General features: G+C 56.1%; 200 protein-coding genes, 1 tRNA gene, 1 rRNA gene, 1 pseudogene and 1 riboswitch. Of the genes and pseudogenes, 86 read left to right on the forward strand and 117 right to left on the reverse strand.

The window, feature by feature from the left end; all coding sequences use genetic code 11:
- Positions 1 to 1,069: 1,069 nt before the first annotated feature.
- The 3 genes from N902_RS0103605 to N902_RS20610 all read left to right on the forward strand — a co-directional run bounded on the left by N902_RS0103605 (position 1,070) and on the right by N902_RS20610 (position 5,074).
- A complete protein-coding gene (locus tag N902_RS0103605; protein ID WP_027369823.1) occupies positions 1,070 to 3,382 on the forward strand; it encodes a molybdopterin-containing oxidoreductase family protein in 2,313 nt (770 codons plus the stop codon).
- Positions 3,383 to 3,458: 76 nt separating this feature from the next.
- Positions 3,459 to 4,475, forward strand: coding sequence for a transglutaminase-like domain-containing protein (locus tag N902_RS0103610; protein WP_027369824.1), 1,017 nt, complete (start codon positions 3,459 to 3,461; stop codon positions 4,473 to 4,475).
- A gap of 332 nt (positions 4,476 to 4,807) precedes the next feature.
- Positions 4,808 to 5,074 carry a zinc ribbon domain-containing protein gene (locus N902_RS20610; RefSeq protein ID WP_084287712.1) on the forward strand — a complete coding sequence of 89 codons (267 nt, stop codon included), beginning with the start codon at positions 4,808 to 4,810 and terminating at the stop codon, positions 5,072 to 5,074.
- Here N902_RS20610 and N902_RS18555 read toward each other — a convergent pair.
- From N902_RS18555 to N902_RS0103630, 3 genes are all read right to left on the reverse strand, one after another.
- Positions 5,071 to 5,607, reverse strand: a complete 537-nt coding sequence (locus tag N902_RS18555) for a CPBP family intramembrane glutamic endopeptidase (protein WP_027369825.1) — start codon at positions 5,605 to 5,607, stop codon at positions 5,071 to 5,073. The genes N902_RS20610 and N902_RS18555 overlap by 4 nt on opposite strands.
- 384 nt (positions 5,608 to 5,991) lie before the next feature.
- The gene (locus N902_RS0103620) at positions 5,992 to 6,879 is read right to left on the reverse strand and encodes a transposase (protein ID WP_084287715.1); all 888 of its coding nucleotides are present in this window, start codon (positions 6,877 to 6,879) and stop codon (positions 5,992 to 5,994) included.
- A gap of 345 nt (positions 6,880 to 7,224) precedes the next feature.
- Positions 7,225 to 7,932 carry an outer membrane protein gene (locus tag N902_RS0103630; protein WP_027369827.1) on the reverse strand — a complete coding sequence of 236 codons (708 nt, stop codon included), beginning with the start codon at positions 7,930 to 7,932 and terminating at the stop codon, positions 7,225 to 7,227.
- A gap of 562 nt (positions 7,933 to 8,494) precedes the next feature.
- Here N902_RS0103630 and N902_RS16235 point away from each other — a divergent pair.
- The 7 genes from N902_RS16235 (at position 8,495) to N902_RS0103665 (ending at position 12,646) form a co-directional block, all read left to right on the forward strand.
- Positions 8,495 to 8,890: a HEPN domain-containing protein gene (locus tag N902_RS16235; RefSeq protein ID WP_034621509.1), complete on the forward strand. Its 396-nt coding sequence runs from the start codon at positions 8,495 to 8,497 to the stop codon at positions 8,888 to 8,890.
- On the forward strand, positions 8,878 to 9,180 hold the full coding sequence (locus tag N902_RS0103640; protein ID WP_034621511.1) for a nucleotidyltransferase domain-containing protein: 303 nt from the start codon (positions 8,878 to 8,880) through the stop codon (positions 9,178 to 9,180). The genes N902_RS16235 and N902_RS0103640 overlap by 13 nt, the downstream gene beginning before the upstream one ends.
- A gap of 197 nt (positions 9,181 to 9,377) precedes the next feature.
- A complete protein-coding gene (locus tag N902_RS0103645; RefSeq protein ID WP_027369829.1) occupies positions 9,378 to 10,373 on the forward strand; it encodes an Rpn family recombination-promoting nuclease/putative transposase in 996 nt (331 codons plus the stop codon).
- A gap of 44 nt (positions 10,374 to 10,417) precedes the next feature.
- On the forward strand, positions 10,418 to 10,954 hold the full coding sequence (locus N902_RS18560; protein WP_051564228.1) for an LEA/WHy family protein: 537 nt from the start codon (positions 10,418 to 10,420) through the stop codon (positions 10,952 to 10,954).
- An 18-nt stretch (positions 10,955 to 10,972) separates the two neighbouring features.
- Positions 10,973 to 11,341, forward strand: a complete 369-nt coding sequence (locus N902_RS0103655) for a nucleotidyltransferase family protein (RefSeq protein ID WP_027369830.1) — start codon at positions 10,973 to 10,975, stop codon at positions 11,339 to 11,341.
- Positions 11,338 to 11,814, forward strand: coding sequence for a ribonuclease toxin HepT-like protein (locus tag N902_RS0103660; RefSeq protein WP_034621513.1), 477 nt, complete (start codon positions 11,338 to 11,340; stop codon positions 11,812 to 11,814). Before N902_RS0103655 ends, N902_RS0103660 begins: the two co-directional genes overlap by 4 nt.
- Positions 11,815 to 11,920: 106 nt before the next feature.
- Positions 11,921 to 12,646 carry a M48 family metallopeptidase gene (locus N902_RS0103665; RefSeq protein WP_027369832.1) on the forward strand — a complete coding sequence of 242 codons (726 nt, stop codon included), beginning with the start codon at positions 11,921 to 11,923 and terminating at the stop codon, positions 12,644 to 12,646.
- Between the two features lie 121 nt (positions 12,647 to 12,767).
- On the opposite strand, the gene bioD is transcribed toward N902_RS0103665, so the two are convergent.
- From bioD to bioA, 10 genes are read right to left on the reverse strand one after another with little or no spacing between them, the layout of a single operon-like run.
- A complete protein-coding gene (bioD, locus tag N902_RS0103670; protein WP_027369833.1) occupies positions 12,768 to 13,481 on the reverse strand; it encodes a dethiobiotin synthase in 714 nt (237 codons plus the stop codon).
- Positions 13,465 to 14,616 (reverse strand): aminotransferase class I/II-fold pyridoxal phosphate-dependent enzyme, encoded by a 1,152-nt coding sequence (locus tag N902_RS0103675; RefSeq protein ID WP_027369834.1) that lies wholly within the window; start codon positions 14,614 to 14,616, stop codon positions 13,465 to 13,467. The genes bioD and N902_RS0103675 overlap by 17 nt, the downstream gene beginning before the upstream one ends.
- Entirely contained in the window at positions 14,583 to 15,038 is a 456-nt protein-coding gene (locus N902_RS0103680) for a hypothetical protein (RefSeq protein WP_027369835.1), read from the reverse strand. The genes N902_RS0103675 and N902_RS0103680 overlap by 34 nt, the downstream gene beginning before the upstream one ends.
- Positions 15,029 to 16,237, reverse strand: coding sequence for a beta-ketoacyl-[acyl-carrier-protein] synthase family protein (locus N902_RS0103685; protein WP_027369836.1), 1,209 nt, complete (start codon positions 16,235 to 16,237; stop codon positions 15,029 to 15,031). The genes N902_RS0103680 and N902_RS0103685 overlap by 10 nt, the downstream gene beginning before the upstream one ends.
- The gene (locus N902_RS0103690) at positions 16,238 to 16,876 is read right to left on the reverse strand and encodes a nitroreductase family protein (protein WP_027369837.1); all 639 of its coding nucleotides are present in this window, start codon (positions 16,874 to 16,876) and stop codon (positions 16,238 to 16,240) included.
- Positions 16,866 to 17,240 carry an acyl carrier protein gene (locus N902_RS16245; RefSeq protein WP_034621515.1) on the reverse strand — a complete coding sequence of 125 codons (375 nt, stop codon included), beginning with the start codon at positions 17,238 to 17,240 and terminating at the stop codon, positions 16,866 to 16,868. Before N902_RS16245 ends, N902_RS0103690 begins: the two co-directional genes overlap by 11 nt.
- Positions 17,241 to 17,288: 48 nt before the next feature.
- Complete coding sequence (locus tag N902_RS0103700) at positions 17,289 to 18,035, reverse strand: SDR family NAD(P)-dependent oxidoreductase (protein ID WP_027369838.1); 747 nt, start codon at positions 18,033 to 18,035, stop codon at positions 17,289 to 17,291.
- On the reverse strand, positions 18,032 to 18,352 hold the full coding sequence (locus tag N902_RS16250) for an ApeI family dehydratase (protein WP_034621517.1): 321 nt from the start codon (positions 18,350 to 18,352) through the stop codon (positions 18,032 to 18,034). Before N902_RS16250 ends, N902_RS0103700 begins: the two co-directional genes overlap by 4 nt.
- Entirely contained in the window at positions 18,342 to 19,313 is a 972-nt protein-coding gene (bioB, locus tag N902_RS16255) for a biotin synthase BioB (RefSeq protein WP_051564231.1), read from the reverse strand. The genes N902_RS16250 and bioB overlap by 11 nt, the downstream gene beginning before the upstream one ends.
- A complete protein-coding gene (bioA, locus tag N902_RS0103715; protein WP_244147366.1) occupies positions 19,307 to 20,620 on the reverse strand; it encodes an adenosylmethionine--8-amino-7-oxononanoate transaminase in 1,314 nt (437 codons plus the stop codon). Before bioA ends, bioB begins: the two co-directional genes overlap by 7 nt.
- A gap of 106 nt (positions 20,621 to 20,726) precedes the next feature.
- On the opposite strand from bioA, the gene N902_RS0103720 reads away from it, so the two are divergent.
- Positions 20,727 to 21,713, forward strand: coding sequence for a biotin--[acetyl-CoA-carboxylase] ligase (locus N902_RS0103720; protein WP_034621519.1), 987 nt, complete (start codon positions 20,727 to 20,729; stop codon positions 21,711 to 21,713).
- Positions 21,714 to 21,817: 104 nt separating this feature from the next.
- Here N902_RS0103720 and N902_RS16260 read toward each other — a convergent pair whose 3' ends face one another.
- The 3 genes from N902_RS16260 to N902_RS0103735 form a co-directional block, all read right to left on the reverse strand.
- A complete protein-coding gene (locus tag N902_RS16260) occupies positions 21,818 to 22,984 on the reverse strand; it encodes a potassium channel family protein (RefSeq protein ID WP_051564233.1) in 1,167 nt (388 codons plus the stop codon).
- Between the two features lie 64 nt (positions 22,985 to 23,048).
- Complete coding sequence (locus N902_RS18565; protein WP_027369841.1) at positions 23,049 to 23,744, reverse strand: CPBP family intramembrane glutamic endopeptidase; 696 nt, start codon at positions 23,742 to 23,744, stop codon at positions 23,049 to 23,051.
- Positions 23,745 to 23,749: 5 nt separating this feature from the next.
- The gene (locus tag N902_RS0103735) at positions 23,750 to 24,343 is read right to left on the reverse strand and encodes a YceI family protein (protein WP_051564235.1); all 594 of its coding nucleotides are present in this window, start codon (positions 24,341 to 24,343) and stop codon (positions 23,750 to 23,752) included.
- A gap of 145 nt (positions 24,344 to 24,488) precedes the next feature.
- On the opposite strand from N902_RS0103735, the gene N902_RS16270 reads away from it, so the two are divergent.
- Both N902_RS16270 and N902_RS0103745 read left to right on the forward strand, forming a co-directional pair.
- Positions 24,489 to 24,956, forward strand: coding sequence for an Hsp20/alpha crystallin family protein (locus tag N902_RS16270; protein WP_161635151.1), 468 nt, complete (start codon positions 24,489 to 24,491; stop codon positions 24,954 to 24,956).
- A 177-nt stretch (positions 24,957 to 25,133) separates the two neighbouring features.
- Positions 25,134 to 25,577 carry a host attachment protein gene (locus N902_RS0103745; protein ID WP_027369843.1) on the forward strand — a complete coding sequence of 148 codons (444 nt, stop codon included), beginning with the start codon at positions 25,134 to 25,136 and terminating at the stop codon, positions 25,575 to 25,577.
- A gap of 15 nt (positions 25,578 to 25,592) precedes the next feature.
- Here N902_RS0103745 and N902_RS0103750 read toward each other — a convergent pair whose 3' ends face one another.
- Both N902_RS0103750 and N902_RS0103755 read right to left on the reverse strand, forming a co-directional pair.
- Positions 25,593 to 26,357 (reverse strand): ElyC/SanA/YdcF family protein, encoded by a 765-nt coding sequence (locus tag N902_RS0103750; RefSeq protein WP_027369844.1) that lies wholly within the window; start codon positions 26,355 to 26,357, stop codon positions 25,593 to 25,595.
- Between the two features lie 48 nt (positions 26,358 to 26,405).
- On the reverse strand, positions 26,406 to 26,639 hold the full coding sequence (locus N902_RS0103755) for a hypothetical protein (protein WP_027369845.1): 234 nt from the start codon (positions 26,637 to 26,639) through the stop codon (positions 26,406 to 26,408).
- Positions 26,640 to 26,904: 265 nt separating this feature from the next.
- Here N902_RS0103755 and N902_RS0103760 point away from each other — a divergent pair, with 265 nt between their 5' ends.
- The 3 genes from N902_RS0103760 to N902_RS0103770 all read left to right on the forward strand — a co-directional run bounded on the left by N902_RS0103760 (position 26,905) and on the right by N902_RS0103770 (position 30,649).
- Positions 26,905 to 27,135, forward strand: coding sequence for a FitA-like ribbon-helix-helix domain-containing protein (locus N902_RS0103760; protein WP_027369846.1), 231 nt, complete (start codon positions 26,905 to 26,907; stop codon positions 27,133 to 27,135).
- A gap of 138 nt (positions 27,136 to 27,273) precedes the next feature.
- Positions 27,274 to 28,035, forward strand: coding sequence for a nickel pincer cofactor biosynthesis protein LarB (larB, locus tag N902_RS0103765; protein WP_027369847.1), 762 nt, complete (start codon positions 27,274 to 27,276; stop codon positions 28,033 to 28,035).
- Between the two features lie 391 nt (positions 28,036 to 28,426).
- Positions 28,427 to 30,649, forward strand: a complete 2,223-nt coding sequence (locus N902_RS0103770; RefSeq protein WP_034621522.1) for a TonB-dependent receptor — start codon at positions 28,427 to 28,429, stop codon at positions 30,647 to 30,649.
- A 286-nt stretch (positions 30,650 to 30,935) separates the two neighbouring features.
- On the opposite strand, the gene N902_RS0103775 is transcribed toward N902_RS0103770, so the two are convergent.
- The 7 genes from N902_RS0103775 to mutY all read right to left on the reverse strand — a co-directional run bounded on the left by N902_RS0103775 (position 30,936) and on the right by mutY (position 37,212).
- Positions 30,936 to 31,787, reverse strand: a complete 852-nt coding sequence (locus N902_RS0103775) for a DMT family transporter (RefSeq protein WP_027369849.1) — start codon at positions 31,785 to 31,787, stop codon at positions 30,936 to 30,938.
- Between the two features lie 98 nt (positions 31,788 to 31,885).
- On the reverse strand, positions 31,886 to 32,467 hold the full coding sequence (locus tag N902_RS18570) for a diacylglycerol/polyprenol kinase family protein (RefSeq protein WP_027369850.1): 582 nt from the start codon (positions 32,465 to 32,467) through the stop codon (positions 31,886 to 31,888).
- Positions 32,468 to 32,513: 46 nt separating this feature from the next.
- The gene (locus N902_RS0103785; protein ID WP_027369851.1) at positions 32,514 to 32,837 is read right to left on the reverse strand and encodes an AzlD domain-containing protein; all 324 of its coding nucleotides are present in this window, start codon (positions 32,835 to 32,837) and stop codon (positions 32,514 to 32,516) included.
- The gene (locus N902_RS0103790; RefSeq protein WP_051564297.1) at positions 32,813 to 33,532 is read right to left on the reverse strand and encodes an AzlC family ABC transporter permease; all 720 of its coding nucleotides are present in this window, start codon (positions 33,530 to 33,532) and stop codon (positions 32,813 to 32,815) included. The genes N902_RS0103785 and N902_RS0103790 overlap by 25 nt, the downstream gene beginning before the upstream one ends.
- 124 nt (positions 33,533 to 33,656) lie before the next feature.
- Entirely contained in the window at positions 33,657 to 34,991 is a 1,335-nt protein-coding gene (locus N902_RS0103795; protein WP_027369853.1) for a hypothetical protein, read from the reverse strand.
- 132 nt (positions 34,992 to 35,123) lie between these two features.
- Positions 35,124 to 36,095, reverse strand: a complete 972-nt coding sequence (locus N902_RS0103800; protein WP_027369854.1) for an MDR/zinc-dependent alcohol dehydrogenase-like family protein — start codon at positions 36,093 to 36,095, stop codon at positions 35,124 to 35,126.
- Complete coding sequence (gene mutY, locus N902_RS0103805; RefSeq protein ID WP_051564241.1) at positions 36,076 to 37,212, reverse strand: A/G-specific adenine glycosylase; 1,137 nt, start codon at positions 37,210 to 37,212, stop codon at positions 36,076 to 36,078. The genes N902_RS0103800 and mutY overlap by 20 nt, the downstream gene beginning before the upstream one ends.
- A gap of 26 nt (positions 37,213 to 37,238) precedes the next feature.
- Between mutY and N902_RS0103810 the strand changes: the two genes are divergently transcribed.
- Complete coding sequence (locus N902_RS0103810) at positions 37,239 to 38,141, forward strand: RluA family pseudouridine synthase (protein WP_027369856.1); 903 nt, start codon at positions 37,239 to 37,241, stop codon at positions 38,139 to 38,141.
- 79 nt (positions 38,142 to 38,220) lie between these two features.
- On the opposite strand, the gene N902_RS0103815 is transcribed toward N902_RS0103810, so the two are convergent.
- The 6 genes from N902_RS0103815 to larE all read right to left on the reverse strand — a co-directional run bounded on the left by N902_RS0103815 (position 38,221) and on the right by larE (position 43,712).
- Complete coding sequence (locus N902_RS0103815) at positions 38,221 to 39,048, reverse strand: sugar phosphate isomerase/epimerase family protein (protein WP_027369857.1); 828 nt, start codon at positions 39,046 to 39,048, stop codon at positions 38,221 to 38,223.
- Positions 39,049 to 39,051: 3 nt separating this feature from the next.
- Positions 39,052 to 39,624, reverse strand: a complete 573-nt coding sequence (gene pyrE, locus N902_RS0103820; RefSeq protein WP_027369858.1) for an orotate phosphoribosyltransferase — start codon at positions 39,622 to 39,624, stop codon at positions 39,052 to 39,054.
- On the reverse strand, positions 39,617 to 40,924 hold the full coding sequence (gene purB / locus N902_RS0103825; RefSeq protein ID WP_027369859.1) for an adenylosuccinate lyase: 1,308 nt from the start codon (positions 40,922 to 40,924) through the stop codon (positions 39,617 to 39,619). The genes pyrE and purB overlap by 8 nt, the downstream gene beginning before the upstream one ends.
- A gap of 115 nt (positions 40,925 to 41,039) precedes the next feature.
- Positions 41,040 to 41,369, reverse strand: a complete 330-nt coding sequence (locus N902_RS0103830) for an FmdB family zinc ribbon protein (RefSeq protein ID WP_027369860.1) — start codon at positions 41,367 to 41,369, stop codon at positions 41,040 to 41,042.
- Between the two features lie 316 nt (positions 41,370 to 41,685).
- Positions 41,686 to 42,792 carry a DUF362 domain-containing protein gene (locus N902_RS0103840; protein WP_034621527.1) on the reverse strand — a complete coding sequence of 369 codons (1,107 nt, stop codon included), beginning with the start codon at positions 42,790 to 42,792 and terminating at the stop codon, positions 41,686 to 41,688.
- Between the two features lie 110 nt (positions 42,793 to 42,902).
- Complete coding sequence (larE, locus tag N902_RS16280) at positions 42,903 to 43,712, reverse strand: ATP-dependent sacrificial sulfur transferase LarE (protein ID WP_051564243.1); 810 nt, start codon at positions 43,710 to 43,712, stop codon at positions 42,903 to 42,905.
- A gap of 118 nt (positions 43,713 to 43,830) precedes the next feature.
- Between larE and N902_RS0103850 the strand changes: the two genes are divergently transcribed.
- Both N902_RS0103850 and N902_RS0103855 read left to right on the forward strand, forming a co-directional pair.
- Positions 43,831 to 44,955, forward strand: coding sequence for a geranylgeranyl reductase family protein (locus tag N902_RS0103850; RefSeq protein ID WP_027369862.1), 1,125 nt, complete (start codon positions 43,831 to 43,833; stop codon positions 44,953 to 44,955).
- A 483-nt stretch (positions 44,956 to 45,438) separates the two neighbouring features.
- Positions 45,439 to 46,728 carry an NOL1/NOP2/SUN domain family protein gene (locus tag N902_RS0103855; protein ID WP_084287784.1) on the forward strand — a complete coding sequence of 430 codons (1,290 nt, stop codon included), beginning with the start codon at positions 45,439 to 45,441 and terminating at the stop codon, positions 46,726 to 46,728.
- A 94-nt stretch (positions 46,729 to 46,822) separates the two neighbouring features.
- On the opposite strand, the gene N902_RS0103860 is transcribed toward N902_RS0103855, so the two are convergent.
- The 6 genes from N902_RS0103860 to N902_RS16285 all read right to left on the reverse strand — a co-directional run bounded on the left by N902_RS0103860 (position 46,823) and on the right by N902_RS16285 (position 53,448).
- Positions 46,823 to 47,875: a TRAP transporter substrate-binding protein gene (locus N902_RS0103860; RefSeq protein ID WP_027369864.1), complete on the reverse strand. Its 1,053-nt coding sequence runs from the start codon at positions 47,873 to 47,875 to the stop codon at positions 46,823 to 46,825.
- A gap of 196 nt (positions 47,876 to 48,071) precedes the next feature.
- Positions 48,072 to 49,385 carry a TRAP transporter large permease gene (locus tag N902_RS0103865; protein ID WP_027369865.1) on the reverse strand — a complete coding sequence of 438 codons (1,314 nt, stop codon included), beginning with the start codon at positions 49,383 to 49,385 and terminating at the stop codon, positions 48,072 to 48,074.
- A gap of 12 nt (positions 49,386 to 49,397) precedes the next feature.
- A complete protein-coding gene (locus N902_RS0103870) occupies positions 49,398 to 49,883 on the reverse strand; it encodes a TRAP transporter small permease subunit (RefSeq protein ID WP_027369866.1) in 486 nt (161 codons plus the stop codon).
- A 112-nt stretch (positions 49,884 to 49,995) separates the two neighbouring features.
- Entirely contained in the window at positions 49,996 to 50,568 is a 573-nt protein-coding gene (locus N902_RS0103875) for an L-2-amino-thiazoline-4-carboxylic acid hydrolase (RefSeq protein ID WP_027369867.1), read from the reverse strand.
- A gap of 74 nt (positions 50,569 to 50,642) precedes the next feature.
- Entirely contained in the window at positions 50,643 to 52,469 is a 1,827-nt protein-coding gene (locus tag N902_RS0103880) for a chloride channel protein (protein WP_051564247.1), read from the reverse strand.
- Between the two features lie 19 nt (positions 52,470 to 52,488).
- Entirely contained in the window at positions 52,489 to 53,448 is a 960-nt protein-coding gene (locus tag N902_RS16285; RefSeq protein WP_034621529.1) for a bifunctional riboflavin kinase/FAD synthetase, read from the reverse strand.
- 210 nt (positions 53,449 to 53,658) lie between these two features.
- Between N902_RS16285 and N902_RS0103890 the strand changes: the two genes are divergently transcribed.
- Positions 53,659 to 53,745: transfer RNA gene (locus tag N902_RS0103890), tRNA-Leu, on the forward strand.
- Positions 53,746 to 53,962: 217 nt separating this feature from the next.
- On the opposite strand, the gene N902_RS0103895 is transcribed toward N902_RS0103890, so the two are convergent.
- The 9 genes from N902_RS0103895 to N902_RS0103935 form a co-directional block, all read right to left on the reverse strand.
- Entirely contained in the window at positions 53,963 to 54,196 is a 234-nt protein-coding gene (locus N902_RS0103895; RefSeq protein WP_027369869.1) for a thioredoxin family protein, read from the reverse strand.
- A gap of 31 nt (positions 54,197 to 54,227) precedes the next feature.
- On the reverse strand, positions 54,228 to 55,400 hold the full coding sequence (locus N902_RS0103900) for a permease (RefSeq protein WP_027369870.1): 1,173 nt from the start codon (positions 55,398 to 55,400) through the stop codon (positions 54,228 to 54,230).
- 316 nt (positions 55,401 to 55,716) lie between these two features.
- Entirely contained in the window at positions 55,717 to 56,157 is a 441-nt protein-coding gene (locus N902_RS0103905; protein ID WP_027369871.1) for an arsenate reductase ArsC, read from the reverse strand.
- Between the two features lie 150 nt (positions 56,158 to 56,307).
- A complete protein-coding gene (locus N902_RS0103910) occupies positions 56,308 to 56,838 on the reverse strand; it encodes a (Fe-S)-binding protein (RefSeq protein ID WP_027369872.1) in 531 nt (176 codons plus the stop codon).
- Positions 56,839 to 56,855: 17 nt separating this feature from the next.
- A complete protein-coding gene (locus N902_RS16290; RefSeq protein WP_084287727.1) occupies positions 56,856 to 57,230 on the reverse strand; it encodes an ArsR/SmtB family transcription factor in 375 nt (124 codons plus the stop codon).
- A gap of 119 nt (positions 57,231 to 57,349) precedes the next feature.
- Positions 57,350 to 57,502 (reverse strand): hypothetical protein, encoded by a 153-nt coding sequence (locus N902_RS19615; protein WP_153304131.1) that lies wholly within the window; start codon positions 57,500 to 57,502, stop codon positions 57,350 to 57,352.
- Positions 57,503 to 57,708: 206 nt separating this feature from the next.
- Complete coding sequence (locus N902_RS19970; protein WP_027369874.1) at positions 57,709 to 57,915, reverse strand: hypothetical protein; 207 nt, start codon at positions 57,913 to 57,915, stop codon at positions 57,709 to 57,711.
- Positions 57,916 to 57,938: 23 nt separating this feature from the next.
- On the reverse strand, positions 57,939 to 58,835 hold the full coding sequence (locus tag N902_RS0103930; RefSeq protein ID WP_027369875.1) for a permease: 897 nt from the start codon (positions 58,833 to 58,835) through the stop codon (positions 57,939 to 57,941).
- A 53-nt stretch (positions 58,836 to 58,888) separates the two neighbouring features.
- On the reverse strand, positions 58,889 to 59,305 hold the full coding sequence (locus N902_RS0103935; protein ID WP_027369876.1) for a MarR family winged helix-turn-helix transcriptional regulator: 417 nt from the start codon (positions 59,303 to 59,305) through the stop codon (positions 58,889 to 58,891).
- Positions 59,306 to 59,548: 243 nt separating this feature from the next.
- Between N902_RS0103935 and N902_RS0103940 the strand changes: the two genes are divergently transcribed.
- From N902_RS0103940 to N902_RS20105, 3 genes are all read left to right on the forward strand, one after another.
- Positions 59,549 to 59,926, forward strand: coding sequence for an ArsR/SmtB family transcription factor (locus tag N902_RS0103940; protein ID WP_027369877.1), 378 nt, complete (start codon positions 59,549 to 59,551; stop codon positions 59,924 to 59,926).
- A 391-nt stretch (positions 59,927 to 60,317) separates the two neighbouring features.
- Positions 60,318 to 61,406, forward strand: coding sequence for an ACR3 family arsenite efflux transporter (gene arsB / locus N902_RS0103945; RefSeq protein WP_027369878.1), 1,089 nt, complete (start codon positions 60,318 to 60,320; stop codon positions 61,404 to 61,406).
- A 12-nt stretch (positions 61,407 to 61,418) separates the two neighbouring features.
- Entirely contained in the window at positions 61,419 to 61,913 is a 495-nt protein-coding gene (locus tag N902_RS20105; protein ID WP_208596258.1) for a thioredoxin family protein, read from the forward strand.
- A 95-nt stretch (positions 61,914 to 62,008) separates the two neighbouring features.
- Here the strand turns inward: N902_RS20105 and N902_RS0103955 are convergent, their stop codons facing one another.
- On the reverse strand, positions 62,009 to 62,839 hold the full coding sequence (locus tag N902_RS0103955) for a sulfite exporter TauE/SafE family protein (RefSeq protein ID WP_027369880.1): 831 nt from the start codon (positions 62,837 to 62,839) through the stop codon (positions 62,009 to 62,011).
- Between the two features lie 3 nt (positions 62,840 to 62,842).
- The gene (locus tag N902_RS0103960; protein ID WP_084287731.1) at positions 62,843 to 63,280 is read right to left on the reverse strand and encodes a NifB/NifX family molybdenum-iron cluster-binding protein; all 438 of its coding nucleotides are present in this window, start codon (positions 63,278 to 63,280) and stop codon (positions 62,843 to 62,845) included.
- Between the two features lie 326 nt (positions 63,281 to 63,606).
- On the opposite strand from N902_RS0103960, the gene N902_RS0103965 reads away from it, so the two are divergent.
- Both N902_RS0103965 and N902_RS0103970 read left to right on the forward strand, forming a co-directional pair.
- Positions 63,607 to 63,828: an antitoxin MazE family protein gene (locus N902_RS0103965; RefSeq protein ID WP_027369882.1), complete on the forward strand. Its 222-nt coding sequence runs from the start codon at positions 63,607 to 63,609 to the stop codon at positions 63,826 to 63,828.
- Positions 63,816 to 64,151 carry a type II toxin-antitoxin system PemK/MazF family toxin gene (locus N902_RS0103970; RefSeq protein WP_034621531.1) on the forward strand — a complete coding sequence of 112 codons (336 nt, stop codon included), beginning with the start codon at positions 63,816 to 63,818 and terminating at the stop codon, positions 64,149 to 64,151. Before N902_RS0103965 ends, N902_RS0103970 begins: the two co-directional genes overlap by 13 nt.
- 21 nt (positions 64,152 to 64,172) lie before the next feature.
- Here N902_RS0103970 and N902_RS0103975 read toward each other — a convergent pair whose 3' ends face one another.
- Positions 64,173 to 65,570: a sigma-54 interaction domain-containing protein gene (locus tag N902_RS0103975; protein WP_084287734.1), complete on the reverse strand. Its 1,398-nt coding sequence runs from the start codon at positions 65,568 to 65,570 to the stop codon at positions 64,173 to 64,175.
- A 424-nt stretch (positions 65,571 to 65,994) separates the two neighbouring features.
- On the opposite strand from N902_RS0103975, the gene N902_RS0103980 reads away from it, so the two are divergent.
- From N902_RS0103980 to N902_RS0104030, 10 genes are all read left to right on the forward strand, one after another.
- Positions 65,995 to 66,867, forward strand: coding sequence for a substrate-binding domain-containing protein (locus N902_RS0103980; RefSeq protein WP_161635152.1), 873 nt, complete (start codon positions 65,995 to 65,997; stop codon positions 66,865 to 66,867).
- A complete protein-coding gene (locus N902_RS20570; protein WP_161635153.1) occupies positions 66,842 to 69,043 on the forward strand; it encodes a sigma 54-interacting transcriptional regulator in 2,202 nt (733 codons plus the stop codon). Before N902_RS0103980 ends, N902_RS20570 begins: the two co-directional genes overlap by 26 nt.
- 561 nt (positions 69,044 to 69,604) lie before the next feature.
- On the forward strand, positions 69,605 to 70,021 hold the full coding sequence (locus N902_RS0103990; protein WP_027369887.1) for a hypothetical protein: 417 nt from the start codon (positions 69,605 to 69,607) through the stop codon (positions 70,019 to 70,021).
- A gap of 32 nt (positions 70,022 to 70,053) precedes the next feature.
- Entirely contained in the window at positions 70,054 to 72,621 is a 2,568-nt protein-coding gene (locus N902_RS0103995) for a molybdopterin-dependent oxidoreductase (RefSeq protein WP_051564251.1), read from the forward strand.
- Positions 72,622 to 72,634: 13 nt separating this feature from the next.
- Entirely contained in the window at positions 72,635 to 73,363 is a 729-nt protein-coding gene (locus tag N902_RS0104000; RefSeq protein WP_027369889.1) for a 4Fe-4S dicluster domain-containing protein, read from the forward strand.
- On the forward strand, positions 73,360 to 74,325 hold the full coding sequence (locus N902_RS0104005) for a polysulfide reductase NrfD (RefSeq protein WP_027369890.1): 966 nt from the start codon (positions 73,360 to 73,362) through the stop codon (positions 74,323 to 74,325). The genes N902_RS0104000 and N902_RS0104005 overlap by 4 nt, the downstream gene beginning before the upstream one ends.
- Before the next feature lie 84 nt (positions 74,326 to 74,409).
- The gene (locus N902_RS18575; protein ID WP_051564253.1) at positions 74,410 to 75,048 is read left to right on the forward strand and encodes a TorD/DmsD family molecular chaperone; all 639 of its coding nucleotides are present in this window, start codon (positions 74,410 to 74,412) and stop codon (positions 75,046 to 75,048) included.
- A gap of 39 nt (positions 75,049 to 75,087) precedes the next feature.
- Positions 75,088 to 75,231, forward strand: coding sequence for an FAD/NAD(P)-binding protein (locus N902_RS19620; protein WP_208596259.1), 144 nt, complete (start codon positions 75,088 to 75,090; stop codon positions 75,229 to 75,231).
- 676 nt (positions 75,232 to 75,907) lie between these two features.
- Positions 75,908 to 76,240: a TraR/DksA family transcriptional regulator gene (locus tag N902_RS0104025; protein WP_027369892.1), complete on the forward strand. Its 333-nt coding sequence runs from the start codon at positions 75,908 to 75,910 to the stop codon at positions 76,238 to 76,240.
- Between the two features lie 57 nt (positions 76,241 to 76,297).
- Complete coding sequence (locus tag N902_RS0104030; protein ID WP_027369893.1) at positions 76,298 to 77,905, forward strand: peptide chain release factor 3; 1,608 nt, start codon at positions 76,298 to 76,300, stop codon at positions 77,903 to 77,905.
- Positions 77,906 to 78,451: 546 nt separating this feature from the next.
- On the opposite strand, the gene N902_RS0104035 is transcribed toward N902_RS0104030, so the two are convergent.
- The 3 genes from N902_RS0104035 to N902_RS18580 all read right to left on the reverse strand — a co-directional run bounded on the left by N902_RS0104035 (position 78,452) and on the right by N902_RS18580 (position 85,883).
- Positions 78,452 to 80,359: a propionyl-CoA synthetase gene (locus N902_RS0104035; RefSeq protein WP_027369894.1), complete on the reverse strand. Its 1,908-nt coding sequence runs from the start codon at positions 80,357 to 80,359 to the stop codon at positions 78,452 to 78,454.
- A 653-nt stretch (positions 80,360 to 81,012) separates the two neighbouring features.
- Positions 81,013 to 82,920 carry a sigma 54-interacting transcriptional regulator gene (locus N902_RS16300; RefSeq protein WP_161635154.1) on the reverse strand — a complete coding sequence of 636 codons (1,908 nt, stop codon included), beginning with the start codon at positions 82,918 to 82,920 and terminating at the stop codon, positions 81,013 to 81,015.
- A gap of 197 nt (positions 82,921 to 83,117) precedes the next feature.
- Positions 83,118 to 85,883 (reverse strand): cache domain-containing protein, encoded by a 2,766-nt coding sequence (locus N902_RS18580; RefSeq protein ID WP_051564257.1) that lies wholly within the window; start codon positions 85,881 to 85,883, stop codon positions 83,118 to 83,120.
- 611 nt (positions 85,884 to 86,494) lie between these two features.
- Between N902_RS18580 and N902_RS0104055 the strand changes: the two genes are divergently transcribed.
- Positions 86,495 to 87,109: an acetate uptake transporter gene (locus tag N902_RS0104055; RefSeq protein ID WP_027369895.1), complete on the forward strand. Its 615-nt coding sequence runs from the start codon at positions 86,495 to 86,497 to the stop codon at positions 87,107 to 87,109.
- A gap of 85 nt (positions 87,110 to 87,194) precedes the next feature.
- On the opposite strand, the gene N902_RS0104060 is transcribed toward N902_RS0104055, so the two are convergent.
- Positions 87,195 to 87,794, reverse strand: coding sequence for an FmdE family protein (locus N902_RS0104060; RefSeq protein WP_027369896.1), 600 nt, complete (start codon positions 87,792 to 87,794; stop codon positions 87,195 to 87,197).
- A 142-nt stretch (positions 87,795 to 87,936) separates the two neighbouring features.
- Here N902_RS0104060 and N902_RS0104065 point away from each other — a divergent pair, with 142 nt between their 5' ends.
- Positions 87,937 to 89,073, forward strand: coding sequence for a transketolase C-terminal domain-containing protein (locus N902_RS0104065; RefSeq protein ID WP_027369897.1), 1,137 nt, complete (start codon positions 87,937 to 87,939; stop codon positions 89,071 to 89,073).
- Positions 89,066 to 90,364, forward strand: a complete 1,299-nt coding sequence (locus N902_RS0104070) for a thiamine pyrophosphate-dependent enzyme (protein ID WP_027369898.1) — start codon at positions 89,066 to 89,068, stop codon at positions 90,362 to 90,364. Before N902_RS0104065 ends, N902_RS0104070 begins: the two co-directional genes overlap by 8 nt.
- A gap of 418 nt (positions 90,365 to 90,782) precedes the next feature.
- On the opposite strand, the gene N902_RS0104075 is transcribed toward N902_RS0104070, so the two are convergent.
- Entirely contained in the window at positions 90,783 to 92,312 is a 1,530-nt protein-coding gene (locus tag N902_RS0104075; protein WP_244147367.1) for a glycine betaine uptake BCCT transporter, read from the reverse strand.
- Entirely contained in the window at positions 92,309 to 93,178 is an 870-nt protein-coding gene (locus N902_RS0104080) for a universal stress protein (RefSeq protein WP_153304133.1), read from the reverse strand. Before N902_RS0104080 ends, N902_RS0104075 begins: the two co-directional genes overlap by 4 nt.
- Positions 93,179 to 93,303: 125 nt before the next feature.
- Here N902_RS0104080 and N902_RS20110 point away from each other — a divergent pair, with 125 nt between their 5' ends.
- The 3 genes from N902_RS20110 to N902_RS18585 all read left to right on the forward strand — a co-directional run bounded on the left by N902_RS20110 (position 93,304) and on the right by N902_RS18585 (position 98,037).
- Complete coding sequence (locus N902_RS20110) at positions 93,304 to 93,852, forward strand: NifB/NifX family molybdenum-iron cluster-binding protein (RefSeq protein WP_027369901.1); 549 nt, start codon at positions 93,304 to 93,306, stop codon at positions 93,850 to 93,852.
- Between the two features lie 350 nt (positions 93,853 to 94,202).
- The gene (prxU, locus tag N902_RS20340; RefSeq protein WP_084287740.1) at positions 94,203 to 94,904 is read left to right on the forward strand and encodes a thioredoxin-dependent peroxiredoxin; all 702 of its coding nucleotides are present in this window, start codon (positions 94,203 to 94,205) and stop codon (positions 94,902 to 94,904) included.
- Between the two features lie 394 nt (positions 94,905 to 95,298).
- Complete coding sequence (locus N902_RS18585) at positions 95,299 to 98,037, forward strand: ATP-binding protein (RefSeq protein ID WP_161635155.1); 2,739 nt, start codon at positions 95,299 to 95,301, stop codon at positions 98,035 to 98,037.
- 17 nt (positions 98,038 to 98,054) lie between these two features.
- On the opposite strand, the gene N902_RS0104105 is transcribed toward N902_RS18585, so the two are convergent.
- The 4 genes from N902_RS0104105 to N902_RS16315 all read right to left on the reverse strand — a co-directional run bounded on the left by N902_RS0104105 (position 98,055) and on the right by N902_RS16315 (position 105,102).
- A complete protein-coding gene (locus N902_RS0104105; RefSeq protein ID WP_027369904.1) occupies positions 98,055 to 98,873 on the reverse strand; it encodes a DUF3786 domain-containing protein in 819 nt (272 codons plus the stop codon).
- 534 nt (positions 98,874 to 99,407) lie between these two features.
- On the reverse strand, positions 99,408 to 102,557 hold the full coding sequence (locus N902_RS0104110) for an efflux RND transporter permease subunit (RefSeq protein ID WP_027369905.1): 3,150 nt from the start codon (positions 102,555 to 102,557) through the stop codon (positions 99,408 to 99,410).
- On the reverse strand, positions 102,554 to 103,705 hold the full coding sequence (locus N902_RS0104115) for an efflux RND transporter periplasmic adaptor subunit (protein ID WP_051564264.1): 1,152 nt from the start codon (positions 103,703 to 103,705) through the stop codon (positions 102,554 to 102,556). Before N902_RS0104115 ends, N902_RS0104110 begins: the two co-directional genes overlap by 4 nt.
- Entirely contained in the window at positions 103,702 to 105,102 is a 1,401-nt protein-coding gene (locus N902_RS16315; RefSeq protein ID WP_051564265.1) for an efflux transporter outer membrane subunit, read from the reverse strand. Before N902_RS16315 ends, N902_RS0104115 begins: the two co-directional genes overlap by 4 nt.
- A 128-nt stretch (positions 105,103 to 105,230) precedes the next feature.
- Between N902_RS16315 and tsaA the strand changes: the two genes are divergently transcribed.
- A complete protein-coding gene (tsaA, locus tag N902_RS0104125) occupies positions 105,231 to 105,650 on the forward strand; it encodes a tRNA (N6-threonylcarbamoyladenosine(37)-N6)-methyltransferase TrmO (RefSeq protein WP_027369907.1) in 420 nt (139 codons plus the stop codon).
- Between the two features lie 401 nt (positions 105,651 to 106,051).
- Here tsaA and N902_RS0104130 read toward each other — a convergent pair whose 3' ends face one another.
- The 3 genes from N902_RS0104130 to N902_RS0104140 form a co-directional block, all read right to left on the reverse strand.
- Positions 106,052 to 107,476, reverse strand: a complete 1,425-nt coding sequence (locus tag N902_RS0104130) for a multiheme c-type cytochrome (RefSeq protein ID WP_027369908.1) — start codon at positions 107,474 to 107,476, stop codon at positions 106,052 to 106,054.
- Positions 107,477 to 107,534: 58 nt separating this feature from the next.
- Positions 107,535 to 108,092, reverse strand: a complete 558-nt coding sequence (locus tag N902_RS0104135; RefSeq protein WP_027369909.1) for a cytochrome c3 family protein — start codon at positions 108,090 to 108,092, stop codon at positions 107,535 to 107,537.
- Between the two features lie 150 nt (positions 108,093 to 108,242).
- Positions 108,243 to 108,554: a hypothetical protein gene (locus N902_RS0104140; protein WP_027369910.1), complete on the reverse strand. Its 312-nt coding sequence runs from the start codon at positions 108,552 to 108,554 to the stop codon at positions 108,243 to 108,245.
- A gap of 65 nt (positions 108,555 to 108,619) precedes the next feature.
- On the opposite strand from N902_RS0104140, the gene N902_RS0104145 reads away from it, so the two are divergent.
- On the forward strand, positions 108,620 to 109,345 hold the full coding sequence (locus N902_RS0104145) for a J domain-containing protein (RefSeq protein ID WP_027369911.1): 726 nt from the start codon (positions 108,620 to 108,622) through the stop codon (positions 109,343 to 109,345).
- A gap of 126 nt (positions 109,346 to 109,471) precedes the next feature.
- Here N902_RS0104145 and lpxA read toward each other — a convergent pair whose 3' ends face one another.
- From lpxA to lysS, 8 genes are all read right to left on the reverse strand, one after another.
- Positions 109,472 to 110,272 carry an acyl-ACP--UDP-N-acetylglucosamine O-acyltransferase gene (gene lpxA, locus N902_RS0104150; RefSeq protein ID WP_027369912.1) on the reverse strand — a complete coding sequence of 267 codons (801 nt, stop codon included), beginning with the start codon at positions 110,270 to 110,272 and terminating at the stop codon, positions 109,472 to 109,474.
- Positions 110,269 to 110,748 (reverse strand): 3-hydroxyacyl-ACP dehydratase FabZ, encoded by a 480-nt coding sequence (gene fabZ / locus N902_RS0104155; protein ID WP_027369913.1) that lies wholly within the window; start codon positions 110,746 to 110,748, stop codon positions 110,269 to 110,271. Before fabZ ends, lpxA begins: the two co-directional genes overlap by 4 nt.
- On the reverse strand, positions 110,735 to 111,787 hold the full coding sequence (gene lpxD, locus N902_RS0104160; protein ID WP_027369914.1) for a UDP-3-O-(3-hydroxymyristoyl)glucosamine N-acyltransferase: 1,053 nt from the start codon (positions 111,785 to 111,787) through the stop codon (positions 110,735 to 110,737). Before lpxD ends, fabZ begins: the two co-directional genes overlap by 14 nt.
- Positions 111,788 to 111,929: 142 nt before the next feature.
- Positions 111,930 to 112,463, reverse strand: a complete 534-nt coding sequence (locus N902_RS0104165; RefSeq protein ID WP_051564266.1) for an OmpH/Skp family outer membrane protein — start codon at positions 112,461 to 112,463, stop codon at positions 111,930 to 111,932.
- 47 nt (positions 112,464 to 112,510) lie between these two features.
- The gene (bamA, locus tag N902_RS0104170; RefSeq protein WP_051564267.1) at positions 112,511 to 115,195 is read right to left on the reverse strand and encodes an outer membrane protein assembly factor BamA; all 2,685 of its coding nucleotides are present in this window, start codon (positions 115,193 to 115,195) and stop codon (positions 112,511 to 112,513) included.
- Positions 115,185 to 115,868: an ABC transporter ATP-binding protein gene (locus N902_RS0104175; RefSeq protein ID WP_027369917.1), complete on the reverse strand. Its 684-nt coding sequence runs from the start codon at positions 115,866 to 115,868 to the stop codon at positions 115,185 to 115,187. The genes bamA and N902_RS0104175 overlap by 11 nt, the downstream gene beginning before the upstream one ends.
- Positions 115,861 to 117,090, reverse strand: coding sequence for a lipoprotein-releasing ABC transporter permease subunit (locus N902_RS0104180; protein ID WP_027369918.1), 1,230 nt, complete (start codon positions 117,088 to 117,090; stop codon positions 115,861 to 115,863). The genes N902_RS0104175 and N902_RS0104180 overlap by 8 nt, the downstream gene beginning before the upstream one ends.
- Entirely contained in the window at positions 117,090 to 118,598 is a 1,509-nt protein-coding gene (gene lysS / locus N902_RS16320; RefSeq protein WP_034621538.1) for a lysine--tRNA ligase, read from the reverse strand. Before lysS ends, N902_RS0104180 begins: the two co-directional genes overlap by 1 nt.
- A gap of 242 nt (positions 118,599 to 118,840) precedes the next feature.
- Between lysS and N902_RS0104190 the strand changes: the two genes are divergently transcribed.
- The gene (locus tag N902_RS0104190) at positions 118,841 to 119,389 is read left to right on the forward strand and encodes a universal stress protein (RefSeq protein WP_027369919.1); all 549 of its coding nucleotides are present in this window, start codon (positions 118,841 to 118,843) and stop codon (positions 119,387 to 119,389) included.
- Between the two features lie 41 nt (positions 119,390 to 119,430).
- Here N902_RS0104190 and N902_RS0104195 read toward each other — a convergent pair whose 3' ends face one another.
- Complete coding sequence (locus tag N902_RS0104195) at positions 119,431 to 121,974, reverse strand: TIGR03960 family B12-binding radical SAM protein (RefSeq protein WP_027369920.1); 2,544 nt, start codon at positions 121,972 to 121,974, stop codon at positions 119,431 to 119,433.
- A gap of 149 nt (positions 121,975 to 122,123) precedes the next feature.
- Positions 122,124 to 122,489, reverse strand: a complete 366-nt coding sequence (locus tag N902_RS0104200) for a hypothetical protein (protein ID WP_027369921.1) — start codon at positions 122,487 to 122,489, stop codon at positions 122,124 to 122,126.
- A gap of 159 nt (positions 122,490 to 122,648) precedes the next feature.
- On the opposite strand from N902_RS0104200, the gene N902_RS16325 reads away from it, so the two are divergent.
- Together N902_RS16325 and mazG are read left to right on the forward strand one after the other, a co-directional pair.
- Entirely contained in the window at positions 122,649 to 123,221 is a 573-nt protein-coding gene (locus tag N902_RS16325; RefSeq protein WP_051564270.1) for a CvpA family protein, read from the forward strand.
- On the forward strand, positions 123,214 to 124,050 hold the full coding sequence (gene mazG / locus N902_RS16330) for a nucleoside triphosphate pyrophosphohydrolase (protein WP_051564272.1): 837 nt from the start codon (positions 123,214 to 123,216) through the stop codon (positions 124,048 to 124,050). Before N902_RS16325 ends, mazG begins: the two co-directional genes overlap by 8 nt.
- Here the strand turns inward: mazG and N902_RS0104215 are convergent.
- The 13 genes from N902_RS0104215 to N902_RS0104280 form a co-directional block, all read right to left on the reverse strand.
- Positions 124,019 to 125,368, reverse strand: a complete 1,350-nt coding sequence (locus N902_RS0104215) for a PilZ domain-containing protein (RefSeq protein ID WP_084287745.1) — start codon at positions 125,366 to 125,368, stop codon at positions 124,019 to 124,021. The genes mazG and N902_RS0104215 overlap by 32 nt on opposite strands.
- Complete coding sequence (locus N902_RS0104225; protein ID WP_027369923.1) at positions 125,295 to 126,188, reverse strand: LOG family protein; 894 nt, start codon at positions 126,186 to 126,188, stop codon at positions 125,295 to 125,297. Before N902_RS0104225 ends, N902_RS0104215 begins: the two co-directional genes overlap by 74 nt.
- A gap of 224 nt (positions 126,189 to 126,412) precedes the next feature.
- Positions 126,413 to 127,444 (reverse strand): sigma-54 interaction domain-containing protein, encoded by a 1,032-nt coding sequence (locus tag N902_RS0104230; RefSeq protein WP_027369924.1) that lies wholly within the window; start codon positions 127,442 to 127,444, stop codon positions 126,413 to 126,415.
- Between the two features lie 280 nt (positions 127,445 to 127,724).
- A complete protein-coding gene (locus tag N902_RS0104235; RefSeq protein WP_027369925.1) occupies positions 127,725 to 128,165 on the reverse strand; it encodes a response regulator in 441 nt (146 codons plus the stop codon).
- A gap of 204 nt (positions 128,166 to 128,369) precedes the next feature.
- On the reverse strand, positions 128,370 to 129,320 hold the full coding sequence (locus tag N902_RS0104240) for a DUF4340 domain-containing protein (RefSeq protein WP_027369926.1): 951 nt from the start codon (positions 129,318 to 129,320) through the stop codon (positions 128,370 to 128,372).
- A 46-nt stretch (positions 129,321 to 129,366) separates the two neighbouring features.
- Positions 129,367 to 131,538 carry a GldG family protein gene (locus tag N902_RS0104245; RefSeq protein WP_027369927.1) on the reverse strand — a complete coding sequence of 724 codons (2,172 nt, stop codon included), beginning with the start codon at positions 131,536 to 131,538 and terminating at the stop codon, positions 129,367 to 129,369.
- A 13-nt stretch (positions 131,539 to 131,551) separates the two neighbouring features.
- On the reverse strand, positions 131,552 to 132,256 hold the full coding sequence (locus N902_RS0104250) for an ABC transporter permease (protein WP_027369928.1): 705 nt from the start codon (positions 132,254 to 132,256) through the stop codon (positions 131,552 to 131,554).
- A gap of 1 nt (position 132,257) precedes the next feature.
- Positions 132,258 to 133,193 carry an ABC transporter ATP-binding protein gene (locus N902_RS0104255; RefSeq protein WP_027369929.1) on the reverse strand — a complete coding sequence of 312 codons (936 nt, stop codon included), beginning with the start codon at positions 133,191 to 133,193 and terminating at the stop codon, positions 132,258 to 132,260.
- Between the two features lie 30 nt (positions 133,194 to 133,223).
- Positions 133,224 to 135,845 carry a glycosyltransferase family 39 protein gene (locus N902_RS16335; RefSeq protein WP_034621589.1) on the reverse strand — a complete coding sequence of 874 codons (2,622 nt, stop codon included), beginning with the start codon at positions 135,843 to 135,845 and terminating at the stop codon, positions 133,224 to 133,226.
- Between the two features lie 125 nt (positions 135,846 to 135,970).
- Positions 135,971 to 137,608, reverse strand: coding sequence for an ArnT family glycosyltransferase (locus tag N902_RS0104265; RefSeq protein ID WP_153304134.1), 1,638 nt, complete (start codon positions 137,606 to 137,608; stop codon positions 135,971 to 135,973).
- A gap of 54 nt (positions 137,609 to 137,662) precedes the next feature.
- Positions 137,663 to 138,019 (reverse strand): hypothetical protein, encoded by a 357-nt coding sequence (locus tag N902_RS0104270; protein ID WP_027369931.1) that lies wholly within the window; start codon positions 138,017 to 138,019, stop codon positions 137,663 to 137,665.
- 181 nt (positions 138,020 to 138,200) lie between these two features.
- Complete coding sequence (locus N902_RS0104275; protein WP_027369932.1) at positions 138,201 to 139,607, reverse strand: sensor histidine kinase; 1,407 nt, start codon at positions 139,605 to 139,607, stop codon at positions 138,201 to 138,203.
- On the reverse strand, positions 139,579 to 140,262 hold the full coding sequence (locus N902_RS0104280) for a winged helix-turn-helix domain-containing protein (RefSeq protein ID WP_027369933.1): 684 nt from the start codon (positions 140,260 to 140,262) through the stop codon (positions 139,579 to 139,581). The genes N902_RS0104275 and N902_RS0104280 overlap by 29 nt, the downstream gene beginning before the upstream one ends.
- Before the next feature lie 379 nt (positions 140,263 to 140,641).
- Here N902_RS0104280 and N902_RS0104285 point away from each other — a divergent pair, with 379 nt between their 5' ends.
- The 8 genes from N902_RS0104285 to N902_RS0104320 all read left to right on the forward strand — a co-directional run bounded on the left by N902_RS0104285 (position 140,642) and on the right by N902_RS0104320 (position 149,535).
- Positions 140,642 to 142,021, forward strand: a complete 1,380-nt coding sequence (locus N902_RS0104285) for a DegQ family serine endoprotease (RefSeq protein WP_027369934.1) — start codon at positions 140,642 to 140,644, stop codon at positions 142,019 to 142,021.
- 41 nt (positions 142,022 to 142,062) lie between these two features.
- Positions 142,063 to 142,719, forward strand: coding sequence for a phosphatase PAP2 family protein (locus tag N902_RS0104290; RefSeq protein ID WP_027369935.1), 657 nt, complete (start codon positions 142,063 to 142,065; stop codon positions 142,717 to 142,719).
- On the forward strand, positions 142,716 to 143,108 hold the full coding sequence (locus tag N902_RS0104295; protein ID WP_027369936.1) for a diacylglycerol kinase: 393 nt from the start codon (positions 142,716 to 142,718) through the stop codon (positions 143,106 to 143,108). Before N902_RS0104290 ends, N902_RS0104295 begins: the two co-directional genes overlap by 4 nt.
- A 122-nt stretch (positions 143,109 to 143,230) precedes the next feature.
- The gene (locus N902_RS0104300) at positions 143,231 to 143,845 is read left to right on the forward strand and encodes a TVP38/TMEM64 family protein (protein WP_153304135.1); all 615 of its coding nucleotides are present in this window, start codon (positions 143,231 to 143,233) and stop codon (positions 143,843 to 143,845) included.
- A 46-nt stretch (positions 143,846 to 143,891) separates the two neighbouring features.
- Positions 143,892 to 144,593, forward strand: a complete 702-nt coding sequence (locus N902_RS16340; protein ID WP_034621542.1) for a polysaccharide deacetylase family protein — start codon at positions 143,892 to 143,894, stop codon at positions 144,591 to 144,593.
- A 399-nt stretch (positions 144,594 to 144,992) separates the two neighbouring features.
- The gene (locus N902_RS16345; protein WP_051564279.1) at positions 144,993 to 147,305 is read left to right on the forward strand and encodes a glycosyltransferase family 4 protein; all 2,313 of its coding nucleotides are present in this window, start codon (positions 144,993 to 144,995) and stop codon (positions 147,303 to 147,305) included.
- Positions 147,302 to 149,257: a sulfotransferase gene (locus N902_RS18590; RefSeq protein ID WP_051564281.1), complete on the forward strand. Its 1,956-nt coding sequence runs from the start codon at positions 147,302 to 147,304 to the stop codon at positions 149,255 to 149,257. Before N902_RS16345 ends, N902_RS18590 begins: the two co-directional genes overlap by 4 nt.
- Positions 149,258 to 149,274: 17 nt before the next feature.
- Positions 149,275 to 149,535, forward strand: a complete 261-nt coding sequence (locus N902_RS0104320) for a TFIIB-type zinc ribbon-containing protein (protein ID WP_027369938.1) — start codon at positions 149,275 to 149,277, stop codon at positions 149,533 to 149,535.
- Between the two features lie 417 nt (positions 149,536 to 149,952).
- Here N902_RS0104320 and N902_RS0104330 read toward each other — a convergent pair whose 3' ends face one another.
- Positions 149,953 to 151,233: an MFS transporter gene (locus N902_RS0104330; protein WP_244147368.1), complete on the reverse strand. Its 1,281-nt coding sequence runs from the start codon at positions 151,231 to 151,233 to the stop codon at positions 149,953 to 149,955.
- A 240-nt stretch (positions 151,234 to 151,473) separates the two neighbouring features.
- On the opposite strand from N902_RS0104330, the gene mntA reads away from it, so the two are divergent.
- From mntA to thiC, 9 genes are all read left to right on the forward strand, one after another.
- A complete protein-coding gene (gene mntA / locus N902_RS0104335; RefSeq protein ID WP_027369940.1) occupies positions 151,474 to 151,833 on the forward strand; it encodes a type VII toxin-antitoxin system MntA family adenylyltransferase antitoxin in 360 nt (119 codons plus the stop codon).
- Positions 151,826 to 152,236 carry a type VII toxin-antitoxin system HepT family RNase toxin gene (gene hepT, locus N902_RS16355; RefSeq protein WP_051564283.1) on the forward strand — a complete coding sequence of 137 codons (411 nt, stop codon included), beginning with the start codon at positions 151,826 to 151,828 and terminating at the stop codon, positions 152,234 to 152,236. The genes mntA and hepT overlap by 8 nt, the downstream gene beginning before the upstream one ends.
- Positions 152,233 to 153,267, forward strand: a complete 1,035-nt coding sequence (locus tag N902_RS0104345) for a sodium:calcium antiporter (RefSeq protein ID WP_027369941.1) — start codon at positions 152,233 to 152,235, stop codon at positions 153,265 to 153,267. The genes hepT and N902_RS0104345 overlap by 4 nt, the downstream gene beginning before the upstream one ends.
- A 273-nt stretch (positions 153,268 to 153,540) precedes the next feature.
- Positions 153,541 to 154,551: a TRAP transporter substrate-binding protein gene (locus tag N902_RS0104350; RefSeq protein WP_027369942.1), complete on the forward strand. Its 1,011-nt coding sequence runs from the start codon at positions 153,541 to 153,543 to the stop codon at positions 154,549 to 154,551.
- 83 nt (positions 154,552 to 154,634) lie between these two features.
- Positions 154,635 to 155,132 carry a TRAP transporter small permease gene (locus N902_RS16360; RefSeq protein ID WP_051564285.1) on the forward strand — a complete coding sequence of 166 codons (498 nt, stop codon included), beginning with the start codon at positions 154,635 to 154,637 and terminating at the stop codon, positions 155,130 to 155,132.
- Positions 155,129 to 156,442, forward strand: a complete 1,314-nt coding sequence (locus N902_RS0104360; protein ID WP_027369943.1) for a TRAP transporter large permease — start codon at positions 155,129 to 155,131, stop codon at positions 156,440 to 156,442. The genes N902_RS16360 and N902_RS0104360 overlap by 4 nt, the downstream gene beginning before the upstream one ends.
- A gap of 45 nt (positions 156,443 to 156,487) precedes the next feature.
- Positions 156,488 to 156,907 (forward strand): NUDIX hydrolase, encoded by a 420-nt coding sequence (locus N902_RS16365; RefSeq protein ID WP_034621550.1) that lies wholly within the window; start codon positions 156,488 to 156,490, stop codon positions 156,905 to 156,907.
- Positions 156,908 to 156,956: 49 nt separating this feature from the next.
- A riboswitch (TPP riboswitch) is annotated at positions 156,957 to 157,057 on the forward strand.
- 319 nt (positions 157,058 to 157,376) lie between these two features.
- On the forward strand, positions 157,377 to 158,174 hold the full coding sequence (locus N902_RS0104370; RefSeq protein WP_027369944.1) for a sulfide-dependent adenosine diphosphate thiazole synthase: 798 nt from the start codon (positions 157,377 to 157,379) through the stop codon (positions 158,172 to 158,174).
- Between the two features lie 11 nt (positions 158,175 to 158,185).
- Positions 158,186 to 159,448 carry a phosphomethylpyrimidine synthase ThiC gene (gene thiC / locus N902_RS0104375; protein ID WP_027369945.1) on the forward strand — a complete coding sequence of 421 codons (1,263 nt, stop codon included), beginning with the start codon at positions 158,186 to 158,188 and terminating at the stop codon, positions 159,446 to 159,448.
- Between the two features lie 47 nt (positions 159,449 to 159,495).
- Here thiC and N902_RS0104380 read toward each other — a convergent pair whose 3' ends face one another.
- Positions 159,496 to 159,963, reverse strand: a complete 468-nt coding sequence (locus tag N902_RS0104380; protein WP_027369946.1) for a YbhB/YbcL family Raf kinase inhibitor-like protein — start codon at positions 159,961 to 159,963, stop codon at positions 159,496 to 159,498.
- Between the two features lie 173 nt (positions 159,964 to 160,136).
- On the opposite strand from N902_RS0104380, the gene N902_RS0104385 reads away from it, so the two are divergent.
- Positions 160,137 to 160,727 carry a class I SAM-dependent methyltransferase gene (locus N902_RS0104385; RefSeq protein ID WP_027369947.1) on the forward strand — a complete coding sequence of 197 codons (591 nt, stop codon included), beginning with the start codon at positions 160,137 to 160,139 and terminating at the stop codon, positions 160,725 to 160,727.
- Between the two features lie 35 nt (positions 160,728 to 160,762).
- Positions 160,763 to 161,044 carry a hypothetical protein gene (locus N902_RS16370; protein ID WP_051564288.1) on the forward strand — a complete coding sequence of 94 codons (282 nt, stop codon included), beginning with the start codon at positions 160,763 to 160,765 and terminating at the stop codon, positions 161,042 to 161,044.
- Between the two features lie 71 nt (positions 161,045 to 161,115).
- On the opposite strand, the gene N902_RS0104395 is transcribed toward N902_RS16370, so the two are convergent.
- The 12 genes and pseudogenes from N902_RS0104395 to N902_RS0104450 form a co-directional block, all read right to left on the reverse strand.
- Complete coding sequence (locus N902_RS0104395) at positions 161,116 to 161,565, reverse strand: PPC domain-containing DNA-binding protein (protein WP_027369948.1); 450 nt, start codon at positions 161,563 to 161,565, stop codon at positions 161,116 to 161,118.
- A 68-nt stretch (positions 161,566 to 161,633) separates the two neighbouring features.
- On the reverse strand, positions 161,634 to 162,668 hold the full coding sequence (dctP, locus tag N902_RS16375) for a TRAP transporter substrate-binding protein DctP (RefSeq protein WP_034621552.1): 1,035 nt from the start codon (positions 162,666 to 162,668) through the stop codon (positions 161,634 to 161,636).
- Positions 162,669 to 162,781: 113 nt separating this feature from the next.
- On the reverse strand, positions 162,782 to 164,071 hold the full coding sequence (locus N902_RS0104405; RefSeq protein ID WP_027369949.1) for a TRAP transporter large permease: 1,290 nt from the start codon (positions 164,069 to 164,071) through the stop codon (positions 162,782 to 162,784).
- Positions 164,072 to 164,204: 133 nt separating this feature from the next.
- Positions 164,205 to 164,693 (reverse strand): annotated as a pseudogene (locus N902_RS20615) (TRAP transporter small permease); the annotation flags it as partial.
- Between the two features lie 23 nt (positions 164,694 to 164,716).
- On the reverse strand, positions 164,717 to 165,766 hold the full coding sequence (gene dctP, locus N902_RS0104415; protein ID WP_027369950.1) for a TRAP transporter substrate-binding protein DctP: 1,050 nt from the start codon (positions 165,764 to 165,766) through the stop codon (positions 164,717 to 164,719).
- Positions 165,767 to 166,297: 531 nt separating this feature from the next.
- Positions 166,298 to 167,482, reverse strand: a complete 1,185-nt coding sequence (locus tag N902_RS0104420) for a M20 metallopeptidase family protein (protein ID WP_027369951.1) — start codon at positions 167,480 to 167,482, stop codon at positions 166,298 to 166,300.
- Between the two features lie 12 nt (positions 167,483 to 167,494).
- A complete protein-coding gene (locus N902_RS0104425) occupies positions 167,495 to 168,226 on the reverse strand; it encodes an aspartate/glutamate racemase family protein (RefSeq protein WP_027369952.1) in 732 nt (243 codons plus the stop codon).
- 87 nt (positions 168,227 to 168,313) lie between these two features.
- Positions 168,314 to 169,492, reverse strand: coding sequence for a M24 family metallopeptidase (locus N902_RS0104430; RefSeq protein ID WP_027369953.1), 1,179 nt, complete (start codon positions 169,490 to 169,492; stop codon positions 168,314 to 168,316).
- Between the two features lie 118 nt (positions 169,493 to 169,610).
- Positions 169,611 to 170,858: a Glu/Leu/Phe/Val family dehydrogenase gene (locus tag N902_RS0104435; protein ID WP_034621556.1), complete on the reverse strand. Its 1,248-nt coding sequence runs from the start codon at positions 170,856 to 170,858 to the stop codon at positions 169,611 to 169,613.
- Positions 170,859 to 170,891: 33 nt separating this feature from the next.
- A complete protein-coding gene (locus tag N902_RS0104440) occupies positions 170,892 to 171,842 on the reverse strand; it encodes a hypothetical protein (RefSeq protein ID WP_027369955.1) in 951 nt (316 codons plus the stop codon).
- Between the two features lie 92 nt (positions 171,843 to 171,934).
- Positions 171,935 to 172,783: a 3-methyl-2-oxobutanoate hydroxymethyltransferase gene (panB, locus tag N902_RS0104445; RefSeq protein WP_027369956.1), complete on the reverse strand. Its 849-nt coding sequence runs from the start codon at positions 172,781 to 172,783 to the stop codon at positions 171,935 to 171,937.
- 93 nt (positions 172,784 to 172,876) lie between these two features.
- A complete protein-coding gene (locus tag N902_RS0104450; protein WP_027369957.1) occupies positions 172,877 to 173,650 on the reverse strand; it encodes an IclR family transcriptional regulator in 774 nt (257 codons plus the stop codon).
- 505 nt (positions 173,651 to 174,155) lie between these two features.
- Here N902_RS0104450 and N902_RS20120 point away from each other — a divergent pair.
- The 6 genes from N902_RS20120 to N902_RS0104480 all read left to right on the forward strand — a co-directional run bounded on the left by N902_RS20120 (position 174,156) and on the right by N902_RS0104480 (position 180,775).
- Entirely contained in the window at positions 174,156 to 175,079 is a 924-nt protein-coding gene (locus tag N902_RS20120; protein ID WP_027369958.1) for a YIP1 family protein, read from the forward strand.
- Positions 175,080 to 175,156: 77 nt separating this feature from the next.
- On the forward strand, positions 175,157 to 176,341 hold the full coding sequence (ahbC, locus tag N902_RS0104460; RefSeq protein ID WP_027369959.1) for a 12,18-didecarboxysiroheme deacetylase: 1,185 nt from the start codon (positions 175,157 to 175,159) through the stop codon (positions 176,339 to 176,341).
- Between the two features lie 271 nt (positions 176,342 to 176,612).
- On the forward strand, positions 176,613 to 177,590 hold the full coding sequence (gene hemB, locus N902_RS0104465; RefSeq protein WP_027369960.1) for a porphobilinogen synthase: 978 nt from the start codon (positions 176,613 to 176,615) through the stop codon (positions 177,588 to 177,590).
- Between the two features lie 321 nt (positions 177,591 to 177,911).
- Positions 177,912 to 178,979, forward strand: a complete 1,068-nt coding sequence (gene ahbD / locus N902_RS0104470; RefSeq protein WP_027369961.1) for a heme b synthase — start codon at positions 177,912 to 177,914, stop codon at positions 178,977 to 178,979.
- 1 nt (position 178,980) lies between these two features.
- On the forward strand, positions 178,981 to 179,433 hold the full coding sequence (gene ahbA / locus N902_RS0104475) for a siroheme decarboxylase subunit alpha (RefSeq protein ID WP_027369962.1): 453 nt from the start codon (positions 178,981 to 178,983) through the stop codon (positions 179,431 to 179,433).
- Position 179,434: 1 nt separating this feature from the next.
- Positions 179,435 to 180,775 (forward strand): BaiN/RdsA family NAD(P)/FAD-dependent oxidoreductase, encoded by a 1,341-nt coding sequence (locus tag N902_RS0104480; protein ID WP_244147369.1) that lies wholly within the window; start codon positions 179,435 to 179,437, stop codon positions 180,773 to 180,775.
- A gap of 303 nt (positions 180,776 to 181,078) precedes the next feature.
- On the opposite strand, the gene N902_RS0104485 is transcribed toward N902_RS0104480, so the two are convergent.
- The 8 genes from N902_RS0104485 to sat all read right to left on the reverse strand — a co-directional run bounded on the left by N902_RS0104485 (position 181,079) and on the right by sat (position 191,154).
- Positions 181,079 to 181,741: a hypothetical protein gene (locus tag N902_RS0104485; RefSeq protein ID WP_027369964.1), complete on the reverse strand. Its 663-nt coding sequence runs from the start codon at positions 181,739 to 181,741 to the stop codon at positions 181,079 to 181,081.
- 13 nt (positions 181,742 to 181,754) lie between these two features.
- Positions 181,755 to 182,969, reverse strand: coding sequence for a quinone-interacting membrane-bound oxidoreductase complex subunit QmoC (gene qmoC / locus N902_RS0104490; protein ID WP_027369965.1), 1,215 nt, complete (start codon positions 182,967 to 182,969; stop codon positions 181,755 to 181,757).
- 11 nt (positions 182,970 to 182,980) lie between these two features.
- Complete coding sequence (locus N902_RS0104495) at positions 182,981 to 185,287, reverse strand: hydrogenase iron-sulfur subunit (protein ID WP_027369966.1); 2,307 nt, start codon at positions 185,285 to 185,287, stop codon at positions 182,981 to 182,983.
- 3 nt (positions 185,288 to 185,290) lie between these two features.
- Entirely contained in the window at positions 185,291 to 186,529 is a 1,239-nt protein-coding gene (locus N902_RS0104500) for a CoB--CoM heterodisulfide reductase iron-sulfur subunit A family protein (RefSeq protein WP_027369967.1), read from the reverse strand.
- Positions 186,530 to 186,801: 272 nt separating this feature from the next.
- On the reverse strand, positions 186,802 to 188,799 hold the full coding sequence (aprA, locus tag N902_RS0104505) for an adenylyl-sulfate reductase subunit alpha (RefSeq protein ID WP_027369968.1): 1,998 nt from the start codon (positions 188,797 to 188,799) through the stop codon (positions 186,802 to 186,804).
- A 76-nt stretch (positions 188,800 to 188,875) separates the two neighbouring features.
- The gene (gene aprB, locus N902_RS0104510) at positions 188,876 to 189,379 is read right to left on the reverse strand and encodes an adenylyl-sulfate reductase subunit beta (protein WP_027369969.1); all 504 of its coding nucleotides are present in this window, start codon (positions 189,377 to 189,379) and stop codon (positions 188,876 to 188,878) included.
- Between the two features lie 192 nt (positions 189,380 to 189,571).
- Positions 189,572 to 189,871 (reverse strand): DUF6955 family protein, encoded by a 300-nt coding sequence (locus N902_RS0104515; protein ID WP_027369970.1) that lies wholly within the window; start codon positions 189,869 to 189,871, stop codon positions 189,572 to 189,574.
- Between the two features lie 29 nt (positions 189,872 to 189,900).
- Positions 189,901 to 191,154: a sulfate adenylyltransferase gene (gene sat / locus N902_RS0104520; RefSeq protein ID WP_027369971.1), complete on the reverse strand. Its 1,254-nt coding sequence runs from the start codon at positions 191,152 to 191,154 to the stop codon at positions 189,901 to 189,903.
- A 536-nt stretch (positions 191,155 to 191,690) separates the two neighbouring features.
- Here sat and N902_RS0104525 point away from each other — a divergent pair.
- On the forward strand, positions 191,691 to 193,319 hold the full coding sequence (locus N902_RS0104525; protein WP_027369972.1) for a chorismate mutase: 1,629 nt from the start codon (positions 191,691 to 191,693) through the stop codon (positions 193,317 to 193,319).
- Positions 193,285 to 193,551 carry a hypothetical protein gene (locus N902_RS16380; protein WP_051564289.1) on the forward strand — a complete coding sequence of 89 codons (267 nt, stop codon included), beginning with the start codon at positions 193,285 to 193,287 and terminating at the stop codon, positions 193,549 to 193,551. Before N902_RS0104525 ends, N902_RS16380 begins: the two co-directional genes overlap by 35 nt.
- 358 nt (positions 193,552 to 193,909) lie before the next feature.
- Here the strand turns inward: N902_RS16380 and N902_RS16385 are convergent, their stop codons facing one another.
- From N902_RS16385 to N902_RS0104545, 3 genes are read right to left on the reverse strand one after another with little or no spacing between them, the layout of a single operon-like run.
- On the reverse strand, positions 193,910 to 194,344 hold the full coding sequence (locus N902_RS16385) for an ATP-binding protein (RefSeq protein WP_084287766.1): 435 nt from the start codon (positions 194,342 to 194,344) through the stop codon (positions 193,910 to 193,912).
- 32 nt (positions 194,345 to 194,376) lie between these two features.
- Positions 194,377 to 195,711 carry an ATP-dependent 6-phosphofructokinase gene (locus N902_RS0104540; RefSeq protein WP_034621557.1) on the reverse strand — a complete coding sequence of 445 codons (1,335 nt, stop codon included), beginning with the start codon at positions 195,709 to 195,711 and terminating at the stop codon, positions 194,377 to 194,379.
- 33 nt (positions 195,712 to 195,744) lie between these two features.
- Positions 195,745 to 196,125 (reverse strand): hypothetical protein, encoded by a 381-nt coding sequence (locus tag N902_RS0104545; RefSeq protein ID WP_027369975.1) that lies wholly within the window; start codon positions 196,123 to 196,125, stop codon positions 195,745 to 195,747.
- Positions 196,126 to 196,322: 197 nt separating this feature from the next.
- Between N902_RS0104545 and N902_RS0104550 the strand changes: the two genes are divergently transcribed.
- Positions 196,323 to 196,721 (forward strand): secondary thiamine-phosphate synthase enzyme YjbQ, encoded by a 399-nt coding sequence (locus N902_RS0104550; protein WP_027369976.1) that lies wholly within the window; start codon positions 196,323 to 196,325, stop codon positions 196,719 to 196,721.
- Between the two features lie 276 nt (positions 196,722 to 196,997).
- Here N902_RS0104550 and N902_RS0104555 read toward each other — a convergent pair whose 3' ends face one another.
- On the reverse strand, positions 196,998 to 197,546 hold the full coding sequence (locus N902_RS0104555) for a transposase (protein ID WP_027369977.1): 549 nt from the start codon (positions 197,544 to 197,546) through the stop codon (positions 196,998 to 197,000).
- 241 nt (positions 197,547 to 197,787) lie between these two features.
- Here N902_RS0104555 and N902_RS20485 point away from each other — a divergent pair, with 241 nt between their 5' ends.
- Complete coding sequence (locus tag N902_RS20485) at positions 197,788 to 197,913, forward strand: hypothetical protein (RefSeq protein ID WP_279614645.1); 126 nt, start codon at positions 197,788 to 197,790, stop codon at positions 197,911 to 197,913.
- 115 nt (positions 197,914 to 198,028) lie between these two features.
- Here N902_RS20485 and N902_RS0104565 read toward each other — a convergent pair whose 3' ends face one another.
- Entirely contained in the window at positions 198,029 to 198,940 is a 912-nt protein-coding gene (locus N902_RS0104565; RefSeq protein WP_027369978.1) for a patatin-like phospholipase family protein, read from the reverse strand.
- A gap of 145 nt (positions 198,941 to 199,085) precedes the next feature.
- Here N902_RS0104565 and N902_RS0104570 point away from each other — a divergent pair, with 145 nt between their 5' ends.
- Together N902_RS0104570 and N902_RS0104575 are read left to right on the forward strand one after the other, a co-directional pair.
- Positions 199,086 to 199,322, forward strand: coding sequence for an AbrB/MazE/SpoVT family DNA-binding domain-containing protein (locus N902_RS0104570; protein WP_027369979.1), 237 nt, complete (start codon positions 199,086 to 199,088; stop codon positions 199,320 to 199,322).
- Entirely contained in the window at positions 199,319 to 199,714 is a 396-nt protein-coding gene (locus N902_RS0104575; RefSeq protein WP_027369980.1) for a PIN domain-containing protein, read from the forward strand. Before N902_RS0104570 ends, N902_RS0104575 begins: the two co-directional genes overlap by 4 nt.
- Positions 199,715 to 199,826: 112 nt before the next feature.
- Here the strand turns inward: N902_RS0104575 and N902_RS20490 are convergent, their stop codons facing one another.
- The 4 genes from N902_RS20490 to N902_RS19095 form a co-directional block, all read right to left on the reverse strand.
- Entirely contained in the window at positions 199,827 to 199,958 is a 132-nt protein-coding gene (locus N902_RS20490; protein WP_279614646.1) for a hypothetical protein, read from the reverse strand.
- Positions 199,959 to 200,065: 107 nt separating this feature from the next.
- Entirely contained in the window at positions 200,066 to 200,377 is a 312-nt protein-coding gene (locus N902_RS0104585) for a type II toxin-antitoxin system PemK/MazF family toxin (RefSeq protein ID WP_027369981.1), read from the reverse strand.
- Positions 200,374 to 200,607, reverse strand: coding sequence for a ribbon-helix-helix domain-containing protein (locus N902_RS0104590; protein ID WP_027369982.1), 234 nt, complete (start codon positions 200,605 to 200,607; stop codon positions 200,374 to 200,376). The genes N902_RS0104585 and N902_RS0104590 overlap by 4 nt, the downstream gene beginning before the upstream one ends.
- A gap of 1,102 nt (positions 200,608 to 201,709) precedes the next feature.
- Positions 201,710 to 202,141 (reverse strand): type IV pilin protein, encoded by a 432-nt coding sequence (locus N902_RS19095; RefSeq protein ID WP_084287772.1) that lies wholly within the window; start codon positions 202,139 to 202,141, stop codon positions 201,710 to 201,712.
- Positions 202,142 to 203,154: 1,013 nt separating this feature from the next.
- Here N902_RS19095 and N902_RS16395 point away from each other — a divergent pair.
- Entirely contained in the window at positions 203,155 to 205,755 is a 2,601-nt protein-coding gene (locus N902_RS16395) for a M16 family metallopeptidase (RefSeq protein WP_051564291.1), read from the forward strand.
- 369 nt (positions 205,756 to 206,124) lie between these two features.
- On the opposite strand, the gene N902_RS0104620 is transcribed toward N902_RS16395, so the two are convergent.
- Positions 206,125 to 208,389: a diguanylate cyclase domain-containing protein gene (locus N902_RS0104620; protein ID WP_027369984.1), complete on the reverse strand. Its 2,265-nt coding sequence runs from the start codon at positions 208,387 to 208,389 to the stop codon at positions 206,125 to 206,127.
- A gap of 501 nt (positions 208,390 to 208,890) precedes the next feature.
- On the opposite strand from N902_RS0104620, the gene N902_RS0104625 reads away from it, so the two are divergent.
- From N902_RS0104625 to N902_RS0104660, 8 genes are all read left to right on the forward strand, one after another.
- Positions 208,891 to 209,409, forward strand: coding sequence for a nitroreductase family protein (locus N902_RS0104625; protein ID WP_027369985.1), 519 nt, complete (start codon positions 208,891 to 208,893; stop codon positions 209,407 to 209,409).
- The gene (locus N902_RS0104630; protein WP_208596261.1) at positions 209,406 to 210,038 is read left to right on the forward strand and encodes an MBL fold metallo-hydrolase; all 633 of its coding nucleotides are present in this window, start codon (positions 209,406 to 209,408) and stop codon (positions 210,036 to 210,038) included. The genes N902_RS0104625 and N902_RS0104630 overlap by 4 nt, the downstream gene beginning before the upstream one ends.
- Before the next feature lie 47 nt (positions 210,039 to 210,085).
- Positions 210,086 to 210,781 carry a ComF family protein gene (locus N902_RS16400; RefSeq protein WP_034621611.1) on the forward strand — a complete coding sequence of 232 codons (696 nt, stop codon included), beginning with the start codon at positions 210,086 to 210,088 and terminating at the stop codon, positions 210,779 to 210,781.
- A 68-nt stretch (positions 210,782 to 210,849) separates the two neighbouring features.
- Positions 210,850 to 211,158 carry a 50S ribosomal protein L21 gene (gene rplU / locus N902_RS0104640; protein WP_027369987.1) on the forward strand — a complete coding sequence of 103 codons (309 nt, stop codon included), beginning with the start codon at positions 210,850 to 210,852 and terminating at the stop codon, positions 211,156 to 211,158.
- A gap of 13 nt (positions 211,159 to 211,171) precedes the next feature.
- On the forward strand, positions 211,172 to 211,438 hold the full coding sequence (gene rpmA / locus N902_RS0104645; RefSeq protein WP_027369988.1) for a 50S ribosomal protein L27: 267 nt from the start codon (positions 211,172 to 211,174) through the stop codon (positions 211,436 to 211,438).
- Between the two features lie 358 nt (positions 211,439 to 211,796).
- The gene (obgE, locus tag N902_RS16405) at positions 211,797 to 212,822 is read left to right on the forward strand and encodes a GTPase ObgE (protein ID WP_034621558.1); all 1,026 of its coding nucleotides are present in this window, start codon (positions 211,797 to 211,799) and stop codon (positions 212,820 to 212,822) included.
- 65 nt (positions 212,823 to 212,887) lie between these two features.
- Positions 212,888 to 214,033, forward strand: a complete 1,146-nt coding sequence (proB, locus tag N902_RS0104655) for a glutamate 5-kinase (RefSeq protein WP_425246476.1) — start codon at positions 212,888 to 212,890, stop codon at positions 214,031 to 214,033.
- 562 nt (positions 214,034 to 214,595) lie between these two features.
- Positions 214,596 to 214,915 (forward strand): 16S ribosomal RNA (locus N902_RS0104660); the annotation flags it as partial.

Consider the following 214,915-nt stretch of genomic DNA (forward strand, 5'->3'; position numbering starts at 1 on the left):
AGACTGGCCCTATCAGCGTGATCATGAGGCGGTTCTGTGTTGTTCCCCGCACCCACGGGGATGTAACCATTCAGGGGATTTGGAAAACCTAAGAATAGACCGTCATTGCGAGCACAGCGAAGCAATCTCCTGGTTTTGTCCGGGACGGTGATGCGCTGGAGATTGCTTCGGCGAAGCCGCCTCGCAATGACGGGTGATACCAACGCTGTCATCACCCCCTGATCGAGTATGTACCGGCAAACCCCAAATTCCACAGTCAGCGTCGAAGAGCCGTAAAAATGGTCCGGGGGAAGGCTCCTCGACATTAAGGATTCGATCTCTTTACAAGTAAGCGTTCACTGGGTTTTTTCTTGTGCCTCCTCTGCGTCCTCTACGGAGAGAAGAGTAGCCCACCGCAGAGACGCTGAGGACGCAGAGAAGAGAGGGATTTTTTATTTTTCGCTGAGAGGGCGAAAAATAAATGGGCTCTGCCCTGTGGGCAAATTTTCCGTAAGGTCAGGATGTTAATAATGCTATCTTTCTGCTTGCAAAGCAGTGAGCAGTTTTATCTTTGCCGTCTATCTCAGCGGCAAAGATAAAAATAAAACTCAACTCAGCGTTCTCAGCGTCTCCGCGGTGCACCATTCCTACTCCCTGAATGGTTACGCGGGGATGATCCGCCTCAAGTTTGAAAACGATTGCCGAGAGCCGCTCCCGCCAGCTCAGGTCCTGGGCGAATCACCTGCATAACTCGAAGATATAGGCCCAAAGACATCTGAATGAGAAATTCAGGACAGGCTACCAGAGTATTATGTTTTGTGATATATAATATCGTTTTGTATTTAATAAAACTATTGGACTGTTTGTTTTTTCCTGTGCTAATGCCCAGCTTGAACGGATGCAGATCGCAGAATGCGAAAAGATAAATAACCTGAAACCGCAAAAGAAGAAAAGGTAAATGGTTATAAATAATTTCTTGTCTACCAGGCGGGATATGTAATGATTTCTGTCACTGCTGTCCAAATATCTATTTACAGGTAAAGTGCTCGCTAGCGCATGGAAATTAATATGCAAAGGAGGTATCTCTATAATGGACAGAAGAAAATTCATTAAGGCAAGCTTACAAATGGCTGCCGCTACCGGAATATTTCCAGTTCTATCCTATGCAGAATCATGGCGACTTGCACCAAATGAAAAGCAAACAAAAAAATATGTGACAGGGTGTATGTGGTGCCAGAACGGGTGTAGCATGATCGCTCACATCAAAAACGGCAGACTAGTCCACCTGACCGGCAACCCGGAAGATCCTGTGACAAAAGGAAAAATCTGCATCAAGCCTTTTGGCAGTATGGAACTTTTAAATAGCCCGAATCGTATGCTTCAGCCCTTAAAACGAACCAGTGGATATGGTCCTTCAGCGCAATTTTCAAAAATCAGCTGGGAACAGGCGTTGGACGAAATAGCAGAGAAACTGATCAGCATTCGAAAAGAATTCGGTGGTGAATCATTGGGGATTTGGGCGTCTGGCCGTAGTGCATCCGACGGTCGAAAGCTGAATAGTGCATTTGCAAAACTGTATGGTACTCCTAATTATGAAAAGACGGGTCCATTTTGCAACTATTCAGGCAAACCAGCAGGAATATCAGTGGTCGGAACAAGGAATACAGCATGGACATATAGTGATGACGATTTTTTTAATGCCGATCTCTATATTTTTGTCGGGAGTAATTTTGCTGCAACACGTCCGGTTGCATATTCCCATTTGAAACAAAGAAAAGACTTGAGGAAATGCACCATTTGTGTCATTGACCCCAGAAAATCCAAGACTGCGGAAGAGGCGGATCTTTGGTTACCCATCAAGCCCGGTTCGGACTTGGCCCTGGCACTGTGCATGATCCATACTATCATTTCAGAGGATCTTGTTGATTACGAATTTATTAATGCCCACACTATTGGGTTTGAGACTCTAAAGACTGAGATCATGGAGGGCGAATATACCCTTGCCTGGGGAGCAAAGGTGACCGGGCTTGAAAAAGAGAGCATAAGAAAGCTAGCGTCCACCTATGCGAAAACCCGAAAAGCCATCATTATAGGAAATGCAGGGCTGAGCCATCATACAAATGCTGTTCAAACCCATCGAGCATTCTATCATCTTGCCGCTATCACCGGGCACTACGGTGAAAAATCAATGGGCTATGCCTGTCTGAACAATGGTGGCATCTCCACCGGTAGCCTTGCTTTACCTAAGGAAAAAATACCTGAACAAAAAATGGAGTTGTGTAAAAATCCTGTCGGGTGGCTTGATTCCATTGAAAACCCAAATTATCCATACAGGTTGCAGGCACTGATTTCCACCGGCAGTCCGCTGACACAATGGCCGGACCAGGCAAAACTTCGCAGGCTGATGCCAAAACTGAAACTGAGCGTATACAACGGCCTGACCCGAAATATTAATGCACATTATTTTGATTACATTCTTCCTGCAGCTACCTGGATAGAAGCCGGAGGTCTCGCCCCGGTTTCAGATGACAGCCGTTTTGTATGGGTACCGAAACTTATTGAAGCACCAGGAATGGCAAAACCGGACAGATGGTGGTGGGTTGAACTGGCCAAACGCATGGGCTGGGGAGACATTTTTACGGATACATTAAAAGATCCTGTAGAATTACAGAACCTCGCTGGAGGTGCAAAAGGTTATACCGTGGAGCATTTCACTGCCAAAAAGGATAATTCCTTACGGGCACCTATAAAAATTGTCAACAAAACGGTAAAAGAAAGAGATACGCTCTTTCTTGACAAAAGGTTTGCAACCAATAGCAAAAAAATTGAATTGTGGACACAGGAACTTGAAGATAAGCTCTCCTCATACGGCCTTAGCGCTGTTCCCAGGTATTATACTGATCCTGATATTGCCCGACCCGGTGAGCCCACAATCAAATATGATACTGCCAAGCTTATTCCTTCGGCATTCCAAAAAAACAAAACCTATACAAACAGGGTTGAACTGATCAAAAAGGATAGATCAAAGGACCAGTATTCTTTCTACCTGATCACCGGCAGGCCTTCAAGCGCCATCATGGGACACACATCCCACTGGATCAAAACGCTTGACAAGGAATGCCCGGATCAATTCTGTGCCATTCACACAGACTCTGCAAAAAAACTTGGCATAAAAGATAAGGATATGCTCAATGTTCGATCCGTTTTTGGTGAAATCCGGGCAAAAGCCATGGTAACCTCTTATATCCGTGAAGACACCATTTTTATCCCTTACTCTTTTGGGAGATACAGCCCCTATCACGCCTGGCAATCTGTCAATTTTCTCACTAGTGCTCAAGCCCGGTGCCCTGTTTCAGGGCAAGTCGCATTCAAAGGAATGACAGCAGCAGTTAAAAAGGCATAATCCGTGATGAATATAAAGTTTTTAAATTTAAGCACGCTTTTTGAAAATATATTAATTCTAAACAAGGGAGGTACAAATGAAAAAAACAATTTTTATTATCACTATGATAGCAGTAATATGCATCATGGGCAGCTATTCATGGGCAAAATCAGCGCAAGGAACCATCTCAATGGATTTTGACCTGTCAGGTCATTGCACAAATGAAGTGGTAAAATTATGGATACCCTATCCAATCTCCAATGAGAGTCAGACTATTACGAAAGTGCAGGTGAGCGGTAACTACAAAACGTCTGCAGTGTATACGGATAACAAATTTCAGACCCCTATGCTGTTTGCTAAATGGGAGAAAGGTGCTTCCTCCAGAATCCTCCATTTCAGTTTTCATGTGTCCCGGAAGGAAGTAATTAAAAATAATTTCCCCAACAATGAGGCAGCCTGTTCAGTGGCTGATCATTCTAAATATCTGGCACCTAGCACTTGGGGACATTGTAAGGGCGATGTTAAAAAGCTGGCCGAAAAAATAACAAATGGCAAAAAATCAGTCCTTGCCAAAGCAAAGGCTATTTATGACTGGACTTGTGAAAACACTTACAGAGATCCAAAAACACGCGGTTGCGGCTCAGGCAATGTGTGCGAATTGCTTAAAGATCCGGGCGGAAAGTGTGTTGATATCTCTTCTGTTTTTGTTGCCCTTGCCAGGGCAGCAGGTGTTCCTGCAAGGGAAGTATTCGGTATCCGCTTGGGTAAGAAACCGGTTGTGGATATTACCGGCTGGCAGCATTGCTGGGCGGAATTCTTTTTGCCTGGATACGGCTGGGTACCTGTGGACCCAGCAGACGTTCGTAAGATGATGCTCAAGCATGATCTGAAACTTGGTGATGCCAAGACCAATGAATACCGCAGCTACTTCTGGGGTGGTGTTGATCCTTATAGGGTGAAACTTGCCCAAGGACGGGACCTTATTCTCAATCCTTCACAGAAGGGTGGAAAGATAAATTACCTGATGTACCCTTTTGCCCAGGTTGGCAACAAGACGCTGGACTGGCTTGATCCTGATACTTTTAAGTATACTATTACTTATAAACAGAATTAACTTAGCATGTCCAGAATTTAGTTATTCTTTGAAGGTTATTTGTCTATTCGTAAGGCCTCTTCCTTCAGGTAGGGGCCTTACGAGCAAGCCTGGCTGGTCAGCACCAGGCCCGCATTTGTCGCTTGGGCTTTTTTCTTCGTTCCCAGGGTCCTCCCTGGGGACGTCTTTGTCTTATGGCTCCGGCCATCTGTTTTTTTCTTCTCTGGTCTCAGGCTCTACAGAGATGGTGTAGAAGGGGGCTGGAGCCCCAAGAAAAGACGTTACGAGGGGGGACCCTCGTAGCGAAAAAACGGCTGTTACCCCAGTCGTGGTTGAATTCGTAGGGGCGAAGCTTGTCTTCGCCCACAAGGCCGAGCAGAGCGAGGCATGAATATTCCTTCTGGATTCTTGTTTTATACGAGCTCGACTATAAGCTGAACTGGCGTGGCGGGGCACTGATAAAAGTCCTGGCCTGGTATACCTCTCAGAAGTGTTCCAGGCGCGATCATGTGTCAAAGAACAATCGCAAATCGCAGAGCCTCTTTGTGTGTGAGGCCTGCGGTCTTGAGATGAATGCGGATCACAACTTCCTTCGATCAACGGCTGGTTGTGCGGTTTAACTGGCAGCGTACGTAAATACCCAAATCACGGCCAAAGCGTTGACCAGGGCGTGTATAAGCACTCCCGGCCAGATGGAACCACTTTTTTGGTACAAATAGGCAAAGATCAGACCGAGAATGAAGATCGGCGGCACGGCCAGAAGACGCAGATGCAGCAGGGCAAAGAGGCCGGAGCTTATGAGCATGGCCTTGGTCCAGGCAAAGCGCTTTTTCAGCCCGGCGAAAAGAAATCCCCGGAAGAAGATCTTCTCCACCAGAGGGGCGATGGTCACCGCGGCAAAGACGAACACGCCCGGAGAGGGGGTTTGGGTTAGAATATGTTTCAGCTCCGGCTGTACTTCCAGATTGTAGCTGGAGAGAACGGTCTCGTACAGGGCGTTGATCCACATGGCCGGCAGCAAGAGGGCTGCGCCCAGTCCCAGATATCTCATCTTGAACCCAGTCAGCCCTAAATGATGCCGCCCGGCGTTGTATTTTTTGCGGGTAAACCACCAGACCGGAACAAGAAGGGCCAGCTCGAGCATGCTGACCATTAGGCCGGGCGAGAGATCCACATCCAGCAGATGGAGCAGGGTAACCGCAACATAGGCCAGAGCAAGCCAGATGCCGAGGCAGGCTGCTCCCAGCCATGCATCCCGGACAGTCCAGGGTACCCCAGGGGAACGAGCGGAAAATTAGGGACAGGAGGAATATGCAAATCATGGCATGCACAGCAGTGATGCTTCGCGATCCTTTGAGGATCACAGTCTTGATTTTTTGAATCCGTCAGTGGGTGTGGGCGGCTGGGTATGCATGCAGGTTCTAACGGCGGGCTACATTATGTGAATAGACCCGGCACGAAAGACGGCAGACGCACTGGGCCGAAACCAGCCTTGAATGGGGGGGGACAGCAAGATAGGGCGAAGGGAAGCCTGGATTCAGGTTAGGCGTTTGAGGGAATACGTCTGCTCTAAACCCTGAATCTTGTGCGGTCTGCGTTCTCGTTTGGGCTGGATGAGATCCCGAAAGTGCTCGAAACCCTGGCGGACGAACTCGCGGGAGCCGATGATCCCGGCCTCAGTGAAAAAGCGGGTACGCTGGATGAATCGCTCCACGCATTCGGGCAGCGGAACACCCTCCAGGACTTTCCCCTTTCCGGTATCTATCCCTCCGCGGGCGTAGACAAACTCCCGGTACAGGCGCAGTCGTTCTTTGGAACTGTCCACGTTGTATTCTTCCAGGCCCAGATTCCAGGAAAGAAAAGTGTCCTTTCGATGACTTCGGAACCGGTAACCCAGGGAGGACCACCGGTAGTCCTCAGGTTTATCTACCAGATTGGCCCGGATGGGGTTGAGATCAATATAGGCCAGGCAGTTGATGAGGGTCTCGCCCTTTTCCACGATCAGGCTTTTGAAACGTTCGGCCCAGAAGGTCCCTTTGCGGCCCCGCTTTTTGTTGTACACCCGAGTGAAGGTCTGCTTGATTTCTTTGACGTATTCGGACAGGGAGGTCCATTTCTGGCGATAGAAGGGGATTTGCCCAGGCATGAGGGTGTATTCATCACCATATCTTTGCTGAAAGCTCGCTTGGACTTCCTGGTCCGTAATTTCGTTCTCTGGGAGCATGGTCACCAGGAGATGAAAGTGGTTGCCCATGAGGCAGAAGCCCAGAACCTGACAGAAATAGACAGCAGAAAGATTCTGAATGATGCCCAGGAGCAAGCTTTTTTCCTGGTCGCCCAGGGGATAGCCGTCCAGGGCAGTACGGCTGATGACGTGATAGGTGGTCTGGCGATGGGTAAGGAGAAAGCGAGGCATACGAGCCATAAGGCACCTCCAGAGAGTTCGAATGACGGATACAGAGCAGGATAGACCAGTTGAAGATAAACATCAACATTTTTCTCCTGTCCCTTATATTCACTTACTGTCCCTTATATTCACTTATGTTCATGATGAGTGAGCAGGCCGTGGCCAGTCGCCCCCTGCGCGGGGGCGTGGATTGAAACCGAGCCTGCCCGCGCTGATGACTCATGTTCCATTACCTTTGTCGGCCTGGATCCACAATATTCCAAATGCAAAAAGGGGATAGACCGTTGCGGACTATCCCCTTTTTGCATTTCCTGACGAGAATGAACGGTTGGATTTTCTAGTCAGCTGAACTATGCAGGAATTCTAAAAGTGCCAGCGCAGGCCGGCCATGATTTGGCTGCCGCCTACGTCCAGATTGTTCGGGCCAAAATCTTCATTTAACGCCTGATTTACAATGTCAATTGTATCTTCGTCCACATCATCCACTTCCACCCATGAATGCCGATATTCAATAAAGACGCCCAGCGGGGCGTCGTATTGGTTAGGTCCAGGATTGGGTATTATATAAAACTCCATTCCGCCCAAGACGTGGCCGCCAAAGCCGAATTCCTCTTCATCTTCACTGTAATCTACTGCTATCCCGCGGATGTTACCTTCAAGATCGTAATCTCCTCTGGTGAAATATATATCTGGACCAGCTCCGGCATAGAGGTAAAAGTAGTCGCAAACCGGCAGGTATCCTTTGATTGTCGGCGAGAGATAGAAGTTTTCGATTTCTATCTCGGATGACAATCCGAATGGGTGGTAGGTCTCATCGGACTTGAAATATCCAATCCCCATCTCTATGCCAAAGCTTTGATTCAGTTTCCGTTCATAGGCCATCTCGAACATGAAGCTGGACATGTCGTCCTCGTCAATATCCCAGAAATCGAAAAAGTCATTGCTCTGGTACATATGGTATCCTGGCTTGATGGCAAAGGCGTTCATCTTTTGCAGATGACCGGCATTGTCTTGAGCCCAGGACGCTACCGGGAGTAAAAGTAGAGCAAATACAACACTAAGTATACGCATGTATCCTCCTTTTTGCAATAGAATTAGAACGTTATAGGGTGAGGCACACATGCCATTGGATTAAGCGAAAGTCAATATTATGACATGGCGGAAGGGAGGGTTGGGTGACAAATTTTAACTATAGCTGTCTGTATTTATTCATGATACTTGTTTTTTAAGTGCTCATGCAAACAGGGATGCCCTTCTTGACTTGGCCCCGTGCTGGACAGGCTGGTGTGCGCCGCACCAGCGGGGATAGTCCCCTTTGAGCCACCTGATCCATGTGTCAAGCAGGGTCTGCCCCGCACCCGCGGGGATGATCTGGCAGCGCCAACAGAGAAAGGTTCTTGACTCTTTTCTTGTTCAGAGGCCTGGGTCTTGATTGGTTAAGGGGAAAGCTTCCTTGTCAAGCAGGTGGCTTGTTGATACTGTTATACCTTGAAGGAAGAATTTAGATGAGTTAGCGGAAGCAGATGTGGAGAGAAGTGCTGGACAGACGGACAGGCCCTGAAAATTAGGACCTCCACGATGGTTGGTCGGTTTGGCCTGAATAACGTAGGCCAGCATATGGCAAGTGAACAGCATGGCTATTGACATTGAGAATCTCATAAACTTTTGGGCAACTGAAGCCGAAGATGCCTTGCGTGTAGCTGACCACCTTGTCGAGAAGGAAGACTTTTCATATGCATTATTTTTTGGACATTTGGCCTTAGAAAAAATGTTGAAGGCTCTCTGCGTTAAGAAAATAAAAGGCCATGCTCCACCAATACATAATTTAATAAGGCTCGCTAAGGTTGCTGATATCGATTTGGATGAGCAAAACGAAAACGAGCTTATCACCATAACTGCTTTTAATATAGAAGCCAGATATCCCGATTTTAAAAGGTCTTTTCGTGAAAAATGCACTCAAGAATTTACGATACATCAAATGGATGTCATAAAAAGGAATTACAAGTGGCTGCAATCATGCCTGAGGTAGAAGAGGCTGTTCGAAGCTTCGTTGCTCTGCTTCGTAAAGACAAGCGTATATCCGGGGCATACATTTACGGGTCATATGCCAAGGGGACAGCCAACAAGTGGAGTGATATTGATTTGGCTGTGATCAGTCCAGACTTTTCTGAGGACTTGTTCCAAGAGCGCATCGCTCTGATGAAGCTGGCCTTAAGGGTTGATGACCGAATTGAACCAAGCCCATTTCGACCAGAAGACTTTACCATGAATAATCCCTTGGTAAATGAAATACATCTCTCAGGGATCGAAGTTCACTGAATGCTCCGCATAGACTGGCCCTATCAGCGTGATCATGAGGCGGTTCTGTGTTGTTCCCCGCACCCACGGGGATGATCCGTCGCCTCCTTCTTTGATCCCGCCCCCACCGGTACTCACCGCATCCACCGGGGATGGTGCGTATTGGCATGCGCAGCGAGAGGCTTGCCAGCGCCGTTCTTTGTGTATAGGTTTTGATCATGTCTTCATCCAGTCCTCGCGTTCATGACCGTTTCTTCAAACAGATTTTTAACCGTCCGGAAAATGTCCGGGACTTCATCATCACCTATCTGCCGGCTGAAATCGTGGCTCATCTTGATCTTGAGAGCCTGGAAGTTGTCAGCGGAAACTATGTTGAAGCGGATCTAGGTGAATACTTTAGCGATGTGGTGGTCAAGACCAGGGTGACGCAGGGGAGTCCGGCTGATCTTTACTTTTTGTTCGAACATAAAAGCGGTCCTGAGCGCTATGCCCGGGTTCAGGTTTTGCAATACATGGCCAGCCGGTGGTATGCTCAGGTACGAGATGGTCAGTCCGGTCCGCTCCCCTTGATTATCCCGGTGGTGATTTATCACGGAACCAGAACCTGGAGCTTCAGCTTGGGTTTTGAAGATTTGTTTGATCCTCCGTCGTCGGAGTATTTGCCTTATATCCCAAACTTTGAGCACATTCTGCACGACATTTCCCACTTGAATGAAGATGAAATCAAGGGAACTATCGTGTTGCAGGCAGTGCAGCTGTTGCTTAAATACATCCAGAGTCCTGAGTTGCGTGATCAGCTCCCTCGGATCGTGGAGCTGCTGGGGAGCCTGGCGGAAAAGGAGTTGGTGACCGAATATCTGCAGGTTGTCCTGGAATATGTGTTTCAAGCCTCGGAACATGTTGATGCCTCTGATGTACGCGAGGCCTTTGAGAAACTTCCTCAAGGAGAGGAACTTATGCCGACCATAGCCGACAAGCTGCGCCAAGAGGGAATGCAGCAAGGGATGCAACAAGGAATACAGCAGGGAATGCAGCAGGGAGAACTTCAGGGGAAACGGATTATACTTCTTAAGCAAATGCAAAGGAAATTTTCTTTGACCTCAGGAGAAGTGGCCTTGATAACCTCGGTACAAGATCAGGCCACTCTAGACCAAGCCCTGGAGTCTGTGTTGTTTGCTCAGGACAAGTCCGAAGTCCTGGGATTGCTGCGATGATCTGACAATTGCTCATTGCTGCCCCCCAAACTCAAGGCACTTCCATGACCCATCACGAAAGCTCATATTGTGTCCGGCAGTTACTCTGTCTCGCCGGCTTTGTTCTCCTCGCCCTTGGCCTGTACGGATGTGCAGGGCTGGGCAAGAGCCTGGAGCCGCCAAAGATCAATCTGGCCAATATCACGGTGCAGGAAATCAAGACCTTTGAAGCGGTTTTTGGGCTCCAGCTGCGGGTCTTTAATCACAACGACGTTCCCTTGGTGATCAAGGCTTTGGACTGCGATCTGGAGGTCAACGGAAGCCGTCTGGCCTCCGGGGTGACTGAGACCGAAGCGAGCATTCCGGCCTTTGGCACCGGATTGGTGGACATCACCGTTTATGCCTCGTCCCTGCAGATTGTGAGCAGATTCCTGCGGGGGTTGCGGACAGCTCAGGGCGATGGGAAGGCTGATTCCATAGAGTATGATCTGTCCGGCCATCTTCATCTGGGAGGCAGGGCATTGCCCGGACGGATTCCTTTTTCCGCACAAGGATCGATGAGTATGGACCGGTTTTTTGATTCGCGAAATGATGCGTTTTAAGATTTAGGCAGACAAGTCATGGCTCTATCCCCTGTAGACATGGAAAAATATCGAAAGACCGCCCGCAGGCGGCAGGAGGTTGCTGAGAAACGACGCCTTCAGCGTCTGGAGCAAGCCTGGAAGGTTGCTCGACAGGCAGCTCAGATTCTTTGTAATGAATTTCAAGCCCAAGAAGTGGCTGTCTTTGGTTCCTTGGTTCATCCTGAACTGTTTCATTTGCGATCGGATATCGATTTGGCGGTCTGGGGCCTGCAAGAACGTCTGTATTTGCAGGCAGTGGCCAGAGTAACCAGCCTTGATCCGGATATATCTGTTGATTTGATCGCAATCGAAGAGTCCTCCCAATCATTGCGAGAACATATTCAAGACGAGGCGATACCTATATGACTGGGGGAGCATACAAGGCGCTGGCCGGAAGGATCGGGCTGCTTGTGCATGATGTGCAACGAGTTGTTCAGCGGATCGAGTTTTTGCATGACAAGGCCCAGCAAACCGGAGACAGTGGATTTCTGGACGGTGTCGCCCTCAACCTGCACAGTTTTTATACTGGGGTTGAAGCGATTTTCGAAGATATTGGCCGGACTGTAGACAATGCATTGCCGAATGGCGGGAACTGGCATCAGGAGTTATTGCAGCAAATGGCTGCTCAGCTTGAAGATCTGCGTCCAGCTGTCATCAGCCAAGAGACACGGGCCTGCCTGGATGAATATCGGGCTTTCCGCCATCTGGTCCGTAATGTATATACTTTCAATCTACGTCCTTCACGGGTAGGTGAACTGGCTGTAAGCGTGCAGGAGTGTTTTGGGCTTACTTCCAGTGACTTGGAAGAGTTTGTACTTTTTCTAAAGGCCGCAGAATAAACAGTGTAGGCTGCGGATATGCCGGGAGCACACAATTTTTCTGTGCGCCCAAGCCCTGATCACCCTTTTCGCTGGCTTCTTGCGGCGAATCCATTCATTTTTACCCATGCTCAAAAACATCATTCGCCTGCCGCATGCGGTCCGGGTCAGTCCCAGGGCCAAATATATACGGTTTCGCATTCTGGCCGGGACCGGGCTGGAGGTGGTTGTCCCCAAGGGCTGTCCCGCCTCCCGGGTCCGCAAAGCCACAGCAGCCAACCAGGCCTGGATCACCGGACATCAGCGGGAGATCCAGCGGGCGGCCGGCTTGAGACCGGACGTACAGCATCTTCCGGAACACATTGTGCTGGCCGCGAACGCACAATCCTTTTCCGTCTGTTATGATCCCCGTGCATGCCAGTCCCGTGCCCTGCATACACCGGCAAAGGGCCGGATTGCGATCCAGGCCGATCCGCATACAGAAGCCGATGTGTGCTGCCGGCTGTTGCAGGACTGGCTGAAGGAACAGGCCCGAACAGCGCTTGTGCCCTGGGCCCGTTCACTTTCCGAGAGGCATGCCCTGCCCATTGCCAGGATCCAGATTCGAAAGCAGAAGACCCGCTGGGCCAGCATGTCCACATCCGGGACTCTAAGCCTGAACTGCCAGCTCATGTTCTTGCCGGGGGAGTTTGTCCAGCACGTGCTGCTCCATGAGCTGTGCCACGTCCGGCATCCCAATCACGGCTCCGGATTTCAGGCCCTGCTGTCCAGGCTCTCGCCGCACAAGGCCAGGTACGAGCGGGCAATGAAGCATGTGCATCACACGGCCGTTCCCTGGTGGGCAAAGTTCTGAAAGGGCATTTCATACATATCCGCAAATCATCCTGTCGGCCGGTCAACAGGCACACTTTTATTCACAAGCACAAATGCTTGGTATGGAATGGGTTCTGGGGTAGGGGCCGCTGTCGGGCCCTTTAACTGCATTCGGTCAGAGCCTGATCAAACAAAAGCAAGTGCTTAGGATCCACCTGGCTGAAGTCGGCAATTCGATCGATGACCCCGCAGACGCGGATCCCGGAAAATGCTTCCACCGCCTGCATGTTTTCCGTGATCAATTGCCTGGGCATCCGGTCGGGACTGCAATCCACGAAGACAATCATGGCCGGCTTCAACCCCCTGCCGACCAAGGATTCCACAGACAAGAGGGTATGGTTGATGGTTCCGAGACCGGCCCGGGCCACGAGAATGGTTTCGGCTTGCATACGGCCAATCAGATCCACGCAGAGCAGGTCATCGGTTATTGGAACCAACAGGCCGCCCGCACCCTCGACGATCAACGGGCTGTAGGTTTGTTTTTTTTCTTCAACGATTGTTTCGATTTTTTTCATGTCGATGGACACCCCGGCAGACTTTGCCGCAGGCAAGGGAGCTTTAGGCTGCGGGAAGCAATAGGGCGACGATTCGGACGGATCTTTTGCCTTCAGCTGATCGATATGCCGGTAGATGAAAGAGGCGTCGCCGTCAGGATCCCCTGGGGATTGAACCCCGGTCTGGAAAGGCTTTAGATAAAAAGGATTCAGTCCCTTAGACAGGAAATAGTGCATCAAGAGGAGGCAGACTGCGGTTTTGCCAACCCCGGTGTCAGTGCCGGCCACGAACAGTCGCCTGGAATCACTGCAGGAACTCATGCTCGCATATCTCCTTTAGTTGTTCGACGAAAAATCGGATGTCCTTTTCATCGTGCATGGCCGTCATGCTCAAACGAAGAATTGCCCTGCCCTGGGGGACCGTTGGATAGCGGGCGGAAAAAACAAACATGCCTCTTTCCAGGAGACGTCTGGATATCCGATAGGTCTTTGTTTCCTCGCCGATTTCCACCGCGAGGATATGGGCGTCGCCGGCAACTTGAAATCCAGCCTCCGCCAAGCGGTCCCTCAAGTATCGACTGTTTTTTTGCAGCCGTTCGCGCCTGTCCTCGCTTTCTTCCACTATCTTCAGGATTTCCAGAGCCGAGGCAGCGTGGGCCGCGGGCAGAGATGTAGAATAAATCAACGGCGAGGCAAAGTTGAAGAGATATGATTTGAGGCCTTTGGGCATAAGGACAAAGGCACCGAAAAGGCCCATGGCTTTGCCCAGTGTTCCCGGAGCGATGTCTGCCGCGTCTTTGCCGATTCCCTGTCCTCCCGGTCCCAGAGCTCCGAAAGCATGGGCCTCGTCGATAACGGAGAGAAATCCATGCCTGGCTTTCAATCGCTTGAATTCCGCAACGTCCAAAATATCCCCGTCCATGCTGAAAAGAGACTCAGTAAGAACGGCGGTCGTGTCGCGCCCCGATTTTTCAAGCCGCTTTTCTAGGTGGGCAAGGTTGTTGTGCTTAAAACCCGAAAACTGGCATTGACCGGCTTTCAAACCGGTTACCGAGCTGGCATGGATATGCTTGTCGAAAAACACGCGGTCCTCCTGGTCGAAAAAGGTGGAGACCACAGCAAGATTGGCTTGGTACCCGCTGGGGAAAAAGACGCATTCGTCATATCCGAAATACTCGGCAAAGGCCGATTCGGCCTGGTGTATAACCTTGTGGTTGGCTGATACGAGCCGGGATGAAGACGCAGACGAGCCGAACTTCAAGAAATTTTGGGCCACTATTTCGTTGACCTTTTGCGAACTTCCCAGCCCGAGATAATCATTGGAGGACAAGTTCAGCACCTTTGCCCCGTCGACATATACGTGCTTGCCATTGCGGCCATCCAAGAGGGGCGGATCGCGGAACAGTCCCGCTTTGCGTTGACTCAGCAGACGCCGTTCGAATTTGTGCGCAAACATGTGAAGAGTTCCTTGTAATGATTTTTCAGTTTGTCCTCTTGAAAAACATGGTCGTAGTCCCGGGAAGCAAAGCAGAACATACCCTCGGCGAGGGTCGAATCTTGCGGGGACGTCATCCGAACTCGATAGGAAAAGGCTTTGTCCGATGCGGCCCGAAGCTCGGCCCACAGGAAATACCAGCCTTTTCCTGTGATTTGCGACAAAAAATCCAATCTGTTGATCTTGAGCAGGAATACGTGCAGGTTAAAGTCATGCATAAACCGTGCGTGCATGCCCCCCAGCTGGGCCATGGCCTCTATGACCCAGAAAAGGGGTACGTTGTTGGGCAGAAATACGGCGCCGTTTATGATGTTTTCATCAATGGTGCCGATTCGGTCCAGGAGAACAAACCCCCTGCAGTGGCTAGTTATGGTCACTTCCATGGAGCAACAACCAAGGCTGCGTTTTGTCCCCCGAACCCGAAGTTTTGAATGACGGCTTGGGCTGAAGAGGATTGGTGGTTTTGGGCAACAAATCGGACCTTATCCGAAATCGGCCGTTCGAGGTTGCGTATTGCAGGCAAGAGGCCGGTTTGCAAAAGACCGAGGAGAATGGCCAGCTCGACTGCACCACAGGCTGAGGCCAGGTGCCCGATCCAGGATTTGAGGGCGATCACGGAAGGAAGCGATTGGGCAAAGACTCGGGATATCAGGCTCGATTCCATGTCGTCGTTGAGCGGTGTTCCCGTGCCGTGAGCGCACACTGTGTCAATATCGGCCGGTGTCGTACCTGCGTCGTCCAGGGCCTTCCTGACCGCTTTTTCCGGCTGCTTGGCTTGGACGTCCGGAGCGGTCATGGCATGTCCGTCCAAGGAGCAGCCGTAGCCCAAAATTTCTCCCAAGATGTTTGCCTTTCTCTGTCTTGCATGATCCAGAGATTCCAAAAGAACGAATGCTCCTCCCTCGCCCGGCAGGAATCCGTCGCGTCTTTGGTCGAATATCGGATAGCAGTCGGGTGGAGCACTGGTTTCAACCCGAAGGGCCCGGGCTTTGGTATAGGCCAGGATGCCTCCCGGATTCAGGCGGGAATCACCGCCCCCGGCCAGGGCCAGGGCAAGGTATCCGTCCCGGACCTTGCGAAAAGCTTCCCCGATTGCCTGCAGCGATGCCGAGCAGGCCGTGCCCACAGTGAGGTTTTCCCCGTGGATTCCCCCAAGCTGGGCGATCATGGACGAGGCCGTATTGGGAAGGAAACGAAGCATCCACAGTGCCGGCAGTTCCTTTTCCGGCATGGCCTTGTTTTCGATCCTGGGTATTTCCCCACTGATATCCAGGTTTGGACCCGCCGCGCAGAATAATCCAGCCCGCGCTCGTTCTGAATGGTTCAGACACGATTGTCCAAGGACGTTGAGTGCCGTGGCCACTGCCAAGCTCGCACCTCTATTCAAGTAGCGCAGGTTCTTGTTCCTGCCTGTAGAGTTTTTGATCTCGAAATCACTCACCCCGGCAGCAGAGACCGAAGGATCGAACTCGGTCCGGGCAAAGAAAGTTCGGTCCTTCCGGATATTTTCGACAACCCGGTCTATGCAGGTTCCCAAGGGGGAAATCAGGTCCGCCGCGGTGACTACTACTCGATTTCCCATCTATATCTCCCGGTAGATATCCCCAACTGTTCTCCTGGGTGGAAGGTCAGGGGTTTGGTCCGGAAAACCCACGGTGATGAAGCATTTGAGCCTCAGCTCGTCCTGGGGAAGGACGTGGTCAAGGTCAGGAACAAAATGCAAGGGAGCTGTAAGAATGCAGGTTCCCAAGCCCAGAGAGTGGGCTTTCAGAATGAAGCCTTTGACAGCCAGTCCAAGGGAGATGTCCAGGTCTCTGTCCTTTTTCCGCCGGTCGTGGCTCACCTCCGCCGGGGACAAGTGCCTGGTCAATCCAGGGAGTCCGGCTATGGTTCCAGCGGCCATCAACACTGGAGCGTCAAACATGAAGACGCTATGGCGATAGAAGAAGTTGATTTTATTGCGGAGGCTTTTGAAACCTGGATACTTGGCAATGTGGGCCAGATACCTTTCCTTGGCTGCACCCATGGTTTGGTGCAGTCTTTGCCGGCTGTCGGATGATTTGAAACGGACAAAACGAACTGGCTGGCTGTTAGACGGCGACGGCGCGTGAAGGGCGCACTGGATCATTTCCTCCAGCAATTTTTCCGAAGGCATTTCTTCCCTATACTTTCGAATGCTTCGCCTGCTCTCCAGCAATTGTTCCACGTCCTTAGGGTCCATAGGCTCCCTTCCAATTCAGATAGGATGCCAGATCTCCGACTTTCAGAACCGGGCCACCCTCCAGATCAGAGATAATGTCCTTCACCCGTTGCCTGGAGAGAAACGGATATTTCTCCATCAGGAAAATCTCGGGGTTTTGATGAGTGGCTTCGACTTCGATGAGATGCTCGCGAAGTCTTCGCATAAAAAGATGGTCGTCGACTATTTCCGTCCCGGTTCGTTTGTTCAGCTCCACGGTCAGTTCCAGCAGATCGATGGACTCGGCACCCAGGTCCCTGATAAGATAGGTATCCTCTGTGATGGAGGATTCCTCGATATCCAGTATCTCGGTGATGGCTTCGGTGACCTCGGTCAGTAGGCTCATGCTGTTGCTCCGCACGTTGTGAGTGATTGTCCGGTTTCCGGCTTCTTTTCAGGTCTTCTTTGCAGTCAAGCCTCCGTCCAAGACAAGGTCGACAGCGTTGAAGCCAGAGGCTGTGTCGGATAGCAGAAAAAGTACGTTCTCGGCCACTTCCCGGCTGGTCAGGGCGCGTTTTGTCGGGATCTTGGCCAGAACATGCTCCTTGTTATTTCCAAGATACCGGCGGCCTCTGCCGGCATCTATATAGCCGGGCCGCAAGACAACTGCAGTGACTCCCCGGGAGCCCAGTTCCGTCCCCAGGTTTTTATACAGGGCCTCGGAAGCCAGTTTGGCCGCGGCATAAAAACCTTGACCGGGATTGGTCCGTGATGCCGCCGCAGAAGAAATGAACACGCATCTGCCTTTTTTTCTTTGCAGCATACCTCGTCCGATTCGTTTCAAGACCGAGGCCCGAAAAGCCACATTGGCCTGAAAAAAAGAATAAATATCCTGGGTGCGGGCTGAGCAGACGTAGCGTTCAAAGTCTTCCTGGGCGAAATCGACCAGAAAGTCCGGAGACTCGGCCGCTCCCCCTTCCAAATAAGCCAGTGTTTCCGGATCATTGAAATCAAGGAGGACTGTTTCGATGCTGTCTAGCTCCAGGATGAATTCGGTTTGGATCTTTTCCAGCCCGATCGAATCCCGATAGGACAGGATCGGCTTTATTCCCGATTCCAGCATGCATCGGGCAGCGGCCAGGGCCGCTTCCGAGCTCCCGCCCAGGATCAGGGCCGAATTCCCAGAAAAGGAAAGATTCATATGATCAGGACCCCTGTGGCCAAAACTTGGGATTGGGAATCAAGCAGCGTGCAGTGAACCCTGTTTTCGTCCGGCCGCATCTGAAAACGAAAGCGTCCCGGGACCGCGAAGCGCTTGAACTTGAATTTTTCAATGCCCTTCACTTCCGAGCAATACCCTGACTGTCGGGCAGCCTGGATAAAGCCCTGGATTATGAGACTGCCGGGTGTTACCGGAATGCCCGGGAAGTGATCGGCGTAGATCGGATCCTGGGGATTAAAGCACAACTGTCCGTCAACAATGGACCTGTCCCCGAATGTCTCTGATTCAAATTGCATGACGCGTAAGTCCCATTGCGGCTGTCATGTCCCGGTCGTGGCTGGCATCTCTGCCGCCGGTGGTCAGATAGTTGCCGACCATGATCCCGTTTGCTCCCGCTGCGAAGACGAGGGCTTGGAGGTCGCGAAAGGTGATCTCCCGTCCGCCGCAGATGCCGATATCCGCCTTCGGAAGGACCAAGCGAAAAAGCCCGATGCAGGCAAGGGCGACCTTGGGGGGGACCAGGGGACGGCTTTCCATCTTGGTTCCCTGTATGGGATGCAGAAAATTGATGGGGACCGAATCAACTTCAAGGTCTCTCAAGGTACGGGCCAGCTCGGCACGTTGCTCCCATGTCTCCCCCAGTCCCATGATTCCGCCGCTACAGACCTTTAAACCGGCGGACCTGGCTTGGTGAATGGTCTCGATGTCCTCGGAGTATTCGTGGGTTGTGCAGACATGGTGGAAAAAGCTTTCGGCGGTTTCCAGATTATGGTGATACCGGCTGACCCCGCTTTCCCTTAATTGTGTGGCCTGCTCCAGGTCGATCATGCCCAGGGATGCGCACAAGCTCAGATCGGTCTGTTTGCGGATTTTTCCCGCGGCTCGGCAAACCTGATCCATCTCCTTTTGGTTCAGTTGGCGTCCGCTGGTAACGAAGGAGAACTGCGTGGCTCCGGCCGCCTGAGATTCCTGGGCCTTGCTGACCAGCTCATCTTCATCCAGCAACGGGTAGTTCTTTATGTCCGTGCGATGATGGGCAGACTGGGAGCAGAAAGCGCAGTCCTGGGAACAAGAGCCCGACTTGGCGTTGACAATGGAGCAGATGAATATCTGGCTCTGTTTGTTTCTGCGCCTGATGCGGTTGGTTACGGCCAAAAGGTCGAACAGATCCTGGTCAGGCTCCTCGTATTCAGCAGGGCGGCTCGGGATGTCTTTTATGAACTGCGCAACTGTTGGGCCGAATATTTTGGTCAGCATTTCCACATGTCACCTCGTGAAATCGTGTCTTTGATCGCCCCTGTCAGCTGGGAAACGTGATCCTCTTCGATGATGAACGGCGGCATGACATAGATCAGCTGGCCAAAGGGCCTGATCCAAACGCCCTGGTCCACAAATTGCTTCTGTATTTTTTCCATATCCACAGGGCACTTTGTCTCCACAACGCCGATCGCCCCCAAAACCCGGACATCCGCCACTCCCGGGAGATCCAGGCAGTCGAGCAGCTGGTCCTTCAGCAGGGCTTCGATCCGGCGGACCTTTGCTTCCCACGAATCTTCGATCAACAGGTTCACGCTTGTTTGGGCTACGGCGCAGGCTAAGGGGTTGGCCATAAAGGTCGGACCGTGCATGAAAACGCCGCCGCCTTCCGAAATACCGGTGGCCACCTTGTCAGTTGTCAGGGTGGCCGCCAGGGTCATGTAGCCGCCGGTCAAGGCCTTTCCCAAGCACAGGATGTCTGGTACGACTCCGGCATGCTCCATGGCGAACATTTTGCCGGTGCGGCCAAAACCGGTCGCGATCTCGTCAAAGATCAAGAGCACGCTATGTTCGTCGCACAATTTTCTGACCCGCTTTATGTATTCCGGCGAATAAAAGTGCATGCCCCCGGCACCCTGCACGACAGGCTCCAGAATCACCGCAGCAATTTCGTCACTGTGTCGATTGATTAATTTTTTGAAATCGGCGATGTCTTCTTCGTCCCACGGATCACCAAATCGACATTGGGGTGCCTGGGCAAAAAACTGTTCAGCAAGCATTCCCTGGAAAAGCCAGTGCATGCCCAGAACCGGATCGCAAACCGACATGGCGCCCCAGGTGTCTCCGTGGTAACCGGAGCGAACGGTCAAGAACTTGGTCTTTGTTGTCGCTCCTTGGGCCTGCTGGTATTGGAGGGCCATTTTCATGGCCGCTTCTACTGCGACCGAGCCGGAATCGCAGAAAAAAATTCTGTCCAGGGATGGCGGCGTAAGACCGATCAGAAGCTGGGCCAAATCCACAGCGGGCCGATGGGTGAGGCCCCCGAACATGACATGGGACACGGCTGTGGTTTGTTCGTAGAGTGCCTGATTCAAAACAGGATGGTTGTAGCCGTGTATCGCTGCCCACCAGGAAGACATGCCGTCGATCAGCTCCCTGCCGTCGCCCAAGCGGATGAAGACCCCGCTCGCCGATTCCACTGGATATGCCTTTAAAGGCTCGGTCATGGAGGTGTATGGATGCCAAATATGCTTCCTGTCGAAATCGATCCGGCCGTTCCAGGAGGAGATGTGCATCGGATTCTGCATGGTGTCGTCCTTTATCGTTCCGGCCACAAAGGAAGAAAGGCGCGGATAATGTAAACTAATTTGTTCAGGTAGAGTTTACAATAATAAAAGACTGAGGTCAAGGAAAATGGCCACCAAGGACGAAGTACTGCGGCGGTTGAAAAATTGTCTGAACCAATGGATCTCCGGAGAGGAACTGAGCAAGGAACTGGCAGTGAGCCGGATGGCTGTTTCCAAGCACATCGGCCGGCTCAGACAGGAGGGATACGACGTCTTGTCGGCCTCCAGGAAGGGATATCGCTTGAGACAGGAGCCGGATGTGCTTTACCCGGGAGAAATTCAATCCGTCCTGAAGACCTGGACTATAGGCAGGTCAGAGATCATCTATTTGGACAGGACGGAATCGACCAATCTCGTGGCCAGGAAATCGGCCGAGGGAGGAGCTCCGGAAGGGTTTCTGGTAGTGGCCGAAGAGCAAACCCAGGGCAGGGGCAGACGGAGCAGGATCTGGCATTCACCCTCGGGCGGGGGAATTTTCATGTCCTTTGTCTTGCGCCCCACCCTACCCCCGAACGAGACTCCGGTCATCACCTTAGTCACAGCAGTCGCTCTTGCTGAGGCGGTGCAGAATCGGACAGGATTGACCCCGCACATCAAATGGCCCAACGATATTCTCATCGGCAGGCGCAAGCTGGCGGGCATTTTGACCGAGACCAGCGCACATCCGGATGCAGTGGATTATGTGGTCGTCGGGGTCGGAATCAATGTTAACAAGCCCTCGAGCATGTTTCCGGCCGAAATAGCGGGCCTGGCGACTTCGGTGTACGAGGAAACAGGAAAAAAGATTCAACGGGTTGAGCTGGCTGCTGACTTTCTGTTTGAATTTGAAAAGAACTACGAGCTGTTCAAGAATCAGCGTATTGAACATATAATACAACGGTGGAGGGAGTTCGCAGATATAGTCGGAAAGAAGGTTAAGGTCGATGTCCTGGGAAAGATATACCAGGGGGAAGTTGTGGCGGTTGAAGACAACGGGGTCCTGGTTGTTCAAGACAAACAGGGTGGAGAGCATCGGTTGGTATCCGGTGATCTCGAAGTGACCCAAGAAGGGTGAATATTCAAAAGCTCGGGGGCAGAAACTTGAAAAGTCGGCCTGGCCGGCGCAGGACAGCATTTCAGGGGCTTAGGCCAAGAATTGCTCAGATTCAGTATATATGGCTATGCATTGTGCAGACTTGAGCGCGGCGTTTTATACAGGTACTGGAAAAAACGGTCCATATTCTTTTTGGGTCCGATGGCTATGACTGTATCCTGTTTGTGAATGGGTTCTTGCATGGACGGGTTGTAGATCCAGCTGTTGTCTTGGCGCATGATAGCCACCACAATCAAGTCGAACTCCTCTCTGATCTTGTTTGAATCTATGGCCTCATCGTCCTTTAGTGGGGCCTCACTGGGTATATGCAATTCCTCCAGCTCCAGCTCTATGCCTTCTCCAGAAAGAGCTACCTCCAAAAACTCGTTCACCGAAGGACGGAGGATATTTTGGGTGATGCGCATGGCTGCGCTGGCGTAGGGGGAGACGACCCGGTCGGCTCCGGCCCGGATCAGCTTGCTCTCCACCCCTTTGCTGCTGGCCCGGGCACTGATGAACAAATCCGGATTCAGGGATCTGGCGGTGAGCACGATATACACATTGTCCGCATCCCTGTTCACCACCGAGACCAGCCCCTTGGCCCGCTCCACCCCGGCTTCTATCAGGGTCTCCTCCTCCATGGCGTCCTTGTCCAGACACGGGATGCCCATTTCCTTGCACCGCAGCAAGACCTCTTCATCGTTGTCGATAACCACGATGGGCTTGTTGTGCCGGTGCAGCTCCTTGGTCACCCGCTTGCCCACCTGGCCGTGTCCGCAGATGATGTAGTGATCTGAAAAGCTTTGCAATCTTTTGGTCACTTTTCGCCTCCGGTAGAGTTCAACCCAGCTTCCTTCCAAAAGCAGGTTGCCCAGAAATGCCGCGCTGGCGGCAACCAATCCAAAGCCCAAGATAAGCAGCAGGATGCTGAAGATCTTGCCGTTGTCCGAGAGGGTGAAGGGGGAGATGGTGGTCAGGGTGCCGATGGCCATGTACAGGGCCTGCAGGGGAGGGATCCCCTCCAGGACCATATAGCCCAGAGTGCCGAGCAGAACGATGCCCAGGATAGAGCCCAAGAGGGCGCAGGCATACCGGTTTTTCCGCTGGTAGTAGGAATGTTTCATTGTAACCCCGGTGTCCCAGGATGTCCGGCCCGGCTGAATCAGGGCCGGGTCCTGCTTCAGCCTTGGCGGGGGCTCGCCGGGGCTCAGGATGCCCAGGAGCCCTGAAGAAGGCGGACGGCGTTCGGCCATCAGGAAGAGTGTTTGTTGTATCCGCTCATTGGTCTGGGGTCAATTTGTATTCACGGCCGTTTGTTCAGCCGGCATGCTGAAGAAATATCCAGATCACGGCCAGGCCGTTGACCAGGGAATGGATGAGAATAGCCGGCCAGATGGAGCCGCTTCGCTGATAGAGGTAGGCAAAGACCAGTCCGAGGATGAAGATCGGCGGGACGGCCAGGGGACGCAGGTGGAGGAGGGCGAAAAGCCCTGAGCTGATCAGCATGGCCTTGACCCAGGTGTAGCGCTTTTTCAGTCCGGCAAAGATGAAGCCGCGGAAGAAGATCTCTTCCACCACAGGGGCGATGACCACCGCGGCCAGGATGAACAGGCCGGGGGAGGCGGTTTGGGTGACAATCCGCTCCAGCTCTGGCTGAACCTTGAGGTTGTGTTCGGAGAGAACGGCCTGGTACAGGGCGTTGAGCCACATGGCCGGCACAAAAAGGGTCGCGGCCAGTCCCAGATATCTGGTCTTGAATCCGATCAAGCCCAGCTGCTGCGGGCTGGCCCTGTATTTCCGCCGGGTGAACCACCAGACCGGAAAGAGGAGGGCAAGCTCCAGCATGCTGACCATCAGGCCGGGCGAGAGATTCACATCCAGGACCTGGAGCAGGGCGATTCCGGCGTAGGCCAGGGCCAGCCAGATGCCGAGGCAGGCTGCTCCCAGCCAGGCATCCTGCACTGTCCAGGGTACTGTCGGCGGACGGACGGCATCTTCCGGGAAAAAGGCCATGCAGTCTATTTTTCAGCCAGCATTTCCAGGGAGACGGTGACCGAAACGTCTTTGCCCACGACACCGAGGTCATGGAATTTCCCATTGCCCACCCCGTATTCCAGCCGGTCAATGGAAAATGATGCGTCAAAGCCAGCGACCCGGACGCCTTCCTGCATGGGGTTGTCCGTGGTCCCGTGGAAGACAAAGGGGATGGTCAGTGTCCTGCGCGTCTTTTTGATCTGCAATTGGCCTGTAACCCGGTACGTATCAGCCTGGACATGTTCGATTTTTGAGCTTTGAAAGCTCATTTCCGGGTACTTGGAGACATGAAAAAAGTCTTCGGAACGAAGGTGCTTGTCTCTGGGGACTATGTTGGTGTTCACGCTGGCGCAGTCTACAGAAAAGGCAAAGCTGCTCTGCTCCAGGTTCTCCGGATCAAAGGCAAAGGTTGTGGAAAAGGTGTCGAACCGCCCCCGAATCGTGGAAAAGATGTGGGTGATATCAAAATAGATGTTGGAATGGGCCGGATCCAGGTCCCATTTCTTGGCCTGGGCAAAACCAGGATCAGGCAGAAGCAGACAGCCGAGGATGAGAAGGGGCAGGATTTGCTTGTGCATAGTGGCCTCCTTGAGGTGCAGCTTTGGTCTGTAGACAGGATAACAGAGGTTGATTCAAATGTCTTGACAGCTGATCTAGCTGATTTATCGACATAAATGAAAGGAAAAAGAAAACAAACCCTACATCAGGCAGGAGGTGATGTCTATGTGGCTCACTCCGAGAATAGGAAACACCAATACTGCTCCGCGCAGGAATCGGCACTGGAATCCGCTGATGGAGATCGCTCCGGAAATGGCGGAAATGTTCCGTATGCCGGAAAGCCTGTTCGGGGAAGACGTCAGCTTTGTGCCCAGCATGGACATGCAGGAGACCGACAGTGCGTATGTGCTGACGGCCGAGATGCCGGGCATCGATCCCCAGAACGTGGACATCTCGGTGCGCAACGGCGTGCTGGAGCTCAAAGGGGAAAAGAAAGAGGAGAAGGACAGCGACCAGACCGGGAACGGATGGACCGAACGCCGGTATGGCGCTTTCCACCGTCAGATCCCCCTTGATCAGGAGATCAAGGAGGACGAGGTCAAGGCGACCTATAAGAACGGCATCCTGCGCATCGAGGTGCCCAAGGCAGAAGCCGGAAGCGGCGGGAAGTCCATACCCATTGAGACCGAGTAAGGCATACGATGTTCAATAGGCAAAAGCCCGGGGCCAAGGCTCCGGGCTTTTTGGTATGTTGTATGAAAAGCGGCTATCCTCAACCGCAGCCATTTCTTGCCTCTTGACTCTGCATGCGGCGGTCCTCATGTAAATAGAAGAGATGAGTTGTGTGCAGCCTGAGAAAGGAGGTCTGGTATGGAATACAAGGCATGGGTCGTGGTCGCGGACAGTTCCCGGGCCAGGATATTCGGAGCCAAGGCACGGGGCGGGGGGCTGACCGAGCTGGAAGTGATGTATCATCCCGAATCTCGCCTCAAGGACAGTGAGCTTCAAACCGACAAGCCCGGGCGGATGTACTCCATGCAGGGAGAGTTCCGCAGCGCCACCGAGCAGACGCCTGCCCGCAAGATTGAGGCCGAGCGCTTTGCCCAGGGCCTGGCAGAGTATCTGGACAAGAAGCATCACGAAAAGCATTTCGAGCGCCTGGTCCTGGCCGCTTCGCCCACCTTTCTGGGCCAGCTTCGAAACGAGTGCAGCGACCGGCTGTCCAAGGCGGTGGTGAATGAGATCAACAAGGACTTGAGCAACCTGGAAAAGGCTGAGGAGATCCGCAAGCGGCTTCCGGAATATTTGTGGTAGAGAAGGAGATGCAACCTACACGGCTCCACGCAGCTTGGCCCAGGCCAGGCCCAGATGCTCCCACATCGCCCGTTCCATGAACTGGATGTATCCGGCCTGGGGCAGCTGGTGTCCGATGTGCTTGGCCGAACGGTCGGGGTCGGTCAGGTAGCCGGCTGGGGCGGGGATCACCTCGAGGCCCTGCCCCTGAAACAAGGCAACGGCCCGGGGCAGATGAAAGGCCGAGGTAACCAGGATCACTGGTTCGCCGTCCCCTGCCCGTTCAGCCATCGCCGCGGCCTCATCCTCGGTGTTCATGGTCTGGTCCAGGGTGATCAGTCGGTTTGAGGCAATGCCCCAGGACTTGGCGACGTCGGCCATGAGCTCGGCGCTGCCCGGTCCGGGGGCATCCGACCCGCCGGAAGTGACCAGCTTGGCCCGGGGCAGGGCCTTGGCCAGCCTCACGCCTTCAGCAATCCGGTACAGGGACGATTCGCTCAGGCGGCTGACGGCAGGACGCTTCTTCCCTCCGTGCGCCCCTCCTCCCAGGACGACGATCCATTTCGCCCCTGACGGCGGATTGCGCAGGGGCTGATATCGCGATTCCAGATCGCCAAGGACCTGCTCTGGCAAAAATGGAGTGGACACCAGAAGGAGCAGGCCGGTGCCTAATAGCAACAGCCCATAGCCCGCTATCCGTGATCTGTTGGCCAGGAGCAGCAGGCCGGCAATGAGGCAGATCAAAATGATTGGAAGGGGCATGAGCATGCCCCCGGCGAACTTTACAAGGGAAAACATCATAGAACGTCCTTTGAGCAGGCAAATCAGCGCCGTTCCCCGTGGCTGTGATCACTTGCTGGTCTTGGTCCCGGAATAGGTAAGGGCGTTTTTGTCCTTGCTGAAGTAGCGGCCTTTGTCCCGGCCGATGACCCGGCCACAGGAACACATCAGCTTGTCCTCCCGAACCTGGACTTCATATCGCCTGCCGATCCGGTCCTTGTGGCAGCGCAGGACCTGGCCCGGTCCGATCTTGTGGTATTTGAATAGCTTCTGTTTGCAGCCCGAGCATTTGATGGTCAGCATGGAATGACGAAATATTCTGTCGTGTGCAGGCGTTAGTGAGGCGCAGGTAAAGATAAATCCGGCTTTCCTTGTACGCTAACTCCGCGAGTGGCATTTGATCCATGCGGCGTAGCAGCTGATTCAGTTTCATGCAATATCAGGGCTGGCCATAAAAAGATGTCTTCCCTCTTCTGGCCCGACCCGCTAGAGTTTGACAGAAGCGAGTGCCTGAGGCATTTTGCAATGAGAAAATAGCGTTAAAGTTATGCTTTTATAGGGTCGCATTATGAAATCAATCAGCCTGCGAAATGTTCCAGACGATATGTATGCCGCTTTGCAGGAGATGGCCCGGGAAAATCGGCGCAGTCTGCAAGAGCAGGTGAAGTATCTTCTGGAACAGGAAGTGAACCTTGTTCGTCAAAGCCCGACCTCCAGAGCCAGTGCTTGGCGAAAGAAGCTTGATTCCCGCAACTGTCTTGATATCCCAGAGCTCATCCGTGAGGACAGGAATCGATGATCGGCATTATCTTGCCCTAGGCCTTGAATAGGTGGGGAAGAGTGTTTACAGCTGACAAAAACATGCTGGAAGCAGCCAAGATTTTACATCTCAGTATTTGATAGCCATGCGTAACAAGAAAAAGACAAGCTGACGACCATGGACACATACACCATACTCAAACAGCTGTTGACCCAGATCCAAAACGGCAGCCTGGATGTGGAACAGGGGCTGGAAAAACTGCGCGACTTCCCGGTCATGGATATCGGGCACACCCGGATCGATATGCACCGATCACTGCGGAACGGCTTTCCGGAGGTGGTCTACGGCGAGGGCAAGACCCCGCAGCAGGTGGGGGAGATATTTCAACGGATGGAGGATCAGGCCAGCGTCTTAGCCACCCGGGTTTCGTCCGAGATGGCCGAGTATGTGCAGACCATCTGCCCGGAAGCCGAGTACAATGCCCTGGGCCGAACCTTGATCCGGGTCCGGGATGAAATCAGGCCCCTGGAGGGCGAGGTGGCCATTGTCACTGCTGGCACATCCGATCTGCCCGTGGCCGAGGAAGCGCGGGTGACCTGCGGGATGCTCGGCACCCGGGCAACCATTGTGTCCGACGTTGGGGTGGCCGGCATTCACCGTCTTCTGGACCGGCTCGCGGACCTGCGCAAGGCCCGGGTCATCATCGTGGTCGCGGGCATGGAAGGCGCCCTGGCCAGCGTCATCGGCGGTTTGGTATCTCAGCCCATCATTGCCGTGCCCACTTCTGTGGGATACGGCGCCTCCCTGTCCGGATTCACCGCCTTGATGGGCATGCTCACCTCCTGCGCCAGCGGGGTGAGTGTGGTGAATATCGACAACGGCTTCGGCGCCGCCTGTGCGGCCTGGAAGATAATCAACCTGATGCAGGCATGGGGGTGAGAGTGCGGAGAAGAGTTTGAAGAAGACCTGAAGCATGTCGCATTCCATCTGGTTCAGGTCAACGATGAGGAATAAGGACCTGATCTGCTATCTTGCGGGACTCATTCGCCCCGGATCCGGAACAGAAAGCAGCATCCCTCACCTGGTTGCACAATAAAAAAAAACGTGTTACCAGCTGTTCTCAGCTTGTGCCCGATAGAGATGTTGAGCCCCTGAGCCGGGCTCCTTCGAGGGCCGGGGCAGGCCTCTGTTATTTGGTGCTATTTTTTTGAAATTCGTGTGCAGTTTGTGGCCTTGCTGCTGCAAGCGGTGAATGGAGGAAGGCATGGATGAGTACAGGAGAGGGCAGACGTTACGGGTGCGAAAGGGGCATTATGCAGTGCACGCGAGAATGGCCGCCACCACATGGCTGATCCGGTTCATTGGTGCCGCATTGCTGCTCACCGCCGTCCAGGCCGGGGCTGAGGAGAACGGTGGGCACAAGGACGTGATGACCATGGAGGAGCTGACTGTGACCTCGGATCCGATCATTCAGCCCACCAGGCAGGCGGACGAGACCGTGTATACCGGGACCGAGATCACCACCAAGGGTATCGAGAGCCAGGGGGCCAAGGCCCGGACCAGTGTCTACGAGAGCATGGATGTCCTGCCCGGGGTGAATGTGGAGAGCGCGGATCAGTTCGGCTTGGGTGCGGAGCAGAGAAATGTCCGGGTCCGGGGGGTAAAGGGCTACTTCGGGGCATTGACTGTGCTTGGAGTACCCAACTACGGGGGCAATCCCATCGGCCCCCGGGACTACCTCTACGATATGGAGAACTTTCAGTCCGTTTCCGTGTACAAGGGGGCCGTGCCGGCCAATATCGGAACCGGCGTGGGATCCAGGGGAGGGGCCGTAGTCCTCAAGCCCCTGTGGCCCACGGAAGACTTTGGGCTCAAGCTGTCCCAGAACCTGGGCTCGGATTCGTATCAGCGGAGCTTTGTGCGCATGGATTCCGGCACTCTGCCCCGGACCGGAACCAGATTGTCCGCTTCCTATTCCTATTCTGAGGCGGAAAAGTGGAAAGGGCCGGGAGAGACCGGACCCAGAGACAACCTGAACATCGCCTTGACCCAGGATTTTGGGGACCTGGTGGAGGCCAAGCTGTGGGTGAACCACAACCAGCTGGACCAGGACCTGTACCGGGCCTTGAGGTTCGAACAGGCGGACAAGCTGTCCGACTTTCAGGATTTTGACTTCAACTCCCGGCTGAGCGGAGATCCGGCGCAGGATATCTCGTATTACAAATACAACCGGGGAAGCTACGAAAACACGGATGTCCTGGGCGTGGTGAATATCACCCCTTCCGACAGCCTGCGCCTGACCCTCAAGCCCTATCTTTCCAGGGAAGATTCCGAGATTTACGAGGGGACCCAGGCCAGGGGAGGCGTGGTCCAGAAGCGGGAACGGGAGATCGACCGGGAAGGTGCGATCTCTGAATTGTCCTGGGACAAGGGGGGCGTTCAGTCGGTTGTGGGTTACCTGTTTGAACGATCGGACATGGATATCTCATCCCGGGACTACCTTCCTGTCTCTGACGGCCTGGCCTACAGGGGAGCAGGGATTGTGGCCAGCCCCAGCGGGGACAACTACGTGCACAGCCCGTATGTCAAGCTCTCCGGCAGCCTGGGGAGCCTGGACTGGCAGGCGGGGCTGAAGTACTTCTATTACGACGAAGCATCCAGCCAGGGATATATTGATGCTGACGGCTCTCTGCAAAGAGCGGCGGACCTGGACCGGGAAGCCAGAACCTACGATATGTTTCTGCCCACGGCCGGATTGGGCTACTGGGCCTCGGACAGCATCTATCTCCATGCCAGCTACGGCAAGAACTTCGTCCGCCCCTACGCCTACATGCCTATTGTGGCCACCTACAACAATAACCGGAAGGACTTCCAGGACCAGGGCGTAACCCTGAACGACCTGTTCGACGGCTACGACATGGAAGAGTCGGACAACTTTGACCTCGGGGTCCGCTACTCAACTCCCTGGTGCGAGATCGCGCCCACCCTGTTCTATGCCGAGCACTCCAATCTGCTGACCCCGGTCTTTGATCCCAGGGTGAACCAGACCTACTACCAGAACGTGGGGGAGGCCACCAGCTACGGACTGGATCTGGAGACCAGCTTTTTCCTCCATGACAACCTGACCCTGTTCATCAATCCCACCTATACGGTCATGGAGTACGAGGATGACATCACTTTTCAGGGAGAGACCCTGGATACCGAGGGGAACCAGGTCATCGACACTCCGGAGCTCATGGTCCGCGGCGGCCTGATATTTAACTGGAAGGATCTGGAACTCATCCCCTCGGTCCGGTACACAGGCCGGCGCTACGGAGATGTGGCCCACAATGAGCGGATCGACTCCTACACCACAGTGGATGTTCAGGCCACCTATACCCTGGAGAAAGCTGTCCGGGACAGGGACCTCAAGCTGTCTCTGGAGCTGAATAATATCCTGGACGAGGAGTACATCTCCAGCATTACAGCCATGGACTACAATCAGGGCGGCGAGGCCAGCTATTACGTGGGGGCCCCGTTTTCCGCCGTAGTCTCGGCCTCTGTGGACTTCTAAATTTGGTTTCCTCGACCTAGCCTGTCGGTTTTTGGAGTTTGCCGTCTCTTCTGTGTGCCCACTTTCGGCCCGGTATTTTCTAACTCCCGCCAAAGGGGGATCCCTGCCCCCTCCCGGCTACTCACGTGCAGGTCACTGCTTTCTGTGTGACGAAAGCATATCATGCACGTGAGTGCCGGGTGGCGGGACCAAGAAAATGTGCGGGTCTGTCGCTCACGGCACACAGAAGAGACGGCAAACTCTTATTTATGCAATGCCACTTCCTGTGTCCAAGAGCCTAAAATTGTCATCCCCTGTCCCCCACGGTGAGCAAAACTCCGGCAAGTATTGCTCCGGCTCCGAGCCAGCCCAGGAGGGAGAAGGTTTCCCCCCACCAGAAATAGGCCACCACTGCCGCGGCCACCGGTTCCAGGGTGGCCACGATGGAGGCCCGGGAGGCCTGTAGCAGCTTCAAGCCGGCGTAATAGGCATGGTAGGCCAGGTAGGTGCAGACAAAGGCGATGGCTCCCAGGGCGGCCCAGGCTGTGGGGGTTTTATGGGCAAAGGACACAAATGGGGCCAGGAACAGGGAACCAATGGGCAGTAGATAGAGAAACAGGTTTGGGGCGGTGTAGCCTTTGGAGAACGGTTTGCCCAGGACATAATACATGGAGTAGCAGAATCCTGCGGTTAAGCCAAAGAGCACGGCCGGTATGCTCACACTGCCGTGAATACCTTTATTGCCCAGGGAGATGAAGGCCACCCCGGCAATGGTCAGAGCCACAGCGGAAAGCTTTACATAGGTCAGGGGCTCCATGAAAAAGATCCTGGCCATCACCGCCACCCAGGCCGGAGCGGTGTACAGCAGGACCGCGGCCAGGGCCGCCCCTCCGCTCTGCACCGAAAGCTGGAATGATCCGTAGAACATGGTCACTCCGGTCAGTGCGAAGAGGAGGAGAAGGGGGATGTCTTTTTTCTGCACCGATGTCTCTTGGGCCCAGATCGCCTGCCCCCCGAACAGGGCCCAGGCCAATACGCCCCGCCAGAAGGCAATTTCCAGGGGGGCGATCCCTTCTGCCAGGGCCAGCCTGGAAATCGGTCCGAGCAGGCCCCAGAGGACCGCGGCCAGGGCGATCAAAAGATAACCTTTGAGGTGCATAGACATGACCAAAACCAAATCCGGTTGGGGTTAGACATCCGGGCCAGCTGTGCCCTGCGCAGGGCACAACCACTACAGGATGATATGCTTTTTCTCAATCACAGAAGCAGGGCAAAGGCCAGAGTGAGAAGCAGGGGGGCACAAAAGTTGTCGTCCACCCGGGTCAGGAAGAGTTCGGCCAGGGTCAGGCCTGCTGCGGAGAGGATCAGGAGGATCCATCTGTCGGGCATGATCCAGGCGGTAGACAGCAGGCAGGCTGCCAGAAAGGCAAGGCTGCCCTCCAGGGACTTGCCGCCCCGGATTCTGATCCGGCCCAGCTTGGCGCCGATCAGGGCTGCGGCGGCATCCCCGGCCATGAACCCGGTATAGGCCAGCACGATATACTGGACAGGCAGGGAGAGGGCAAGACCAAAGACGAGGTAGGACAGGGTCAGAGAGAGGAAGTAGTAGGTGGCTCCGGTCAGGCCTTTGTGCTCATGTTCCCGCAGGATATCGGCAAAGAAGAATCCGTACACCCTGCCCAGGAGGGGATATCTCGGTCTGCACAGGTCCAGGAGCAGGTTGCAGAGCGCGAAGCCGGTCAGAGCCGGGGCTGCGGTATGAGCCGGAAGATACATGAGCAGGACCGGAACGGCCGCTGCGACCAGATGCAGGGCTTTTCTCTTGATTTCCGGGTCCATTGATCCCTCATCGCATTGGCGGGAAGAACGGGATGGCCGTCCGAACTCACGCCATGCAGCGGAACAGGGCGACCACCCCCATTCCGGCCACAATGGCCCCGACAAAGCTGTCGGTCCATTTGGCCACGGCAAAGGTGGGCAGAGCGGCCCAGAGATAGACGTTGTCCGCCTCCAGGTTGAGCCTTTTGTCGGTCAAAACCAGGGAGGGCACAAGCATGGCGGCCAAGACTGCGGCTGGTACGAGCTGGAGCCATTTGACCAGCCAGGGGGAGAGGGTTTTGGTGGACAAGGCGGTGATCGGCAGCAGCCTCGGCCCGTAGGTGACCGCCATCATGCCGACAATGATCAGGAAGATCGTGAATTGATCCATGTTTCTGCTCCCAGTCCCAGGCTGGCGGCCACCACAGTGGCCAGAATGACATTTGCTTGGGACAGCCCGGCCAAGGCCAGGCCCGCTGATAGCAGACCCGCCAGGACCGCGGTTATCCATCTGCCTGGGGTGGTCAACTGCCAGGACAGCAGGACCATGAACATGGCCGGCAACGCATAGTCCAGGCCGATGGGTTTGACGTCAGTGATCAAGGAGCCGGCGAACAATCCAAGAAATGAACCGGCCAGCCAGGCGGCCTGGGCGGTCATGTTGATGGCCAGGGTTTCTGTCTTGTCCGTTTCTCCTTTTGGAAATCTGCTGGAGTGCAGGGCAAAGGTCTCGTCAGTGAGCTGAAAAGCGAACATGGCCTGCTGCCACCTGGTCCAGGAGCGCAGGTATGGGGCCAGGGCGGCGGACATGAGCAGGTGACGGAGGTTGACCACAAAGGTGGTCAAAATGACCGAGGCCGGGCCGGTCCCTGCGGCCAAGAGGCCCACGGCAACCAGCTGGGCCGAGCCGGCGAAGACCAGCAGAGACATGAGCAGGGTGTTGGCTGGAGACAGCCCGCTTTTCTGAGCCAGGACTCCGTAAGCGAAGCCAACCGGCAGATAGCCAAGAACGACCGGAAGGGTCTGCTGCATGGCCCGAAACAGCCAGCCGGGCCCGGCGGTGGGAGAGGTGTTGTGAATCCGCATGGTCTGCATCCGTGGTTGTGGCTCTTGGACCCTAAAAATGAATTGTTTGCACCAACCTGCTGGCCCAGACTGTACTGGCCCCGCTTTCGGCCCGCTATTTTCCTGATCCCGGCACAGGGGGTGCCTACGCTGCGCCTTGAGCCGGGGACGCGGCTTCCCGCCGCAGGGCCAGAAACCAGGGAATCAGATACGCACACCCAACTATGCCGCCCAGGACCAGGGCCAGAGCGGCGCCGATGATTCCTACCAGGTCCAAAAAGTGAATGGTGACGATCAGGACCAGGATCACGGTGCTTACCTGGGCCACGGTGGCCTTGGTGATCGGGGCGGAGATCTCAGCACTGACCAGAACTCCCCTCTGCAGACTGACCATGACCCAGAGAAGGGGGATCAAGGTCATGATCTGAACCGGAGGTGCAGCAAAATCGGCAAGCTGGACAGACAACCCGGATATCTGGTGAAACCAGATGGTACTCAACGGGGTGAAGGCGATCAAGCCCAGTCCGCCGCCGGCCGCCAGGGCCAGAAGAGAAGCGAAATTGCGCAGGGGAGTATAGTTTTCCTGCTCGTCGCCGATAAGGGCGATAATGACTTCCTGGTAGGAAATGCTCAGGCTGATGAAGACAAAGACCAGGGAATGGACCACCGGGAAAACGGCCAGGGATTCAATGGCCATTTTGCTCTGGCCCAGAAAGAAGGTGACCACCGGGCGGACCCCGAGGGCCAGGATGGTGGTCAAGGCCAGGGGATAGTAGAACTTGCTTATTTTGGCCCAGGTCAGGGGGACGCGCCGGATGTTCTCCTGCCCTTTGAGCGTGCTGACCACGCCGGAGGCCATCCTGCGGGTCGCCGCGGCCTCGGCCAGGACTCCGGCGGCCAGGGAGCAACCGCCGACCAGGGCCCCGGGAAGATCGGACCACAGCGCGAGGAGCAAAGCCGTGCCCCCCATGCCTGCGAGGCGGACCACAGTGCCCAGGGCAACGAACCTGGTCTTGTTGTTCCTGATCAGGAGCCCCTGATAGAACCTGCGGTATCCAATGGCTCCTGGCCAGGGGATGAGGGCGATGCAGGCCAGATGAGACAGGCGGGCCACATCGGGCGGGAGGTGAATGATCTTTTCAGCCAAAACGGTAAAGACCGGGGGGAGGGTCAGAATGCACATGGCCAGGGTGATGGCCGCGCTCAGGACGTAGACGAAGCGCTTCATCGCGGCCATGGAGGCCCGATCCCGCACCAGGGCGGTTGTTGCGGACATGACCATGATGATCGGGGCTTCGACCATCAAAGCCACAGAAAAGGCCACACCGTAGGAGGCCAGGTTCAGGGTCGGGTCCACCAGCCGGGCTATGATTGCGCTGAGAAATGGACCTTCCGCAGCCATCATCAGCCAGGTGGCCGCCAAGGGAAGCCAAAAGACGAAGATTCGGCCCAGGGTGAGCCGGTGCGGCTGTGTGTGCATATATGTCTGTGCTGGATCTCGAGTTGCGGGCATGGATCGCGGGGATAAGGACGAGAATCTAGAGGAGCCCACCCGGGCTGTCAAGACTATCCATTGTGCAGGCTGGGGGGGAGCATCCCGGGATGCTGCGGTTCACAGGCAGTTCACCAGGACCTTGAGGGCACCTTTTTGTCCGGCCCGGTGCACGGCCGCAGCGATATCGGTCAGGGGGAAGACGGCCTCAATCAAGGGGCGGACGTCGATCCACTTGCGGGCCAGAAAATGAACGGCGAGGCCTATGTCCCCGCATCTGGAACCGAGAATGGAGATCTCATTGACCACTACCCGGGACATATCCAAGGTGGAGTCTTGATGGGAGGTGGTCTTGACCACCACTGTGCCTTCCGGACGGACCAGATCCATGGCGGTGTGTATCCCCTCGGTTCGGCCGGTGCACTCCACCACCAGGTCGAATCTTGGATCGAGACCGGAGGGGTGGGTCTGCGGAGGAAGCAGGACAGTGGAGATGCCCTGCCGGGCGGCGATGTGCAGCTTTCCGGGATGGCGGCCGAAGAGGGTCAGGCCGGGGGTATAGTGGTCAAGGGCCAGGGCGCAGAGCAGGCCCAGCTTTCCGTCCCCGACCACCGCAGCCCTGGTTTGGGCCGTGACGTGCACCTGCTGGGTGACTTCCAGGGCCGCAGCCAGGGGTTCGGCGAACACGGCTTCTTCATCGGCCAGATTGTCCGGAAGGGGGTAGAGGTTGGCGGCAGGGACCAGCACATAGTGGGCAAAGGCGCCGCTGTGCTCCCTGATGCCCAGGACCCGGCGCTGAACGCAGTGGCGCTGATCACCGCGCAGGCACCACGGGCAATGTCCGCAGCCGAGGTTGATGTCGGCCACTGCCCGGCTGCCGACAAGCTCCGGCCTTTCTGGGGATTGGACCACCCGGCCCACGAACTCGTGGCCGGGAGTCCCGGAGAACTCCGCATACCCGGCCAGGATCTCCAGGTCGGTGCCGCATATTCCGGCCAGATGGACCCGGAGCAGGGCCTGGTCCGGCTCGGGCTCGGGCTTGTCTTTTTCCTTAAGGATCAGGCTGCCTTGATCAATTGCTGCGGCCAGCATATGGTCCTCCCTCGTTTTGGAGCATCTGAATCAGCCTGCGGTCTGCGGATGGAAATGGATAGCTGGACAGAGAGCTTGCAGATGTCCACCGGGCCTCAGTGGCGGCATGCAGGACTGGCTCCTGTCCGGGTCGGGCCAGGGTGCACCAAAAGACGTGCAGGGTGACCCGGAATCGTGTATAGCTGTGCTTGATGAGGGTGATCTTGTCCTCAACCCGGATATCCAGCTCCAGCTCTTCCCTGAACTCCCGGATAAGGGCCTGCTCTGGACTCTCCCCCGGCTGCAGCTTGCCTCCGGGAAACTCCCACAGATTGGCCATAAGACCCTGCGGCGGCCGTTTCTGAATCAGGATGCGCTCCTGATCCACCAGCACGCCGGCAGCGACCTCAATGGCCGTGCTTTTTCTTTTAGAGGGCAGAACTGGACGGGCGTGGACCTTGTCCGCGGCCAGGCTGCGGCAGAATCCGGTGATCGGGCATGAGGAGCAGGCCGGGCTCCGCGGCAGACAGACCAAGGCTCCGAGCTCCATAACCGCCTGGTTCAAGCTGGGGGACTGTCCTTGGGGGATAAGGTCCTTCATTGCGCTGTGGACCGCTTTCTGGGCCGGGGAGAACTTGATGGGCTGGCTGATATTCAGGATCCTGGCCATGACCCGTTGGACATTGGCATCCACCACAGGCACATTCCGGTGAAAGGCGAAGCTGGCTATGGCCGATGCAGTGTATGGCCCGATGCCGGGCAAGGACAGCAGGGCAGACAGGCTGGAGGGCAGCTGTTCATTGTGCTTTGCGCAGATGATCCGGGCCGCGGCCTGGATATTCTTGGCCCGGGTGTAATAGCCAAGCCCTTCCCAGACTTTGAGCAGGCCGCTTTGATCCGCATCGGCCACTGCCCGGACATGGGGAAAGACACGCATCCAGTGGTCAAAATAGGGCACCACCCGCGAGGCCTGGGTCTGCTGGAGCATGATCTCCGAAATCCAGACCCGGTACGGGGTCGGCTCCCGCCTCCAGGGCAGGTCCCGCTGGTTGCGGGCGTACCAGTCCAGTAGCCTGGAGCTGAGGTCCGCGGCGGCCGGGGGAAAGAGATGCCCGGTGCTGGGTGATTGATCAATCATATACGCAAAAACTCCACAAAGACGTCATGCCGAAAGTCTCGCATATCGAAGTCAGCCGAGCCGAATCAGGGCAAAAGCTCCTCCAGTTCCTGGCGCGCCAACTGCAGGGGCAGGTTCCCCGGTCGGCGGTCATGCGCTGGATCCGGACCGGCCAGGTTCGGGTGGACGGAGGACGGTGCAAGCCCTTTGGGCGAATCAAGCAGGGACAAACGGTCCGCCTGCCTCCTTACGTCAGCAGTGAGGAGACAACCGGACTGAGCGGACAGTCTGCAAATCCATTCGCCCTGCAAAAAGTGGATGAGGACGACGAGGTCCTGGTCCTGGCCAAGCCACCGGGACTGGCCGCCCAGCCGGGGACCAAGGTCACAGACAGCGTGAGCAGCCGTCTGGAGGTCGAGTACGCCCACACCGACTGGATCCCGGCCCTGGTCCATCGTCTGGACATGCCCACTTCCGGCCTGCTCCTGGTGGCCAAGACCTATGCCGCTCTGCAGCACATGCAGGGCCTGTGGCGCAGCGGGGCAGTGACCAAGATTTACCTGGCCTGGGTCTGGGGGCATCCGGACTGGCCGGAGTGGGAATACCTGGCCGATGACCTGGTCAAGGTCAGGGACGGTCGGGAGCAGACGGTCCGGGCTTTGGCCTGGGGGCGCACCCTGCGCCGGGGCGAACAGGCCTCACTGGTCGCCGTGCGGCTGATCACCGGGCGCAAGCATCAAATCCGGATCCAGATGTCCAGGCGGGGCTTTCCGGTTGTCGGCGACCGCAAATACGGCCCGGGCAAGAGCGGGGGGCAGGGTCTGCTCCTGCATGCAGCGGTCCTGGGCTGGGAAGACAGGCGGTATCACCTTGCTCCGCCCTGGGAGGCTCCGTATGGCGTTTCCCAGGAGGATATGGATGAATTCTGTCTGGAGCCAAAGCACTACTGATCATTCCGTTTCCTGCGGGGCCAGGGGGCCGGGCAAAGCCAAAGCAGGGCATGCACCGCTGCCTGAGCCGCGGCAGGCCCTATATGTCCGGGAGGTCCCTGCGCCGGACTCCGAGCCGGGAGAACCAGTGCATGTGCTTTTTCATGTAGGAAAGGCTGTACTCCAGGTCCTCCTGGCAGTGGGGCTCCAGAGTGAACGTGGGGCTGAGCTCGAGAAATTCAAGGCCGCCGAAGAGATCGGACCAGGGAATGCAACCCTGTCCCAGGCCGAGATGCAGATCAGCGATCCCGTCGTTGTCGTGCAGGTGGAGATGCCTGAGAAAGGGGCCGAGGGTCTGGATCCATTGGGCCAGGTTCTGATACTGTCCCCCGTTGCCATAGCTGGCCCAATGCCCGATATCAAAACAGAATCTGATCTTTTGGGAGTTGAGCTCACCCATGAGATCGGCCAGAGGTCGAGGGTCGATTTCCCGGACGTTTTCCAGATACAGGGGCGGGTGATCCGGCCAGATCTCCAAAGCCGACTCCCAGGTGGTGATTGCCCGGTTCAGCCATTTGGAGAACATGTCAGTATACAGGGGAATGAAGTAGGCGTGGCCGACTAGATAGCGCGGCTTGTACAGCTTGGCGATGTGCATGGCCCGCTGCAGACGTTCCCGGGTGGCCTGGAGGATCAGGGTGTCCATGCTCCCGGGCTGCAGGTCGTGAAAGGGAAGATGAATGGCACAGGCTTGATTGGACTGCTCCAGCCTTTGGGCCAGTTCTTCGTGCCATGCTGTGTCCTGCTCGTCCAGGGCAATGGCATCCAGGCCCAGCTCCGGGCTTATATTGTGGCGAAGAAAAAAATCGAGGTAGTACGTGTTTTCTGAGAGGTAGCGGATAGGCAGATTGACATAAAAGCACCCCATGGGTCACCCCTTTGAGCCTTCCTCCTCAGCCGCGGCAAAAAGGCTTTGCTTAGTGAAGAGCGATTCCAGACTGAAGCCCTGTTCAGCCAGAGCCTCAGCGCCCCCTTCCTGGCGGTCGAGGACAGTAAGGACCTGGGCTACCTGCAAGCCGGCCTGCTGCGTGCGCTGACAAGCCGCGAGCACGCTTCCTCCGCTGGTGACCACATCCTCCAGAACGGTCACTTTGGCCCGCTTGGGTATGTTGGCCAAGCCTTCCAGGTACTGGTTGGTCCCGTGTCCTTTGGGGTTCTTGCGAACAATAAAGCCAGGCAGCGGGCGATTGTGAATGTGGGAGAGCACACTGACCGCGCTGACCAGGGGATCGGCCCCCAGGGTCATCCCCCCGACGGCATGCACCGAATCGGACAGGCTGCGGAAAAGGGTCAGCCCCAGGAGGTAGGCGCCCTCCGGATGCAGTGCGGTCTGTTTGCAGTCAAAGTAGTAGTCGCTTACCCGCCCTGAGGTCAAGGTCACCTGACCCGGAATGTAGGATTTTTCCAATAACAGCCTGGCCAACCTGGCAAGAGGATCAGTCATGCTCTGCTTCCTGGAACACGCGGTTAAAGATGTAATCTTCGCAGCGCAGATAGTACCCGGGATCGAAGAGCTGGTCCAGCTCTTCGGATGTCAGGTAGGTGCCCAGCGCGGGATCGGCCCGAACCAGATCCGGAAAAGAGGTCTTGTTCTCCCAGGCCTGCATGGCCACAGCCTGGACCATCTCGTAGGCCTTCTGTCTGGTCAGCCCCTTGTCCACCAGGGCCAGGAGGATCCGTTGGGAAAAGTACAGGCCGAAGGAGCCCTGCAGGTTGCGGTCGATGTTTTCCGGAATGACGTGCAGATTCTGGAGGACGGAGTCCAGCCGTCTGAGCATGTAGTCGACGAGGATGGTGGAGTCGGGCATGATCACCCGCTCTACCGAAGAATGGCTGATGTCCCTTTCGTGCCACAGGGCCATATTCTCCATGCCGGCCAGGGCGTTGGACCGCACCAGGCGGGCCAGTCCACACAGATTTTCGGCTGAAATGGGGTTCTTTTTGTGCGGCATGGCCGAGGAGCCCTTTTGCCCTTTGCTGAAGCCTTCCTCCAGTTCCCGGACCTCGGTCCGCTGCAGGTGACGCAGCTCCAGGGATAGCCGTTCTATGCCTCCTGCGATAAGAGCCAGGGAGGTAAAGTATTCCGCGTGCCGGTCCCGCTGAATGATTTGGGTGGATATCGGGTCCGGCCGCAGGCCGAGGAAGCCGCAGGCCTTGGCCTCCAGTTCGGGCAGCAGGTGGGCATAGGTGCCAACCGCACCGGATATCTTGCCAATCCGGATCTGATCCACGGCCCGGGCCCAGCGTTCTTTGTGCCGGGAGAACTCGGCGTAGAAGTTGGCAAGCTTCAGTCCGTAGCTCAAGGGCTCGGCGTGAACCCCATGGGTTCGCCCCATGGCCAGGCGGCCCTTGTGGGTCTGGGCCATGTGCTGCAGGGTATGCAGCAACCGGTCCAGATCGGCGGCTATCAGCTCTCCGGCCTGGACCAGGAGCAGGGCGTTGGCCGTATCCACGATGTCCGAGGAGGTACAGCCCATATGGATGAATCTGGAGGCCGGACCGACCTTTTCTTCCACAGCGGAGAGAAAGGCGATGACATCATGCTTGGTCTGTTCCTCCAGGCTCAGGATCCGGTCCAGATCGAACCCGGCCCGGGTCCGGATCTCCTCCATATCCTGGGTGGGTATCCGACCCAGCTCGTGCCAGGCCTCACAGACCGCAATCTCCACCTTGAGCCAGGCCTGGAACTTGTTTTCCAGGCTCCAGATAGAGCCCATCTCCGGGCGGGTATAGCGTTCAATCATGGTAAGCGTAGGATTGCAAAATGGTTGGGGCGGATTTGAGGAGATGGCTGGAAAGGTCCGGTGTGACAATCGCGGGCCTTTCCGTCATCAGATAAGGCAATAGGCATCCTGTGGGTTACGAGTCCTGGGTGCTGGCCGTCTTGCTTCCTTCAGCCGAGCTTGTCGTGCCGGTGGAACTTTCAGCGGTGCTGCTCGCGGCGGTGGACTCTGTGTCGGTTGTCTTCCCGCCGTTTCCGTTGCCTCCGTTCCCGGATGCGGATTCGCTTCCCCGGGCATAGTCGGTGGCATACCACCCGGATCCCTTCAGAATGAATGCGGTATTGGAGATCATTCGTTTTGCCCGTCCACCGCAGACCGGGCAGGTCATTTCCTTTTCCGTGAAGTCTTTCTGCCACTCTTCGAACAGATGTCGGCAGTCTTCACATGAGTACTCGTAGATAGGCATGGCGCCCTCCTCAAAACCAAACTCCTAGGCACATTGTTAGAGGTGAACTGCACACATCCAAGGTCGAAGATATGAATAAATCCTGTATTTCGTTCGTCAAGTCCTTGACTGAGTCTAGGATTTTTTGGCTTCTGCCTTGGCTTCCTTGATCCGTTGCTTGATCCGCTTTTCGCGACGCTTGCGGCGCCGGTCGAGCTCTTTGTATCGTTCGATCTTTTTGTGACCGCCCATAAGACCTCCGTTTCAAGAATGTATGAACCCAAATATTTACCAAGGATTTTCCGGATTGTCCAGGACAAGCTCCGGGGCTGGGGCATCAGATCTTTTCCAGATCATATTCCCTGGTGCCCAGTCCCAGCCTTTGGCCCAGGTCCAGGAGGGCCCTGCCCTTGGTCCCGGGATGCAGGGTATCCAAGACATGCCGGGCCGGTTCCCGGTCGGCGTTTCTGGAAGCTGCGGCCTGCACAAGGTCCAGGGCGGCCTGGTCCAGGGCGACAGGATCGTAGGAGGCCAGAATGCCGATATCGGCGCAGATCGGGGCCTCGCTGTAATGCTTGCAGTCGCATTTTGGGGTGACCTGGAGCAGGAAGCTGAAGTGGAGCAGGGGCCAGGTGAAGGCAGTAAGGAATGCGCCGGCATACTCAGCCATTTTCTCCTGGAAGGTGTGCAGATCCATGTCCCAGTTCAGGTGCAGACACTCGTAATTGCAGGCCGTAATGCAGTTGGCGCACCCGGTGCAGGCGGCCTGGTCCAGGGTGATGGTCCCGCTTTCGTCCAAGGCCAGGGCGCCAGGGGCGCAGACCTCGACGCATCGCCCGCAGCCCACGCATTTCGAAGCATGAACCTTGGGGCCCAGGCCGCAGTGCTGGTGCATCTTCCCCTGCCTGGAGGCGCAGCCCATGGCCAGGTTCTTGATTGTTCCCCCAAAGCCGGTGAGTTCATGACCGGTAAAATGAGTGATGGTCAGCATTGCATCGGCATCCAGGAGGTCCCCGGCCAGATAACAGTGTTCGAAATGGGGCCCGATCCCGGGTACTGAGATCTGGTTGTGGCTTTTCAGCCCGTCGGCAATGAACACCGGGGCCCCGATGCGCAGAGGGTCGAAGCCGTGCATGGCGGCCAGCATGGAATGGGACGCTGCGTCCTGTCTTTGGCCCGAGTACAAGGTGTTGGTATCGGTGAGAAAGGGATGGGCCCCCGCCTTGCGCAGGATGTCCACCAGGGGGATGAGCCAGTGGGGCTGGACAAAGGCTGTGCCCCCCTGCTCCCCGAAGTGGGTCTTGACGGCGACTAGGTCGCCGGCATGTATCTGGGCCCCGAACCCGGTGGCCTTGAACAGGCGGCGCATGCGTCGGCTGTACGAGGCCCTGCCCGAGGCGTCCAGGGGCCAGAAAAATACTTTGGATGGCTGTTTGTGGCGCACAATCTCCTCCGGGGTGTGCGGTCAGAGTTCAGGACATCCCTGACCGCCAGGGCAATCTTTTGGTCCTGGGGTGTATGGTTGACAGGGGACAGCAGCGGTTCGAGCCCGGTTCATATGACGCCCGGTGAGGTTCGATCAAAGTAACCGCTCAAGGTGTCCACACATTCAAGGCCAAAGCTGGAGAAACCGGCTTGTTCCATGATGGTGTGGATGGACTCCGGCTGAAAAAAGGCTGCGTCCCGCTGACTGCTGTGGATATGCAGCAGGCAGCGGCCCTGGTCCACAATCCGAATCCGGAAATGGGACAGACCCATGGCCCGGAGAGCGTCTTCAGCCCGGCCCACCTGGGCCAGCATGCGGTTGGTAACCATTTGTCCGTAGGCAAACCTGGTCATCAGACACGGCCTGGAAGGCTGCTCTGCTTGTTCAAGGCCCATGTCCCGGGCATAGGCCCGGATCTCCTCCTTGAGGATGCCCGCCTCGGCCAGAGGGCTGACCGCCCCCTGCTCCCGCAGGGCCCGACGGCCGGGCCGATATTCTGTCCGGTCCGAGAGATGGGAGCCGTCCACAACCGTCTCCCGGCCTGTCCTGCCCAGGGTTCGCAGGCGTGCGAGCAGGGCGGTCTTGCAATGGTAGCAGCGGTCTCTGGGGTTTTCCCGGACCTCTAAGACGTCCAGGGGGGAAAAGGAGGCGACAGCCGAGGACAGGGGCAGGCCGGGCAGCAGGTTCCGAGCGGCCCGGGCTTCGTCCGGAGAAAGATGTGGACCTTCCAGGAACACGGCGAGATAATCCAGTCCCCAGTATCCGGCAAACCAGGCCAAAAAGGAGCTGTCCACCCCGCCGGATGCCCCGATGATTCCAGGCTGAAGCTTGATCAAAGTATCGCGCAGGGTCTGCAGCTTTGCGTCCATGGTCAGCATAGGACTCATCTACCAGAGAATAAGGGCCTGAACAATAATTGATCTTTCTCTGGTTTTGATTCACAACAGCCCTGTTTGGAGGGCAGAAAGGGGATCAGCAAGGCAAGGAGAGTCGCAGATGCGGGTTGATGCAGATGTGCTGGTGGTCGGCGGCGGACCGGCCGGTGGCAGCGCCGCCTATTTTCTGGGGCAGGCCGGGTATCGTGTCCTGGTGCTGGAGAAGGAGCGGCTGCCCAGGTATAAGGTCTGTGCCGGAGGCGTCCCCGGATCTGCGCTGAAAGAGTTCCCGTTCTCCTTCGACCCGGTGGTGGAGCAATGGGTGCAACGGATGACCTTCATACACGGCAGGGCCCAGACCACCCACCGGCTGCCCGAGGACTCCCTGGCCATGGTTATGCGGGATCGGTTCGATCAGTATCTCCTGGAACAGAGCCGGGCAGAGATTGTGGACAGTTCTCAGGTCCTGGAGCTGACCCAGGACCTGGATGGAGTAAGGGTGCGTGTAGCGGGACGGTCCAGTCCCATACGGGCCTTGTACGCCATTGGGGCCGATGGCCCCAACTCCAGGGTGGCCCGGAGCATTGGGTTGCGCAGGTCCCGCAGAATGGGCGCGGCCATGGAGGCAGAGGTCGATCCTGATCCGGCCGTTATTCAGAGCTTCCAGGGCCGGGTTGTTGTGGAGCTGGGCAAGGTGGACTTCGGGTATGTCTGGATATTTCCCAAGGCCACCCATCTCTCGGTGGGCATCGGGTCTATGACCAAGGGGGCCCATTCCCTGCCCCGGCATTTCATATCCAGCATGGACAAAATGGGGATTGATCTGCGCTCGGCCAAGCTGAAGGGGCATCCCCTTCCAATATACCTCAAACCGGAACCTGTGCACAAAGGCCGGGTCCTGCTGACCGGGGACGCTGCCGGGCTGATCGATCCATTGACCGGAGAAGGTATCCGGCATGCCATTGAAAGCGGCCGGATGGCGGCTGAAGCCATCCGGCACAACAGCATCGAGGACTATACGCGGCGCATTCAATGCAACATCGGCCGGGATATGGGCTGGGCCGCAAGATTGGCCTGGGTTCTGTACACCTGGCCCGGCCCCTGTTTTCATTGGCTGGTGCGGCACAGGCATGTCTTCCGGGATATGATCCGGATCGCCAACAGCCGGCTGTCCTATAAACAGGCCTTCAGCCGTGTGCCCCTGTACGCCCTGCTGGCCTTTGAACGGGCCAAGCTGGAGAGATGAGGACCGCCCTGGCAAACAGGGCAAACGTTTCTGAATGAAATTTCCCGGTTCTTCGACGTAGCCTGTGGATTTTTGGAGTTTGCCATCTCTTCTGTGAGCCCACTTTCGGCCCGGTATTTTCTAAGCCCCGCCAAAGGGGGATCCCTGCCCCCTCCCGGCTACTCACGTGCAGGTGACTGCTTTCTGTGTCGAAGAACCTTTTCTTTCTTCGGTTTCGTAATCGCTATCGGGATCGGGATCGATATCCATAAACTGAGGGTTCCTGCTGCACAGAATGACATATTCTTTCGATTTCGATAGCGATCCCGATAGCGATTTGGATTATCCCAACTATTAACTAATAACAGTTTTTCATGCTTCGTTGTGCCTGCGCTTTGGCAGGCATGTAGGTTTGTATGTATGCAATTCCACTTTCTGTGTCGAAGAGCCTTTTTCCCTTCCCGGGTCAAGGAGCCATAAAACCCAAGGAGAAGCCCTGTGGTCATGACAGCAGCCGGACATGCGCAGCAGGACTCAGCCTGCACTGCTCGGAGGCGCAGATTCCGTCTGACCTGCCTGCCCCATGAACGTCCGGCGGTGGAAGCCCTTTTGGCGGCCGAGGGGTATGCCTTTGAGGCCGAACCATACCTGGCCTCCGCCCGCTGCCTGAGGACAGAACCCAAACCCCTGGGGGCTTCTGCCGCCGCGGCATTTGGTCTTGTCTACATCCTGGACAAGTCTTCCATGCTCCCCCCAGTGTGTCTGGGGGCCCGGCCGGGGGAAGCGGCCCTTGATCTCTGTGCAAGCCCGGGCAGCAAGACCGGGGTGCTGGCCGAGATGGTCGGCGACAATGGCTTGGTGGCGGCCAACGAACCAAAAAGGAAGCGCTACCAGACCCTGCGTCAGAACCTGCAGCAGCTCAATCTGGTGCAGGCTGCGACCACCGGATATCCGGCCGAGGACTATCCCGGACCGGGGCGATGGACCAGGATCTTGCTCGATGTCCCCTGCAGCGGATGGGGGACGGCGGATAAGAATCCCAAGGTCATGTCGCTGTGGACAGAGCAGACCATCAAGCCTTTGCTGTCCCTGCAGCGCAGACTCCTGACCAGGGCGGCCGCCCTGTTGGCTCCGGGCGGGCGCCTGATCTACTCCACCTGCACCACCAATGTCCAGGAAAACGAGGACCAGGTCGGGTGGGCGGCCGCAAAGTTCGGCCTTCATGTCCGCTCTTTGCCGGCTGCTCCGGGCTTTGTCTTCGATCCTGTGGAAAACCAGAAGGCCAAGGGCGCTTTGCGGGTCAACGGCCCGGCTTCCGGGGGACAGTCCTTTTTTGTGGCTGAGCTGGGTCAAGGGGGTGAGTCCTGTCCGCCCCCTGAGGCAAGCGTTTCCGGGTCAAAGCATGTCCGGGTAGCTCCGGACGTCCTTTCCAGGCTCAAGGTGGAAGTAAACTGGCAGGGCTTGCCCCCGGGCCGGGCAGAGATGGAAGGGGAGAGGCTCGTCTTCCGGCCCGATTCCGGGCTGGACACGTTAGATGGCCTGAGCTGGCAGGGTACGGTGCTAGGTCAGGGACGAACCGGGCTGCGCCTTTCTTCCAGGGCCAGACGGCTGGTGCCTGAGATCGGAGCCGGGCCCTCCCTTGTTCTGGACCGGGTCGACGAGCTGCACCGGCTTCTGCAGGGACAAAGTCTGCCCGCCCCAGGTCCAGGGCCCATGGCCGGCTTGTACTGGATGGATCTTCCCCTGGGCTGGGTCACGGTCAAGGGAAGGCGCTGCATGTGGACGGGACGGTAGAATACAACTGTGCAGGAGACCGAGGCAGGATGCCTGATGGGAAGGATCTGCCCAGGGGGACGACGTCCCCCTGGGCAGGCGATGTCAGTGTCGGTTATTTGGGTTCGTACCCCAGGTTTTCGGCTTCCTCTCTGTACCCCAGGTCCCAGAGGGCTTTGCGGTAGATCTTGAGATATTCCTTGCCTTCAGGAGTCTTCTGGCATTCTTCCAAAAGGAGCTTCTGGCCCACTTCCCGGGCCTTTTCCTGGTCTTCCTCGCTCCAGGTGATGATCTCGATGTCTTCCATCTGCTTCCACTTCTGCTTGGCCTTGAGCTCGTCGACCAGGACCATGGCCGCCATATACCGGGCCCGGTCTCTGGCTGCGTAGACGATGTCCTTGTGCTCCTGGGAAAGGGCGTTCCAGGCGTCGGGATTGACCGTCAGGGGGAAGTATTCGCAAACCCCGTTCTGGAAAGCGGGGTCCACGACGTAATTGACCACTTCGTGGAAGCCCATGCGCATGTTTTCATCCCAAAAGGTCCATTCCGCGGCGTCGATGTTCTGGGTTTGCAGGGCGGTGTAGATCTCCGGGGCGGACAGGGACACCGTGGTCGCACCCAGGGCATTGTAGAACCGGGCACCGAATCCGGAGGTCCTGATCCGCAGCCCCTTGAGGTCCTCAATGGAACGGACAGGCTTGGTGGACATCAGCTGCTCGTAGATCGGGCTGACCATGGCGTGGCCCAGGTACTTGATATTGTGCTTGGCGTAGAGGCGTTCCCACCACTCAAAGAGCTGCTCATTGACATAGGCGCCTTCGGCGTATGTTCCCAGAGGGCAGCCGGGACGGGTCTGGAGGGTGAAGAGGGGGTCTTTTCCCGGCCAGTAGGCGCCGTAGACCATGGAGGCCTGGACAACATTCATAGCCAGGTTGTCGAAGGTCTCAAAGACCGGGAACAGGGTGCCGGCCGGAAAGGGTTGGATCACGAACTCCCCGTTGGACAGGGTCTCTACGGTCTCGCAAAAGACCTCCGCGATCTTCTGCTGCTCGGTTCCGGGCATGGCGTGGGTAACCAGCCTCCAGTTCACTTTTGCGGCCCAGGTTGTGCCCACAGAGGCCAGGACCAGTCCACAGGCCAGCATGAGTGCCAAAAGCTTCTTCTTCATGTGATTCTCCTGCGTTACGCGTTGTACTCCTTGTCCAATACACCTGGAGAGATGTATTGGTTTCCCCCTAAGCCGGTGTCATGTCCTCGGCACGTTCTGTTGGGCCAGGCCCAAGGCGATCCACTTCTTGGCCGAAAGCCCTTCTTCGTGCCGGGGGCTTTGCGGGTTGAGTCAGCAAGGTCTCCGGCGTGCCGGGTCATCCGAGAAGCAACTGCGGAAGCCAGAGCACGATGGACGGGAAAAAGAATATCAACAGTATACCCAAAAACTGGAGCAAAAGAAAGGGAATGCTTGCGCTGTAGAGATCAGTGATTCTGATATCCCCCGGGGTGACTCCCTTGAGATAGAACAGGCTGAAGCCGAAGGGAGGCGAGATATATCCGCACTGCAAAATGACGTTGAAGGCAATGCCGATCCACAATGGGTCATAGCCCATTTTGGCCAGGATTGGGGCCACTATGGGCACGGCGAAGAAGATGATTGCTCCCGGCTCCAAAAACATGCCCAAGATGAAGAAAAAGAGAGCAGATACAAGCAGGACCACCGTAGATCCGCCGGGCAGATTCATGGCGATCTGCTCCACCAGCCGGCTGCCCCCCACTCCGGAGAACACGGATCCAAATGCAGTGGCGCAGATCATGACCAGCCCGACCATGGAGGTGATAAGCAGGGTGTCGTAACAGGAGGTGTACACGATCTTCCAGGTCAAGCGTCTTTTGACTGCTCCGATGATCAGGGCGCCGGCCGCGCCGAAGGCCGCCGCCTCCGTGGGGGAGGCGATGCCCAAAAGGATGGTTCCCAGCACGAGAATAATCAAAACGGCCGGGAGGAAGACGCTCTTCACCGCCAGGAGCTTTTCCCAGGCTGTGGCCCTGTCTTCCGCAGGCAGGGCGGGACAGAAATCGGGATTCATGAACGCCCGGATGAGCACATAGCCGATGTACATCACTGCCAGCAGAAGGCCGGCCATGATCCCCCCGGCAAAGAGGCCCCCAATGGAAACCCCGGTTACCGCGCCATAGAGGACCATGTTTGTGCTGGGGGGGATCAGCTGTCCCAGAGTTCCAGAGGCCATGACCGATCCCAGGGACATCTTCTTGTTGTAGCCGTGCTTGAGCATCTCCGGCAGACCGATGAGCCCGAGGCCGATGACTCCGGCGGCGACCACCCCGGAAATGGCCCCTAGAAATGCGCCCACAATCACGGTTGCGATGACCAGGCCGCCCCGCAGGCCTCCCGACCATTTGTAGAAGGCATCGTAAAGGTCTTCCACCACGTTTGTCTTCTGCAAAATATAGGACATGTAGATAAACAGGGGAACGGCAATGATCACAAAGTTGTTCATCGCTCCCCAGGCCGCGGAGACCAGGATGTTCAGGGCCCCTGCCCCCCAGAGCAGGTAGGAAAAGACTATGGCCACAGCGCCCAGGGAAAAGGCGATGGGGACTCCTGCGGCCAGGAGCAGAAACAGGACGGCAAACATCAATAGCGGGTAGAATTCACTGCCCATACAAATGTAATCCTATACGTTCTCTGCGGGTGCAGATTTTTCCGGACGGGAGAAGATCAAGGACAGCATGTCCTTGAAGGCCTGCCAGGAGATGAGGGCGCAAGAGATGGGGATGATCCATCGATACCACCAGACATAGGGGTTAAAGGGGGTCTGATGGGTGGATCGTTCCATCATCTGAAAAGAGCGGATTGCGGCTGGAACGCTGACATAAAGGAGGACCAGGGCGACGAAGAGAACGACCAGCTCGGAAAAAATGCCCAGGACACGCTGCCACTTGGGGGAGAGATAGTGGTTGACCACGTCCACGGCGACATGCCGTTTCTCCAAGTGGGTGGCTCCTGCTCCGAGCATGAAGAAGGACCCGAACAGGAAGAGGGAGATTTCAAAGGTCCAAATAGGTGTTTTCCCGAAGAAAAACGCCTTCAGGGAGCTGTAGACGATGCCAGCGATAAGGGGAAGAATGAGCAGGGAAACCAAGCGGCCGAATGACTTCATTCGCTATCTCTCCTTGGCCACTTTCCAGTGGCGGCCTGTCCAGTGCGGGCTGCGGCCCTGTGATTGCTTCGATTCTGTACAGCGGATGGCCCCGGGGGGGAGCGGTCCGCACTCAACGGTCCATAGAGAACCACTCCTTTCCCGGAGTGGCAAAGTCTTTTTGTTCTTGGGGCGTGGTCCGGCGAATTTCGAATTCGCAGCAGTCGTCTCCATCCGGAAGCGCCTTGTGGTGGATCAGCTTATAGTCCGGATTGTATCCCATATACTTGGCTGTATCCATATAGCAGTACAAACGGCCGATCTTTTCCTCGCCGTACTCCTTCCAGACCTGCCCCATGATGCAGCCGTATGCGCAGATGCGTTCGTTTCCCTCCGAATCCTCGTGCTTCTCCCATTTTGCATGCATGCCGGGGATGTCAGGAAGGGCATAGGAGCGGCCGTGTTCAAAGTTTTCCGGAGTAGCCGGGAGGCCTTGGGCTTCTACCTCCTCCTTGGTCTTTTCCCCGATCTTGATCGCGTAATCCTTGATGGCCTCGGAGATGATCCGGGTCCCTTGTTCTTCCCCCAGGGCATCGATAATCGCCCTGGCATAGGCCATATGCAAAAGGCCGATCCGGCGGGAAGCGCTGGCCAGGGCCCGGATGGCCTGGTCCAGGTCAACCGAGGATGTATTCTGGTTCTGCATGCACATCTTTCCTTGTGTCTATGGTGTGATCAGCGGTGAAGCTGCCAAGCCATGGTCATCGCTTGGGCCGTGCATCAGGCCGCATTCTGGATCTTGTTCAGGTTCAGTTCGTCCACCTTCTGGTTGTAGAAAGTGATGACTTCCCTGCGCCGGAGCATGCCCAAAAGTATTTTCGGGTCCTTGGCATCCACGACCGGCAGGCTGTCCAGGTTCTTGCGGGTGAACTTGTTCATCACCGTATGCAGGTCCTCGGCCAGATTGGTGCTGATCATGTCCCGGGTGGCAATGTCCTTGACCACGACCAGGTCCTCGATTTCCGGAGAGAACAGGACGCTTCGAAAATCGGTGTTGGAAAAGATTCCGCTCAGGGCCCCATTCTTGTCCACTACCGGGAAATACTGCTGGTTGGTTTCACAGAAAAAGCGCTTGAAGTCACAGAAATTCATGCTTTCCGGGACGGTTTCCACCTTCCGGATCTGATCGCTGAGGTCCTGAACCCGGTAGGATTCCAGGATGTTGACAAAGAACTCTCCTGCATGGGCCGGGGAAGCGGCCCGATTCTTGACCTGCTCTTTGTAGATGGTGAAGCCCTGGGAGAAGTGGTAGCACAACAGGCAGACCAGCAGGCTGGGCAGGAGGAGGTGATATGAGTTGGTCATCTCACTGACGAAAATAATGGTGGAAATTGGGGTGTTGGACACCGCGGTGAAGAACCCGGCCATGCCGACCACAACCATGGCCCCGGGAGGGACCAGGCCGGGAATCAGGACGGCGAATATCTTGCCCACTGCCCCGCCCAAGGCCCCGCCGATGACGACGGAAGGACCGAACACACCTCCGCTGCCCCCGGAGCTGATGGTAAAGGAAGTGGTCAGGATCTTGCCGAAGGCCACGCCCAGAAGGAGCATGATGCCCAATTCATTGAACAGGCCCTGCTGGATGACCCCGTAGCCGAAGGACAGGGTCTCGGGGAGGAAAAAGCCGATGATTCCGGTGATCAACCCACCGATTGCCGGCTTGAAGTGTTTGGGGATGTGTATTTTTTCAAAGAGATTGTGCACCCCGTAGAAGGACTTCACATACAAGAAGCCCCCCCCGATAAGGACAAAGGCCAGGACTGTGTACGGCCCCAGCTCCCAGGGAGAAAGGAATTGAAAGTCCGGAGAGCTGAACACGGCCCCCCAGCCGAAAATGAGGCAGAATACGCAGTAGGCGACAACCGAGGCTATGCCGGTGGGAATGAGCACGTCGGCCTCGAACTCGGGATCCCGGTACAGGACCTCGGCGGCAAAAAGGGCTCCAGCCAGGGGGGCGCGGAATATACTGCCCACCCCGGCGCCGACCCCGGCTGCGAGCATGATCCGTCGTTCCCGTTCGCTGAGGTTGAGCTTGTAGGCCAGAAACGAGCCGAAACCGGCTCCGATCTGGGCAATGGGACCTTCCCTCCCTCCTGAACCGCCGGAGGTCAGGGTTATGGCCGAAGCAATGGTTTTGATGATCGGGACCCGTCCCCGGATGGCCCCTCCTTTGTTGTGATAGGCGTCGATGGCCGCATCAGTGCCGTGCCCTTCGGCTTCCGGGGCAAAGGTATAGACCAGCCACCCGCTGACCAGTCCGCCCAGGGCGGGGAGAAAAAGGAGGACCCAGCGGTTGAAGGGGGTTGCCGTGGGGTGGAAGAGCTCCGGCTCCCCCGCCGGGGCAGGGGGACGGTATCCGGCCAGGAAATCCAAGAGGTAATGGGTCCCCACATTACAGAGAAACTGAAACAGGACGGAGCCCAGACCGGCAATGATGCCGATGAGCACGAAATAGGACAACCAGGTGCCGGAGAGGTTGAGGGGAAACGTTTCGCTGAAGCGGGCAAAAAAGGACTTTTGTGGCGAGATGTGCGAGTTGCTCATAGCAGCCAACTGTGTGGAGTCATGCTTTGCAAGTGTAGATAAAGGTTTCCGGATCGCTGAGCATGGTGCGGGCCTGGTCGATGTCCCGGTGGATTTGGGACTTGAGTTCCTCGATCCCTGCAAACTTCTGTTCCGGCCGGATGCGTCGAACGAAATTGATCCGCAGATGCTTATCGTACAGGTCGCGGGCAAAATCCAGGATGTGCACCTCCACGGACAGGGCATTGGTCCCAAAGGTGGGGTTGTGGCCCACGTTGGCCACGGCCGGAAGGATATCCCCCTCCAGTTCGGCCCAGACGGCATAGACCCCGGGCTGGGGAAAGAGCTCGTCCACCAGCTTCAGGTTGGCCGTTGGAATGCCCAGAATGGGGCCTCCTCTTTTGTGTCCCTGGATGACGGATCCTGAAACCTGGTAGTAGCGGCCCAGCAGGGGCCTGACCTGTTCAACCTGTCCGTCCTGGACCAGGGTGCGGATCCGGGTGGAGCTGACCACATCCCCGTTTTTGTAGACCGGCTCGATCTTCTCCACGGCAAACCCGTGCCGCTGTCCAAGCTCTGTCAGCAGTTGGTAGTTGCCTCGCTTTTCCTTGCCGAAGACGTAGTCGTGGCCGATGATCAGGGCCCTGGTCTTTAGCCCCTGGACCAGGTAGAGCTGGACAAACTCCTCAGGGGAGAGCTGAGCCATCTCCTTGGTAAAGGGCAGACACACGGTGTGATCCAGGCCGATGGCGGACAGGAGAGACATTTTCTGGTCAATCAGGGTGATGAACGGTGGTGTCTGGCCCAGGATGACCCGCAGCGGATGGGGGTCGAAGGTGACCACAATGCTGGCCAGTCCGAGCTCTCTGGCTCGTTCCTTGGTCCGGTGCAATAGGGCCTGGTGGCCGAGGTGCACGCCGTCGAAATTGCCGATGGTCACGCAGGAGCCGTGTTTGAGGTCGTCGGAGGAAAGCTCGGAAATGGTGTGTACTACGTTCATTGCCCGTATCCTTGCAAGGCCCAGAAAGGGCGGGTTGCCCATGTGCTACCCCAAAAGAATCCGCATAGCAAGTAGCCAGCCGGGGATGAAAACCGACGGATGCGGGGGTGAAAGTATAAGATTCTGAAATCAAAAGATAAAACAAAAATGAAAAATTTTGGCCCGCAGGGCTTGCCAAACGGCATCATTTGAGATAGAAAATCGCTTTGCGCCGAAGTGGTGGAACTGGTAGACACGCTAGGTTCAGGGTCTAGTGGGCATTAGCCCGTGGGAGTTCGAATCTCCCCTTCGGCACCATGTACAAAAAAAGCTCCGAAGTCTTGATCAAGACTTCGGAGCTTTTTTTGTTTCAAGACCGAGTTTGCCCCCGGATCGGTCCAGCCGTTCAGATCTGGTTTTCCCGGCTAAGAGCAGCATGCATCAGGGGGCAGAGATCCTGCGCAGACCAGGGTCATGTATGTTTTTGGGAGGGCAGCCAGCCTGGTTGCCCTCCTTCTGCGGGATCGAAAGAGTACTACCCTTGAATCCAGCTTTTGATGTCCTCCTTGGAGGGCACCTTGCCCACTACTTTGACCTCACCGTCCACCACCACGGCCGGAGTGCCGAATACTCCGTACTTGGCGATATCCATGGTCCCGGTCATCTTTTCCACCTTGGCCTCAACGCCGGCTTCCTGCACTGCTTCCTTGACCAGTTTTTCCGTCTGTTCACATTTGGCGCACCCGGGTCCGAGAACCTTGATATCCATAGCTCACCTCCTGTTGGAATTTACGTTTGTATCAAACGATAAATGCGCCATAGACCATGCCGGTGATCGTGGAGAGGACGACAATCAATCCAGCAAATGTTCCTGTCTTTTTCCAGCCCATGACGCTGCCGATAACGATCAGGTTGGGCAGGGACAGGGCCGGGCCGGCCAAAAGCATGGTCAGGGCCGGACCCTGGCCCATGCCTGAGCCGAGAAGTCCCTGCAGGATGGGGACCTCGGTCAGGGTGGCGAAGTACATCAGGGCCGAGGCCAGGGCGGCGATGACATTGGCCTGCAGGGAGTTGCCGCCCACCAGGTCGGCAATAAACCGTTCCGGAATCAGGGCCGTTTCGCCGGGCCTTCCCAGAAAGAAACCGGCAAAGAGCACCCCGGCGAAAAGCAGGGGAAAGATCTGCTTCATAAAGCCCCAGGTGGACTGGACCCATTCCCCAAGCTCCTGGCGCTCAAACCAGGATTTGAGCATGAATCCCAGAACTATCAGCAGACCGGCGGTCACAAACCACTTAAACTGAAAGATGGCCTGCCACAATGCAGCAGCATCCTGGGCCGGCTTGGCAAAGGCGGCAAAGATGAGAATAAAGACCAGGACCAGCATGTACAGGCCGTTTTGGAGCAAAGAGCGGCCCGTATCTTCATCTTCGGGAAGGTGCATCTGCCCGGCCTGGCGCTGTTGGTCTTCTTTGCGAAATATGAAATGCATGCAAAGACCTATAATGGCCGCAAAGGCTATGGCCCCGATGGCCCTGGCCAGGCCCAGCTGCCAGCCCAGGACCCGGGCGGTGAACACAATGGCCAAAACATTGATGGCCGGACCGGAATACAGAAAAGCCGTGGCCGGACCGATCCCGGCCCCTCTGGAGTAGATGCCGGCAAACAAGGGCAGGACGGTGCAGGAGCATACAGCCAGAATAGTCCCGGAAACCGAGGCCACAGAATAGGACAGAAACTTGTTGGCCTGGGCCCCAAAGTATTTGATCACTGAAGCCTGGGACACGAATACGGCAATGGCCCCGGCGATAAAAAAGGCCGGGATGAGGCAAGTCAATACATGCTCCCGGGCATACTCCCGGAGCATCATAAAGGCCTCTAAACCGGCCTGACGAATGACTTCATGATTCCAGGGCACATAGTAGGCAACCAGAAAAAACGCCACCAGGAGCAGTAGCTTATACCGTTCCTTCATGTTCATCTCCCACTCCTTCAAGTCTTTAATCACTATTTGGCAAAACAGCCAAAAAATTTCAGTTCTTTCGGAGTTCCTCAACGGCCGGACTCAGCCCTGGCATTAAACAAGATTCCACTATGTGCGTCATTCCCGCGAAGGCGGGAATCCAGAGCAGACAGAACGGCTTCCCCTGGATTGCCCGGAGAGTCTGATCCCGGTGTATTCGTATGACCCAGGCCGGGCAATGACCAAGAGGGGGGTAACCCGTTCATATGCGATCACGCCCGGTCTCTGAAGCCGGCTGTGGCACAGATTTCAAATTTGTAGCCACCGACTACAGACTCTTGTCCTCTATCCGCTCCGGCAAGTTCAGAACGAAATCCCGTATCTCGTCCCTGACCCGGCGATAGATCTGCAGTGCGCCTTCCTCGTCTGGGGCGTTCCTGGCCAGGCTGGGAGGGTCGTCAAACCCCTGATGCAGGCGAATCACCTGTCCGGGAAAAAATGGGCAGCTCTCATTGGCAGCATCGCACAGGGTGATCACGGCATCAAAGCTCTGATCTGGCAATTCATCGATTGTCTTGGACTCCTGCCCGGAAATATCCACCCCGGCTTCGGCCATGACCTTGATTGCTCTAGAGTCCACTCCATGCTTGATCACCCCGGCTGAGACAGCTTCAATCTGCTCATGAAGCAGATGCCTGGCCCACCCTTCGGCCATCTGGCTGCGGCAGGAGTTGCCGGTGCACAAAAAAAGAACCTTCTTTTTATCCATATTGGCATGCCTTCTCTACGGTCTGAAGTCCTTGTACAGCATTTTGGACTTTTGCTGTGAGCTTCTTCTCGCTTCTTCATTCTTCGCTATGCGCCATGCCCTATGCGCTCTGCGCACCAACTGTGAACAGTGAACCAGAACTATTGACCCTTATACTTCCATTTCAAACTGGGCCAGATACTGCTCCATTTGCTCCAGATTATCCGGTTCAATATGCGGGCAGTCCTCTGGGGATTTGGCTCCTTCAGCCACCAGTTTAGCCAGAACCATGCACGTAGGCTGACCGCACTCCTTGGAACATTGGGCATTTGTTGGCAAGAGCTTGAGAACTTTCAGGAGTTGGGGCTGTCCCCTGGCTGCGTATCGGGGTTCAATCTCATCCCGCCTCTCCCAGATATCGTTGATCTCGCTTTGCAGCCATCGACAGATCTTTTCAGCCTCTTCTTCGTCCTGCAGGGCGTTGATGGCAATCTTGTCCGGGTGCACGGTGATCAATTTCCCGTGGGCTTTGAAGGTTACCGAAGGCGGTTCCCTGGTAAAGGCATCTCCACCCAGTTCGGCGTTCAAATAGGGAATGACCTCCGAGATATCCTGATCCAAATGGGCAAAGCAGTGCACGCTCTGGGCCTGAGTATTGCACTTGGACCGGAAGATTTCTTTTGTATAACTTTCCAACAACATAACCCACCCCCAGGTCTTTAATGACGTTGACAGTCATCAATGCACTGAGCATTGCCAAGCCTTTCTGCCTCATCCTGCAGGCAATGCAACTGGCGCTGCACATTGGTCCGAACCATGTCTTCAAGGCAACGGAAGAATCCGAGCACACACGGGGCAGCCAATCGATAATGCATCTGGGTGCCCTTCTTTTCATAGTCCACGATTCCGGCTTCCCGTAAGATGGACAGGTGCTTGGAAACCGTAGAGATGTCGGCACCTATCATTTCGGTCAGCTCGCATACGCATCGATCCTGCCTGCTCAATTCATCGACGATGAACAACCGGCTTGGGTGTCCCAGGGCCTTCATGATCCTGGCCCGAGCTTCATAGCGGTCTCGGATGTCTTGATTCATGGCCACCTCAATTTTGTATTTGGCATAATAACCAATGATACGGATTTGTCAATGCCAAATCTGAATTAGAAAAATTTGTTTGCTTGTCCGGGGCCATAACTGACCTCGAAAACAGGAACTCAATGCTCCTGTAACCGCTTTTCCACCTTTTTTCCCAAAACATTTTGCATAAAGTCCAGGGCCTTGTCCCGGTCCTGGTCCAAAACTATGGACAGCACCTCCTGGACTTCTGCGGCTGATAACCCGAGTTGGATGTTTTTCACTCTGTGCATAGAGGACCTCCAAATTCTCTGGTGCATCAACAGGAAGTTGCACTCCACCGGAAAAACAGTATTTTTGTACTCCCCATGTTTATTTGGTAAAATAGCCAATATAAGCTGATTTGTCAACATGGCTTGCACCCCTGATCCTCAGTTCCGGTATCGCTTGGTCTGTGTATGCTAATCCCAATGCTCAACCATACATGCGCATCGTTTGATCATTTGCCACCAGATCTGCTGCCTGTTGAACAGCATCCCCCCGTGACATTTTCCTGCTTTTTTGCGGCGTTGTTCTCCTCGGTTTCGGCCTTGTTCTTTTCGTTTTCCTCCTGCTCAGGCAGCGTTTCCTCAAGCTCGATGCTGCAGCAGCCCGAACCGCCGCCGAATATTTTCTTTAAAAGCCCTTTTTTCTTTTCTTCAGACATCATCTGCCTCCTTTTCAGTTTTGCTAGAGGATTATGTTAAACACATACCCGCCGGTCACAGCAGTGATAAAAATCACAGCCACCACCGAGACCAGCAGGCGCTTTTTGAAAATACCTGCCAGCATGGCCATTTCCGGAATCGCCATGCCGGCCCCGCCGATGATCAGGGCAATCACCGCCCCCATGCTCATGCCTTTTTCGAGTAGGGCTAGGCCGATGGGGATGGCCGATTCGGCCCGGATATACAAGGGAGCCCCGATGACTGCGGCCGCCGGTATGGCCAGGGGATTGCCCGGCCCGGCCACGCGGACGATCCATTCCTGGGGGATGTAGCCGTAGATCACAGCCCCTATGCCCACGCCGACCAGAAGATATATCATCACCCCCCGGAAATCAGACCAGGCTGTGGCCAGGGCCGCCCTGAGTCTGCCCGGAAAAGAAGCCGGAATCTCCGGCTCCCCGCCCTCGCAGCATCCTTTTTTGACCCGCACGTTTTTGACATATCCCGCCCCGCCCCATTTCTCCAGGATGATCCCGAAACACACGGCGCCGGCAAAAGTGATTGCAAAATAGATCAGGCAGGCCTTTATCCCCATCAGGACCGCAATCATTCCAATGATAATGGGGTTGAGTAGCGGAGAGGCGATCACAAACGACATGACAGAGCCAAACGGCACTCCGGCATTCAGGAAACCAAGCGTCATCGGTATGGTGGAGCAGGCGCAAAAAGGGGTCAGAGAACCGGCCACCGCCCCGAGTACGTTGCCTGCCGCCCCCCGCCTGGCAAGCCACAGCCTGAGCTTGTTTTCGGAAATATACATCAGAATCAGGGCGACAATTACGCTGATCCCGATAAAGAGCACAGTGAGCTCGGCGGTGATAACCGCAAAATATTTCAGCGAGGTGATCAAATTGTTCATGATGCATACCTTTTAAAATAGTTGTCAATGTCAATCATTTGTCCAAAAAAAAATCACTCCTTTGCCGCTGCAGCCACCCTGGAAAAAACCGTCGCGATCTCCCGGCCTGACAAATCGGAAATTTTGGCTACAATCTCTTCAAACTGCTGCTGATAGCGCATATCCGCGGATTCCAGAACCTGCTTTCCCTTGTCCGTGATCCCAATACAGCATATCCGACCGTCTTCGGCAGACCGCAGTTTTTTGATGTAACCTTTTTTCTCCAGCCGGTTGACCACTCTTGTGGCCCCGCTCTTGCTGAAGCCCAGGCGCCGGCTCACCGCCTGCACGGAACAATCCGGGGTGGCCGAAACCTTGTCCAATGCGATGAATTCGGGCATGGACAGATCTTCGCAGCATTCCCCGTTCAAGCCTTTGGGACCGAAGTGCCAGGCAATTGCGGCAAGCGTGCTGCCGGGTTCTGACAACATTGCTCTTCCCCCTTTGGATTTGGAAAAATCTGGCTGTCGGCCGTTTATGCCGGAAAGCAACCTCCGTCATATGCAGCATTTTTAATATAAAATTTTATTTGACGTTGTCAACCTTTTTTTGAAACCACCTAGCGATTGCCCCTGGCGAATTGCTTTTTCTTCGTAGATCCTTTCTTGACACTAATGCTCCACTGCAATATCAATATTTCGTCTTATTGCTAATTATACAAAAGCGGAGACGCCATGCACCAACCGCTCTCAATCCTGAAAGCTCTGGCAGACGGCAATAGACTCCGGGTAACTGCCGCCTTGATGGACCATGAGGAGCTGTGCGTATGCCAAATCACTGAGCTGCTCCAACTGGCCACAGCCACAGTATCCCGGCATATGAGCATCCTGCACAACGCACATGTAGTCCAAAGCCGGAAAGTAGGCCGCTGGGTCTACTACCGACTGACTAATGAGTTTCCTGCGCTGCTCCGCCAGTGGCTGACCCGGGAGCTGGCAGAATCACCTCAACTCATACAAGACCGCAGGGATCTGGCCACCATCCTTTCTTATGATCCAGAGGAGCTGTGCAGGATGCAGAAGCAACGCTCGCACTGCGACACCCATGAATAGCATTTCGGAATTAAGCGGGGTAAACCCTGGGAACGAAGACAGGAGAAAGCTTGTTTTTCCCCTAGATTGCCCGGCGAGCCTGATTCCGGTCTATTCGAATCTCCGGGCCGGGCAATGACGGAGAGAAGGATCACACGTTTCATATATGATCAATCCGGCAAGCCCGAAACCCGAACCGATAAGCAACTCGAGAGTCAATAGTTCTTTCAAAGCTAGTTGTTTTTTATTGACTATAGCTGACACCCAAGCTGGATACTACAGTTTTTGTCCTACCGTAATGTTTTTCTTCTTGTGACCGTAAACCGTGAACCGTGAACCCAGTTAAATGGAGAAATATTTAACCGCAAGCCTGGAACCTTGAACCCTCAAGTAACCAAGGAGGCACAAAGTAATGTCTGAAGCCAAAAAACTCCCCTTTCTGGAACGCTTTTTGACTCTGTGGATCTTCCTGGCCATGGCCTTCGGGGTCTTTGTCGGCTACCTCTACCCGGCCATCACCGATGCCATGGACTACGTGACCGTGGGTACGACCAACATGCCCATTGCCATCGGCCTGATCTTGATGATGTACCCTCCCCTGGCCAAGGTCCGCTACGAAAAGCTGGGTGAGGTGTTTAAGGATGTCAAGATACTCTCCCTGTCTTTGGTCCAGAACTGGATCATCGGACCCATTCTTATGTTCCTGCTGGCCATCGCCTTTTTGTCCGGTCATCACGAATATATGGTCGGCCTGATCATGATCGGCCTGGCCCGTTGCATCGCCATGGTCCTGGTCTGGAACGATCTGGCCAAAGGGGATGCCGAGTACTGCGCCGGTCTGGTGGCCTTTAACTCGGTTTTCCAGGTCCTGTTCTTTTCTGTCTATGCCTGGTTCTTCATCACCATCCTGCCCGGATGGTTCGGTCTGGAAGGGGCGGTGGTGGATGTGACCATCGGCCAGATCGCCGAAAGCGTGTTCATCTACCTGGGCATCCCGTTTGTCGCCGGAATCATCTCCCGCATCATCGGACTAAAGACCAAGGGCGAAGACTGGTACATGCACACATTCATCCCCAAAATCAGCCCCATCACCCTGATTGCCCTTTTGTTCACCATTGTGGTCATGTTCTCTTTGAAAGGCGAATTCATCGTCCGCCTGCCTCTGGACGTGGTCCGCATCGCCATCCCCTTGTGCGTGTACTTTGTGGTCATGTTCCTGATCACGTTTTATATGTCCATGAAGTTCAATGCCACCTACGAGCAGACCACTACCCTATCCTTTACCGCAGCCTCCAACAACTTTGAGCTTGCCATTGCCGTGGCCATCTCTGTGTTCGGCATCAACTCCGGAGAGGCCTTTGCCGCAGTGATCGGCCCCCTGGTGGAAGTCCCGGTCCTCATCGGCCTGGTCAACGTGGCCTTATGGTTGAAGCAAAAATACTTTCCCTATGCAGTGGAGACCCTCACCGGAGTCTGCCATGTAACCTGCAAGCCGGAATAAGGAGATAGAACAATGGCTGAAGATCACAGCTTAATCAACGTAAATGGGATCAAAATCGGAATCATGGGCCTCAAGCAAGCCCTGGAGGAGGCCTATGCGCAATATGGAACATCTTTCTCTGATGAAGAGCTGAAAGCAGAACTGCTGGCCAGGCTGAAAAAGACAAATTACATCCCGGCCAAGGCAGAACAGGAACATGCTCAGGCCTTTGTCCGGGAATACAAAAAGTTCGCCGGACTCCCTGTGCAGGAAGAGCGATCCGGGCTGGAAATCAAGGTTTTCGGACCGGGATGCACTCAGTGCGATCAGTTGGAACAGCAGATCTTCCAGGTCCTGTCCGAGCTGAACTTGACTGCCGCCGACGTGGAGCATGTCCGGGACCCCAAGGAAATAGCCAAGGCCGGGATTATGGGTTCGCCCGGTTTGATGATCAATGGAGAAGTTGTGGCCGTGGGCAAGGTTCCCAGCAAGGAAAAGCTGAAGAGCATACTTCAAAAAGAGTCATAGCGATCTCTGATTTTCCGGTTCATGTACGCCCCGACACAACCTCCCTTCCCTGACACTCGCAGGGAAGGGAGGTTGTCTTTTAGCCTATGTATCCTCTATATGGGCAGCCCCAGCCAGGCAAACACACCGCACATCTTCAGCCCCATGTAGAACATGACAATGATAAACAGATACTTGAGCTGCTTGGCAGGTATGAGATGGGCTGACCTGGCTCCGACAAAGGCCATGGGGATGCTGCACCCGGCCAGGAGGATCCACTGTAGCCAGTTCACATACCCAGTGGAGTACGGAGGGAGGCCCTGCACCCCAAGACCATTGAGCATATAGGCCAGGACCCCGCCAATGGCGGCAAACATCATCAAGGCTGTGGACGTGCCCACCGCCTGGTGCATTTTAAATTTCAAAAAAACGACCATGACCGGAATCATGAGCACACCGCCGCCGATGCCGATGATTCCGGAGACGATGCCCAGGACGATACCCCAGAATACGTAAGTGATGATGTTTTCTGAAGGCTTGTCCTCTGCCTTCGGCGGCTTGGCGGTCAGCATCCGGATTGCGCCGGCAATGATGGCTATTCCAAACAGCTTGGTCAGAATGCCCCCCGGCAAATGGGCGGCCAGAAAGCCTCCGAAAAAGGCCCCGATAGCGGCGATAATCCCCAAAATCACGCCCTGCTTCCAGAGCACTGCACCCTTAAAATGATGGGTCATGGCGCCGCTGAAGGCTGTGGGAAGGACAACCAGCAAGTTGGTTCCAAAGGCGATGCGGATGGCTATAGTCGGGTCCACCCCCATGGATTGCAAGACCCAGAACTGAACCGGGACCATCATGAAACATCCGCCCACCCCCAGGAGGCCGGAAGCAAATCCGACGCCTACTCCGGTTATGAGCAAAGCGATAATGTGCACGGTTTGAATTTCCATTTCTCAACGACCTCCTTTTTGTGCAGTTTGCAATTTCTGAAACAATGTTTCAGAGGCGAGCAACGAAGTGACGACTTCTTCAGCTTCACCTCTATAGTTTTCCCAAACCCTGATCCCATGCCTGATAAGCCATTCTTTGCACTGCTTCTGTATCCCTCCGCAGATCAGAATATGTATATCTGAATCGGCTAATTTCCGGGCCAAACCCATGGGATGCTCAAAGCACGATTGTCCAATCCGCCAGATGTGCTTCTTGCAGATCCCCTGATCGTGGACCTCATAAACTGCAAGAGTTGAAGAACTCCCAAAGTGGGGCGATATTCTGGAACCAAAAAGAGGAACACCCAGGATCATAGCTGCTCCCGAACAATATTTCAGATTTGCCGGAGGCAAAGCTGCATCAGCATGAAGATACCCACTGCGAAGCAAGCTCAATGCCATAAAGGCATCAACTTCTACCTTGAAGTAATTAGCAAAAGATAACAATATGTTATGCAATGAAGGAAGAACGGTTTGCAACAAAAGAAGGAAGGAATGTGTTTCAAGTTCTGAAACGGTTTCAGGCGTGTTTCAGGTCAGCTTTGCCTCCGGCAAATCTGACACGTTTTTTGGGCCACACCGCCCATCTCTCGCATAGGAGCACGAGTTTCCAGGAGGTACTTAAGTTGGGTTTTAGTGTGGCGCTGTAATGTTATGTGTCCTACAAGTATAGGTTGACAATGGGATTGTAACATGTTACACACCTAAAAAAATAAGGACAGGAAGAAATGGGCACGCATGTAAAGGAAAGAATGAAGGAATATAGGGAACGCCTAAGGAAGTCTGGTTTGCGGCCAGTACAAATTTGGGTTCCTGATACCAAGGCTCCAGGTTTTGCTGAGGAAGTACGAAGGCAATCGTTGCTTGTTTCCCAAAGTACTGATGAAAAGAAGATTATGGACTGGGTTGAGCAGTCAGCCGACTATGAGGGATGGGCATGGGAGGATTAAAAAGGGGAGACATCGTTTTGGCTGTTGCTCCTGGCGCATATGGGAAACCCCGTCCTGCTGTTGTTGTACAGACAGATTTTGCTAATGAGACGCACAAAAGCATAGTCGTGTGTCCCATGACCAGTTATATCCAGGAAGCCCCTCTTTTTAGGCTTGATGTTCAACCTTCGAAGGAAACTGGATTAAACAAGAAAAGCCAAATTATGGTGGATAAGATTGTCGCATTGCCCAGAGATAAAATTGTACATGTTGTTGGAAAGTTAGATGAAGAAGGTGTCCTGAGCCTTAATCGGTCATTGGTTTTCTGGTTGGGGTTGGGATAGAAAGACGTGATTGATTGAAATTTATGAAACGTGATTGGCTATACCGAGAATTCCCAGTCTTTTCATCCGCCGCCAGAGGGTGCTGCGGCTGATGCCCAGAGCCTTGGCCGCTTGTTCCCGGTTCTGTCGGCAGTGGTGAAGCACGGCCTGGATTCTTTCCGCCTCTTCCTGGTCCTGAGCGGACAATTCAGAGGGCTGCGATGAGTTTCCGTGAACAATCTCAGAGGGAAGATGCTCCAGCTCTATGTGTGGTCCCTTGCAGGCAATAAAGGCAAACTCAATGGCGTTTCGCAGTTCCCTGATATTGCCGGGGAAAGAATACGAAACCAGGGCATTGAGGGCCTGGGGACTTATGCCCTGAATGTCTCTTCCCTGTTGGAGGTTGAGCTGGGCAATGAAGCGATCCACAAGAAAGGGGATATCTTCCTTACGTTCCCTTAAGGGAGGAAGATCCAGGGTAACCACATTGAGCCGATAAAAGAGGTCTTCCCTGAATTGGCCCTGGGCAACCAGCTCCTTAAGCTGAAGGTTGGCCGCGGCAATGACCCGAAAATCGGATTTCACGCTTTGAGTCCCGCCGACCGGAGTAAATTCATGACTTTCCAGGACCCGCAGCAGGTCGGATTGAAAGGCAAATGAGGTGGTGCCGATCTCGTCCAAGAACAAGGTCCCCTGATCAGCGGACAAAAAATATCCGGACTTGTCCCGCACCGCCCCAGTAAAAGCCCCTTTGACGTGCCCGAAAAGCTCGGCTTCCAACAGGCTTTCCGGCAGGGCTGCACAATTTACGGCTATGAAAGGGCCTTTGGCCATGGGGCTCAAATTGTGAATGGCCCGGGCCACAAGCTCTTTTCCCGTGCCAGTCGGTCCCTGGAGAAGCACTGAGCTGCCGCTTTCAGCCACATCGGGCAAAAAGGAGAGAATGGCCTGCATTTTGGGATGCTTGCCCACTATATCCTCTTTCACATACTTCTGGTCGATCTGACGCCGCAGCTCTTCCAGGTCGGAAAGGTCCCGGAAGGTCTCCACCCCGCCGATAACTTCCCCGGCATGGCTTTTCAGGATATTGGTGCTCAGCCGGATTGGCTTTTGCTCCCCCTGCTTGGTGATAATCTGAGCCGGGAGATTGATCTGCGGAGTCTTTGTGGAAAGTGTCTTACCCAGCGCGCAGTCCCGTTCGCAAATATCGGCTCGAAAGATATCGAAGCAGTATTGCCCAATAGCCTCCTGCTGGGTAAAACCGGTGATGTTTTCAGCGGCCCGGTTAAATGAGGTGATCCGCTTGTGAGTATCGATGGTGAACACCCCGTCGCTGATGCTTTCCAATATAGTGCAGCAGGGAGCCGGAACGACAGAGGTGATGTCACAAAAGGCGGAACCATCCTGGATGTGGTCAGAGGCCTGTTTGTTTCTGTGCATGAGCTGATATTCCTGAGTATAACCAAAAATAACAACAAAACCTGGTATGAAACCAGGTCCTGCTTTGTTCGTCATTCCCGCGCAGGCGGGAATCCAGAGCAGATAGATTGACTTTCCCCAGGCAATGACAGGGAACGGTGGCCGTGAGTTTCATCCTGGATCAAACTGGCGGCTCCATACGAAGAACAAATAACTGATAACGAATAACTGGCCCGCCAACGGCGGGGCTGACTTAGGATAGCCAAAGCCCAAGCAGGGGGCAACCAGTTTGCAATCGGGTTATACGCAGTGATAGAATCTTTCTATGAGCAAATCCAATCCAATATTCAAGCTTCCAATTCTTGCTCTATACAGCATAATCCTTTTCAGCAGCGGCTTTTTTTTACCTGGCTGCAAAGGGGAAAACACATCAAAGCAAGACACCGTGGTCGTTGATTTCGACCAGGTTCTGCCCGAAACCGAACCACGAGCCGGCCAGGAAAACCGTAAGCAACTGCGCATAGCTGTGGGAGCCATGATTTCCCCGCGCGAGACCTATACACAATACAGAGAGCTCTTCGCCTATATCAGCCGGCGTATGGACCGGGATTTGGCTTTTGTCCAGCGCAAGACCTATGCCGAAATCAACGAGTTGTTCCGCAAGGGCCGCCTTGACCTGGCCTTTATCTGCTCCGGGCCTTACGCTCTGGGACAAAAGGACAGCGGCTTCGACCTTCTGGTCGCGCCGCAGGTCAATGGCAGTCACTTCTACCATTCCTATCTGATCGTAAATGAGGATTCTCCTTTCCAGTCCCTCCAAGACCTGGAAGGCAAGGCCTTTGCCTTCACTGATCCGCACTCCAATTCAGGTCACATTGTCCCCCTTTATTGGCTGCATCAGATGGGCACCAGGCCGGAGGAGTTCTTTGCCCAAACCATTTACACCTACAGCCACGACAACTCCATTCTGGCCGTGGCTAAGGGTCTGGTGGACGGAGCGGCGGTAGACAGTCTCATCTGGGAGTTCATGCGCCAAAATGGATCGGACACCGCCAGACAGACTCGGGTTATACATAAATCTGAGTCGTTTGGCATTCCGCCGCTTGTGGTTTCATCGGACATGGCAGCTGAGCTGCGTAAGCGTTTGGAAGATCTGCTGCTCTTTATGCATACCAATGAACGGGGAAAAGAAATTCTGTCCAGACTGCATATCGAGCGGTTCATCCATCCTGAAGATTCATGGTACGCTCCTATCCGCACCATGGCACAGGAGCTGGGGAAAGAGGAGATCAATGCGGATATCGCCCAAAACCCTTAAGGGAAGTCTGCTGCTGGCCGTGACAGCTCTCGTGGTTGCCAGTACCCTGCTTGTGGCAGTCCTCGCCTCGCAGCGCTACGCAGGGGCTCTGAATGAAAACCTTAAGGCCCAGGCTGAAAACCAGGCTCATTCCCTGTCCCTGCAGGTCTCAGACCTCATTTTGATCAATGACCTCGTGGGATTGCAAAAGGCCTTGACTTATCACGTCCAGAGCCATCCCAATGTGGAATACGCCTTTGTTATCCGCCAGGGGAAGGTCTTGGCCCATACCTTTGAACAGGGTGTTCCCCGTAATCTCATCGATGCCAACAGCCCCCCGGAGCAAGGCGTGCCCGGGCTGCAGCGCGTGGTCTCCAAGTCCGGAGCAAAGGACATTTTGGACCTGGCCTGGCCAGTTTTTGAGGGTAAAGCGGGCACACTGCGCATGGGGTTCGATCGGGGCGCGCTTGTCACCCGCATGCAGGAACTGTGGCTGGAGATCGCCCTGGTCACTCTGGCCATTCTCATTTCGGCAGTTATTGGCGGTCTTTTTTTCATGCGCCGCATCACCAAGCCCCTTGAATCCCTGGTCCAGGCCACCCAGGCCATGGACAGAGGCCGGTTTGATATCCGGGTCCAAACCCAGGGCAAGGATGAATTCGCCTCCCTGGCCAAATCATTTAATAATATGGCCGCCCGTCTGGGTCGGTACACCACAAGCCTGCAGAAACAGGCTGAAAGCCTGGAACAGATGCACAACCAACTGTCCACAGCTTATGATGTTATCCGGACAGTATCCGCCCAAACCCGACTGGACACAATCGGCAAATACCTTTTGGGCCAGCTCAAGGAAATCCTGACCTGCAAGGAGATGGTCCTTTTGCTCTGCAATCCAGACAAAACCCGCCTCGTCAGGCTTTCAGATCAGGGTGTGGCAATCAAAAACAATCAGCAGGAACTGGATGAACTCGAAACAGCTCTGCAAGGCCTGCCCTCGCACTCGGTCTGCAAAGCAAGTCGCATCGGTCTGCCTTTGATAGATCAGCCCATTTCCGAATCCCCTGCCCAGGCAATCATTCCCTTTGACAGCCATGAAAACATCTTCGGAGCCCTGGTCATCGCCTGCCCCGGAGACTGCGAGTGCGATTTCAAAGAAGCCGACTTGGTGTCTCTGATTATCGCCCATACGGCGGAAAGCATTTTTCGGGCTGTCAGGCAGGAAGAAGAGATGCAGGACCTGCAATCTCTCCTGGAAGGGCATCCGGTATATGGAAATATAGTGGGCAAAAACCCGGTCATGCAAAAGGTCTTCAATCTGATCGACGAAGTGGCCCCCACCGGGGCCACGGTCCTGATTAGCGGTGAGAGCGGAACCGGCAAGGAGCTGGTGGCCAGGGCCATTCACGACAAAAGTCCCCGCAAAGACAAACCCTTTGTGGTCATTGACTGTTCCGCATTCCCCTCCACCCTGATCGAAAGCGAGCTCTTCGGTCATACCAAGGGAGCTTTTACCGGAGCTACAAATGCAAAAGCGGGTCGGTTCGAACAGGCAGACGGGGGGACGGTTTTTCTGGATGAAATAGGCGAGGTCCCGTTGGAGCTGCAAGTTAAGCTGCTTCGCGTCTTGCAGACTCAGAGGTTCGAAAGACTTGGCGGCAGACAGACCATTGAGGTGGACATGCGCATCATTGCAGCCACCAACAAGGATCTTCTGGAAGAAGTCAGGGCCGGCCGGTTTCGGGAAGATCTCTATTACCGGCTGGAAGTGATCCCTATTCATCTGCCGCCCCTGCGATCCCGGGGCAACGATGTGGCCCTATTGGCTCGGCACTTCCTGTCCCTGTTTGCAGCCAGGATGGAAAAACAGATTCAGGACATAAGCTCCCAGGCCATGCGCCTGATTCTGCGCTATCCCTGGCCGGGCAATGTGCGGGAGCTGGAAAATGTCATGGAGCAGGCGGTGATCATGGCCAGGGGAGACCGCCTCCTGCCCGGAGATCTACCGGACAAGCTCCTGGAGCCAAGCCCCAAAACCACGCCGGAAAAAGAAATGTGGTCCCATGAGCGGGATCTTCTGGTTCAGACCCTGGATGAATGCGGGTGGAACAAGAAGCTCGCAGCTGAAAAACTGGGGATTGGACGAAGTACGCTGTACAGCAAGCTCAAGCGGTACAATCTCCAACAGCAAAACGAGTGAAGCTCACCTCTTTTTCAATCCTTGGCCCTGGACACCCCAACCTTTGTGTCCACAATCGATACATAGTCGTATCTGCCTGAAAACACAAAAATATACCGACACGGTATGTTTTTGTGTTTTGGATGTGGACACCCAAATCCCTGAGCCTTTTGGTAGACCAGCTTAGGGGCGGACCTTGCTTGCCTGAAATCTTATCCCGTTAGGGCATTTCACTGGGTGTCCTCTCAGGTACATGAGGGCGAATGATTATTCGCCCCGACTCATTCTCGTTCGCCACTTTCATACTGGATCAAACCGGACGTCTGCGGTCAGCGCCGGTGCTGACCTGTGTCGAGTGCAGAAACAGTTTGTGCACGCAACCCCACCAGGGCCTGTCCATGTGATCTTTCCTCCTTCGACTCCATCCACCTTTTTCTGGAATAAATTTTGCTTTCACTAGATTGTTCGGGCAATGACGGAGGGATGGTAACACGATTCATTATATGATCTATCCGGCAAATTTTCTTTTTTTGCCTGCTTTGGGGCAAAAATAGTTCAGATTTGCCGAAGGCAAAGCTGAATATGGACAACATGAAAGCTGACCTCAGGCTGATCGACCTGGGCCTGACCCCAGCAGACAGAAAAGCTATAGATGATATCCTTCAAGAAATTGGGGGATACAGAGAGTCAGTTGATTCTATGACTGCTTGTTTTCACTTTGCGGAAGATGCAGACGGGCCGTTGTCCCTGATCATAGATATTGATGCTGTACCCGTAGATGACCAGCTTTTACATCGCATTAACAAACTCAACCCTTATTGCAGAGTCCTTATTCTGTCCACCAGATCCTTTCATCCGGAACTCAAAGAATCACTTCGCCGCAATATATTTGCGGTTATCAATAAATCAAGCACTCATAATGAACTTCACACCTGTCTTCAAGCCCTTTTGGAAAGCAGCCAGATTCCTGGTTATACCGGTAAGAACCGTGATAAATGAATTCTTATGCATCACAAACAAAGGGATTGCTTATGAAACGAACATCCGGTGATCCACAATCTGCGCCTTGCACATCACTCACCCGCAGGACCTTTATCAAAGGCTCTCTGGCCGCTGGAGCGATGGCCAGCAGCATGCCCGCCCTGCGCGCTTTTGTGCGTGCTGACCCGGCCGAAGCAGCCGTCCCCGGTCAAGCCGGAGAGTGGCTGCCGGCCAACTGCCAGGGCTGCACCTCCTGGTGCTCCAAGCAGGTTTATGTGGTTGACGGCCGGGCGGTGAAGGTCCGCGGCAACCCCCATTCCAAGGTGAACATGGGGGCAAGCTGTCCCAGAAGTCACCTTGGGCTGCAGCAGGTCTACGATCCGGACCGGATCAAGGTACCCATGAAGCGGACCAACCCTAATAAGGGAAGAGATCAGGACCCGGGCTTTGTGCCTATATCCTGGGACGAGGCCCTGGAGACAATCGCCGACCGGATCATGGACCTGCGTAAAAAAAATGAAACCCACAAGTATATGCTCATGCGCGGCCGGTATACTTACATGCGGGACGTGCTCTACGACTCCATGACCAAGATCATCGGCTCTCCGAACAACATATCCCACAGTACCCTGTGTGCCGAGGGAGAGAAGTTCGGACCCTATTACACCGAAGGACTTTGGGCCTACAGGCAATACGACATTGAAAACACCCGTTACATCCTGCTCTGGGGGGCGGACCCCCTGGCTGCCAACCGCCAAGTGTCCTATTACAGCTACGCCTGGGGCAATGCCCTGGATCGGGCCAAGGTGGCCATTGTGGAACCCAGGCTCTCGGCCACCGCAGCCAAGGCCGATGAATGGCTGGCGGCCGAACCCGGCCAGGACGGGGCCATTGCTGTGGCCATGGCTCACGTCATCCTCACCGAGGGCCTGTGGTACCGTGATTTTGTCGGTGATTTTACCGACGGGGTGAACCGCTTTGCCCAAGGTCAGGCAGTCGACGAAACGCTTTTTGAGGAAAAATACACCCACGGTCTGGTCAGGTGGTGGAACCTGGAGGTTAAAGACAAGACTGCCGAATGGGCCGCGGACAAGGCCGGGATATCCGCCGAGCAGATCCGCAGAGTGGCCATAGAATACGCTCAAGCCGCACCGAATGTCATGTCCTGGGTCGGGGGCGGGCCGAGCATGCAGGTCCGCAGCGCCTATGCCTGCATGGCGTGTCATGCCTTAAACGGTCTGACCGGAGGCGTGGACAATGTGGGCGGCACCCTGAAGGCGAATACGGTCTATACCCAAGGCTTTCCAGATTACTCTGAGTACTTGGACGAAATTGCCAAACAGGGCAAGGAGCACGAGAAGATCGACCAACGCGGCAGATTGGAATTTCCTTGCCTCAAGGAAGGCAAATCTGGAGGTGGGGTGAACACCAACCGAGCTGCTGACGGAATAATCAATGAAGATCCCAATGAAATAAAAATGGCCATCGCCTACATGAACAACTTCAACTTCTCGGCCCCTGAAGGTCAGCGCTGGGATAAGGCCCTGGCCAAGATCCCCTTTCTGGTGCACATCACCACCAACGCCTCGGAGTTCTCCTGGTTCGCGGACATCGTCCTGCCGGACACCCATCATCAGTTCGAGAAATGGGGCTACACCAAATCCCACGGCCATGGATACCGCCATGTGGTCCTGCAGCAGCCTATCATCGACATGCCCTTTGACTACAAGATAGACGAAACCGAAATTCCTTTTTTGCTGGGCAAGAAGCTGGCGGATAGAGGCTTTGACCTCCTGCACCGTTATCATGTGGAAAAATTCAAAGACCCGGAAACAGGCAAGACGCCAACCAACGAGAAGGAGTTCGCCGAGTACGCAGTCAAAATCGGAACCGAAAAACTGTGGAACCCGGCCAAATGGGAGGGTGGAGACAAGATAAACGGCTGGGAGGAGTTCAAGAAAATCGGGGTCTCCAACTCCGATCCCTATCCATACCGAAAGCGTTGGGGAAAAATGAATACCGAGACCGGCATGTTCGAGTTTTACTCCGAAACTCTCAAGAAAGCCCTGGAAAAACACGCCCAAAAACACGGAGCCAGCGTGGATCATGTCCTGGAAGTCTGCAATTACCAGGCCCGGGGCGAATTAGCTTTTGTCCCCCACTACGAAGAACCTTATGTGCACGGCGATCCGACTGAGTTTCCCCTGGTCTTTGTGGATCACAAGGCCAGGCTGAACCGGGAAGGCCGGAGCGCCAACTGCTCCTGGTATCATGAACTCAAGGACCTGGACCCCGGTGAAGCGAACTATGCCGATGTGGCTAAAATCAATCCCCTGGACGCCAGGAAGATGGGGCTTGAAGACGGGGACACCATTAAAATCGTCTCTCCCTCCGGAGAAATCGAGTGCACGGCCAGGCTCTGGGAAGGGGTCCGGCCGGGTACTGTGGCCAAGTGCTACGGTCAGGGGCATTGGGCTTATGGCCGCCTGGCGGCCAAGGTCTTCGGTAAGCAGCCGCGAGGTGGGAACAATAACTACATCATCCCGGCCGACTACGACCGATTAAGCGGCGCTTCAGCTTATTACGGAACCACCCGGGTCAAGATCGTCAAGGTCTAAGGAGGACACAGGCATGACAAAATGGGCCATGGTCATCGACCATCAAAAATGCGTGGGCTGCGGGGCCTGCATCATCGGCTGCAAAACCGAGAACAACACCCCGGAAGGCATATACTGGTCCTATAAAATTACTGAGACAGTGGGAACATTTCCCAGTGTCCGCTACCACTACATCCCTACTCTGTGCAATCACTGCGACAACGCCCCCTGCGTGCGGGGCTGCCCCACAAAAGCCCTGCATAAGACCGAGGACGGCATCACCATGCATGATCCAGATAAGTGCATCGGCTGCAAGTACTGCATGTTCAACTGCCCGTACGGGGTCATTTATTTCAACTGGCGCAAGCCCCACCCGGAATGGCGTTCGCAGGAGGTGCTCATAGAGGGCTGCACCAGCTCGGCCCAGGAGATGGCGGACAAGGTCAAGGGCCGGGTTACGCCCTACTACAACCCGGAACGGGAAAGCACCCTGGACGGTATTCGGCCCAAGGGGGTGGTCGAGAAGTGCACCTTCTGCGACCACCGTTTGAAAAAGGGGCTTTTGCCGGCCTGTGTGGAGGCCTGCCCTGCGGATGCGCGCATTTTCGGAGACTTGAACAACCCCTCCAGTGCGGTGAGCCGGCTGCTGGGCAAATACAGGTCCTACCGGCTCAAGGAGCATTTGGGAACCAGCCCCAAGGTGTTCTACATCCGCAGCTTTAATCCCGGAGCCTACATCCAGACCAAAGGAGAGGTCTCATGAGCGGCAAAAACACATTATTCATCCCCTGGATGATCCTCCTTCTGGCCGGCATTGCCGTCGGCCTGGGTACAGCTGGCATTCTTTTGGTCAACGGCCATTACCTGTTCAATGCCAACGATGTCTTGATCTGGACCTTGCCCCTGGGGGCCTATGTCTTTTTGGCCCTGACCAGCACCGGACTAGCCTTGGTATCTTCCATGCCCCTGGTCTTCAACCTGGAACAATACGAGGGTTTGGCCAAGCGGCTGGTCTTTTTGCTCGCCAAGCTGTGGCGGATGCATAAAGGCGACTGGCACTCCGCCTCCAGCCGCTTCCTGGGCATCGCTTCCATGCTCACCGGAGTCTTCGCCGCTCTGATGCTGGGCTCGGTCTTTGGCCTGACAGAAGCCAGGCCGACCTATTTCGGGCCTTTCATTTCCGTGTTCTGCCTGGTTATCGCCCTGCTCTCAGGCATGGCTATGATCATTTTGTACATCAACATCTGCTCCCTGATAAAGAGATCCTGTTCCCAGGTGACCGATACGGCCATGAACATGCTGGCCCGCAAGTTCTCTTTTGTCATCGGGCTGACCCTGATCTTTTACTTTCTGAAGCTGGCCATGGCCTCTGGATCCACTTACCCGGAGTTCGCCACAGCCATCAATTTCAGTCTCATTCTATTTCTGGTTGTCCCTTATGTGCTCATGATCAGCCCGGGACTGCGGCGCACCGCCTGGGCCAAGACTTTAGCCTCGGCAGTCACCCTGATCGGCATCTTTGCTGTTCATATGCAGATCCTCATCGGCGGCCAGGTAAGGCCGGTCGGCCCCAAGGCCGAGGGGTTACCTGAAATCCTGACCTATTTTCCCAGCATTTGGGAGATATTAGTAGTTGTCTTTGCCTTGTGCGTTATGCTCCTGTTGTACACTTTGGGCGAGCGGTTCTTGCGGCTGGATGACACGCCTCATGGTCAGTCGGCGTAAGGAAAGTTTTCAGTGTTCGGTGTTCAGATTTGCCGGAGGTCCCGCCAACGGCGGGACTGAACAACAATTATCCGGAGTTTTTCAATGTCTGTGCATATTCTGCCAGAAAAAGATCAGGCTCTGTATAACGTCCTGTCCCTGGTCGCCAGCTGCTTTTATCGGCCGACTCCCGAACTCCTGGAGGACCTGCAAACCTTGCCTGAAATTGTCACATTTTTAGATCCTGAAATGGCCGATGCAGCCGATCGGATGCTGACTGAAATCAAGAATCAGAACCTGGATGAGCTGCTCAAGGAGTACTCCCGGCTGTTCATCGGCCCTTTCCAGCTCGAGGCCCCGCCTTTCGGCTCGGTCTACTTGGAATCAGAGGGCCGGTTGATGGGCCAATCAACATCAGAAGTCAAAAGGATGTATAAGGAGTGCGGTCTGGATCTCTCCCCTGACTTCAAAAGCCCGCCGGACCATGTGGCTGCTGAGCTGGAGTTTCTGGCCTATCTTGGTTTGCAGGAGAACAGCAGCCAGGATGAAGAACAAAAAATGTTCTATCAGCAGCAACGGGCCTTATTTCTGCACCGCCATATCGGGTACTGGTTTCCTCTGTTGGCCGAAAACATTGAAAAGCATACGTTTCAACCTTTTTATATGGAATTGAGCCGCTTGACCAGACAATTACTGGAGCTGGCCCAGGCCGATTTGGAAGTCTGGTGTACAAGCAATGATTAGCTCAACAGAGAAATGGTGCATACCAGGCAGGGGGTGCTTATGCGCAGCATCGTCATTCTCGGAGCCGGAACCGCCGGAACCATGATGGCCAACAGACTATGCCACAGTCTGCGTCATGAAATCGAAACCCATGATATTTCCATTACTGTTGTGGATCAGAACCGGGGAGCATGTGTGCAATGAAAAAGGCATCGAGGTGGTCCCTGAGTTCGCTCTCAGTCACGTGGACAACGAGAAACAACAGATGGTTCCTCTCAAAAATCTGCGCATGAGCTGAGCCCAAAAACGTGAAAAGCATGAGTCCCCCCCCCCCGGGTAGTTAGGTGGTTACCTCACACACCAGCTACCACGGAGGAACTCATGCTCGTGTCCCAGTTGATCAAATCTACACTTGATATTCAAGGACTTCGTGTCAGCCAGGTCCAGGGCGATACGAACGCGATCATCGTGGACATTGTCCCGGATCGTCGTCACTCGCTCTTTTGCAGCTCTTGTGGAAGAGTTTCCAGGTATCGGGATACTCTCTCTGTTCGTCATTTTGGGCATATTTCCCTCTGGGGCATCCCCGTATGGCTCCGGGACAGTCCACGGAGAGTGCGATGCGAGCAGTGTGGCATCAAGGTTGAGTATTTTCCCTGGAGCACTGGCAAACAGCGGTTTCATCATTTTTCCTTGCCAATGCTCATCTTTTTACGTAAAATTTTGTGTGATCAAAAGGGGCCGCGGCCAGCCTTGGGCCATAGTCTTCCGGGTTGCAGCGTATGCGTTGTAACCCTTTTTTCTTGGTCAGGTTTGCCCTGGCAAACCTGACATATTTTTGCCTCAAGCCGGGGAAGTAAGCAATCGAATCGGAGGCAGAATGGACCGGAAAACCAGAAATGAACTCCAAGCGGCGATAGAAGAACAGATAGAGGCTGTGAGTCGGGAGTTGGCTGAGATGCAGGAGCGGGCCAAAACCGTTGATCTGGATCAGCCCATCGGCCGGCTGTCCAGAATGGACTCTCTGACCAATCAGGGTATCCTGCTTTCCAGTGTGACCAAGGCCAAGACCAGACTGGCCAGGCTGAAACAGGTGCTCAAGAATATCGATGGCCAGGAATACGGACTGTGCAGAGAATGCGGAGAAGAAATCGGAATACAGCGGTTGAAGGCCCTTCCGGAATCTGAGTTGTGTATAGACTGTGCCCAATGACGTGTCGGTTCAGCGTTCCACACCTAAACCCTTGATCAATCCGGACCCAAAACATCCATGACCCAAATGCCATCTGCAAGCCAAATCCAACGCGAGGTCCGCAAGCGGCGGACCTTCGGAATCATCAGCCACCCGGATGCCGGAAAGACCACCTTGACTGAAAAGCTCCTTTTGTTTGGGGGCGCCATTCAATCCGCTGGTTCGATCAAGGCCAAGAAGAGCGGCAAGCACGCCACCTCGGACTGGATGAGCGTGGAGCAGGAGCGGGGCATCTCAGTGACCTCCTCGGTCATGAAGTTCCTGTATCAGGGGTATGAGATCAATCTCCTGGATACGCCCGGTCACCAGGACTTTTCCGAGGACACCTACCGGGTGCTCACGGCTGTTGATTCCGCACTTATGGTCATCGACAGCGTGAAAGGGGTGGAGACCCAGACCACGAAGCTGATGCAGGTCTGCCGGATGCGGTCCACGCCGATCATGACCTTTATCAATAAGCTGGATCGCAACGGCCTGGATCCTTTTGAACTGCTGGACGATATCGAGCAGACCCTGGGCATTCAAGCCGCCCCTTTGACCTGGCCGATCGGCATGGGCAAGGAGTTTCAGGGGGTTTACGACTTGATGAACGGGGAGGTCCGCTTTTTCCATCCCGCGGACACCAAGGGCAGCAGGCCCGAGGAGTCGACGGTGATCTCCGATCTTGGGGACAGCCATTTGGATGATCTGCTGGGATCATACGCGGCGGAGAAGCTTCGGCAGGACGTGGAGCTGCTGGAAGGAGCCGGCTATCCCTTCGACTCCCAGGCGTACCGGGAGGGCCGGCAGACCCCGGTCTTTTTCGGCAGCGCAGTGAACACCTTCGGGGTACAGGAAATGCTGGACACCTTTGTCCGCCTGGCGCCCCCACCCAGGGCCAGGGAAGCGGAGACCAGGGTGGTCTCGCCCGAGGAAAAGGAATTTTCCGGGGTCGTCTTTAAAATCCAGGCCAATATGGACCCGGAACATCGGGACCGGATCGCCTTTGTCCGGATCTGCTCCGGTCGATTTCAGCGGGGAATGCAGGTCAGGCATCACCGCCTGGGCAAGAATATGACTTTGGCCAATGCGATCATCTTTATGGCCAAGGACCGCTCTGGAGTGGACGACGCCTGGCCGGGAGACATCATCGGAGTCCACAACCACGGCACCCTGCGCATAGGGGATACCCTGAGCAGCAAGGAGCCCCTGAAGTTCAAAGGCATTCCAAACTTCGCTCCGGAGTTCTTTCGGCGGGTGATCCTCAAGGATCCTTTTAAGTCCAAGCAGCTGGACAAGGGGCTGTATCAGTTGACTGAGGAAGGGGCCATTCAGCTCTTTCGGCCGGTCAACGGGCGGGACTATATCCTGGGGGCCATCGGAGCCCTGCAGTTTGACGTCACAGCCTCCAGGCTGGCTGCCGAGTATGGGGTGCAGGCCACGTACGAGCCCATGCAGTATGTGACCGTTAGGTGGATAGACAGCCGGGACCAGAACGCCCTGCGGGAGTTCAAGAAACGCTATTTCAACACCCTGGTTCAGGATGCTGAAGGCCACCCGGCATTGTTGTTCTCCAGCCGTTATCGCCTGGAGCGGGCGGTTGAAGACTGGCCCAAGATCGATTTTCTGGAGACCAGGGAAAAATAGGTTCTTCGACGTAGCCTGTGGATTCTTGGAGTTTGCGATCTCTTCTGTGTGCCCACTTTCGGCCCGGTATTTTCTAACTCCCGCCAAAGGGGGATCCCTGCCCCCTCCCGGCTACTCACGTGCAGGTCACTGCTTTCTGTGTGACGAAAGCTTATCATACACGTGAGTGCCGGGTTTCCCCCTTTTGGCGGGACCAAGAAAATGTGCGGGCCTGCCGCTCACGGCACACAGAAGAGACGGCAAACTCTTATGTATGCAATTCTACTTTCTGTGTCCAAGAGCCGAAAAAAAAGTACGACAGCGATACTTTGATATGGTCTTGCCGGGGATTGGTCCAAGGACATTGTGAGTTCGGGAAAATGTCGCTGTACAGATAGGAGCTGACAAACAAGGCCCGGCGCGATCGCGCCGGGCCTTGTTTGTCAGGATGTGCCCCTCCTTGCTGGGGAAGCGCATGGGAAAGCCCTGCTGCACTTCCCTTATAAACACCTCACCCGGATAGCGGAATAGAGCTGTCCGCGGCCCGGATGAGGGCATCCTTGCGATTTAGCTGGTTTTGCCCTTGCCGTAGCCCATTTTGGCCAGGCTTTCCTCCATCTCGCCCAGGATGTCAGGATCGTCGATGGTGGCCGGGACCTTGTACTCCTTGTTGTCCGCGATCTTCTGGATCGTCCCCCGCAGCACCTTGCCCGACCGGGTCTTGGGCAGGCGCTGGACCACAGTGGCATGCTTGAACGCGGCCACCGGGCCGATCCTGTCCCGGACCAGCTGCACGCATTCCTGCTCGATGTCCGCTTCGTCCCGATTCACCCCTGCGCTTAAGACCACGAAGCCCACCGGGATCTGGCCCTTCAGGGCGTCGTCCACTCCAACCACGGCGCACTCGGCCACGTCCGGATGCTCGGACAAAACCTCTTCGATGGCGCCGGTGGACAGGCGATGGCCGGCCACATTGATGATGTCGTCGGTCCTGGACATGACGAAGACGTACTTTTCATCGTCCATATATCCGGCATCAGCCGTTGTATAGTATCCGGGGAACTCAGAGAGGTATTTCTGGACAAAGCCCTGGTCGTTCTCCCACAGGGTGGGCAGGGCCCCAGGCGGCAGAGGGAGCTTGACGGCCAGAGTGCCGATCTCGCCAGGGGGCAGCTCGGTGTTGTCCGAATCCAAAACATGCAGATCCCAGCCGGGTACAGGCTTGGTCGGCGATCCGGGCTTGACCGGGAACTGATGCAGGCCCATGCAGTTGGCGGCAATGGCCCAGGCCGTCTCGGTCTGCCACCAGTGGTCGATGACCGGAACCTGGAGCTTGTCCTCCGCCCAGTGCAGGGTATCCGGATCGGTGCGCTCTCCGGCCAGGAAGAGGATTTCAAAGTTGGAGAGATCGTAATTCTTGAGCAGTTCGGCTTTGGGGTCGCGCTGCTTGATGGCCCGGAAGGCGGTCGGCGCGGTGAACATGGACCGAACCTTGTGCTCTGAGATGACCCGCCAAAAGGCACCCGCATCCGGCGTGCCCACAGGCTTGCCTTCGTACATGATGCTGGTGCAGCCTTTAAACAGCGGAGCGTAGATGATGTAGGAGTGGCCGACCACCCAGCCGATGTCCGAGGCGGCCCAGAAGACATCGCCGGCATCCACGTTGTAGATGGACTTCATGGTCCATTTCAGGGCTACGGCGTGTCCGCCGTTGTCTCGAACCACGCCCTTGGGCTGTCCGGTCGTCCCGGAGGTGTACAGGATGTACAAAGGATCCGTGGCCTTGACCGGCACGCAGTCCCGGGGCTGGGCCTTGTCCATGGCCTCGTTCCAGTCCACGTCCCGGCCGGGCTTGAGCTCGGCCTTTTCCATGCGCCGCTGGTAAATGACACAGTTGTCCGGCTTGTGGGTGGAGAGATCAATGGCCTTGTCCAGAAGGGGCTTGTACTTGATCACTCTGTTCACCTCGATCCCGCATGAGGCGGAAACCAGGACTTTGGGCTTGGCGTCGTCGATGCGGGTGGCCAGCTCGTTGGCAGCAAATCCGCCGAAAACCACGGAGTGGATGGCCCCCAGACGAGCGCAGGCAAACATGGCGATGCAGGCCTCTGGGATCATGGGCATGTAAATGATGACCCGGTCCCCCTTGGTCACCCCCAGGTCGGCCAGCACACCGGCGAATTTGGCGGTCAGGTCCCGGAGCTCGCGGTAGGTGAACTTGGTGATGGACTCGGTTACCGGGCTGTCGTGGATAAAGGCGACCTGATCGCCGCGTCCGTTGTCCACGTGCAGGTCGAGCCCGTTGTAGCAGGTGTTCATTTCCCCGCCGACAAACCAGCGGTAGAAAGGCTTGTTGGAATCGTCCAGAACCTTATCCCAGCGCTTGAACCAGTGGATGTCTTCGGCCAGTTCCCCCCAGAACCCTTCCGGATCCTGAACAGAACGTTGGAACGCCTGATCATAGGCATTTGACATGTCGTTTCCTCCTTGAGCCTATGGGTTGTTCGGTCCCTGGTGCAATACGGACGGCATACAGCATTTTGCCGCAGCATCGGGGTATAACCTGTGATGAGCATGTTTCTGCCACCACCTTAAGCAAGGAGTGTTCCAAATACTGTTTATCTCAAAAATAAAATATAAAATCAAATGGTTAATATTCTGCAAGGGTGTGGTGCAGGACGTCCGGGTTCTGAGGCATGGATGTCTCGGCGAAAGGACCTGCACCTGGCAGGGCGCGGGACAAGCGCTTTCCCGTCCTTGGGGTATGAATGTCTCAAAAAGGGAAGGATGTGGCATGTAAGCCAAGGGAGGATGCGAGTGCACAATCTGTATTTGCACTCGCCAGAGGTCAGTGATCAGAGGTCAGAGGCCGGTAAAATGCAAGTGTTATATCCTGGATTTTATATCAAATAAACGCAAGACGACTTTTGGCAGTCCGGTCAAGGGAGGGGCTTGGGGCTGCATCCAGCAGGCCGGCCTCGACCAGCAGGTCCTCACAGCCGGCATCCCGGGGTCTTTCCAGACCCACTTTTTGCCGGGACATAAAGCGGCCGAAACAGGCATCCTGAACGCGTCCAGTGCGAAGTCCAGCCCCGCGTGCCGAATGTGCGGCTCCTGGGGCAAGGTCTTTAGTCCAGGCCGTGGCTCTTCATCTTTCTAAAGAGCGTCCGCCGGTCAACCCCGAGGATCTCGGCCACCCTGGATCGATGCCACTTATAGGCCTGGAGGAGCTGCTCGATGTATTCCTTCTCCCTGGCCTGGAGGACCTCATACAGAGTGGGAGGGTGATTGCCGTATTGGTCAAGGTCGTGATGCTTCCTTGAAAGCTGGTCCCCGTTGTCTCCCTCCCGGGGGCTGAGAAAATCGATGCGGCCGAAGGCCAGGTAGCGGTGGATGGTGTTTTGCAGCTCTCGAACGTTGCCCGGCCAGTGATAGCTGGACATGGCCTGCATGATGTTCTTGGGCAGGGTGGCGGGCTGCCCCTGGGTGCTGCTTTGCTGCAGGAAATGATGGATAAGCAGGGGAATGTCGTCGGTCCGCTCGCGAAGGGGGGGGAGAGTGATGGGGATGATGTGGATGCGGTAGAAGAAGTCTTTGCGCATCTCCCCGGACTGCATCAGTTGGCTCAGGTCCTTGTTGGTTGCGGCAATGATCCGGATGTCGGCGTGCTTTGCCTCCCGGCCCCCGAGGGGGGTATAGCCCTGGCCTTCAATGGCCCGCAGGAGCTTGACCTGCATGTTCAAACTGAGCTCCCCGATCTCGTCCATGAACAGGGTCCCCCCGTGGGCTGCATCCAGATAGCCGGGCTTATCCGCCTGGGCCCCGGTAAACGCCCCTTTGACGTAGCCGAAGAACTCGCTTTCGATCAGATTTTCCGGGATCGCTCCGCAGTGTACGGTGATGAAGGGACGTTCTCCCCGTTCACTTAAGGTGTGGATGGTGTGGGCCACCACCTCTTTGCCGGTTCCAGACTCGCCGTAAATGATGACGTGGGCCTGGGAGTTCGCGGCCTGAAGCATGGACTCGAAGACCGTTTGCATGGCCCGGCTCTTGCCCACGATGCCCATGAAGCGGTCGGACCCGCGCATAAAGGACTGCAGCCTCTCGCTTTGCTTTCGCCATTTTGCCTCGCTTTGCTTCAGGCTGTCCTCAGTCTGCTTGCGCTCAGTGATGTCGACCATAATGGTCTGGCATTTATGCACCTGGCCCTGATTGTCGTACATCGGAGAGTGAATCACATAGTACCACCGCTCGTCCCGGGGGTTGAAAAACTCGGTCCGCACAGTCTGCCCCTGTCTGGCCAGATCCATTCGGCACCAGGAGCAGGGTTCCTCTCGGCCGCAAATAACTGCGTGGCAAAGATCCTGGCTGGGATCTGCCCCGATGTGCTCCTGGAGCTTGTCGTTGACAAAATCTATCCGGCCTTCCGGGGTGCAGGTAAAAATGAAGCCTTCAAAAAAGCTGATGATTTCCCTGAGCTGGCTCTCGCTGCGCCGGTAGGCCTCTTCTGAACGCTTGCGCTCGACCATTTCCATGGTCAGCTGCTGGTTGGCGGCTTCCAGCTCCCTGGTCCGCTCTTCCAGGCTCTGGCTCTTGTGTCCCACCTCCTGTTCCAAACGGGCCCGGTAGTTCTCATTCTCCCGTTTCAACCGGGTCTGGCGCAGGGCGTTTTCCACCGAGTGCTCCAAGACAGAGAGATCGGAAATCGGCTTGGTCACAAAGTCGAACGCCCCGTGACGGATGGCGGTTACTGCATCCTGAAGGACTCCCACCCCGGTGATGACGATGACCGGAACGTTGTCGTCCTCCCGGGTCACTTCGGCCAGGACGTCCAAGCCGTCCAGGCCGGGCATGCGCAGGTCCAGGAGGAGAACGTCCGGCCTGTCCTTCCGGAAAAGCTCCAGGCCCTGGAAGCCGTCTTCGGCCTCCAGGACTGTGAACCCGCTGTCTTCCAGGTATACGGCGACGCTTTCCCGGACCACAGGGTCGTCGTCGATAATCAAGAGGGTTGCCGGCTGTGGAGCAGTGCTGGTCACGTTATCCTCCATGGGCGCCTGTTCACGGGTTCAAAGCTGAAGAGTTCTTCGCTCGCAGACTCGCTTACGAATGACAAACAGAAAAATGGCGGCCTGCCGGGTGGTTTCGGTGACCCCCTTTTGTCATTTAGAAGGATCCTAGCGACTGAAGAATCTCTTGTATTGTGCATATATCCATATAGTCTGAGGGACCGGACCTACAGCCCGGCGAACTCGTGTCGCTGACCGGGCAGGCGAATGACGAACTTGGTGCCTTTTGTGGGCGCGGAATGGACCGTCATGCAGCCCTTGTGATTGTTGGTGACGATAAAATAGGCCACTGAGAGGCCCAGCCCGGTGCCCACTCCCACACCTTTGGTGGTGAAAAAGGGCTCAAAGATCCGTTTTCGAATCTCTTCCTCAATCCCCGGCCCGTTGTCTTCCACGGTGAGCACCGTCCAGCTGCCTTCCTGAAACAGCTGGAGCACGATCCTGGACTGGGTGCCGCCCTTTTTGCCTTCGGCCATGGCCTGGGCCGCGTTGCGCAGCAGGTTGAGCAGGACCTGCTCGATTTCAGTGCCCACGCACATGACCCGGGGGACGTTGTCGGCAAAGTAGCGAACTATTTGTATGTTTCTGAAATCGTATTTCTTTTTTAGATCATAGTCGTGAGCGGCCAGCTCCACGGTCTTATTGATCACGTCCCGCAGGTCCACGATCTCTTTCTTCCGCTCGTTGTTTCGGCTGAAAGTGAGCATGTTGTCCACGATCTTAGCCGCCCGCTCTCCGGACTCCTTGATCCTGGTAATAAAGTGCAGGATTTTGCGTTGTTCCATATATTCCGTGACCAGATTCAGGTCAAGGCCCAGGGACTCGGCTGCGGCCGTATTCGCCGCCAGGGACGGGGAAAGGCGGCGGATAATGTTCTGGGTGTTCTGCAAAATCCCGCCCAAGGGATTGTTGATTTCATGAGCCATGCCTGCGGCCAGCCCGCCGACGGACATCATCTTCTCGGTCTGGACCATGACTTCTTCCATGCGGACCCTGGAGGTGACGTCGTCCAGGCGGATGACCGCACCCTGAAAGGCTTCCAGGGTCACGGGATAGACCATGATATCCATGTACCGGACCTGCTGGCCGAAGCTGAGAGCAATCTTCTGCCTGGTCCTGGGTTTGTTCTGCTCCACCGCAGCCCGGAGCATATCCTTGTATTCCCCGATCTGGGGGATGGTCCGGGACATGGGCCGGCCCAGGGCTTCTTCCGGATCAATGCCCGTGAGACGAGCGGCCTCCTGGTTCCACTGGGTGATGTGATGGCTCAGGTCCACGCTGAACAGGGCCGAGGGCATGGAATCCACAATGTGGCGCAGAAACTGGCGCATGCTGGCCATCTCCTGTTCATTCTCCCGGGATTGGGTAATGTCGTGTCCCACGCAAAGGTACTCGACGATTCGGCCCCGGCTGTCCCGGACTGCCTTGTTGGTCCAGGCCACCCAAATCCGTTCCCCGTTCCGGCGGATGGCCTCGGTCTCATAGTACAGATAGCTCTCCGGATTCTGCGCCGCCCGGTCCAGGAGATCCTGCATTCTGCGTCCGGTGGAGTCCACGCGGGGCACGAACACCTCCAGGCTCTTGCGGCCCAGGATCTCTTCCTCTGTATACCCGAACAGGTTTTGAGCGAATTCGTTAAAAAAAGTGATCCTGCCTTCGGTGTCCACCCGGAGAATGATGCTGTTCGCGTTCTGGACCAGTTCCCTGTATTTGGTTTCGCTTCTGCGGATGAAGTCCTCGGCCTTTTTGCGATCCGCGATCTCCGCCTTCAGACTCTGCCTGGAGGCCTGGAGGTGGTCCATGAAGGTGTTGAAATATTCCCCCAGGATGCCGACTTCGTCCCGGGAGGTGACCGGCATGCGCACTGTATCGTCCCCGGTGGCCCCCTTGGAAAACCTGTGCATCAGGTCCCGGATGGGATTGGTGATCGTGGCGCTTATGGACCAGGTGATGGGGATGACCAGGATAAGGACCAGGGCCATGATGCCGGTAATGATCTGGCCCACGGTGGTCAGGGGTGCGTAGAACTCGTCCAGATACAGGGAAGAGGCCACCACCCAGTCGAACTCAGGAATGGCCTGGAAGATGACCATTTTGCGCCGCAGTCTTTCCTCTCCCGGATTGCGCCAGGAATAGACAATGGTCCCGCTTTCCTCGCGGAGCATGCGCCGAAGGTCCTGGCCGCCCTCCTCAGGCATGAGCTTTAAAATGTTCTTGCCCTGGTACGCGGGATGGATAAGCAGATCCCCTTCTTCGTTTAAGACAAAGGAGTACCCGCTTTGGCCAAAGCTCAAGGAGAGGATGCTTTTCTTCAAGTCCTTGACGCTTATCAGCTCATTGAACTCGGTACGGTAGGAGGAGGCGGAGATAATCCAGTCCCAGGGCTTGAACTCGGTCATGTACAAAGCCTTGGGTCTGGTCGTGTCTTCCTCTGGGTTGCGCCAGGAGTACTCCAGGTACCCCTCGCGCATTTTCAGCTGTCTCTGGATGAAGCTGTAGCTGGAGAGGTCTGCCCCAATCAGGCCGTCATACTTGTGCATGACGATATTGCCGTCGCTGTTCAGGCAGTACAAATATCCCGTGCTGCCGATATGCTGGGAGCGAAACACTTCCCTGGTTCGCTGCTTAGCTTCGGACTCGGACATGGCCCCCTGGGTGTATTGGGAGTGGAAATAGGCGGCAATTTCCCTGTTCTTTTCGGCCACGGCCCGGAGGTGGTTTTTTATGGACAGGTCTGCGGAGTTGCCGACAATGTGCAGCAGGGTCTGGGTGGTGTTTCTCAGCTCCTGTTCAATGCTGTGCTGAATGTGGTTTTTGACGAATACGATCATTAGGCCTCCGGCCAGGCTGAAGGCCAGAGCGAACAGCAGGGAATAGACCAGCAGGAGTTTATGCCGGATGCGCAGATCTGTGAACCGCTGCCAAAGGTTCATGGTCCTTGTCCTTGTCCAGACGGATGTTTTCGGTTTTTCGACATAGCCTGTGGATTTTTGGAGTTTGCCATCTCTTCTGTGAGCCCACTTTCGGCCCGGTATTTTCTAAGCCCCGCCAAAGGGGGATCCCTGCCCCCTCCAGGCACTCACATGCTGGACATTGCTTTCAGATGGACTGAGCATATCATGCATGTGAGTGCCGGGTGGCGGGGCCAAGAAAATGTGCGGGCCTGCCGCTCACGGCACACAGAAGAGACGGCAAACTCTTATGTATGCAATTCCACTTTCTGTGTCGAAGAGCCGATGTTTTCAAGGGCCTTCTCATCGAGTCTCTGAAGGCCTGGCATCTCTCCTGTACAGAGAATCCCAGTTTGGGGCGCAGGTGACCCAAAGGTAAAATCTTTATGTTTCAGTGGGTTATAAAGTGGATGAGATGCAGCTACCCCATCGGCTGAATCGGAGATGACCCAGCTGAGTGTTTTTTTGGATGTTTTTAGAAATAAAATCAGGGTGGTGGAGCATTTGTGGCACAATGGCACATCCCTTGCCTCAGACTAGCACAGGTTCGACTGGAAACAAAATGTGTTTGGTTCTGCAAAAGGAGGGAGACAATGGCCGATTCTACAACTGGTAACCCTGCGGTCGTCGGGCTGGCCGGCTTTGGTCTGACCACACTGATTCTGCAATTTCACAATCTCGGATGGTGCGGGGTTGGGCCTATTGTGGCCCTGGGGCTTGTTTTCGGCGGGCTGACCCAGCTTGTGGCCGGGTACCAGGAGTTTAAGGCCGGAAACAATTTCGGATACAGTGCGTTTTGCTCCTATGGAGCCTTCTGGATCGCTTTGAGCGTGATTCTGCTCATGAATCACGCCGGGATATACGCATCCTCCACCACAGATATAGGCTGGTTCCTGGTGGTCTGGACCCTGTATACGGCCATTTTATGGGTCGGGGCCCTGCGCATTCATCTGGCCATGGCCTCCACATTCACCCTGCTTCTGGCCGGATTCATCCTCCTGGACCTGGCCCACTTCGGAATGCCGGGGATGACCACCCTCGCAGCCATCGTGCTCATTTTTTGCGCCCTGAACGCCTGGTACATGATGGCCCACGCGATCCTGTTCCAGGTCTACGGCAAGGATATCCTGCCTGTCGGGCAGCCGGTTGTGGGCGGAAACAGCAAGGCCAAGCAACAGGTTATTGCCGGAGCGGCGGAGAGTGCCTAGCATTAAAAGGTCGCATTCCGGCTCTTTATGCGGTCAAAGAAGCCCGCAGCTTGTTCAAGCTGCGGGCTCTGTTCTTGTAAGCCAATCACCCGGCACAGGCCTGACAAAGGAGCCGCTCATCGGCCTGGACCATCTTTGAGCGCATTACCGGCTCTCCGCACCTCGCGCAGCACTCGGACTGATCGATTCTGGCTCTGTCCGGGACAGCAAACGCCCCAGCCTGGATCTCAAACAGCTCATCCAGAGGCATGTCCACGACCTGCCTGCTCGCCTCCTGATGCAGGCCTGCGAACTCCTGTTCCTCGTCCTCTGTGGCCTGACCCTGCATAACCTTGGACATCAACTCCTGATGCCGGCCCTTGGGAGCAAAGCCGTCCGGGCGCATGCACAGGCGGATGCCCTGTCCGCTGTTTCTGTCGATCAGGGTGAAGGCCTGTTTCCCGTGGTCTTTGTAGACAAAGTTTCCCTTTCCAAAGGTGCATCCAGTCAGGACCTGGACTGCATCCACCCCGCAGGCATCGGTCTCTACCACGGCCACCAGCTCCTCATCCTCTGAACGCTTTGTCCGCAAGTGATCCAATCCTGCTTTCGCCGCCCGGTAGCCGATGGACAGCCCCGGGCATATATGGCCGTGAAAATGGACACAGCGCATGAAGTCCTCGGGGAATTCGATATCTGTGGGCATGGCTAACCTCCTGTACTGTACATATCATTTAAAAAATCGTAACACGGAGTTTATCTCAATCGAGTGCGATTGACAAGGTTGCAAAGGGCGGGGTGCATGTGTAGGAACTGCGGACAAGGTGCAGGGAAGCAAGGGGGAGACCATGTCAGTGGGGGACAAAGCAAGGACATTGCGGTTCATGGACGGCAACGAGGCCGTGGCCTGGGCCGCTTATTATTCCGGGTGCCGCTACTTTGCCGGCTACCCGATCACTCCGGCCACCGGCGTCTTCAATGCCATGCTGGACATATTGCCCCGGGCCGGAGGACAGGTCCTGCAGGGGGAGGATGAGATCGCGTCCATCGGGGCCTGTATCGGGGCAAGCATGGCCGGGGTCAAGGCCATGACTGCAACCAGCGGGCCCGGGATCAGCCTGTATTCTGAGCATCTCTCCTTCGCCACCGGCTCGGAGATCCCTTTGGTGATCGTCAATGTCCAGCGCCTGGGGCCGTCCACCGGCTCGGCGACCAAGGGGGCGGACGGGGACGTGCAGTTCATGCGCTGGAACAGCTCCGGAGGGCTGCCGGTTGTCGTCCTGTGCCCAATCGATGTCCGGGACGCCTTTGTCTTGACCATGCAGGCCTTCAACCTGGCCGAACGCTTCCGGTGTCCTGTTTTTGTGGCCTCGAACAAGGAGATCGCCCTGACCAGGGAGAGCGTGGACCTGGATTCCGTCTCCTGGCCGGTGGTCCAGGACCGGGTATATGCCCCGGAGGAGCACTTTCTGCCCTTTGCCGCCCACCCCGGGCAGCCCCCGGGGTTCCTGCCCCTGGGACATCCCCGGGTCCTGGTTCGGCAAACGTCCTCCACCCATGGAGAGGACGGATACATCACTGTCGATCCAGCCCGGATCCAGGCCATGCACACCCGTCTGAGGCAAAAGATAGATGCCCATGTCCGGGAGATGAGCTTTTCTGCCTACCGGGGTCCCAGTGAGGCGGATGTGGTCATCGTGGCCTACGGGGTCACGGCCCGGACCGCCTTGGCCGCGTACAGACGGCTGGTCGATCAGGGGCGGTCCGTGGGCCTTTTGATCCTCAAGACCTTATGGCCTGTCCTGGAGGAGGAGATCGCCTCCAGATGCCGTTCGGCGTCCAGGGTCATCGTTCCGGAAATGAATCTCGGCCTGTATGCACGGGAGATAGAGCGCATCCTTCCGGGCAAGGAGGTCCAAGCCCTGGGGCAGATGAATGGGAATCTGCTCACCCCGGATCAGATTCTGGAGGTGGCCCATGCCTAGCTTGTTGAATACCAGCCGCCCGCCTGTTTTTTGCCCTGGGTGCTCGCACGAACGGGTGGTCAAGGCCTTGGATCGGTCGTTCCAGGATCAGGGGCTGTCCGGAAACCAGATCGTCCTGGTCAGTGATATCGGGTGTTCGGGGCTGTTTGATACCTTTTTCCACACCCACGCCCTGCATGGGCTGCACGGCAGGGCCCTGACCTATGCCACAGGCCTGAAGATGGTCCGCCCTGATCTGCATGTGGTGGTGACCATGGGGGACGGGGGGCTGGGCATAGGGGGCGCGCATCTGTTGGCCGCCTGCCGGAGGAATGTGGATCTGACCCTGCTCATCTTGAACAACTTCAACTTCGGGATGACCGGAGGGCAGTTCTCAGCCACCACACCTGCGGAAAGCACGGTGGGATCCGGGTTCTTAAATAGCGTTGAGCGGCCTATGGACGCCTGCCGGGTCCTGGAGGCTGCGGGCGCCCCGTTTGTGCTCCGCACCTCGGCCTATGCCAAGGACCTGAGCCGGGCGGTGACCCGGGCCATGGGATACCCAGGATTTGCGGCCCTGGACATCTGGGGGGTCTGTCCCGGCAGGTACATGAAACGAAACACGATCTCACCGCAGGTCATAGACCGGGAGCTGAGCAGGCTGCCGGCAGCAAACGGGACGGTTCCAGCCAACGAGCGCCAGGAGTACACGGAAGCGGTGCGGGAGCGAACCGGCCCGCAGAGTGACCCCGAGATGCCGCCGGCTGTAGCCCCCATCTGCACGGCTCCCCAGGACAGGGAACAGGGGCTGCTCATCCTGGGGGCGGCCGGTCAACGAGTGGTGACAGCCGGGGAGCTCGCTGGCCTGGCCGGGATGTGCGCAGGGCTGCAGGCCAGCCAGAAAAACGACTATCCGATTACCGTGCTCACCGGGCACTCGGTGAGTGAAGTCATCCTTTCCCCGGAAGCCATCGACTACACCGGACTCTCCCGGCCCTCAGCGGTCATGGTCCTGGCCGAAGAAGGCGTTGTCCGGCGCAGAGAGGTGTTTGCCACCCTCCCGGAGAGCAGTCTCGTTCTGCGGGCAGTCCCGGATCTGGAGGTCCCCCCCACCCAAGCCGAGGTCGTGGACCTGGATCTCAAGGCCAGAGGGATACACAAAGCGGACCATGCCCTGGCCTCTCTGGCAGTCATGGCCCAACGGAAGCGAATGATCAGCACAGAGATGCTCAAGGCGGCGATAGATCTGCGCTTTTCGCCCAAAATCGCAGAGGCCTCGCGGAAGGTGGTGGATGCGGTGTACACGGCATGAGGGTCTTTGGTTCTTTGCATCCAGAAGAGACGGCAAACTCTTATCACTCCAGCGACATTTTGCTGTAACTCATTGATTTCTTGTTTATCGCTTTTATCGTTCCCACGCTCTGCGTGGGAGCTATAATTAAAAGTTGTTTGCTTTTTGCGCGCTGCACTGAAGCTGCGCGGGAAAGAAATTCCCGCTTGCGGACATAGCGCGAGTCCAGCCATAGGCGGGACTACTAGCCCACATGCCTGCCAAGGCGCAGGCACGCTTGCGCTAACGAAGCATACAAACGATTTCGATACCGATCCCGATACCGACTGGGAGTGGTTACCCAATCGGATCCTGATAACTAATAACAGTCTTTCATACAATGCAACTCCCTGTGTCCAAGGGCCCAAAATGTTCACATCCACAGGCAGGGCCGCGTCAGTCATTCTTGGCTGCTGTCCCGCAGGTACTTGAATTCATAGCGCAGGCCCTTGACCAGGCTGCGGCACAGAAAGAGCATGATCACGGTAAAGGGCAGAGCAGCGGCAATGGCCATCTTCTGCAGGGCCTCCAGCCCCCCGGAGTAGAGGAGGATGACGGCTGTTGCAGAGACCATGAGCCCCCAGACGATCTTTTTGGCCGGGGAGGGATACAGGTTGCCCTGCGAGGTCATCATGGACAGGACATAGGTTGCCGAGTCAGCGGAGGTAACGAAAAAGACGGCCAGCAGGAGGATGGTGATCAGGGTCAGCAGGGTGCTGAAGGGATAGTGGGCATACAGACGGAACATGCCGACGGAGATGTTCTCGGACACGGCCTTGGCTATGTGCGCGCCCTCTTGAATCTCCAGAAAGAATGCCGCTCCGCCGAAGACGCTGAACCACAAAAAAGTGAGCAGAGTGGGGACCAGAAGGGCGCCGAGGATAAACTCCCTGATGGTCCGGCCCCGGGAAATGCTGGCCACAAAAAGACCGACAAAGGGGGACCAGGCTATCCACCAGGCCCAGTAGAATATGGTCCAGGACTGGGTCCAGGCATAGCCCTGAAAGGGGTTGGTGGACAGGCTCATATTGAACAGGCCGGAGAGATAGTCGGCCACGGTGTTGGTAAACACATTCAGGATATAGGCTGTTGGCCCAACCAGGAGCATGAAGCCGAGAAGGGTCACTGCCAGCAGGATATTGGTCTTGCTCAGGATTTGAATCCCCTTGTCCAGGCCGGTCATGCTGGAGATCATGAACAGGACCGTGACCACGGCAATGACAGTGACCTGGGCCTGGAAATCGGGGCGGAAATGGAAGACTTCGCCCAGGCCGGTCGTGATCTGCATCGCCCCCAGTCCGAGGGAGGTGACGATCCCGAATACGGTGGCAAAGACGGCCAGGATATCAATGCAGTAGCCGAAGACACCGTAAATCCGTTCTCCGATCAGGGGATAAAAGCAGCTGGAGATCAGAGGTGGCATCCCCCGGCGAAAGGAAAAGTAGGCGATGGCCAGGCTCATGGTGATGTAGACAGCCCAGGGGTGAACCCCCCAGTGAAAGAAGCTGTACTTCATGGCGAACTTGGCGGCTCCATCCGACTGGCCGGCAAGGTATTCAGGGGGATTGAGGTAATGGCTCATGGGTTCGGCCACCCCCCAGAAGATGAGCCCTATGCCCATGCCGGCCGCAAAGAGCATGCTGAACCAGCCAAAATATGAATACTGCGGCTTTTCGCTGTCTTTACCCAGGCGGATGTTCCCGTACTTGCTCAGCGCGAACCAGATGTTGAAGACAAGAAAGGCCAGGGCGGAGATCATGTACCCCCAGCCAAAGGTCTCAATGATGTACTCATGGATGAGGCTGGAGTATCTTTCCAGAAGTGCCGGGTTGACCACACCGAGGCCGACTAGACTGAGAACGATGACCAGAGAGATTATGAACACGGTCTGTTGTTTCCACAGTCCCGCAGAGAAGAGTTGCATATTCATTGCCGCTGCGCTCCAGGAACGATAAATATTGAACAGTTGGCCTTGTCTGCAATGAGCTGGGCCGTGGAGCCCATGATCTGTTCAAATGAACTTTGCTCGTCGCATTTGCCGATGATAAGCAAATCCACTCCGTACCGTTTGGCCATGTGCACAACCTTGTTTCCCGGATGGCCGACCACGTCTAGTGTCTCTATGCGATAAAAGGCCTGCTCGCATTCAGCCTTGAGCCGGCCCAGGTTCTGCTGCACCTGCTGCTTTCTCAGTGCTTCCGCCTGCGGGTCTGGAGCCCGGTCGCCGACATGCAGGATATAGAGGACCTGGGTGGAAAAGTCCGGGTTGGTCAGGTAGGGCATGACATGGCTGTCTGTGATCCGAAAGTTGGTGGCGTACATGGCCTGACTCATTTTCTGTTCTTTGGCCAGGAAAAACGAGTGCTTGTAGACAAAAACCGGAAGGTCGGACATGCGGATCACATCTGCGTCGATGTTCCCCAGCAGGGCCTTGCGCAAAAACCTTTTGCTCTCCCAGAACATGCTGATGAAGTCGGCTTCCAGTTCCATGGCCATGGACAGGATTTGGGAAGCGATATGGCCCTGTTTGAAGTACATGTCCACCTCGAATCCAAGCCCTCGAAGATGTGATGCATAGGAGCGGATCCTTTCTGTCAGGTCCTGGGGTTCAGTATCTTTCTTGTTCGAGGACCGGACGTGAATCAGGGAAGCCTTCTTGGTCCCGAAATATTTCAACAGGCGGCCCATGGAGATGAGCTTTTGCTCGTACTCCTTCAAGCTTAATGGAATAACTACATGGGTGAGCATGGAGTCCTCGCTAGTGTTCTGCCAGGAACGGGTTGAGTCATTATGCAAAAAACCTTCCTTGAAGGTAGAAATATGACCATGATGAAAAATCTGCTCCGTAAAGGGTTTTCTTCAATCTCTAAAAGCTTTACTCTAAGTACAAACCAATCACCCGTACCATGGGGAGGTAGACAATGAAAATAGCTGTAAGCGCCCAAGGACAGACCCTTCAGGATGCATTCGATCCAAGTTTTGGGCGGTGCTCCGGTTTTGTGATCTACGACACGGATGCCAAGACCGCCTCTTTTGTGGATAACTCGCAGAACCAAAGCGCAGCCCAGGGAGCAGGTATTCAGGCAGCCCAGGCTGTAAGTGCCTCAGCAGCCGAGGTGCTGATTACCGGCCAGGTGGGGCCGAAGGCCATGCAGGCCCTGAGCCACTCCCAGCTGCACATCTTTTCCAGCTCAGCCGGGACGGTTCAGGAGGCGATTCAAGCCTGGGAAAAAAACGAGCTCCAGCCTATCACCACGGCCTCCGGAGGCCAAGCCCCTGGCGGCCAGGGAATGGGCAGAGGCGGCGGAGGCCGGGGCCGCGGGCCGGACCAGGGAGGACGAGGCATGGGCGGAGGTGCTCGAGGCCGAGGTCCCGGGCAAGGTGGACAGGGTCTCGGCGGTGGTGCTCAAGGCCGGGGCCCGGGTCAAGGAGGGCGCGGGCAGGGAGGTGCTGGAAAAGGACGCGGATAGACGAACAATGCGCGTTGCCATTCGTATTCGTTCGTGGGGCCTTCACCAGCGTGGCGCTAAAGGCCTAATTCGGCTGTTTGGTTATCTTTCGTATCAGTCCCAATACGGATCTCATCGTCAACTGTAAGTTGAAGGGCTGGTCACCGCCTCGCTGGGGAAGGCCCCCTGAACTTTGGCGCGGGGCTTGACCGTTTACGCGCGCTCACCGGAAGCGGCGGGGAATCAAGAAAAGGTGAGCGGTGGAGCTTGGGGCAGGGTGTCGCGGCCAGGGCAAGTTATAGCTATGATAATTATTGTCAATAAAAAAAAGATCTGGTATACCCGCGTCAGATCAGGCTAAGGAGGCAGATATGAGTGAGGATGGAGTAGGGTGCGCCAAGCCTTCCGGGCGGGTGGTCGGTGCATCGGAACCTGAAAAGACGGTCGGACAGGAACAAACCAACAAGGAGGAAAGCATGGTTCAAGCCAAAGTTGGCGGCAAGGCTCCGGATTTTGAAGCTCCTGCCTACCAGCAGGGCAAGTTCATCAATGTGAAGCTCTCAGACCACCTGGGCAAATGGGTTGTGCTCTGCTTTTATCCCGGGGACTTTACCTTTGTCTGACCGACTGAGATATCAGCGGTCGCTGGTAAATACAAAGAGTTTCAGGACCTGGGTGTTGAAGTCATGTCCGTGAGTGTGGACAGCAATGTGGTGCACAAGATGTGGGACGAAAACGAGCTGGCCCACATGGTTGACGGCGGCATCCCCTTTCCTATGGTCTCGGACGGAGGCGGACGCCTGGGCAAGGTCTACGGGGTCTACGATGAAGAGGCCGGCGTGGACATCCGGGGCAAGTTCCTCATCGATCCGGACGGGGTGATCCAGGCCATGGAGGTCTTGTCCCCGCCGGTCGGCAGGAATGTGAGCGAAACTCTGCGCCAGATCCGGGCCTTTCAGCATGTCCGGCAGACAGGGGGCAGGGAGGTCTGCCCGGCGGACTGGGAGCCGGGGAAGAAGACCCTCAAGCCCGGACCTGACCTGGTGGGCAAAGTCTGGAAGGAAATGAAATAGGTCATTCCGGCTCAAGCCCCGCGGTCCTGCGGTGCGCGGGGCTTGATGTTCGCATCCCCCATTCCTTGCGCCCAACCTTCTCCTTGGGTCTTTCCCCGCACGTCCACTCCCGTTTGCTGTCCCCGCAACCTGTTTTTTCCGGCTCTTCAACCTAGCCTGGGGATTTTGGGAGTTCGCAAACTCTTATGCAGGCAATTCCACTTCCTGTGTCGAAGAGCCAGAGATATGTTCTTGCCCAGTTCGTCGTCCTTGAGTATGGTCATCTTGTAGGCCAAGATCTCCGGCGGAGCCTCACGGCCTCGAAGGAAACGGGACAGACCTTATAAGCAAGACGGAACAAAAATCCCCTCTTCCGCCATTCTTCAATGCCGGCCTGGCGACCCTGATGCAGGAAATGAACAGCTCCAAATCCCCCTTGCGCTCCCTGCCCTGGCAGATGGCAGTCTCCATCTGCCTCCTTATCCTGTGCATCGCGGCCACCCTGGTCTATTCCCTGTGGGCCAGCCAGCAGAAGGCCTTGCGGCATATCAGCCAGGTGGAAGCGGCGATGCAGATCACCCAGCAGGATATCCTGGGCCACAACATGCTCAGGTATGCCTTTGCCGAGGACAACCAGGATGCCTTTGATCAGGCCGTGGACCATTTTGAACGCTCCAACTGGTTTGTCCAGGCCATGCTGGAGGGCGCGGAGTCGGTTCAGGGAAGGATTGCCCCGGTCCGGGATCCTGACCTGCGCGTTGAGCTGAGCCAGATGCGCGTTCAGAGGAAAGAATTTCTGAAAATCCTCAACCAGCGGTGGGCTGAACATACTCCCGGGGCTCGGCTGCCCGGTCTCTCCGCTGCTCAGAAGGTGCAGCACACGTTTGTTGAGCAGGTCCAAAAGACCGACGCTGTGCAGGCCCTGCTGCATGCCAAGATAAATGCGGATCTGCGCAGCTTTCGTCTGACCCAGTACGCCCTTGCCGGCCTGATCATTCTTCTCCTTATCATCTCGGTTTACACTTCCTGGCGGTTCATGCGCGAGCGGGACGCTGCCCATAAGGCGGCCGAAGAGCAAAGGGACAGGCTGCATCAACGAGAAGCGGCTTTAAAGAATCTATTCAATGACGCGCCTATCGGGATCTTTCGGACTACTTCCAACGGCCGAACTCTTCAGGCCAATCCTGAGCTGCAGAAAATGCTCAGGATCGACACCCAGGCCCAGGGACGTGTGTACAGACGTGATCTCCAGAACACCCTGTATGGAAATACAGCCCAGCGAAGCGAGTTTCTCCGCCGTCTGGATACCGAGGGGCAGGTAGAGCAGTTCGAGATACATGGCCGGCGGGCGGACGGAACCTGGGCCTGGTTCTCCATCAATGCCCGGATCAGTGAACGACGCCCCGATCAGTCGTTCATAATCGATGGGTTCATGGCCGAGATCACCCAGAGAAAGCAGGCTCAGGAGAAGGTCGAGCATCTGAATCGTGTCTTGCGGGCAATTCGGGATATCAATCACCTGATCAATTCCAAAAAGGACAAAAAAGAGCTCATTGACCAGGGGTGCCAGATCCTGGTCCAAAGCAGGGGATTCGAGGCGGGAATGATCATCCTTACCGATCAGTCCCGGCGGCCGTTGCAGTATGCCCAGGAAGGGCTCAACGGGTGGTTGACGGACTTTGATCAGCTGCTGCAACAGGGGCGGTTGCCCGAGTGCTGCCGTCAGGCAATGAAGCACAGCGAGATCTGCCTGATCAACAAGCCGTCCATGACCTGCGACGGCTGTCCGATGGCTGAGAACTGCATGGACAGCGATACCCTGTGTTTGCCCCTGGAGCATATGGGGACCATGTATGGAGCCTTGACTGTTGTCCTGCCCCGGACCCAGGGACGCGATCATGAAGAGCAGGCCCTGCTCTGCGAGCTGGCTTCAGATATCGCCTTTGCCCTGTATGGAATTGAACGGGATGAAAACGTCCGAAAGGCGGAAGAAGCAAAGGAAACCGCTGAACGGTACTTGGCCCAGGCCCAGAAGATGGAGGCTGTCGGTCGTTTGGCCGGAGGGGTTGCCCACGACTTCAACAACATGCTGGGCGTGATCATGGGGTATACAGATATGACCTTGCGCCTGGTGCAGGAAGACGAGTCTCTGCACTATCCTCTGGAACAGATAAAGCAGGCTGCGGAGCGTTCCGCCGACCTGACCCGGCAGCTTCTGGCCTTTTCCCGCAGGCAGCTCTCCCAGGCCAGGGTTATTGATCTGAACACAGAGATTGCCAGGCAGAAGGAACTCCTTGACCGGCTGATAGGCGAGACCATTGTCCTTTCATTTTACCCGGCATCCGGCCTCTGGCCGATCCGGGTCGATCCCAGCCAGATCGATCAGATCCTGGCCAATATGGTGATCAACGCCCGGGACGCGATTACGGGGGACGGGAGGATCACTATGGAGACCATGAACGTGGTCCTTGATCAGACCTATACCGAGCTTCACTCCTATGTTCAGCCTGGAGAGTACGTCTGTCTCACGGTCAGCGATACAGGCAGCGGCATGGACCAGGAGACCATGGATCAGATCTTTGATCCCTTCTTCAGCACCAAACAGGCCGATCAGGGAACGGGGCTTGGTCTGTCCACTGTGTACGGGATTGTGAAGCAAAACCAAGGGGTGGTTCACGTCTACAGCGAACAGGGACGGGGCAGCACGTTCAAGATCTATTTCCCGCGATCCCAAGGCGAGCTCTCGGCTGATGCGCGGTCCCGGAACTTCGCCACCGTGTCCGGGGAAGAAACCGTTCTCTTGGTGGAAGACGAGGAAATGGTCCTGGACCTGACCCAGGCCGTGCTGGAGGAGCAGGGATACACTGTCCTGGCCACCCGGTCACCCAGCGAGGCCCGGAAGCTGGCTGGGGAATATGCAGGTCCGATTCATGTCCTGCTCACCGACGTGATCCTCCCGGAGACCAACGGCAAGGAGCTAAAGACCTGCCTGGAGGCTATCCGGCCCGGGATCAAGACCCTGTTCATGTCCGGTTATACGCAAAATGTCATAGCCCAGCAGGGAATAGTGGATTCACGGATTGATTTCATCCAAAAGCCTTTTTCCGCTGCCGGGCTGAGCCAAAAGCTTCGGGAGGTCTTGGCCTCCCAGTGACGGATCTTTAAGGACCGCTAGCCAAAGGCGATCTGGTTCTGATGGCGCATGACCAGCTTTTCCAGCATGCGCACCAGGCCGGCTCCAAGGGAGAAGATGGAGCCGATGGTCAAGTTCTCCTCAACCGTGGCGTCAAAAAAGACATGCAGGCTGGAGTCCAGGCCGTCTTCCGCCCGCCAGTAGCAGACAGCCATGGGGACCTTGGGCAGAGGATGGAGGATGACAGCCACATCGGCGTCGAATTGGGCGCTGCCGTCCCTGCCGTTGAACAGGTCGAGCAAATCAAAGAACAGCTCCGGGTCGGAGTCGGCTATTTGCTTCAAGGGCTTTTCGCAGCGCTGTTCAAAAAGTCCGACCCAGGATTTTCCGGCGGAAAGCTCCCGGAAGGGCACCCACTTGTTGATGGGTGAGACCCCGTTTCCGTACAGGATATAGGTCAAGACCGGGACCGAGACCCAGGCATTGGTGTGGATCTCGGCTGAGAGGCGGCCCTTTGTATCCACGTGGAAATCCTTGCCCAGGACCTTTACCGTTATCCTCCCGTTGCTGTACCGACCGCCAAGGCGCTCGGCGGCAGAGGCCAGATCCATCTTGGGAACCTCGGCCTTGAGCTGCTTGACCGTTTCCTCCACCTCTTGATCCGGTGTGGTCTGCTGCCCCGTTTTTTCGGAGAATTGGGCCACGGTGTCCGCGTCAAGCTTGGGGCATTCGCTTATATCCTGCTGGCCGCGGAATACAGCCGCGGCAAAGGCCATGCATGTCGGTTGCCCGCATTGACGGCAGTTGGAGTTGTCCAACAGTTTGAAGATTTCCATCGGGTTGGTCAATTGGGCCATATCTGCTCCTGTAGTATTTGTATGCATCCGTCGGGATGGTTTTTGTGCTTACGCGCTCAGGAGTATACCTAAAGCATGTCCCAGAATTGTCAAATTTGATGCGAGCTTCTTCCCTCGCAGGCTCGCCTAGAATGACAGACAGAAGAATGATGGCCCGCCGGATGTGCTGATGCCCCCTCTTGTCATTTTGAAGGAGCGAAGGGACTGAAGAATCTGGTTCTTCGACATAGCCTGTGGATTTTTGGAGTTTGCCATCTCTTCTGTGAGCCCACTTTCGGCCCGGCATTTTCTAAGCCCCGCCAAAGGGGGATCCCTGCCCCCTCCAGGCACTCACATGATGGACATTGCTTTCAGATGGACTGAGCATATTATGCATGTGAGTGCCTGGTTTCCCCCTTTTGGCGGGGCCAAGAAAATGTGCGGGCCTGTCGCTCAAGGCACACAGAAGAGACGGCAAACTTTTGTAGATGCAATTCCACTTTCTGGGTCGAAGAGCCAAGATTCTATTGTGTTGTGCAGCACGCAGGCACGACCTCACTCCAAGGCGTGGTTCGGCTTTTTTCCCTCCACATCCTGGATGCAGGGTCCCAAGCCGCAGGTGTGGGATACATCCTCCAGGATCAGATACAGAGAGGGAATCATGACCAGGATGATCAGGGTGGCAAAGACCAGGCCGAAGCCCAGGGAAATGGCCATGGGGATCAGAAAGCGGGCCTGTCTTGAGGTCTCCAGGATCATGGGCGAGAGGCCGCCGAAGGTGGTCAGGGTGGTCAAAAGGATGGGACGGAAACGCTGCATGCCGGCCATGGTGATGGAATCAAACACGCTGTGACCCTCCCGGCGCAGGCGGTTGGCAAAATGGATCAGGACCAGGGAGTCGTTGATGACCACTCCGCTTAAGGCCACAATCCCGAACAGGCTCATCAGGCTCAAAGAGTAGCCCAGGAGCAGATGGCCCAGAACAGCGCCCACAAGGCCGAAGGGAATGCAGGCCATGATGATCATGGGCTGCATATAGCTGCGGAAGGGAACCGCCAGCAGACCATACAGGGCGAGCAGGGCCAGAAGCAAGCCCTGGATGAGGCTGCCCACACTCTCCCGGAGATCGGCCTGACGGCCTTCAAAGCTGAAGCTCAGCCCGGGGGAGGTGGTCTGGAGCTGGGGAAGGGCCGTTGCCTTCAGCTCTGCACTCAACACCTCCACCCTGGACCGGGGCTGGACATTGGCTGTAACATCCACAGTCCGTCGCCCGTTGGTCCGGTTGATGCTGGTGTAGGAGCGGCTTTCCACAATCCGGACTGCATCCTGCAGAGGGACCTCCTTGTCTCCAACCCGAAGCAGAAGGTCTTCCAGGGTAGCCAAGCTCTCCCGCTCATCTTCCGGCAGCCAGACCCGGACGGTGACTTCATTCCTGCCTTCCTGCTGGCGCAGGGCCTCGGCTCCGTAAAAGGCGTGCCGGACCTGATTGGCAACTTCCCGGGAGGAAAGCCCCATGCGGCGTCCGAGATCCGAGAGCCGGATGTCAAGCTGCCGCTTGCCGCTTGGTGAGCCGTCATCAATATCCGAGACACCCGGATATTCTTCCAAAACTGCGGCCAGGTCCTTGCCCGCCTGTTCCAGAAGATCCCGGTCCCGATGGCTGAGCTGAACGGTCAAGGCCTTCCCCGATCCGGGCCCGCCGCGGTCGGCCTCGAACTGGATGCTCTCCAGGCCGGTCACCTGACCCACGGCTTCCCTCCAGTGCCGAGTGACCTGGGAGGTCCCGATGGGACGGACCTCAGGGTCGGTCAGGTAGATCCTGGCCTCTACAGTGTTCTCGTTGACCACGGTCAGCAAAGATTGTGACAGCTCCCGGCCGCCGTACTCCTGGACCACGTCCTGCGCCGCCTGGATAAGCCGGCTCTCAACCAGCTGCAGGTCCTCCCTGGCCGCCCCGGCGGGCATGGTGGCCTGCGCGTAGGCATAATCCGAGTCGACAGTGGGAAAGAGGATGATGCCCATCCGTCCGGATTGAATATAGCCGATCGTGGCCGTGAGAACAGCCAGGCTCAGGGCCAGAACCAGGTAGCGATGACTGAGGGCAAAGGCCAGAAAGGGCCCGAAGCGCTGGGTGATCAGGACCTCGATCCAGGCGCTGAATCTGGCTTGAGCCTGAGTCAGGTAGCGCAGCGGGCCTTTGGCGCGCTTTTCCCCGATATGGGCCAGATGGGCGGGGAGGACAAGCAGGCTCTCGATCAGGGATACAGCAAAGACACAGACCACGACCAGGGGGATGAATTTAAATATCTTGCCCATCACGCCGGGGATGAAAAACATGGGGGTAAAGGCCACCATATTGGTCAGCACACTGAAGACCACGGGCATGGCCACCTCCCGGACCCCTTGGACGGAGGCCCGGAGCATGTCCTGGCCCATGCGCCTGTGGTGGTAGATGTTTTCCCCGACCACAATGGCGTCGTCGACCACTATTCCCAGGGTGACGATGAAGGCGAACATGGTGATCATGTTCACGCTGAAGCTGGTTCCAGACAGAAGGAGGAAGGAGCCCAGAAAGGAAATGGGAATGCCCAGGCTGACCCAAAAGGCCAGCCGGGCTTCCAGGAAAAGGGCCAGGAGAAAGAAGACCAGGGCCAATCCCAGGTAGGCATTGGTCAGCAAAAGATCGGCCCGTTGATGGAATATGTCCGAGCGGTCCCGCAGGACGTCGATCTGTAGGTTTCCGGGCAGGGAGGCATTGAGCTCGGTCAGCACGTCCTGAGCGGCGGTGGACACAGACCCCGGGGTCTGGTTCCCGATGCGGTAGACCTCGATCATTACTGCCGGCCAGCCGTTGACTGTGGCCCAGGATTCCACGTCCTCAAAGCCCCAGCTGACCCGGGCGATGTCCGAAAGGAGGATCTGGGCCCCGCTGGATGTGGTCAGGACCGGGATGCGGGCATATTCGTCAGCTGTTGATCGCCTGTCCTGTATGCGGACCAGGATGTCTCCTGAGCGGGTCTTCACACTTCCCGCACCCAGATCGACTGAGGCCCGGCGCACGGTCTGGGCCACATCCTCCAGGGTCAGGCCGAAGCGGCGCAGGGTTTCCCGGCTCAGGGCGATATGGACTTCATAGTCCCTGACCCCTTCCAGCTCGACCTGGGTTATGCCGGGGTCCTGCAGGAGCTCGTCCCGGACCATCTCGGCCGCCTCCCGCAGAACGACGTCGTCCCGGGCGCCGAACAGAGCCAAAGTCAGGACCCCGCGTTTGTGCGTGGAGATGGAGATCTCCGGCTCTTCAGCCTCGTCCGGAAAGGTGGTGATCCTGCTGACCTCGCTCTCCACATCCTGCCACAGCCGGTTCATGTCCTGGCCCTCAACTGCCTCGACCAGGATCTGGGCCTGACCTTCAGAAGCTGTTGACCTGACCTCCTTGACCCCTTCCAGGCCCTGGACAGCTTCTTCCACGGCCAGGACAATGCCCTGCTCAACCTCTTCCGGGCTGGCCCCGGGATAGGGCACAAGGACACTGACCGTGTCGGTGCTGAATTCAGGAAAGACTTCCTGCTTGATGTTTAAGGCCATGATCAGGCCGCCGACCAGGAAGAGCAGCATGATCAGGTTGGCGGCAACCGAATTGCCGGCCATCCAGGCCAAGGGGCCGGAAGGTGCCGGTCCCGGGCTTTGGTCCTGAAATGCGGTCATGGACGGTCCCCGTTGGGGGCGGCCTGAAGGCGCATGCCCTGAACCGGAGTGGACAGAGGGCTGAGCACCACCTGGTCTCCAGGGGCCAATCCCTTCCGGATATACACCTTTGCCCTGTCCTTCCAGACCACCGCGGTTGAACGGATGTCCAGCCGGTTGTCTTCCATGACCCAGATGGTGTCATTCTCGCGCAAGGCCCGCCTGGGCAGGGAGAAGACATCGTGCAGGACTCTGCCCTGAATATCCACCCGGACATAGTCGTTGAGCATTATCGGCTGGCCCTGGGCCTTTTGATCCAAGGGATCGGGCACGGCAATGAGCAAGGTGGCCATGCGGGTCTGCTCGTCGACCTCCCCGGTCAGACGCAGGGTGTGTCCTGTCCACTGCCCGGTTCCGGACTGGGAGGTGATGCGAACCGGATTGCCCTCCCTGGCCCTGAGGTCGATGAAGCGAAGTTGGTCCGTCAAGACTGAAGCCCGGACCCAGAAGGTGTCGGTACCGGCCAGGGTGGCCAGATCGTCCTGTCCCCCGACCTGGGAGCCGAGGTTCACGTTTCGGGCCGTGACCAGGGAGTTGAAGGGTACGGATACCTCGGTCCGGCTCAGGTCCAGCTCAGCCTTGCGCAGATCGGCCCTGGCGCTCTCAACCTCGGCCCGGGCCTGGGCCAGCTGGGGACGGCGCAGGGCCAGCTCGGTTTTGCTGACCGGAAGCTCTGAATCCTTTTCAAACATGGAAAGCTCTTGCCTGGCCACTTCCTGTTTGCCCTGCTCCAGGTCCAGCTCGGCTTCTGCCCTGGTCAAAGCGCTCCGGGCCTTGGTCACCTGGACCTGGTAGTCCCTGGGGTCTATGCGAACCGCGGTCCGGCCCTTGGGCAGCCTGCCCCCGGGAGTGAACTGCTCGGCGATGTGAGTTACTTGTCCGCTGACCTCAGCCCGCAGGGTCACTTCCCGGGAAGGAACCACGGTGCCCATGGCAGTGATGTTGGCTCTGACGTCCGAGGGCTGAACGGTGAGAACATTGACCGGAGTTGTTTTGGGAGCCGCCTTCTGTCTGCTGACCGAGGGCTTATGGGTCACAAAATACCAGGCCGTTGCAGCACCCAGGCCGATGATGGCCAGGCCGAGGACCACCTTTGCAAATCTGCTCATCCCCTGTCCCATCCTTCACCGGCTCCCAGGGCTCGATACAGGGCTATCTGAGAAGCCAGAAGATCGGCCCTGGCCGAAACTAGGCTGCGCTGCAGCTCGTGGACGCTGCGCTGCTGGGTTACGAAGTTCAGGTAGTCGTTCTGCCCGTTTATGTACCGGATCCTGGCCTGCTCCCTGGCTTGCTCGGCAGCCCGCAGCTCGTCCTCCACTCTGGCGATCTGCTCTTTGTATCCGGCGATATTGGCTAAAGCGTCCTGGACTTCTTTCACGGCTTCCAGGACCGTACCTGCATACTCGGCCAAACGTTCATCGCTCACCGCCCGGGATCTTTCCACTTCCGCCTGCCTGGAGCCGGCGTCGAAGACAGGAGCGGTCAGGCTGGATCCTAGACGGGTCAGCCAGTCCCCCCAGGCCAGGCTGAAGCTGTCGCTGCTCAAGGCTGTCCGGGCCGAAATGGACAGGACTGGAAGCCTGTCAATCCGGGCAACGCTGACCGCCCAGTCCGCGGAGCGCAGACGGTAAAAGGCGGCCCGTACATCCGGCCTGGCCATGAGCAAATCGGCCGGAACTCCGGCTTCCGGCTGAGGTATCGGCGGGGGAAGGCTCTGGCCCCGGATGGACAGGGAGCCGGAATCGGCCCGGCCCAAAAGGAGGGCCAGCTGATTCAGGGCCGCTCGCTGTCTGGCCCGAAGCGGAGGCAGGGCGGACCTGGAACCGGCTACCAGCTCCTTCTGCTGAGTAAGGTCCAAGGCCGAGGCCATGCCCTTCTCGAACCTGCTGACCTGGATTCTAAGCAGCCGTTCATTGACGTCTATCTGGTCCTGGACCACCTGGATTTGCCGCCGGGCGGCCAAGAGTTCCACCCAGGCCTTGACCACTTCGCCGGTCAGGGAGATGGCCGTGGTCCGCAGGTCTTCGTAGGCTGCCCTGGCGCTGAGGCGGTCAGCGGTATAGCCGGCCCGGATCCGACCCCAAAGGTCGACTTCATAGGAAGCCGCCAGATCCAGAGAGGCCGATTTGGTGTCGGAGAGCATTTCATAGTCCCGGTAGGACCGGCTTCGGCTGCCTTCCAGGCTGGTGTCCAGGGCAGGGAAGAGGCCGGCCCTGGATTTGGCGGCTACGGCCTTTGCCTGGCGCAGCTTGGCCCAGCTGGAGCGGATGTTGAAGTTGTCTTCCAGGGCTGCGTGGACCAGACTATTGAGTTCCCGGCTGTCGAATTTTCGCCACCAGTGATCAATGGGTGCTGTTCCATTCGTGTCCCAGGCAAAGTCGGCCGGAAGCTCCACCGGCTGCACGGAGCGCTCGGGTGGGGCAAAGACAGTGCATGCGCTGAGGGCGGCGAGGAAACCAAGCAGGAGATAGACACTGAAGAAAGGAGACCTGGATGAGGCGTACATTGTCCTGATTATCCACAAGCCGGGAAGAAAAGCAAGGGTTGTGCCCCCAGCCCCGCCGCCTTGACAGCCTGCTGATTTGTGATGAAGGTAAGCGAAATCATGACACATAGCGCAGACCGGAGGTGCATATGCGTGTAACTTTTTCCCCCATTGGAACTGTGCGTACCAAAGCAGAGACATTGCCCAGGCACTGGAGTCTGTCCGAGGTGGAGGGAACCCTGGAGGTCGAGGCCAGATATGCAGTAGGACTGCGGGATATCAAGCCCGGACAGCGGATTGTGGTCCTCTTTTACTTTCACAAAAGCCCGGAGTTTGATTCTTCGTTCCTGGTGCAGACCCCTCCGCACAAGGACCGGAGCTTTGGGGTGTTCAGTATCTGCTCGCCCCGGCGGCCGAACCCGATTGGGCTGTCAATTGTGACCGTAGGCAAGGTGGTAGGAAACACAATCGAAGTCAAGGGGCTGGATATGCTGGACGGGACGCCAATACTGGACATCAAGCCGCATATTGAGGGAAGACAGGAGTGTCCGAGCTGGAATGGAGAATAAGAGGTCCGCGGGCATAGCCTGTGGATTTTGACGCCTGCCGACTCTTATGGGCATGATCTCCAAAGGCCCCCTTCCCGGGAAGGGGGCCGTTGGGACCTGTAGAGGAATATCTTATTGGTGGTTCTTCGACGTAGCCTGTGGATTTTTGGAGTTTGCCATCTCTTCTGTGTGCCCACTTTCGGCCCGGTATTTTCTAAGCCCCGCCAAAGGGGGATCCCTGCCCCCTCCAGGCACTCACATGATGGGCATTGCTTTCAGATGGACTGAGCATATTATGCATGTGAGTGCCTGGTTTCCCCCTTTTGGCGGGACCAAGAAAATGTGCGGGCCTGCCGCTTACGGCACATAGAAGAGACGGCAAACTCTTATGTATGCAATTCCTCTTTCTGTGTCGAAAAGCCTTATTGGTTTGTCTTGAACAGGACCTCGGGCCTGGTGGTGTCTCCGCTGGCATTGGGGAAGTCTTCGTACTTGTGCGCCTTTTCCCCGGTTTTCAGCAGGTGCTTGGCCTCGGCCATGAACTCGTTGAACCGGTGCTTGCATTCGTAGAATCCGTGCCACCAGGAATAGTCCGGGGCCATCATGGCCGTTCCCATCCGGGCCCGCCGGCCTTCGTGGTGCCAGAGCTCGTAGAACTCGACCTCCAGCTTTTCGTCAAAGTACTTCTCATCGTCCAGGAGGTCTTCGGCATACAGTTTGTCCAGCATCTTCCTGGCCGGCTTGTAGTACACCTCGTTGTATTCTTCCACCGCCTTGTCCAGCTTGACGTAGTGATCATCGACCCAGGTCTGGCCGTGGCACTGGGTGCAGATCTTTTTCATCTTTTCCCGTTCGGTCTTCCAGTTGGTCTCGGCCGGGAATGCTGAGAATTCGGAAGGCCGGACCGTGAGCGGGGCCTGCGTCTCCCAGGACAGGCGTTCGGTGACGTCATGGGTGGTCAGGACCTCTCCCGCCCCGGACATATGGCAGGAGGCACAGGTCGGGCTTCGATAATCCACGCCCGGGGTCCAGGTGCCGGGGGCGGCGTCCCAGTTGTATTCATCGCCAAAGGCATGATAGAGGGCTCCGTGCTTGGATTCCTCATAGATCTCGATCTGGGGATGGTCCGGTCCCAGGTGGCATTGGCCGCAGGCTTCGGGCTTCCTGGCCTCCATAACGGAAAAACGATGCCTGGTATGGCAGGAAGAGCAGCTGCCCTTGCTGCCGTCCAGATTTATCCGGCCGACGCCGACATTGGGCCAGGTCATGGGATCCAGGTTTCCGTCCTCGTCCTCTTTGAGAACCGTACCGTGGCAGTAATAACAGCCGGACGAGCGTTCCCAGTCCGAGTTCATGCCGTCATTGAGCCAGGGGTCGATTTTCCAGATGATCTCCAAGGTGTTGGCGTGCTTGCTGCGCGAGTACTGGGTCACTTCATCCGGGTGACAGCGGGAGCAGTCCTTGGGAGTGACCACAGCAGCGACCGGGACCTTGTATTCCGCTGTGCCCCATTTGATGTCGTCCCGCTGATACTGTTCAAAATGGCTCTGGCTCACGTCCTGATCGTGAGATTCGGCCAAGTGGCAGTCGATACAGGTGATATTGGCCGATGCGTGCCTGCTGCTGGCCCAGTCGGTGAACAAGGCCGGATGCTCCTGCTTGTGGCACATGATACAGGCCTTGGCCTCCTTGGACATGGAGCGCTCAATGCGGAACTCCTTCTTCTTGAGCTGATGCGCGGTGGTGGCGTTCGTTTCCGCCGCCGACCACACCGGATTGGGAACGAGCATCACGGATAATCCAATAACAGTGCAGGTCGTGATGATTCGACTCAGTCTCCTGCGCATAACACCTTCCTCCCTTGGTAAACGATAACTGTAGGGCCATAATTGGCATTCATGGTGTTCATAGTCCAGTGCTTTCCGCATCCAGAACAGCTTGGTCATACGCATAGTCGTCCCTGGGAAAATGGACTAATCTGTCGTGGCAGTCCACACACTTCTTCTCGTATCCTTCGCGGGGATAGAGAACTGTTTTGTGTGCCAGCATGGCCCCGCGCTTGTGGGCCATGTCCAGCAGGTTGCGGTGACATTTCTGACATTGGGAGTTGTCGATGTCTTCGTAGGCCCGCTGTCTGTTCTTTTCATGATCGTACTCGGAGGTGTCCATGGTAAAATGCTTCACCACGTCCTTGATGCCGTGATAGGTCTTGGAATAAAAGAACTCAAAGGTGTTTTCCGGAGCGGGAAGGTGGCAGTCCATGCAGTCGGCGACGAACCCTTTGGGATTGTTGGCATGGGTGGAGGTTTTCCAGGTGTTGTAGGCGTACTCGATTTCGTGACATGAAGCACAGAACTGGGGGGTGGAGGTGCGGACCATGGTATAATAGGCCATGCTGAATACCGGAAAGCCGATAATTATTCCCAAAAGAATCAGTATGAGGGCCTTATAACCTCTGCGCATGCTGTCTCCTTCAGTCCTCAGCCTAGGGCCGGCCTGATGCCTGCCGGACCGAGCTCAGGTGGTGTTGCTTCCTTGAGGAAACCATAGGGTGGGCATGTTTGTGAAACTTTACCCAAATTGGCGGCTAAAGGCAAGAAGTTGCCGGCGGATCTACAGTTTTTTCCGTTTGGGCAGGGGGTCGGACTTCTCGTCCCAGGGGCCGAGAGGATAGAGGCGCACCTTGTTGCTGCGGGGAAATTCGCGCTTGATGAGGACCTTAAGGGTCTTCTTCAGCTTTGCGGATGGGACGTGGATTCGATCCTGATGAAATCCATTTTCCATAATAAGATAGGAATCGGGGTCTTTCTTGACAATGAGTACGGAACGGTTGCGCTTATAGGTCCGCAGGTCGACGGCCTCGCCGCAGGGCAGCCGGGCCAGCTTGTCCATCAGGGTAGGGAGGAGGGTTGCTTTGTCCAACATACACACCAATGCCTGAACGACAGGGGGAGATTGCCTCAACAGCCGGGTCCTGGTAGACTCGGCCCATGTTTTTGACCACGGATACCAGCCCTCAGCCCCTTGGAGATTTACGGCCCCGGCAATGCCAGTGCTGCGGCCGGGTCATGGACCGGGGCAGAGTCAGGTACTGTTCCCGGACCTGCAAAGAGCGTTTCGTCTTCAAGCTGGCGTGGTTCAACAATCTGCTCCGGGTGGTTGAAACCCGGTACGCCACCTTTTTCTTCACTGAAGCCTATCTGGTCCTGAATGTGCTTCCCAGGTACAGCCAGGAGGTCTCGACCTATCTCTTCCCCCGCCTTCCGGGCCGCTGGCCGGAACAGGACATGGATGGAATGATCTTTTCCCTGGGGGATATCTGGTGGGGGCATAAGAAGAGGACCAAGAGCGGAAAGAGGGCCAGCAGGCATGTCCTGACCCAGGGTCGAACCCGGGTGGTGGGGCAGGCCAGTGTCCAGCCGGTGGTCCAGGAGACGGCTCCGAGCGTAGGTAAACAGCTTCGCATTCTGAAGATGCGTACCAGCGATCTCATGCATTCGACTGACGCCGAAGAGAGGCTGAAAAAGGCCTTCCGCCGGGCGGCGTTGACCCATCACCCCGATTCCGGCGGAGATGCCGCGGCCTTCCGCAAGGTCTACGCCGCGTATCAAGAGATTCTGGCCTGGCTGGAACGGCCTGCGTATCAGACCCGAAGAGGCGTCCCCGGGCAATGGTGCTATGTGGCCGGCCGGAGCAGCTGGCTGACCCCGCTGTAGCCCGCGGTCAGGCTTCGCTGTGCTGAGCGTCCGGCCCCTGTATTTTCCACTGCATTTGGCTGTGGGCTGTGCACCGGCCCCGGTATGGGTCCGGCCTGTTTGCTCAGGCCAGGGGCACGGGGTCAGTCACTCCTCCATCCCTTTGGGCCCGATAATCCCTCTGGAGCTTGATTCCACAAACTCCACCAGCTGGGCCAGGCGGGGGCTTGCGGTGTCCAGCTCCCTTTTGACCTCCTGCAGGGCCTCTGTCCGGCGCATTCCCGAGCGCCAGATGATCTGGTAGGCCTGTTTTAATGTGGAGAGTTCGTCCCGGGTAAATCCCTGTCTCCGGAGCCCGACGAGGTTGAGTCCGTGCAGCCAGCCTCTCTCGCCTGCTACGAGCATGAACGGAGGCACGTCCTGGGCCACTCCGGTCATGCCCCCGATATATGCGGATTCACCGATGCGGACGAATTGATGGACAGCAGACAAACCGCCGACGACGGCCTTGTTGTGCACTGTGACGTGGCCGGCCAGTGTAGCGGCATTGGCCAAAATGACCTCATCACCCAGAATGCAGTCATGGGCAATATGGGCATAGGCCATGATCAGGCATCGTGATCCCATCTTGGTCACTCCGCCGCCACCAACTGTGCCCCGGTGGATGGTTACATATTCCCGGATGGTATTGTCATCTCCAATTTCAAGTACCGTGGGCTCGTCGTTATATTTCAAGTCCTGGGGCGGCCCGCCAATGCAGGCATGGGAGTGGATGTGATTGCCTGTACCCAGTGTGGTCGGTCCTTGAATGCGGGCAAAAGGCTCGATTTTTGACCCTTCTCCGATCTCTACTCCTTGTTCCACAATGGCGTAAGCACCAACGCTTACCGATTGGCCGAGTTCCGCCTGGGGATGGATTATAGCTGTGGGATGGATGGCGTCATTCATTGGGGATCATTCTCCTGACCGGAATTCCTGTCCACCATGGCTGCAGTAAGAACCCCCTGGGCGGCAATCAGGTTCTCCACCCGGGCCTCGACCTCCATTTTCCAGATATTTTGCTTATGCCGCACGGAAGTGGCAAACAAGTGCAGACAATCTCCAGGGTAAACCGGTTTGCGAAAGCGCATCTTTTCAATGCCGCTGAACAAAAAGATTTTATTTTCCGGTATGCTGGACTGGCTTTTAATGACCAGGATACCTCCGGCCTGAGCTAAGGCTTCCACGATCAGTACCCCGGGCATGACCGGATAGCCGGGAAAATGACCCTGGAAGAAGGGTTCATTGATGGTCACATTTTTTATGGCCTCCAAGGAGGTGTCCGGTTCAAAGGCCAGGACCTTGTCCACCAGGAGAAAGGGGTAGCGATGGGGCAAAAGCCCCAGGATTTGTGTGCTGACCAGGCCGGCCTCAGTCATCTTCATGTCCACAACCTCCTGCCTGCAGCTTGGAGCGCAGAGATTTGACCTCTGATTCCAAGGCTTTCATGCGTTGATAAATATCCGGGAGTTTCTGGTGCAATGCGGCACAGCGCAGATAAAGGCGATGGTCCATGGCCGGTGAACCGGATACGTCGGTGTGATCAGGAACGGATTTGTTGATTCCGGATTGAGCCCCGATCCTGCATCCGTCGCCGATATGCAAATGCCCGGCCACCCCGACCTGTCCAGCCAGTATGGCATGATCGCCGACGCTGCTGCTCCCGGCAATACCAACCTGGGCCACAATGATCGACTCTTTGCCAATCCGTACATTATGCCCGATCTGCACCTGGTTATCTATCTTGGAGCCTTGACCGATCCTGGTCTCGCCCAGGGCTGCCCGGTCTACAGTTGTATTGGCCCCGATTTCCACATCGTCTTCAATAACCACTCGACCAATCTGAGGCACTTTTTGCATTTCCCCGTTTCCCTGGGCAAAACCAAAGCCGTCGCTGCCCAGTACGACCCCGGAGTGCAAAACCACCCGGTCCCCGAGGATGGTCCCGGACATCAGGGAGCAGTTGGCAGAGATGATGCAATCCCGGCCTACGCTGCACTCCTCGCCGATGTAGGCGCCGCTGAAGACGGTGCTTCCCTTCTCTATCCGGACATGCGGGCCGATAAAGGCGAAGGGATAGACGGTGGCCTGATCCGAGACCTGGGCCTCGGGGTGGATGAAGGCCATTTGGCTGTGCCCCCGCAGCGAGCCGTGCGGACGGGCGAAAAGCTGCACAATGCGGGCGAAATCATAGTACGGATTGGAGCTGATAAAGACGTTGTCCCTGTGCTCAGCCTGCTCCGGGGTCATGACTACTGCCCCGGCCCGGGTGCTGTCCACCAGCTTGGCGTACTTGGGGTTGGCCAGAAAGCTGATTTCGTGTTCCGTGGCCTTTTCCAGGGTGTTGCAGCCGAGGACCTCAAAGTCCTGGCCGTGATAAGACAGGCCCAGATGGCGGGCTATGCTGCGTGTGGTCCAGGACATGGGAGGCTTCCTCGGGGTGTGAACGTACTAAGCATATGGGCGGACATGAATTAGCATCCCTTCTTGCGTCGATGAGGGCGACAGCTGCTTTTTGCCTTCATCCGGGGTCCGGAGCACCATCCCGGGCCCCCGGATGAGCTGCCTACTTCTTGTTCCTCCAGGTCTTATTCAGCTCGGCTATCACCGGCTTGGTGATCTCTATGGCATCGCTGTTATAGACCACTCCGCTGTTCTTCTTGTCCATGATCAGGGTGTAGCCGTTCTTTTCCCCGTAATCCCGGACGATGCTGACCAGCTCTTTGATGATCGGCTCCCGGAGCTGCTGTTCTTTAAGCTGCATCTTGCGCTGGTAGTTTTGATACAAGTCCTGGAAATCGCGCACTTTTTGCTTGTATTCTGTCTCCTTGTCCAGTTGCGCCTCCTGGCTGAGGACAAGGCTTTGATTCTGCATCTCCTGTCGAAGCTTATCAATGGCCGCTTTTTTCTTGTCCAGCTCGCTTTTCATGTCCGTGAATTCGGACTTCAGCTGCTGTATTGCTTTTTGGCCCGGCTCGGACTTTTCCATCACCGCCTGCAGGTCCACCACCCCCAGCTTGACATCCTGGGCCGGGGCAAGCGATGGCCAGAAAATAAGTCCGCACAGGACCAGCAAGAGACCGCACATTGTGTTGCGCATAAAAGACCCTCCGTTGTCGTCATTTGCAGTGTGCACAGGATCCCTGTCTAGAAGGCCTGTCCAACAGTGAATTCGAATTGGCCGTTGTTGTCCTCCAAATCATCCAGGGGGTAGCCGTACTCCAGGCGCAGGGGGCCCATGGGCGAGTTCCACCTGATCCCGGCTCCGACGCTTTTATACAGATCAAGCTCAATGGTTTCGTTTTTGTCCCATACGTCGCCGGCGTCGAAGAACAGGACCCCCAGCAGGCCCATGTCGTCCTTGATGGGAAAGATGAGCTCCAGGTTGGTGTATAAGGACTTGTAGCCCCCGATATCATCCCCCTCCTGGTCGGTGATGCAGATATCCCGGTAGTCGTAGCCCCGCACGGTATTGATCCCGCCCAGATAGAACCTTTCGTAGTCCGGGACCTCGTCCTCTGTCTCAAAGATCCATCCCGCCTTCCAGTGCCAGTTGAAGACTGCTTTCCAGAACAGGGGATGGAAATAGCTGAATTCATATTCTGGTTTGATGAACGAATCGTCTCCGCCCAGAATGCCGCCCGCGTATTCCACACCCAGGGTGTTCTTGGTGCCCCGGCTGGGATTCAGCCTGCGGTTTGTAGTGTCCCGGGTCAAGGAAACCGCGGCCTTGCTGGCCAGGTTGGAACCTTCCAGGTCCTTGATGTCGTCGCTGGCGTCGGCATCAATGTCGCTGACCTGGTACTCCTGCAGGCTGTAGTTCCAAAACAGGCGGGTGTAGGTGCCCACAGAGTAGGCAAACTTCATTTTGCCGCCGGTGGTATCTAAATCGTAGTCGTCATAATCGCGGACTATATTGTACAGGTCAACACCGGCGCCCAGGGGGCCGTCGTACAGATGGGGATTCCAGAAGCTGGCCATGTACCGGGTGGTCGAACCGCCCAAGGTCCCCTGAAAGCTCAGGTTGTATCCCTTCCCGAACAGGTTGCGTTCCTGGATCCTGCCGGTAAAGAAGACGTTGTCCACACTGGAGTATCCCGCACCGGCGCTGAAGGAGCCGGTGGATTTTTCCTTGACCTTGACGTTGATGTCCATGAGCTCGGGGTCAGCGGTTCGGGAGGTCTCCATCTGAACGTCTTCAAAGTAGTCGCTTCTGACCAGGCGCTGTCTGGAAAACTTGAGCCTCTGGCCGCTGAAGCGGTCTCCCTCGGTGAGATACAGATTGCGGCGGATGACGTTGTCCCGGGTCTTGGTGTTTCCGGAGACGGTTACCCGGTTGATATAGACCTGCTGCTTTTTGGTCAGGGAAAACTTGATGTCTATTGTTTTTTCCTGTGGATTTTTGCGCAGATTCGGGCTGGCCTCAGCAAAGGCGTAGCCGTAATTGGAATAGAAATCGGTCAAGGCCTGCACATCATCCCGCAGGGTGGATCTGGAGAACGGCTCCTCCTCCCGGGCCATATTATCCATCTCAGTCACCTCAAGCAGCTGCTCTTGTTCGGCGATCAGCTCACCGTCGAAGTCCACCGAGCCAACCTTGTAGCGCGGGCCTTCCTGGACCTGGAAAATGACGTGTATGCCGTCGTCCTGATAGGAGACTTCGGGCTGTCCAACCCGAACATCCATGAATCCTCGGTTGGCATAATAGGCCTCCAGGGCAGCGGCATCTCGATCCAGGGCTTCCTCCCGGAGCACACCGCCCCCGGTAATCCAGGAGAAGAGCCCCCGCTCGGAAAGGGCCAGTTCGTCCTTCAGCTCGTCCTGGTCAAGCTTTTGTGCACCCTTGATCCGGATTTCGGTGATGTACTGCTTGTCTCCCTCCTGAACATCCACGATCAGCTTGGCCTGCCCGGCGGCGGTTTGTTCCCGGGAGTAGTCTATCTTGGCTTGATAATACCCTTCTTTGCGGTACAGTTCCCGGATGGTGTCCAGGTCCTGGCTGAGTATCTTGGGGTTGAGGACCGAGTCGGGCTTGGTGCTCATGGCTTCCAGGATGTCGTCATCTCCGAGTTCTTCGTTCCCCCGGACCTCAATCCCTGAGAGCAGGGGCCGTTCCCGGACCTCAAAGGTCAGATCGACCCCTTCAGGGGTCTGATCGGCATGAACCCGGATGTCGTCGAAGTAGCCGGTGGCGTAGAGGCGCTTGACCTCCTCGTCGATGGCCGGAGCAGAAAACGGGTCTCCCTCTTGGATGTTCAGGCGCATAAGGACCACGTCTTCGCCCAGGGTCTTGTTTCCCCGGACATTGATCTCGGAGATGGTCGTTCTGCGCTGGAGGCTGTTCTGCAGCTTGTCTGCTGCCCCGGACAAAGCCGGCTGGAGATTGATCAGGCCTTGGGCTGTGGCGTAAAATGCTTTGGGCGGAGCCATGGACAAGGGGTCGAGCAGGCGGATGTCCAGGCTCAGGTTGTCCCCGAGCTGGCTTACGCTTCCGTAGACTGCATAGTCGGCATTGGCCTGCAGAGCCAGGTTCTTCACCGCCTGGGAGTTGAGCTCTTCCTTTCCGCTGTTGGCGATGACCGCTTGTATTTTTTCTCCCGCGACCAGCTCAAACCCCCGGGCTTGGAGCTCATCCCGGAGCAGGGAGGGGATATCCCGGCCGAGGTAGTCGAATTCGGCCGGAGCGTTGACCGCGAAAGGAAAGACGGCCAGACGCCCGGTGTCCGCAGCCAGGGCCGGCAGGCCCGAAGACAGGGTTAAAATGACCGCGGTCAAGAGGGCAAGAGCTGTATTTAGGGCTGGGCCCCTCAGGGGGCGGCGATCAGTTCTCATAGAGGGCTCCGGAGCGCAGTTGGATCTGGCGGCCCATCTTGTGGGCCAGGGTCAGGTTGTGGGTGACCACAATCAGAGTGGTAGACGTTTCTTTGTTCAGACGGACCAGGAGGTCAGCGACCAGCTCCCCGTTTTCCTCATCCAGATTTCCGGTCGGTTCATCGGCCAGGATGACCTCCGGGCGCATGAGGACTGCCCTGGCAATGGCGGTCAACTGGCGTTCTCCACCGGAAAGGGTGGTCACGGGGTGGTTTTCCAGAGCGGAAAGCCCGACCAGGTCCAGGGCCTCCCGGGCCAGGGAATAGACTTTTGAACGTTCAAAAGAGTGAATCAAGCCCGGCATGGCAACATTTTCCAGGGCCGAAAACTCCGGCAGGAGATGATGAAACTGAAAAACGAAGCCCACCCGGGTATTGCGAAAGGTTGTGAGCTCGGACCAGGAAAAAGCAGCGATATCCTGGCCGGAGAACAGGATCTGTCCAGACGTGGGCAGATCAAGCCCTCCGAGAAGATGGAGGAGGGTGGTTTTGGCCGATCCGGAGGCGCCGATGACGGCCAGAGATTCCTGATGAGCGATATCCAGGCTGATATGGTGCAGAATGCTCACCTCTCCCTTGGGACCGGGAACGGTCTTGGACACATCCCGCACACTGTACATGAGCTGACTATTCATAGCGCAGGACCTCGGCCGGGTGTACCCGGGCTGCCTGCCGGGCCGGGTAGATGGTGGCCGCAAAGCACAAAACCAGGGCGGCCAGCCCTATGAGTCCGAGATCCAGAAGCTCCAGCTTCACCGGAAGGTGCTCCATGTGATAGACATCGCTGGGCAGCTGGATGAACTGGTACTTCTGGAGCGCAGCGCTGAGGGAGAGCCCCCCGAAAAAGCCGAGCGCGGTCCCCACCATTCCGATGATCGTCCCCTGGAGCATGAAAATGCGCTTGATGTGTCCGGGCTGGCATCCAAGAGACATCAAGACGGCAATATCCTGCTTCTTGTCCATGACCAGCATGATCAGGGTGGTGATGATGCTGAAGGACCCGACCAGGACGATCATGACCAGGATGACGGCCATGGCCGTCTTTTCCAGCTTGAGGGCCGAGAACAGGCTCCGGTTCATGTCCATCCAGGTCTGGACCGCCAGGTTGTGATCGGCCAGCCGGGCAATCCGGGTTCCAACCTCTTCTGCTGCGTACACGTCCTGGATTCGGACTTCCAGGCCGGAGATCAGGTCCTGGGCGAACCCGAGGCTTTTCTGGGCCGCCCGGAGGTGAATATAGGCCAGGGAGGAGTCGTATTCGTACATCCCGGTCTTGAATACTCCGGCCACGGCAAAGTTCTTGACCTGGGGCGCGAATCCGGCTGCTGTGCTCCGTGCGCTGGGGACCAGCATGTGGATCACGTCCCCGGGGCCGACGCCCAAGCGGGAGGCCAACCCCCGGCCCAGGACGATGCCCGGAAGGTCTCCATTGCCCGGGCTCAAATCGGCGAGCCGGCCCTGAATCAGATCCTTGCCCAGGCTCATGACGTCGTCAGCCTGGTCCGGTGAGATCCCCCGAACCGCCGAGCCCTTGACCCCGTGCTGTGTGCTGAGCATGACCTCGGTATAGATAAAGGGCATGCTGGCCTGGACTCCGTCCAAGGCCTCAATCCTGTCCTGCAGGCTTGCATACGAGTCCATCGGCCCGCTGATGCTGGAGACAATGATGTGCGCGTTCACCCCCAGGATCTTGTCCCGAAGATTGTCGCTGAACCCGTTCATAACCCCGAGGACCACGATCAGCGCGGCCACGCCCAGGGCAACACCTGCGACGGAGATCAGGGATATTGCGGAGATGAATCCGTGCTTGCGCCGGGACAAGAGATAGCGCAGGGCTATGAAGAGCTCAAAGCGCATTACTCAGCAGAAGCTTCAGGTTTAAGATGAGGAAACAGGATGACCTCCCGGATCGAAGGGGAGTCCGTAAACAGCATGACCAGGCGGTCAATGCCCACGCCTTCACCCGCTGCCGGAGGCATGCCGTATTCCAGGGCCCGGATATAGTCCTCGTCCATGAAATGGCTCTCTTCATCGCCCTGGGCCTTGGCCTGGGCCTGGGCTTCAAATCGTTCCCGCTGATCCCTGGGATCGTTGAGCTCGGAAAAGGCGTTGGCCATTTCCCGCCCGGAAATAAAGAGCTCAAAGCGATCGGTTACCGATGGGTCCTGCTCGTTCCTTCGGGATAAAGGGGAGATGTCTGTCGGGTACTGGTAAATGAAGTGGGGCTGGATCAGCTTGGGCTCGACCAGAAGATCAAAAAGCTTGGCCTGGACCTTGCCCAGGGTCTCGCTGACATGGACGTTTTCGCCCAGCTTTTGAACCAGCTGCGTGGCCTGTTCCTGGTCTTGATACTGTTCAGGCCGCAGACCGCCGATGGTTTCCAGGGACTGATGGAAGGTCAGGCGCTGCCAGGGTGGACTGAGGTCGATGTCCTGCTCCTGATAGGTGAGCCGGGTGGATCCCAGGACCTCCCGGGCCAAGGAGGCGAACATCTCTTCAGTCAGGTCCATAAGGTCGTGAAATGTCGCATAGGCCCAATAGAATTCAAGCATTGTGAATTCAGGATTGTGCTGGGTAGAGATGCCTTCGTTGCGGAAGTTGCGGTTTATTTCGTACACCTGCTCAAAACCGCCCACAAGGAGCCTCTTGAGATACAGCTCCGGGGCGATCCGCAGATACAGGGTCATATCCAGAGCGTTATGATAGGTCTCAAAAGGCTTGGCTGTTGCGCCGCCCGGGATGGGCTGCATCATTGGAGTTTCCACCTCCATGAAGCCCCTGCTGTCCAAAAAATCACGCATCAGGCGCACAATCCGGTTTCTGGTCCGGAAGATGCTTCTGGCCCGGGGATTGACGATCAGATCAACATAGCGCTGCCGGTACCTGGACTCAACATCCTTTAGTCCGTGGTATTTTTCGGGCAAAGGGCGGAACGACTTGCTTAAGAGCTTGATATCCTGTGCATTCAGAGTCAGCTCATTGGTCTTGGTTCGAAACAGGGTCCCGGAGACGCCAATGATGTCACCGATATCGAACTTCTTGAACCTGGTATACTCTTCCTGGCCCACAGTGTCTCTTTGGACAAACACCTGCAGCCGGTCGGACTCGTCCTGGACATGCAGAAACGTGGCCTTGCCGAAAGAACGAAGAGCCATTATCCGCCCGCAGAGGGTGAAGACGGTTTTGTCCTGCTCCAGATCTTCGGCCGGCTTGGGGGTGTACTCCTGAACAACGGATGCGATGTCCCTGTCTTTGTGAATCTCGTTGGGAAAGAGGTCGACACCTGCATTTTCCAGATAAGCGGCTTTTTCGTTCCGTTGCTGCAGAACTTGACTTTGAGATGCGGGTTGTTTTTTTTTGGCCAACGCTTAGTACTCCGTTTACAGGCCTCGAAGATCTTCAGGCACAGGACCATTTGTAAAGACACTGTTTGTAGGTGAATTTACATACACCGTCAAGCCAGCCCTGTACTCAGGGGGTTTCAAGGGCCTGTCCCGGGGCGGTCTGACCCAAAGTTTGATGTGCCCACCCATCTGTGGTATTTGCACTTAGCAAGTGGGGAAGGAGACGGGGAGACACCTCAAATATATATGCGGAGGATGCGTGCATGGAATTGACGATCAGAAAGATTCTCTTGGCCACTGATTTTTCCAAGAATGCCTGGCAGGCCCTGCGCTATGCCGCAGCCCTGGCTGTGCAGAACAAGGCCAGCGTGGTCTGTTTGCACGTCCTGCCGGAGATTCCCAAGGAACTCAGCTATTCCGGAGGTCCCAACCTCCTGTACGGATACGGCCCGGGGTATTCCGGAGTGCCCATGAGCGGTCGCAGAAGCAAGGATGGAAAACATTCCGACCCTGCGTCCTCTGAAGGCAGAGAACGGGCCGAGGAGCTGGCCCGGGACCATATCCGCAGCCTGATCATGAAGCTCAAGGCCGAAAGCAGAGAGGCTGTGGTCAAACCCGAGGACAGCCTGATCCGGATAGGAAACCCGGTGGAATCCATTCTGCACCAGGTGGAAAACGGAGACTACGATCTGGTGGTCATGGGCCGCCGGGGCCACGGCAGCTTGCGCGGGCCGCGGACCGGAGGCGTTGCCCTGGGCGTGGTCAGCCGGTCATCCACGCCGGTGCTGGTGGTGGGGACGCCCAAGTCCTAAAGCCGGCCCCAATCCGCCAGAAAGGTGCCGACTGACGCGGTTCATTGCCCAGAGGGGTGGAAAGGCTTCTTTTTGGTCAGGGTGTACGTACCTGGATCAAGGGCAGGATTCAGGGCCTGAACGACGAACAAGGGGCTTATATACCCGGGTTCCCAATCAAAGGTGATCTCCACCCCGGACGGGGAAAGAGGCTGAACCGCGGACAGGCGGGAACGCAGGTCCACATCCCGGGAGCCTTTTTTGGTCTTTCGGCTGACAATCCAGCTTTCTGCCCGGGTCAACTCCATCCACGACTCTATGTGATAATCAGCTTTAGACTGGGGCAGGTTGTAACGCAGGAGAAAGCGTTCGTACCTGGGCTGCTTGAGCTTGTGCCCCGGGGCCTGCTCTTCTGCCCGGAGAAACTCCACTCCGGGGACTGAGACCGCATTCAGCCGGGCGCAGAGGTCCATATCCGATACAGATCTGCGCAGGCCGACCACGCAGGCCTCAGCCTCGCTGTGCACCCCAACCGGCAGGGCCCGGCCGAAAGAGATCCGGGGCATGGGGTGGAATCCCCGGGAAAAGCTCAGAGGCAGCCGGGCCCGGCGAAATAGACGTTCGCAGACGGTCTGCAGCTCCAGCTGGCTGAGGTGGGCGGCCGGCCCGAGCTTGGAGTAGGTCAGGACCAGGCTGACCCCGTTATGCTCCTCCTCGGACATGCCGCCTGTCCGGGCAAGGACATCATCCTGACCCTCGCCCTGATCTCTGCGTTTTTGATTCACCACCGGCCGGATCGGCTGTTCCGCGGCCTGGACTGCAAGCTCACCAGGATCTTCCCGGCCGGAACACACACCGCACAGGGTGCACCCGTGGTAGCGGCAGTCCTTTGTCGTTGCCTCTTCCCAGGCCTTTTTCCGCTCCCGGAGCAGAAAGTCCCGCCGAACCCCGCAGTTTATTATCCTCCAGGGCAGGGCCTCTTCCTCTGATCGTGCACCGAGCCAGGGCGCAAGGTCTGTCCCGTGTTCAGTCAGCACCTGATTCCAGAGGCTGAAATCAAAATGCTCCTGCCAGCTGCTCAGGATATCGCCCCGGGCGTAGGCATCTTCCAATACCGGGGCCAGGGATCTATCACCTCTGGAAAAGACGCCCTCAATGCTGCTCATTTCCGGATCGTGCCAGCGCAAGGTCAGGTTCTTGGGCCTGCGGAAGAGATCCTGGAGGAAGGCGATCTTTTCCCGGACTGTCGCTGGATCGTCCTGGGCCTCCCACTGAAACGGGGTGTGCGGTTTGGGCACAAAAACAGCAACAGAGGCGGTAAGCTGGACCTTTTTTTTCTCCGTTCCGGCTGTGTCCAGGACCCGGAGGCAGAGGTCGTGAATGGCCTGCAGGTCCTGGTAGGTCTCTGTGGGCAGGCCGATCATAAAATAGAGCTTGATCCGTTTCCATCCGGAGGCGAAAAGATCCCCGGCATGCTCCAGGAGGGCCTGTTCAGTGATCCCTTTGTTGATCACGTCCCGCAGACGCTGGCTCCCGGCTTCCGGGGCCACGGTTGCACCGGTGCGGCGCAGGGAGGCCATGCTGCGCATAAGGCGGGGACTGAGCGAACCCACCCGAAGGGACGGCAACGAGATGGCCACCTGTTCCTTTTGGCATCGGGCCAGGCTCTGGTTGAACAGGGCCTCCAGCTGGGAATAGTCCCCGGTGCTCAGAGAAAGAAAGGAGATTTCCTCGAACCCGGTGCCGTCCAGCCCGGCCTGAAGCTGTTCGTCCAGCCTTGGGAGGCTTCGTTCCCGGACCGGACGCATGGTCATGCCGGCCTGACAGAAACGGCACCCCCGGGTGCAGCCCCGGGCAATCTCCAAGGTCAGGCGGTCGTGGACGGCCTGGCCGTAGGGCACGATCTGTGCGGCGGGCGGCTGGGCTGCGTTCAGATCGACAAGGACCCGCTTTTCCACCCTGGGGGGCTCCATGTCAGTGCGATGAAAAGGGGCTGGGACATAGATCCCGGGCAGGTCCCCCAGCTGGGCCAAGATCTCTGGTTTGGACTTTTGGTCTTCTTTGGCCTGGAGGACTATTCGGCTGATGTCACTGACCACCTCTTCCCCATCTCCAATCACAAACAGGTCAAAAAACGGAGCCACGGGCTCGGGATTGACACAGGCCCCGCCACCGGCGATCAGCAGGGGGTGGCCGGCGCTCCTTTCAGAGCTCCGAAAAGGGATGTGGGCCAGATCCAGCATATACAGCACAGTGGTATAGCACAGCTCATGGGTCAGGCTGAAGCCCAGGATGTCCAGCTCTGAAAGGGGGGTGTGAGATTCCAGGGTGGCCAGCGGGGATGTGCTGTCCCGCAGGATAGCGGCGGCCTCCGGAGAGGGCGCAAAAGCTCTTTCCGCCCAGATCCGGGGATCGGCATTCAGGATATGGTACAGGACCTTGAGCCCCAAATGGGACATCCCCACCTGATAGAGGTCGGGGAAGGCCAGGCCCCAGTGCAGGGCGATCCGGGCCGGATCCTTGTGAACGGCATTGTACTCAGTCCCTAGATAATGGCTGGGCCGGGGAAGACAAGGGAGCAGAGGGTGGTGGCGGCTGTGGTTCATGGATGAGTTCGGGCTGGCGGTCTTGCTCGATTGGGGTTGCGGGGAAGACTCTGAAGGGCAGACAATGGCGGAAGAAGCCGCAGCTGCCCTTCAAAGAGGAAGATCTGCTTCGAGAAGCATGTGCTGCAGATGCAGAAAGAAGGTGCGGATCAGCCCTTGAGCAGGTCTCCGATATTGCCCATGCCGCCGCCCTGTCCACCGCCGGACATTCCCTGCAGGTTGCGCAGGTCGTTGGCCGAGGAGATGGTCAGGTTGCTCGAGGCTTCAAAGTATTTGTTTTTCAGATCTTCCGGCAGGTTCTTGTAGACGTACATGACGTGCTTGAGGTCGATCTCTCCGCTTACCTCGGTATCAAAGGGATACCCGAAAGGGAGCAGAGCCATCTGCATCCCGCCCTGCTGGGTGGGGATGGTCTGCAGGATGGCCGGGTCCTTGATCTTCTGCTCTTGTTCATCCCATTTGCCTAAGACCATGTCTCCATTAATCAATTTCACAAGCTTGATATCGTAAGCCATAAACAGTCTCCTTCAAAAAATTTTGGTCTAAAGCAGAAACCTAGGCACTCCTGACCGGGCTGTCAAGCTCTGCACACCCAAGCCCTGCTTGCACAGGACCGGGCCTGAACGTATGCTCGCCTTGTCTTTGCAGGGCTCAGAACATGAGGAGGTGCAGGCGTGAACGGTTTGGACGTCGTTTTTGGCGTGGTCGTAGGGCTCGCCCTTTTGCGAGGGATCTGGCGGGGCCTGATCCGGGAGGTGAGCTCCCTGCTGGCCTTGGGGGCGGGACTGTTCGTCGTCGGCCGTTATGGACACGAGGTTGCGCTCTCTCTGCGGCAGATCGTGGACAATCCGCAAGTGGCCGCCGGTCTGAGTTATGTCGGCGTCTTTCTGGCCGCATTTGTCGCGGTGATCATTTTGGCTGGGGTGGTGCGCAAATTCATGCATGCTGTGCTCCTTGGCTGGCTGGACCGACTGGGCGGCGGGGTCCTGGGGACGGCCAAAGGGTTGCTCATCAGCTGCTTACTCCTTTTTGTCCTCACCCTTGTTGTTCCTCCCCGATCCGCATGGATTGCAGAGTCCAGGCTGGCTCCCTACCTGAATCTTGTGACCCAGAAAATGGTTATGTTCATACCTGAGGGCTTGAAGCAATCTTTTGCAGACAAGAGCAGAACACTGCATAGACTCTGGGATCTTGAAAAAGCACAAGGCACTGAACCCGATCGGATGAAGGAGAGCCCGCATGGCTGAGAATTCGCCGCAGGCTGTTCTGGAAGTCCTGGATGCCCTGTTGGGACCGAACGGTTGCCCGTGGGACAGGGAACAGACTCCGGAGAGTCTTGGAGACTATCTGTTGGAGGAGGCGTTTGAGCTGGTGGATGCTGTTCGCCGCGGTGAGGAGAAAGATATTGCTGAAGAGCTGGGTGATGTCTTTTTTCTGCTGTTTTTTCTGAGCCGTCTTTTGTCCTCCAGGGGGCAGATTCCCGGTCTGCAGGGCGTGTGGGAAGCCAATGCCCGGAAGATGGCCGACCGGCATCCACATGTGTTTGCCGATGCCAGGTGCACGACACGGGATGATCTGCACGCCACATGGGAAAGAATAAAGAAGAAGGAGAAGGGCAGCACGGATGGAACCGAGTACGTCAGGTCCTCAGTGGCCTCGATACCCGGATCCCTGCCTCCCCTGCTCAGGGCCTATCGGCTGCACGCCAAGGCGGCCAAGGCCGGCTTTACCTGGGATACTGATGCCGAGCAGCAAGCAGCGACGGGCAGGGAGTGGGAGGAGTTCAGGCAGGTGTTGGCCGAAGATGACCCCAAACGGAAAGAAGAGGAGTTCGGAGATCTCTTGTTTTCCCTGGTGGAGTTCGGCCGCAGGCAGGGCATCAAGGCCAACGCTGCCTTGCATTCGGCCAATCTCAAGTTTATCCGGCGGTTTGAGGCAATGCTCGACCTGGCCCGGCACAAGGGCCTGGACTGGTCGGGTCTCGGCATGGAAGAAAAAGATGCCCTGTGGGAGGAGGTGAAGAGAAGCGAATCCAGATCAGGGGTCAACAGATATTCAGGGGGATCTGGAGGGTGATCCGGTTGTTTCCGGATTCACTGTGGATGGAGAGCTTCGGGTTTTGGGAATCAACGTGGGAGATTGCGTACCAAAGCCAGACAATAAGCTTTTGGTCCCGGAAGTGATGATCGGCGAGAGTGGAGATGGAGGACGGCTCGAGCTCGACTGCTTTCTCTTCAAGCATCTGGGAGCCGTCGTTGATAAAATCAATGATCATGGTCTCCTTTGATGTTTTCAGCTCGACCTTGATCTGTCTGGCCTTGCGGGAAAAAAGGGCTTGATAGGAAAAGAGGATGAGGTAATCCAGGCAGTTGGTGAAATCTTCCCGGCTGCCGATGACCTGAGGGACATCCAAAACTGCATATTTGATGAACTGGTGTTCCGGACCCATGATTCCGGCCAGCCTGAGGTTGAAGGATTCAATGCATTGGGAAAGAACTGTATCTATATGCAGCTTTTCGTCTGCAGGACGAAGCAGATGAAGGCCGTTTCTCTTCTGCTTTTCAAGGAGAGGGAGAAAGTTTTCCGTGGAGTCCTTGAGTGATTTGGCCTTGCCCAAGGCGTCATCCGCGTTTTTGCGGATAGCATGGCGAGGTTCCCCTTCGGCCAGGCCTTGAACTGCGGATTGGAGATAAAATGCCATCACGTCCAGGTTGAAAATGATTTTCACCATGTCATGGTAGATGCCTTCCTTCAGCAAAGAGAACAGTATCCCGCAAGAGAGCTCATCATGAAAATACCGCAGAATGTTGTCCGGCAACGGGCTGTTGGGGATATGGGGGGCGTCTTTCTTGTGCTGCAAGGCGTCGTAGGCCAGGCACATGTAATGGAAGGGGAGGGAGAAGGCAGTTGATTCCAGAAAACGAATCCCTAGAGAGTAGCTGTCAGGCCTTTTCAGGCACCATTTGACAATTCCTTGATTGGTGACCGCCTCCCGCAGTTGGGGGACGTGAAAGCTGATATGCACATTTTCATATTCGTCCAAGGGACAAGGAACTTTGAGCATGATCCCGTGCATGCTGATGTTTCTCATCTGTCCGGACAAGGGTGTGCTGCCGTTGCGGACTGTTTTCAAAGACGCATGAAAAGGAAGCGGGAAGCGGGGTTCTGTTCGTTGGTCCCGATGCATATCTCTTCGACCCATGCTGGCTCCGATACGGCAGGTAAGATCGTGTATGGTCAATTGCAAGGCGCCTCGGAGTTGCGCAAAGGTATCCTTGCAAGAACAAAACCAAAATCGATCGAAGCGCGGCCTGCCCGGTTCACCTCTCTTCAGCCGAGTCCAATCCGTTCCAGTTGGCGATAATGTCCCAGGCCTGGTCGGCATCCTGCACATAGCGAAAGAGGTTCAGATCTGCCTCGGAGATGGTCCCCTCGTCCACAAGGGCTTGAAAGTCAATGATCCGCTTCCAGAACTCCGGGCCGAACAGAATGACCGGAATCGGTTTTATTTTATGCACCTGCAACAGGGTCAGGGTCTCAAAGATCTCGTCCAAGGTTCCAAACCCCCCGGGGAAGGCAACCAATCCCTTGGCCCGCATCAGAAAATGCATCTTCCGAGTCGCGAAGTAGTGGAATCGAAAGCATAAATCCGGTGTGATGTACGTGTTTGGAGCCTGTTCGTGGGGGAGGACGATATTGAGGCCTATGGATCTGGCCTGCACGTCATGTGCGCCCCGGTTGGCCGCCTCCATCACCCCGGGACCGCCGCCGGTGATGACCAGCATTTTGTCCTCAGGAGTTGACTGAGAGATCAGCTGTCCCAGCCTGCGGGCCTGATTGTAATACGGGCTGTTGCGCACAGCCGCCCGTGCGGCTTTGAGCTCCTGGAGCAGCTCTGGATTGTCCGGATCGCGATGCACCCTTTCTTGGGCCTGATGCAGGCGCTCCTCAGCCTGTTCCGGCTCTTGGATCCGGGAGCTGCCGAAAATAACCACTGTGGAGTGGATCTGGTAATCCTGAAGCATGAGTTCAGGCTTCAGGATTTCCAGCTGGATGCGGGTGGGACGCAGCTCGTCCCACAGCAGAAAGTCGTTGTCCTGAAAGGCCAGCTGATAGGACGGTGACTGGCACTGCGGAGTCTGTTCCGCCTGTTGACTGGCTCGTGCGGCTTCTACTGCCGAGGGGTATGGACCCTGACGGGCCTTGAAATGCATCGTGAGCTCTCCTGGATAGCTGGGGATGAAGGCTGGACCGGGGCCGGCACCCTTGTAACAAGTAGGGACGGCGCACTTTTCTCATCCACAGGTAGCGACGAAGAAGCGTAAATGATGAACGGCGGATTCTCAAGGGGGGAGAGGCAGGCCGGGAAAGAGATGGCTTATCGACACAAGACTCCACAAGCAGGGGCGAAGAATCGTAATTTTCCGGGGAATGGGGGCTACTTATAGGGGGGTGCGATGTCCAGGTCCTTCATCTTGTACAGCAGGGCCCGGTAGCTGATCTGCAGGATCTGGGACGCTCTCTTGCGGTTCCAGCCGGTTTCTTCCAGGACCTTTTCGATGACCACCTTTTCCACCCGGTGCACCGCCTGATCCCGGACTTCCTTCAGAGACGGAAAGACCTTGGAATTCAGGTTCTCCTGCAACACTTCCTCCGGGATGCGGTCTTCGTCCTCTTCCACCGGGGGCTGTTCTTCGGATGGGAATTTGTGGTCCAGGTTGGCCTGGATCCGTTCCGCGATTTCAGTGTAGTTTTCCAGGACGCTGAGCCGTTTGAGATAGTTTTCCAGCTCGCGGACATTGCCCGGCCAGTGGTATTCGTAAAACAGATCCATGAGCCGGGAGTTGAGATTGATCCGGGGCAGATTGTGCTGTTTTTCCATCTGAGTGCAAAAGAATTCAATCAGCTCCTGCAGGTCATCCTTGCGTTCCCGCAGGGGGGGGATGTGAATGGAAATGGTGCTTAGGCGGTAAAAGAGATCGTCCCGGAAATTACCATCGAGCATCTCCTGGTCCAGGTTCTGGTTGGTGGCTGCAATCACTCGTGCGCTGACCGCAACTTCCTTCATCCCGCCTATTCGGTAGTAGAACCTGTCCTGCAGGACCTGCAGGAGCTTAGCCTGCATGTAGATGGGGATCTCGCCGATCTCATCCAGGAAGATCGAGCCCTGGCCCGCCAGTTCGAACTTGCCGGCTTTGGCCCGGTCCGCTCCGGTAAAGGCCCCTTTTTCATGCCCGAACAGCTCAGATTCGATGAGTTCCGACGGAAGGGCGGCGCTGTTGACCTTGATAAAGGGAGCCGACTTCCGGGGAGAAAAGAAATGCAGGGATCTGGCCACAAGCTCTTTGCCCACCCCGCTTTCCCCGGTGATCAAAACATTGAGATCAACACCGGCCACTTTCCGGGTGATTGTGTTCACCTTTTGGATCGCCGGACTGCTGCCGATGATGACTGGCTGGGGAAAGCTCATACCAAGGCAATCCTTATTCCTCAGCGGCCAAAGCCTACGCATTGGGCTATGAGTCTGGGCAAAACGGGGGGATCAGATAACTCGACCCGCCGGAACCACTGGGCTTAACCCGGAAAAAAGTGGGTGGGTTGTTCCGGATACGAGTTCAGAGTGACCTTTTCCCGGCGCACGCGTGCATCTGTCAGGGACGTGCGCGGCGTGAATCCCGGATGGGGCGAAGAGACCGGTTGACGGCGCGACCCGCTGCGGAAATCACTAGGCAAAGAACATTTCGCCCGCTTCAGTGCTTATGGACCAGGCGTTCTATGGCCTGAGCCAGTTCTTTGAGCTCAAAAGGCTTGGAGAGCACGCACTGGACCTCTTCTTCAGAAGCAACCTTCTCCGGCGAGGACCCGTACCCGGTCATGCAGACGATTGGAATCTGCGAATCCAATTCCCGGGCAATATGCAGCAGCCCCAGGCCGCTCACGTATGGGACGCGGATATCCAGAAGCAACAGGTCGTAGTTTTGGAGCCGGATCTTGTCCATGCCGTCAAGGCCGTCCTCGGCCGTGAGGATCTCGTAGCCCAACTCGAGCAGGTATTCGGAGAGTACATCTCTGATTGCCTGATCGTCGTCAACGATCAGGATGGTCTTTTTCGGGTCCATGGACGTCCAGTCTTCGGGTGACAAAATATGGGCCGCAATCTGCTTCCACGCCCGTTCTGCAAAGGGGATCATGGGGGGCTCGCGCCCCGGTCCCGTATGGCCCGGATGCAGCGGGCACACATCTTAGCTTTGTGTCCCCATGTGAAAGTTCAGATACTCAAGACCATTTCTATCAACAATGTGCAGTTTAGGTCAACATATTTGCGTTCTGAACCTGATCGGGTTTCCTCGGCCATGCACATGCCGATGCGCCTGAGAAAGGCAAAACGACCCCAGTTAGGGGACGAGCTTGTGGACCCGTTCCTGGATCTGCTTTGCGGCCGGGGAGGAAAGTATGAAAGGAAATGCATTGTCCGAGGAGGTTCCGGCAGTTTCCCCGGAGTTATTTCCTGAAAGGGAAAAGAGCCGCAAATCGTGTGTGCTTTTCCCGTGCAGAGTGACTCGAAGTTGCGGGGCCCGCAGGTCCTCCTTGTCCTTATCTTCGATATACCTGGCGCAGCGAAGGCTGGAGAGCTGACGGATCAGGGAGTTGGCCGCCGTGGCGTTCACCGTTGTGTCCTGGGCAGTCACCCAGCGCACTTGGGTGGGACCCGGTTGGTCCTGGTTTTTATCCTTTGTTTTCCCCTGCTCCGAGGTGGTGTGCAGGCTGATGCCGGGATCCCCTGCCAGCTGGAGGTCGATCTTGTGGATCCTGTCCGGAGCAAAGGACAGGACCTGCTTGTCCTGCAGGGAAGAGGCATCGACATCCAGGGCGGAACGCAGGTTGGATTGGGTCAGGTAGACATTGGGATCGTCGGCCAGGCGTACGTATGTACCCTGGGAGGTGGAAGCCGTCTTGCCCACCTCAAACCGGCGCAGGATCCTGTCCTGCCGGTCCCGGGCGGTGACCCGGATGGCCTGATTCTGATCCAGCCCGTACCGCTCATAGTGCGTGCTTTGCGAGACCAGGGCCGAGAGCTGCAGATCGCCGACTGCACGCAGCATTCTTGTCACCCGTCCCCGGTGAGCAGGATACCCGCGGGGAGGCAGGGTCCATGAGCCCGCATCCTTGCGGAGGACAATTGTCTCCTGGTCCTGGCGCACAGTGATCTTGGAGATTTTGGACCCAGGCACCCGGTTGATTGTCGGCAGCTGGTAGTGGATCTGATCGGCCTTGTCCCGCCAGAGGAAAATGCCGAGTCCGGCGATTGCGAGAATAAGGATGAGGTACTGAGTCTTTCGAGTCATGATGGATACCTCTTGTTGTCCTCTCTACCCCCAAAGGATGCCCGTTTTACGCGGGCCTTGAGGCGAACATCTGCTTGATTTTCTGTTTTCGGCGAACGCGGCCGGCCCAGATCAGGAGGCCAAAGAGGATGACCGCACAGGGCAGGCCCACGATATTCACCGCTTTGACCGCAGTCCTGGTCCGGTTCGAGGTCTCCCGCAGCGGATTGAACTCCTGGATTTTACTCCGCAGGCTGGCCATTTCCTTTTGACCGTTCAGGGCGTCGATGAGGTTCATGATCAAAACCGAGTTGGGCCCCTGTTCGGATGTGTCCAGGATAGTGTCGGAAATCATGGACGAGGACCCGATGAGCAGGATCTTTCCTGGTTGACTCACGGTTCGTTTTTCGCCTTTGGCCTGCAGGGAAGGTGCAGCTTGTATTGTTGCGTTCTGGGCCTTTGCTGTCGACTGGGCCTTTGTCTTCCCCTTTTTCTGCCCTGATTTTTTCTGTTTGCTTTCCTGAACCGGAATCGGTTGGTGAGCAAAGTAGCTAGGAAACTTCCCGCTGACCAAGGCAGCCAGGGGATAGTTCTGCATCTTTTGAGCATCGGCAGGGGGCGTGATGGTCATGGGGTTCAGACTGGGGTTTGTGCTTTTAGTCCAGGATTTCCGGGAGGTTGAAAACAAGATCTTTCCGTGCAGCCCGTTGCTCTTCAGCCGCTCTGAATCCAGCCTGACCGGGGAGTTCTGAAAGGCCAGCAGGCCGTTGATGTTTCTGAGATAGGGCACATCGTGATTGATGTTGTGTTTTTCGATCATTGGGGCGAAGTAGATGGGCTGCTCCCCGCCGCCCCGTTCCCTGGGGAGCTTCTGTTGGTAACAGTTTTTGTCGTACACCATGGCTTGTTCCTGGTGCAGTCCGTAATGAGCCAAAAGCGTGTTCAGCCCAGTTGTATTCGGTACATGGTGCGGCGGCTGCCGGGGGCTCTGGCTGGCATTGATGAAGCTGTCCTTAAACACTGCCAGGTTTGTGCCCCGCATCAGGGCCTGATCGAGCTGATACAGCTCATGTTTGGAAAACTCCTGGCGTGCTCCGGCAATGATCAGGCAGTTCAGGCCTTCCGGGATACCCTGCTCCAGGGTCACTTCCCGCAGGCTGTAGTTTTTTGCCGCCAACTGCTGAAAGGCCTGCGCTGAGCCGCTGTTTGAGCCCTGGAAACGGCCCATGCGGTTTAAGGGCAGGGTGCCGTGGTCGGTGAGATAGCCCAGGGTCTGGTTGATCCCCAACAGGGACTTGAGATTCAGATTGATCAACTCCCGGATCTGTTCGGGAGGTGCAAGGCTGTACTGGGTGCCGACCAGAGGCAGCCGGGTCACGTTGAGAAGAGAAAGAGTCCGGTGCGAATCGCGGTGTTCAAGGACCAGTCCGATGACTCCGCTTCCGGCAGGGATATCCTGCTGCTCTATGGCCGGCCATTGCACCTCCTGCAGGTTGTAGGCGGCTCGGGCCTTTTCCAGCTGAGCACCGGTTTTGGGGGTCACGAGCTCAAACTTCAGCCGACCGTAGCTCTGGGCGTTGGCCTCCTGGATGATGGAGCGGACTTCATCGGGCAAACCGGGCAGGCTGTCCAGGCCGACCGCAGGGGCGATTTTTTCCAGCGAAGGGGACATGATCAGCTTGGCCCGCACTGGTGAGTCCAGGTTGAGCAGGGTGCTGACCTTGTTTTTCAATTTCTGGATGGAGGAGGTCAATGTGTATTCCAGGTCCTTGATGGAGCTGACGGCCGGGATGTGTTCCACCGCGTCTCCATGGATCAGAGCCGCACCCATATAGGCTTTTTTGTAGCTCAGGGAGTCTGCCTCCACGACCTGGACTTGAACCGGCTGGATGCCGTAGTTCTGAGCCGCCTCCTGCTTGGCTGTGTCTTCCGGGGAGATCTGAATCATCTCATAGTTGAAGTTCCCGGTTGCGTATTGGCTGTACTCCCGGAGCAGATCGCGCAGGTACTGCTTGTATGTGTTGTACGGGGGCGGCAGCTCCTGGCTGAAATAGGCCTTGACCGTCAATGGCTCGGCCAAAGAGGAGACCGCCTCCTTGCTCACCGGGGACAGGGAGTACATGTTGTCTTCGGTCAGGTCCCAGCGGACAAAGACGGACTGGGCGGCAATGTTGAGCAGGACAATTAGAACAAGGAAGAGACCGAAAGTGATATATCGATGGGTTCGACCCTGAAGCATGGTGGCTCCCTCCTTACTCTCTGGCGTGAATGGCGAGGGTGGTCAGGTACAGGCCGATGGCTATCACGCTGGCGAAATAGAGCACATCCCGGGTGTCGATCACCCCTTTGGCGATGTTTTGAAAATGATAGCTGACGGCCAGGTACTGAATCAGGTCCATGATGCCCGAAGGCACGAAGAACAGCATCTGGTTCATCAGGGTGAGCACAAAACAGCACAGGGCGCCCAGGATGTAGGCGATGATCTGGTTCCTGGTCAGGGCCGAGGTGAACAGGCCGATGGCTGCAAAAGAGGCCCCGAGGAGCAGGGACCCCACGTAGCCGCCGAGCACCGGTCCCGGGTCCAGATCTCCCAGCCAGGCCACGAAACCAACGTAGGCCAGGGTGGGCAGCAGCATGGCCCCCACCATGCATACAGCAGCCAGAAACTTGCTGAGAATGATCTGGACCGGGCTGATGGGCATGGTGCTCAGGATCTCATAGGAACCCACGTTGAACTCTTCGGCAAACAGGCGCATGGTCAAGGCCGGGATGACAAAGGCAAAGGTGATGGGCAAAAGGTTGAAGAAGGAGCGCAGGCTGGCCTGATCCTGGATAAAGAAGGTGCTGAAAAAGAACCATCCGGTGACCAGCAAAAATATGGCGATGACCATGTAGGCGATGGGGGAAACGAAATAGTCCTTGAATTCCTTATTCCAGGTGGAAGTAAATGCACTCATGCTACTGCTCCTGGGTCAGTTCTTGGAAGATGGTTTCCAGACTGCGGGCCTGGGGTGTGAACTCCCATAGGATCCAGTCCGTGCTTTTGATGGTCTGATAGATGGCCGCGCGGGGGTCAGTATCCGGATCCGAGGTCACAGTGAGCACAACCGGGCCGGTTTCCGGCTGCGGATGAGGGCTGACGGCCTGCACTCCTTTGACGGCGGAGAGCCTGGAAACAATCGCCTGGGCTGAATCTCCGCTCAGGCTCAGGCGGATCTGTTGTCCGGCGGCGTCCTGTTTCAAGGACTCCGGAGAGCCGTCGGCCACGATCTTTCCTTGGTGAATGATGACCATTCGGTCGCAGGTGGCCTCGGCTTCGCTCAGGATGTGAGTGGAAAGGATGACCGTCTTCTGGCGGCCGATCTCCCGGATCAGGGATCTCATTTCCTGGATCTGGTTGGGGTCCAGGCCGGATGTCGGCTCATCCAGGATGAGGATTTCCGGGTCGTGAAGCAGGGCCTGGGCCAACCCCACCCGCTGCTTGAGGCCCTTGGACAGCTCACCGATGGGCGTGTGCATAATGCTTTTGAGGCCGCAGACCGATACGACCTCCTGCATCCTGCTATCCAGCCGGGCCGGGCTCAGGTTTCTGATCCGGCCGACATAGCACAGATAGTCGTAGACCAGCATGTTGCGGTACAAAGGGGCGGACTCCGGGAGATATCCAATGTGCCTTTTGATTTCGGTCAGGTCCTGTTCCGGAGTCAAGCCCTTGATCCTAACGTTTCCGCCGGATGGCCGCAGATACCCGGTCAGAATGCGCAGGGTAGTGGTCTTGCCCGCTCCGTTGGGGCCGAGCAGGCCGACGATTTCTCCCTGGGCCACCTGCAGATCGATGCTGTTCACAGCGCAAAAGCCGTCGTAGTACTTTGTGAGCCCCTGAATGGATATCATGCGTATCCCCTTCATAAAATAGCTTTCTGCCTATCCGGTGTACTGATAACCTATTCGATAGTAGAAATGGGTAACTGTTTTACTTTTTTTGAGAACCGGCTGTTTTTGTATCTTGCCTAAGGCGGCAAAGTGCGTGGCAATGGAAGCTTTTTCGAGTTCCTCACGTTCAAAGCTCAGCATCAGAATGTTTTTGCCCCAAGCGGATTTTGCAGGCTGCCATTTGGACCACATGAGGCTGTTGCCACCTACCAGGTGCTGTCCGGATATGTCCATTGAGCCGTTCTCCGGACGATCGTAAAAAGAAATTTGGCTGGAGATGAAGTATTTGTCCATTCCCGCGATCAGCAACCTGTCTTGGCCTTGAGTTTGTATTGTGCCTGCTAATTGCTCCACTCTCTGGCCCATCTCTTCCCATGCCGCCGGGAGAGGCATTTCCTTCACCGGGGCCAGGCCTGGAAAGCCGAGGAGGATGTAGTACATCACCCCGCCGTAGAGCAAGAGTAGGCCAACTGCGGTCGAACGCCAGGGAAGTCGTTGCAGAAAGCCCACAGTCTTTTCGGTTCCTTGAGGAGTATGGGACATGATCCAGGCCATGCACGGTAATACGGCCAGCCATACCGGACCGGTCCAGTTAAGTTTGGGGTCACCCTGGAGGCTGTGCAGGATGAAAACAGAAAGTGGTATAAAAGTATAAACATGCATAAACAGGTAGATGCGTTGATTCTGGTCGGGATGCCGAAAGGCCAGCAAGGTCTTAGTCCAGCCTTTGGGCAGCAAGGCGCTCAAAGCTGCAACAAAGCCGACAGGGGTGAGCAAGACCAGTACAGATCCGATCAAAACATGGAGGGAAAACTCGGGATCTCCAGACCAACGCCGGGTCCCCTGGAAGGCAAAAGAGGCCCAGTCATGGGTTGCGTTCCACAGAATAACCGGGCTGAAGAGAACCAGAGCAAATACCGCAGCCAAATAGGGTTCCGGTCTGGTCAGCCAATGCCGGGAATTTTTATCCAAAAGAAGGAAGGCAAGTATAGCTGGCCCCAGAAGGGCTATCGTGTATTTGGAGAGCATTCCCAATCCAAGACAAAGGCCGACACCCCACCAGGCCTTTTCTTTCTGGGCCATTAAGGCCCGCTCAAGAAAATAGAGACAACCGGCCCAGGATGCATACAGAGGGGCGTCTGGAGTCATGATTGTTCCCATGCCAAAATAAATGGGCAAAACAGCCATCAGGGCGACGGCAAAGAACGCGCTTGTTTTGTCAAACAGGTTCTTGGCCAGATGAAACATGAAAATAGCGGCCCCTGACCAGCACAGAAGAGCAGGCAGGCGAACCGCGAATTCACTTTTGCCCAAAAGACTGGTGCTGAGCCAGATCAGCCAGGAAACCATAGGTGGGTGGTCCAGGTATCCAAGCGCCAGGTTTTGTGAATATTGCCAGTAGTAGGCCTCTTCTGGGATCAAGTCGACAACCCCGGAAAAGGCCAGACGGAGGGCAACAGCGTAGGCGATGATGCATAGGCCGAAAACACGCCAGCGAATGGCAGTATTCTTGCGGGCATAGCTGGTGGGAAAGATAAAGAAGGCAGTGCCCACAAAGTTGACCAGGGTGGCCGCAGCTATGCCTCCAAAAATGGCGGCTTGAGGTGGCCACTGCGCGCCTTGAACCAGGGCCGAAATAACAGCCCCGCGCAGGAACAAGGCCATAATGCAGACCAGGAAATAGCGGGCGTAACGAAGCCAGCTCGACTCTTGGCTCAGACCCGCTGTATCGGCAAATGACCACCGGGCATTGAAGGTATAATTACTCAAGGTAGCCGCAGCAAAACTGAGGATATGGGACCCGGTCACGCCAAGGCCAAGAAGCAAAAGGACATTGAACACGGCGGCGTCCAAGGCCAGACCTGCTAGGCCAACACAGGAAAAACGCAGACCGTGCTTGGTGGAAACCGTGCCCCCGCTGAGCACCAGGAGCTGTTTGCAATAGGCCAAAGTTTCCTTGATTCCCAGCTTGGAGTAGCCGAGCTCACGATCGCGAAATACAATGGGCACTTCCTGAATACGAAAGGAATCGCCGCCCCGGACCATCAATTCCAATCCGATCTTGAATCCAGAGGCCGTGCTCCCCAGCTCCAGGAGCTGTTTTCGGCGAACTGCAAAGAATCCGGACATTGGATCGCGAACACTGACCAAAGGCCAGGCGCACAACGTTGCCGCCCTGGAGGCCAGACGTCTGGCCCAAGGCCAGTCGGGGGTATCTCCTCCCGGAACATAGCGGCTGCCCAGGACCATATCCGCTGCATTCTGGAATAAAGGTTGGATAAGAGAAGGGATGACTTCAGGGGGATGGCTTCCGTCTGCGTCCATGATCAGGACAATATCTGCAGTGGCCGCCTCGGCCCCGTAGCGTACATCTCCGGCCAGACCGTGTTTGCCATCGGACTGGATCAGGCGGACCTGAGGGTAGTGGCGCGCAGCTTCGTGCACCCGGCTTTGGGTTCCATCTGTGGATCCGCCGTCAGCAATGAGTATTTCGGCCGGGATGCAGTGACTGTCCAAAATCTGTGCTATCCTGTGGAGCAAGGGGGGTATGTTTTCGGCCTCATTTAGGGTGGGAATGATGATGGAAATGTTTTTTTCGTTTTTTGTGTTCATAGGTTGTACTTCCAGATTCATCTTTGCCTCCGGCTCATTCGAAATTTTATGTCTCTCAGCGAGCAAAAAAATGCCGGAATAGTTATATATCAACTTTGACATCGGCAGGGAGAAAACAATGGATTTCAGGGGGGTTCAAGTACCAGCAACCGATCTCCGCCAACCTGTATTTTTTTGACTTTCTTGAAATGTACATTGGCTGTGGATTGCAGTTTTTTTAGATGCTCATCTTTGACCACAATGGGCCGAGGTGATTCACCGGCCATGTAGTTTTTGATGTCCTGTGGACTTTTCAAGGTCAGGACAGAAAAATGACCATAAAAGGCCACGGCTGTGGCTTCCTTGATTGGCTTTTTTTCAGGACTGAATATTCCCAGGCTGTTTTGAGAGTTCAAGGAGTAGTGGCTGTTCAGCCACTTGGCGTCAGCCCGGGCAGACAGAGGATGATCGAGGATAGGAAACAGCCAGCCGTAGACGCAGGCCAAGCCTACTACGGACATCAGAGGCAGAGCATAGACAGTTTCCAGTATTCGTTGTTGTCGAGAGAGGTAAACGATGAGAGCCGCACTGCCAATGAAGAGTACGGTCAAGGCCAGTCCTGGAAGAACGGCCGTCCATTTGGTGGACAGCAGATGAACTATGATTAAGGGAGCCACGAGGGTTCCTGCACCGGCCAGAAAGAACAGGGCGCTGAAAACAAGGACTATGCGCTTGACGCTTTGTATAAATTGACCCAAACCGGAAGGGTGAGCCCAAAAGATGCCCACCAAGGCTGCCACCGCTGGATACAAAGGTAACAGGTAGACCGAGCGTTTGGAGGAGGCCAGACTGAAAAAAATAAAGCCCAGAACAAACCAAATAATGGGCAGCATCACCTGACGGTCTGCTTGCCGCAGGCGTTTGACGGACCAGAACAAGGCCAAAGCGACAAATGGAGTCCAGGGCAAGGCATCAAGGGGAAAGTTGAGGAGGTAATAGACGATCGGCCGTTGGTGAGACGCCGATTCCAGAAAGCGGTCCACATTCTGATGCCAGAAGAAATACAACAGGTTGTCTGTTCCAGAGGCCGAGGCATATATGAAGGACCAGGCCCCAAAAACGAGGACACTTGTCAGTCCAGAAGCTGCCAAGGCTTTGAAATCAAGCCAGCGTTCGCGAATCAGGCTGTCCAAGGTTAGAATGGCTCCGGGAAGGAGAATACCCAAAGGCCCCTTGGTTAAAGAGGCCAGGCCCATGGCCAGGCCGGCAAGTAGAATTCCCGGTAAACGCACTCCCTTGTCCGGTCTGCGGAAGCCGTCAAAAGCAAAAATGATCAGACTGAACATGGCTGCAAAAACCATATCCACATGAATATGGATGGCTTGCTGAAAAAAGAGATAGGTCGAGCCGAGAACAATTACGCCGCGAAAGGCCGCCGAGGGGCCGCTGCGTTGCTTAATCCACCAATAAGTGCCTGCAAGCAAGACGCCGGCCGCGAGCACGGATGGCAAACGGAGGAAAAGCTCAGAGGGCTGAAAAAGGTAGGCCAGCAATCCGGCGCACCAATAGAAAAAAGGGGGGTAACTGGCAAAGTCCGACCCTAAGAGGGTGGGCCGCAGCCAGTGCCCGGAAGTGAGCATTTCCTTGACCACCAGGGCCACGTCCGGCTCATCCGGGTACCATACATCCCGAAAAGGAGTGCAAAAGAGATATATGGATGTAAAGCCGAAAATGAGGGCCGCGGCTGGCCATACAGAGTGTGCGTTTGCTGTTGATTCTTTCACGCTGTCGTCTCCGGAAAAGAACAAGATTGGGTGGGAACCATTGGTAACGGCCGGTCACTCCTTATAAGCTGCGTCCATAATCAGCCGGGCACAGTCATCGGCTACTCCGGGACTTGGAGAATCCTTGTCAGGCATTGTGGACCAGCCGTGGGTCTTGATATGTTTGGCCCGAGCCCAGGGATCTTTCAACTTTCTCAGTTCGTTCAATCTCAGTTCCAGATTTGGAGAATGCATGAACTGATTGACGCAGATTTTTGCCAATCGGGCATCCACAGCCTCTGCTGCTTGTTCATGGGCAGCTTGTTCAGCCGATGATACGGATATCATCCATTCGGTGGAAAAAACGAATGCGAAAATAAGCAGGCCCCCGGTCAAAAAACCAAAAGAGAAATTCTTCCACCCTTGCAACATAGAATACCAATATGCGTTATACTAGGCATCTGGACTTTTCGGACGCGACGTAAGAAATATACCACAAGGGGATTGCGACAGCCTTTCAGGAAGATGACACTTTTGAAAGGTAAGGGAAGGCAGAATTGAAGAATGGAGGTTTCAGTAGCCTGGATTATGGTTTTAACTTTGGCTTGAAGTATTACTGGGACAAACAGATCCAAAAAGTGGAACCTTTTCCAAGTTGGCTGGACACCTCCACCCAGCCATTGTGAGCCTGGACAATGGCTTTGACCTGGGCCAAGCCCAACCCCAGACCTTTTCGAGAATCTTTGTGATCGTCTACCACGCGATACAAGCGGTCCCAGATCCTGTGCAGTTCGGACTGGGCAATTCCCTTACCGAAGTCGGTGACGGAAATTATCACCTTTTGATTGTCGTGCCTGGCCTGGACGATTATTGGTGCGCTGTGCTCTTGAGAGTATTTTATGGCGTTATCCAAAAGGTTGGCCAGGACCTGGCTCATGCGGTTGAAATCAGCCCTGATATTGAAGTCTTTATCTACATCAACTTGTATACACAACCCTTTGTCCTCGGCCACATATTCATAAACTTCAACCACTGGACCTATCATATCTTTGATCTTGAATTCCGACCACTCAAGTTCCATAACGCCTGTTTCAGCTTCCGATATATCCATAAGGGTATTCAGCATCTTGAGGAGGCGGTTGGATTCTTCAGCAAAGTCCTGGAGTGCATTCCTGTACGCTGCTGTATCCTCTCCAGAGCGCAAAGCAATCTCGGCAATATTGTGCATTCTGGTCATAGGAGTCCGCAGATCGTGTGCCACGTTATCCAGTGATCCCTTCATGCCTTCAACAAGGGTCTGGATGCGGGCCAGCATGGTGTTGAACAGACGAACCAGTTCCCCAAGTTCATCCTGGGCCTGGGTTTGGGGCACACGGGCATCCATTTGCCCGGCCTCAATGGACTGCACTGTCTGAATAAGATGCCGTATAGGGCGTAGAGCTTTTTGGGAGAGAAAATAGCCGCATACCAAGCTGGCCAGGATAAGGAAAAGGGCCACATTCATAAACGTTTTCCAGAACTGGTCCAAAACCCGCTGCCTGGATTCAGTGCTCATTCCTACCTGAAGCCATGAGCCGTCCGGCAATCGTGCTGAGGTGACTTCCAGGATGTAATCGCCTTGGTCTGCCTGGGCCGGGATCTGAATCCACTCTCTGCTGCCCGGAAAGACGGTTTCCAGATGAGCCAGTTTGAATTCCGACCACTGCTGATAAAACAGGATGCGGATGGTGTTGTTGTGTGGGCTGGCGAAGCGAAAAAAGAAGGGGCTTTTCTTCCGGTATTCTTTGCTGATGAGCAGTTCTCTTTTGACCTGAGACAGACCGCCGGATGCATATTCAGTAACGACCTCTTTTAGGTGGGACTTTATGGCTACGTGATCATCATGACGCAGGGCCTGGGACAGGAAATAATACGCCAGAACAAACAGAAAGGATACAGTGAGGATGAAAAAGCAGGAATACCAAAGTGTCAGCTTGACGCCTATGGTGTTCTTATATGTCTTCAGGCTTTTTAAGGACATAGCCTACACCGCGGATGGTATGAATATATTTGGTTGCAAAATCCTTATCCACTTTGCTGCGCAATCTGGAAACCAGGACATCCACGACGTTGGTTTGTGGATCAAAATGGTAGCCCCAGATATGGCTCAAAATCATGGTTTTGGACACCACCTGCTCCTTATTACGCAGCAAAAGTTCAAGCAAAGAGAACTCGCGCGGTTGCAAATCAAGTTTTTGATCATCCCGGTAGGCCTGTCGCTTGAGCAAGTCCATGCACAACTGACCACAAATGAGTTGAGTATTTTCCACTGGGCTCGGTGATCTGCGCAACAGGGCCTGTACTCTGGCCAAAAGTTCGGCAAAGACGAATGGCTTAGTCAGATAGTCGTCGCCTCCCTTCTGCAGGCCTTTGATTCGGTCATCCACATTGCGCTTAGCGCTTAAGATCAAGACAGGAGTTGAAATATCTTCGGACCTCAATTTCGTAATGATGTCCAGGCCATCTAAATCTGGGAGCATGAGATCGATAATGGCAATGTCATAGGACTCGGTAGTCCCCATCTGCAAGCCGTCCATACCGTTGAAGGCCTCGTCGACGGTAAAGCCCGCTTCCATGAAACCAGAGCGGATAAATGAGGCAATGTCCCGGTCGTCTTCAATCAGAAGCATGCGCATGGCTTGGAATCTCCTAAAGATGATCAGTAAACAAATGAGCCGTACATAACCATTTGCCTTAAAGGAACTGAATACTTGCAAGCTGTGCTTTTAGCACGCTTTGGGTCAAACTTCCATCAAGTATTTCTTTTTTGTAATCTTACGGTAATACCTTGGTAAGGAAAGCGCAGTGATTCTAATATAGATATTGCCTACCAGTGAATATCCTGTAACTTAAATTATATCTTTTTAAGACGAAGCAATGTTTCATGATTACAATCCTGTCATAAAGATACCCTTTAGAATTGATTTGTGTTGACAGTGTCTCCATTCGTTTTACTTTTTTCCTTGGGGTGAATGTTTCATCTGTGAAAAACAAACTATTCAAGGAGTTTTTCTTATGTTCAGGAAGGCAATGGTTTTGATAAGCGTCTTTTTCATGTTTGTGTTGTTCAATGTCCAGGCAGGCTCAGCCGCCGGTCCAAAGATTGCTCAACTGGCTGAAAAGGCAAGTCCTGCGGTGGTCAATATCAGCACGGTCAAAATGATTGATGTGTCCAAGCGCTTGCGCCGCTTCTTTTCTCCCTTTCCGGAAGGGCATCCCTTTAATCGTTTTTTTCAGCCCTTTCAAGGAATGCCCCAGAAAAAGAAGTCTCATTCACTGGGGTCCGGGTTTATCATTTCTCCGGATGGCTATATTGTGACCAATCATCACGTTGTTGCTAAGGCTGAAGAAATTCAGGTTAGCTTGCAGGACAGTGAAAAGAATTATACAGCCGAAGTAATTGGGAGCGATGAGGAAACAGATTTGGCTTTGCTCAAGATCGAAGCTGAGCGTGATCTGCCCACCTTGGAATTCGGCAGTTCAGAGGATATTAAGCCTGGCGAATGGGTGGTGGCCATAGGCAATCCCTTTGGCCTGAGCCATACGGTGACCGCCGGGATCATCAGCGCCAAGGGCCGGAGCATTGGAGCGGCTGGCCCGTATACCGACTTTCTGCAGACCGATGCCTCCATCAATCCGGGCAACAGCGGTGGTCCCTTGCTCAACATGGAGGGTAAGGTGATCGGCATCAACACCGCCATTGTTCCCCAGGGCCAGGGCATTGGATTCGCCATCCCCAGCGACATGGCTCAAAATGTTATCTCCCAGCTGAAAAAGTACAAGGAAGTCCGCAGAGGGTGGCTGGGGGTGACCATCCAGGATGTGGACCAGAATACAGCCAAGGCCTTAGGGCTCTCCGAGGAAAAGGGAGCCCTGGTTGCCTCTGTGCAAAAAGGCGACCCGGCGGACAAGGCCGGCATCAAGTCCGGAGACGTTATTCTTCAGGTCAATGGGCAAACTATCAATGAGGCCAGGGAACTCTCCCAACTCATAGGTGGACTCAAGCCGGGCGCCAAGGTAGATATGCAGATCTGGCGGCAGGGGAAAACCAAGCAGGTCCAGGTTACCTTGGGGCAGAGAAAAGGAGGTGTCGCCACATCCGAACCGTCTAAGCTCCAAGAAAAGCTGGCCAAAGATCTGGGAATTACTTTGCGCCCGTTACGTCCCCAGGAAGCACGGGCCTTAGGCCTGGACAAGGCAACCGGCCTGCTGGTCACCGATTCTCAAGTTGAAGGGTTGCGGGAAGGCGATGTCATTGTGCAGGCCAACGGAGAGGTGGTGGACTCATTGTCCCAAATGGCCTCGGCGGTGAAGGCAGCCCAAGATAAGGGAGTCATTTTGCTCCACATATACAGGCGTGGACATAATCTGTTTCAGGCCATCCCTTTGCAGTAGACAAAATCCCCTCGGCCGTTACGGCCGAGGGGATTGTACATATGACCAATTTTCAGCTTTCCCTTCCTCAAGTCCGCTACCCATTGCTGGCAGCAGTGGGGTCTGCAATTGTACTGGCCCTTCTCACGGCCGGAGTGACAACCCAGGAGATAGTGAAGCTGGATGGGTGCATTCTGCAAAGAATAAACGAATTACAGTATCCAGCAGCAGATCTGTTGTTCAGGATAATGACGTGGTTCGGGTCTTTCTACCTGCTTGGCACAGCCGTTCTGATGGCAATGATAATTCTTATTTGCCGACACCAAGGAACTGTTGCCAGCTTTTTGGGTGTGACCTTTTACGGGGCTTCGGCGATGGCTGTAGGTCTGAAGATGATCATCGAACGGCAGCGCCCCCTGATTCACGAGGAGACAATATCAACCTTGCTCGCGGCGTATTCATTTCCAAGCGGGCACGCAACCCAGGCAGCAGCTTTTGCCTTTTGTCTTTGCTGGCTGGTTCGGCATCAAAAGCGGACCGTGCAGTGTCTTATTGCCTTTTTGAGTGGGGCTGTTGTCTTCTTAGTTGCCTTCTCCAGAATGTATCTTCAGGTGCATTGGCCCAGCGATGTGCTTGGTGGAATTATGGTGTCTGTATTTTGGGTGAGCGCAGTACTGGCAGTGTATTCGCTGCTGCAATCTAAAAAGGCCGATGCATGAAGAAAAAATACTTGGAAGTAGGCGAGCCTGGCTACCATCCATTTCGAAAAATAAAAGTCATGCTTTTGGGCCTGCGCTATGCCGTCTTGCATGACTTTAGTGTGCTGTACAAACTCCTCTTGTCCGGTGTGGTCCTGGGACTATCGATATGGCTGCACGCCTGGGTGGATGCGGCGGTCGTTTTGTTGGCTACAGGTGTGGTTTTATCCGCTGAGCTTTTAAATACGACAATTGAAGCATTATGTGATTTTGTGGATCCAGATTATAATCAGAAGATTCATATAATAAAAAGCATAGCAGCTGCCGCAGTGGGGATTGTTATCCTTACCTGGCTGATAGTCTTGGGGGTGGAGTTTGCTGAGATATGGAAAGTGCTTACTTCTGGATGAGGAAAGGATGTCAAAATTGTAATCTTTCAGCAATAAATATGTAATGTTTTAGGTGTATGTACCTTTTATTTCCCAGGTATCAAGCATTAAGTAGGTTAAGTTTGAAGGGCCCTTTCCTGACGATGATGGTTGCCGGCACGTTTATCTTGACCGGCATAGCATTGTATTATCTGCATTCTATGCCCCCAAGTGGCTTTTCAGATATTGCTCAAAGCTTTTCTCACCTTTTGAAGGCCAATTTACCTCCATTGGCTTTTGTCGGGGCCATGATTGTACTACCCTTGGTTGGGTTTCCGATCAGCTTTTTTTTGGTATTGGTTGGGCTCCGATTCGGTATTTTAGAGGGTATGCTCATAACAGTCTTCATATTGCCAGTGCATATGACTGTTTGTTATCTCGTAACTCATTCTTTTTTGCGCCAGGCCCTCATCAATTTTTTGACCAACAAGGGACATCACTTTAGCCTGTTCCATGTTCAACGGCCAGGGTTGACCATGTTTGGTTTTTTGTTACTGCCTGGACCACCCTATATCTTGAAGACCTATCTTCTGGCCCTGACCAATCTTTCTTTTGTTTCATTTCTTTCCCTGAATTGGGCAACAGAATGCTTGATGACTTTACCCATTGTGGCCATGACCGGAGCAGCCAAAGAGAAGAATTGGATATTCTTTGGCGCAGCTCTGATTTTCTTCTGTACGAGTTTGATTGTACGTTGGATTAAAAAACGCAAGAAATAGGGCTAGATTGGTGCAGAACGTACTTTTTGATACGCCCTAATCGGAAATGTCACGAAAATCCGCCCTTGTCTCTATACATGATGTAATGCCAAGTACACTGCCCCAAGTGAAGAAGCTTATTCGCTTCCTAAATGCCCACAAAGTGCATACATTTACTCTTCTGATCGTGCCGGGGAAGGATTGGACAGACAATCAGATCAAGCAATTGCAGAAGTGGCAGGACAATGGCGCTGAGTTGGCTGGGCATGGGTGGAGGCATCGAATATCGGGCCCAAAAAGTGCCTGGCATTCAGTTCATGCCCGATTCATGTCCCGGAATGAGGCTGAGCACTTATCCAGAACCAGACAGGAAATTGCAGATACAATATGCCGGTGCTATGAATGGTTTGAGCAAGTTGGGCTGGATAAGCCATTTTTATATGTCCCTCCGGCCTGGGCCATGGGCAGTCTGCCGCGCAAAGAGCTTTCCAGGCTTCCCTTTGATTTGTATGAGACCCTGACCGGTGTTTTTGATGTGCGAAATAATACGAACCGCTCTATGCCTTTAACCGGGTACATGGCCGATACTGCAATCCGAACTTTGTTTTTAAAGGTTCTTAATGCTGTCAACCTGGCTTGGCCTGTGGGTCCATTACGAGTTGCCATCCATCCTGATGACCTCCATTTTTCCTTGAGGCCGGACGTGAGCAGACACCTGGCCAGGTTTGACCGTTTCGTGACCTATGAAGAAGCAATAGAGGAGGGATAAAGAAAGCTCGGATGGAACGAGGTGCCGCTTATTCAGTCAATCACGTGCATGCGGGAATCCAGAGTACAGAGAATAATTGCCCACTAGATTGCCCGGCACTCACTTGCGATACCAAAATTTCAGCCGGGCGCATGGTCTTGTCCTGCAAGTGAGTGCCGGGCCGGGCAATGACGGATAGGGCATATCCGTACGTTTCATCCGGGATTCAACAAGCGGATTGCTCTGAAGATTTAACCATTATGAGTGAGACTGAGCATGAAATATACGACCTGTAAAGCGGACATGCACGTCCATTCCAGGTATTCCAGACACCCTTCAGCCTGGATTCTCAGGAAGATGGGGTGCGCCGAGAGCTATACAGACCCACAGTATCTATATCAGAGCTTGAAAAATCGTGGTATGGACTTGGTCACTATCACCGATCATGACACTATTGGCGGGAATCTGGAGATTGCCCATCTGCCGGATACATTCCTCAGTGAGGAGGTGACGGCAAGTTTTCCTGGTGATGGCTGCAAAGTGCATGTGCTGGTCTACGATATCAACGAAAAACAGCACGACGACATTTCCAGAGTGCGGGAGAATGTTTTTGAGCTGGTTCAGTATTTACAGGCCGAGAATATATTCCATGCCCTGGCCCATCCTATGTACAGCGTGGACGGAATGCTTGAGGTGAAGCACTTTCAGCAGCTTTTGCTCTTGTTCACCTATTTCGAACTGAACGGAGCCCGGGATAGTTTGCAGAATACTGTGCTGCGCAGAATCCTGAACGGCATGAGCCAGGAGAGAATCTCTGAGCTTGCCGAACGTTATGCCATTGCTCCCAGCGGAGAGGACCCCTGTCAAAAATATCTGATCAGCGGCTCAGACGATCATTCCTCTTTGTCCATGGGCTTTTCGTATACCGAGGTGCCGAAGGCAAACTGCGTCCAGGACTTTCTGCGAGGCATTTCCGACAATATGCATACAGTGCATACCTATGAGGCGGGTCCCCAGGGCCTGGCCCACAACCTGTACAGCATCATATATCAGTATTACAGTCATTCCTTCCATTTCCGGGAGCTGATGCAGGATAAAGCCCCCTTTGTTTTTTTGGAGCAGACCCTTTTGCCACCGGACCAGAGGCAAGGAAGGGAATCTGAGCAGCTCATCGATTGGGAAATGCCGGGAATGGCCTTTTGGGGCACATCCTTTTGGGGACAATTCCAGCAAGCGGCCCATGCAGTCCTTTCCGCCCAGCCTGAACTGCTGGAGGATATGCAGGGGACTGACTCAGGCCCAAGGGAGCAAAGCGGGACATGGAAGCGCTTTATGCAGCGGGTATTTGCCCATCTCAGTGCAGATACAGGCCGGGATATGCTCTCCAAACTCAGCAGAGCAGACCTTTTGTCTCTCTTTCCGTCTCTGGGGTCGATGACTTCGCTGCACCTGCTGCTTGCTCCTTATCTTGTTTCCTACGCCCTTTTTGCCAGAGACAGAAAATTCAGCCTAAAGTGCCTGCAATGGTCTAAGGGTGATCGTTCTGTCCAGCGCAGCAACGGGCAGCATTTGGCCCTGTTTACCGATACGCTTGATGAAACTAACGGGGTAGCGACAGTGATCCGTCTGCGGCTGGAGGCTGCCCGCCTGACCGGAAAGCCCTTGACCGTGCTCAATTGCACTTCAGGCCGGGAGCAGGAATCCAATGTGGCCTCCTTTGAACCTATCGGCGAATTCGATCTCCCGGAGTATCCGGAATTAAAAGTTCCCTATCCCCCCATCCTGGATATACTGGCCTACTGCTATGAGCAGCGTTTCACCTGCATTCATGCTGAAACACCTGGATCAATGGGCCTGGCAGCCCTGGCCGTGGCCCGGCTGCTTGGCCTTCCCTTTCAGGGCACCTACCATACCTCGTTACCTCAAACTGTACGGTCCTTGACTGGAGATGCCCAGCTTGAAGGGCTGGTCTGGAAATACGTGACCTGGTTTTACGGGCAGATGGATGTGATCTCTGTCCCTTCGGCGGCTACTGCGGATGAGCTAGCCTGCAAGGGCTTGCCCAGGGAAAAGATGGTTGTCCAGCAACCGGGTATCAATACCTCCGACTTCCATCCAGCCAAACGGAACGGCTATTTTCAGACCCATTACAGCCTGCCGGAGCCTGTGACAAAACTGATCTATGCCGGCCGGGTATCCAAGGAAAAAAATCTCCACGTCTTAGAGGTGATCATGCGCACAATGAGCCAGGTACGGAACAATGTGTATCTGGTTGTTGTTGGTGAAGGTCCGTATTTGGCCGAGATGCAAAACACCTGCCAGGATTTGCCGGTCTTGTTTACCGGTTATTTACGCGGCGATGACCTGGCCCAGGCCTATGCCTCAAGCGATATCTTCGTCTTTCCTTCCACGGTAGATACTATGGGCAGTGCGGTCATCGAGGCCCAGGCTTCAGGTCTGCCGGTGATTGTGACCGACCAGGGAGGTCCGCAGGAAAATATGCTGGATGGAGAAACCGGGATTGTGGTCCCGGCTGATGACAAAATGGCCGATGGATTTGCGCAGGCCATTCTCCGGCTGTGCGACAATCCGGAGCTGATGGCCGGGATGGGGCGAAAGGCCAGAAGCTATGCCCAAAGGTACTCCTGCCGGGAAAGCTTCCTCTCTTTTTGGAACATCTCCTGTCAGAAGGATGGACGAAGGGATGGGCAGATTCAGCCGGAGAGGGGATGAAGATCCGGGAATCAAAGCGGAATTCTTCCCGGCTCAAAAAATGGCTTAACCCCCTGATCGTCCTCGGTATTCTGGCCTTTTTCTTTGTTTTTTGGGCGGCCGGGCTGGGTGATGTGGTCAGCGAACCGCATGCTTTGGTTGCTCTGGTTGATGGCCGGGGATGGCAGGGATTCCTGCTCTTTGCCGCACTTTTTGTCCTGGGGGGGGCATTGGGTATTCCCCCAGCCATTTTCGTGGTCGCCGCCGGGCTGCTGTGGTCTTTCCCAGCGGCATTGCATATTTCCTTTCTGGGGGGGCTGGCTGCTGCCAGCCTGGGGTTTTTCCTCAGCCGGCATGTGGCCCGGGATTTTTTTGCCGCTCATATTCCCAAGCGTATATCCAGGTTCGGGAACAGCCCGCAATCAAGCGGGATCAAGCCTGTGGTCCTGCTCCGCCTTCTGTTTTATCTCTTTCCGCCCGTCAACTGGATGCTGGGTTTAAGCCGCATCCGGTTCTGCACCTATTTAATGGGCAGTATGCTTGGGGCCTTGCCCGGCACGATTGCCTATGTTTTCATCGGCGATGGGGGCATCCCCTGGCTTTTGTCCCAGTCCCCGCTGGCCATCGCCGGTGTCGCAGCCGGGGGAATTTTTATGATTCTGGCCTGGCGAACCGGCCGGAACATTGTGATTTCCAGACGAAAACCAGCCGATCTGGAGCATGGGCAAGGTCCAAAGGGGCCGCAATGTTCAGCTGGTGATCAGGTCTTTTCCGAGAAATGCCATCCGGTTTCCCTGTCTATGTTCGGCCGCTCTGCCCGGTTGTTTATCCGGCTGGCTGGGCGGACATTCTGCCCCCCAAAGCCGTATCCCCGGCCGCCGTCGCTGAAAAGGATGGTGGTTATGTTCTTATTTTTGCCCGCCTTTGCCCTTCTTCAGATCGTGCACTGGGCAGCCCTGCTCCTGGATGAGGTCCTTTTTCCGGATTACCACCACGTCTCTCCCAAGGCACCGGTTTTCGTGGTCGGCATACCCCGCAGTGGGACCACCTTCCTGCACCGGGTCCTGGCCCGGGACAGGGAGCAGTTTACTACCTTCACTCTTTGGGAATTGCTTCTGGCCCCGGCTATCTGTGAACGGTTGCTTATTTTGGGCATGTCCAAAATTGACCGTTTTTTGGGTCAGCCGGGCGGCCGAATTATATCCTGGATCTGCAGGCGATTGGCTTCTTCCCTGGATGATGTCCACCCCTTGAGCCTTCAGGATGCGGAAGAGGATTTTCTGCTCCTATCCCCGATTTTGTGCTGCTTTCTGCTTATTGTGCCCTTTCCTTTTGCTCCGGAGATACAGAAATTGGCTTTTTTTGATGACCAGTTGCAGCAATCGGAACGCCGGCGGGTAATGGCTTTTTACTACACCATGGTCCAGAGGCATCTGTACGTTTTTGGAGAGCAGAAGATATTCTTGTCTAAAAATGTCTCCTTTACCCCCATGCTGGAGAGTCTGCTCGCGGCTTTTCCTCAGGCCCGTCTGGTAGCCTGCGCCCGTTCCCCTGTGGAAGCAGTGCCCTCCCAGATCAGTGCCATGGAAGAAGGCTGGCGGCTGTTTGCCAACCCCTTCGACACCGAGATTTTTCGTGATAGATGGTTGGACTTGATGGAGTATTATTATTCTCATCTGGCCCATGTGTTGTCCTCAAAGAATGAGCAGGGGTATTTGCTGTTTGATATGCATGAGCTTCAAGAAGGGATAAAAAGTTGTGTCCAGAGCATATATGAACGCTTGCAAATCCCACTATCCTATACGTATGCCAGCATCCTGGATCAGGAGGCGGAGGCGGCTGCATCTTATCGCAGCAGACACCGTTATGATCTGGGATATTATGGATTGACTGCAGAAACTGTGCACAGGAGATATGGTCAAGGTTACCGAGATTTGAAGATGTTGGCGGAAAAAACAATGAACTATATGTAAAAGAAAAGGAGAGCAGTATGAAATGTCCGGTATGTAAAGACACAAATCTGGTTATGACCGATCGGCAAGGAATCGAGATCGATTATTGCCCAGAATGTCGTGGAGTTTGGCTGGACCGGGGAGAACTGGACAAAATCATTGAACGGACCATGTCTGAACAGGCTCCTTCAATGCAGGAAAATGATCGGAGGGATCAGGGAAAGCACCACGACAAGGAGGATCGTTACGAAAAAAAGAAAAAGAAGAAGTCCTTACTTGGAGAGCTTCTTGATTTCTAAATGTTGATCGGTGATAAGACTTGCAAGGTCAACCTTTTTACAGGGACCGCCTCCCTATGGAAAGTGGGGAGGCGGTCGGCTTTAGCTGTTTGCCTGGTTTTGCAGAGCCTCCCAAGACCGGAAGCCCTGCTACGCTAACTGAATGATGCACGTTGTGCATGAGTCGGTCCAGGAGAGCCAAAGCTTGGGTTAGTTATCTTCTAAAACAATGATGGTATCCGCCAGCAGCTCCTGTTCCTCCAAGGTATCATCATCCATGTGGCCTGTGACGCTGACATAATCGTTTTTGTCAATTTTTGTCAAAAAACATCTTGTCAAGCAATCATATGTGCCTAAGGGGAAATTCAGGACCGTTATCTTTAGGTGCTCGAGCTTGAGCCTGTAGTGGTCACCATAGGGATACCCTCTTTCAGAGTGCTATCTGAGCTGTTCCCTGCTGCGGTCGCGCATCCAGAAAAGGGCAGCCACCCCGATAACGGCGACGCAGATCATGATTCCGGCCAAGGCGTTTTTGTTCCCGGTGATAGAAATCAGCCAGGTCGAAATCATAGGAGTCGCCCCGCCCACAACCCCCAGACCGAGGTTGTAGGCCACAGAATATCCGGAAAGCCGGTCTTTGGTGGGAAAGAGTTCCACGAACATGGCTGGGGCCACCCCGCAAAGCACGGCAATGAAGACCGCAAAGAGAATCTGAACAACGATTACTGCCACGATGCTTCCTCCTTCAAGCCAAGCAAGCAGGGGATAAGCACTGAAGGCGAAAAGCCCCAGAGAGATGGCTACAATGCGAGTTCGCCTGATGAAACGGTCGCTTAACCAGCCCATGACCGGGACCAGCACAAGCAGGAGAGCCGTGGCCAATGTGTTGTAGGTCATTGCCTGGTTGAGGGGAAAGCCGATGTACTCTTTGAGCCAGTTGGGCAGGAAAACAAGTGAGATGTAGAATAGCGCCCCATACGATGAAGCCACGAGGATGGCCTGGATGGTTTCTTTTATGTTTGCCGTGAAGGCTTCCTTCAGGGGAGAAGTCTCCCCTCGTTGGGTGTCGTGGTCTTGAAGTTGGGATGACTTGGGCAAGTTACGCCGCAGCCAGATGGCGATAAGACCAAGGATGGCCCCAAAAAGAAAAGGCAGCCGCCATCCCCAGGCATGGACCGTATCGCTGGGCAACAGGTTGGTTGTTAGAGCGGCCATGCCAGATCCCAGAAGCATCCCGGCCATGCTGCCCACATTGGCATAGCTGCCGGAGAGCCCCCGTTTGTCTGCAGGGGAGGTCTCGACAAGGTAAGTCACAGAGCTTGAAAACTCTCCCCCAACCGAGAGTCCCTGTGTCAGCCGGACAAGAACCAGAAGAATTGGGGCGGCCAAACCTATGGATTCATATGTGGGCAAAAGTCCCAATACCACCGTGGGAATAGCCATCATGGCCACGGAGATAAACATGGCAGTGCTTCGGCTGACGGTGTCCCCCAGCCAGCCGAAGGCGGCCGAGCCCAAGGGGCGCATGATGAAACCGGCAGCGAACACGCCATATGTAGCCAAGAGTGAAGCCACGGTATTTTCGCTGGGGAAGAAGAGGGCTGCCAGGATAGAGGCCATGTAGCCGTAGAGTGCAAAATCATACCACTCCATTATGTTGCCGATCACACCCGCAGCAACAGCAGTCTTGCGTTGATTCTTTTCCAGATGGAAAACCACGTTGTCAAACCTCCTTCTATGGACAGAAAACAGCTTGTTTGGTGAAATGTAAGCCATGCACAGAGGATGGTAGCTGATACCAAACTTCTCACTTGAACTATAATCTCAGCAGGTAAGCTGTCAAATTATAAGGATATGCTGGAAAAGCTTGACACCAGTTGTACCGGGTCAATTGAGACTTATGGCCTGGACGTACATAAGCCAAAGGGTTGGTTGCGTTGTATGCAGGCAGGAAAATTTATGGATAGGATGGTGGATCTCATCCAGGCTAATTTTGAAGTAGATGCCATCTATCTCTATGGTTCCCGGGCCAAGGGCAGGGAACGGCCGGACAGTGACTGGGATCTGGCAGTCTTGTTTTCCGTGTTTGAGCCCGATCTCTTTGAACGAGTGCTGCGACCGCAGAAAGTGGAGGAGGTCCTGCAGAGGGAGCTATTGATGTATGATCAGGTTTCTGTTGTGGATTTGGAAATTGTTCCCCCTGCATTGCAGATGAATATCATCATGGGCCAGAGGATCTATGACCGGCTGGTTCCCCATGTGCGCCGGGTCGAATACTCGATCATATCCAAGATTGAAAAGGACTATGTATATGACTGACCGGGATTACCTGTATGAGCAGGAGCAACAACAGCATATTACCAGGATGCTGCGGATCTTGGATGCCTATCAGGTGAAGAACAATCTGACTGAAACCGATATGCTGGCCATTGAGCGTGGTTTGCAGGTTTTGGTGGAATCACTTATTGGATTCTCCAGGTATGTTGCAGATGTCTATTTGGGGATTAAGGTTTCCAAAAGCAGAGAAGCCATAGATGTTTTGAAACGAAACGGGATTATTAATACTGATGAGCATAAGATGTTGCAAAGCATGGTCGGGTGTCGCAATGTCCTGGTTCATGATTATCTCAATGTCGATGAAACGATTATTCAGGCTATAGTTATGAAAAAAGAGTACGCATGCATTGCCAAAATCTTTGCTAAAATCCAGGGAGTACTTTGATCGAAGAGGTGCTGATCTGGGCTGCTGTTGCTGTTGTGGGGACTGCTGTTGTCTGGAAGGGAAGCGGCCTGCTTGAAGTGGCCAGTGAACGGCTTTCCATCTACTATGGGCTGCCGGATATCGTCCAGGGATCGATCATTGTGGCTATCGGGTCCAGCTTTCCGGAGCTGGCTACGGTGGTTGTTTCCACTCTGGTTCACGGGACATTCGAGCTCGGCGTTTCGGCAATCGTCGGCTCGGCCCTGTTCAATATCTTGATTATTCCCGCCTTGTCCGGCTTGCTGGGAAATGAGCAGCTGACCTCGAATCGAGACCTGGTGTACAAGGAAAGCCAGTTCTATATGATCGCCATAGCGGTCCTGCTGCTGACCTTCTCTTTTGCTGTCATCTATCACCCTGTTCCGTCTGCGGATGGTTTGCTCATGGGAGAGATGACCCGGGGGTTGGCCCTGCTCCCCTTGGGCCTGTACGCGGTGTATATTTTCATCCAATACCAGGACAGCATAGAATTTGTGTCTGAGGTGGACGGATCGTATGTCCGGCCGGAGGCCGAATGGCTCACATTGGGGCTGGCCCTGGGGTTGATCCTGGTCGGGGTCGAGGGCTTGGTCCGGGCGGCGGTGAATTTCGGCCGGATCCTGGATACCCCGGACTTTCTATGGGGTATAACCATCGTGGCTGCCGGAACATCCATCCCGGATGGCTTTGTTTCGGTCCGAGCGGCCCAAAACGGCCGCAGCCTGACCAGCACGGCCAATGTGCTGGGCAGCAATATCTTTGATCTCCTGTGCTGTATTCCCCTAGGGATCCTCATCGCCGGGACAGCAACCATAAATTTCTCCCTGACCGCTCCGCTCATGGCAGTCCTCACCCTGGCCACTCTGATCCTGTTCTTGATGATGCGCACCCATATGGTCCTCACCCGGCAGGAAGCGTTGGGCTTGCTCGGGTTCTATGCCCTTTTCGTCATCTGGGCCGCTCTGGAGAGCTTTCAGGCCATAGATGTGCTGGCCTACATCCCGCATCGATGAATGTATTCTCAGGCGTGAAAAGTCTTGACAGCCGGGAGGATTTGGCTCATGATTCGTTCCATGACTCAAAACAACTGTTTGGACCTTTTTCTTCCTCCTCGTGTTCAGGCCTGGGCTTGGCGGTTCTGGCCACAGGTAAAGTGCGGTCCAAACAGGGGTGGATTATAGACAGACACGGCATGCAGCCGAGATTTTGGGCCGCGAGCACTCCAGCTTGCGGCCTTTTTTGTGTCCACGAATGATATGAAACACGCACAAATCAACGGAGGGGCTATGAACAGACTGACGGCACTCGGGGGCTTTATCCTGCTTGCAGTCCTGAGCGGAACGGTGGAGGCCAAGGAGATTGTGCTCAATTACGCCAACTTCCCCCCGGCCCAGACCTTTCCCTGTGTGCAGATGGAGCGGTGGAAGGCCGAGGTCGAGGAGCGAACCAACGGCAAGGTCCAGATCAATACTTTTCCCGGCGGGACCCTGCTCGGGGCCAAGGCCATGTTTCGGGGAGTGGCCCAGGGCCAGGCGGATATCGGCTGTTCGAGCATGGCCTATCTGCCGGGGGTCTTTCCTCTGACCTCAGCCGTGGGGCTGCCGGTGGGTTTTACCTCAGCGGAAACAGCCAGCCTAGTATTGTGGGATGTGTACACCAAGTATGCGCCGGAGGAGTTTTCCGAAGTTAAGGTGCTGACCATGTTTACCTCTGCCCCCTCCAATCTGATGTCTAAGAAAAGAGTTGCGGCTTTGGAAGATTTCCAGGGCCTGGAAATCAGAGCTTCTGGGAGCTTGTCCCGGAGCCTGGAACTGTTGGGGGCCACTCCGGTGTCCATGCCCATGTCCGAGACGCCGGAAGCCCTGCAAAAGGGGGTTGTCCAGGGCCTGCTGTCTTCCCTGGAAGTCCTCAAGGATTTCAATTACGCCGCCTATTGTCCGTATCAGACGATTTTAAACCTTCAGGTCTATCCGTTTGCCGTGGTCATGAATAAAGATGTCTGGAACAGCCTGCCTGCGGATGTCCAGGAAGTGATGAATGATCTGGGACCGGAGCAGGCCGAATGGACCGGGGAGTATATGGACCGGCATGTTCAGGAGGCGCTGGCCTATGCACAACAAGAGCATTCCACACAGGTGGACAGGCTCCCGGACACGGATATGCGGGAGATGCAGGCCAAGGTAGCTCCGATTATCGAGGAATGGAAACAGGAAGCCGCGGACGCAGGTCTGCCCGCAGAGGAGATATACCAGGATATGCTGGCCTTGAAAGAAAGATATGCACAAGATGAGCAATAAAGGCCAAAACAACGACCTGGAATTAGCCCGCGTGCCTGTGTCTTGGCAGGCATGCGGGGTGATATGAAAGGAGAAGGGACGGTATGGATTGCACGCGGCAGAGGACACACCTGTTGCAGCTTCTGAACAGGATAAGCACCGGCGTCGGAGCTGGTGTCCTGTTTTGCATGGTTGCTCTGGGCAGCGCCAACATGGTTTTGCGCAGTCTGGGCCTGCCGGTGACCGGGACGTATGAACTGATGGGGCTGGGCGGGGCCATGATCGCCGCACTGGCTATGGGCGGGACTCAGGAGGCCAGGGGGCATATCCAGGTTAACTTCTTCGATCAGATGCTTCCTGGTCTCCTCCGCAGGGGATTGGATGCGGCTGCCTCCTTGGTGGCCGCCCTGTTTTTCAGTCTCCTTGCCTGGCGGATGTTTCTGCTCAGCCGGGACCTGAAAACGAGCGGCGAACTATCCGAGACCCTTCATCTTCCCTATTATCCAGCAGTCATCCTCGTGGGGCTGGGATTTCTTGGCCTGGTCCTGAACCTCCTTTTTCAGGCCTGGGCTTCTCTGAAGGGCAGGGGAGGAGAGGGATGAGCGCGACTGCTGTGGGTATCCTGGGGATCCTGATTCTGTTGGGAGCCATATTCTTTCTGCGCATACCAGTTGGCTTTGCCATGGCTATGGTCGGTTTTTTGGGCTTTTGGAAAGTGATTAATCTGCAGGCCGCCCTGGGCATGATCAGCGAGCAGACCTGGGAGGTGTTCTCGTCCTACGGGTTGACCGTGATCCCGCTGTTTATCCTCATGGGCCAGATCTGTTTTTATGCCGGGGTCAACCAGCGCATGTACCGTGCGGCACATGCCTGGCTGGGGCATGTCCGGGGCGGTCTGGCCATGGCTACGGTTTTGGCCTGTGCCGGGTTTGCGGCTATATGCGGATCGAACACGGCCACAGCCGCAACCATGAGCAGCGTGGCCCTGCCGGAAATGAAAAAATACGCCTACAGCCCCATGTTCAGTTCCGGGGTGGTGGCCAGCGGAGCTACCCTGGGCGTGCTCATTCCTCCCAGCGTGGTCCTGATCATTATCGGCCTGCAGACCGGACAGTCCATCGGGGTCCTGTTCTGGGCCAGCCTCGGTCCCGGCCTTGTCCTCAGCCTGCTGTTCCTTCTGGCCATTTGGGCAGTCTGCACCTGGAACCCGAGCCTGGGGCCGGGGTGTGAACATGCAAGCTGGACCCAGCGTCTGCGCTCTCTGGCCGGAGCTGTTGAGATGCTCCTTTTGTTCGCCCTGATCATGGTCGGTCTGATGGTCGGGTTTTTCACCCCGACCGAAGCCGGCGCGGCAGGCGCGGCCCTGGCCCTGATCATCAGCATGGCCGGGCGTCGACTGTCCTGGACCAATCTGTGGAAGGCCTTTGACGACACATTGCGCATTTCGTGCATGATCATGGTCATTATCCTTGGAGCGGTTATTTTCGGCCGCTTTTTGACCGTGACCAGGGTTCCATACGAGATTTCCGGTCTGGTGGCCTCCATGTCCATATCCCCGGTGATGGTCATGGCCTGCATCTTCTGCATCTACCTCCTGGGCGGGGCGATTATGGATGCGTTGGCCCTGCTTTTGATCACCATCCCCATCTTTTTCCCGGTGGCCCAGTCTTTGGGCTACGATCCGGCCTGGTTTGCAGTCTGGATTACCCTGGTGACCACTATGGGGGCGGTAACCCCGCCGGTGGGCATAAATACCTTTATCGTCGCCTCCATGGACCGGGAGGTGAGCCTGGCTATGGTGTACAAAGGGGTTGGGTTGTTGTTGCCGTGTTTTGTTGTCTGTGTTGTCCTGTTGCTGTTGTGGCCGGATCTGGCCCTGTGGCTGCCCAGAGTGCTGGGGGTGGGGCATTAGGCAATGCTGCGGGAAGCGCAGCAAACAGAATATAAGGAGATATCGTTGTCTGAATATCCAAACGTTCCAATAGTGGCTGTGGGCGGTGTGCTGATTCAGCATGATCGGATTTTGCTGGTTAAGCGGGGACAGGCCCCATCCCAAGGCTTGTGGACCATCCCAGGGGGACGAGTAGAGCTGGGTGAAGGCCTCCGGCAGGCCGTTGTCCGTGAAATGCGGGAGGAAACCAGCCTCCAGGTCCGGGTGGGGAAATTGCTCACCCACTTTGAGTATGTTGAGCCGGACCCGCAGGAACGGATACGTTTTCATTATCTGATTATGGATTTTCAGGTCTTTGTCGCCTCCGGTCGCTTGTGCCCTGGCGGTGATGCCCTGGAAGCCGCCTGGTTTGGTCTGCAAGATCTTGACGACTCGGTCATGGCCCAGGGGACCATGGAGATTGCCAGGTCTGTGCTTGAGAAATAGGTTTTAGATATTGTCCTTGACCTCTACGGTTCAAGGCCCTATCCTTTCATCGTTCCGATTGGGGTGTTCCGGCAGACGGCCGGGACTGAGAGCATACCCACAGAACCTGATACAGTTCATGCTGTCGTAGGGAATCGGATGAGTACTCCTCTCTTTGTCTGTATCTCATCTCTGGATTTGTTCTCGCCTTTGCCGTTCCGGAATCCCCATTAGCAGCCATAGGAATGCGCATCAGCTGAGCTGATTGCAGGACGTTTGTTGCCGTGCCGGCCATGGTCCGGTTGTGCCAGCGGCCGACGCGGTGCGGAGCAGATGGGGCGCTTATGCGCCCCCGAACCTGTTCTTCCTGTTCGCGCTCACCCATGCATTCCTGTGGGGCAGTCTGATTGGGTATGCAGATAAGAGCACCGTGCTTCTATCTGCATAGGGTTTCTCGGGAATGGTCGTGCATGGGAAAAAGGAGGAGAGCATGGGATTGGAAGAGGTCGTGATCACTGAAGCCATTATGGATTCCTATTATGAGAAGTTCCGGTCCTGCCTGCAGGTGGACATCGCAGTGGTCGGGGCGGGGCCGTCCGGTTTGACCGCGGCCTGGCATCTGTCCCGCCAAGGGTGGAACGTGGCTGTGTTTGAGCGCAAGCTCTCCATCGGCGGAGGCATGTGGGGGGGAGGAATGACCTGGAACACAATCGTGGTCCAGGAAGAGGGGAAAACCGTTCTGGAAGAGGCCGGAGTACCGCTGATCCTTTTCCGGGACGGCTACTACACGGCTGACGCTATTGCCGCAACAACCACCCTGGCTTCCAAGGCCTGTCTGAGCGGGGCAAAGGTCTTCAACTGCATCAGTGTGGAAGATGTGCTTATTCGAGAGGATGGAGGTCAGAAAAAGGTTACCGGCCTGGTCATTAATTCCAGTCCGGTGGAGATAGCCGGCCTGCATATCGATCCTGTGGTTATTGAGAGCAAGTATGTCATTGAAAGCACAGGTCATCCCCTGGAGGTTCTGCACACCCTGATCAGGAAAAACGATGTCCGGTTGTTCACCCCTTCCGGAGGTATTGAGGGCGAACAGTCCATGTGGGCCGAACGAGCGGAGCGGACAACAGTGGAGAACACAAGAGAGATATTTCCGGGGATGTATGTCAGCGGCATGGCCGCGAACGCTTCTTTTGGATCCTACCGGATGGGACCGATCTTCGGCGGGATGCTCTTGTCCGGACAAAAGGCGGCTCAGCTGATCGACGCCCGGCTGCGGGAGGAAATATAAAGGAGACCGGGATGTTACATAAAAATACAGTTCTAAGCCGCCTGTGGTCCGAACATGGACGGCAGATAGCTGAGGAGGAAGGCCTGGAGAGTGAGAGTATTCAGGCCGGGCTGGAGAACGGGAGCATGGTCCTCTTGGCCAACCCCGAACATGAAAACGTGCAGCCGGTCCTTATCGGTCAACCGGCGGCGGTCAAAGTGAACGCCAATATCGGGACCTCTCCGTTTATGAATGATCCCGACCTGGAAGTGAACAAAGCGGTCACTGCCTATCAGGCCGGGGCGCATACTGTCATGGATCTGTCCACCGGGGGGGATCTGGATGTCATTCGCCGGCGGATACTGCAGGCTACACCCATGCCGTTGGGTACAGTGCCCCTGTACAGTGTGGCCCAGAAATATATTGCGAACGGAGAAGATCCGGGCCGAATCCCGGCTGAGGACATGTTTGCCGAGATCGAACACCAGGCTGGGCAAGGGGTGGACTTTATGACCCTGCACTGCGGGGTGAGCGCCCAGGCCGCAGCCATGGCCAGGGAAGGGGACAGGAGCTTGGGCATCGTCTCCAGGGGCGGGTCCATTCTGGCCCGGTGGATGGAGGTCAACGACAGGGAGAATCCCTTGCTGGAAGACTATGACCGGCTTTTGGACATTTGTTTGGCACACAACGTGACCATCAGCCTGGGAGACGGTCTGCGCCCGGGGGCTGGCGCGGATGCCGGTGATCGGGCCCAGTGGGAGGAAGTCGTCATTCTGGCCGGGCTGGTCAAGAAAGCCAGGCAGGCCGGGGTGCAGGCAATGGTGGAGGGCCCGGGGCATGTGCCTCTGCACCTGGTCCAGTCCCAGATCCAGGCCATGAAGCGGCTCTGCGGCCAGGCCCCGCTGTATGTCCTCGGTCCTTTGCCCACAGACATCGCCCCGGGCTATGATCATATTGCCGGGGCCATCGGCGGGGCCCTGGCCGCTACGGCCGGAGTTGACTTCCTGTGCTACCTGACCCCGGCCGAGCACCTGACCCTGCCCAATGAGCACGATGTATGGCAGGGGGTAAAGGCCTCCCTGGTCGCGGCCCATTGCGCCGAGGTCTCCCTGGGCCGCAGGCAGGCAGTGGAGAGAAACACTGCTATCTCCCGGGCCAGAAAGGATCTGGATTGGGAGAAAATCACGGAATTCAGTCTGGACCCGGACATGGTCCGCCGCCGCAGGGAGACCTTCGCCGCTAAAGAAGAGTGCGCCATGTGCGGCGATTTCTGTGCGGTAAAGCTCCTTCGCTGAAAAAGCTGCTCGGTTGGGCCAAAGGTGCAACCGAGCAGCTTTTGTATTTACTGCTCAAACATTCCGGTGTACTCGGCCTGGTCCAGGACGTTGCCTTCAATGGCCTTGTAGAACTGGTCCAGACTCGCATTTTTCGGCAGGTCAATGGATGCGGCGTTTAAGGCATACAGGGTAGCTACATAGGGATGCCCTCCGGTTCCGGCCGGCGGCTGAGGACCTCCGTAACCCGGCTTCCCGAAGGAATTTTGCAACTCCTGGCTGCCTTGGGGCATGTTCTGCCCTGAAGCCCCTTCGGGCAAAGAGGCGGTTTGGGCCGGGATGTTGATCACCAGCCAGTGGATCCAGTTGTTGGCCACCGGATGGGGATCGATGAGGGCCAAGGCCAGGGATTCGGCCTGGGCAGGCACGTCTTCCCAGGCATAGGGGATGGAGACGTTGTCCCCCCCGGCCCCGGGCATGACATGCTTGACTGGAATTGTGGCCTGATCCTGAAATGATGGGGAGTATAAACGCATAGCTGACCTCCTTGCTGTGGGGTGAATGCCGTCGTCCAAGGGATGTGCCTTTTCTTTGGTCCGCAACCGGTATACATTCGCGTATACCTGTATTCGAACTCTGCACGATACATTGTTATCATTCTTTTCTCCTGCGTCTACCCCCAGCGGAGAACAGATCAAGGACATACTGCATGGCCAAGCACAAATTTGATCCCAAGCACATGTCGTCTTTGGAAGACCCCAAGCGCCTGGAGTATGAAGATCCGGAGCATATTCTCAGTGCTTTTTGTGTACAGCGGGTTGGCAGGGCAATTGATATTGGGGCCGGAACAGGTTTTTATACCCGGCCGCTGTGCCGTCGGCTGGGACCGGGCGGCTTTATCTGGGCCTGCGATGTGTCCAGGGATGTTCTACAGTGGCTGCAGGGCAGTCTGAGTGCCGATGAGCGGCAGCGCATCGGTTTGGTCCGGATCGGAGAAAGTGCGCTGCCCTTTGCTGCCAATACTATGAATCTGATGATTATGGCCAATGTCCTGCATGAGTTCGACCATCCGGACACAATGATGCAGGAGGCGTATCGAATATTGCGGGCAGAAGGACGGGTCTTGGTGGTGGACTGGAAAAAGGAAGCCGCCCCCTTCGGACCACCATACGCCCACCGGGTCTCATTGCAGGATATGGAGGGCCTTCTGGAGGAGGCAGGATTTACCCGCATTCAACCTCCACATGTTCTTAAGCGGCACAATGCACTTCTGGCAGGCAAGCCCGGCAACGTCCGGTAGGGACTCTTCAGGCATCGAGCACAAAAGGAGGACGTATGCGGTTTTGTGTCTGTGTGTTTGTCTTGCTCGGCATTTTGGGGTTGTTCGGCTGTCAAGGAGAGACACAGCCCAGGGGGCAGGAGCTGCTTATGGCCAAGTGCGTATCCTGTCACTCCAACCAGATTACCTGCTTGAATCTGGGAAAGGATCCGGCCTATTGGGAGAATGTTGTGGACCGCATGGCACACAAAGGCATGGAGATGACCACGGAGGAACGGGCGGTGGTCAGCGAGTATCTGGCCGGTCTGGACTCCGGAGCAGAGCCTGTGTGTCAGTGAGCCGGAAGGTCAACCTGCTCTCCAGGGGAGCAGGTTGTGGCTTTGCCGGCTGAAAAAAAGCGGACAACAGCTTATTGGGGCAACTGCAGCACCTGAAAACCGAGTTCCGGGTCTGCTGCCCTCTGGCCACGGCTATCGCTCAACTCAAAGAGCACAGCTTCCATGATCTGCCATACCTGGACCCCGGATCTGATGCACCCTGTGCGGGTTTCACTGTTCCGACCGCAGGCCATATGCATGTGCAAAACCGGTTCGCCCTGCTGATTGGGGAAGATGGTTCCGGTGCCTGCGATCTCGTGGACTGCCTCCAAAACATGCTGCAAGGTGGTGATCGGCCTTTGATCACCGTCTTCTGGGCCTACGACCAGTCTGCTGCCTGAATCCGCCCCGCCGAGAATGATCAGGGCCGCGGCTTGAACTCCGTTTTCTCGGGCAAAATCCTCAATGCACTGATGGACGATGTCTCCATCTTCCAAGCGGAGGACAAATGTCCTGCCCTGCTTGACTTCTTCTGCCTGCATGTCACCCTCCTCTCAGCAATACTGGCTGCTGGTTTGCATCTCAAGGCAATGCGCCCCCGCCAGGCCGATTATTCTTGTCCCGCGGCCCATTCAATGTCGGCCAGGACCGCATTCAGCACCTCTTCGGCTCCGTCTCCGCCCATTTCCAGAAATTTGCCCCGCAGGGGCTCGGCCCTTTGTTTGAAAGCGGCGATCTCCTCCTCAGTCAGCTGAATAAAGGTCATAGAGGGTTTGGCCTCCATGATCATCTGCTTTCGCTGCTGATTCAGCTTCGGCTCCAGGTCAAAGATGAATTCATTCGCGGCCTCTACAGACTCCAGGATAATGCTCCGCATATCATCCGGCAGCCGGGTCATAAAATCATGACTGGCGACAAAGGTAGCGATGAACGGGAGCTGGTTGGCCTTGATCATATAGTCCTGAACTTCATAAAACTTCATCTCCTGCAGGGCGAAAAAAGGCTGGGTCTGGGCATCTATCCGGCCCAGAGCCAGTTCGCTGTAGATCTGACTGTAAGGGACTGTGATCACATACGCTCCATACAGGCGGTAGGCGGTGATCAAGAAAGGAGACGACATGACCCGGAAGGTGAGTCCGTCGAAATCAGCAGGTCGGCGCAACGGCTTGTTCGCGGTCCAGATCTGCCAGCCTTCATCGATAACGGACAGCAACTCCATATCGTGTCGGTTGTAGTATTTCTGCAGTGTCCTCCGCGTATGCGGCCCGTGCCGAAGCACCTTTTCCACAAGCTCGCGTTTGGTGGGAAAGAGGTAATGGATAGAGAAGACCTGGACTTCGGGGATCTCGGAGCCCAGATGCCCCGGGGACTGGAAAGCGAACTCAATATCCTGGTTCTGGACCAGTCTGGTGATATCATCTGACGTTCCCAGTTCTCCGTAAAAGCGGATCGAGCAGGTGATCCGGCCTTTGGATCTTTCTTGCAGTGCTTGGGCAAAGGTGCGGGCGTACTCATGCTGCATGCTGCCCTCGATCTCTTCAAGGGCGATCTGCCATTGATGCTCAACCTCGGCTGCCCAACCTGGCGAGCCTCCAGCTAGAACGACGAGGAAGGCAAGGAAAATGCGTAGGTGTTTCAGGGACATGAACGTGTCTCCTGGCTGATGTGAGCGATGTTGTCAATATCCTTGAGCAGTTGACGCCGTGATGTTTGAGATTCAAGTTTTTTACCGACCACCGACTACCGACCACCGGCCCATCATCCCCCCATGGCCATGTTGGGCAGCCAAAGGGCGATTTGCGGAAAGACAATCAGAAGGACAGTAGCGATTATGAGCATGAGCAGAAAGGGCAGGGAGTGGCCTATGACTTCCAGGTACGGACGTCGAAATATGAGCTGGGCAGTGAAAATGTCACAGCCAAAAGGAGGGGTGGCTGACCCAATGGCTGCCTGCAGGGTGACCAGGGTTCCCAAGAGAATGGGATCCACGCCGGCACTGACCACGTAAGGCTGGAAGATAGGACTTAATATAAAAATGGCCACAATGGGATCCACAAACATGCAGGCTACAAAATAGACTATAACGACGATGAGCATGACTCTGAGCATGGATGGATCAGGGCCGAAAAGGGGGGGCAGCAGCTGCTGGGGGATCTGCATGAAGCCGATCATCCAGGAAAAGGCCTGTCCGGCTCCGACCAGGATGAAGACCACTCCGGTGATCACCCCGGTCTGCAAGAATGAGTCAACAAGGCGGTCCGTGGTCAGACTGCGGTAGATGAGGGTCTCCAGGAGCAGGGCGTAGAACACCGCCGCAGCCGCGGCCTCGGTAGGGCTGAGGGTGCCGGTGTAGATGCCTCCGACGATAATGACCGGAAAGCCCATGACCGGGAGGCCTTCCTTGATCACCCTGATCTTTTCGCTCCAGGAGGCCTTGGGCAGTTGGCCCACATTTTTGATCTTGGAGTACAGGAAGCAGTAGGCGGAGAACATGAGCAGGATCAAAAGCCCGGGAAGAATGCCGGAAAGAAAAAGCATGCCGATGGAGGTGCTGGTGGCCACTCCGTAGACGATGAAGCCAATGCTTGGGGGGATCAAAAAGGCGATGTCACTGGAGTTGATGATCAATCCCAGGGTGAACGGGCTCTTGTAGCCAGCCTCCAGCAACATGGGCCGCATAGTTCCTCCGATGGCAGCCACAGTGGCCTGGGTGGATCCGGAGACAGCCCCGAAAAGGGTGCAGCTGACGTTGGTGGTGATGGGCAGGCCGCCTGGCAGGTGCCCGACAAAGGCCTTGATCATCCGGATCAAGCGCCCGGCGGATTCGCCGGAGGTGATGATGCTGGCCGAGAGGATAAACATAGGCACACAGACCAGGGCGGGAGGGGTGACGCCGTTGATCACCTGCTGGACCATGGTCACCATCAGCTTGGGCGCGAAGTCCGGCATGTAGATATAGATATACAAGGTCAGGGAGCCCAGGAGGGTGACCATGAAGGGAAAGCCAAACAAAAGCATTGCGGCCAGGCTGATTGCAAAGAGCATCATAGCTGCGCCCCCCGATCTGTTCGTCTTCATACTCGCTTTGCTGCTCTGGAGACTGCCAGACATCTTTCTCGGTCAGGTTTTTGATGATGGTGCGGATGTACTGGATACAGGCGAGACCAAATCCTATGGGAATGATGATGTAAAAGGTCCAGGTCGGAGCGCGCAGGGCCGGGGTCAGATGTTCCCTGGTCATGGCATTCATCAGGTACTCATAGGAAAACCAGGCCATCATGCCCATGACCAGGGCGCTGATGACGCAGATGATCAGGATGAAAACCTTTTCCATCTTCGGCGGCATGGCGTCCAGAAAGGCTCCCATCCGGATGTGCCGGGCCCTGCGCACCCCATAGCTGACGCCGGTGAAGGTGGTCAGCATGACCAGGAATCTGGATATTTCCTCCGCGAAATAGAGGCTTTGAAAAAAGGTGCGGGCAATGACATTGGCAATGAGCAGTACTGCCAGGGCGGCAACACAGAAAACCAAGATGGAGACTTCAATGGCGTTGATCGCCTGCCCGATAGTTCCGTTCAGACGCTGTACAAGCGTCCCCTTTTCATCCTGGGTCCTATCCTGGTTCATGGGACACCCTTTGTGCGTTGTCCACCGCTCAGGCGGACGCATGCCCGCCTGAGCGTACAGACGGGTTATTGGATATCGAGTTCTTTCTTGGCCTTTTCAATGTCCTTTAGCACTGCCTCCAGGATTTTCTCAGATCCCGTTCCTCCTATCTTGGTGAACTTGGGATAGACAGTTTGGGCCTGTTTCTGAAACGCGCTGATGGCTTGGTCGTCCAGATAATTGAATTCCAGTTCCGGCCTCTCTTGCATCATTTTTTCTTTGTCACTGGCATTGCGTTCCATGATCCATTCACCGGCCTCAATAATCGAGCCTTGCCAGAAATTAAACATCTCCTGCTGCACATTTTCCGGGAGACTGTTGAAAAACTCTGCATTGGCGGTGGGGATGCCCAGAAACGGCTCATTGTTCAGCTGAGTGCAGTAGTCCTGGACCTCATAGAACTTCATGCTGTAGATGGCGAAAAGCGGGTTGACCTGGCCGTCAATGAGCCCCATCTGCAGGCCGCTGTAGATTTCACCGTAATCCATGGGGGTGGGGACAGCTCCATAGGCCTTGTAGTCCTCCACCAGAAGCTTGGAGGACATGACCCGTATTTTCAGGCCCTTCATGTCTTCCAGCTTTTCGATCTTCTTGTTCGTGGTCAGCCATTGCCAGCCCTCAAACATGACAGACATGGGCACCAGGCCTTTATCTCTGAATGACTGGGTCAGGAGGGGGTAGAACTCGCCGTTGTCCATCATCCAGTCCAGGGTCTGGGGCACCTTTTCGGTTGGAAAGATATAGTTCAGGGCCAGGACCTGGGCCTGAGGGACGAAGGAGCTGATCCAGGCGTAGTCGGAAAAGACAAAGTCCACGACCCCCATCTGGCAGAGCTCGTTGATATCGCCCAGAGCCCCCAGGGTGCCGTAGGGATAGACCTCGATGTCGATCTTCCCGTCAGACCATTCCCGCATGTGATCGGCAAATTTTTCGGCCCATACGGTCATGAAGTCGCCGTCGATTTCCTCCGAAGCCAGCTTGGCCTTGATCGGTTCGCCGGTGTAGTTCGCGGCGCCGGCGATTGAGCCCGGGATGACCAAGACGGCAAGCAGCAAAGCGATAAGAAGCCTTTTCATGCAACTATCCTCCTGTTCGGTGTTGAAAGACATGAACACTGGCCAACGGGGCGGTTCCTCCTGCTCTTACTGACACCTCCTGGCAATCGGTTGTATCTGTATGACCTGTGAAACTGCGGGCTGAATTCGGCCCCGACTTTTCCTTAGGGGCGCCGGTCACTGGAAGAGAGGTGACACGTTTACGAGGTTGGGTAACAGGGCTTTGCAGACGCGTTAGCTGTGCATGGAAGCGAAGTAAGCAGGTTCTTCGACGTAGCCTGTGGATTTTTGGAGTTTGCCATCTCTTTTGTGTGCCCACTTTCGGCCCGGTATTTTCTAAGCCCCGCCAAAGGGGGATCCCTGCCCTCTCCAGGCACTCACATGATGGACATTGCCTTCAGATGGACTGAGCATATCATGCATGTGAGTGCCTGGTTTCCCCCTTTTGGCGGGACCAAGAAAATGTGCGGGCCTGCCGCTTACGGCACACAAAAGAGACGGCAAACTCTTATGTAGGCAGTTCCACTTTCTGTGTCGAAGAGCCAGTAAGCATCAAACTGTATGCTGAAAAAAGGTGAACACGCTGGAGACAAAGATTTCCACCCCCAAGGGAAGCACGTCTTCATCGATGTTGAATTCCGGATTGTGATGGGCAATATCCGTTTTTTTGTCCGGATTGCCGCAGCCCAGGAAGATGAAGGCCGCCGGGATCCTGGCGCTGTATTCGGCGAAGTCCTCGCTGGCGATGGTCTGCATGGTGGTCAGTCCCTCGGTCGGACCAAGGACCTGGGAGATGGCCTCGGTTGCGATCCGGGTCAGCCTGGGGTCGTTGATCAGGGGGATGTTTTCCCGGTCCATGTTGATCTCGCATGTGCACCGGTAGGTATCGCAGATGCTGTGTGCTATGCGCTGGAACCTCTGGGCCGGGTGTTCCGGGCTGTCCGGTCCGGCCGGATACAGATAGCGGATGGTGCCTTCCAGAAGGACCTCTTCGGGAATGATGTTGCTTTTGGTCCCTCCTTCAACTTTGCCGAACATGATGGTTGTGGGGTGCAGGTTGCTGATCTCCCTGGTCTGAATGGCCTGGACGGCCATGATCAGGTTGCCGGCGGCGATGACCGGGTCGACAGCCTCCTCGGGAAATCCCGTGTGTCCGCCCTTGCCCCTGATCGCGAGCTTAAAGACGTCCAGCCCGCCCATAACAGGTCCGGGGGTTGCGGCCACGGTCCCGGATGGGAGCTGGCTCCAGATGTGAATCCCCAAGGCAGCGTCAACTCGAGGATCTTCCAGCACTCCAGCCCGGATCATGTCCCTGGCTCCGTTGATTTCCTCATTGGGCTGGAAGACGAGCTTGACCGTCCCCCGCAGGTTGTCCCTGTTCTCCACCAGGACCTTGGCTGCCCCAAGGAGCATGGCCATGTGTGCGTCGTGGCCGCAAGCATGCATGACTCCTTCGGTACAGGAGCAGTAGTCCACCTCAGTCGCTTCACATATGGGCAGGGCGTCCATGTCAGCCCGGAGCATGAGGACCGGCTTTTCCTGTTGCCCCTCAATCAGGGCAACGACGCCGGTCCCGGCCATTCTGGCGGTGGTCAGTCCCAGGGCTTGCAGATACTGCTCGATCACAGAAGCGGTCCGGAATTCCTGAAAACCCAGCTCCGGATGGGCATGGAAATCCCGGCGCAGGGCGATGATATCGTCCTTGAGCTCGGCTATCCTGGCTTTGAGCATTTGCATAATAGTAGCACGTTACAATGCGTCGTTAAAGGTTTTTTTGCGCACAGCGAAGGCCACGTAATCGATCAGGCTCAGATAGTCGAAGACAGGCAGGCCTGTTGCTTCCTGGATTGCTGCGGCATAGGGCGGGAGCATGCTGCATTCCAGAAGCAGGGCCCCCAGGTCTGAGTTTTCGGCCTGGAGCGTACGTGCGGCTTGGACCACGTCAGTGCGGATTTGGCCGCTGTCCAGGACGCCGACATCATCAATGGCCGCTTTTTTAAAGGCATCACTGTGTTCCAGCCCGGCGACGCGAATCTTAGAGGAGTCGTTGATCCCCAGAGAGGAAAAAAGCTGAAGATCCAGGGACTGGGCATTGGCAGTCAGGACACCGATTGTGGACCGGGGGGCGATGATTGAGGCGATGAACGGGATCTGGAGCAGGCTGGTCAGGAACACCGGTATGTGCACAGCACGTTGCACCTCCCGCTGGTATATGGCCATGAATCCGCAGTCACCGGTAATGGCCTTGACCCCCTCCCGTTCCAGTTCCTGCGCCCCGCGGACCATCTCCTGGATGAAGCTTTGATCGTGAGCAAAGATCCGCTCCGGGGTCAGCCCATCAATGCGCCGAAAACGTACAGGGTACTGATAGGTTCCTGCGTTGCCCACATCGCCGTGAATAAAGGGCGTGGTGGTATCCAAGAGCAGGATGCCGATGAGCTCTCCGTACGAGGTCTGTCCAGGTCTGGCCTTGAAGATCATGACGCTACCAATGAATGTCGTGTGTTGTGTCTACATGCCTACGAGGGGGGGGCACAACGAATGATATCTGCCCCTCTCTTCTGTCCCCTACCCCTCCAGGAGAAACAGCTTGCGCGGAAAATCGGCGAATGTTTTGCATCCGGTTTGCGTGACCTGAAAGGATTCGCTGCACTCAAAGCCGAAGTCGTCCATCCACATGCCCAAAATCATGTGAAAGGTCATATTCGGGGTCAGGACAGACCTGTCACCGGGGCGCAGGCTCATGGTATGCTCTCCCCAGTCGGGCGGATAATTCAGACCCATAGAGTAGCCGATCCTGGATTCCTTCTCCAATCCGAACTTGGCGATGTGCCTGCGCCAGACCAGCTCCACCTCCTGGCATTGCATCCCGGGCTTGATGGCCTCCAGGGTCAGATTCAAGCCTTCAACGGTTCTGTCGGCCAACTCCTGAAGCTTTGGGGGCGGCTTTCGGCCCACAAAGGCGGTCCTGGCGATCGGACAGTGGTAGCGGAGCCGGCATCCGGCCAGTTCCAGATTGACCGCCTGGTCCTTGTGATACGGTTCGTCGGTCCAGGTCAGGTGCGGGGCGGAGGTCTTTTCTCCGGTGGGCATCATGGGCACAATGGCCGGGTAGTCCCCCCCGAACTCGGGCAGCCCCTGGATTTGAGCCCGGTAGACCTCGGCGACTGCGTCGCATTCGCGCACTCCGGGGCGGATATGATCCAGGGCGGTCTGCATGACGTTTTCCGCGATTTTGCCTGCCTGCTGCATATAGGCGATTTCCTGGTCCGACTTGACGCTGCGCACCCAGCTGACCAGGAGGCTGCAATCCACGAAATCGACGCCGGGCAGAGCGGTCTGCAGCTCTTCCAGCCAGCGCACGGTAAAGTAATAGGCGTCCTTCTCCACGCCGATCCGCTTGGTGTGCAGGTTACGTTCCTGCAGAAACCGGCCCGCAAAGCGCAGGGGATGATTGTCTGCGACCTGGACCAGGTTGTCCGGGTAGCCGACGATCTGCTCCCGGTCCATCCAGACCGTGTGCCTGGCCCCGTTGGCGTCCATGCCCCGGCCGATCCAAAAGGGCTGGTCGTGGTCCAGGCTGAGGACAACAACCTGCGGGGTATAGAAGGACCACCCGTCGTATCCGGTCAGGTAGTTCATGTTGGCCGGGTCAGCGACCAGGATGACCTCCAGGCCCTGCTTCTGCATGGCCTGCTTGGTGGCCTGGATCCGCTGCTGGTATTCGCTGAGAGGGAAGATGGGCATAACCTGTAACCTCAAATCTTGCTTTACCTTCATTTGCAAAAACTTTTGACTTATAAGTCTTTGTTTTTGCTGACCTTTGACCTCTAGCGAATGAAAAGGACTTTTTGCACTCGCATCTCTAGATCCATCCCCGCAAGAGCATGGCCCTTTCCAGCTTTTTCAGGGCGTGAATCCAGGCCCCGAAGCGCAGGGAAGGGGTGTTGGCCTCCCTGGCCCTGTCTCTGGACTGGGTGTAAGCAGCGATAATCCTGGTACGCAGGGTGGCATTCACCCGGTCCAGGTCCCAGTATTCATCGGAGAGTCCCTGGGAACGCTCAAAGTGGCAGACGGTGGCTCCTCCGCTGTTGGCCACCACATCCGGAACCACGGTGACCTGCTTGTCCGTCAGGATCTGGTCCGCTTCCGTGGTCAGCGGGCCATTGGCTCCTTCCACAATGAGCTTGGCCCGGACCTTGCCCGCGTTGCCGGCGTGAACCACGTCATGGACTGCTGCCGGAACCAGGATATCCACTTCGGCTTCCAGGACCTGATCATTGGTCATGGCTTCGGTGCCGGGAAAATCAGCCACGCTGCCGGTGGACCGGACGTGGTCCTTCAGAGCCGGGATGTCCAGGCCCTTGGGGTCATAGATTCCTCCGTAGACGTCGCTGACGGCCACAACCCGGCACCCGGTCTGGTACAGATGGGACGCAAGCTCCGCGCCGACTTGGCCGAAGCCCTGCACCGCGGCCGGGGCCTGATTGAGCTCAAGCCCCATATCCTGGGCAGCGGCCTGGAGGACCAGAAAGACACCCCGGCCTGTAGCCGCCTTCCCGCCCAGGGAGCCGCCCAGAATGGCCGGCTTATCGTTGATGGCCGCCGGGCAGTGGGTCCCGGTTGTTTGTTCGTATTCATCCAGCATCCAGGACATGGCCTGTTCCCCGGTGCCGATGTCAGCTCCCGGAACATCCACCCACGGCCCCTTGGGGGTCAGGTTGCGGACGAAAGCCCGGATCAGGCTTTCCTGGTCCCGGGCGGTGAGTGTCCTGAGGTCGGCCCGGATGCCGCCTTTGGCTCCGCCGGCCGGGATGTCGGCCACGCAATGCTTCACGGTCATAAAGATGCCCAGGGCCTTGATTTCGTCCAGGGTCAGCTCCGGGCGGATGCGGGTTCCGTCCCGGAAGGGCCCCATCGCGTCGCAGTAATGGACCCGGTAGGCCTGAAAGACCTCAAAATCCCCATTGTCCAGCTTGAGGGGGATGCAGAAAGAGTTGATCCGTTTCGGAGTTTGCAGAACCTTCAGAGCCCGGGGGTTGATCTGACCCAGGCGTCCGGCCTCGTTTAAGGTGTCCAGGGCGACGTCAAAGACGGTTTTGGAAGGAGACATGGGCATGTCCTTTGGTTCGAGGGTGGAAAAGGGCTATCCGACCACAGGCAGGATGAGGTCCTTGGCTCCCTTGTTGGAAGTTTTCAGCTGGGGGGCGTGCCTGGTCATCATCTCCTGGACCACCTGAGCCATCTTCACTTTCTCCCGGATCAGCTCCTGATGAAAGGACTCAAAGGCCCAGGGCTTGTAGATGTCGGCCTCAGAGGTGCCGGGCTCGATCTTGAAGTAGACCGGGGAGGCCACCCGGGCGATTTCCGGGGCTTCATAGGCCCGGTACATGCCGCCGAAGGCATCGACAATGATCACGTAGACATCCAGGGGCATGTCCACAGCCTTGCGGATGGAGGACAATATGGGCAAGGAGACGTCGGACAGGGGGTTCATGGAGTTTGCGCCCAGGGATTCCACGATCTTGGCCCCGGCTGCACTGCACTGGCCACCAAAGACCGAGTATTTGAACACTGTTTCCTTGGGGATCATGCCTTCGGAGCGCATCCTGTTCACGATGTTCAGCACCCCTTCGTCATAGACCAGGAACCCGCGGATTCCGGCTTCGATATTCCGCATCATGTCGGCAATATGGTAGGATACATTGTCCGAACCGCGCAAACGCATGCCCTGCATCACCCCTTCCGGAGTCGCGGCTTCCTTGGATCCCGGATCCCAGGCCTTGCGATGCCCAACGACCATGACCACTTCGATCTCTTCATCCCGGGCCATCTTGGCCATGGTTTTGAGCTCGTCGAAATCGCAGTAGGTGGAACCGCCGACTGTGGCCACCACCCTGTGCACGGTCACCTTTCGTTTCTTGGCCTCGTCGATCATGGCTTCCATGGTCGAGGCCCGCTCAACGCCGGCGATTTCAATCCGCCACTGGGCCCCGTCGGGAAAGGACTTCGGGGAATCGGCAAGATCGTAGCCGTCCCGGCCGGGAATGCCCATTTTTTCCATAAAATCTCGAATGCTCTTCAATGTCTCAGACATGGGGGCTCCTTGTAGGTCAAAATGAAGTTTCGGCACACTGCCTGTACACTCTGGTCATCCATCGCCTCTGCTTGCAACAAAGGGGGCGCTGCCTATTTGAGCAGCTTCTGCAGCTTGTCCAGCTCCCCGTCCACCATCTTGTACGTGTGTTCTTCGGCCGGAAACGACCTGTCCTTGACCTCGGCAAAGTAGTTTTCAAAGGCCTTGATGCATTTGTCGCCGATGTTCTCGTATTTTTTGACGAACTTCGGAGTGAAGGCCTGAAACTGGCCAAGGACGTCGCTGCAGATCATGAGCTGGCCGTCGGCCTCGACCCCGGCTCCAATGGAATAGACCGGGATGGTCAAGGTGTCCCGAATGATTCCGCACACTTCCGGAGGCACGGCCTCCACCAGCAGGGCAAAGGCCCCGGCTTCCTGGATGGCCAGGGCATCGTCGATCTGGGCCTTGGCTGTCTCCGCTGTCCGGCCCTGGGCCTTGAACCCGCCCAGCTGGCCGGAACTCTGCGGGGTGAGCCCGATATGGCCCATGACCAGCATGCCGCCGTCGGCAATGGCCTTGATCTGATCGCAAACCCGGTTTCCGCCCTCCAGCTTGATGGCATCCACCCCAGCCTCCTTGTGGAAGCGTCCGGCATTGTACACAGCCTCGCTGACACTGACCTGATAGGACAAAAAAGGCATGTCCCCGATTATAAAGGTGTTCGGGGCCGCCCTGCGGACTGCCTCGCAGTGGACGATGCATTGGTCCATGGTCACCGGTACGGTCCCGGAATATCCGTACACGCACATGCCCAGGGAATCGCCGACCAGGATCATATCTGCTCCTGCTGCTTCAGCGAACTGGGCAGTGGGAAAATCGTAGGCCGTAATCCAGGCCGCGGGTTGGCCTTCGGTCTTCATCTTTTGCAGATCGATCCGGGAGAGTTTCTTTTTGCTCATGGGCTCGCTCCTTCTTTTGTGAGGATATGGTTGTGCCAGGCTGTCAGCGCGCGGCAGGCTTGGTCCTGGCGGAAAATGACCCTGCTGCTGCATTCAGCCGCCCACCTGCTGCAGGCGCCGGCTCAGGCTGTGTCCCACGCTGAGAAGCTCCCGGCTCATGTCCTTCATTCTCTGGGCGGACATGCGCATGGAGGGACCGGAGATGCTGATGGCGTACCGCGGGTACTCCCGGTGGTCGAAAATGGGTACAGCTACACAGCGCAGTCCGAGGCAGAGCTCCTCATTGTCCGTGGCATACCCGCACTCGCGGATCAGGGTGAGTTGCTGCATGAGGTCGCCGGGTCCGGAGCAGGTCGTGGGGGTCGGGGTTTTCCATCTTACAAGGTGCAAAAATTCAGTGAGCTCTTCCTGAGGGAGAAAGGCCAAAATGGCCTTGCCCAGGGCGGTTGCCTGGGCCGGGGCCCGGCTGCCGATCTCGGGGTCCGGGCGCAACAGTTCCGGGCTGTCGATCTTGTCTATATGGACGACCTCGCAGTGGTCCAAAAAACCGAGGTTAATGGTTTCATGGAACTCAGCCGACAGCCTGCGCATGAATGTGGAGGCGTTCTTGCGGATCTCAAAACGGTTGGCCAGCTTGGTGCTCAGCTCCAGAATCTTGAAGGTTAATTCATATTTGCCGTCTGCATTTTGGTGGACGTATCCCAGGTCCTTGAGGGTGGAGACGAATCTGTGGGCACTTGCCCGGTTGTACCCCAAGGCGGCGGCTATACGGCTCACATGCATGGCGCCGCCTTCAGCCAGAAGCTCCAGGACGCGGAGCCCCTTATCCAGGGAGGCGATATAGTAGTATTCTTTTCCTGAGGGCATTCTGTAACGCAATATGTGACAGGGTCTTTGTATATGTTACAGAATATGATCAAAATCAGGTTGTCTTGTCAAGGAAAAAAGCGCTTCTTCGACGTTGACTGTGGATTTTTGGAGTTTGCCGTCTCTTCTGTGTACCCACTTTCGGCCCGGTATTTTCTAAGCCCCGCCAAAGGGGGATCCCTGCCCCCTCCCGGCTACTCACGTGCAGGTCACTGCTTTCTGTGTGCCTAAAGCGTATCATGCACGTGAGTGCCGGGTTTCCCCCTTTTGGCGGGACCAAGAAAATGTGCGGGCCTTACGCTTACGGCACACAGAAGAGACGGCAAACTCTTATGGATGCAATTCCACTTCCTGTGTCGAAGAGCCAAAAAAGCGAACCATACGCAGGCCAGGGTGCCTGAGCAGAGGACCGGAGTCGGCCGGTCTGGGCCTGGCCCGGGGTTGCTTGATTCTCACTGTCGAAGAAGGTACAACTTTTGAAGTTTGAACTCAGAGAGGTTTGCACATGGAAATCAAGTGCCCGGAATGCGGTTTCGTCCGTGAGGTGCCCGAGGATAAGATCCCCCCTACGGCCAAAATGGCCACCTGCCCCAAGTGCAACCAGAAGTTCTTTTTCCGGGAGCACGCTGACCAGGAGACTTCAGCCGAGGATGGTAGCTGGAATGATCAGGCCGGCCAAGAGCAGAGTGAGGCTTCGGCCGGTGGGCAGGATACTGAACAAGGGGCGGAAGAGGACATCTGGACCCAGTTGGAATCCTTGTCCGGTGCGGGCTCCACAGAAGGGACTGCCGGGGAATACAGCACCGGTGAAGAGACAAAGCGGGGCGGGAGACCCCAAAAGGGTATCCCCTGGGAAAATCTGAGGGAATATGGATTTTTCCCCGGGCTGATAGAGACTATCAAGCTGGTCATGCTGCAGCCCCAGACCTTTTTTTCCCGGCTCCCCCTGGGACAGGGGTACAGCAAGCCGTTGATTTTCTATCTCCTGGTGGCTGAAGTTCAGGCCTTGGCCCAGTTTATGTGGCGAATGGCCGGGGTCGCGCCCCAGGGACAAGGGGGAGGCGATTTTCTGGGGCTTGGCCTGGCCGGGCTGAGCTCACTTTTGGTTTTGATTCTGTATCCGGTATTTCTGGCCGGCATGCTCTTTGTGGTCAGCGCTTTGAACCATGCCTGTCTCATGGCGGTCAAGGCTGGAAAGAAAGGGTATGAGGGGACATTTAAGGTTATAAGCTATTCCAATGCCCCCATGGTTCTCGCTGTGTTGCCCCTGCTCGGTCCCCTTGTAGGGATGGTGTGGACCATGGTCTGTACCTTTCTCGGGTTCAAATATGTCCATCGGACCACCAACATGCGGGTGCTTGTGGCAATGATTCTGCCGCTGCTTCTGCTTCTGCTCTTGAGCACCTTCATGGTTTCGGTCAAAGGATAGCCTGGCCCCGTGCCCCGACAGACAAGATACAATGATGCACTGATGCATTGCATACAACGCTGCAAGACGAGTACCACATGATAGGAATTTCCAAACTGTACTGCGACAGTGTCGAGCCTTCGGATGCCTTGCGCTACGGCCGCCGGTCCCGGGATCTGCCGTCCCATCTGCTGCAGTTTGCAGAGGACAAAAAGCCGGTGGTGGTCTGGAATATGACCAAGAGGTGCAATCTGCACTGTGCCCACTGTTATGCCCGCTCGGATGAAACCGCCGGGGAAGGTGAAATGGGCACGGATCAGGCCAAGGCCATGATCGACGATCTGGCCCGGTTCGGGTCTCCGGTGCTGCTCTTTTCCGGGGGCGAGCCCCTGGTCCGTTCCGATCTGCTTGAGCTTGCCCACTACGCCGTTGGTTGCGGCATGCGGGCAGTGATCTCCACCAACGGGACGCTGATTACCCGGGAAAAAGCCAGGGAACTCAAGGAGGTGGGTCTCTCCTACGTGGGCATCTCCCTGGACGGCACACAAGAGATCCACGACAGGTTCCGGGGAGTTCCCGGGGCCTACGCCAAGGCCATGCAGGGCCTGGAAAACTGTCAGCAAGAGGGGCTGAAGGTCGGTCTGCGCTTTACCATCAGCCGGCGGAATCAGCAGGAAGTCCCCGCGATTTTCGACCTGCTCAAGGACCGGGAGATACCCAGGGTCTGCTTCTATCACCTGGTCTACTCCGGCCGGGGGTCGGAATTGATCAAGGAGGATCTGGATCACGACGAGACCCGGCGGATTGTGGATCTGATCATGGATGAGACCAGGGATATGTATGTACACGGCCTGGAGAAGGAAGTGCTCACCGTGGACAACCATGCCGACGGACCCTATGTCTATCTTCGCTTGCTGCGCGAGAATCCGCAGCGGGCCGAGGCGGTCATGGAGCTGTTGTCCTACAACGAAGGCAATAATTCCGGACGGGGAATCGGTTGCGTGTCCTGGGACGGGACGGTGTACGCCGACCAGTTCTGGCGAAATCACGCCTTTGGCAATGTCTGCGACCGGCCCTTTTCCCAGATCTGGACCGACTCAGGCATTGAGCTTCTGTCCCGGCTGAAGGACAAAAAGGCCCATGTCACCGGCCGCTGTGCCGGGTGTCGATTCCTGCCGGTCTGCGGCGGGAACTTCCGGGCCCGGGCCGAGGCCTATTACGGCGATATATGGGCCCCTGATCCGGCCTGCTATTTGACGGATGAGGAGATAGGCCTGAAGTAGTGCCTTGTCATTCATCACCTGGCGGAATACAAGAAACACCCCCCAGCCCCCCTCAAGGGGGACCAAGAAGAGGGAGTGACAGACTAACCGACGTGCCTGCCAAGGCGCAGGTACGCTTACGCTAACGAAGCATACAAACGATTTCGATACCGATACCGATACCGACTGGGAGTGGTTCCCCAATCTGATCCTGATAACTATTAACCAATAACTCATAACAGTTTTTCATACAAAAGGACGTGTTTACAGAATCTTGGCGAGGGATACAGGTATGAGTTTTTTCCGCGGCCGCCGACTGCGGCGGACCGAAGCAATGCGCAGCCTGGTCCGGGAGACCGAGCTGCGCCCCCAGGACCTGATTCATCCATTTTTTGTCCTTGAGGACGATGATACCCAGATTCGAAAGCCTATCGCCTCCATGCCGGGGCAAAGTCAGCTCGGGCTGGAGGCCCTGGTTGAGGATGTCCGGCAGGCCAGGGCTCACGGCCTCTCGAATATCATGCTCTTTGGCATCCCCAGGCACAAGGATGAGCGGGGAAGCCAGGCCTACGCTTCGGACGGGATCGTGCAGCAGGCCGTGACCAGAATAAAAGAAGCGGTCCCGGATATGATGGTCATTACCGATGTCTGCCTCTGCGAATACACCTCCCATGGTCATTGCGGGTTGATTGCAGACGGAGGGGTCCAGAATGATCCGACCCTGGAGCTGTTGGCTCAGACCGCGCTTTCTCATGTCAGGGCCGGGGCGGACATGGTGGCTCCGTCGGATATGATGGACGGCAGGGTTCAGGCTATTCGCCGGGCCTTGGACCGGGAAGGATTCGTCGACCTGCCGGTCATGTCTTATGCAGTCAAGTACGCTTCGGCCTTTTACGGCCCGTTTCGGGATGCAGCCCAGAGTGCACCCAGCTTCGGAGACCGCAAGACCTATCAGATGGACCCGGCCAACGCCCTGGAAGGCCTGCGGGAGGCAGAGGCGGATGTGCAGGAAGGCGCGGACATTTTGATGGTCAAGCCGGCCCTGCCCTACCTTGACGTGCTGCGAAGGATCCGGGACAGGCATGACCTGGCCTTGGCCGCGTACCATGTTTCCGGGGAGTACGCCCTGATCAAGGCAGCGGGGGAAAAGGGCTGGGTCGATGAGCGGCAGGTGGCCCTGGAGAGCCTGACCAGCATCAAGCGGGCCGGAGCATCCTGCATTTTGACCTACTTCGCCCGGGATGCGGTTCAGTGGTTGCAAGAGTATTAAGGGATGAGGAAAAAGCTCACGAATTATTGCTCCCACGCACACCGCGGGAACTCTAACAAAAAGTTGTAGGGATGGACCTCTCAGGTCCAACTCGTCAGTTTCATTTTGTTGTGATTTACTTTCTTCGGGTTCGTAATCGAAATCGGGATCGGGATCGATATCCATAAACTGAGAATTCCTGCTGCACCGAATGACATATGCTTTCGATTTCGATAGCGATCCCGATTTCGATTTGGATTATCCCAGCTATTAACTAATACCAGTTTTTCATGCAAATGGGTGCGAAATGTTCTGTACATTAATAAAAACACCTTGAGGCCCATGCATTCATCCACTCATCCTCCACATCTGCGGCTTATTGCCTGGGAAGTGACCCGGGCCTGCAATCTGGCCTGCAAGCACTGCAGGGCCGAGGCTAGACAGGAACCTTTTCCTGGAGAATTAAGCACCCAGGAGGCCAAGGCCCTGATCGACACCGTTCCCCAGACCGGGAGTCCGATCATTATATTTACCGGCGGAGAGCCCCTGCTCAGGGAGGATGTCTTTGACCTGGCGGGTCATGCCCGGGAGCAGGGACTTCGCTGTGTCATGGCCCCGAACGGGACACTGATCAATGCTGAAAATGCAAGGGCTATGCGCGAATCAGGCATTGAGCGGGTGTCAATCTCCATCGACGGGCCGGACGAAAAAAGCCACAACGAGTTCCGGGGAGTCCCAGGGGCCTTCGAGGCCTCCATGCACGGGATTGAGTACTTAAAGCAGGCCGGCATCCCCTTTCAGATCAATACGACTGTGACCAGAAACAACCTGGGCAGCTTCGGGGACATCTTCAGCTTGGCCCGGCAGCTCGGGGCTGTGGCCTGGCACATATTTCTCCTGGTTCCCACCGGCAGGGGCGCTGAACTCCAGGATGAAATCATCAGCGCCCAGGAATATGAACGGATTCTGAACTGGTTCTACGATTTTCGACGTCAGACCGACATGCACCTTAAGGCCACATGTGCCCCGCATTATCATCGGATCCTGCGCCAGCGGGCTCAAGAGGAGGGGACTGCGGTGACCCAGGAAAACTTCGGCCTGGACGCAGTCAGCCGCGGATGTTTGGGCGGTATCGGCTTCTGCTTCATCTCCCATTCCGGCCAGGTCCAGCCCTGTGGATATCTGGAGCTGGATTGCGGGCAGATTCGAGAACAGCCCTTTCCGGAAATCTGGGCCAATTCGCCACAGTTTCAGGCCCTGCGCGACCCGTCCGCATACCAGGGCAAGTGCGGAATCTGTGAATATCACCGGGTCTGCGGGGGGTGCCGGGCCAGGGCCCAGACCATGAACGGCCACTACTTGGCCGAAGAGCCCCTCTGCTCATATATCCCCAAAAAAGCTGGGAAATAACATGGACACCACCGACAGGCGCATCCTGGATATCATCCAGACCGAGTTCCCCCTGGTTTCCAGGCCATATGCCCATATCGGGGGCCAGGTAGGTCTGACCCAGGCAGAGACCTTGGCCCGGGTGCGGGCCATGCAGCAACGGGGCATCATTCGCAGGATCGGGGCCAACTTCCAGTCTCGCCGGTTGGGATGGAAGAGCACCCTGTGCGCGGCTGCGGTGCCCGAGGACAGGCTTGAGGAGTTCGTTGCCATCGTGAACAGCTATCCCGGAGTGACCCACAATTATCTGCGCCGCCACAGGTACAATGTGTGGTTTACCTTTATCGGTCCCAGCTGGCAGGCCATTGAGGACAGCCTGGAGGCGATACGGGAAGCGACCGGGGTGAATGTCTTGAATCTTCCGGCGGAACGCATGTTCAAGATCAAGGTCGATTTTCGGATGCAGGAGGAATGAGATGTCGAGCACGGCCACGCTCAGACGCGTGGCCGTGCTCGACATCTCATTTTTTCGGTTGTGTATGCCTACCGGAACAAATTCCCCCATCATCGTCATCGGCGCAGGTCCGGCCGGACTCATGGCCGCCGGTCAGGCGGCGGTCCACGGAGCCGATGTTCTCCTCCTGGAAAAGATGGCCAAGCCTGCCCTTAAGCTGGGATTGACCGGCAAGGGGCGGTGCAATCTAACCAATACAGCCCCGGTCCAGGAGTTCATCCAGGCCTTCGGTTCCCAGGGCCGCTTTTTGCACCCAGCCTTTTCCCGTTTTTTTAGCTCTGATCTGCGGGATTTTCTCCACTCCATAGGCATTGCCACCCAGGTGGAACGGGGCGGACGGGTTTTTCCGATCTGCGAAAACGCGCCATTAGTGGCCCGGACTCTGGTCGACTGGGTCCGCGGACAAGGAGTGGATATTCGGACCAGGACCAGGGTGGTGGATATTGCGGTTGACCAGGGAGGGATAAGCGGGGTTCGGGTTCAAGGCGGGGACGGAAAGGAATCATTTATCGGGGCCGACGTGGTGATCCTGGGCACAGGAGGCGCTTCCTATCCAAGCACCGGTTCCACCGGGGAGGGGTTTGAGCTGGCCCGCCGAGCGGGGCATGCCGTGCAGCCCATCGCTCCCGCCCTGGTTCCACTGGAGACGGCCGAGGTAGAGACCGTCAAGGAGCTGCAGGGCTTGAGCCTGCGCAATGTCCAGGTCCGGGCCGAGGCAGAGGGGAAGATAGTGGGGGATGAGTTCGGAGAGATGCTGTTTACCCATTTCGGTCTTTCCGGCCCGGCCATCTTGAGCTTGAGTCAGAGTGTGGTCCGAGCCTGGGAAAAGGGCTGTTCAGTTTTAATCCATATCGATCTCAAGCCGGCCCTGGACGATCAGAAACTGGACGCCCGCCTGGTCAGGGACTTTCGGGATCGCGGCCGGCAGCAGCTGAAGACGGTGCTCAAGGGCCTGCTTCCGGCCGGATTGATTCCGGTTTGTCTGCAGCAGACAGGACTTAAAGGGGACACCACCGCCAGCCAGCTTACCGCCAGGGATCGGCGAATCCTGCGGACCTGGCTCAAGGATGTGGTGTTCACCGTCAGCGGTCACCGGTCCTTTTCCGAGGCAATTGTTACCGCCGGCGGAGTTTCGGTCAGGGAAATCGATCCCCGCAGTATGCAGTCCAAGCTGGTCAAGGGCCTGTACCTGGTCGGAGAGATCCTGGATCTGGCCGGCACAACCGGGGGCTACAACCTGCAGGCCGCCTTTTCCACAGGCTGGCTGGCCGGGGAGAGTGCAGGGAAAAAAGTGAACATATGATGGATTGCCTCTGAATGAAAGGCAGGGCTTGCCCCTACAAAGAGGAGCGGGGTGCAGGTTGTAAACCCCGGTATTTTGTTTGATTGGCTCATAACCGCGATCCTCTGTGTAGGGGCAGGCTTCGCGCTTTGGCGTAATGCCTGCCCTCTGGGCCTTTCTCATGCCCACGCTGTCTAGTGTGTGCTATGCTCAGCTTCGTGGGAGGGGCCGGGCAATTCAGGGGAAATTCTTTGGTGATTGTTTAAAAAAATAAAGCCGCGGATCGACATCCGCGGCTTTTTGAGCTTGATTGGCTGCACGTGCTTAGAAGCCGAATTCGTCGTCGCCCGCCGCGCTTCCGCCAAATCCGAAATCAGGTTCCGGCTCTGCTGCACCGCCGCCTGCCGCACCGGCTTCCGGGGCCGCTGCCGCCCCGCCTTCGCCGGAAACAGTGACCACGCCGTGCTTTTTGACCTCATCGATCTTGGCCAGCAGATCGTCGACTTTTTTCAGATAGTCGTCCACCTTGGAGGCTGAAGCCATGATCTGCTTCTCGCCCTCATTCTTCATCTGGGCTTCATAGTCGGAAACCTTGCTTTCCAAAGCGGCAATCTTCTTTTTGTTTTCTTCCAGAATGCCTTCATATTCTGCAAGTTTGTCTTTTTGTTCCTTGAGGGTCTGCCGATACTCCTTGAGCTTGGCAAAAACCGTATCCGCCTCTTCCTGGGCATCCGTGGGCAGGCTCATGATGGAGACATTGTCTCCCAGCTCGGTGACCTCTTCCTTCTTCAGCCGGCTCAGTTCCGGGTGCTGCTCATAGATCCAGGCCTTGGTCAGAGCCGAGGCAAATGGGGCCAGCTCCTTGTCCACATCCTGCTGGGTCACGAATTGAAGCAGCTCTATAACATCCTGTTTGTAGGTCCCGGCCGGGGCCCGCAAAAAGGATACGAATGTTTGCATGGGAAAGACCTTGCGTGCATCAGCCATGACAGCCTCCTTGTTATAAGACCAAAAGTTTGTTCTGACCGCTCTCGACTTCAGTGGAGATCCGACCTATCCGCCGAGCATAGGTCAAGGCTGCCACCCTGTAGACCAGATGTCCGAGCTTGGACCACGGCAGATAGGCGATAAGCATGAAGACCGAGATGAGGTGGATATAATAGACGGGGTAGGCCAGACCAGGCACCCCGAGTAGCCGGAATACTTCGCTCAAGATCCCGCTGATGGCAACGGCCCAGAGGACGCCGATCAGATACCAATCATAATAGGAAGAGCTGTCCTTGTCCGTATCCGTCAGCCGCCGGCGGGTGAGGTAGACTAGGCCGACGACCATGGCAATGGCTCCAAGATTGCCCAGGATCTTGACCGGATTCCACAGGGGCATGGGATACTCCATGTGCAGCAGGGGCAATATCTTGCCTCCCCAGTGGGTCAGGGCCACCACACTGGTGACAATGAACAGGGCGACAAAGGCATAGAAGAGGACCAGATGACCCTTGAACTTGACCTGGTCGGACTCAGTATCCCCGCAGTCCTTCCATTTCTTGTGGGTCACGACTTCATCCTTGATCACCCGCCACAGGCTGACCCACATGTTCTTGGGCGGCCTGTAGCCCACAACAAAGGTCTTGGGCTGGGAGGCAAAGGCCGAGAACAGGTTTCTGATTCCGGCATAGAAGCTGTACAAGACAAAGACTGCTGCCAGGCCGAAGATGGGATCAATGGTGAAGTCTCCGGGAAATATCATCCCATAGACGATCTCCCCGTGTTCATTGACCGGAAACGCACTGCCCTGAATGCTTCCGGTGATGATCCAGACGATGAGATAGATGATGGCTGGGATGGCGATCAGCTTGGGCAGATGGCGGGCTGAGCTCATCCATTTGCCCAAAAACGACGGCCCGACCAGATTACGGTAGGCCATGTTGCGCAGGGCGGCCATCAGCTCTCCGGGTTTGGCTCCCCGCGGACACATCTCAGTGCATTGTCCGCACTTGTGGCACAGCCACATATCCATGTCGTTGACCAGCTTGTCTTTCAGTCCCCACTGGGCCCAGATCATTTCCTTGCGCGGGAAGGAGCTGTCCATGGGCGACAAAGGGCAGACCACACTGCACGTGGCACACTGATAGCACTTCTTCAGGTCCTGTCCACCTGCAGCTTGGAGCTCTTTCACGAACTCGAGATCGGGTTGGATGCGCAGCACCTCGGACATATATCCTCCTCCTAGTATCCCTTAAATGGGTTCGGTCCCAGTTTGAAAATCTCGTCCACAAAGGAGTCAATGAGTTTGGGGACCCGGTGGTAGTCGTCAATGGCCACTTCCTCCTGCCGGACCCGTTCCAGCTCCACGCCCAGGCGGTCAAGCGTCTCGCCGATGTTGGTCATTCGTCGATTGCACAGCTCGGATCCCTTCATGAAGTGGCACTGATAGTCGTCGCCGTATTTACAGCCCAAGAGCAGGCATCCGTCATTGCCCTTGCCCATAGCGTCGGCAATCCAGATGGTGTTCACCGATCCCAGGCAACGAACCGGGATGATCCGAACATACGGGCTCCAGGTATGGCCCTGCTGAGCAGCCATGTCCAGGGCCGGGTAGGCGTCGTTTTCGCATGCCAGGACCAGGATTCGAGGGCCTCCCTCATCCATTTCGTCCGGGACCTTGATCTGGGTGATCATGGACCCGATCTGGCCGACGCTGTAGTTGTCGAAGGAAATGACCCGTTCCGGGCAGGCGCCCATACATGTTCCGCACCGCCGGCAACGGGCAGTGTTCGGTTTGGGGGTTCCCTTCTCGTCATCATCCAGGGCCCCGAAGGGGCATTCTTCAGTGCACCGCTTGCATTGGGTGCAACGGACAAAATTGAATTTGGGGTAGGTCAGGTCGCCGGACCGGGGATGCACGGCCATGCCCCGATTCACGGACTCCAGGCATTGAATGGCCTTGAGGGCCGCGCCTTGAGCGTCGACTATGGACTTGGACAGGGTCATCGGCTGGTGCACGGCACCTGCGGTATAGACTCCGGTCCGCCTGGTCTCATAGGGAAAGCAGATGTAGTTGGAATCGGCAAACCCGTCGAAGAGATCCAGGTCGGGAAAGGCCTGCCCCTGGCGGTAGGCGAGCTGAATGACCGGATCCAGGGCGGTTGTCGGGACCAGGCCGGTGGGCACCACCACCAGATCGGCCTCGATTTCTATGCTCTCGCCCAGCAGGGTATGCTCGGCCCGGACCATGAGGTTGTCGTTGCTTCCGGGCTGGATGGAGCTCACCTCGCCCTTGGTCAGCATGATTCCGGGATCATCCTGGGCGGCCTTGTAGTACAGCTCGTTGATCCCTGGGATCATCATGTGCTCATAGATGATATAGGCCGCGGATTTGGGCAGGAACTCCCGGATATATCCGGCCTGCTTCAGTGCGGTCAGGGAAGTTATCTCCGAGGTGTAGTTCATGTGCTTGTAGTTTTCGGTCTTGACAAAGACCTCTTCAATGACCGGCTCTTCACCGCTCTGCTCGGCCTGGGCAGCCTTTTCCTCCTCCAGGCGTTTTTTCTCTTCTTCCTCTTCACGGGCGATATTCTGGAGCAATGTGCTGTAGGCCAGAACAAAGACCACCCGTTGCGGGGTCTTGCCGTCGCTGGGCCGGGTTATGGATCCGTTCTTGGCCATTTCTTCCAGTTCCATGGCCGTAACCACATTGGGGCTCGATCCATAGCCCAGGGGCTTGAGGTACTTGGTGTCCTGGGCCTGCCACCCGGTGGCCACGACCATGGACCCGACCTGCTCCTGGGTCTCCTTCTTCCCGCTTTTCAGGGTGGCGGTGTACTGCCCGGGCTGTCCGCTCAGTTCCTCAAGGGTGGTGTCTGTGTACACCGTGATCCTGTCGTGATTCTGGACCGCCTCGATCTTGGCCTCGATTCCCGTATCCTGGGCCCGGGTAAAGGGATAGGACAGGGGGAAGGTCTTGTACATCTTGGCTGCGTAGCCGCCGAGCTGCTTCTCCTTTTCGACCAGAACGACATCGTAGCCGGCCTGGGCCGAGCTCAAGGCGGCATTCAGGCCGGTCCAGCCTCCGCCCAGGACCAGGATGGTCTTGGTGGTTTCCAGGACCTCCGGCTCCGGGACATCGGTCTTTTGCAGCTTGGACACGCCCATGTTCACATAGTCCACTGCCATATCCATGAGCAGCTCCGGGGTCCCCTGGCTCGGGTCCGGACGGCTGCCGTCAGGATTCTTGTAGGCCCAGACCACCTGCTCCCGCAGATTGACCCGGTCAACCGGGATGGACGGCCCGAAATCAAAGAACTCGAAATCGACCCGGGGGGAGGAGCCGCAAATGCAGACTCCATCGATCTCTCCGGCATCTATGTCCGACTTGATCGCCTTGTGTCCCTCCTGGCTGGCCAGAAAGGGCTCCACCTTGACCACGGGAACCCCGTTGCCCCATTTGTTCTTGACCTTCTCCGCCAGGGCCTCACAGTCCAAAAGCGGACCGATATTCGCCTTATCAAAGTAGACACCGATTTTCTCGGCCATGTGTTACCTCCCTCTCACCGTTTGAATGGCTTTCATCGCCGCGCTGGTCGCAGACTGGGCCGACTTCATGACATCCAGGGGCTCAGCCGCGCACCCGGCAGCAAAGATGCCGTTGGATTCAGCGCTGAACACAAAGCCTTCCTCATCCACCTCAGCATTCAGAGGCAGGGGTTGTCCGGCAAGGCTGGGCTGCATGCCGGTGGCCAGAACCACCAGGTCGAAGCACTCCTGCATCTTGTTCCCGGTCAGTGCGTCTTCTGCGGTCACCCATACCGATCCGTCCGTAATGTCCTCTTCAACCTCGGCCACCTTGCCTTTGACAGTTTTGACCAAAGGATCGCTCAGTACGTCTTGCGCGAAGTTGTCGTACCGTCCGGGGGTGCGCAGATCGATATAGAAAATGGTCGCTTCCGCATCCGGATACTGATCGCGGAGATACTTGGCCTGCTTGAGCGATGCCATACAGCAGATATAGGAACAAAATGAGAGGTGGTTCTCGTCCCTGGATCCCGCGCACTGGACAAAGGCCACCTTGCGCGGAGGCCGTCCGTCAGAGGGGCGAAGAATCTGGCCCTGAGTCGGTCCGGAGGGAGCGGCCAGCCGTTCCATCTGCATGTTGTTGATGCAGTTCTGGATCTCTCCGGCCCCCAGATTGGTCAGCTTGGTCACATCGTAGGGCTTCCAGCCCGTGGCGATGATGATGCTGCCCACGTTTAAGGTGATGCTCTTGTCCTGCTCATTGAGATCTATGAAATCGTTTTCGGACAGCTTTTGTCTGTCCTCCTCGTCAATGTGCTCGGGATCGAGAACATAGCGCTGAGGATAGGCAAAGGGGACGTCCATATACAAGGCCTTCCGCGTGCTCAAGCCGAACTCGAACTGGTTGGGGATGTTCTGGCTCAGGCTGTCGGCCAGGGCCTGCAGGTTCGCGCTGCTGGGCGCAGTATATCTGGGCTTGATCCGAACCGAGACCTCGTAGTTGCCGGCCTGTCCGCTGACCGAGACCACTTCAGCCAGTGTGAAGCATTTGACCTTGGGATTCTTTTTTATCCGCTGGAATTGGATTTCCAGCCCGCAGGAAGGCGGACAGAGCTTGGGGAAATACTTGTTGAGCTGCATCACCCTGCCGCCCAGAAAAGGACTTTTTTCCACGAGATAGACCTCATGGCCGACCTCGGCGGCTTCCAGGGCGGCTGTAATCCCGCTAAAGCCCCCCCCAATGACGAGTATGCTTTGTGACATGTGGTTCCTCCCTCAATCTAGCGGCTTGAGACTCGTAGCGATTTTGGAACGTAAGATATATGACGAAAAGCGCCGCACGTGATGCGCGGTGACTTGTGAGACGGTGGGGGTGCAGGTGAAGGCACACGCGAGGTCTGCGCCCATTGCCCGCTTACCCCAACGAAAACGGCCTGAGGTGAAACAAGAGGATATTCTTGCTTGAACTCAGACCATTTTCCAAATCCAAACAGGGCCGCAGGCGCCTTGCGCCTGCGGCCCTTCAGATGGAGCGCCTACGGGCTCATGGGATCAGGAATGACCTGGATGTAGGGGCGCTTGAACAGGTTGGTCTCGCCCTTTTCCGGATCATACTTGGAGTTGACGAAGCATCTCCACTTGGAGTCGTCGATGCCCATGAAGTCTGTGCGGTAGTAGAAGCCGGGGTAGCGGCTTTCCTTGCGGAACTCAATGTGCTGCATGTGCAGGCGGACAGTCCACAGGCGATGGAACTGCTCCCAGCAGCGCAGGAGTTCGTGCAGGTCCCTGGCGCCCAGCTTCTTGGAGTCTTCCTCCAGCATGTCCAGGAGGTGGAAGCCGGCCTGGAGCATGGCCTCGGAGGTGTTGTACATGGTGGAGCACCCGCCGCCGTATTCGTCGGTGTGCTTGATCAGCCGCTGCATGAAGTTCCTGGCAGTGATGTACTTGGGGTTCACGGTGGGATCCGTGGACTCGTCCTTGGCTTCCAGGTAGGTGTACCAGGGCTGATAGATTTCCTTCTTCAGATCGTCGCTGCTCTGCTTCAGGGCCGGCTTGTAGTCCTTGTGGTCCACGCACCAGCGGACGAGCTGCTTGCCGGCGATCCGGCCTTCGGCATGGGATCCGGAGGAAAACTTGTGCCCGGAAGCGCCCACGCCGTCAGCGCAGGTGAACAGGCCGTTGACCGTGGTCATCCGGTTGTAGACCTTGCCGTTGTCGGCCTTGATCTTGTAGTCGTCCGGGACCCAGTCTTCGTTCGGTCCGGAGACCCAGATGCCGCAGCAGCCGGAGTGAGAGCCCAAGAGATACGGCTCGGTGGGCATGATCTCGGAGCCCTTTTCTTCGGGCTTGACGTTCATGGCCGCCCACAGGTTGGCCTGGCCGGGGCACATATCCAGGAAGTCTTCCCAGGCTTCAGATTCCAGATGCTTCTGCTCGGCCTTGGACAGTTCCTTGAAGGTGGTCTGCAGGGCGGTGGCCGTGTCCATGAAGATCGGGCCGCGTCCGTCCCGGATCTCGCGCATCATCATATGGTTGCGCAGGCAGGTGGGAATGACCGCGCCGGTGGCGTATCCCCGGTCCTGGTAGGGCTTGAGCATGGACGCATTGGTCTGGGTGTAGTCTTCGCCCTTGGAGTTTGTCGCCTTGGCCTTAAACAGCAGGAACCAAGCGCCGACCGGTCCGTACCCGTCCTTGAACCGGGCGGGGACGAAGCGGTTTTCCATCATGGTCATTTCCGCGCCGACCTGTGCGCACATGGCATAGGTGGAACCCGCGTTCCAGACCGGATACCAGGCCCGGCCCATTCCTTCGCCCACGGAGCGGGGGCGGTAGACGTTGACTGCTCCGCCGCAGGCCACGATCATGCCCTTGGCCTTGAAGATATAGACTTTGTTCTCGCGCACGGAAAAGCCGACCGCGCCGGCCACCCGGTTGGGCTCATTGGCGTCCAGGAGCAGCTTGACCACGAAAATGCGTTCCAGGTAGCGCTCTTCGCCCAGGGCGTTCTTGGCGGCTTCAGCCACGATGACCTTGTAGGATTCACCGTTGATCATGCACTGCCAGCGGCCGGAGCGGACAACCTCGGCCCCTTCCCGGACCTTGAGACCTTCTTCCTTGGCCTTGGCGCCGTCGTAGTTCTTGCCGTCCTTTTTGACCCAGATGGGCAGGCCCCATTCTTCAAACAGGTGCACGGAATCATCCACGTGCCGGCCCAGGTCGAAGATCAGGTCTTCCCGGACAATGCCCATCAGGTCGGTGCGGACCATGCGGACATAGTCATCCGGCTCATTGTTGCCCAGGTAGGTGTTGATGGCGGACAGGCCCGGAGCGACAGCGCCGGAACGTTCCAGGGCCGCCTTGTCCACCAGCAGGACCTTGACTCCGTTCTTGTCTCCCCAGCGGACGGCTTCCACAGCCGCGCCGCAGGAACCCATACCACCACCGACGATCAAGGCGTCGGTTTCGATCTCGACGACTTCCGGTTCAGCCAAAGGCAGACCTTTGGTTGCATCTTTCGTTGGAAGTTGAGGCATATGACTCTCCTTATTCAAATGTCAAATTGCTGAGTGCTCAGTTCCCTGGATACTGTATCCTGGGATCCCGTCATACCTACCGGTTGCCGCCGGAACACTGGGTGTCCAGCCAGCACTGGGTGCTGTCCATGTCCGAGCATTCGAACTTCTTGTTCAGGACTTCCTTGGGCTGCTTCAGCTCAGTCTCGGTGTAGAACAGGTTGTCTTCGAGGTCACCGGGTTCGGGCTTGCCGCCGAAGGGGTCGATGGAACCCTCCGGAGTGGTCCGGATGGGGAACTTGAAGCGCTTGACTTCGCCGCTGCGGAACTGAATGGTCCACATGATGTCTTCAGCACTGCGCAGCGGGATGCTGGTGCCGCCCATGGGCGCAAAGTCGGCATAGGGACGGGCAGTGATCGCGCCCTGAGGGCAGATCTTGATGCAGGAGTAGCATTCCCAGCATTCGTAGGGTTCCTGATTGTAGGCCTTCATCTCTTTTTCATCCAGGATCATCAGATCGTGAGGGCAGACGTACATGCATGCAGTTTTTTCTCCGCCTTTGCATCCGTCGCATTTTTCAGGGTTCACATAACTTGGCATCGCGACCTCCTTACAGACTGTGTTTGAGTGTTAAAACCCTTGATGACGTTGTATCATGTATGTGGACAAGCAGAGACGGTCCTCTGCTTCCTTGCAGCATGGCTGGACAAGCCGGGAATCATCCGTGATTTATCAATTAGGATCACGCGTGATTTAGCATTAAAAATCACGCGTGATTTCCGGGAGAATCGTTTACTGCAGTTCCTTCAATGCGTCGGTGACCACTTCCAGGCTTTGCTTTTCAACCACTTTGTCGAACAGCTTGTTCTTCACTTTGGCCGGGAGCAGCTCGATGCTTCCGGTGGTGGATGTGTCGTGCTTTGCTCCGTACTTGTCCACCAGGACCTTGGCTTCTTCATCCGTGGCGTAGACCACCAGGACCTTCAGACCGGCCAAGCGTTCTTCCGTATGGTGAGCCAGTCCGGCCTTCTGCAATTGATCGTAGCGTTCTTCGTTGACCCAGACGTAAATGGGATTCTTGGCAGCAGACATAATTGTATGACCTCCTCAAAAGTGTCCGACTACAGGGGTTCGATATTGAAGACCGGGGTGCGTTTTTCCAGGTATTCCTCAGTTACGAAGGGGGAGCCCTGGCCGTATTTTTCCGCGCACTCCATAATCCGGTCGAAGACCTCGGGACGGATAATCAGACGGGGAGGCTTGACGCCGTCGGTCACAATACTGCGGATCAGGGTCCCGCTGAACTTCTGCTGCTTGTCCTTGTGGTTGCACAGCCCTTCACTGGTGATCTCGGCGCAGACCGGGCAGTACAGCCAGTTCATGGAATAGACCGGCGTAATGTCCAGCTTGTCCCGAACGCTGTCCAGGAGGTGATGGGCTTCATATGCGCCGTAGTAATCGCCGACACCGGCGTGGTCCCGACCGTACATATGATGGGTGATGCCCAGGTTGGTGCGCAGGATAGCGTGGAAGATAGCTTCCTTGGGGCCGGCATAGCGCATATCCCAGAACGTAAGGGTTGTCAGGTGGTTATGAGGCCCAAAATACCCTGATTTTTCCAGCTCATCCTGGCAAAGGATGATGGCTTCGTCAATATAGTCCTTGACCCGTTTTTCTCCAATAATTGCGTTGACCACCACTCCGACTTCCGGCTTTTCGATGGGCAGGTCGGCATAGGTCTGGAAGAAGGCGCCCTTCATCAGCCATTCGTGTCCGGTGTGGGGGACGTTTCTGGTCTGATGGGCAACCGTCCGGCTCCAGCCTTTTTCCTTGAACACTTGGCGCATCTTGAGCGGAGGAAGGAAATAGGGGCCGAAGGGCTCGTTGATTGTGGGTTCCTTGACCAGGGTGATCTTGCCGCCCACGAACTTGTCGGAGGTCTCGTAGATGCGTTTGCATCCAGGATGCTTAGCCTCATCGGTTCCAAAGATCGACTTGCACATGGCTTGCTTGTCGTACTCAAAGACCTCATCGATCTCGAACAAGGCCATGGGATTGCCCTGGTAGGTCAAAACAACGCTTTTTCCCGGAGCCACCCCATAATCGGCCACTTCTTTGTCCGGGAGGTCAAAGAGGATCGGAATGGGCCAGATGGTCCCGTCGGCCAGGGTCATCTTGTTGACCACCGCGTCAACATCGGCCTTGTTCATGAACCCTTCCAGAGGGCTGAAAAAGCCATACGAGATGCCGATCACCTCATTGGCCAGCTGGCGGCGAAGAGGAATTTCGGTTAAGCCCTTGATCTTGTCTTGGGCTTCGGCCGGCTGCAAGATACGTTCTTTGATTTCTTTTCCGCCGTGTCCTATTTCAGCCATATACCGTCTCCTTTCTGTTGACGTTGCAAGCCATTACGGCAGAGACAACAATCTATAAACATCTTAAGCTGCGGTGCAGATTAAGAACCCCTCGATCGATTCGGCAACTGGTTTTAAATATTGAGAGAAAGCCGTGACCGCCCTTTTGCCGCTGTGCTTGTGCAAAAAATAACAAGTGGGGTTGCCCCTGTCAAGCGAAAGGGGGGGCAAAAGTAAAAAAATGTACATTGGACGCCGGATTCATGCTGTTCAGGTGGCTGGGATCATGTAGTGGCATGCAAGGCTCGTCGAGAATGTGTCCTTGGGGAAGCTGGCTTGTGAATAAGGGCGCATGCACGATGCCCCTTCTTATTGTGAAAAAATAGACAAAAGTCAAGGTGCAAAAATGTGATTCGGCGACCGAAAAAGATGCCTTGCCCGGCGGGGAGGCATGATTTATGGTTTGACGTCGTTTGGTGCCGTAGACAAGGCCGCGGTGCACACAACCACCGGCCAGAAGGAACAAGGGCTGGCAATTCGCAAATGGAGCGCAGAGCATGAAGCGTGGACAGAACACTCTCCAATCCCGATCTTCCCGACTGCATAGTATAGATAAAAAATTAATTCAACTCCTGGCTGAACGCTCCCAGCTTCTGGCCCGAGATGCCAGGGAACGAAAGGGAAACGATAAATCCTACGTTGATCCGGAAAAGGAAAAAAAGCTGTGGAGCCTGTGGCGCCAGGGGCTTGAGGAACATGGTTTGAACGAGCGCATTTTGCGCAGGACCTTTAATCTGGTGAACAGTTTGGCCTATGAGCAGGCTGAGCGACGGGAAGACTGGGTCATGGCTCTGCACCCCAGACTGGAGGCTGTGGATATTGACCTGCCCGGACCGGTGGATACTGTGAAGACCCGGCTGTGGCTGATCATGGGCGCGGTTCTGGGGCGGGACGTGCGTATCCCCGGAGCTGTGCTCAACGATGACCTCATAGAGCTGATCAAGGCCTGCAATCAAGCCGGGGCGGGAATGAGCTGGGATCAGGAGGGTGCGAGCTCCGGAACGGTCTGTCCGCAGTTCGATCACTCCTCGATTTTCGTTGGTCAGGACCCCTTGAACTTTTATCTCCTCCTGGGGCTGAGCCTGACCAGTCCAGCCGTCTGCCGATTCAATGGAGGGGCGAGGCTCAAATCTGAGTCCATGGGGTTCCTCACCGATGTACTGGCTGAATTCGGGGCCCGTCAGGTGTTTCTGGTCCCAGGCAGCGACGGGGTGCCCATCCGGGTGGAGGCCAGTGGACAGGTCCCTTCCAAAGTCCGGGTTCCGGAAGAAGCTCCGGATGAGTTTGTCCTGGCCCTTTTACTCCTGGCTCCGGTATGGGCTCGTGCAAACGGGGAGTTTCGGCTGGTGCTGAATGCAGATTTAGAGCAGTTCAGGGGCAAACACCACCTTATCCCCATCTGGTCCCAGCTCGGGGCGGTGTGGGAGCAAGATGGCAAAGAACTGATCTTTTCCGGGAGCGAGCTGACCATGCCCCAACAGCCGGAGGTGGGCCTGGATCCTGTGCTGGCCGGATATGTTCTGGCCATGCCGGCCTTTTGCGGAGGGCGGGTTCTGCTGCACGGCACATTCCCTCAGGCCGGTCCGGAACGGGACGCCTTTCTGGAGCTCAGCTCTCAGGCCGGGCTGGACGTGGATGTCCGGGAGGGAGGGATTGAAAGCAAAAGCGGGGGGATGCCAAAGGCTGATCTGCGGTTGAGCTGCCGGCAGAGTCCGCGGCTTATTCCCCTGGCTTTGGCCCTGGCCCTGGCCGGTGGACAGGAAAGCATCCTGGGCCTGAGCTCGGGACAGGACATGGATTTTGCCGCGCATATCCTCGCCAGCCTGGGAATGGAGTCGGAGCAAATAACGGATCAGGAATTGCGGATTCGCCCGGCCAGGGGGCGCCAGAGGGAAGATTTGGCAGTGACAGCGCCCAATGCCTGCTGGAGTCTGGGACTGGCCTTGATGGCCCTGGCCGGGGCCAAGGTGAGCATCAAGAACCCTGGCGTGCTCACCAGCCTCTGGCCGCAGTTCTGGACCCTGTATAAAAACCTGCCCCGGCCCAGAGCCAAGTCCCTGGCCGGGGAGGACAAAAAAGAGGAGAGCGGTCATGGCCCCAAACGGCGACGGAGAATTGTCGACTGATCAGGACCTGGCTGAGGTGGAAGCCGCCATGGAGCGTCTGGGCCGGGAGAAGGACGAGTGCGAAGAGAAGATCCAAAGCCTGCGCAGTGCGGAAGATCCAGGGCAGGGAATGTATTTTGCCCAGAAGATATTTGCTGCTCAGCAGGAGAAGCTGCGTCTGCAGGTGGAGATGGATTTGTGCCGGGCCAAAAAGAACAGGTATCTTTTGGCCCGGGAATGGGGGCAGGTTTAGGGGACAGAAGACAGAAGACAGAGATCAGACGTCAGACGTCAGAGGACAGAAGACAGAAGACAGAGGTCAGAGATCAGACGTCAGAGTTCAGTAGGCAGAGAACAGTGGACAGTGGTCGGATTGCGGCCCTGAGGGACCTCCACCCCGGAAGGGTGATCGGTGGAAGACGGAATGCCTGACGGGATTACGTCCTGGACCCGACGGATCGAGTGTAGGGGCGAATAATCATTCGCCCTCTTGGGGGTGAGCAAATAGCAGAGGACAGAAGATAGAGGTCAGACGTCAGACGTCAGAGGACAGAAGTCAGAGAGCAGAGGGCAGAGCTCTGATCGCTGATGTCTGACCTCTGCCCTCTTATTTAGAGGTGTTTTTCCATGTGCATCACGTTGCCACCCTCCCGGTCGGAGAAGCCGTAATCCAGGATGTCGACTGTCTTGCGGATGATGAACAGACCCATCCCGGTCTCTTTGGGGTTGGTCACGTCCGGGGTGGGGATGCTGGAAGGATCGAACCCGGGGCCAAAATCTATGACCTGCAGGACAATCTTTGTGTCCTGGAAAAGCAGTTTGAATTTGAGCAGCCCATCCTCGTGGCTCGGGTAGGCATGACGGATGACGTTGGAGCACGCTTCGTAGACAATGAGCTCCAGGTTGTAGGCCAGCTGGTCCTCCCGGCCCTGCAGGCAGGGATGGCGGGAAAAAATTGCCTTGCAGAAGTGACCTATGGCCGGGAGGTACAGGAGGTCGGCCTTGATCTCCATCGTTATGTCCGGATTTCGCAGATATGATGGCATTGTCGCATCCCAGGTCTGATCTGTTCAACGGGTCAGGCGGATTGTCCGTTCTGCAGGTGTACCGGCTGGCCTGTGGACTCCAGGACCGCCCGCCAGTAGTTGGAGTGCACATTGAGCTTGCGCCGTTTCTGGGTCACCAGCTCTAACGGCAGGTAGACATACCGATCCTGCAGCTTGGTGACCACCATGTTCGTCTTTCCGGCCATGGCCGCGTGGACCGCGTGCTGGCCCAGGAAGCCGCAATAGACGTTGTCGCTGGAATTTGCCGGGACGGATCGGATGATATAGCTGGGGTCGATGAACTTGAGGGTGATGGGCATGCCCTGGTCCTTGAAAAAGGACTTGATCCTGTCCTGGAGCATGGCACAGACATCGGCCAGGACCGGATTTCCGGAGGCATCGGTGAGGACTTCGCCTTTGGCGTCCCGCTCGTAGCAGCACAGATCCTGTCCTGCCCCTTCAGCCACCACAATAACGGCGTGCTTTCGCTTTTCAATCCGCTCCTGCAGGCGGGGGAGAAATCCGTTCGGGGGATCGAGCTCAAAGGATTCTTCCGGAATGAGCACGAAGTTGACGTCCCTCTGGGCCAGGGTGGCCTCGGAGGCGATAAAGCCGGACTCCCGGCCCATGAGCTTGACCATGCCGATTCCGTTCGGCGCGCCCTGGGCCTCGGTGTGCGCGCAGCGGATGGCCTCGGTGGCCTTGGACACTGCGGTGTCGAAGCCGAAGGACTTGGGGACGAAGTAGATGTCGTTGTCTATGGTCTTGGGCACCCCGATCACCGAAAGCTTGATGTTTCGCTTCTCAACCTCCTGTTGAATGGCTGATGCGGCCTTCATGGTCCCATCACCGCCGATGAGGAAGAGCACGTTCACGTTCATCCGCTCCAGGGCGTCCACAATGGCATCGGCCGGCTGATGGCCGCGGGAGGAGCCCAAAATGGTGCCCCCGAACTCGTGGATCCGGGTCACGCTGTCCGGACTGAGCTCCATGACCGGGTGTCCGAACTCAGGAATGAACCCCTCCAGCCCGTAGCGGATACCCAGGGTGGTGCTGATCCCGTACTGGTGGTGGGCCTCCATGACCAGGGCTCTGATCACGTCGTTTATTCCTGGGCACAGCCCCCCGCAGGTGACAATGGCGCACTTGGTTTTGCTGGGGTCGAAGTAGATCCGTTCTCTGGGTCCGGCTTCTTCCAGCTCGTAGTGACTGGGTTCGGTATCGGCATCTTCCAGCATCTCTTCCGAGATATGCATGGTCAGCCTTTTGTTCTCTGGGATAAAACGGCCAAAAGGCAGGGGGGATTTGGCTCTGCATTCCCCGAGTCTCTTGATCTGAGCCTGGATCGGCTCGGCCTGGCTTGGCATGCGGGCAAACTCCTGGTTTGGGTAATTCTGGGATCAGCCCCTGATCTTGGATTCACTCTTGCCGGGGTTTCGTTCCAAATGCACATACCGCCTGGCGGCCGACTGGGCCAGACGGGTGAGGATGATGGTCAGGTCAGAACGGTGCTGCAGGGCCAGGTATCCGGGGTGGCTGGCCAGTTTGCCGCTTACTGCATAGGGAGGATCGGACTCTGGAGTCAGATGGACGTCCTCGTATTCCACCTGGGACCGGCCGGGATCCTCGGCGGTTCCCTCCAGGGCGCGGTGTAAGAACTCCCGGGCGGTATAGACGAAAAATTTTTTGATATCTTCCGGAGATTCCGCGGTGTTGAGTCGATTGCGATAGGCGGGACGGAGGTCGTTTTCGATTTTGGTGAAAGACAGCTGTTCAGACATGATGCTCTCTCCCCAGGTGGTTGAGGGACAGACGAGAACACGGTCGACCTCGGGACACACGATCTGTACGCTGGTGCGAGGCAGTGTACGGGCGGCAGGGACACGGATCATGCTTGGGGCTGATTTCATAGCATAACGGGATTGCTTGAAACTGGGTCATCCTGACTATTTTCAACAATAGCAGGGAGGAAGACGGGATGCAAGAGATTTATGTCCGAAGCGGACAGCGAGAGGAATTTATCGACATTACCGGCCAGGTCCGGGAAGCGGTGAAAGAGAACGGGTGGGAGAATGGGGTTCTCACCCTGTACTGTACGCATACAACCGCAGGGATCACCATCAATGAGGCGGCCGATCCCAGCGTGGTCCGGGATATGCTGACCTTTTTGCGGTCTGCGGTGCCCAGGGACGGGGATTACCGGCACATGGAGGGCAACAGCGACGCCCATATCAAATCCAGCCTGATGGGCTGTGCGCAGCAGGTGATCGTGGACCGGGGCAAGCTGGTCCTGGGCACCTGGCAGGGGATCTTCTTTACCGAGTTCGACGGCCCCAGGTCTAGAAAGATAAAGGTGCAGTGGCAAAAGGCAGAGTGAGGGATGAGGGGCGAATTCGGGGAACAAGAGGGCGAATGATTATTCGCCCCTACAAACTGTGCGCAGGGCTTGGCCTCCAGGAAAGAAGTCGGCGGTTATGCGATCAAGAAACTTGCGCCGCTCAATCGGCAGGTTTTGGCGATATGGATGCCAGATGTGCAACATCCGTGAGGTCCCAGGCCAAGATGCCAAACGAGCAGCCTGTCCTTACACTTTTACCCGGGTTATGAGGTTCGAGTGTAGGGGCGAATAATCATTCGCCCTCTGTGTCTATGGTCATGCCCCGAACACAGGATGTAGCTTGTCCTTTGTCCAGTTCTGTGGGTTGGTCAGGATGTATTCCCGAATCATGTTCAAGTCGTCATCATTGCGGATGATATGTTCATAAAACCCACGCTGCCAAAGAGTCTTGAGTTCGGTGTGCCGACGAGCCCATGTGGTCACCCCGATTTTAAATCCCCGGATTATGGAGCCGAGAGTCTTTGACGTCCCAGCTGGTTGTGGTTTGTGGTGTACAGCATTCTTCCCATCACCATGCTCACATCCGACCACGGATCTTTTGATGTACAAAATGCCGTGGACATGATTGGGCATTATAACGAAAGCATCCAAAGCTGCATGGGGATAGTGAACTGGAATCTCTTCCCAGCAGTTGGCTGCGGTACGACCAAGAGCGTTTTTGTTCATCCGCTCGGCCGTAATTTTTCCGAACAAACATGCCCGGTTATGAGCACAAACGGTTACAAAATAGGCACCGGCCTGGGAATAGTCATAGCCAGGCAGGCGTATTGATCGGCGGTTGTGGATAGCTGGATTGTAGGGCATGTCCCATCCCGGCCGGACAAGAGGGCGAATGATTATTCGCCCCTACAAACTGTGCGCAGGGCTTGGCCTCCAGGAAAAAAGTCGGCGGTTATGCGATCAAGAAACTTGCGCCGCTCAATCGGCAGGTCCTGGCGATATGGATGCCAGATGTGTGATATCTGGGGGTCCCAGGCCAAGATGCCAAACGAGCAGCCTGTCCTTACACTTTTACCCGGGTTATGGGGTTCGAGTGCAGGGGCGAATGATTATTCGCCCCTACAAACTGTGCGCAAAGCTTGGCCTCCAGGAAAAAGTCGGCGGTTATGCGATCAAGAAACTTGCGCCGCTCAATCGGCAGGTCTTGGCGATATGGATGCCAGATGTGTGATATCTGGGGGTCCCAGGCCAAGATACCAAACGAGCAGCCTGTCCTTACACTTTTACCCGGGTTATGGGGTTCGAGTGTAGGGGCGAATAATCATTCGCCCTCTGTGCCTGGCCCTCTACTGCCAGGTCTTTAGCCGCCGCCACCAGGGATGCCTATTCTCCACCGCCTCCTGGATCCTGGGCAGGGCCTCCAGGGCCGCCTGTCGTCCGGATTCCAGCATCTCATCCAGTCTGTGCATCTCGTTCCAGCCCACGTCCTTGGTTTCCGGCTCAATAACCACGTCGGCATTGGCCGCCTGGGCCCGGCATAAATAGGAGAGGTTGATCTCTTCGGCCCGGATCATGATGTCCAGGGCGTTATGGATTGGTTCGTGAGGATTGATCCTGGGGGGAACGGACACAGCCACCAGGACGTTCTCCTCCAGGTCGTGGGCGTACTTGACCGGGACAGGGCAGCAGATGGCTCCGTCGCTGACCAGGGCACCGTCCATTTCCACCGGGGGCAGAAAACCGGGAATCGAGGAGCTGGCCAGGACGGCCTGAATCAGGCTCCCGGCGCACAGGGGCATGTCCTGTCCGGTGGTGATGTCCGTGGCCACGGCCACAAAGGGCAGCCGGCAGTACTGGAAGTCATGGATATGGATGAGCATTTCCAGGCACTGGATGAAACGGTCCGAGGAGAGGAGGGACATCCTGCTCTGGGCCATGTACAGGGCCAGGGTGTCCCGGATGCGGCAGGTGATCTGGTCCCAGAAGCTGGACTCCCGGCTGCCCTGGTGCATGAAGTTGGAAAAGGCCGATCCCTGGAAGGTATCGCTGGAGATGAGCTCCCGGAAGCGCTGATCCAGGACCTTGGCATCCATGGTCTCGGCAAACATGGCCCCGACAATGGCTCCTGCACTGGTCCCGGCGATCCGGCCGATCTCAAAGCCCTTTTCCTGCAGGACCTGGAGCACCCCGACGTGGGCCAGACCCTTGGCTCCGCCGTAGCTTAAGGCCAGGGAGATCTTGGGTGATGTTGAAGACATACTTGTGATTGTATGAAGTCTGCCAGGTAATGGCAAGGACCATAAGGTATTGGTCATCTCGCACCCATTTGTATCTAAAGACTTGACTGGAGATTTAATTCTCCTTACCTTGAGGTAAGGAGATTGATCATTTCAGGAGGACGTTATGCATGCAACTCTGACCAGCAAGGGGCAGATTACATTGCCCAAGGCCCTGCGGGAGAAGCTCAAGCTGTCTGCAGGGGACAGGGTGGAATTCATTGTTGATGATGAGCATTGTGCACGCCTGGTGGTCACAAACGTACCAGTGACCAGCTTGAAGGGCATGCTGCCCAAGCCCTCACAACCTGTTCCCCTGGAGGAGATGGACAAGGCTGTCCAGCAGGGAGCCCAAAACTTATGATTGGTCTGGACACCAATGTGCTGGTTAGGTATCTGACCCAGGATGATCCTGATCAGGCGGCCAGAGCTGGCCGGATTATTGAAACATGCTGCACAAAAGACGATCCCGGTCTTGTGAGCTTGGTTGTTCTTTGCGAGCTGGTCTGGGTTCTTCGCGGTGCCTATGGGTATGAAAAAAAATTGGTTATACAGGTGCTGGAACAGATTATGGCCATCAGTGAACTGCAGGTTGAAGCGGAAGATATAGCCAGGTCATCACTGACAGCCTTTCGACGAGGTCCGGCAGACTTTGCGGATTATGTGACTGTCATTTCAAACCGTGCCAGGGGAAGCACTGTCACGTACAGTTTTGATAAGAAACTGGCTGAGCACGACTATGTCCGGATACCATAACCTGCAGTGATCGATTTTACGGGAGAAATTCTTGGAACGAAGAAAGCAAGATCCAGGCAAGGAGGTAGTAGGGGCGAATAACCATACAGAATGGCACGTTATTCACAGCAAGCTAGAGTTCAGAGTCCATGATCAGGGCTATGCGTTCCCTCTCCAGGGGAATCAGATCCCCGGCCCGGCTGCCAAAGGCGTACACGATCTGCAGGTTGAAGCGCTCAGCCGGCTCGGCCCAAAAGGTTGGCATATCTCATGTACTCCCCTGCTCCACACGTTTGCATGGAGTGTTTTTGGGTATCAAATTGAAATAAAGTAATAGTATCATACCAGAGCATGTGCGGTGGATGCCGAACTTTATATGTTCAGGGCGAAGCGGACAGCCTGGCTTACAGCAGTCAGCTTGTCGGTCGGAAGGGTGGTAATGAGGGAACCGATTTGAGCCTTGGCAACTGTCTGCAAATGATCACAGTTCACTGCGCATTCTTTGGGCATGCCCTCTTCTTTGGATAAGAACACCTCAGACGGAATATCCCTGACGGTACTGGTAATAGGAGCGATGGTTACTTCTCCCAGATATTCAATGACAGAGCTTCGGGTTAGAATGAGCACCGGTCTTTTTTTGTCCGGTCGATAGAATGTATACCACCGAACCTCTCCACGTTTCATTCATCACCCCAGGCTTGTTCTGCTTCCCAGTCCGAGAATTCATCTGTTTGGACAGGATGGCGGAGGTAACCTTGGCGGTGCTTTTCCTCCAGACGTTGTTCTTCATACCGGACCAGGGCATCTCGCAGGGCCTGACGGGCAAAGGCGGAACGGGTTGTATGAAGCTCTTTTGAAATACGATCCACTGCTTGAACAAGCTCTTCGTCAAGGGTCATCTGTACGGTTTTCATACTATTGCTCCCATATGTGGATTGTTATAGCTATAATATTCTGCCCCTCAAGATGAGTCAACGAAGAAAAGAGGGCGACCACGCGTCTGCGCGTGGTTGCCCTGAGGGACCTGGAATAGCCACAATTTGCGATGTTTCGTGAATTTGGCGATCAAACCCCGATCCTCAGTGTAGGGGCAGTGCTGCGCGTCCTCGCGCAATGCCTGCCCTCTTTCTCTTCTTATCGCTCCCATGCTCTGCGTGGGAGCTTTCCTGACCGCTCCTGCGGTCTCTTTCTGGACGCCGGAGCGTCCAAAAGAGTTCCCACGCAGAGCGTGGGAACGATAAAAAAGATATGCCAAGCCATTAGAGCTGGAGTCAGTGGCATGAAATGGGGTGTACAGGGTGGTGACAAGAATTGTCAGCGGGAGGAGCTGATTCTGCCGGTTCAGGCCGAGCTGTATTAGGGAAGTGATTCAAGCATACGCTTTGGGGCTTTGAGCTGGACCGGTCAAAGACCGAGACCCAAAATATCGTGGGGAAACAAGTCGCTCGCGCCCTGGATGCGCTGGGCAATCCAGGCCGAGCAGGGTGGCCGGGGCTTGGCAAATATGGTTCCACCGAGCCAGCCGATCTCAAAGCCCTTTTCCTGCAAGACCTGGAGCACCCCGGCAGGGTTAGACCTTAGCTCCGCTGTAGTATAAAGCCATGGAAATATTTGGAGAAAATGCAAGCATCGTGGGTGTTGTAGGGAGTTTGATAAGTATTGTGGATGGGTTGTCTTATAGTGATCAGTTTTGGTCAGAACTTGATTGTACTCTACAGTGACTGGCAGCAATGCAGTTAAAAGATCGCTTCACGAACCAAAACTAATGTTCCGCCCAAGGTCAAAGCCTGCATTTTGCCAAGATTTTGGCTTTGATGATATTCTTGGTGGAGAAGAAAGAACTGAACTGCAGAGGCAAAGTGTTGAAGGGCTTGAATACCATTAGGAGCAGAGAAGGAATAGGCAGTGACAAAAATGTCAGTGGATGAAGTCTGTGCACACAGCAAATGTTTTTGTTAAGGTTTAAAAAAAGAAGGCGATGCATTTTATGCCCAAAAGTAATGCATCGCCTTCTTTTTATTGGTTAAAATTTGTAGGGTCGGGATCACTGTCTACACAATGAGTAATATCATTACTTTCTTGCATTCTTGAAATAGTAGAGTTCAGGTAGTACGCCTTATTCCCATTCTTATGAGATGTGCAGATCTCGTATCCATCTCCAGAATTAACTGTTTGAAAGTATGCTCGGACCCCTTCAGAAACTTCATAATCAGATACTGTATTTGTTGCATTACCACTTGATTCTGGGTAAGTCCCGTTGGATGCAAATTCAGACTCTAATGAGGTTACTAAGTTTCGAAGATCGCTTTGCGCAGCAGAATTATAGGCATTCGCCCTGTATTTGCTGAACTGCGGGATAGCAATAGCCGCCAAAATCCCGATAATAGCCACCACGATCAACAGTTCAACAAGGGTGAAGCCCTGGTCTTTGCGTTCTGGTAGTTGCATACGAATTCCTCCTCAAGTGTGATGGGTTGAAAAAGTGTTGTCCTTTTCTTTTTGAGTAGCAATGACTGTGCCGTTTGTTTTTCATTAGTGATGTCAGGCTGATAGGGGCGCAGCACGATGACTGTTGTGACAAAATGTGTCAATTGATGGTCGTTTTGTTGACACTGATTGTCAGTCGGGTGGTTAGAAGCCAGGCAGGGGGCGAAATGGGGCCTGAGGGATTCTTCAGTCGCTGCGCTCCTTCAGAATGACAAGAAGGGCAGAACGACAAGAGGGGCAGAACGACAAGAGGGGATCATCAGAACCCTCCTCCGGCGGGTCGCCATCCTTCTGATCGTGAGGCCGCGGATTCGAAGATGGTGATTGGCCCGGCTGTGCTTTCCACTGAGGATGGCATACCTATCGCTGCCTCGATATCTTTGTCATTCTGAGCGAGTCTGCGAGCGAAGAATCTCTGGTCAAAATGGATGATAGCCCCGGTTCTGTTTGCATGAACATACCGGGTGCATTTCATAAGTAGGACGCGGTTGCCCTCAACCGCTGTCCACTTTTTATCGTTCCCACGCTCTGCGTGGGAACTCTTTTGGACGCTCCGGCGTCCAGAAACAGACCGCGGGAGCTATAAGTAAAAGAATGGCATCCTGCCGGATGGCTGGGATAATCCAAATCGAAATCGGGATCGCTATCGAAATCGAAAGAATATGTCATTCGGTGCAGGAGGACCCCTCAGTTTATGGATACCGATCCCGATAGCGATATCGATCCCGAAGAACGAAAATCCCAACCAAACGGATATACTGGACGCTTATTCTTCGTGCCAGTCTTTTTTCCTGCCCGCGCCCTTCCCGCAGATTTGCGAACCAGGACCAAAATAGGTATGACCGGACGCACGGAAAACTCCTCGGACGCTTAGCGCCCAAACCAGGGACCGCATGAGCGGTCGTAGACGTTTCCACGCGGAGCATGGAAACGATAAACTCCCTGAATCTGGAATCATCAACCAAGGACCGTCAATGTCAGCGCAGACACCACCCACAGAACCCATCCCGGACGACCCGCTCACCCCGACCCTGGCCACCCTGCCCAACGGCCTGCAGGTCCTGGCCCTGCAGGATCATCGCTTCCCATTGATCGCCATGCGGCTGTATATTCATGCCGGAGCCGCCTACGAACGGGACGAAGAGGCCGGGATCAGCCATCTTTTGGAGCACATGGCCTTCAAGGGCGAGGCCGAGGTGGCCAATGCGGCCCAGCGCATCGAGGATGTGGGCGGAGCGCTGAACGCGGCCACCGGCTATGATCACACGGTGTACATGGTGGATGTGCCCAGCAGCGAATGGGCCCTGGGGCTGGAGGTCCTGGCCGATCTGGGCCTGAACCAGGGCGAGATCCTGGAAGATGAGCTGGAGACGGAAAAGCAGGTTGTTCTCTCTGAACTGGAGCGCAATCAAGACCACCCGCGGGCGCGGATGTTCGAGCTCTTGCAGCAGAGAGTCTGGGCCGGTACCCCGTACCAGCGGCCCGTGATCGGATACAGGGAAACCATCCAGGGCTTTGCAGCCCAGGATATCCGGGATTATCTGGACCGTCTGTATCATCCCCAGGCCATGCTGCTGGTGGTCTGCGGCGATTTCCAGCCCCGGGTTCTTTCCAAACAGATCATGGACCAGTTCGGGACCAGATTCGGCACCCAGGCCGTGCTGCCCCGGGCCGGGGACGTTGACGTGGGCAATGCCAACGCTCCCGGAATGTGCATTGAACGCACGTCTTGGAACAAGGCCTATCTGGGCATCGGGTTTCTCACCCCGGGGATGAACTCTGTGTGGACCCCGGCCCTGGAGGTCCTGTCCTATATACTGGGCGGGCATCGCTCCTCGCGCTGGTATATGCGCTACAAGGAAGAGCTGGGGGTGGTGGACGATATCTCGGTGGAATCGATCCAGCTGGAAGGGGCCGGGATGCTTCTGGTCCAGGTCCAGATGGAGGCGGACCAGGTCCTCGATTTCTGGAAGCACTGGGTCCGGGATTTGGCAGCTTTGCCCCAGGCCGAGTTTACATCGGAGGAGCTGGAACGGGCCAAGCTCAACCTGGAGGACGGGCTGCTGCAGACCAAGGAGACCCTGGCCGGGCTGTGCTCCAAGCTGGGGTATTTTCAGTTTTTCGACGGACAGGTTCAGGCCGAAGAACGGTATGTCCATCAGCTGCAGCGGATAAGTGCCCGGGATATGCAGGAAACGATACAGGGCTTTCTCCGGCCTGATCGCCTGCAGGCCTGCTGTATCCTGCCTGAGCAGACCGAGCTGACGGAAGCTGACTTCCTGTCCATGGTCCATGGCAGCGAATCCGGAAATGCACCGGAGGTGTCCGGCAGGAGAACGCGCAGAGCGGGCAGGGAAGAGCCCAGGATTGTGGATGTCGGCACCCAGGGCAAAATGGTGGTCCAGGTGGATCGGACCCTGCCGTATACAGCTCTGGACCTGAGTTTTCTGGGCGGGGACATGCTCATCTCCCCCCAGGAACAGGGGCTGAGCTTTTTGCTGGCCAAGACCCTGATGCGGGGGACCGCGGCCTGGAACGCGGCCCGCATCCAGTCCTTTCTTTCGTCCAGGGCCGCGTCTCTTAATGCCCACGCCGGCAGGGATCAGCTGGCCGTGGCCTCCAAGTTTCCATCCCGGTTTACCGGGGACATGACCGGGATGATATCCGAGATCCTGGCCCGGCCGGCCTTCGGACCGGAGGACACGGCCAAGGCCGTTGCCGAGCAGCAGGCCCAAATCGCGGCCATGACCGACCATCCCATGGGCACATTGTCCCGGGAGGTCTTCCCTTTTCTGTTCCCCGGCCATTTCCTGGGGTATTACATGCTGGGCCGTTCCGATGAGCTGTCGGGATACACCCCGGACCGTCTGTCCAGGCTCTGGGCCAGGCAGAAGGAGTGTCCCTGGGTGCTCAGTGTGTGCGGAGATTGCGATCCAAAACAGTTTGAAGAGTGGGCGGCCACATTGCCGGGGCAGGCGCAGGCCGATTGGCAGGCGTGGAAGGTCCCGGCTCCGAGATGGAACGAGCAGCGCACCCTGCATCTGCCCCTGAACGACCGCCAGCAGGCCCACCTCTTGGTGGTCTTTCCCATCCCCGGCCTGGCCCATGCCTCGAACGCCGCGATATCGCTGCTGAAAAAGATCCTGGCCGGGCAGAACGGCATTTTATTCCGCGAGCTCCGGGACAGACGGGGGCTGGGATACACCGTGGCCCCCATGCTCTGGCGCATCCCCCAGGTGGGGTTTTTGGCCTTTTATATCGGAACGACCCCGGGCGGGGTGGAGCCGGCCAAGGAAGGATTCGCCCAGGTGGTGGACATGGTCCAGGAGGGGCAGTTGACCGACCGGGATCTGATCCGGGCTCAGCGGCTTCTGGAGGTTGAGTATTACCGGGAGCGGCAGGCCCTGGGAGGGAGGTGCGGGGAAGCCGCGGATCTTTTGATCTACGACCTGGGATTGGACTACTTTCAGTCCATGCTCACCCAGAGCCGGGGGACGAAAATGGAGGAGATCCAGGCCGCAGCCAGAGAATATCTGGATTGGGACCGGGCGTACAGCATTGTGCTGAGTGATTAATGAAATGCTGGGATGCCGGGATTTCTGAGACCGCAGGAGCGGTCAAAAGAGTTCCCACGCAGAGCGTGGGAACTCTAAAAAGAGGGCAGGCATTGCGCGAGGACGCGCAGCACTGCCCCTACACTGAGAGTCCTGGTTGTTCGACAACTCTTCGAAATATTTGGAGTTATAATGTTCCTCTGGCCCTCCGGGTAGGGGCAACCCTGAGTGGTTGCCCTCTTCTCCCCTCGGACGCTCCGCGTCCACCCAGAGACCGCAGGAGCGGTCAAAAAAATCTCCCACGCAGAGCGTGGGAGCGATAAATAAAACCAGTAACTGATAACTGATAACAGATAACGATCACCACACAATCCCACAACCCTGACCGCTTTACTCATCTCTCTCCCCCAGCGCCCATTCCAACAACGTCAATGCCTCATGATTGCCCGGCTGAACCCCAAGGCTCCTGCGGATCAGGCTCTCGGCCACTTCCGGGTCGTCTCCCTGCTCCAGGGTCAGGCGGGCCAGAAGGCGCAATGCCTCCGGATCCTGGGGCGCAGCCACCAAGGCCTGATGCAGGCAGCTCCGGGCCCGGTCACTGTTTCCGGCCTTCCAGGCCAGGCGGCCCAGAACCCGATGGGCGGCCCCCAGATTCGGGGCTGCTTCAGCGGCCTGACGGCAATACTCTGCGGCCTGCTCCAGGTTTCCGTCCTCTTCCGCCATCTGCCCCAGACGCAGGAGGGAGTAGCTGTGGCCGGGCATGAGGTCCAGACAGCGCTGAAAACAGGCCCTGGCCTCCTCCCTTTCTTGAAGCCTGAGGCATACATATCCGTAATTGTATTCAGCCATGTAGCTGTCCGGGTGCAGGTCCAGGATGCGCCGGAACTCGATGCAGGCCGCATTGAACTCTCCGACCCGGGCCAGGCAGATGGCCAAAGAGTTGCGGGCCAAGAGATTGTCCTGGTTCAAAAGAAGGGCCCGGTTGTAGGCGTCCATGGCCTGGCGCAGCTCATTGCGGGCGAAAGCCCGATCTCCCTGCAGGGTCACGGTGGTGGTGTCGAAAACAGCCACGCGCGGGGTGGTCAAGAGCAGGGCGTGCTCCAGGGCCTGCTTGGCCAGGTCCAGGATTTCGCCCCGGGTGGCATCCAGGCAGGGATAGTACCCAATGCCGGCAGCTGTTTCGGATCGTACTCCCTCCGGCAGAGCGGCCAGGATATCCCCCAGGGCGTCTGAGGTTTCCTGGGGGCCTTGTTCGGGAAGATACAGGATCAGGGTGTTCAGCCCGTATCTGGCGATCAGGCCGGAAGAAGGAAGGGCGTAAAGAGATGAGAGCAGGGAATGGACAACATCCCAGAGCCGGGAAGGGGGAGTGCTGATCAGGTTCAGGGTGAAGGCGGAAATCTGGGTGCGGGCAACGGCAAAACGAGAGAAGAACTCGTCCAGATTGGATATAAGCTGCACCTGGCTTTCGGGGAGAGGCCGGGCCTGGCCTTCCTCGCTCTGCAAGGCGTATCGGTCCAGCTTGTCGATCATCTCCACCCTGTCTCCGGGATGCACCGATCCTTCCGCGGCTGCGGGAAGAATCATCTCGGCCAGGCTGGAAGAATCCTCCACCTGAATCAGGCGGAATTCGGTTCGCTGTCCCGGGGTGTCTTCCGCCCCAGGGGACTGGAGTTGAAAATGCAGGCCTGTTCTGGCCCGGTGCTCTGAGCCCAGGTCTATGCGCACCCGGGAGGACGAAACCAGGTCTGTGATCCGGCCGCAGCTGTTGAGGATGTCCGCCGGAATGACGCAATCCTTGCGTTCCAGATCCAGGGCCCGTTGCTGTCCTTTGCGGGCCAGGTCCAGTAGGTGTCTGGCCTGCTCTTCGGCGTCCGCCCGCAGCTCCTGACCGGAGAGGTCCTGGGGAAAGCAGGCGCCGCCCATGCTGATCTCGATTTGAAGCTGGGCCTTGCTTACGGGGTGGGCAAAACGCAGATCCCGAACGGCCTGAGCTATCTGCTCAGCCCGGGCTTTCAGGCGCTGGGGACCGACACCGGGCAAAAGCACGCCGAACGAATCTTCCGGGAGCCTGGAGACCAGACTCTGCGCGCCGGCTGCCTCGTGTATGGCCTGGGCCGCCTTTTGGAGGATGCTGTCCCCGAAGGCGTAGCCCCCGTTGCGGTTCAGGCCGGACATATTTTGAATATCTACGATCAAGAGGCCGAAATCTGGACGTCGGCCCGGGTCTTCCACTGATCCGAGCCCGGGCTGGAGAAAGCCGGCCATTTCCTGGATCTGCCGGCATATGCCCTGGATAAGGGTTTCCTGGCGCAGGACCCCGGTGAGGGGATCGGAACTGAGCCGGAGCTCCAGCTCCAAGGTCTGCAGGCAGGGAGTGAGCAGATGGGGCAAAATCGTCAGCAGGGGCCGGGCCTCGCTCGGTGAGACCCCGGTTATCCGGAGCATGCCCATGCGCCTTTCTGCATGGAGCAGGGGAATGAGCAGGACGTCCCTGTCCAGGGTCGCGCTCTCCTGGTCAGAAGATGGTGGATGTCGATGTCCTGATTGAGGGGGGAAATACAGGCTGGCGGAGGAAAAGGACAGGATCGGCCGGAGGAAGCTCTGAAGCCGGTCTTCTTCCCTGATCAGGTGTTCCGGACGCAGTGTCGGCATGAAGGCGCGGACTCCTTGGGAAAAGATTTGGGAATGAACGATTTGTAATTGACCCGGTTCGGTTGTGCAAGAGTGACGGAACAACCGGTTTTTGGACCCAGCCTGTGAATTTTTGCCCTTTGCCATCTGTTCTGGGTGTCCACCTCCTGTTTTTTGCTTGATCACCAGGCCGAATCTCCGTAGTCTGTTGGGTTCATAATTCTGGTTCTTTGGCGTAGCCTGTGGATTTTTGGAGTTTGCCATCTCTTCTGTGTGCCCACTTTCGGCCCGGTATTTTCTAAGCCCCGCCAAAGGGGGATCCCTGCCCCCTCCCGGCTACTCACGTGCGGATCACTGCTTTCTGTGTGACTAAAGCTTATCATACACGTGAGTGCCGGGTGGCGGGACCAAGAAAATGTGCGGGCCTGCCGCTTACGGCACACAGAAGAGACGGCAAACTCTTAGGTATGCAATTCCACTTTCTGTGTCGAAGAGCCATAATTCTGTTTAGGAGGTGAGGCGATGGAGAACAATCCTGTCCTGCAGGCTATATCCGAACGCCGGAGCATTCGCCGGTTTACACCGGCACCAGTGTCTGGAGATCAGATCCGGAGCATTCTGGAGGCCGGACGCTGGGCACCCAGCGGGCTGAACAACCAGCCGTGGCGGTTCCTGGTTGTCAGGGCCGGCGATCCCAGGCAGGCTGCGCTGGCCCGGCACACCAAGTACGGCAGGATCATCACCGATGCCCAGGTCCTTGTCGTGGTTGTGGCTGATACAAAGGTCATGTACAGTGCAACCAAGGATCATCAGAGTGTGGGAGCCTGCATACAGAATATGCTTCTGGCCCTCCATGCCCAAGGGCTGGGCGGTGTCTGGCTGGGCGAGATTCTAAATCAGGAAGAGCAGGTGCTCCAGGAGCTTGACCTGTCTTCCGGACCCTATGAACTCATGGCAGTGGTGGCCCTGGGACATCCGGCCCAAGAGGGAGCCTCCCGGAGGAAACCGCTGAGCGAACTGCTTTTGGAGGATTTTGAATGATAGATGTGCATGCCTTCCCATTGGGACCGCTGCAAACCAATTGCTTTGTGGCAGTCAACGGATCCAAAGCCCTGGCCATCGATCCGGGGGGAGATCCAACGGATGTGGTCGGATTTTTAAGCTCCAGAGGCCTGAGCCTGGAGGCCATCGTCAATACCCACTTCCATTTCGACCATATCCTGGGCAACACCGCCCTGCAGGAAGCCACCAAGGCACCCATATACGGCCCCAAGGACGACGACTTCCTGCTCAAGGCTCAGGAAGGCGGCGGTGGAATGATGGGCTTTCCCAAGGTCCCGTCCTTTGAATATCAACCCCTGGAGCCCGGAGAGCACGAGTTCGTTGGAGACAGATGCGTGGTCATGCATACCCCCGGGCATACCCCGGGGAGCATGTCCCTGTATTTTGCAGACAGCAAGGTCTTGTTCGTCGGGGACCTCATTTTCCAGGGCTCCATCGGGCGGACCGATTTTCCCGGCGGAAGCCTGGAAACCCTGCTCCAAGGGGTGAGGGAAAAGGTGTTCACCCTTCCGGGGGAGACCGTCATCTATCCCGGACACGGCCCTCAGACCACGGTGGAGAGTGAAAAACAGTACAATCCCTTTTTCCGGGAGGGGGCATTTTTCTAAGCCGGGAGCGGATGCGGGATCAGCTGCGCAGTGTTTGGGGACGGGCGATGGAGACCAGGCGCTGTCTGAACTGCGCCAGACCCATCTTGAGAACTCAATGCGCCGACGGCCTGTGCCCGGAATGCGATCTGGAGCTGCAGCCCAGGCCAGGAGGGTTCTGCCCCAGGTGCGGCCGACTGTACGCCATGGAGGAGTCCGCTCCCTATCTGTGCGCCGGGTGCAGGCAGGCCGTTCCGGGCTGGGACGCGTTCGGCTTTTTAAAGCAGTATTCCGGTGCGTTGCGGGAGATGATCCTGGATTTTAAGTTTCATGCCCGCTTTGAACGGCGCAGGACCCTGCGCATTCTGCTCGGGCGGGCGTATGGCTTCCATTTTCAGGATGCGCCAAGCCCGGATTGTATCCTGCCCGTCCCTCTGCACCCGGTCCGGCTCAGGGAGCGGGGATTCAACCAGAGTTTGGAGCTGGCCCGGGGGTTGAGCCGGGGAGGGGTTGCTCCTCTGCGGCCCGATGCCCTGCTCAGGGTCCGCCAAACAAAGGCCCAAAGCGGACTTGAGCGCAAGGAGCGGGTGGCCAACCTCCGCGGGGCCTTTCGGGCCGATCCTGCCCAGGTCGGGGGACGGCATGTCCTTGTGGTGGACGATGTGAGCACCACCGGAACCACTCTGGCTGAGTGCGCACAGGCCTTGCGGCGGGCAGGAGCCGTGCGGGTGGACGGTCTTGTCCTGGCTGTGGCGGATGGATGAAGAAAACTCTTGACTTTTGCCCTGGATAGGGGATAAAAGGCGTATTTTACTTTTTGCGGAGGTGGCCTATGTATGCGATAGTGAATACAGGAGGCAAACAATACAAGGTCCAGGAAGGACAGACCATTGAGGTGGAAAAGCTTCCGGCCGATGTCGGCTCGGAGGTGGTCCTGGATCAGGTATTATTTGTCAATTCCGATCAGGGTGTGAAGGTAGGAAATCCCCTTGTCCAGGCCAAGGTGACCTGTGAGGTCTTAGACCAGGCTCGGGACCGAAAGGTGGTTATATTCAAGCACAAGAAACGCAAGGACTACCGGCGCAAGGCCGGGCACAGGCAGCCGTATACTGTGCTCAGGGTCAAGGCCATAGAAGTCTAGGACGGAGGAGAGTATGGCACACAAAAAAGCCGGAGGAAGTTCCCGCAACGGACGGGACAGTATAGGCCAAAGGCGCGGTGTGAAACGCTTCGGTGGAGAACAGGTCAGGGCCGGCAATATCCTGGTCCGCCAATTGGGGACCAAGATCCATCCCGGGGAAAATGTCGGGTTGGGCAAAGACTACACAATTTTTTCCAAGATCGACGGATACGTGCAGTTCGAGAAGTACACCCGCAAGCGGAAGCAGAAAACCAGGATCAATGTGGTCCCTGCGGAATAGATTGCCATCGGACCAAGAAGACGGAAAGGGCAGGAGGCAGGCAGTCTTCTGCCTTTTTTTTCGTTTTCTTAACACGGCAGCGACACTTTGATATGGCCTTGCCGGAGATTGGCCCGTGGCCACGATTTTGGCCGACGTATCCACGGCTCGTTCCGGGCGGTCGGCCCTCACTGCATTATGACCGCGTTTACCAGTCTGTTTGGGGGCTTTTGAATTTGTGAGGACCGACCGCTTATCCTCCACTTCGCCAGGAAACGTTACCGGCCGGAAATCGAAAAGCCACGGACCAATCCCCGGCTTCGACCAAGGACACTGTGAGTTCAGGAAAATGTCGCTGTAGAGTTAAGTGGGGAGCGGAATGCGTTTTATCGATGAAGCCGTGATCACCATTCGATCCGGCAAGGGCGGGAACGGCTGTGTGTCGTTCCGCAGGGAGAAGTACGTCCCCAAGGGAGGTCCGGACGGAGGAGACGGCGGACGGGGCGGAAACGTTTTGATCCGAGCTTCATCCACCAAGCTTACCTTGTACGATCTGCGCCTGAAGCGAATGTACGCCGCAGAAAACGGCCAGCCGGGACAGGGACGGGACAAATGCGGCCGGGCCGGACAGGATATGGTTATCGAGGTCCCTCCGGGCACGGTGGTCAAGCTGCTGGGGGAAAACGGCCGGGAAGAAACCCTCTGTGATCTGCTCAACCCGGGCGAGGAATATGTAGCGGCCTGGGGAGGCCGGGGAGGCAAGGGAAATACCCATTTCAAGTCATCGACCATGCGCACGCCCCGCTTTGCCCAACCCGGAGAAGAGAGCGAAGAAAAGCGGCTGCGGCTGGAGCTCAAGCTTTTGGCTGATGTAGGGCTTATCGGTCTGCCCAATGCCGGCAAGTCAACCCTGATTTCCGCGATCTCTGCGGCCAGGCCCAAGATTGCCGCCTACCCCTTCACCACCCTTGTTCCCCAGCTGGGGGTGATTACCAATGACCTGGGACAACAGATGGTGGTGGCCGATATTCCGGGACTGATAGAAGGCGCCCATCAGGGGCAGGGACTGGGGGACAGGTTTTTAAAGCATGTCCAGCGGACCCAGCTGCTGGTCCATATGCTCAGTGTCGAGGATATGGACATGGAGGATCCCTGGGCCGGATATGCCTTGATCAATGCCGAGCTGGAGCAATACGATCCGGAATTGGCGGGCAAACCGCAGGTCTGGGTCGCGAGCAAGATCGATCTTTTGCCCCCCGAGCAGCTTCAGGCCCTGCAGTCCCGGGCCTCGCGGGAGGGGCGGGAGATTTACTTCCTGTCCTCCCTGACCGGAGATGGCCTGGACGAATTGGTTCAGGCTTTGTGGGCTAGACTGGGTGCTTTGGGCGTTTGCCCTCAAGTGTAAATGAACTGATTTGCAGCTCATATTGGTAGGCAAAGGAGCCGATGATGGCGGTTGGAGATTCAACCCTGGATTGGATCAGGTGGAGAGATCAGGTCCTGGAATCGGCCAGACTGGTGGTCATCAAGGTGGGCAGTGCAGTGCTCACCTCGGAGCAGGGACTGGATCTGCGGGTGGTCAATCGTCTGGCAGACCAGATCGCCGCCTTGCACGATCAGGGCCGGGACGTCATCCTGGTTTCTTCTGGAGCTGTTGCCGCGGGGCGTGGGTTTTTGTTCACTGCCGGAGAGCAATTGTCCCTTCCGGAAAAGCAGGCAGCTGCGGCAGTCGGGCAGAGCCGTCTGATGCACAGCTACGACGAGGCCTTTGAGCGCTACAACAAGGTCACGGCCCAGATACTGCTCACCCGGGACGATCTGCGCAGCAGGCATCGTTTTCTCAACGCCAGGAATACCTTTGCCACCTTGCTGGAAAGCGGTGTCATTCCGGTGGTCAACGAAAACGACACCGTGGTGGTCCGGGAGCTCAAGTTCGGAGACAACGATCTCCTGGCCAGCCTGCTTTTGAACGTGGTCAAGGCGGATCTGTTCATTAGCTTGACCACAGCCGACGGGGTCTACTCCGGGAACCCGGAGCTGGATGCCGATGCAGAGAAGTATGCGTGCATTCAGGACATTAAGGACGTTGACATTCGGGCCACGTGTCAGGGCTCGACCAACTCAGGATCCGGAGGCATGCACAGCAAGCTCCTCTCGGCCAGGCGGGCCTCACAGCTTGGGGTGCCCACCCTGATAGTGTCCGGAAAGGTGCCGTTTGTATTGGAAAAGGTCTTTGCCGGACACGAGCTGGGAACCTGGGTCATGCCTGAAGAGCGGGCCATTCCCAGGCGCAAGTATTGGCTGGCCTACAATCTGGATCCGTTGGGCGAGGTGATCGTGGATGCCGGGGCCAGGGATGCCCTGATCATGGGGGGGAAAAGCCTGTTGCCCATCGGGGTCCAGGCTGTCCAGGGCTGCTTCGAGCCAGGGGATCTGATCCGCATTGTAGACCCCAACGGCCGGGAGCTGGGGCTTGGACTGTGCAACTTCAGCTCCGAAGAGCTGACCAAGATCTGTGGGTGCAAAAGCTCGGATATAGACGCGATTCTAAACACCCGGATCAGGCACAGAGAGGCGGTACACAGAGACAATCTGCTCCTGGATGCCGCTCATTAGAGACGGCAAGCTCTTACGCACGATATTCCACTTCCTATGACGAAGAGCCCATTGGCCTGGCACTGCACATCGACAGCCTGGCGGAAAGGTGAGGACGGCGGGTGCCCGTGCCCAGGGCCAGCCCTGAAGGGTGGAAAAATTGGACATCGGTTGAGGGCAGCCGTGTCTTTCGTTCGAACCATACCCGGCTCTTTAAGCAGACCATTTTTATCTTACTGATTTTACAGGACAAAACAATTTTTAGAAAGAAATAAAAATTTGTCGTTGACAAGGAAGGGCTGTTTCCGTAAAACCTCTCCTTGCGCCGACGGGGAACGCCTCAGTCGGGACAGCCGATCTTTTCCAGGGTTTTGGATGGAGCTGAGCGCGAGAGCGGTCAGTTTAAGTCGAGCGGTCAGTATTTTTTCAAGCCAAGGGTTGAAAGGATATTGACAGGAAAAGAGAGTTCAGATAGGCTTTACGTCTTCTGGACGCAAGGTCTTTGACAATTAAATAGTGAGTTGGGTGATAGAGAATAGCCAGCAATCCTGAAGGCTAAATGGCCGGAAGGAATTCGCGTTTTTAACATGAGAGTTTGATCCTGGCTCAGAATGAACGCTGGCGGCGTGCCTAACACATGCAAGTCGAGCGAGAAATCATGCTTCGGCGTGAGAGTACAGCGGCGGACGGGTGAGTAACGCGTGGATAACCTACCCGGAGATCTGGGATAACCCTGCGAAAGCGGGGCTAATACCGGATAGTCCCCTCACTCACTTTGTCGATGGATGGTCAAGTCCGAGGATATTGAATTCGATGGAATTCAGGTTTTTGGTAGCATCATCCGTATACAAAGTGAGTGAGGGGTAAAGGTGGCCTCTGCTTCAAGCCATCGTCTCCGGATGG

It is taken from the genome of Desulfovermiculus halophilus DSM 18834, assembly GCF_000620765.1.
Lineage (GTDB): Bacteria > Desulfobacterota > Desulfovibrionia > Desulfovibrionales > Desulfothermaceae > Desulfovermiculus > Desulfovermiculus halophilus.

Coding starts and splice junctions, on each gene's coding strand:
- N902_RS0103935 (WP_027369876.1), bottom strand. CDS start 59,305: ATGTTGTCAGAACCCGGCAGCACGCTTGCCGCAATTGCCTGGCACTTC.
- N902_RS20570 (WP_161635153.1), top strand. CDS start 66,842: ATGCGGATATCGCCCAAAACCCTTAAGGGAAGTCTGCTGCTGGCCGTG.
- N902_RS0103995 (WP_051564251.1), top strand. CDS start 70,054: ATGAAACGAACATCCGGTGATCCACAATCTGCGCCTTGCACATCACTC.
- N902_RS0103655 (WP_027369830.1), top strand. CDS start 10,973: ATGGCTCTATCCCCTGTAGACATGGAAAAATATCGAAAGACCGCCCGC.
- N902_RS0104380 (WP_027369946.1), bottom strand. CDS start 159,963: ATGCGTTTATACTCCCCATCATTTCAGGATCAGGCCACAATTCCAGTC.
- N902_RS0103975 (WP_084287734.1), bottom strand. CDS start 65,570: ATGCACAGAAACAAACAGGCCTCTGACCACATCCAGGATGGTTCCGCC.
- N902_RS0103760 (WP_027369846.1), top strand. CDS start 26,905: ATGAAATCAATCAGCCTGCGAAATGTTCCAGACGATATGTATGCCGCT.
- N902_RS0104215 (WP_084287745.1), bottom strand. CDS start 125,368: ATGTGCAGGATGCCGACCAGGCCTGGGACATTATCGCCAACTGGAACG.
- N902_RS0104405 (WP_027369949.1), bottom strand. CDS start 164,071: ATGATGCTCTTTGCAATCAGCCTGGCCGCAATGCTTTTGTTTGGCTTT.
- N902_RS16245 (WP_034621515.1), bottom strand. CDS start 17,240: ATGAGCCTACTGACCGAGGTCACCGAAGCCATCACCGAGATACTGGAT.
- N902_RS16250 (WP_034621517.1), bottom strand. CDS start 18,352: ATGCAATTTGAATCAGAGACATTCGGGGACAGGTCCATTGTTGACGGA.
- N902_RS0104440 (WP_027369955.1), bottom strand. CDS start 171,842: ATGTCTGAGACATTGAAGAGCATTCGAGATTTTATGGAAAAAATGGGC.
- N902_RS16370 (WP_051564288.1), top strand. CDS start 160,763: ATGCGGTTTTGTGTCTGTGTGTTTGTCTTGCTCGGCATTTTGGGGTTG.
- N902_RS0103900 (WP_027369870.1), bottom strand. CDS start 55,400: ATGAAGGAACGGTATAAGCTACTGCTCCTGGTGGCGTTTTTTCTGGTT.
- hepT (WP_051564283.1), top strand. CDS start 151,826: ATGACTGACCGGGATTACCTGTATGAGCAGGAGCAACAACAGCATATT.
- aprB (WP_027369969.1), bottom strand. CDS start 189,379: ATGCCAAGTTATGTGAACCCTGAAAAATGCGACGGATGCAAAGGCGGA.
- ahbC (WP_027369959.1), top strand. CDS start 175,157: ATGATAGGAATTTCCAAACTGTACTGCGACAGTGTCGAGCCTTCGGAT.
- N902_RS0103665 (WP_027369832.1), top strand. CDS start 11,921: ATGCTCAAAAACATCATTCGCCTGCCGCATGCGGTCCGGGTCAGTCCC.
- N902_RS0104075 (WP_244147367.1), bottom strand. CDS start 92,312: ATGAATATGCAACTCTTCTCTGCGGGACTGTGGAAACAACAGACCGTG.
- N902_RS0103865 (WP_027369865.1), bottom strand. CDS start 49,385: ATGGGCAGTGAATTCTACCCGCTATTGATGTTTGCCGTCCTGTTTCTG.
- fabZ (WP_027369913.1), bottom strand. CDS start 110,748: ATGAAGATGACTGAGGCCGGCCTGGTCAGCACACAAATCCTGGGGCTT.
- N902_RS0104620 (WP_027369984.1), bottom strand. CDS start 208,389: ATGCCGACACTGCGTCCGGAACACCTGATCAGGGAAGAAGACCGGCTT.
- N902_RS0104165 (WP_051564266.1), bottom strand. CDS start 112,463: ATGCGCAACACAATGTGCGGTCTCTTGCTGGTCCTGTGCGGACTTATT.
- N902_RS0103860 (WP_027369864.1), bottom strand. CDS start 47,875: ATGAAGAAGAAGCTTTTGGCACTCATGCTGGCCTGTGGACTGGTCCTG.
- N902_RS0104000 (WP_027369889.1), top strand. CDS start 72,635: ATGACAAAATGGGCCATGGTCATCGACCATCAAAAATGCGTGGGCTGC.
- N902_RS18560 (WP_051564228.1), top strand. CDS start 10,418: ATGACCCATCACGAAAGCTCATATTGTGTCCGGCAGTTACTCTGTCTC.
- N902_RS0103785 (WP_027369851.1), bottom strand. CDS start 32,837: ATGGATCAATTCACGATCTTCCTGATCATTGTCGGCATGATGGCGGTC.
- N902_RS16315 (WP_051564265.1), bottom strand. CDS start 105,102: ATGTACGCCTCATCCAGGTCTCCTTTCTTCAGTGTCTATCTCCTGCTT.
- bamA (WP_051564267.1), bottom strand. CDS start 115,195: ATGAGAACTGATCGCCGCCCCCTGAGGGGCCCAGCCCTAAATACAGCT.
- N902_RS19095 (WP_084287772.1), bottom strand. CDS start 202,141: ATGCAACTACCAGAACGCAAAGACCAGGGCTTCACCCTTGTTGAACTG.
- N902_RS0104070 (WP_027369898.1), top strand. CDS start 89,066: ATGCCTAGCTTGTTGAATACCAGCCGCCCGCCTGTTTTTTGCCCTGGG.
- N902_RS18555 (WP_027369825.1), bottom strand. CDS start 5,607: ATGGTCAGCATGCTCGAGCTGGCCCTTCTTGTTCCGGTCTGGTGGTTT.
- N902_RS0104200 (WP_027369921.1), bottom strand. CDS start 122,489: ATGGCTTACGATATCAAGCTTGTGAAATTGATTAATGGAGACATGGTC.
- N902_RS16270 (WP_161635151.1), top strand. CDS start 24,489: ATGTGGCTCACTCCGAGAATAGGAAACACCAATACTGCTCCGCGCAGG.
- N902_RS0103880 (WP_051564247.1), bottom strand. CDS start 52,469: ATGAGCAACTCGCACATCTCGCCACAAAAGTCCTTTTTTGCCCGCTTC.
- tsaA (WP_027369907.1), top strand. CDS start 105,231: ATGCGTGTAACTTTTTCCCCCATTGGAACTGTGCGTACCAAAGCAGAG.
- N902_RS0103870 (WP_027369866.1), bottom strand. CDS start 49,883: ATGAAGTCATTCGGCCGCTTGGTTTCCCTGCTCATTCTTCCCCTTATC.
- lpxA (WP_027369912.1), bottom strand. CDS start 110,272: ATGAATGACGCCATCCATCCCACAGCTATAATCCATCCCCAGGCGGAA.
- N902_RS0104320 (WP_027369938.1), top strand. CDS start 149,275: ATGAAATGTCCGGTATGTAAAGACACAAATCTGGTTATGACCGATCGG.
- bioB (WP_051564231.1), bottom strand. CDS start 19,313: ATGCTGACCAAAATATTCGGCCCAACAGTTGCGCAGTTCATAAAAGAC.
- N902_RS0104565 (WP_027369978.1), bottom strand. CDS start 198,940: ATGTCTTCAACATCACCCAAGATCTCCCTGGCCTTAAGCTACGGCGGA.
- N902_RS0104130 (WP_027369908.1), bottom strand. CDS start 107,476: ATGCGCAGGAGACTGAGTCGAATCATCACGACCTGCACTGTTATTGGA.
- N902_RS0103660 (WP_034621513.1), top strand. CDS start 11,338: ATGACTGGGGGAGCATACAAGGCGCTGGCCGGAAGGATCGGGCTGCTT.
- N902_RS0103990 (WP_027369887.1), top strand. CDS start 69,605: ATGGACAACATGAAAGCTGACCTCAGGCTGATCGACCTGGGCCTGACC.
- N902_RS0104290 (WP_027369935.1), top strand. CDS start 142,063: ATGACCAATTTTCAGCTTTCCCTTCCTCAAGTCCGCTACCCATTGCTG.
- N902_RS0104300 (WP_153304135.1), top strand. CDS start 143,231: ATGATGGTTGCCGGCACGTTTATCTTGACCGGCATAGCATTGTATTAT.
- N902_RS0103970 (WP_034621531.1), top strand. CDS start 63,816: ATGGGAGGATTAAAAAGGGGAGACATCGTTTTGGCTGTTGCTCCTGGC.
- N902_RS0104145 (WP_027369911.1), top strand. CDS start 108,620: ATGTTTTTGACCACGGATACCAGCCCTCAGCCCCTTGGAGATTTACGG.
- N902_RS0104435 (WP_034621556.1), bottom strand. CDS start 170,858: ATGTCTCCTTCCAAAACCGTCTTTGACGTCGCCCTGGACACCTTAAAC.
- N902_RS20120 (WP_027369958.1), top strand. CDS start 174,156: ATGGAAATCAAGTGCCCGGAATGCGGTTTCGTCCGTGAGGTGCCCGAG.
- thiC (WP_027369945.1), top strand. CDS start 158,186: ATGTTACATAAAAATACAGTTCTAAGCCGCCTGTGGTCCGAACATGGA.
- N902_RS0103930 (WP_027369875.1), bottom strand. CDS start 58,835: ATGAACAATTTGATCACCTCGCTGAAATATTTTGCGGTTATCACCGCC.
- N902_RS0104485 (WP_027369964.1), bottom strand. CDS start 181,741: ATGGCTGATGCACGCAAGGTCTTTCCCATGCAAACATTCGTATCCTTT.
- N902_RS0103675 (WP_027369834.1), bottom strand. CDS start 14,616: ATGTTTGCGCACAAATTCGAACGGCGTCTGCTGAGTCAACGCAAAGCG.
- N902_RS0104255 (WP_027369929.1), bottom strand. CDS start 133,193: ATGATATCCATTCAGGGGCTCACAAAGTACTACGACGGCTTTTGCGCT.
- arsB (WP_027369878.1), top strand. CDS start 60,318: ATGTCTGAAGCCAAAAAACTCCCCTTTCTGGAACGCTTTTTGACTCTG.
- ahbA (WP_027369962.1), top strand. CDS start 178,981: ATGGACACCACCGACAGGCGCATCCTGGATATCATCCAGACCGAGTTC.
- N902_RS0104105 (WP_027369904.1), bottom strand. CDS start 98,873: ATGGCCCAATTGACCAACCCGATGGAAATCTTCAAACTGTTGGACAAC.
- N902_RS0103680 (WP_027369835.1), bottom strand. CDS start 15,038: ATGGAAGTGACCATAACTAGCCACTGCAGGGGGTTTGTTCTCCTGGAC.
- N902_RS0104360 (WP_027369943.1), top strand. CDS start 155,129: ATGAGCGCGACTGCTGTGGGTATCCTGGGGATCCTGATTCTGTTGGGA.
- N902_RS0103690 (WP_027369837.1), bottom strand. CDS start 16,876: ATGGACCCTAAGGACGTGGAACAATTGCTGGAGAGCAGGCGAAGCATT.
- N902_RS0104420 (WP_027369951.1), bottom strand. CDS start 167,482: ATGCAAATGCTCAAAGCCAGGATAGCCGAGCTCAAGGACGATATCATC.
- N902_RS0103875 (WP_027369867.1), bottom strand. CDS start 50,568: ATGCAGAACCAGAATACATCCTCGGTTGACCTGGACCAGGCCATCCGG.
- N902_RS0104395 (WP_027369948.1), bottom strand. CDS start 161,565: ATGCAGGCAGAAGAAGTCAAGCAGGGCAGGACATTTGTCCTCCGCTTG.
- N902_RS0104190 (WP_027369919.1), top strand. CDS start 118,841: ATGGAATTGACGATCAGAAAGATTCTCTTGGCCACTGATTTTTCCAAG.
- N902_RS0104060 (WP_027369896.1), bottom strand. CDS start 87,794: ATGCCCACAGATATCGAATTCCCCGAGGACTTCATGCGCTGTGTCCAT.
- N902_RS0103630 (WP_027369827.1), bottom strand. CDS start 7,932: ATGCGTATACTTAGTGTTGTATTTGCTCTACTTTTACTCCCGGTAGCG.
- bioD (WP_027369833.1), bottom strand. CDS start 13,481: ATGAGTTCCTGCAGTGATTCCAGGCGACTGTTCGTGGCCGGCACTGAC.
- N902_RS0104350 (WP_027369942.1), top strand. CDS start 153,541: ATGAACAGACTGACGGCACTCGGGGGCTTTATCCTGCTTGCAGTCCTG.
- N902_RS0104245 (WP_027369927.1), bottom strand. CDS start 131,538: ATGCTTCAGGGTCGAACCCATCGATATATCACTTTCGGTCTCTTCCTT.
- N902_RS18570 (WP_027369850.1), bottom strand. CDS start 32,467: ATGGACCCGGAAATCAAGAGAAAAGCCCTGCATCTGGTCGCAGCGGCC.
- N902_RS0104135 (WP_027369909.1), bottom strand. CDS start 108,092: ATGCGCAGAGGTTATAAGGCCCTCATACTGATTCTTTTGGGAATAATT.
- N902_RS18565 (WP_027369841.1), bottom strand. CDS start 23,744: ATGGCCTTTTTCCCGGAAGATGCCGTCCGTCCGCCGACAGTACCCTGG.
- N902_RS0103800 (WP_027369854.1), bottom strand. CDS start 36,095: ATGCTGGCCGCAGCAATTGATCAAGGCAGCCTGATCCTTAAGGAAAAA.
- N902_RS0104005 (WP_027369890.1), top strand. CDS start 73,360: ATGAGCGGCAAAAACACATTATTCATCCCCTGGATGATCCTCCTTCTG.
- N902_RS0103720 (WP_034621519.1), top strand. CDS start 20,727: ATGGCCACCAAGGACGAAGTACTGCGGCGGTTGAAAAATTGTCTGAAC.
- N902_RS16290 (WP_084287727.1), bottom strand. CDS start 57,230: ATGAATCAAGACATCCGAGACCGCTATGAAGCTCGGGCCAGGATCATG.
- N902_RS16345 (WP_051564279.1), top strand. CDS start 144,993: ATGGACTTGGTCACTATCACCGATCATGACACTATTGGCGGGAATCTG.
- N902_RS0104180 (WP_027369918.1), bottom strand. CDS start 117,090: ATGCGCTTTGAGCTCTTCATAGCCCTGCGCTATCTCTTGTCCCGGCGC.
- N902_RS0104030 (WP_027369893.1), top strand. CDS start 76,298: ATGACCCAAATGCCATCTGCAAGCCAAATCCAACGCGAGGTCCGCAAG.
- ahbD (WP_027369961.1), top strand. CDS start 177,912: ATGCATTCATCCACTCATCCTCCACATCTGCGGCTTATTGCCTGGGAA.
- N902_RS0103605 (WP_027369823.1), top strand. CDS start 1,070: ATGGACAGAAGAAAATTCATTAAGGCAAGCTTACAAATGGCTGCCGCT.
- N902_RS0103640 (WP_034621511.1), top strand. CDS start 8,878: ATGCCTGAGGTAGAAGAGGCTGTTCGAAGCTTCGTTGCTCTGCTTCGT.
- N902_RS0104430 (WP_027369953.1), bottom strand. CDS start 169,492: ATGCCCATCTTCCCTCTCAGCGAATACCAGCAGCGGATCCAGGCCACC.
- N902_RS0103855 (WP_084287784.1), top strand. CDS start 45,439: ATGACAGCAGCCGGACATGCGCAGCAGGACTCAGCCTGCACTGCTCGG.
- N902_RS0103755 (WP_027369845.1), bottom strand. CDS start 26,639: ATGCTGACCATCAAATGCTCGGGCTGCAAACAGAAGCTATTCAAATAC.
- N902_RS16340 (WP_034621542.1), top strand. CDS start 143,892: ATGTCACGAAAATCCGCCCTTGTCTCTATACATGATGTAATGCCAAGT.
- N902_RS16260 (WP_051564233.1), bottom strand. CDS start 22,984: ATGGCCGAACGCCGTCCGCCTTCTTCAGGGCTCCTGGGCATCCTGAGC.
- mazG (WP_051564272.1), top strand. CDS start 123,214: ATGGCTGAGAATTCGCCGCAGGCTGTTCTGGAAGTCCTGGATGCCCTG.
- pyrE (WP_027369858.1), bottom strand. CDS start 39,624: ATGACTGATCCTCTTGCCAGGTTGGCCAGGCTGTTATTGGAAAAATCC.
- rplU (WP_027369987.1), top strand. CDS start 210,850: ATGTATGCGATAGTGAATACAGGAGGCAAACAATACAAGGTCCAGGAA.
- N902_RS0104590 (WP_027369982.1), bottom strand. CDS start 200,607: ATGAAAACCGTACAGATGACCCTTGACGAAGAGCTTGTTCAAGCAGTG.
- purB (WP_027369859.1), bottom strand. CDS start 40,924: ATGATTGAACGCTATACCCGCCCGGAGATGGGCTCTATCTGGAGCCTG.
- N902_RS0103645 (WP_027369829.1), top strand. CDS start 9,378: ATGTCTTCATCCAGTCCTCGCGTTCATGACCGTTTCTTCAAACAGATT.
- N902_RS0104550 (WP_027369976.1), top strand. CDS start 196,323: ATGCAAGAGATTTATGTCCGAAGCGGACAGCGAGAGGAATTTATCGAC.
- N902_RS0104065 (WP_027369897.1), top strand. CDS start 87,937: ATGTCAGTGGGGGACAAAGCAAGGACATTGCGGTTCATGGACGGCAAC.
- N902_RS0103955 (WP_027369880.1), bottom strand. CDS start 62,839: ATGGAAATTCAAACCGTGCACATTATCGCTTTGCTCATAACCGGAGTA.
- N902_RS16335 (WP_034621589.1), bottom strand. CDS start 135,845: ATGAACACAAAAAACGAAAAAAACATTTCCATCATCATTCCCACCCTA.
- N902_RS0103770 (WP_034621522.1), top strand. CDS start 28,427: ATGGCCGCCACCACATGGCTGATCCGGTTCATTGGTGCCGCATTGCTG.
- N902_RS18575 (WP_051564253.1), top strand. CDS start 74,410: ATGTCTGTGCATATTCTGCCAGAAAAAGATCAGGCTCTGTATAACGTC.
- N902_RS0104025 (WP_027369892.1), top strand. CDS start 75,908: ATGGACCGGAAAACCAGAAATGAACTCCAAGCGGCGATAGAAGAACAG.
- N902_RS0103700 (WP_027369838.1), bottom strand. CDS start 18,035: ATGAATCTTTCCTTTTCTGGGAATTCGGCCCTGATCCTGGGCGGGAGC.
- N902_RS0104570 (WP_027369979.1), top strand. CDS start 199,086: ATGCATGCAACTCTGACCAGCAAGGGGCAGATTACATTGCCCAAGGCC.
- N902_RS0103850 (WP_027369862.1), top strand. CDS start 43,831: ATGCGGGTTGATGCAGATGTGCTGGTGGTCGGCGGCGGACCGGCCGGT.
- hemB (WP_027369960.1), top strand. CDS start 176,613: ATGAGTTTTTTCCGCGGCCGCCGACTGCGGCGGACCGAAGCAATGCGC.
- N902_RS0103750 (WP_027369844.1), bottom strand. CDS start 26,357: ATGATGTTTTCCCTTGTAAAGTTCGCCGGGGGCATGCTCATGCCCCTT.
- N902_RS20105 (WP_208596258.1), top strand. CDS start 61,419: ATGGCTGAAGATCACAGCTTAATCAACGTAAATGGGATCAAAATCGGA.
- N902_RS18580 (WP_051564257.1), bottom strand. CDS start 85,883: ATGAACCTTTGGCAGCGGTTCACAGATCTGCGCATCCGGCATAAACTC.
- N902_RS0104500 (WP_027369967.1), bottom strand. CDS start 186,529: ATGTCACAAAGCATACTCGTCATTGGGGGGGGCTTTAGCGGGATTACA.
- N902_RS0103895 (WP_027369869.1), bottom strand. CDS start 54,196: ATGGATATCAAGGTTCTCGGACCCGGGTGCGCCAAATGTGAACAGACG.
- N902_RS16285 (WP_034621529.1), bottom strand. CDS start 53,448: ATGAACGTAGTACACACCATTTCCGAGCTTTCCTCCGACGACCTCAAA.
- N902_RS0104235 (WP_027369925.1), bottom strand. CDS start 128,165: ATGATCCCCTTTGCAGAACGGGCGTGGAAGCAGATTGCGGCCCATATT.
- panB (WP_027369956.1), bottom strand. CDS start 172,783: ATGAGCAAAAAGAAACTCTCCCGGATCGATCTGCAAAAGATGAAGACC.
- N902_RS16385 (WP_084287766.1), bottom strand. CDS start 194,344: ATGCCATCATATCTGCGAAATCCGGACATAACGATGGAGATCAAGGCC.
- N902_RS0104295 (WP_027369936.1), top strand. CDS start 142,716: ATGAAGAAAAAATACTTGGAAGTAGGCGAGCCTGGCTACCATCCATTT.
- N902_RS20490 (WP_279614646.1), bottom strand. CDS start 199,958: ATGCCAACCTTTTGGGCCGAGCCGGCTGAGCGCTTCAACCTGCAGATC.
- obgE (WP_034621558.1), top strand. CDS start 211,797: ATGCGTTTTATCGATGAAGCCGTGATCACCATTCGATCCGGCAAGGGC.
- N902_RS0103610 (WP_027369824.1), top strand. CDS start 3,459: ATGAAAAAAACAATTTTTATTATCACTATGATAGCAGTAATATGCATC.
- N902_RS0104250 (WP_027369928.1), bottom strand. CDS start 132,256: ATGAGTGCATTTACTTCCACCTGGAATAAGGAATTCAAGGACTATTTC.
- N902_RS0104035 (WP_027369894.1), bottom strand. CDS start 80,359: ATGTCAAATGCCTATGATCAGGCGTTCCAACGTTCTGTTCAGGATCCG.
- N902_RS0104545 (WP_027369975.1), bottom strand. CDS start 196,125: ATGTCTGAACAGCTGTCTTTCACCAAAATCGAAAACGACCTCCGTCCC.
- mutY (WP_051564241.1), bottom strand. CDS start 37,212: ATGATTGATCAATCACCCAGCACCGGGCATCTCTTTCCCCCGGCCGCC.
- N902_RS18585 (WP_161635155.1), top strand. CDS start 95,299: ATGAACAGCTCCAAATCCCCCTTGCGCTCCCTGCCCTGGCAGATGGCA.
- N902_RS0104230 (WP_027369924.1), bottom strand. CDS start 127,444: ATGAGCTTTCCCCAGCCAGTCATCATCGGCAGCAGTCCGGCGATCCAA.
- N902_RS0104275 (WP_027369932.1), bottom strand. CDS start 139,607: ATGTCCTTAAAAAGCCTGAAGACATATAAGAACACCATAGGCGTCAAG.
- lpxD (WP_027369914.1), bottom strand. CDS start 111,787: ATGTCCTGGACCACACGCAGCATAGCCCGCCATCTGGGCCTGTCTTAT.
- N902_RS0104140 (WP_027369910.1), bottom strand. CDS start 108,554: ATGTTGGACAAAGCAACCCTCCTCCCTACCCTGATGGACAAGCTGGCC.
- N902_RS0104585 (WP_027369981.1), bottom strand. CDS start 200,377: ATGAAACGTGGAGAGGTTCGGTGGTATACATTCTATCGACCGGACAAA.
- N902_RS16360 (WP_051564285.1), top strand. CDS start 154,635: ATGGATTGCACGCGGCAGAGGACACACCTGTTGCAGCTTCTGAACAGG.
- N902_RS0104280 (WP_027369933.1), bottom strand. CDS start 140,262: ATGCGCATGCTTCTGATTGAAGACGACCGGGACATTGCCTCATTTATC.
- N902_RS0104115 (WP_051564264.1), bottom strand. CDS start 103,705: ATGAGCAGATTTGCAAAGGTGGTCCTCGGCCTGGCCATCATCGGCCTG.
- N902_RS16380 (WP_051564289.1), top strand. CDS start 193,285: ATGGCCCCAAACGGCGACGGAGAATTGTCGACTGATCAGGACCTGGCT.
- N902_RS0104110 (WP_027369905.1), bottom strand. CDS start 102,557: ATGACCGCATTTCAGGACCAAAGCCCGGGACCGGCACCTTCCGGCCCC.
- sat (WP_027369971.1), bottom strand. CDS start 191,154: ATGGCTGAAATAGGACACGGCGGAAAAGAAATCAAAGAACGTATCTTG.
- larB (WP_027369847.1), top strand. CDS start 27,274: ATGGACACATACACCATACTCAAACAGCTGTTGACCCAGATCCAAAAC.
- N902_RS0104425 (WP_027369952.1), bottom strand. CDS start 168,226: ATGATCTTCAAGGCCAGACCTGGACAGACCTCGTACGGAGAGCTCATC.
- N902_RS0103745 (WP_027369843.1), top strand. CDS start 25,134: ATGGAATACAAGGCATGGGTCGTGGTCGCGGACAGTTCCCGGGCCAGG.
- N902_RS0104450 (WP_027369957.1), bottom strand. CDS start 173,650: ATGCCCTCAGGAAAAGAATACTACTATATCGCCTCCCTGGATAAGGGG.
- N902_RS0104055 (WP_027369895.1), top strand. CDS start 86,495: ATGGCCGATTCTACAACTGGTAACCCTGCGGTCGTCGGGCTGGCCGGC.
- N902_RS0104175 (WP_027369917.1), bottom strand. CDS start 115,868: ATGAATAGTCAGCTCATGTACAGTGTGCGGGATGTGTCCAAGACCGTT.
- N902_RS0104270 (WP_027369931.1), bottom strand. CDS start 138,019: ATGTTGCAAGGGTGGAAGAATTTCTCTTTTGGTTTTTTGACCGGGGGC.
- larE (WP_051564243.1), bottom strand. CDS start 43,712: ATGCTGACCATGGACGCAAAGCTGCAGACCCTGCGCGATACTTTGATC.
- N902_RS20485 (WP_279614645.1), top strand. CDS start 197,788: ATGATTATTCGCCCCTACAAACTGTGCGCAAAGCTTGGCCTCCAGGAA.
- N902_RS0103735 (WP_051564235.1), bottom strand. CDS start 24,343: ATGCACAAGCAAATCCTGCCCCTTCTCATCCTCGGCTGTCTGCTTCTG.
- N902_RS0103940 (WP_027369877.1), top strand. CDS start 59,549: ATGCACCAACCGCTCTCAATCCTGAAAGCTCTGGCAGACGGCAATAGA.
- dctP (WP_034621552.1), bottom strand. CDS start 162,668: ATGTCCCTGAAACACCTACGCATTTTCCTTGCCTTCCTCGTCGTTCTA.
- aprA (WP_027369968.1), bottom strand. CDS start 188,799: ATGCCTCAACTTCCAACGAAAGATGCAACCAAAGGTCTGCCTTTGGCT.
- dctP (WP_027369950.1), bottom strand. CDS start 165,766: ATGAAAAGGCTTCTTATCGCTTTGCTGCTTGCCGTCTTGGTCATCCCG.
- N902_RS16235 (WP_034621509.1), top strand. CDS start 8,495: ATGGCTATTGACATTGAGAATCTCATAAACTTTTGGGCAACTGAAGCC.
- N902_RS0103960 (WP_084287731.1), bottom strand. CDS start 63,280: ATGGCATTGAGCTTGCTTCGCAGTGGGTATCTTCATGCTGATGCAGCT.
- N902_RS0103790 (WP_051564297.1), bottom strand. CDS start 33,532: ATGCGGATTCACAACACCTCTCCCACCGCCGGGCCCGGCTGGCTGTTT.
- N902_RS0104575 (WP_027369980.1), top strand. CDS start 199,319: ATGATTGGTCTGGACACCAATGTGCTGGTTAGGTATCTGACCCAGGAT.
- N902_RS0104225 (WP_027369923.1), bottom strand. CDS start 126,188: ATGCATTTCAAGGCCCGTCAGGGTCCATACCCCTCGGCAGTAGAAGCC.
- N902_RS20110 (WP_027369901.1), top strand. CDS start 93,304: ATGAAAATAGCTGTAAGCGCCCAAGGACAGACCCTTCAGGATGCATTC.
- N902_RS0104385 (WP_027369947.1), top strand. CDS start 160,137: ATGGCCAAGCACAAATTTGATCCCAAGCACATGTCGTCTTTGGAAGAC.
- N902_RS0104555 (WP_027369977.1), bottom strand. CDS start 197,546: ATGCCCTACAATCCAGCTATCCACAACCGCCGATCAATACGCCTGCCT.
- N902_RS0104630 (WP_208596261.1), top strand. CDS start 209,406: ATGATAGATGTGCATGCCTTCCCATTGGGACCGCTGCAAACCAATTGC.
- N902_RS19615 (WP_153304131.1), bottom strand. CDS start 57,502: ATGCACAGAGTGAAAAACATCCAACTCGGGTTATCAGCCGCAGAAGTC.
- N902_RS19620 (WP_208596259.1), top strand. CDS start 75,088: ATGCGCAGCATCGTCATTCTCGGAGCCGGAACCGCCGGAACCATGATG.
- N902_RS0103810 (WP_027369856.1), top strand. CDS start 37,239: ATGCCGAAAGTCTCGCATATCGAAGTCAGCCGAGCCGAATCAGGGCAA.
- N902_RS0104540 (WP_034621557.1), bottom strand. CDS start 195,711: ATGCCAAGCCAGGCCGAGCCGATCCAGGCTCAGATCAAGAGACTCGGG.
- N902_RS0103965 (WP_027369882.1), top strand. CDS start 63,607: ATGGGCACGCATGTAAAGGAAAGAATGAAGGAATATAGGGAACGCCTA.
- N902_RS0103775 (WP_027369849.1), bottom strand. CDS start 31,787: ATGCACCTCAAAGGTTATCTTTTGATCGCCCTGGCCGCGGTCCTCTGG.
- N902_RS0103685 (WP_027369836.1), bottom strand. CDS start 16,237: ATGGGAAATCGAGTAGTAGTCACCGCGGCGGACCTGATTTCCCCCTTG.
- N902_RS16400 (WP_034621611.1), top strand. CDS start 210,086: ATGGAGACCAGGCGCTGTCTGAACTGCGCCAGACCCATCTTGAGAACT.
- N902_RS0104240 (WP_027369926.1), bottom strand. CDS start 129,320: ATGACTCGAAAGACTCAGTACCTCATCCTTATTCTCGCAATCGCCGGA.
- N902_RS0103795 (WP_027369853.1), bottom strand. CDS start 34,991: ATGCACACACAGCCGCACCGGCTCACCCTGGGCCGAATCTTCGTCTTT.
- N902_RS19970 (WP_027369874.1), bottom strand. CDS start 57,915: ATGTCTGAAGAAAAGAAAAAAGGGCTTTTAAAGAAAATATTCGGCGGC.
- N902_RS0103905 (WP_027369871.1), bottom strand. CDS start 56,157: ATGGATAAAAAGAAGGTTCTTTTTTTGTGCACCGGCAACTCCTGCCGC.
- N902_RS0103830 (WP_027369860.1), bottom strand. CDS start 41,369: ATGCCTATCTACGAGTACTCATGTGAAGACTGCCGACATCTGTTCGAA.
- mntA (WP_027369940.1), top strand. CDS start 151,474: ATGGATAGGATGGTGGATCTCATCCAGGCTAATTTTGAAGTAGATGCC.
- N902_RS0104495 (WP_027369966.1), bottom strand. CDS start 185,287: ATGGCCGAGAAAATCGGTGTCTACTTTGATAAGGCGAATATCGGTCCG.
- N902_RS0104195 (WP_027369920.1), bottom strand. CDS start 121,974: ATGAACCACAGCCGCCACCACCCTCTGCTCCCTTGTCTTCCCCGGCCC.
- qmoC (WP_027369965.1), bottom strand. CDS start 182,969: ATGTCCGAGGTGCTGCGCATCCAACCCGATCTCGAGTTCGTGAAAGAG.
- N902_RS0104370 (WP_027369944.1), top strand. CDS start 157,377: ATGGGATTGGAAGAGGTCGTGATCACTGAAGCCATTATGGATTCCTAT.
- bioA (WP_244147366.1), bottom strand. CDS start 20,620: ATGCAGAATCCGATGCACATCTCCTCCTGGAACGGCCGGATCGATTTC.
- N902_RS0104515 (WP_027369970.1), bottom strand. CDS start 189,871: ATGTCTGCTGCCAAGAATCCCATTTACGTCTGGGTCAACGAAGAACGC.
- N902_RS0103620 (WP_084287715.1), bottom strand. CDS start 6,879: ATGGCTCGTATGCCTCGCTTTCTCCTTACCCATCGCCAGACCACCTAT.
- N902_RS18590 (WP_051564281.1), top strand. CDS start 147,302: ATGAAGATCCGGGAATCAAAGCGGAATTCTTCCCGGCTCAAAAAATGG.
- rpmA (WP_027369988.1), top strand. CDS start 211,172: ATGGCACACAAAAAAGCCGGAGGAAGTTCCCGCAACGGACGGGACAGT.
- N902_RS0104625 (WP_027369985.1), top strand. CDS start 208,891: ATGGAGAACAATCCTGTCCTGCAGGCTATATCCGAACGCCGGAGCATT.
- N902_RS0103910 (WP_027369872.1), bottom strand. CDS start 56,838: ATGTTGTTGGAAAGTTATACAAAAGAAATCTTCCGGTCCAAGTGCAAT.
- N902_RS0104285 (WP_027369934.1), top strand. CDS start 140,642: ATGTTCAGGAAGGCAATGGTTTTGATAAGCGTCTTTTTCATGTTTGTG.
- N902_RS0104525 (WP_027369972.1), top strand. CDS start 191,691: ATGAAGCGTGGACAGAACACTCTCCAATCCCGATCTTCCCGACTGCAT.
- N902_RS16395 (WP_051564291.1), top strand. CDS start 203,155: ATGTCAGCGCAGACACCACCCACAGAACCCATCCCGGACGACCCGCTC.
- N902_RS0104480 (WP_244147369.1), top strand. CDS start 179,435: ATGTCGAGCACGGCCACGCTCAGACGCGTGGCCGTGCTCGACATCTCA.
- N902_RS0103815 (WP_027369857.1), bottom strand. CDS start 39,048: ATGGGGTGCTTTTATGTCAATCTGCCTATCCGCTACCTCTCAGAAAAC.